Below are 230,686 nucleotides of genomic sequence, written 5' to 3' on the forward strand. Positions count from 1 at the left end.
CCGCGGTCAGCGTTTCGGTATTCGCGACATCGGTACCGAGGGTAATCGTCACATCACTTCCGGTAATCGTTACCGAATCATTATCGGCGCCACCATCAATTAAGCCGCTTACCGAGCTGTTATCTACGATGGTAATGACATCATCACCCGCCCCAGTTGATAATGAACCCGCCGTACCATTGCCGGTAAATACGATGGTATCGATACCGGTACCTGTCACAATCGCGCCAGTTACCGAGCCAAAATTATTAATCGTGATGTTGTTATTGCCATTGCCGGCATCAATTGAGCCGACAATTGCGCTGGCGGTAGAGTCTTCCAAGAGAATCGTGTCATCCCCGTCACCGGCGGTAACCGCTCCTGTGACATCACCACCATTATTAATCGTAATATTGTTATTCCCATTTCCAGCATCGAGCGAAGATAGATTTGCGGTTACCGTAAAGGTATCGACGCCACTTCCGCCTTGCAGGTTTTCAAGATTTGAAAAAGAAACAACATTAGAAGAATTCGTCAAAGTGCCTGAATTATCAGAATCGACAACCCAAGTATTGGTATTAACCGAATCATTACCGACAAGAATATCTGAGCCGCCACCGCCATCAATTGTTGTCGTCACAACATCCGCAAGGATGTTGAACGTATCGATACCGTCATCGCCATTTAACTGACCACCGATATCACTACCAATATCGAATTGATCGTTACCGGTTCCGCCATTGACGGTTAACGAGCCCGTAGCGATCGTGAGACCAGTGTCAACATTGAAAACGTTACCATTACTATTATTTTGAGCAAAATCGAAAACCGCATTTCCAACAACCGTCAAATCATCGGTTAACGATAAACCTTGTTGCGAATCAATGGTTAAGTTTCCGCCGACATTCACTGCGCCTAAGGTCGTATCGACACTATTGTTAATCAGAACCGCATTGGCTCCGGTATTGGTTAATATTATCGGACCATTGATCTCATTGTCAGTGACGTCCAAAGTAATTGAGTTAGCACCTGCATTTAATGTTGTTGTGCCGTTTATCTCTAAATACTGGCCAGCAAAAGTATATTGACTGATACTTCCACCGGTAGTGGTAACCGACAGTGAACCAGCCGTTATCCGGCCGAGATAAACACCAACGCCACTGACTGAATAACTACCGCCACTGGTAATCGTTACGCTGCCCGCTCCAGCATCAATCGCATCGGAATTCGAGAACGCGTTATCGAAGTACCCTGAAGCTGAATTCGCAACAAAATTCCCGCCGCTCGTGGTAACCAGACCGTCTCTAAACTCAATGTTACCCTCGGCCGAAAAGAGAACGTCTCCCGTATTTGAGTTTATATTGCTGCCATTGAGCGTTACGGCACCAGCAGAAGAGCGAATATTTATTGTTCCGCCATTGCTAGTAATGTCGCCACTATCAAGATCTAAGTCGCCAGAAGAAGAAAAAAGGAACGCACCACCATTGGTATCAATATCGTTTCCATTAATGTCGATGGTGCCGTCTGCAGTTGTGGCACTAAAATCTCCGCCACCGGTCGAGATATCACCGGTATTAAAATCAAAATTGCCGTCTTCAGTTGAAGCAGTGAAGTTTCCGCCATTTGTTGTGATATTGCCGCCGTTGAAATTGATGTCGCCGGATGCTGAAGATACCGCCCAAAATCCATCCGCCACCAAACTTGAATCCGCTGCCGTAAGCACCATGTTGCCAGCAGAGGTTAATGAACTGCCGCTATTTAAATTAATGTCATCACCGGCTCTTACAGTGATCGATGAAGGGGCGGCTGAGCCACCGATTGCCGCCGAGATGAAAACATCGCGGGCAGCTTCGAGAGAGATACTACCCGAAGTATTGAGCGTGCTATCGATAACTAAGTCGGCGCCAAGATCTGAACACGTACCACAACTAATACCAGCCATAAGGCTCAAATCGCCGGCAATCAGGTCAATAGCGGCGTTGATTCGAAGATCATCGCCAGCTTGCAGCGTCAAATTATTGGTATTTCCTGCGTTTGCAATAATTGCAGAGTCGACTTCAAGATCTCTAAAGGCTTGTAGAAGCACATCGCCATCAACCAACTCAGCAACAATTTGCGCCGCTGAGATTGAGAAATCCTCACTCGCACCACCGTCAGTAAACAAAACTTCGTTATCTGAAATCTGTCCACCATCATCGTTATTTGTGCCAATGGTGATGTCTCGCGGATCGAGCAACAAGGTTCCGCCCACGCCGTTGACTGCGCTGCGATCCGTCTCACCTCGGAATAATAGTTGCTCTTTCCCTGAAATTTCGACAAAACCACCATCTCCAGCAGTTTGACCGCCTCGGGTATAGATATTACCGCCAAAATAGGTCAATTCATCTGACCATAAAATCACGGTACCACCGTCGCCTTCATTCAAAGCATCGGCATAAATTTCGGTGTCATCTCCGACGTACGTCCGTGAAGCATTTCGGATAGCCGAGTTACTACCTTGAAAATCGCCACCAATGAGAATGTCTCCGCCACCATTCCTGCCGGAAGAGTCGATTACAGTCTCATCTAAAACCCCGACTTTATCGCCAAGAATTCTTATTTCGCCGCCAAGCCCATTTTCCGCTCTAGTAGAGATAACACTGTTATCGGTAACTAACGTCACGTCTCTTGACTCAACCGCTATCGCACCACCGTTGCCATTTTCGGCATTCGCTAACAAAACTCCGCTGTTAGTGACGTTTTCCCCAACTATTTGGATTTCGCCAGCATCTTCGCCTTCTTCATCGGTTGAAACATCGAGTGAGCCGCTATTTACAACATCAGCGCCCGCTGTTAATTGATTGCCACTACCGGTATTGATCTGGGCGTTTGAACGAGAAGTCAGCGTAAAAGAACCATCCTCATTAATAATTGCTTCCCGAGCTTCAGCCATATCACCGACTTGAACGGCTTGAGAAAATATATCTTGGCTGGCACTTGCAGTTAACAAAATACTGCCGCCTGCAGCGTTAATATCACCGGTGTTAATTACGGCAGGGTCAACCCCTAGATCTTCCTGAAGAACCGATTCGGTAACTTTTACTCCCAGTAATCCTTGATTATCAAAGGTCAAAACCGCTTCTCGTCCCGCCGCCAAATTGACTGCACCTAAATTCGCAGCGATTAACCCGTGATTCTCAACTCGGCCACCCAATAATGTGACATTTCCGCCCGTTGCAGCATTAATCAAACCATGGTTTATTATGCTGCCACTGACCTCTCCGAGATCGCTAAAAACATAGTCACCATTCATGAAATCTTCAGCAGAGATACTTAAACTCGTGGCAACCAGTCCGCCAACATTAACAGAAGCAGTCTCTCCGAAGAGAATTCCGTAGGAGTTGAGCAGAACGATATGACCATTAGAGTTAAGCTGGCCAAAGATTTCAGAAGGCTTGTTATCGAAAATTCGATTGAGCGCGATCGCATTTGCACCGGGCTGGATAAAATCAACGCGACCATTGATTCCAATATCAAAAGTATCCCAGTCAACAATTAATGCATTTGAGTTTTGTTGGATTGTTGTCAGTAAACCTGACTCGATGATACTACCTTCGCCTTCAATGATCCGACCGCCAATGGGCATGTCGATGTCCTCAGCATGCAGAGGGGCGCTTATCGCTAACGACAATGCAAAGCAAACTTGAGCAGATACACGCGATAAACAAGATACATCCTTGGGCATGGTGAAACTGGATTTGACAACTTTTGAGGCACTTTCCCGCATGCCCTGAACGAAATTCGCTACCATTACTGCTCAAAATTCCCCGAGTTTATTTGAAACTTTCCTTAAAAAAACAAACGAGCTTTTCATTTTTTGTTTTCAACTACATCGCAACACTAACGATTGTTAGTGCTCAACCAGTAGGTTTCTATGCGCCCTTCCTCGTCGAAAGGCTAAATTGGTATTTTACGGCGTCAACCGCATTTTGTGCTTCCGTTAAATATTTTTTGCTTCCATTAAACACTTTTTTGCTGTTATTTAACTATGCCGACATCGTGTGGGCAAAAAAGCCGATACGATGCGGGCAAAAGACGCACGACGCTGAATGTTACAGGAATAGCTGTTCAATTCCTATGCAAAATATTCACTCTAAAGTAACTTATTAATAAAATGAGATTGAATTCAAACAACCAGCATTTTTCAATTGGTTTATGAGATTAATCTGAGCTTAAAATGAGGGTAGTTAGCTGACACTCGACTCATACTTACCAACGATTAATGCATTCTTGATCAGTGCGCTTGTGATAATAGCCTTTGGCTCCCGCTAAGATACCGCGACAACACGATAGCAATATGCAAACCAAGAATGGTCAGGGTTTATCCCCAAGCTGAATGCATGGGGCCTGCGGTATTATTGGCCTCTAGATGAGCTTCACAATGAAACATCGTTGTCCCCTTTTCCCATTGATCATCTCTGGTCCAACAGTAAAGCACTTTGGATTGTAAAAGCGCCTTTACATGTTTACCGTACTGTTGGGTCGAGTCCAGATATCTAAACACCTCATCACGAGTCCACACATCAAACATTCGGCCGAAGGTTGAATTACCGCCCGTCATCGCGGTTACCTGCTTTTTCCAAGTATCTTCCATGCCAGGAATAGCAGACAACTCTTTAGCAATAAGTCCTTGATTGTAATGCGCATTAATTTCAGTGGCACCAATCATTTCACTGGATATCTCGTCGAGTGACTTATCCCAAAATGCTAAGTCCAGACAGTGAGTCAATTCGTGGGCTAATACGCAGGCTTGATTAGCCGCCGGCAGATGATGGGTCCCAAGTTGTAACCTTGTTGCACCAGTTGCTTTACCATGAGCTTGGAGATCTTTATTTAAACTACCAACAGCAGTTTTTAATGCGTCTGACTCGAGAATTTTTGCGCCACTCGGTGTGTTGAGTAAAAGCACTAAACCTTCAGTGAAATTTGCAGGTACTGTCAACATGTTCAATCCTTAAATTTTTCAGCCTTCCCATTATTAAGCATCATATTATTCAATTATTTTATTTTTTAAAAATGAATTTATCAGTAAATATCGAATAAACTCGTTTTCGAGATAAATACTCATCAATGAGGACACCGGTACAACTCAAAGTCGCGAACCTCTCCATTTCTTTCATTCAAATTTAGTAGCGATGGAGGGGGCATACACCTAGTGAGCACTTTTGATTCACCTATAAGACTAATGAGTATACCGAGTAATTGTTACGACATGATGTTAATCAACTTTGTCCATAAAACTGACATTTAATCGATACTGAATGACTAAAAAAGCTTGGCGGATATTTTGTAAGCCGTTAATTTAGTTTACTATTCCTTGGTGAAAGTAAGGCTAGTGGAATGATAAATGACAAAAAACAACTCACCAGATGACAAAACTCGGATTGCACCAAGTAAACTGACTGATGATCCGCTAGCCGCGCAAGATGAGACGGTCATTAAACAAGCCACCGACAGAACGCGAGTCACACCGGCAACGCAACAACGCTTGGACAAACAACCGGACGAGACTGTGGTGAAATCTGACCAAGCGACCAGAATAGCCCCTAGCAAAAGCAAAGCCGCAACTGAAGCAGTTTCTAGAAATCCAGATAACTTAGATTCACACGACCCATCAGGCCTTGATAACGGCTCAGAAGAAGAAAGGATTATTAAAAACCGGTTTGTGATAAAAGAGTCTCTCGGTGCTGGTGGTATGGCGATGGTATTCCGCGCGCTCGACCTAAGAAAGCAAGAAACTGGCGACAGCGAACCTTACATCGCGATAAAAATTTTAGGTCGCGAACTCGAAGATCACCCGCAAGCTTTTGTTACGCTCCAGCGAGAAGCGAAAAAAAGCCAAATCTTATCTCATCCTAACGTAATCAAAGTTTTCGACTTTGATCGCGATGGCGATTTAGTTTTTTTGACGATGGAGGAACTGAAAGGGCGGCCACTAAATAAACTATTAAAAGAATATCCTGACGGATTACCACTGGAAATTGCGATCCCAATTATCCAGTCAATCAGTGATGGTTTGGCTTATGCACACAAGAAAAATATCGTACATGCGGATTTAAAACTCGAAAATATTTTCTATACCGATGATGGCGAAGTAAAAATTATCGATTTTGGAATCGCGCGAATCATCACAGACCTTGATAAGCAAGAACGATCTAGTGCGATTTATAACCCAGATGAAGTCGTGGGACTGACCCCCGCCTATGCGAGTCTCGAAATGTTGCGTGATGAAGCCCCCATCCCTTCAGATGATGTCTATGCACTTGGCATCATTAGTTATGAGTTACTCACTGGTAGCCACCCCTATAAAAGAAAGCCGGCTGATATCGCCTTTGAAGAGCGTCTCTCATTTAAGAAAATTCCGCAACTCAAAGGTTATCAATGGAAAGCAATTGCCAAAGCGCTGTCCTTTGAACATCAAGATCGACTCAAAAATGGCGAAGAGTTCAGAAACCTCTTTGTTGGCCGAGGAAGGGCGATACGCAACTTGACCATCGGTTTAGTAACGATTTCCCTGGTATTACTCGTTTCTTTGTTAATTCCCCGCGAAGGAAGCATGGATCACCTCTACGATGAGCTGCCCCCACAACAACAGGCGAAGTTCGATGAGTTAATGCTACAAGGCAATACCTTACTGGATTTCAACGATTGGAATAACGCGCTGACCATGTTCGAACAGGCCTATGAAATATTACCCCAGCATAGTCAGACCAAAGCGTCGTTGGACAAAGCTGTTCTTATGATTATTGACACGATAGAGGACAACTCAAGCAATTTAACTCATCAAGAAAAACTTGAACAGGTGAATCAATTAAGCCGATACAAATCGCTGATTGATAATGAGCATTTAGAAGATTATAAAAACAAGTTGATGGACAACTAGCAATCACAGGAACAATTCTCAAGACGAGATACCTTCGATTATCTTGACTGAAAACCATGTTGTTGGTCGATGATACTATCAAGTGTATCGGACCAATTTTCGTGCCAGCAACATTGGTGATCATAATCTGGAAAAAGAATTAACTCCCCACCGAGCTTTTGGATAAAGTCCTTAGTTAATTCAGGCGGTACAATCGTATCATTTGCACCGACCAAATGAATATTCGGTACGCTCATAGCCTCTATGTTAGTCGCGGGGTTAATCGATAGATCTAGCGGGCTATAATCGTGATAATTGGTCCAGCGGAATGTATCTAAGTTTGCAGCTATCGTTATCAGTAATTGCGTTTCTTGGAACCGCTCGGCTAAAAGACTGGCAATTACACCGCCACCACTGTAGCCAATGAATATCACTTGTTCGACCTCGGTGGAACGAATAAATCGCCTAATGACTTTTTCCATGCTATCGATAACATCATGCCCATATCGGCCGTTAGTCCACTGTTGTGGCGTGCAATTCTTCGACTGGTGTAATTCAAAATAGCATGGTCGGCCTACGTAGAGTGCAAAATCCCGATCTTGCAATAAAAGTTTCAATGCCAAAGGGTTATAAGGTGTTGGATTTTGAGAAATTTTATAGCGGCTTATCCACGGTACGCCGTCTCCCTCAAGGTAAATATGTAGTTTTTTCCCTGAGGTCCGATTACTGACTAATAGATGATTAAACCGCTCTCCCCTTTCAATTTTTTGAATAAGTTCATATTTTTCGAAGAGTTCCTGATGCTGATATTTATTCGTGGAGCAACCGTTGATTAGCCACAAAATGATAACTATGAAGGTGTTTGAGAGGCGGGATTTTGTTAACATGCTGGCAATCATATCGGATTTTACGCTGCCATGACACACTGGCCTGGATAATTGACAAAGCCAAGGGCCAGTGCTAGTTTCGTGCGACTGACTTGGGTGATATATTTACTCACGTCAGGCAGTCTTGCAAGCACTGAACGTGTGCAATGAATGCAAGCAAAGAATGCAAGCAATGAAGCAGTATGTTGGCAGACTCAAACGACAAGGAATAATTATTATGTTTGACCGGAAACACCTCTCATACTCTTCTATCGCAGTTTGCCTTCTCTCTTTGGTTGGCTGCAAAACCGCTTCCGTTGACACCCAACAACCTCAATCCCAAACCTTATCTGTTTCTGATTTAGAAGTCGTAGACTGTTTGTTACCTGGTCAAGTCAAACGCTTAGGAACAACTACTTTTGTCACTCAACGCCGCCCAACCAAAACTACTGCGGCCGACTGTCGCATCCGAGGCGGAGAATATGTTGCATTTGATCGCGCGGATTACAAAACAGCATTAAAAGTTTGGTTACCATCAGCCGAAGCCGGTGATGCGGAAGCTCAAGCAAACGTTGGTGAAATTTATGAACGAGGATTGAATGGTGAGCCTAACTATGAAGTTGCCGCGTTTTGGTATTTAAAAGCCGCGAAACAAGGTGATTCACGGGCACAATTCAATTTAGGCACTTTATACGAACAAGGATTGGGTGTACCTAAAAGTAAATTAGAGTCTTTGAATTGGTATCGCAAAGCATGGGGAATGAAAGAAGATTCATTGGTCTTTCAGTCAGCCGCAAATCAAGAAGTCAATGAACTTCGAACCGCATTAAATAAAGAACTGAATAAGAAATCAAGACAGATTAATTTACTGAATAAACAGATAACCCAACTTCAAGCTAAGGCATCGAGTGCTAGCGCTAATGCTGCACTCAAAGAAGAATTAGCTGAATTAAAAAGCTGGGTAAATAAACTAGAATCAGAGAAAGTCGAACAAAAGCAAGAAATTGATGCACTACCTAAATTCAGAGAGCCCACGCCATTAGAAGCAGAGAAGTTGTTTGCCGAACAAAACACCAATACTTCAGATGATTCTAAATATGGGAAATACTACGCCCTTATTATCGGTAATCAAGATTATGAAAATCTTGAAGATTTAGATTCACCATTAAATGATGCCGCGCGTGCCGCGGAAATATTAAAAGAGCGTTATGACTTTAATGTTGAGCTACTCACTAACGTTAACAACTTACAAATAATGCAAGCGTTGAATCGACTCAATGAAGTCCTCACAGAAAACGACAACCTATTAATTTTTTATGCTGGCCACGGTAGTCGAATCAAAAACGCTGACTGGGAGAGTGGATACTGGCTACCGATTAATGCTGACTTACCCCCAAACGATACTCGCTGGGTTTCAAATGAGTCGATCACTCGCCATCTTTCGCGATTGAAAGCAAAACGCGTGTTAGTGATGGCTGACTCTTGTTATGCCGGATTACTCTCCTCAGCACCAGGCTTTGTTTTTGCCGGAGCAAAAGCGAATTACAGTGGTGCCTATTTAGATTTTGTCCTGCCAAAAAAATCGCGACTACTATTAACTTCGGGTGGTGACCAACCGGTGCTGGATAATTTTGGGAAAGGTCACTCAGTGTTTGCGCGTGCGTTGCTTGATCAACTCGCCAACAATACAAAAATTATTTCCGGTTCAGAATTATTTTTAACCATTAGAGACTCAGTCAAAGTTGCAGCAAATGCTGTGGGTGTAGAGCAAACTCCAGAGTTTAAGGCAATAAAAGGAGCCGGTCATGAGGCAGGAAGCTTTTTCTTTGTACCAAGACAATCGGCGCAACTCTCAGAATAAAATTACAAATTAAAAATACACAAGGAACAGCACTATGAAAGCACGTTTTCGCAGTACGCAGTGGTTTAAATTTACAGGAGTTTCGATCGCAGTGTTACTTTCGATGCAATCGCCAATGGTACAAGCCGATCTTGGTGAGATTGAGTTTAGTAACGCATTAGAAAGTGCCGCTGCAATTGCCAACCAACAAACCTATGCCCGTTTATTATTAGCGGGTTGTACCGATTTTCAACGAGTCGAAAGTGAGTCATGTAGCGGCGACACTTTTACTTTATTCAGTAACGTAAGAGAGCTCGTTCATACCGCAAATGTACTATTAGGCAGCGATGGTCCAACTCAATTCAGCTTAGATTTAGACGTCGAAAACTTAGGTTTTGCATTGCGATGGACAGCTGGAGAGGAGTTCGCATCACAATCTGGTTTGACCGATGAATTTGTCGGCGGGCAACTGGCTAATTTGAGCGCAAGATTAAAAGCGCTTCGAGGTGGCGCTCAAGGCTTTGGCGTCGCATTTAATTCATTTGGTGACAGCGGTAGCTTGGCAACCAATAGTGACTATCAACGACTCAGCGGTGGTGGCGCGAGTGCCGACCAAGGAGAAAGCGTAGGTTATAGTCGTTGGGGTGGATTTATCAATGCCGACTTAGGTTCGGGCGCTAAGTCAGCGACTGTTTTTGAAGATGCTTATGACTTTGAAGGAACGAAAATAAGTTTTGGATTAGATTATCGCTTTGATGAGCACTGGGTGTTTGGTGTTATTGGAGCAGTCATCGATCAGGAAATCGAATTTGACTCAACCCAAAGTGTTGTTGACGGTGGTATTGAAACCGATGGTTTCAGCCTAATGCCTTATTTCCTTTATCAGACCGACGAATTCTACGCGAGCTTTTCATTGGGTCTACAAAATCAAGATATCGATATGTCGCGTGCCATCAAATATCCCTCATTAAATCCAAACGTTGGCAACGTCGACACGATAGCAATCAGTAGAACCGATGCCAGTGTCAACTCGTTATTTATCGAAGTAGGCTACAGTTATCAGTATGAAGGTTTTGTCGTCGAGCCGTTCGTCAGTGTCTCCAGTACCAACACGACCATCGATGGATTTAGTGAAGATGATATCAACAATGATGGATTTGATTTAGATGTCGGCAAACAAAGTATTGACTCTTTGGAAACTTCTATTGGTATCAAACTGCAATATGCCTGGACGCCCTCTTGGGGAGTAGTAGTACCATTTTTTGACATTCAATCACACAACCAACATGAGGATGATTCAAGAAATATATCTACCGCCTTTGCGAATTTACCTTCAGGTCAATTGGACGCAGTAAACTTTAATCTTCCCACTGATGAAATAGATAGTAGTTACTATTCTTATAGTTTAGGCATGTCTTTTATCATCCAAGGCGACACCCAAGTTGATGCTGATGGCAATGCATCAGGTAGCATGCAGGGTTTTATCAGTTATCGTAGTGTAGAAAATATTGCTAATTTTGAAGAGGATAGCGTCACGCTGGGCTTTCGTTACGGATTCTAGTTACTGAACTTTATAAGCAGAATATTAATCATTCCATAACCTGTTTAGGGTTAGGACCTCTCAAAAGGATACGAGGTTAAAATGAAAACTTTTTTTGACAAAACGATTCATCAGTCGGCTTTAATGTCGGCGTTTTTAATTGGTGTATTAGGTTGTGGTTCCGTCGGCGATAGCGACGTCGGCGAACAAGCGGATCTTCCGCCAATTGCCGTCGGCATTGCCGTTGGTCTTGGTGCTGATAACTCAGCAAGAGAAGGCACTGAAGTTATTTTAACCGCTAAAGATAGTGATGGTCAGGACACGCCAATTTTCGAATTTAATTGGAGCGCTTCCAGTACTAACCCTAGCGATGTTCAACTGCGCGAATTGACAGCCAACGCAGTAAGTTTTACCGCGCCCAAAGTCGTAACTGCTACAGATTATCGATTCGATTTGGTTGTCATCGATGCGGACGGTGGGCAAGCGACAGATTCGGTCACAATAACCGTTGTACCCGCACGTGATTTGAATCGATTTTTAGCTTTTGATTCGCTATCGACCACTTCGTTAGACAGTTACCAAATAGCCGCGCTGCCACTAGCAAACCAAACCGTCGATGCGGCAAATGCTGAATTTTCCATCTCGGTTAATGCCGTTGTGCATTACCCCGATCGCAATGCAATTTGCACCGTTGATGGCTACGATAGTAGTGGCGAAGTGTGTTTGACTTATCTCAATAACAATTCACGTGCCCTAACTCAACTTGACCAACAAGTTGTTGCTAATTGGCGAACTGATGATGCGGGTAATGCACTTGAGTCTCGGGTAACCCTTGATTTACCTCAATTGATTATCGACCAGTTTAATCAGGATCTATTAGATGACAATGCTTCTCGAGATGATTTATTAGATTTGTGGAAAGCCGACGATATTGAAATTGAATTGACATTTGATTTAACCACAAGCCTTGTAGCTGAATTAAGTGTCCTTGGCCCTAATGATGGCTCTCGAGTCAACCTAGGCGACAATAGCGCACCGCCAATCACTTCTGCACTCGCCCCCATAACAGTGACCGCTGAGGCTATCCGAAATAGCGGACGCGGGAGGGTTGAGTCAAAAGCAACCGCCGAAGCTTATTATGCAGCGATAGATCCCACTAATAGCGCCGATACCCTCAATAAATGGCTAGTTAGTGCTGGATTTGCAGAAGATAATGGCGACGGCACCATCACCGTACTGAGCAATGCAATAAATGGTGTTGATTCTGAAGAGTCGGAATTTGCTCATGCGGTTTACACCAACAATTATGATTTAGGTTTTGGTCGCGATATGTACGTGCGAGTCGACGAAGCAGGCAATGTTTATTCCTACGTAGTCAATTACCCGACGCTTGAAGCCGCCCTAAAAAAACTTAATCCATTAGCAACGGTGGTGATGGAATACAGCCCCCCGGCACAAGGATCAGCGACGGATGAAAAGTTTGTTAAGTTTTATACTTATATTCCCAATGAAGAAGGCGATCAAGTAAGAGTAACCGACTTCAATTTTGACGGACGTGGTCAGAAGTACATGCCTGGCGTCTGCGCAGCTTGCCATGGCGGAGAACCAAAAGCGATCGATGTGAATGACCCGGGTTATGTCGGCAACATCAATGCCACTTTTCTACCCTGGGATCTCGATTCGTTTCTCTACTCCGACACTGATCCAGCGATTGTAAATCTCGACGAAGTCGAGAACGATACTGCAAACTTAGTTTACAACCGTGCAAGCCAAGAAGAACAATTTCGCAAGCTCAACCAAGCGGTTTACCACACTTATGTCGACTCTGCGAATCCACGCTTTGATAATGCGATCGACTTAATTGGCGGTAGTGACGGAAACCCTGGCTGGTATAGTGATGCGACCTGCAGCGAAGGCAGTAATACAGTCGCTTGCATCAGTGGTGCTTTTAATGGGGATTACGTGCCGACAGCCTGGGCTGCGCACAGCGACTTGTATTCCAATGTTGTTGCTCAACATTGTCGAATGTGTCATGTGGGTCGAGAAGGTACAGAAGACGATCCGAATTTCTTGCAAATGGCGACACCGGATGATCTCCTTTCAGCTGAGAATCGTCCAAAGACGATTGATCTTGTATTTAACCGAGGCGTAATGCCGATGGCTCGGTTGACCATGGATAGATTTTGGACTGGTACCGACGACAATCCTAATCCGACAGACATATTGTGGACTGACCTAGGGCAGATGAGCGAAACGCCCACTCCTGGCGCACCACTTCCCGAGATTACTAGTCAACCAATTGAACTTTACGCGGTTGAGAGAAGCCTCAATGAGCAAAGTTATTTACTCACTAAGCTCGGCAGGCATATTGAAATTGATGCCAGTGAATCGTTATTTACTGAGAGCTTTGAGTGGACACTCTTGGACTCAACAACGGTACCAGGATTTGAAAGTTGCTTAAACGATCCACAGGCGTTAGTCGCTAGCGGCGATCGCGCAGTGCTTACGCCAACTATCGCCAATGCCGACGACCAGTTTTATTGCGTTCAAATGACGGCATCCAATGATTTGGCGAGTGTCGCATCAAATATTTTGTTTGTTTCCGTTGTCGATAATCGACAACCACAAATATTATTTGCAAGCGATTGTCGAGACCAAGACTTGTGTTTATCAGTTTCTGAACTAAATGCTGACCCTGCGAGCTCAATTTTATCAATCAGTGCAGTTTCAGATCCGAATACTTTAGACTTTACCGATCCTGATTGCGAGCTAGATCCCAATAAAGTATGCGTAAACGTCGACACATTTTTCCAAATTGTTGATCAAGATGTTGCAGATGGTTTAGACCCGCCTTCAATTATCACTTTTGAATTAAGTTCTCTTTTAACGGCAGGCACCTTAACGCCAAGCAACTTTACTTTACAAGAGCTGTTGCTCGGTAATGTGATCCGCTACCAGGCAACTATCGACGAAGTTGGTGCCAATGCACTCACTGAGTCGTTAGAGTTTGATGTCTATGATAATGGTGTTTTAGTGAGCGGATTGAGTATTAATTCTGCTGAAATTAATATCAATCCAGTCAGTGATAATAGCCCTGTTTTCGGTGCAGTGGATAATGCGACTGTCAATTTTGGCGCTGTTTTCAACTCAAGTAATTTTGATGTTACTGATGCCGACGAAGACATTTTAACCCTGACTAACGTACCAACTTCGCTGGGAGATTTAGCCACATCCGAAGTTTCAAGTAATGCCGATGTAACGACCTACAATTACACTTTCACCGCTAAAACGGCGGCAGAAGTCGCTGGAGCAGGATCCATTTGTACCAGTGCGGAAGTGTTTAACGGCGGCAACACTGGCAGCTTTCAATTACTCGCTGACGACGGTAGTGACAGCGTCGATGTACCAGTAACAAGAAACGTGTCAGTAACGCTTACACCATCACTCAGTTATAGCGACGTGGTTGGCCCATTTGCAAACAAATCAGCGAGTGGTGGTACCTGCTCGAGTTGCCATGTTAGTGGTCCCGGAAGCCCTAATTGGGCAAGCGATATCAACGGTATGCGCCAAGTCATCAATCTCGCATCTCCCACCGACAGTACGATTTTCAACAATAGCTCTGTCGGTCACACTGGCGGTACCTATACCATCGACTTTGTAAACAACGCCGCTGACAGAAATCTGCTAGAATGGATTTATCAGTGCTCGCCACAATAAGCGCATTGGTATTCTGTTTGTCAGATCACTCACCCCTTTTTCAGGAGAGTGATCTGACTAAAACGCAAGCAGTTCCCGCCGCTTAGCTTTTCGTTTCAGCTAATTCGAATCTCCCTTTTACAATATCTCGATTAAGTTCTAGTGATCAACATTCGCTAGTTGTAGAATGACATTGACGAGATAGACTATTGAAAAGTAACACTATTTTATAATACGAAAAAAAAATTAAAGATTTTTTGCACGTTTTAGGGCGCTGATACGCTAATACTATGGATAGAGACAAAAACAGACTAGAGCTAGTCAGGCAGTATTGGGTTGATTGCGAGTCAATATTGTTAAAACGTGCGATCAAAATCATGGGTGATGAGCAAGAAGCCAGAGAGCTCTTGCAACAAGCCGCGGTTATCGCTGTTGAGCAATTTGATAGCAATAAAATTAGCAGCTCATCTGAATTTGCTCGGTGGATGTGGACTCGATGCAAATGGCTCGGCTTGGATAGAATTTCCCAGCTTAAGCGCTGGGTTGACTTGCCAGAGCTGGTTTCAAACGATACACCTGTTGAGTACTTATCTGGAAAAGAGTTGTGGGCAAAGCTTCTGGACCAGCTCCCAAAGAGTCAGAAGCAAATAGCAATACTCAAGATACAAGGCTTTAGTGCCACTGAAATAGCTAAAACGCTCGGCAAAAAATCCGCTAGCGTTCGTTCAAACTGGCGGCATGCCAAGGTAACAATGCTCATAGCGTTAGAGGAATATTTCAATGAATAAAACACGATCGATAATTGATGATGCTATCGATAATTATCGAGACAGCGATGAAATCAGAAGTGATTCCAAGCGCAGAGTAGTCGGCATTATCGCAGGCTGCATATTATTAGTGGTCGCCAATATCTTGCCGGTCGCAACGAGTAATGATCAGATTGTTATTGGTGCAGTCATCCTTGCAGGATTAATTTTAATGATAACGAGTGCTTTATCATTAATAGAAAATCTGCTTGAAGCTTATGCAAAAATTGAAATTGCTAATGAAAGCTATTTAGTTGAGCAAACCCTACCCTTAAAGGTTTTCTCTCCTGCCAGCGCTATTGTTGACTCAGTTGTTACCCCGGTTCGGCAAAGTCAGTTCAATGAAACTGCGCTTAACGAAGAAGTCCTCGATCTCGCTAAAATGGACCAGGAGATTCAAGCGCTACTCACCATTGAGCAAGAAGCCTTGATTAACGACAAGGAAACTCAAAAGCTTGAGCAACTCAGAATCGAATATGAAGCATTCAATCAAAAAAGAGTGGCGATAAGGCGTCTATATAAGAAAGTCGGAAAGTTAAAGGTCAACAGCGAGATTGACGAAGATGCACCTGCAGCTAAAAAAGTAAAGCGTGCCGGACTATAAAAGATGGAACTATCAAACATTGAAGTTGGATTAATACTGATTTTTCTCGGGTTGGCGGTATTTGGTTTGTATCTATATATCGATAAAGGTCAGGAAGGTTGGTTCAGAGTGCGAATGGAGTGCCTAGAAACAACCCTCGAGAAAGCGCATCAAGCTAAAAACATTCCAGCAAAATTAATTTTTTATTTGTTGGCTATCCTCGCAGTTATTCGGCCCGGCAAAGCAGGCGCCATCTATTCGTTCTCAGGTTTATTGGTGGCTCAAGGCGTTGCAACGATCAACAATTGGTCCTTCATTGAATGGGCATTTAAACAAGCCCAAGAATGGTGGGCAGGCAAAAACGCCCCTCAGCAACAACCCTGATGATTATCCACTTGCCCGGTTGCTCTAAACAATTACCGCTCAAAAATGTTGTTGGTGATTACTTACCAACTACAAGTTGCCAGCCATAATTCCCCGCCTCTAGATCCTTTCTCACTCTTTTTTAGGAAAACTCACCCAAGTTATAAGTCCCTGACCTTAAAACCTAGAAAAATCACCTTTATCCTTGCTAACATCTTGAAAGTACTTCATTTTTATTGTGTATTTTAACGAAATATTCTAAATTGCAACCACTGGTTGACAAAATTCCGCGCCTGATTGGTAGTGTGCAACCTCCCATTTTCCTATTCTGGCTCTAAACATAGACAGAGGAATGAATCTAATGATACTTGCCGATAAAATCATCAAACTGAGAAAACAGTTTGCTTGGTCACAGGAAGAGCTCGCGGACAAAATGGGCGTTTCTAGACAGTCAGTTTCTAAATGGGAAAGCACCAATAGCATTCCCGATTTGAACAAAATCATTAAGCTGGCGGAAATTTTTGGGGTGACTACTGACTATTTATTGAAAGATAACATTGAAACTATTGAATCAATAAATGGCGAAGTAGAGCCAACGATTAATAGTATTAGTCTCAATCAAGCTAACCGCTATGTCGACATGAAAAATACAATGAGTTTTATCATCGTAAAAGGTGTTCTCCTGTGCTTATTTTCCGTTGTCCCTTTATTTTACTTGCTCTCCCTCGTCCAAACCCAACAAATGGACATCGATTCAAATACTGCAACGGTCTCAGGAATAATTATCATGCTAGTGATGGTAACCTTTGGCGTCAGCTTTTTTGTGAGAACCGGCCAGTTTAGTAACGAATTAGCATCGATTGAAGAAGACGAGTTTGAACTCGAATACGGCGTTAAGAGTATTTTTAAAGAAAAACTTGAAATGATTACCTCAAGTTATCATCAAAAGCTTTCGATTGGGATTGCCCTTTTTATTTTAAGTGTCGTGCCATTTCTGTATGTTGCAATAACCAATGGAAGCACAGAGAAAATTCTAACAATGCTTTGTGTATTGTTTTTTATGATTGGCGCCGGCTTGTATATTATTATCCCTGCATCAGCGCAATATAATGCCTACAGCCTATTAATTAAAGAAGGTGACTATCACCCACGCGAAAAAGATAAGAATAAAAATATCGAAGCACTGGCCGCTTTTTACTGGCCTCTGTTGGTGGCTATCTATCTTGGGTGGAGCTTTTGGACCATGCAATGGGGCGTTACCTGGATTGTTTTCCCTGTAGGCGCTGTATTATTTGCTGCGCTAGTTGGCTTAATGGGATTAATATCTAAAACAAAAAGCTAATTCAGTTAACCGCTGAGTTGGAGGAGTTCCTTCAACTCTGCGGTTAATATCGTTTATTGCTCAGTTATTACTATTTCCGTTTCCATTCCCGTTTCCATTCCCGTTTCCATTCCCGTTTCCATTCCCGTTTCCATTCCCGTTTCCATTCCCGTTTCCATTCCCGTTTCCATTCCCGTTTCCATTCCCGTTTCCATTCCCGTTTCCATTCCCGCTGCCGTTACCGTTGCCGTTACCATTGCCGTCGCCATTACCATTGCTAGCACTGTTACCATTATTTTGCGTTGGAACAACTTGAAGCGTTTTTAAAAAATCAACGAGATTACGCTGATCATCAATACTGCTCGCAACGAACGCATCGCGCGAAGCTCGACCTTCTCCACCATGCATTAGAATGGCTTCAGTAATTGTCGTTAAATCACCGCGGTGACCATAAGGCGCAGTATTGCCGACATCCCATAACTTTGCGGTAAGAAAAAACTCCCTCCCAGGTTTTCCATTTTGTTGTGGCCGAAATTCGTCCAATTGTTCATTACAAAACCAGCGAATTGCATTGGGTGTTCCAACATCATCGCACAAATTATGTCTTTTCAAATCGGTATAAGCGCGGACGATTGCAGTACCATTCGGACCTTTTTCTAAACGATTTCCCTCACCTTGTTGCGTCATATCAAAGGAAAAGTCGGGGCAACTGCCTTGAGGATCCGATAAACAGTTTCCGACTGGATTGTAAGGGTTGGGTTCAACAAAATCTCTTTGATTTAAAACCAATTCTGGCATGTGACACGATCCACAGCCGATGCTATTAAATACGGTTTCCCCTGCAACTATCTTTGCCCTCGCCGCTGCGCCGTTCGGTAGCACTTGCTCAGGCGTTCCCAGCTGCGCTTGCCAAACTGAAATGGCCGTCATATCTCCGATGGTTAGCTCTCTGGACATGCCATCTTCGTCAAAATCTGGCCCTTTATTGGGATCCAAGTCGAAACGTTCTTCTGCCTGCATTCCAAAGTGATGGTTCATCGCATTATTTGCAAATTCGCGTAAAGAAATAACAATTCCGGAGCGGTGAAAGGGCTTAACGATTAGGTCGCTGTCAATTCCTTCGGCGCGCACCACCTCGCCTTGTAAAATTTCAATTTCAAAGCTAACCCCTTTAGTGGTTAGCTGATGAATGCCATCGGGTAACCCCGCGCGCTGATTCAACAAATCAGTCGTCATTTCTCGGGCGAGCATTTCGATCGGGCCAGAACCGTGCATCCCTAAAGTGCTTCGGTTGTTACCTTTTGTTGGACTTACTGAGAGAGTAACCGGATCGAGAATATGAGCTAATACAAATACGTTTGCGACAAAGTCTCCTGCTCCACCTATCTCTGGTTGGTTGTGGCAACCAGCGCACGAGTCAGAGTCTGGCGCCGAAGTTCTAAGCTTATTGATTTGTCCTGGTGATAATGTTTCGCCTTCTTCTGAAATAGTCGGAATCGCTCGCTTATCGCCGCCGCCAGTTGTTGCTGGTCGCCCCTGTCCATCGCAAACATTAAACCTTGCACCAAATAATAACTCTCCATGATCGGCTATGTCTTTAAGCTTAAGGTTTCCGTTATTGATATCCTGTTGCTCCATTGATAGCGGGACAACTGGCGCGTCAGCGGTTAGTGGTGGTGGACACACTTTGACATCAGCAGCACGTATGACATTGGAAACGTTTAAAAAAATAATTACTAAAATCGCAATAGGTAGATTTAATTTCATCTTATTCAATCCTCAAGTTAAAAAGAAGTGAGGCTCGAAGTTTAGGCAGGCATTTTGTATTCTGCCTTGAAATTAATAAGCAATGAGAGATATTTAACTAAATATTTTGAATGAATATTTTTACTATTACTCGTTGGAGATAGTATGGAGAATTCACTAAGATAATTATTAATATTTTGCAATATTAAGCGTTCTGTTTTTAATGAGATATTTTTCTTTCAGAATAACACCCGACTTTAAAATAAAATACGATTTCAAAATAATGCTCAACTTTAAAGTACTTTGTATTAAGATTCTTTTTTTGAATAGTTTGAGACTAAATTAAAGCGACCGACAATCAACGATATTGTTTGTCGGCGGCATTTAAGTTAATTTTTTATTACAGCTTGTATGATCGCAATTTAATCTAGCTTTACTGAGACTGATATTTTCCTAATACCTTTTCTGCATCAACAACCTCGATAACCCTCATTTGCTTTAAGTATTTTTCGACATAATATTTGTGAGATGAACCAACAATATAGACCATTTTCTTGCCTGGATTGTCTGCCATAACGCGAGTAATATGCGCTGCCATATTCAAATTTCGAAATTCCCAAAAAGCCACCCGCGTATTTCCGATCCGTGACTTTCCATCATTTGCTAACCAGGGTGTCCACTGAAACTCTAAATCACTTTGCATCGCCTCAGGTGAGTTAACAAATTGATAATATGGTAAGACATCACCACTGTCAGCTGCATCTTTCCAGTTTTTCTTCATCGAAATAATAAAAGGATGATCTTGACTAACACCGGACATAGCCTTGTTCGCATCAGCTTCTTTTTTAGGCTGCTCAAAGTGGCGACCCAGCGGCCCCTTTTCACTATGACTATCAACCGGATACAACCGTTCGAGATCAAGCCGTTTAGCGAGTGCTATAGCAATACTAATGTATTCATTGCTGCTGGTAATGCGTCGACTAAACCCTTCATGTATACGCCGAAAATTTTTAGCAAACTTGGATTTAAACGCCTTATCACCTTTATCCCAGAGCAATAACGCAGTGTAGTAGTCATAAGATGCCAAATACAAAAGCACACAATTTTGTCGCTCCTCATGACTCCCGCAGCGTGGTACAGACATGGTAACTTCAGCCATTGCATCAGACCAGCTTTTGGACAAAGCATTTTGAGCTTCGATACTGTAACGAGTCTGAAAGCGGCCATAACTCTTTAATACCCGGCCATGCTCTTTCATCAATGCTGCCATCGATTGAGTTTCAACTGGCGGTAGCGCTTCAATGGCGATGAGGTCGGGTTGATAGGCTTCTAGCTTATCGAGAAGGTTATTGAGTATATCAAGTGAGTATTCATCATTGATACCACTTAAATGATTAGTCCCCAGAACAAACACTTGACTGGCCGGATAGGAAAATTCTTTCGCTGTTGCTGCATGCGTAATAAGTAGTGTTATGATAACTGATAAAATTATTTTCATTTTATAGGCTCGCCTTTTTGTCAGTCTCTGATTAGTTCGACTATTTGAAAGTTTTTACCTAAATTTTTTTAGTGTAAAACTTCTGTTGATGCTTTACTCCCTTAGACGCTCAAAAAGGCTATATAGTTTACACAATGAAACTTAAGTCAATGACGTTAAGCTAAAGAATTTTTTGGGTATAGGTACGTTTGGCTAAGAGCGGATTTTTAGCCCTTTTTCTAGATAGTCATGTAAATAGATACCAAAGGCATTATTTTCAAAGGCATTGATAATCTTAAAATCACTGTCATTCGCGGCAGATATGATTTGTTCTTTGACTTTTTGTTTATACTGGTCGAGGATTTGAAGAACAACAGGTTGTAATTTATTTTTTCGATCAATGGCAATCACAATCCCTACTCGACCATCCTCTAATTCGACAATAGATCCTGGTGGATAGATGCCTCGCCACTGAATAAACTGCATCAGTAATTTACCATCATATATTGTATTTTTACCCTCAAGCAGCATTTTGTATACTCTGACAATTGGCGATCCTTTGCGATATGATTGCTGTCTGGTTTTTGATTCATAAACATCCACGAGACTAATCAGCTGGGTTATCGGTGTGATAGATGTCGTTTTTAAACCGCGCGGATAACCCGAACCATCGATTCGCTCATGGTGACTGTAGATAACATCAATACAAGACTTAGTTAAACCGGGTTTACTAGAAATAATGTCAAAGCCATATTTAGGATGCTCTTCAACTAGTTTTCTTTCATCAGCATTAAGTCGACCATACTTGTTTAATACTTTATTATCGACCCGCATATGACCAATATCATGCAGTAAAGCGGCTAAACCGATATCCTCTAGCTCTACCTGGCTATACCCTAATTGTTTTGCGAAACAAATAGACAATATACTTACCGCGAAACAATGATCGGCAATATCAGCATTGGACTCGGATAACATCGCCAAAACCAGCATTGCTGATTCATTTTGAAGTATTTCCTTAACATTTTCTTTAACGGAATCATGCGCGGTAGTGACGTCAAAGTCTTGACCAAGCGCAATTTTGTCGAACACTGATTTTAAAATCGATTTGGTTTGCTTTCTTCTCGTCAACGCAGGTTTGATATCGAAGTTAAAGGATTGATTGTTAAACGCTAAGCTTTCTTCTAAGTGTTTTTTATAGGTACTCGACTTTGAAGTTTGTAATTTAAATCGTTTGAATTGTGCTTCAGATTCAAAGTCAACGTAAACATATCGACACTGTCTTTGAACCGCCTCAACATCATGAGGGCCCTCGAGCTTAAAGCCTTGTAGTAAAAAATTCGATTCCTCCCAAGGACGATCTAATTCAGCGACAAACATTCCCGGAGCTAAGTCTTCGCTCCATACTTTTACTCGCTTAAAATAATCCATAAGACCGCTATTTCTTTTTTCTTATTTAAAGTCAATCATATTTGATAAATATAGACTACAAATGTGCGCTTTGCGATAAGCTTGAAGTCATTTGATGATATAGTGTTGAATAAACCGATTTGCCCTTATGCTATATATGAATGATAACATTTTCCTTGGCAGCCCCGATATTAAGCAATTTCAAGTTGCTCGCTTCTGGAGATAAATAGACATGACCGGTTATTATGAGTGGAATCCTATGCCGCATATCGTTGATATTCATTGTCCAAATTGCCTCGAAAGCGCTAAATTTGAGTTTGCTGAGGTGGTAAAAATCAAACTCAAAAAGGATGTTGCTTTTTTCAAAGAGAGCAATCTATTTGACTATAAACTGCTCGTCGATTCTAGCGGCCAACGTTGGCATGCTGCAATATACTATCCCGGCCTACATGGCGGCTCTACACTTGCGATACAAGGACTTCCTGAAGGCTATAAATCTTCTGACTGGGACCACTCCAGATTTTTAAGACAAAACCGTCAGCCTCTACTCGGCTCGATGAGTTGTAAAAATTGCTCGCAAGCAACAAAACATCTTTTACGATGGCCGGACGAAGCTTATTACACCATAGAATTCAAAGGAAGTGTACTATGGGCATACCATAGAGAGTCACTCATCGAGCTAAGAGATTTTATTTTGAGTGCCGATAGAAAGGAAGAAAATTATAAATGGCGTAATTTTCTTCGACATGTTCCAACAACTTTTAAAAAACAGAATGCGAGAGAAACTGTCGCTAAGCGCCTTAATCGTCTTATCAATAATTAACGCGAGCAAGTAATTAACTTTTATATGAGCATCACCAAGTTTAATGGTGCGATTTTTTAAAGTGTATTGTTAATGACAACACTCAATTATCCGTTTGATTATGCTAAGCTCCGATAAGTACCAAAGTAGGAGTGTCTTAAATTTGAAAAAAAGAACTAAACACTTTAGTTTTGCATTGATACTTTTCATTTTAGGTTGCCAAGAGACCATGTCAGATCAAGAAATCGACAAACAAAAATATGATCATGCCGTCAGAGTTGCGACCTTTAATGTCAGTATGGAGGCCTCTAACTACCAAGCTGAAGACGATGTCATCTATGCAAACACAATACTCATCGACGCCCTTAAAAAAGGCGACTCTCAGCAGATAAAAAACATTGCCGAAATCATTCAAAGCGTTCGACCAGATATAATTTTACTTAATGAGTTCGACTATATTGAAGATCCAAGCGACGGAATAACAATATTCCAACGAAAATATCTACAGGTATCACAAAACGGCCAACCGCCAATCGACTACCCCTTTTTCTATCATGCGCCAGTAAATACTGGTGTCGAAATACCCGGACATAATAGTGATAGTCGCTTGACTCACTACGGCTTTGGACGTTATGCGGGACAATACGGGATGGTTTTATTGTCTAAGTATCCAATAGAAACAGAAAAAGTGAGGACCTTTCAAACGTTTTTGTGGCAAGACATGCCGGGTAATTTAATGCCGAAAGGAGCGGACGGCGAAGGATGGTATAGTGAATCGGAAGCGAAAGTCATGCGTTTATCCTCAAAGTCACATTGGGATGTTCCCATTAGTATTTGCGAGACTCAACTTAATATCCTAGCCAGTCACCCGACTCCCCCGGTCTTTGATGGCGACGAAGATCGCAATGGACGCCGAAATCATGACGAAATTCGATTTTGGCGAGATTATATCGAAGGGCGCCAAGATAGCTATCATTATGATGACAATGGCGAGGTCGGCGGCATTAAGTCTCCGCAGTCTTTTGTCATCCTCGGCGATTTAAATGCAAGTCCTGTCGAAGGTGATTCTTACCCTGGCGCAATTGAACAACTCATACTTCATGACACCATAAATGACTCTATCGTGCCAGGCTCGGAAGGCGGTAAGCTCAATCAACCTAGCAATCCCTATGCGATTAACCACACTGCCGAGTGGGGAATGCGCGTGGATTATGTTTTACCCTCAGCGGATCTCAAAGTCTCAGCTAATGGTGTATTTTGGCCTGCAAAACATGAACAAAATAAGCATCTTGTCGAAGATAGAAAAGCCTCCTCTGATCACCGACTAGTATGGGTCGACCTTAAAGTGTCCCATTATTCTGAGCATTGTCAATAAGGCGCGCAATAGACAACTATGCCAGCGATTGTTATAGCTCAGGATGTTTGTTGTAGCTCAGACAGATTGTCAGGCGTTAAGATACACTTCAAGCAACTGACATTTATTTACGGTCATTATTATCACCGTCGTCACTATTATCACCGTCATCACTTTGAGCAGAATTCGAGGGTGGGATTGTTTGATTATTGCTCGCAGGAGTAACGGGCTGTTCCGTCTGCAAATTACCTGATGAATTTGCAGGTGCTTGAAGCGCTTTTATTTGATTTTCTAATTCTGCTATTTGGTTTCTAAACCGACGATTTTCTCGGCTCAGCCAGCCAGCACGAGCTTCAGCTTTGGTCGCTTTATCTTCTGCAGCAGCAAGCTTTTGTTTATCTTGATCGGCTGCTTTAGTAACTTCTGAACCGGCCGTTTGCGCTTTCTGAAGTTCCGACTGAGTTTGCGCTAATGACAGTTCTAGTTGAGTAATTTTGTCATTAAGCTGAGCCGTTACAGTGCTCAGTTCGTTATTCTTGGCTACCTCAAACTTTAAAGAAATTTGTCCAATATACCAATAGCCAAATCCGCCGATCATTGACATCGCAACGATAAAAAACAGCCCACTTCGAAAATAGAACTTGAAGTAAGATTGTGGCGCTCCGCAAATATGGCAAACCTCCTGTTTATTTGCCAACTCCCTTTTACAGCCGATGCAGTTATTACTCATATCTTATATTCTTCCATTTTTTATTGTTTAATCGGTCTATTCTATTTTTTGCAAGACATTGATTTGTTACGTGAATCTATTGGTCTCTAATACGGTGTTTGATGCAAGAGGTACTGTTATATCAAGCCCTTTCGATTGGCTTTTTATCCTGTTGACTGAAACCATCATTTTAACAGAACAACCTCATGCTAAAACTATTACTCAAGAACTTCCAGCACTTGAGTTACTCATTCAAAAGCTTTATTTCATTAAAATTTGCAGCAGACAAAGCGCTTTGCTGATTTTTCGCTAATATCTTATCAAACCATTTTAAATCTGCCGAGTCACCTTCAAATATTTGTCGAAAAAGCTGTTTCGATAAAAATTCATTATTGTGATCGGGTAACCAACCGGAAGCTAACAGCAATTTCCCTAACTGTAACGCCTCTTGCCTTTGACCTTTTCGATGCAGCCAGAGTAAATGAAAAAGATTCTCAGAATCAAAGTTTTCTTTTAGATAAGCATTAACACTGGTGCGAAACCCTAAGTCGTCGGTGACACCATTAATCGCAAGTAACTCATCATATAATAACCAAACTCGATAATTATTTTCGTTAAGTGCCTCTAATCTAATACCGCCATCAACTTGAGTTCCGTGAACAGATTGGAATACTGTTAAAGCTTCTCGCTTCTGTCCCAAGTAGGCGAGCGCTCCGATATAACTGTTACTTAAATTCGGGTTATCTTTGAAGCGCTGCGAGCGCTTTTCAAGAAAGTTTAAAGCTACCAATGGCTGCCCTTTTTCAAAAGCAATGGCTGCCTTTAAAAACAAGAAAAATTGATGGTCGGTGAATTTTTCACCATAAGCCGCTAAAGTATTTTCTGCGAGCTTTTTCTTTCCAACCGACATCAGTACCGCCGCATAAGGTAATTTATGGACATCAATATGAGAAATTCTTTGCGGGTTATCCTTTACCCAGATTAAAAAATCGGTAGCACGTTGCACATTAAGTGGTAAAAAATTAAGTTCATCAACCGGGCGATCGGTATAGTCGCTTTCAATCACCAGCGCTCTTTGGTAAGCGCTAGCCGCATCACTAAAACGGCCTAAGTTCAGATAAGTGAAAGCTAACTGACGATTAACGATTGGCGATAATGGGTCCAGCTCCAATGCTTTTTTGACCATCACATAGGCCGTTTCCACTTCCCCCAAGTTTCTCAACAAGTCGCCATACCAGAGATAAGTCAATGCATAGTTGGGCGCAAATTTAATCGCATTTTCATAAGCCAATCGGGCTTTGTCATATTGTCCTCGTGCAGCTAATAACTGCCCTTTCGAAGTATATGCAGGACCAAGCTCTGGATCTAACTGCAGCGCTTTATCGAGTAGCGGGGCGCACAAGTCATTGGCTTTCTGTGTTTGCCAGTTCCCATAAATACTATAGAACATGTAGGTATCGCACATACCAACATAGGTTAAAGGAAAGTTTGGAGATTCACTCATTAATCGTGAAAAAAGATTCTCTGCTTGATTCAATGAGTCGACCTGTCGTTTTGACCAATAAAAACGGCCCAGCAAATAATCCTGATAGACCTTATCCGTAACCTTAAAGGATGCAATGTTATTAATAGGTCGCTTAGAAAAAACATTCAGCAGTTGCGAAGCAATTTCATCCTGTAAGGTAAATGCGGCATTCTCTCGGCCATCAAATACTTTAGTCCATAATAAGTCGCTGGTCTTGCTATCAAATATTTGGACAACGACGCGCAACCGCCCGGCCTCTCTCTGCACGAACCCAGACAAAACAGAATCAACAGATTGTGCAATGAGGCTTTCTGGAATATCTGCCTCTTTCATTGATTTTCGATACGTTATGACTTTTAAATTGTCTAGCTCGGAAAGTCGAGCCCGGACCGAATCACTGAGTCCAAGGGTAATATAATCCAACTCTGAATTTTCTTGGTATGGTCTAAACGCGGTAAATAATAATGAGTCTACTTCAGCGATGTTTTTAGCGCGCTTTGATTCAGAAGAAGATTGCCACTCAAATAGGCTAAAAACGCCTCCCAAAATACCTGTGAACAGCAAGACAGCGAACAGGGTAATCACACCCCACTTTCTGGTAATTCTTTTTGGGGGCTCTTGAATGTTTGGGAGACTGCTTCTCTCGCTTGTTACTTCGGCGATAAGTCGATAGCCTTTTCCTGAAACCTTTTCGATATATTGACGGGGCGACTGGGTATCGCCGAGGGATTTTCTCAGCAGAGCAATCAGCTGATATAAAGATGCTTCGCTAACGACCTGAGTTCCCCAAATCGCCGTCATCAACTCTTCATGTGACTTAGGTTTGAGCGGGTCGGTCGCTAAAAACTGTAACGCCAACATCGCTTTTGGTGGCAGCAGCACTTCTTCTGCGCCATCCGATAACCGGTTAGTCAGTGGGTCGACACGCCATCGACCGATGGAAAATGCTTCAGAATGATTGAATTGCAAATTAAGGCAACCCTGAGTGTTTAAAAACTGTGATTATAACCCATTGATTTTTAAACCTTTAGAAAATATTTAGAAAATCATTTGAAGGAATTTAAGCAATTCAGCGCCTGTTTTAGCAAGCTATCGACCAATTCATTCAGCTGGTTCAGCGCTAAAGCTCAAAAGGAGACGCAAATGCTTATATTCAGACAGCCACTTTACCGAAGATTAACGCTTATTGCAGTGGTTGGGGTGATTCTTTGTCTATCAATAAAACTGATTACCGCAAAAACCACATTCGCGGCTAAAGGTTTCACCTCAGTGAGTAACTTGCAATCTGCCGTTAGATTGAAGTCAACTGAGATCGCAAAAAGTGTACCTAGAGTGATCATTAAAAATGTCACCCTAGTATCTGCTCACCTGGCGAAACCACTTGCTCACCAATGGGTCAAACTGGAAAACGGTAGAATTTCTCAAATTTCAGATACGCCCATTCATGATAAAGATAGTCTTGTTGTTGATGGCAGTGGACAATATTTAACGCCAGGACTGATGGATTCCCATGTTCACATCGGTGGAGCTCCTGGACTGGGATACGGTGACTATGGGCTCGCTAAAAAATACCCCGAACTGGTTAAAGAGTTTTCCGTTCAACAGCCCAGGAGTTTTCTTTACTGGGGGGTAACAGAAATTCTCGAACCAATTGGTGGTGGTGAAGGCCAAGCATTTTTTGAAAGCCAACCATTACATCCGGATGTGATGCATTGCGGTGCCGCGCCTATCAACGGCGGCTATCCAATGCTTTTTATGCCAAAAGACAAACAGCTTGAAAACTTCCCAACTTTTATTCATCAAGCCCGAAATGACCAAGATCAACGCTATCAAGATCGCATCCATCAACACAAGCACACTAGCGTCAGTAGACCTTATGACCCTTATCTGCATACGCCCGAAAAAATTGTCGAAAAAATCGCCAGTCAAGGCGCAAGCTGTATAAAACTGTTTATCGAAGACGGATTTGGCGGCGCCAGTCACTGGCCCAATATTTCCAAAGAAAACATTCTACGAATAAAAAAAGCGGCAGATCAATATGGGTTAAAAGTACTGGCTCACGCCAATGCGATTGATATGCAACAAATCGCTGTAGAAACCCAAGTCGATATTATCGCTCATGGTTTATGGAATTGGCTTGGCTATGCCAGCCATGAGGATGTTCACCCTGAGATCGCTAAGCACCTCGACATGCTAATCGAAAAGAAGATTGCCATGCAGCCCACAATGCGAGTAATTCCCGGATTAAAAGAAATGTTCCAGGAAGAAACAATAAATAACCCCGAATTTAATAAAGTGACTCCACAATCTCTATTGGACTGGTATCAAACGGACGAGGCTCAATGGTTTCCCGACGAAGTTCGACATGAAAATGGTCAGTCAAAAAGTAATCAGTCGATGATTCAAGATTTCGCTTGGATAGAGCAACGGGGCAAACGCGTGATTAACTACTTGGCACAGAAAGACTTTCCTTTTTTATTAGGCAGTGACTATCCGTCAAGCCCAACCTATGCTAATCAACCCGGGTACACCACTTACCAGGAAATATTAGCCATGGAGAGTGCGGGAGTATCACTTAAACAAATCTTTGCTGCTGCAACCATTAACAATGCAAAAGCATTTAACATTGATCACGCATATGGGACCGTGGAAGTCGGCAAAAAAGCGAACCTTTTACTACTGGAAAGAAATCCTTGGGAAACCTCAGAGGCTTACAACAGTATTAAAAAAGTCATTTTACATGGGCGAGTTATTGACCGGGAATTACTTGCTGCTGATAGTCGATCCCACTAACAAATGCTATCGGGAATAGATAAAGAATTGAAAAGCCAGCAAAGTTAATTGCTGGCTCAAAGTTAAGAAATCGGGAACATTTAATCCGCACAAATTTTTAGGTTATCAATGCCAGCTTCGACCAAATCCCCCGGACCTGCGCCATCTGCCGCGCGCACTCTCAGTTGAATAGTGTCATTAGCTGACGCATTAAAGGTTTGCTGAGTCCATGCTGCATTAGAAGTTTCATCGCCAATAGAGACCAACGATTGATAACTGCCGCCATTAATAGAAACCTCTAAATTAAATCCATCATTCGGATCATCGCCGGCATCTCGTTGACCATGAAAATAGAAAATGGACCCTGTAGAGTTCGCAGATACATTGTAAACTGGAGAAGTCGCAATACACTCGCCTCCATCGACATCATCACTGCCTGCACCACCACTATTCGGTTGTGTAAATAACGCAGCTGCACCACTCTGAGCTCCTGAAAGTTGCGTTAAAACACCACCATTATTCACCTGATCAGGTGAACCCGTAGTGAAAGTACCTGTTGAACAGGAACCACTCGTTGTCCATCCGCCTAACCCAGATTCAAAACTCTCCTCCACTTCACAAGTGGACGGTGTCGTTTCATAAATATTCACACAAGAGAACTGGCTAGTATTATTCAACGTCCCGCTGTCTTTATCGTTGGTTAATACCAAGAACATATTGCCTGTATAGCTTTGGCCAATTGGGATGCTATAAGATTGTGAAGCGCCATTACCACTATACTTCGGTGATAAATCAATTTTACCGGTACTAGTCCAGTTCTGCGTCCCCCAAAACTGGAAGTGCCGAGGCGCATCATTCAAAGTATCATTCTCATCAAATCCGATGGCATGAATTTCCCCCTGAGAGCTGGAAGCAAAATTAAAATCAATAACCGTATTAGGCGTAATGTTAAAAGCTTGAGTCGAGCGTACCCAGGTATTCCCAGTCAAAGTAACCGAGTCACCATTATCGCCGACTGCCGTATCATTCGTATTGTTCTGATTAGAATATGAAGTTAACGCCAATGAATTAAAGTTTACGCTTCCTACAGGACAACTTGATGGTGGTGGAGGCTCGTCACTGATCACTAAAAATACCGCAGAAACTGCGCCCCAAGTCCCGCTGGCATCTTGTGCTCGAACAAACACCGTATATCGTCCATTGGTCAATTGAGACGTATCGATTGACCCAGTGAGTGTTTCTGTTTTCTGGTTGAAACTACCATCTCCTGCATTCAATCCATTTGCGATCGCACCCGCCTGCCACGGGGGAATATCAATGTAATATTCAGCAGCTACAATATTTTGGGTAGCTTCTGTACCATTTTGATTATTAAAGCCTAAATCGGAACTACTGGCAGATAAATTCACTAGGGTCCCTGCAGGAACTCCACTTGAGGATGCCGCGCCGCTTAGTGTTAATCCCGTTATATCCGGCCCACCGGGTGTAATGTAGGGTGTACGGACTACTTTTGCGGCATAAATTAAAGCGGGTAAATTATCGGGTAAGATTGAATTTTGATAAACACTGCAACTTTGGAAAAAAGAAGTGCCCAGTTCAAAAGTATAGGCTGCAACGCCTAACTCTCCATAACTCACATTATCACTGGTTCCATCGGTCGGATACAAACCAACTGACTGTTGCGGAAAGTAGTCATTATAAAACGCAAACTTACGGCCTAGTGTTGCCAGTGCACTACCATTAGGTGCAGGGTTATTAGTATTCCCCCATGGCCACAAAACAAGTTCACTAAAACTATGAATATCAATATGTATACCGCTGGTATCAAGGGGCGCTGCATCGTTAACATTAGGTCCACGACGATCAGGGAAAATGCTCCTAACGTAGCTCTCAATCGCTTGCGTTTCTGGTTCTGATCCGGCGGATGGTCCTCGATAAGTACTATTACACTGGTTACCACTCGAGCCCGAGCCACCGGTACTATTCCAGCTAAAGCTAAAGTTTCTATTAAGGTCTGCGCCGCGGCTATTTGAAGTCGGGCTACAGTAATTTTGGTTGGTATTTTTACGCCATGAAATTCCGGTTTCTGCTTGTTTGCGACCATCGGGATTTGTTTGCAACATCAAATGAACTTCGTGATGATCGAGAATCCAAGTAGCGTCTGCATTAGTTTGATAACCATCGAACAACCACTTTGCGAAAGCTAAGTTGAGCGGCGCAGTCGTGTACTCTCTTGCATGGATCGCACTATTTATAAATAGAATTGGCTTGGGACCTGTGTTTGCTTTATTGGTTAGTTTTAGTACTTTTATATCAAAGCCACCAAGACCTTGGTTCTTTCGCCAGGAATTGCCGACATCGACAAATTCAGCGATATTAGGATTACTCGCAACCATCGCATCAGCTTCAGCCAAAGTTTCTTCGACCGTTTCATAGCAAGCATAACCGGGAATAGTCAGCGGCTCGATCAATGCTCCTGGTGAACCAGCATCTCGTTCGATTCTCTCACGAATGCTTTGCAAGCGGATATTCCGTTGATGAATAAAATCAGGGGCGGGTTTGATTTTAAATCCAAAATTTTTGAGCTGTTCAATTTCCTCGTCGCTCAACTCAAGGATCAAATAACCTTGTTCATGATTAGCTTCATGTATCTGTGAGTGAAAAGTTATTGCCGCTTTCCTAGCGGTATTTTTATCGGGATAATAAGCCCGATAAATATTGGTTGTCTCTTGTTCTATTTGTATTTCTCGTAAGATATCGCTTTTGGGGTCGCTATGGGCTAACACTGGCTTACTACTAAAAATACCAACCACAACAACTGAAGCAATTATTATTGTTAATCGATTCATGTTTGTTTCTCGCCATTAAGTAAAAAATAAATTAATAGTAAAAACTGACGAGGGTTTTAGTTGATTACTCGTACAAACAAATAACTAACAATTAATTATTGTTTGGTTTTTGCTAACGCCATACCTTTGCACTATTTCCATCCACACAACTAACAGAAAAAATCACAGCCATTCTACTAAACAGTTAACTCTCTAACACCAATTGTTCCATCAACGACAACTCAAGTTTTCTATTGTAAAAACATTTACCTCGCGTAGTAATCAGCAAACCTCTTCAGCCAGGCTCGTTGATTACTCTTGATAATTCGATAACCAAAATCATTGAACCCGTAAAAATTATTACTGATCAGATTGAGATACTGTCATGCAATTAAAATAAATCTCAAGAAAATAAAATTTATTTTTTAAAACGGATTAAAAAATAGCAATATATCTCAACTGATAACCTTTATCGCAAATAGTGAACCGAATTGAGGCATTCAAAACGCAGCTTTTAACAAAACACCAATCTCTAAAACCACTTCATAATGCGCCTTTAACAACAACGATTTGAAACTCTTAATCAAACTTATTCATCAAGTAATTGGTAGTCTTATTCTTGCAATCTCATTGCGACACTGAGTATCGATAAGCGAAATTTATGATCCTAAGTGTCAAATAGGACCTTCTATAAAAACAAACCAAGAATGGAGAAAAACGTTGAAAAAGATAATAACTAATCCACTTTTTAAAAAGTCCGTTGTAGCAACATTATTGTGTGGCGCATTCTCTGTGAATGCTGCTGACAACCGCTATATTATTCAGTTGAAATCTGACTCGGATGGTAAAGATATCCCCTATTCAATCATGAGTGAATCACAACGTGAACTTAAAGCAAGAACGAATGCACTTAAAATTGAAAACTTTGGCGGTATTGTAAAACGCTCGCTAGTTCGCAGTAATTCGGTCGCAGCAGAACTCTCTACCGAACAGCTCGTCGCATTAAAAAGGAGTGGTATTGCTGCATTAATCGAAGAGGACCCTCGACGTTATTTAATCGAACCAGTCGAAACCAATGCAATTACAATCTATGCTGAAGACATACCATACGGAATTAATATGGTACAGGCACTCGACGTAAGTGATGCGAACTCCGGCAATCGAAAAGTTTGTATTACTGATACAGGTTACGATGGCAATCACGAAGATTTACGGGCCTATACTGGAAGTAATATCAATGGTGACGATAATAATGGCGCGGGGAGCGATACAGGCGACTGGTTTGAGGATGGACATGGACACGGAACACATGTTGCAGGAACTATCTCAGCGCACGGCAACAATGGTGTCGGAGTCGTCGGTGTTAACCGAAGCAATCAAATTGGCCTTCACATTGTCAAAGTCTTCAACAATTCGGGCCGATGGGGTTACGGTTCAGATCTAATTGCGGCCATCAATCAGTGTGTGGATGCAGGCGCTAATATTATCAGCATGAGTTTGGGTGGTGGAGCTTCTAGCAATGCTGAACGAAATGCGTTTGAAGATGCCTTCGATGCTGGTGTCTTGAGTATCGCAGCAGCCGGCAATGATGGTAGTTCAAGCGGTAATGATGCATTTTCTTATCCAGCATCCTACGATGTCGTAATGTCAGTTGCGGCAATCAACAGCAGTAAAAACGTTGCATCATGGTCTCAAAAGAACAGCCAAGTTGAAATTGCTGCGCCAGGCGTAGCGGTTGAATCCACACTTCCAAACAACGCTTATGATGCTTGGTCGGGTACCTCAATGGCCACTCCCCACGTAGCTGGCGTGGCAGCGCTTGTCTGGAGTAATTTTACCGAATGTAGTGCAACAGAAATTCGCAATGCAATGAACAGTACTGCGGAAGATCTCGGCGCATCGGGCCGTGATGAGTCCTATGGATTTGGCTTGATTCAAGCAAGTGATATGTATGACCAACTTGCATCCGTCGGTTGCGGCGGGAATATTCCGCCCAACTCTGCCTTTACCGAAAGCTGTACAGAGTTGAGTTGCGACTTTGATGCCTCTACCAGCAATGACAGCGACGGTGTCGTTGTTTCATATGAGTGGGATTTTGGCGATGGTAACATGAGTTCTGGTGAGACCACTTCGCACGTTTATGGCGATGAAGGTAGTTATACGGTGACTCTGACTGTGACTGACGACCAGGGTGATTCCGATAGCGAGTCAAAGGTTGTCAATGTTTCGCTCGACGGTGGTGGTACCGGTGGTAGCTTTGAAGAGAATGGTCTCTCAGCTTGGTGGTGGGGATGGAATCGCAGCACTATTGAAATACCATCAGGAATGTCTTCATTGACCATTTCTACAAACGGCGGTTTTGGCAGTGCAGACTTATATCTAAGACACGATTCAGCTCCCTCAACTTCAAATTACGATTGTCGCTCAAACAATAGTGGTAATAGTGAAATTTGTACGATTAGCAGCCCTCAGCCAGGCACTTGGCACATAGGCGTTAAAGCTGGCGGTTTCTATTTCACTGGATTAACCCTCACAGGCGAGTGGAACTAATAAAAATGTAACCAAGACCTGAGGGAACTAATCGAAGTTGCTTAAAGGAGCCTTTATATGAAGCTATCCCCTTCATAACTAAGCGTCTCTTTTCGCCACCGACTCTATTGGATAAATAGTCTAAAAGTTACCTCCGTTAGCCTCTCGAAACTTGAGAGGCTTTTTTCGTTATTAAAGCCGATATTAAAGTAAGGTTTTTCGTCGCAATCATAGCGCTAACTCGAACGTCGAAAAACTTAAACCCGACCAAGCTATCGACAAATCTAGCCTTCAATAGTTAGCATAATTTACCGTTAGTATTTTGCCTGACGATACGTCGCTTTTATATCAGTTACGTCTAAATTACCCGCATTACCCCAACCTCGCGATTTTAAAGAAGAAATCCAATCCCAACCTATTCGCATTTTCTGAGATTGACTACTAGACTTACAAAATCAGCTTATATCTCGCTTTTCAACTAGGTCGGAGAAGAAAATGTTGAAATCAATCATAGCCATTGGCTTGACCTCAGCGCTTTTGGTCCCAGCATCCGTGATTGCCTCGGAGCCCGCATACGAAGCAAAAATGAAGCTTAACTTTCAAAAAGATCCATCATGTCTCCTCCAAGGGTACAAAGATAAGTCGAAACCAGTGAAAGGACGTAGCAGTCTAGTCCATGATGAGAACACCATTTCGTGGACCACTAGTTGTCTCATTCAACTGCCGAAGACCGTTAAATATTGCACCTTAACCAGCCAAATGGTCACCAACCCAGAAGTGCTGGTCTCATGGAACAGCGTCTATCAGAAAGAGGTTTTACAAGCCAAAATTGTCTCTGATGCGGACATCAACCCGGGTTTTGGTACTTTAACTGTGACCTATGTATGTTTTGAATAGAGCGAGTTTATCGCGTTAAGTCTTTTAATTGAGTCCGATTATGAAGTTTCTACAGCTTAATTTTTCTCAAAAAATTTGGTTAGGCTTTGGCATTATCGTGTTGCTACTGTCGCTATCAAGCATCCTCTCACTATACAACTTAAGTGATATCAATAATTCAACGACTCAAGTCAATGAAAATGCTGTTCCGGTTTTAAAGCAAAGTAACCAAGCGCAAATCAATTTACTCAAACAAGCAAAAATAAGCTCTTCAGGTTATACCGCCGATACTTTGATCGAAATTGATACTTTCAGCCGAGAATTTGAAGGCGTGGCAGTAGAATTTCAAAAGCAATTCGAGGCGCTAACTGAAACGGTAAAACTCGATGAGTCGATGAGCGAATACGTAACAGAAGCAGAAAAACATTACAAAACTTATAACGATTCCGTTAAAAGTATGTTTGCGGCAAAGAAGGAGTTATTACGCGCGAAAGATCTTGCAAACAAAGAGGTTCAAAACGTTAGCAACATGGTCGACGATGCCGGCGCTTTATTGCTCGATGTCGTTTGGACAGAGTATGGTGAAGACGATGAATCCCGAGAAATTATGGAGGGTATTCAAGGGCGATTAGACGGACTAATTATTGGAGTATACAACCTTGTCGATGAGATCAATCGCTCACAAGATATCGAATACTTACAAAATTCTAAATCAGCGATTCAAGAAGCATTTAGTGGAATTCAAGTGAGAAATAACCACGCCGAAACCGTTCTGGCAGATTTGCGCGGTCGCGAAACATGGCAATCCTATTTAACGATGCTGACAGAAGCAAAGGTAAAAACAACCAGTGACAACAGCATTTCCGATATCAAACTTCGCCAAGTTGAGCAAAGTATTTTAGCTAGAGAATTACTCGCCACGTCTGATGCTGCTATCGCTAAAGTCGTCAGCGAATTTGACCAATTACTGGGCGAAGCTGACGCATTATTCAACGAGAAACAAAATGGCGTGCTCGAGACCGTTGATTTAGGTAGTAAAAGTGCGATTATTGCTTGGATTATTCTTTTATTGATGGCCTCGCAAAACTTCAATTCCATGCGTAAATCAATTAAGAAGAAAATGGCCGATTTAGCCAAACTAAATTCAACCGGTGAAGTTTTGGCGTCATTGCTTAATAAAGATAAAGCGCTAGAAGAAGTGCTAGCTGCCATGCATGAGCAAACCGGTGTAGCGCGTGGTTCAGTCTATCTAATGAATGAAGAAGAACAACTCGAAGTTAAAGCCTTCTATCCGCCTAAAGCTGTTAAAGATGACACCAAAGCGGCCCGATTTGCGCTTGGCGAGGGAATCTTGGGTAAAGCCGCGGAGAGTAAAGAAATTCTTTACGTTCCCAATACCAGTAAAGATAGCAACTTTGTTAGTGATAGCAACATGCCAGCCAAAGCACTTTTATGTGTACCTTTGGTCGATAAAGACGTTTTGATCGGCGTGATGAATTTTTCTGGTGATGTTAAAGAAGTTAACTTTGAAGACAGTGACTACGAGTTTGCTTCTTCGATTGCGCGCTTACTCGTTACTACGATTAAAAATATCCGAATGCGCGAAACAATCGAAGAACAAAATCGAACGCTTGAAGAAAAAGTAAAAGCTAGAACCGCAGAACTTCATCAGAAAAACAAAGATATTGCAGTTATGATGGCTAATTTGCACCAAGGTTTATTTACGATTATTGAAGGCGGCATTGTCCATCCTGAATACTCAAAATACCTTGAAGAAATCCTTAGTACTAGTCAGATTGCCAATCGCAATTTCATGGATTTGCTCTTTGCCGATACAAACCTTGGCTCCGATCAGACCAATCAAATTGCCACTGCAGTTGATTCATTGCTTGGCATGGATGAGATGATGTTCGACTTTAATTCTCATCTTCTCGTTAACGAAGTCGTTATGAATCGAAAGGATGGTAAGCAAGTTATTTTAGAAATTGACTGGGTACCTATTGTTAATCAAAACACGGATGAAATTGAGAAGATTCTCGTTACCGTTAGAGACGTTACAGAGCTTAGAGCCCTACAATTAGAGGCTGAGGCTCAAAAACGAGAATTAGAAATTATCGGCCAGATCCTCGCCGTTTCGCCTGATAAATTCTCCGACTTCATTTCCAGCTCGCTTAAGTTCGTTGATGAATGCCGAGAACTCATTAATAAAACAACAACTAAAGATCTCGATGTAGTTGCACTACTTTTCCGCAACATGCACACCGTTAAAGGCAACGCGAGAACTTACGACTTTAAGTATATCACCGATTCTGTTCATGAAGCCGAACACACCTATGATGAACTAAGAAAAGACGATGATAAAACCTGGGACCAGAGCGCGTTACTCGAAGAACTTGCTCTCGCTGAATCCGATATTAGAGTATATCAAAAAACCGCAGAAGATAAGCTATCGGGTTTATTCGCTAACGCCTCTGGGACCTCTTCATTAGTCGGTGAAAATATTCAGAAATTAATCAATGAAGTGACATCCTTGGATACAAATACACTCAGTCACTCGGTAAAAACATGGATCCAAGATGCTTACCAGGTGTTTACAGGATCTCAAGCAGAATCAGTCAAAGATGTCCTTTCGCCAGTCATCGAATCGGTCAATTCTCTTGCCGCAGAACTGGGGAAAGAGCAGCCCGAGGTTAAAATTAATGACGCTGGCGCATTAATCAAGCGCGATGCTCACAGTCTTCTCAATAATGTTTTTATGCATGTATTTAGAAATGCAATGGACCACGGTATTGAAACACCCGAGAGTCGAACTGAAAAAGGCAAGCCGCCACAGGGTTTGATCAACTTTGACACTCACTTAGCTGACGCTCAAATCGTGTTTGAAATTAAAGATGATGGTAAGGGCTTAGCGCTGGAAAAAATTTATCAAAGTGCAATCGACAAAGGTATTTTTACTGCGGACCAAGCAAGACCTCCAGCCCAAGAAATTGCCAACCTGGTATTTCACTCAGGCTTTTCAACAGCTGAAGCGGTGACCGAAATTTCTGGTCGAGGTGTTGGCATGGATGCCGTGAAAAACTTTCTTGAGGAGAATCAGGGTAATATCGAGATAATCCTTGGAGAAGGCCAAGAAGATGAAGAATACCGACCTTTTATAACGAGAATCTCGCTGAGCGACGATATTATTATTTCGGGTGAACCACTTAAAAACATCGCTTAATCAAATACAATAACTGACTAGCCGGATTTATGGATATTTTTTATTTAATACTAACATTTACCATTGGCCTCATCGCTGGTGCTGCAATTTTTCGTGTATTCGCTAACAAAGAAAAATCGCAATTAATTGAACAGCAAACATCTTTGGAGAACTCGCTAAAAACAAAAGTTGAGCAATCCGAACTGGATAATTTACAAACGAGCTTTGAGCAACAAATCAGTAGCTACGACAATCAAATCAATTCTCTTCAGCAGGAACTAGAAAAAGTCCAAGAGGATAAAGAACGAGAAATTGCTCACTTACAAAACGAACTCAACCATCAAATAAATCAACTACAAAACAGTAACAATCAATACAGTTCCTTATTTCAGTCTGATCTACACTTAATTCAAGAACAGCTTGTTGAGCTCGGAGAAATCATGATGACTTTCGAGCGATGGCATGATTCCCTCACCGAGTTAATGCAGCATAATCGCGCCATGAGTGATCAAAATGCGCAATTTTCAAACATTGTAAAACAGATAGTAATCCTCGCACTCAATGCTGCAATCGAAGCAGCCAGAGCAGGTGAGTTTGGCCGAGGATTTGCTGTTGTTGCTGATGAGGTTCGCTCTTTGGCGCTGCGCTCACAAGATTTGAGCTCGAGCTATCAAGACAACTTACATAAGAATGATATTTTGACGACTTCTACATTCCAAGATATCCAGGCGAGTGGAAAGATGATTGTAACTGAGCTTTCCACTGCAAAAAGTCAAATTGATGGCTGTCTTGCTAAGTTATCAGGGCTGATCAATGAGTAATCGTCCGTTACAACAGCTGTTAAAAGAGTTATTCGACAAAAGTTTGCAAACGTCATTAGCAGAGTACGGGAGTGATGCTAATTGGAGTTACTCAAATATAAACAAGTCTAATATAACCGACAGTGAGCAAGCGGTATTTCTAACGATTTGCAGCCATCAGTTTAGGGTATTCATTACCATCCACTTTGTCCTGGAGAAGTGCCGCAGCTTCATTCAACAAGCCCTTAACGATAAAAAAGAAACCATCGATGAAAAGGCGAGTTATGACTTCCTCTTGGAGCTCAGCAATAGTATTTGCGGCATGCTGAAGCGAGAACTAGGTAATGCAGTGCCTGCACTCGGTATGTCGACTCCCAATATTCTCGACGAGGCAAGCTTTCAATTTATCGATATTTTTAAAGCTGAAGATACTTACTTTCAAGAAATTAAACTCGATGGTAACCATATTTTTTATGCGGGTTTTTACTACTGTCCGAACGTAGAAAACGAAATCGAGGTGACAGTAATAGAACCCGAAGTTGAAGTCGACAGCGGTGAACTTGAATTATTTTAGGTGATTTTATGACCGATTCTCACGATATCAAGACCAAAGCCCTTATTTTTGAACATGATGGCGAAGCCGATAACATACTCAAAGAACTTTGCCAATCACACTCGATTACGGGACTGAAGGCCTCCAATCCAAGTACGTTCGACTTGTTAAATAGTAATACCGATTTAGGGGCGGTTTTTGTTTCAGACAAATTTATAGTAGAAGACCAGCACGGCGAATCATTAGTGAAAACAATCCATAAACTTAGACCTGAGTTACCCATCTTCTACCGAGTAGAGGACACTAGTTCTGTTAAAGCGCTCACGCCGGGACAAAACGTCTCGTGTGTTTATCAATTAGATAAGTTTGATTGTATCGAACAAACTATTAGCAAGCATATTTTTAGTACTCATTATCCCACCCCATTAGTACAGGGAATGAAAGAGATTTCGTTGGATGCAATTCAGTCAAATATCAGAAACTGTGTCATTGAAATTGACTCACCTTATCTCGTTAAGGACCAAATTATCTATGGCGAGTTGATGAGCCTAATCCCGATCGAAAGTAGTTGGTACCGGGGTTATATGATGTTGCAAACTACGGAAGCTGAAGTTATCAGTATGATTGAAAATGGTATGACGCCACTCAATCCCAAAGACACCGATTTTCGGTTTGTAAATTCGCTTTTAAATGAAATTGCCAATATGATTTGGGGAGGTATCAAGCGTAAGTTTGCAGACAAAGATAACATGCAGGCGGATGATTCCAGTTTAAGAACGCAAGTTCCGATTTCTGTTAATCATTTTCATAAGTATATTTCTTTCGGTACCACCGAGCCGCAACTCTGCTTTCACTATCGGATAAAAAATGAGTTCGATGAAACTCAGTGTGTCGAACTTTATCAGAAATTTGTATTCAACCTAGCCTGGCTTCCGGAAAACTTCCAAGAAACAAACGACACCGTCGAAGAAATGGTTGATTCCGGCGAACTTGAATTATTTTAGAACTGATTAATCAACGGAGATTATAATGGCACAAGTTTTAGTAGTCGATGACTCTGCAACGGTACGCAACGAAGTATCGACATTCTTAAAAAACAATGGTTTCGCAGTCGAAACTGCCGATGATGGAAAACAAGGGCTTGATAAGTTACGCAGTGACTCAGCGATTAAACTCGTCATTTCTGATGTCAATATGCCCAATATGGATGGCTTGACCATGGCTGAAAAAATACGCTCAGAACTAGGTAACCAAACAGTCAATATCATTATGCTGACAACGGAGAGCGATCCTCGAATGAAAGAAAGAGGCAAAGCCGCCGGTGTGAAAGGCTGGATTGTAAAACCATTCAAGGGCGACGCGATTGTTGGTGCGGTTCGTAAGCTCGTCAGTTAGCCGCGTGTAAAAAGCGCTAATCAATCGCAAGCGAGTATGACGTGTAAAATGTCAGTTAATATTTGTCTGCCGAGAGAGTGAGAGTGAGAGTGAGAGTGAGAGTGAGAGTGAGAATTAGGGTTAAGACTAATCCAATTCAACCGAGGTACATTCGGCATTTCAGCGGGCGATTTTCGACTGGCTTATTAATAATGTGAAACGTGTTACTTAACTGATAATTTGATGAACTCAGAGGACCTAAAAAATACCCTTTTAAACTTCGTAAGCAATAGCCAGGATGGTTATGGAATTTACGATGAGAATGACATTCTTATCTATAGTAACGAAAAATTTGCTTCCGTTATGTGCGTCCCAAGAGACAAAATAGTGGGGATGACATTTGAAGATCTCATGCGACATATTTTCACTGTCGGCCAAGGTATCAATATTGAAGCAGACAATATTGAAAGTTGGCTCGAGTATGTAAGAGGTGTTCGACGCTCTCGCAAGTTCCGTTTATTTGAAGTGGATTTTACAGATGGTCGATGGTTTTTATTCTCCGAACAAATCGATGATAAAGGCCAGATGTTAGTCCAACTAAAGGATATGACTAAACAAAAGTTACTTGAGAAAGGTCTAGAGTCTTCAGTAGAAAACCTCAAAGAGATTGCACTTACCGATGAGCTGACGCGAGTGGCGAACCGAAGAAGTTTTGTCACCTCAGTCAATACAGAATTAAGTCGATGTCGGCGAACGGGAGCCAGTATGTCGTTTCTTATATTTGATTTAGATTATTTTAAAAATATTAACGATACTTATGGCCATCCGATAGGTGACAAAGTTCTCATTCACATTACCCAGCTAATCAGCAAATCACTTAGAGCATACGATATTTTAGGTCGTATCGGCGGCGAGGAGTTTGGTGTGTTTCTAAGCAATACGCCGACAGACGAGGCTTATGAGATCGCTGAAAGAATACGTCAAACTATCGCTGAAAGTCCGCTCTTTTACGAAGCGACAATGATATCCCTATCGACTTCTATTGGTTTAACGACCAAAGGTTGTAATGCGCGTTTTGAGGAACTGTATCAAGAAGCCGACCAGGCGCTTTACTCGGCCAAAGAGGGTGGCCGAAACCAAGTTGTTGTTTACCGATAGCGCCGAAATAGGCTACTGTCTTTGCTCTGCCCTTCTCTATGTGAGCACAATCGTATTTGAGTCAGCACAATAGCGTTTAGAAACCACGATGGCGCAGATAATGGTTAAATAGATACCCTTTACCGATAAGCCATGCGTAAGCCATCAATAAGCCCCATTCGCGCCCTAAAAGCGAACCAAAAGTCATTCAATTTCAATTAGTAATACTCGCTAGGTAGTCTAAACTTAGATAATTACCGCGATTTGTTGCTATTTTTCGGCATTTTCGCGTATATCACTCTAAATACCCTATCAGAGCACTAATTGAATGAGTAAAAGCGTCCCGTTAGATCAGTTAGAAGCAGTACCGGAATCGTTATTGGAAGTGGGTAAATCCTTACCCTATGATCTGTATAACGCCCGCGGAAATTTCCTTTCAGCGCAAAACTATATCTTTAGAAATGAGATGGAAGTCGCAATGGTGCTTAATGCCAAACCAATGCGTCTGAAGCTCGACGAACCAACTATAAAAACTCAGAATTCAGAAGAACTGTTCGATGACACAGTCGGTGGGGAAAAAACCGACTCGGATGATAACTTTGACGCTTTTGATGACAGTCTAGCAGGTACCGGTTCAGTCGAGCTAGCATTCGATGACTCGAGTCAGCCTGAAGCCAAAAAGTTGAAGTTTGATTATACCGTGATTGAAGGCACACAAGAACTCATCAACTTATTTCCTAAGTTGTTTAGAGCGATTCACGATGACAAGGAACTCGCGATTAAACTGCTGAAAAAAATGGAAGACATACTCTTTCATGTCATCGCTATCGACTATGATGCTGCAATTGGCGTCGTTCATATGACGGAGATTAAGACTCAAGCTGAACATTGTGTTTTCGCTGCGATATTAGCAGCGATTTATTCAAGGACAATTGGCTATCCCGATCGATTCGTCAGATTGGTTGCAAACTCAGCGATTTGTATGAATATGGGAGCGATCAAATTACACCATCAATTGAATTCGGAAGATTCGGAACTTAGTGAAGATATGTTGTCTGAAATTCGTCGCCATTCTGAAGAAACCGTGAACTTAATTGCGGAAGTTGGAATCCGGCATCCCACTATCAAGAATGCAATTTTACATCATCACGAAAGACCAGATGGTTCTGGCTATCCACTCGGATTACACAGTGTTGAAATACCGGATGAAGCCTTGATCATTGGCATTGTCGATACTTACCTCGCGATGATTGGACCAAGGGCTTATCGCAAGAAAATACAACCCAAAGAAGCGCTCAAGGCAGTACTTTTCGAAGGTCACAAATACGATAGTGATTTTTATACTTCATTTATAAAAGCCATTGGGGTTTTTCCTGCAGGAACTTTCCATGAATTAACGAATGGTGATATTGTTGTGATCGCGCGGCGCGATCCCGAGCATTCGACAAAACCAGTCGTTTGCCGATTAAAATCGGCCGAAGGTTACATCGAAAACACATTAAAATTCAGAAAACTTGCGGCAACAAAACAAACAGTTAAGGCGCCTTTTGCTAATGGTATGTCACTCGGTATTCGGCCTACCGATCTTTGGAAGAGCTGATTAAAAAGGCAAGACTAAAACAATGACACTTGAAATCAGGTTTCAATCATTATAAAAAAAGCCCACACATTGGCGGGCTTTAAATAGAACGTTTAACTTGCTTACTGCTCAGTTAACGGATTAATCGACTGTCGTTTCAAACGCGCCAACCCAATCGACTGACTGCATGGTTTCATGAATCGTCTCCATTCGACCTTTGGCATCTTCGTCACAACTTAAGTGTCCGAACGCCTGCGAGTTGTAGTAGACATACGCTGGATTGGGTTTTATCGTTTCCCAAGCGGTTTCTGCTTTTGTCGCAAGCCGCTGTTTCATAGCCTGTTCCAAGTCCTCATTATAATCGACATCCACGTAGGCAACATTTGACAATAACACTGCACCGAAAGACTTAGCATCATCAGTGTCTTCTTCTTGGTAAGCCGATGAATAGCTGGCGAAATACCAACATCGCGTCTTCGAGGGATCGAGTAGTGGTGGTTCACTGTTTACCACAGAAGATTCCGGACTTGACTCTCCAGCGCTAGGCGAATCTTCATCGACTAAGCCGCTCGCAGCTGCAGCTCCAGGAGCGGCAGTAACCGCAGAATCTCCCACAGACGCGACGATCGCGCCAGATTCAACACCAGGCTCTGCTTGTGGAGACTGTGCCTGAGCAGTTTGTTCAGCTTGCGCTTGAGTCGTTTGCGCTGCCCCAGGTACGGTGCTTTGAGGCGGTAATTGCTGGACTATCTGCTGGAGCTGTTGTTGTTCTGCTAGTTTCTCTTCAGCTTGCTGTTTTTCTCTATCAAGCCTTGCTTGTTCAAGTCGTTCTTGCTCGGCTCTTTGCTCAGCCAAACGAGCCGCTGCTTGTTTATCTTTTTCAGCCTGCGCTTGTCTCGCTCTTTGCTGATTCTCAAGGCGGGTACGTTCCGCGTTTGCGACCGCATTGTTAGCTGATGGCCATTGGGCATTACTATCAAACTGACCATTAGTCGCAACTTGCGAACGAGGCTTCACTTGTTGGTTTCCACTAAACTCAAAGTTTGATTTAATTTGTGAACCAAATTTCATCAAAACGATTTTTAAATTCGTCGCTTTTTCAAAGTAGAATGTAATAAACGACAAGTTTCCAACCGTTTTCGGATTCACTCGGTCGTAAGTAAGATTAGATTCAACCACACATTTTTCAATAATATCGCCGATAATATTGAGGTTTCTAGCTGACTCTTCTTTGTCCGAATTTCTCCAATCGCACATATAAGAGAATTTATCTCGCCCCTGCGTCCAGGTAGCTTGACAGCGATCTGCTGAGGGAAGCTTCAATAATGTATCAACATTGTCTTGTCCACCTTGCGAAGCAGGCGCGAGCTGAAGATTATAGCGACGGGTGTCAATGATCTGCGCATACTTATTTGTCTTTGCTTTCAATACTTTGGCGACTTCCTCACACTGCTCATTGAAACCGTGAACCGTGCTAGACGCCATAGCGAAACCAACAATCGACAAACTAGAAACTAAATTTTTGAAATATTTCAGTACTACCATTTTTCTAAAACTGTCTCTTCCAATTATCCGATAAAAAAACCGGCGTATTGTATCACACAGAAAAACTGGTCAGACATGTTTTTTGGTTATTTTTCACACAAACTTCTTGAATCCAGCAAATTTTTATACAAGCACTTGTATATCTCACCAAGAAATACTAATATATATACAAGTACTTGTGTATGTTTATGAGAACCAACTGATGCAAACACCATATTTTGAACAACTTGGCGACGCATACTTAGCTCACTTCTGTCGGCGTTTAGCCGATTTAATTATCGAACAAGGGTCTGGAATGCTTCAAGAAATGGGGTTGAAAACGCCAACAACGGCTATTTCAGCCCTCATTTATTTATCTGAACACCAGGAGGTGACTGTTGCCCAGTTAGCTGAATCTCTGGGAGTGACTCATCAAATGGGAACGCAAAGAGTTAACCTCCTAGAAAAGCTCGGGCTGATTACTCGTACCGACTCTTTGGTCGATAAGCGTGCTAAGCAAATTATTCTAACCTCATTAGGTCAATCAGAAGTTGAACAGTTACTGCCATTTACTGAAAAGTTTAATCGAGTTTTCAAAAGTATTAACGAAGAGATGGGATGTAATCTAAGTCAATTAATCCGCAAAACTGAAGTTGCTTTACAAAACGACCCTTTAAAAGATCGCTTCAAACGCTTATCCGATAAATAGCAAAATTTTCAAACACACAACTGAGAAAAACCTATGCTTACCGCAAAAACTTCGGTGCAGAAACGCGCCGCAACCGATTTAATACTGGTGCTTACGACCTTATTCGCAAGTAAGTACTTTTTACTCCAGTTTACCAGTTTGTGGACTTTCGCAGGGCCAATTTCACTGCTCGCCAGCTTGGGCGTTGCCAACTGGCGTTTAAAACTTAACGAAGAAAGTTGGCGAGCCCTCGGCTTTGCCCAAGACCAATCAATAATTAAACTCGTGTCATGGACAGTTTTTGCTTTAATCATCACCATTATCATCGGTATGATTTCTGGGCAATTAGCGGAAAGCTTCTTCAATTCTCAGAGCGTGAATCAAAACGAGTTTAATCAAGTAATGGAAGGCCGCTTCGATAATTTACCCGGTAACCTACCGATTTACCTATTTTGGCTATCGATCGGATGGATAATTGGTGGGTTTACAGAAGAGCTCCTATTCAGAGGATTTTTAATTAATCGATTTGAAAGTTTACTAAAGCAACTTCCGTTTGCAATAGGATTTGCAGTTGTAATCCAAGCCGTCATTTTCGGCCAACAACATTTCTACTACCAAGGTATCGCGGGAGCAATAGCCACAGGAACAATTGCAATAGCATCAGGCGCTATTTACGTGTTTTGCAAACGACGACTTTGGCCTCTTATTTTATCTCATGGGATTGCTAACACCCTAGGTATGTCAATTATTTATCTCGGTAATTAGTGCTACCAACTATTCAGGACGAGAAAATTTAAGCGGAAAGTTTTAGACAGTCAATTAACGAAGTAGCCCCATCGCGCGACTGTCAATCAAGCTTTTGTTGTAAACAAAAAAAGAGAGTCGCCTTTCGAATGGGGTTTATAAGTTTCTGTTAATAGTAACGGCGAGAGTATCGCTCTCTGGGTTTGATAGGCGCTAACAATAGATAGAATACCCATGCGAACCAAGTAATAAAGATTGTCGCTAAGATCCATGCAGCTTTCTCTTTACCTGAAGTTTTATCGGATATCGCTATTAGGAAAATGGGTAATACCCATACAGCGAAGCAAAACATCATAAAAAATAATGCAAAAATACCTTCGAAAAAATCCATTATGCTCTCCCGTCTATCCAGCAAAAACACTTAGCTCTAAAAAGAACTCTACAGCTCACTAACTATTGACCTTAATTAGAGGATTGCAAATTACGGGCCACTATATTATTACAATTAAATCAATCAGTTACACATCCGAATAGAATTTAACGTGCCGGATTCACCAATATTTTGGTTAAATTAACCAAGCTTTTTCAAAAAGTTATTTACGCTTCGTTTCATTTGTGTCATCCATTGAAGGCGTAAAAAATCCTTTCTGTTTTTGAGACTTTAATAGCTGTTCCAATCTCAGCCATATCAGTTTTTCTAATCGCAACTCGACTTAATTCTAAACGCTGAGAGTTTAAGACTTCACCTGGGTAAGAAGACTCAGTGAGAAAATTACTCTATACTATCTCTATTAGCTATGTTTCACTCAATTGGCGAAGTCTTGCCTACTTAGTTGATTTTCACGACGTCGAAGAGCTATATACAGTGACTTTATCGAGTGACTTTATCGATAAACTGCACCGAACCAATATATCGAATAACAATAAAAGAGCCAGTAGTATTATTAATGAAACGCCTAGCCATAATAATTTTCGCCATCTTGAATTTAAGCTGCTTTGCAAAATTTACATTTTCTAAAGAATCCGATGTAAAACTAAAAGTAGTTACTGAACTACTAGCGCCGTATCAAACAATTGACAAAGCGGGCAACCTTAGTGGATATGCTGTTGAAATTGTCGAGGCACTATTAGCTGATGCTAACATCACTGCTGAAATAGAAATGTTTCCTTGGGCTAGGACATTTAAAATTGCTTCTGAAGATAAAAATGTACTTATTTTTACTTTAGCAAGACATCCTGAGAGAGAGTCTCACTTTCTTTGGCTTGGACAAATTCACCAGGAAACTTACACACTCTTAAAAATAAAACAAAACTCTGCCGTTAGCATTAACTCCATTGATGATGCAAAACGATATGCCATTACCATTCCTGAAGATTCTGTCGGTGATCACTTATTGACTCAACTAGGTTTTACCAATCTCGAGAGGACTAGTGGATTTGAACAGTGCATTAAAATGGTTTTGACCGGCAGAGCCGATCTGGTCTTAGCGTCAGATTATGCCCTTAGACACGATATGACGACACCAGAATACACGAGTAAAAACTTAACCGTTGCTTTTGAAATGAGTGGTCAGTCTTCAGGACTTTACATTGCGATGAGCAAAGATTCATCACCGCAATTAGTGAAAAAATTAACAAACTCGTTTCGACGCTTGCAGGCAGAGGGTTTGATTGATTCCTTAAAATCAAAATGGAAAATTTAAACACCTAGACTATTTAATCGAGTCTTTGTGTCGTTCTACACTCTAAACTTTTTTAACGTACTTAGCTGTCACCATAATTTCTCCCACACCAGAAAACTTACAGTCAAGCTCATGATCTTTCGACTCCACTATTTTTCTGATCGTCGTTTTGCTCCCTATCTTTAGTCCTTGTGAAGCACCTTTAACTTTAAGATCTTTAATAAGCGTTACTTTATCACCAACACGCAGCACTGTTCCATTAGCATCCTTTACGATGAATTCATTTTCGTCAGTCATTTCGGCAGGGTTCCACTCATAGCCACACTCAGGACAAACCAAGTACGCCTGATCTTGATAGGCATAATTCGAACTACATTTTGGGCAAGCGGGAATCGACATCATTTTTTTCTTAATACAATTAACAATACAATTAATGACAGTCACTATATCGACAATCACTGACCTCCGCAATCATTGATGTCTCAACGGTTGAAGTGTTTATCTCGCCTACTCTCATTATCCTCCACACTTCATAATGGGCTCACATTCATTTGAGGATCATTATGGCAATTAAACGCAGCGAGCTGATTGACGCTGAAAACGCTGGTTACTATCACCTGATTTCTAGATGCGTCCGGCGTGCTTTCTTGTGCGGTGTTGATGAAATAACCGGGGCTTCTTACGAACATCGTCGAGCTTGGATTGAGCAGCGGATACTTGCACTCGCCCGTATCTTTTCAATTGAAGTCTATAGCTATGCGGTGATGCATAACCACTATCATCTAGTTGTTTACTCAGATCCACTCGCTCCCCAAAAATGGACTGATCAAGAGGTCGCTGAACGTTGGTTAAACCTATTTCCGGGCAAGCTGAATAACCCAAAACTAAGACTACAATGAGAACTTAAATTACAAGCGATTATCAACGATAAAGCTTTGTTAGCTGAGTACCGTTTAAGACTAGGCTCTTTGTCTTGGCTTATGCGATGCATTAATGAACCAATCGCCAAACGCAGTAATCGAGAAGATTGCGTCAAAGGACACTTCTGGGAGTCTCGCTTCGCTTCACAAGCATTGCTGGATGAAGCCGCAGCATTAACCTGTATGGCGTATGTCGATCTTAACCCTATCAGAGCTGGTGTCACAGATAAATTAGAAGACTGCGAGTACACGAGTATCCAAACTCGACTGAGCTCAATCAACGAAGAGGTTTTACAACAAACCATTAAATCCATTGCGGGGAAAATAAGAGAGCGGACTATGACTCTCTCACTTAAGCGCTATATCGAGCTAGTTGAGTGGACAGGGAAATCCATTGTTTATCCTGGAAAGGGAAAAGTACCTTCTCACATTATCCCCGTTTTAGAACGGCTCAATATCAACCAAGACAACTGGCTTAAGCAGGTTGATGGGTTCGGTCGCAACTATTATCGAGTTGTTGGTCCAGCCCAGTTGCTACAAAGGTACACCGAGCGATTTAAGCTTAATTGGGTAAAAGGCGTATCGGCTGTTCGTTCATTGTATTTATCCCCGACTTAATAAAACACCTCTCCTAAGACTCATATCATTTCGATTTTGAAAGGACCAGTCGTGTCCGAGAAATCCTTAAATGACTGGTAACTGCTTAAAATAGAATTTAACGAACGTAAACTACCGGTGTTTTCGACCTACCAAATTCAATCCAAGCAAAATACTGACAACCCTGTGAGATATTAACCAAATAATGACTGTCACTTTATTGTCACTTTATTCACAACCAAATAGTGACTGTCACTTTATTCAGCAATCATGCAGGAATAATTTTCACTCGCGTTCCATTAAACGCAGCATTACCCGTTAATTCATCAATGCGTTGCGGATCAGTAATATCATTAATACTAATACCCGGTTGTTTTGCCGCAATGGTCATTTTTGTGTCGCTCTTACCATGTCCCCATCCTTGTGGAATACTTATAACTCCCTTTCCCATATCAGGCGTCAGCTCAGCAGGTAATGTGATTTCGCCATTTCGCGAGATGACTTTCACTAACTGTCCTGATTTTATTGTTAACGATGCTGCATCATCCTCGTTAATTTGTACCGTACAAGGATTTTTTCCCTTAACCAATCGCCACGAATTTTGTGTCCAAGTGTTATGACTTCGTACTAGCCTTCGGCTGATTAATCTAAAAGGAAACTCTCTGCTTGCTTCTTTTTCATTATCAAAAAATGAAGTTAGCCGTGGTAAATCATTAATATAGAATTCAGGCGCTAATTTAATTAAACCATCGTCAGTCATTAAGCGCCGCTTTAAGCAAGGTTGTAAAGGTCCTAAATCGAGTCCATGTGGATTTTCTTTCAGCTTTTGAACGTTTACCTGACTTTCTTTATAGGCACTAAAGCTTAGCATTTTTTCAAGAATTACCTCTGGGCTCGCGCCATTATCGACTGTCCCAGTCAGTCTGAGGGTTAACTCCTTAAGAATTTCCCAATCTTTCTTTTGTTGACCTTTGGCTTCGAACAATGCTGGCGAGTATTTCGCCGTATTGCGCACAGCAAATGCGTTAAAGAACACATCATACTGCTCAATTTCCAGTCCCGTAGCAGCCGGTAAAATAATATCTGCATGCCGAGTCGTTTCGTTAAGATAAATATCGACCGAAACCATAAACTCGAGTTTTGCAAAAGCTTCATTTAATCGATTTCCACCGGGGCTTGATAAAACAGGATTACCTGCAATCGTAATTAATGCTTTAATTTGTCCTTCACCCTGCGTATTAATTTCGTCTGCTAAAGTCGCAACCGGAAACTCACCGTTAAAATAAGGTAGCCCTCTAACGCGAGATTGATAGCGGTTATATGAGTTCTTTTTACCTTTTTTTCCCGCCAATAAATCAAAAGCCGGTAAGGGAAACATCGCCCCTCCTCGACTATCAAAATTCCCGGTAAGAATATTGAAGGCATTTGTTAACCATTGACACAAACCTCCAAAAGATTGAGTCGACGCCCCCATTCGACTGTAACATACTGCACTAGGTGCTTCGGCCATTTCAATGGCTAATTGGCGAATCGCTGAGGCTTCAATGCCAACCCGATTAGCAACTCCTTCAGGGGAAAAATACTCCACTGCTGATTGTAAAGCCTCAATATCCGTTATCAATTCACTCAAGTGACCCAACGATATTTTTTCTTCACTGAATAGTACGTTTATCATTGCCAACAATAGCAACGCATCAGATTCAGGATTTATAAAAAAATGTTGATCGGCAAGTTTTGCGGTTTCTGTTTTTCGCGGATCGATCACAACGATTTTACCACCCCTGTCTTGAATCGCGAGCAAACGTTTTTTAATATCCGGCGCAGTCATCATACTACCGTTGGAAACCAAAGGATTGCCCCCAACTATCAACATGAAATCTGTGTGATCGATATCAGGCACCGGAATCAACATCCCTGCGCCCAACATAAAATTTGCAGCAACATGATGCGGTAATTGATCAGCTGACGCCGAGCTGTAGCGGTTTATAGTCCCTAAGGCTCGTAAAAAAGGGGGTAAAAACGTGGCACTGCCGAGGTTGTGCGCGTTGGGATTACCAATATAGCTAGCTAAAGAATTAGGTCCATATTGCGCTTGTATCTTTTGAAATTTACTGACGACCTCATCAAACGCTTCCTCCCATGATATCGCCTGCCAAGTTCCATCAACTTTCTTCAAAGGCGTTTGCAATCGCTCTGGATCTTGGTGGTAATCTTGTAGCGCAATAGCCTTGGGACATAAATGCCCTCGACTAAAAGGATCTTGCTTGTCACCCTTAATTGCAATCACTTCGCCATCAGCGTGATGAATTTCTAATCCACACATAGCTTCACAGATATTGCAATTACGATAATGGACCTGAGACGTCTTCATTGGCATTTATTTTCATTTATTATTAACGAGCAGCCAGATTAAAACGCAGCCAACCTTTTGACAAGTTTAGCTTGAGATATTCAGGAAAATTGCGGCTCATTTTTTGAGTGGTGGAGACTCACTAAGCCATCGCCGTTCTGACTTCTGGCAACAATCGTCGGCTCACAGGTACCCTGCTTCCGTCAAGTAGTATGAGACACCCACTTCCGCCCTCAGAACGCAAACTCGCGACCTTATCCAGATTAACAAGATACGAGCGGTGTACTCTTAAAAATGTGTTGGGTAGTTCACCTTCTAACTTTTTAAGCGTTCCACTAAATAACTTTTGTCGATTGTCACCCAGAAACAACTCGGCATAATCTCCCGACGCCTGACAATAGTTGATATCATCGGTAGAAACTTTATCAACTGTGTTTGCACTGTGCAAAGTAATAAATTCAGGCGATTGTTGCTGATTCGCTTGTGCTAATTTAAATTCCAGCTTTGCAACTTGCTTTTCTTCCGCCCGGCGCTGCTCTTGCTCTTTGGTATAATCTCGAGCTTGCTGAATAAACAAATAACATAAAAGTAAGGTAATTATCACGTATAGAATAAGTTCATGAAAATAGCCCAAGGTCAGGAGTACTGTAATCAAAAACGCCAAAAACACCGAGAAATAACCCAATAGACGAAATTCTTTGGTTTGTATCGCGCGGATGCCAACGATAATGGTTGCAACCAAGCTCGGTACAAATATCGCCAACGTCGTTTTACCATCAAATCCCGGAACCAATGAAATCGCAATAATCGTCGATATCACCCCACCATAAAACCAGTGCCAAGGATTTGATCGCACAAATTTGTGGGCAATAAACCCTAAGATTAAACTTCCAAAAGTGAAAGCAAAACTGGTAATAGCCACTAGCCTTAGGTCATGAGTCGGATAAGCATAGGAAAGGATCCCGCGAGATGCCTCTGCAAACAACTGCGCCGCAGCAATGAAAGCCATTAAAGCGAGCAGAGCGGAGGTTCTTCGCTGTAACGGATTGAAACTTAAAATGCTAAAATATAGTCCACCGAGTAACAAAGCCCCCAATAAAACGAGCGCGAGCTGACTGTTTTGTTGAATAAAATCACTGGGCTTTCCATAGGTGGCTAGGCCAACAAAATGAATTGAGCGATGAAGGTCTAAGTATCCATGATGTGATGAGAAATGAATTAATAGTTGATTCTTTCCTGGCTTTAATAATCGTGTGGGCAAATAAAAGCCAACATCCATTTTGCCGATAACTTCGTTTTCTGCCAGAGCTGATGGATGACCGTTACTGCCAATCAATTCGCCATTTAAATACACCTGGCTCGATGCTTTCGCAAATACATAAACCGCGAAAGGCGCTTCGATAGCCTTAGGAATAGCCTCACCGTCAAAATCAATTCTTAGCCAGAGTGACTTTCCTTGCGGATCGAATGCAGTGAAATTTCTTACTCGACAATTTTCCGCATGAAAGGATGCTTCATCCCCAGACTCTAAAACGTCAGTACATTGGTAGGTATTGCCGCTTTGAATCAGCGAGTACATAGTGTTCGCGTGGGTAGTTTCGGCGGTGAAAATTAAAACGACCAATAAGCCGAGCATACCCGCTACATGATTAAGATTTAAGTCCATAATGAATATTAGCTGATTCCATTACCCCAAAAACGACTTACCGTTTACCGAAAGATTCCTACCGATAAACCTGCTAAGCCATAAAACACAAGCCTTCCACCGAAGAAGTATCGCTTGCCAAGGGCGTTTTATATTTAAATAGCCCCAAGCAAACACAACAGGAGCATTTTATGCGAAGCATGCGTATTTTGACAGTCATCGTGATGACTAGTGCATCTATTTTAACCCTCATGACAGCATCGGCGAAGAGTAGCAATCAAGCCGAAACAACCTACGGAAACGAAAAAGCTATCGAGTTTACGGCTAATGACGGTCAAAAAACCGCGGCTTTCCAAGGTTCAATTCGGGTACCGGAAAACCGTCATGATAAAAACTCAAAAACCATTGAAGTTGGCTATGTTCGCTTTCCCGCCACCGGCGTTAAAAATGGCTCACCCATTATTTATTTAGCCGGTGGTCCAGGCGGTTCAGGAATCGGTACAGCTAAATGGCGTCGATTTCCTTTATTTATGGCTATGCGTGAATTCGGTGATGTCATTGCACTTGATCAACGTGGTACCGGAGTATCAACCAAGGCACCGGAATGCATTTCTGACCAAACTGTCGCACACACCCAAAAAATCACCATGGCAGAGCTGACTAAAAAATATCGCCTCGCAGGAAAAAACTGCCTTCAATTTTGGCGGTCTAAAGGCTTTGATCCGCTGGGTTACACAACCCTGCAAAGTGCTCACGACTTAGACGACTTGAGAAAGCACTTACAAGCCGACAAAGTTACTTTATGGGGAATATCCTATGGAAGTCATCTTGCTTTTGCCGCAATGAAAATTATGGAGTCAAAAATCGACAAAGTCATTCTCGCTAGCGCAGAAGGCCTCGACCAGACGGTCAAATTGCCCGCGAGAACCTTCGCCTACTTTCAGCGTGTACAACAAGTCATCGACCAACAGCCGCTATTGAAAAAGCAATTCCCTGATGTTATCGCGATGATCAAACGGGTAAACAACAAGCTTGAAGAGTCGCCAATAATGATAAACATTCCTCGCAAAGATGGCGGAAAGTTAGCACTACTGTTCCAAAAAGGTCATATGCAAATGATTGCCTCAATGATGATCGCCGATCCTGGTCAATACCTAGCCATGCTACTCAACATCTATCAGGGACTCGAAAGAGATGATACGCAATTACTTTCTGCCGTACTACAACGCGGTATGTTCAACGATAACCGCATAAAATTTAACCTAATGCCATTTGCCATGGACGTCGCCTCAGGAATTTCCGGCGAAAGGTTATCACTAGTTAATCAGCAGGCCAAAGATAGTTTATTAGGGGATATGCTCAACTTTCCGATGCCACATTTAAACCAGATCGCATCAAACCTGGATCTCGGGGATAGTTTTCGTCAGCCAGCGGTGAATAACATCCCTACCTTGTTATTTACCGGCACTCTTGACGGTCGAACCTATGTCGAAGGACAAAAAGAAGCGGTGAGAGGCCTTAATAACTTAACTCATATCCTGGTCGAGAATGCCGGCCATAATTTATTTACTGCGTCTCCCAATGTTCTTGAGGCAATGCAATTATTCATGCGCGACCAAAAGATTGAGACCAAGACTATTAAAACTCCCCTACCGCAACTCAAGTTATAATCGGTTAATCGCCTCGCATTAATTCTTAGCTACTCAATCCACAGTTTTAGTTATTCACAAAAACTGTGGATAAAGCTGTCAGTAACTAAAGGAAAGTTTAATCCAAGTCAGGAATTTCGCGTCACGAGATATTTAGCACAAAATTCGATCGAATCATGACAGCAAAAATTATCGTGCCATCGTTAGGCTAATTATTTCATTGAGTTGAAATAATTCATTCACATCCATGTCATCCAAAAATCCTACGTTGGCCCATTATTTTGAATTTGGAGCTAAAAATGACAAAAATTACTCGACGCCAATTCGTTCGCAATACCATGGTTGGTATGGGCGGTGTGGTTGTATCTGCCGGTTTAGCAACTACAATGACTGGTTGTGCTTTAGACGAACTCAACAAAGCCCGTTTTATGCATGGCGTTGCTAGTGGTGATCCGCTCACCGACCGGGTTATTCTTTGGACACGTGTCACACCGCAAGAGGAACATATCGACAAGGTTAGAGTGTATTGGGAAGTATCAAAGGATGAACATTTTCGTAAAATGGTCGTCACAGGTACAGCGATTACTCATGTCGATAAAGACTTCACCCTAAAAGTAGACATCGTCGGCCTCAAACCGGGACGAAAATATTTCTACCGTTTTAAAACCGTTAATCACGTATCACCAGTCGGCACAACGAAAACGATTGCCTCGAAAGATGTTGAGCAAGTGAAGTTTGTTGTTGTTTCTTGCTCAAATTACCCAGCCGGCTATTTCAATGCTTATCAACAAGCCAGTCAACTCGAAGATATCGACGCCTCACTCCATTTAGGTGATTATTTATACGAATATGCGCGCGGTGGATACGCGAGCGAGGACGCGGCAGCTCTTGGCCGAGAGGTGTTACCCGACGGCGAACTGCTGACGGTTAACGATTATCGTCAGCGCTATGCCCAATATCGAACCGACCCAGACTTGCAAGCATTTCACCAGGCGTTTCCGATGATTGCTGTCTGGGACGACCATGAAGTCGCTAACGATACCTGGAAAGAAGGTGCCGAAAACCATGATGATGCAACAGAAGGCGACTTCTTCGCTCGCCTACAAGCAGCCCTTCAAGCATACGCAGAGTGGATGCCAGTACGACCCAGAGTTGACACTGATGTCGCCTCCCTTTATCGCAGTTTCCAGTATGGTAATTTGGTTAACTTGATGATGCTAGATACCCGCTTGGTCGGCAGAGATAAGCAGCTATCATTAACAAACTACTTTGACGCCGCAGGCAACTTTGACATTCAAAGCTACTTCAGCGATATCAATAACCCTAACCGAACTTTACTCGGTACTAATCAACTCACTTGGTTAACCCAACAATTAGCAAGTGACGCAAAATGGCAAGTGTTGGGACAACAAGTTTTGATGGGGAAAATGGAATTGCCTGGCGCCATTGCGACCGCACAACTGACCATACCAGAGTTTGCAGAACTCGCAGCGATAGCGCAACTTGCTCAAACTAATCCTGGAGCGCTTACGCCAGAACAACTGCAATTGCTTCAGGAAAAAGGCGCTCTACTGCAACTGCCAAGCCTTCCTTATAACCTCGATGCTTGGGACGGTTATCCGGTTGAGCGAGAACATATTCTCCAAACCGCGCGAGCTAACCAATCCAACCTCGTCGTACTCGCCGGTGATACTCATAATGCCTGGGCAAACAATCTAGTCACTCAAGCGGAACAAGCTTCTGTTGGGGTAGAGCTAGCAACTGCGAGTATTTCATCACCAGGATTAGAGTCATTCTTGGGTCTTGATACACCTCAAGCCGTGCTGCAAACCGAAGCAGGCGTAGTCCAACTCATTGAAAACCTGCAATACGCAAACTTCTCTGATCGTGGCTTCTTGACCGTAACCTTCAGCCAAGATCAAGTCACTTCCAATTGGACCTATATCAGCGATATAAAGTCCAAGGACTTTACCGTGTTAGCGGCGAGAAACAAGCAGATAGTGGTCACTGACGGCAGCAACCAAATTGCTTAATTAGCATTAACACTGAGACCAGGCTCAAAATATTGAGCCTGGTCACTATTATCACATCGCTCTTTCTCGGCGAGGCACCTCAGCCTGGGTAGGTTAAATATGACGCCCAATTCTTTGCGACACCGATGAAATCTCTTATTGAAATAAGCGGAGATTTTTTCCCCAGTTTGCTTACTAAATGCGGTTTAATGGGACAAGAATAAAAACTCATCTATGGACGACAATTGTGGCGAGCTCAATCATCAATCGAATTGAAGGCATTTTTATCATCATCAATACCTTACTACCGATATTCTTGCTAATCGTTTTAAGTACTCTTTTTACGCTCACATGGCAAAGCGCGAGTGAATCGATCAGTCAATATTCTCAGTCACTTCAACAAATTGTCGACAAAGCGCAAGTTGCCAAAAAAGAGCTGCAAAAAGCAAGTGAAGATATTGCTGATATGGCAGTTAATATTCAGAAAAACGGCGAAAAAATTGTCACCAAAGTTAATAAGATGACGACAGCGTTTAACCAAACCGTCGACGGATTTGGTAATGTTTTTGAAGGCGCGGTCGACAAACTCTCGCTTGACGTAAAAATACCCGTTATCAAAAAAACTATCCCAATAAAATTTGGAAAAGTTTTATCCAAACCAATGAAAAATGTCGGTGATGCAATATCAAAACCTTTTAAGCCATTGAGTAATTCATTTGCTGATCTTGGTAACTCGGTTGCAGAAATCAAGTCAGAGGTCGCCGCGGTCGCGGTTAAACTTCAAGAGATCCGTAAAATGGAAATATATCTAGATGCGGTAATCATTGAGTACCAAAAAGTTATTGATTCGCTAGCGGAACTAGCGACAACCATTGGTAGGTTGTTTTATTGGTTAGGGATCACAATGACAGTGCTGGTTATTTGGTTTTTCTTTAGCTACCTTCTCTGGGCAAGACGCAGACTAATAAGCGGCGTTGCGCTCATTAAAGGGGCGAAGGCATAATCCCTTGCTGATGATTGAGTGCGAAGGATGCCTTGCTAATGGCGCCATGCGGATAAACGGCTCACAAAGATGTTCGACACAACACGCCACCGAGTGTTGACAGTGTCCACCAATAAATACCGTGTGCTTTGTAATCAGGCTACTCAGTCTTATATTGTTGAATCAACTGGTCGGTATTTCTGACATTTTGGCTAATATTTTCTGATGCTATGCTGATTTGTTGCGCAGCGGTCATACCCTCGATTGACTTATTGTGAATATCGACAACGTTTTGATTGACCTCTTCCAGCGCAGTGCATTGCTCTTGAATATTAATCGACACCGAGTCGGTTGTTTCTTCGACATTTTCCGCAACCGCTACGATGGCTTGTAACGCCGCTTGTACGCTCGCTGTGCTTTCTGATGCCGAGGAAGCTTGTTCTTTCGCGTCATTAATCGTTGCAGATGTCGAGGTTGAACTGTGTTGTAACTCTTCGACTAATGTTGAAATTTGGACTGTACATTCCTGAGTTCGACTCGCCAAACTACGCACTTCATCGGCAACCACCGCAAAACCACGACCTTGTTCGCCAGCTCTTGCCGCCTCGATAGCCGCATTGAGTGCCAGCAAGTTGGTTTGCTCGGCGATACTTTGAATCATAATCACTATTTCAGAGATACCATTGACTCGCTCTTGCAACTGAGTGATTGACTCCACAGACTCTTCCATCATTCGTGCAACATTTTCCATGCCACTGACAGCATTGACCACCACATTGTTGCCGGTATTTGATTGCTGCGAGACTTCCTTTGCCGCTTCTGCATTATCCGCGATAGCTTGGGCAATCACTTGAATATTTGCACTCATTTGCTCGACCGCTGCAGCGATCATTTCAACACGAGTATTTTGTTTGGCAATGTTTTCAAAATTGTTTTGAATAGCTGCGTGAGTTTCATCAGTGGCGACACTGATTTTCTGAGAGCCTTCTTGGATGTCATGCAAATCTTTGGAAAAGCGGCGCGTCATCAAATTAATATTTTCCGCACTTTGGCCAATTTCATCGCTCAGTAATACTGGAATTTCGTCTGCCAGATCGCGATTATCGATCACTTCTCTAATCCCTTTTGCAATGAGGAGCGATTGCTCGTTACGACGTCTAATCATGGCGACAACTAAAAACGTTACAGCCAAACCAACGAATAGAGTGATTAACTCGACGACTAGAATAGTAAACGCTTTTGAACGGTTTTGTTCTGCTAGCGCCAATGCAGTTTGCAGCCCCTGTTCCTCGCCCTTCCGCAGGATATCAATTCTTGTAGTTGCCACTTGAAACCATTGTGCGGCAGATATACCAAAATCAGAATTCAGAGAAGAAACTTTATTTCGGATATCCTCCACTTGTTTAAACTCATTCGCACGCATCAGATCTCGCCATTTTTTTAAAGTTTCCTCGGGAGCAAGCTGCATTGCTTCTTCAAGAAACACTTCTTGTTTTACTAACAACCCTATATGACGTCGACGTAAGTTGTCGGGAAAGTTATTGGCTCCTAACACATTTGCTAGCACAGCCCTTTCTATCCCTGCAGATTCTTTGACTAACGATAAAGCTGCTATTGCGAATAAGTAATCTATGACTTTGGGATCTTCACTGAGTTTTCCGGCGATGTTTACTAGTTCGATCCCCAAGCTGTTAATACGCGTGTAATAGCCGAGCGCATTGGACAGTTCAATATTAAGTGTATCAACTCGCGATCTCACTGAGTTGATATTCTTTAATTCAGTCAACATCGCTTCAACTTTGTTACCAAATTGAGAGCCAACTCTCTTCCGACTTTGACTATTAACCACAATATCAAGGGCCGAATCTGTAGCCCGCCTTTGTTGTCGAAGTTCTAAACCGAGTTGGCCACCTTCAGACCCAAGGAACCCAGCGGAATATCCTCGCTCTTTCTGTAATTCGTGAACCAGCGCCAATACCTCGTAACTAGCGATAGCATCGGTTTTATCATGCTCTGCTTGCTTCATAGTTGAATAGGCATTCATGGAATCGTAACTGACAATTGCAGCCAAAAGAATACACGGAAAAAGAATCAAACCTGTCATGTGACGGGACAAATAACTAACCAACATGCCCATTAATTAAATACCTACTATTTAGAATAAAACACCCCTCATTAGCTAAGAATAGTCCGTATATTTGAAAACCACCGAATAAATCTTCGATTTTTCCGATGGAACCGAATAAGCCGAATTAAACAACTTGGACAAAAGTTAAATAACTCGTCTCACTGCAAGCAATCTTTTAGCGATATGTCAGCGAGATAAGAATCGTTCATCGCCAACAATCAGTAAGCATCGAGTACGCTTTATCCAAGCAAGCTTGGTGCGCTTACACAATAATTCACTAGGTAAGTTGTTGAAATATATAGAACTAGCTATATTTTTTCGATATTTTAGATGCCATTAATGCTACTCTTTTCGCATAAAAATGTTATGCTTAACTTATTAAAAAATAACGATAAATAACCTATATTTAATAAATTAACTGTGTTTTTGAGTGAAATTAGTGGTTTTCGGCTCATTGATTGTTTGTTTTTGGGCTTGTGTAGAGACCTCAACGTCACTCTATTCAACTAGTTTGCAGAACATTTAATGATAAATATTCCGGGATATACCATACACAGCCAGTTAGGTGTCGGCGGCATGGCAACCGTATATCGTGCAACGCAAGATTCGCTGCGGCGCGAGGTCGCGCTGAAAGTGGTCAGCAAGCACGACAAACTGGAACCTCAATTCAAAAAGCGTTTCATTCATGAAGGGCATGATCTCGCTTCTCTGCAGCATCCGAACATCGCCACAATCTACGATATTTCTCAAACTGACGATTACAGCTACTATGCGATGGAGCTACTCAAGGGTGGGTCTCTCACCGAGCGTATGATGAAAGGGCTAAGTCTTGATGAAGCCTTCAAAATTATCATTCAAATCGGTGAAGCGCTCGATTATGCTCACGAAAATCAAATTATTCATCGAGATTTAAAGCCTGGAAATATTCTTTTTAGAGACTACTCAACGCCAATTCTCACCGACTTTGGGATTGCCAAAAATATTAATCGCGACACAAAACTCACGCAAATCGGTGTGCTCGTAGGAACCCCATCCTATATGAGCCCTGAGCAATGTCGCGCTCGGCCGGTCGATGGAAATTCTGATCAGTATTCTCTATGTATATTGTTTTTTGAAATGATCACTGGCTACTTACCATTTGATGCTGATGATCCGATAGCAATAGCAACCAAACAAGTCACCGAGCCGGTACCCAAATTACCAGAAAAGCTCAGAGCGCTTCAGCCTGTCATCAATATCGCGATGGACAAAGAGCCAGAGCAACGATACACCTCGGTTGGCGAGTTCTGTCGAGTCTTGAAGGATTTGCTGGAAAATGACAAATCGTTAAAACCGCATTTGCTCGACATCACCAGACGAATTTCGGATGACGATACCGATGTGAGTACGAGCTTTAAGCAACCGCCTGGGTTACTTGACTCAATTCCCGATCCCGGTCATGCGCAGCTCGATATCCCCACGGCAGAGGAGTTCTGGAATGAACCATCCAGTCGAAGAACTTGGCTGTTAACTGTGCTGCTGCTCGTGACGATGAGCTACGGTGCGATTTACTATTACGACAATTATTACATGAAACAAACCTCAGAAGAGGCGGCTCGTTTTATTCCGGTACTGATGCGGCAAGCAGAGCGACAGGTCGCAGCTTCTCAGCTATTAACGCCTGCAGGGAATAATGCGCTTGAGTCCTTGTCAAAAATTCTAGAGATGGATCCTGAGAATCGTCCTGCTCGGCAAATGCTCGATGACTTAGCAACCACCTACGAAATCAGAGCGAGAGACCTGCTTAACGACAAAAATTATCCGGCAGCCGAAACGGAAATTATCAACGGGCTACGATTTGTTAGTGATCACAAAGGCTTAATAAGCGTTCAAAAACAACTGAATGAAGCGCTGAACGAAATCGAAAGAAAACAAATAATCGCCAAAAAACTAAAGCAAATTGATAGCTTGTTTGCTGCCAAACAATATATAAAACCTGCAAACAACAATGCTGCATCAGAAATTAATAAAGTACTCGCCCTCGATCCCGAAAACGAACAAGCATTAGCTGTCCAAGAAAAAATCGAAACCATCGAAGAAAAGCGACTGAAGGCATTGTTGGATAGCAATAAGCTCTCACAACTTTCAGCAGAAATAAAAATTACCCTAAACTTGCTGCCCAATAGCCTCAAAATACGCGCAATAAAAAAGCAACTCGATCAACTTATTCATCAAAAACAGACTCAAGCCGAAGTGGCAAGCTTTCTACAAAAAGGCGATCGCCAATTAAAACGCGGCAATTTAAATGAACCATCGGAAAATAACGCCTTATATCACTTTAAAAAGGCCCAAGCGTTATTACCTGAAAGTCGCGAAGTTAAAAAAAAACTTCAAGAACTCGCCGAACAATTTAACTTACGTGCACAACAACAAATCAATCAAAAGCAATTTTCTCAAGCGCTAGTGTCTATCGACAATGGTTTGCGAGCGGACCAATCCAATAGCGCTCTTTTAACCTTAAGAGAAAATTTAGAGCGTCAAATAACGCGTGATAAGAATGCCAATCAACAAGCATTTTCTACCGCGAGCAAATTACTCAATCAAGGAAATATCGTCTTACCAGAATCCAACAACGGATATTTGATTCTAAGAGACCTTTTAAAAAAACGTCCCGAAGACAGAACCGTAAGGCGCCTACTAGAATCAGTACCAAGTCGATTAGAAGCTCAGATTAGGGAAAAAGTAAGTTCTAATCAATTTGCTGAAGTTGAAGCTATCTATGCCAAAAGTTTAATTTATTTTCCTCAGAGTGAAAGACTCCTTTCTTTAAAACCACTTATCGCTGAAGCAAAGACAACTTATGAGAAAAATCGAGCAAGTACTGATCGCAGACTAGAGTTTCAATCGTTAGTCGCCAAGAATTCGTTTACGACCAATGAAATCCAGCAGGTAACGCTACTCTTAAACGATATCAAACAATACAATGATAACTTCTCTGAGCTTGGCGACGGTCTCTCCTCAATTGCAGAGACGCTCCAAAAAAAACTCAATGCCATTTCATCGATGGATGAGTTAAGTGTGACAGAAAAAGTGCTGACTGCGGGCTTAGCGATAGAGCCAACTAATCGTGCTTTAACTCGGCTTAAGTCGCAATTCAATTCTAAAAGGTTGGAACTTGAGCAATTAGAATTAGCTAAAATCGATAAGATGAAAGTGCCGGTGAGAATTATCGCGAGACCTTGGGCACACTTGTCCAAAATAATCGACGAGCAAGGTAACGAGGTCGTAATAAACGAAAAACTAGTCACCCCATTAAATATTCGTCTGTTACCCGGAAAGTATAAAGTCACACTCTCCAACCCTTCCTATAAACAAGCACAATCAGTTGATCTTACTGTCACTAAAGTCGGTGTACCTAAGGTTGACGTGGCTTTCGGAAGCATGACCGCACGTTCGTTTTTTGAAACCGTGAACTACTAAAGTTGTCCGATATTATGATGAATCGTTTGCAGGCAAAAGACATCACCCACTCATTAAAATTAACAGTGCAGATATTAATACTGTTCTTTTTTTACCCCATCGATTACGCTTTTGCCGACTATAAAACCGACTATCAGCAAGCAGTTGCAAACATCGAGCGAAAGCAATGGCAGCGAGCAGTTGATGCTTTAAACAAAATCAAAGAGTTTAACCAACAAGAGCTCGCTACCATGCCAGTCAGCGGTGGAAGAACCATTCCTTACTTACCTAAGTACTATAAAGGTCTGGCACTATTCCATTTGGGCGACTGCGCGCAAGCGGAACGTAACTGGGTGTCATCGCTTGCACAAAGAGTCATAAAGGAGTTTAAATCCAAGCATGCAGACTTGCTAAAAAAGCGCGACGTGTGTCGTTCTCGGCTAGTTGATGGCAAGTACATTGACAAACTTGCTCCGGCTAAGAAAACAGCGACAGTTGCCTTGACCGAGTTTAAACGTCAGTTTGATGCGATTAACGCTTTTTATAACTCAGCACTCCTTAAGCAACTGAGTCAGTCCAATCCTTATATTCGCACGCAACTCAACCAATACCGCCAACAATTTCGTCAGGCCTCGAGTTCAGTCGAGTCGTTTTCCATGATGCCTTTTTCTGCTCAAAACCTTGATGTGATTAAGGGAAAAACCAGCCAGATTAATCAACAAGCGCGAAACGCAAAAAGATACTTAGGGCAAATCAAACGCTACACCGCCAAGGTGTCTGAGCTTCGTTCTCAGTTGAATTCGACCGATGGTCATCTTGCGCGCTTAGACAGGCTCCAACGCGATCCAGCGTTGAGCAAGATTTGGCAACAAAACGCCAATTATGGACAACAATTTATTCAGTATCGAGAAAAGCGCAAGAAATTGAACCAGGCGTCAACGAACGTATTTAATGTAACCAATAAGACGACACTGGTTAACGCTACCCAGCAAGCTGAGCAATCGATTGTCGCCGTATCAACGCTCAATCGGGATATCTTACGACTCGCTAAAGGCCTGGATAGTCAATTAAGTCAAATAAATTCGCGTTTAAAAAATGAGAAAAACGCCATCTATAAGGGAGTCGATGCATTTTTTGCCGGCAACTATAAAAACGCAGCAACACTGCTCACAGCAGCTAAGATTGAAGATTCACGAGGGCAGTACTACCAAAACCTTTTCATTGCAGCCGCCTATTTCTACGACCCAATTATCAGTGAGCAAGCAGCGAAAGAGAAAGCGCGTCCTTATATCCTAAAAGCAAAGCGACTGAACCTCAAAGAGAACTTTAATCGTAACGCTTTCTCACCAAAGTTTATCGAATTTTACGATACTGCCAATTAGTCCAAAGTTAAGCTAACGATAATCGGGCGATGATCTGAGCCAATGTGCTCACCCACCCTCATTTGCTTAACCTTAAAATCTGAAGATATTAAGAGATGATCGATTGGAATCCCCACAAAAGAAAGTTTTGATGGCCAAGTCGCTAACACGCCTTTTCCGTATCGACTGTTAGTTAACCTTGTTGCTTGTTCTAGTTGACGGTAATCACTTGACCACATAGTCACGTTCAAATCGCCAACTAAAATCATTGGCCCATCGGTGTTTTTGATTTCTTCAGCAAGTGACTGAAGTTGCTGGTTTCGTTTATCGAAAAAATCTTGGTTAATTGGGGGCAAGGGATGAGTTGAAATTAAGGAAATGGCTTTTCCAGCGAGCGGCACATTGATTTTAATACTCGGAACTCGCGCTTTGCCTAGGTAAATAACTTTTGCATCATTAAAAGGTATTCGACTATAAACGGCAATCCCAAAATTATCCGAACGCGGCGCTTTTATTGAGTAGGGGTACGTTTGGTCTAAACGACTTATCTCTTCAATCCATAAGTCATCGACCTCTTGAAGAGTAAAGATGTCCGGCGACTCTCTTTCAATAAATCGACTCAGCTCAATATAATTCGAATTTGCAGTCTGCACATTTGCGTGAATGATTTTCAGGACGGGTAAAGCTTTTTTATGCGTATCACTATTTGAGGACAAATACCATGGGACAATAAAACTGGCATTCAATACCGTGGTAAAAGTCATCACAAGACACAGTACTAACTGGCCTCTTAATGCATAATAAACCGTGAAAAAGATTGAAGCTATTAAGTAGTGCCATTTGAAATGACTAGTCAGCTCCAGCCAATAATGCCACTCGTCGAGCAAAGAAATAACAGAAATCAAAACCGTCAAAATTGCCACAAGATGTAGCTGTTTAATTTCTCCGAACAAGCGATTTAAACGGCTCAGTCGTTTTGCTTTTGCCATAGTAACTGCCTCAGTAATCTTGCGAGTCGTTTTTCAATTGAATTCACATTAAACGGTGAAAAGCCACAATAAGGGTAAGCAGCGATCTCCATATATTCGGACAGTGCTACACAACAATACTTCACAACAATACTTCACAACAATACTTCACACGGTACAACACTTAAAACTAGAAATCCTCAAAAGAAAAGCCCGCATTGTGCGGGCATAAAAACTTACTCCATGTAATCTGCAAATTCGCGTGAAAATAGCGCCTTCAATCTGCAGCTCCTGTACTCTCATCAAAAATATCACCTTAAATCATTATTTGATAACATCCAGATCAACCCAAGGCGTCGGATTAATTGGGCAACGGAAACGGACACCGTCTTTGCCAATAGTCACTCGCGAAATCCGAGTTTCGCCTGGCTCTAGCGGAAACATATCCAAGTTTTCACCTTTGTTGCCAAGCGCCTGGATCTGAAAGCCGACTAACTTTTCAGCTTTGTTTGTGACAACAAACTCATACTCACCCGCTTTTAAGCCCGCTACTGTCTCTTTAGCAGCGAAATAACCATTGTATTCATCCAAGTGAATGACCGTAACTCCATCCTCGCGGGTTTGAGGGGTTCCCGCGGCTGCCGTGTTGGTAAAGCCGATTATTAATAGGAGCGCTACTGAAATCCGCTTAGTTAAAGAAATTAAATTTTTCATCATTATTACCTTCAATATTAGTCATTTAGTTAAAATCTTAATCAGGTCTCTCCTGACATGGTGCAAACTATAACCAATCAATATGAAACGAACTATGCCTTAAAGTATCTATAATATGTCTAATCGTCCATTTGAGGTAACTGGTATGACTAATAAAGAAAAACAGCATATTTTGCTCGATAACCCCGATGCCCTAAGTAGTGTTCTCTCAAAGTTAGAGTTAACCGCAGAGGTTTATGCCAATGGTGATTATTGCGGCGCTTGGGGTATCGATACATCTGGCAGTCGCAAAATTCCTTTCCACTTAATAGGTCGAGGACGAGCGTGGTTGCATTTACCTAATGATCAAGTGACTCCACTCTCCACTGGAGATTTAGTAATTTTTCCACGAGATATCGAACACGTTATTAGCGACTCCGAAGCGCCGCCGGCTCCAACGATCATCAATCAGGGTGCAAACACCAGTGAGGGAGACAGCACCAATGTTGTGTGTGGCTTTTTCGAATTTACCAATAAAGCCGCTTGGCCCCTACTCGACTCATTACCTGAATTAGTTCACCTTGATCTTGCACAGCAAGCCAACAACTCGGCCATTCGCCTTTTAATCGATCTGATGATTCGCGAATTGCAAAATAAACAGCAAGGCTACTACGCCGTAATCAACCAGCTTTCTTATTTGTTGTTTATCGAAATCATTCGTCAACAAATTAAACAAGGGCACATCGAATCTGGGCTACTTGTTGCGATGTTTGACAATAAACTGAGTAACGCTTTATCACTGATACACAACCATCCTAAACAACAGTGGACTCTCGAGTCGCTGGCTAAGGCTTCGGCTATGGGGCGCTCTTCTTTTGCGAGTCGGTTTCACACGCTCATTGGTATGCCCGCGATGCAATATCTGTCTCATTGGCGAATGCAACAAGCGATGCAGCTTCTCTCAAATGGCGATCAGTCAATGTACGATATTGCAGAACAAGTGGGTTATCATTCTGAGGTAGCCTTTAGAAAGGCCTTTAAGAAAATTACTGGGATGACGCCCGGCGCAGTCCGGCGCAAAAACAAGCTTTTCTAGAAATCGCTTTCCCAAAACGTGCGCTTCCAAAAGCAACCTCGCCTATGACACGCTGAAAAATCCAATTAGAAAGGACATCCCAATAAGGTTTTCTGCCCACAAACATAAACTTGTCCATCTCTTGAATCGTATTGAATCACTAACTCGGCACTATTACGTCCAGCAACGTCACCGTTGGCGCGGTATACGTAACTACAAACGCGATTTCCTGTATGACGATAACTTTGAAAATCAACTGAGCTATTCGTCGCAACAGAATAGGCATCTCTTAAGATACCATTCCATACCCCAACACACCCCGCATTGCCACGGCCAATATTTTCATTACCGTTGCCTTTGTCAATACCGATTGGGAAACCGATGTTATTGGTATCAATATTTCCGGCACCAAAATTGGGTAAATTTTGTGTTCGAGTCGAAAAACCTTGTGCTCTTAAACTTATCTGAACCAGTTTAACTGCAGAACGAAATGAACCCGCTGTTGACTCGATGGTGGCCAATTCAGCGTCATCTTGTAGACTCAAGAATTTAGGAATTATTGCGATTAAGAGGACCGATAAAACAACGACAACAACGATCAATTCTATAAGCGTGTAACCGTTTATTGATTGCTTACTTGGGAAATTTTCGCTCAATCTAGATGTCATCAGCTTTGTCTAAACACTGGGCCTATTTTAACTTGTAATCGATAGCGAAAGATTCTAACACACAAACCAATGTGAATAGTCCCAATTCACTGATTCATGCGTTCGTTAGTAAATCAATTTGCACATTGACGATAAATCGCTTAAAACAATGGTAGTTAATCGAAACGAACCTAAGACAATGCCTTTTACCCGACGTCATTTTCTTGCAACAACTTTATCCAGCCTATCACTGAGTTTTATGCCCCAAGTAGCGTTAGGTGGAATATCACCAGCGCCTAAAAAGCTTAAAATTCTATTTTTAGGTGGAACCGGTTATCTTGGACCTCACACGGTCAATTACGCAATTGCCAGAGGCCATGAGGTGACACTCTTCAACCGCGGCAAGACCAATACAGACTTGTTTCCAATGCTTCGTAAAATCAAAGGCAACCGTGATCCAAAAATAGACCGAGGATTAACTCACTTAAAATCAGGGGAATGGGATGCAGTCATTGACACTTCAGGATTTGTTCCAAGAATAGTCAATGCATCGGCAAGTTTACTCGCTGACCGGGTAAAACACTATTTATTCATCTCGACCTTGTGCGTCTATGATCAGTGGGCAGCAAGCGGACTTGATAATACAGAAAATCGAAAATTAATACCTTTCAACTCGCAAATAGGAGAAGATGTTGCCAAGCATTATTGCGAGCTTAAAGCCTACAGTGAAAATGCCATCAACGCAGTAATGCCAAACCGGGTGACAAATATTCGTCCAGGATTCATCGTGGGCCCACGCGACAAGAAAAATCGATTTTATTATTGGCCGACCAGAATCGAGCGCGGTGGCGATGTTATTGCCTTGGGTAAACCCAATGATTTAACTCAGTTTATAGATGTCAGAGATCTTGCCAAATTTATTATTCATTGCCTGGAAACCAAACTCACCGGTGACTATAACCTGGTCGCGCCACAACTCAGTTTTGGTCACTTCCTTAATACTTGCAACCAAGTGACTGGCAACAAAGCGAAACTACATTGGATTCCTCATGAATATCTCGCTAAACACCAAATCTATCCCTGGCAAGATCTTCCCATGTGGGCAGCGAAAAACGCTAGCGATGCAGGAATGGTTTCCTGGTCAAGCCAAAAAGCGCTGGACGACGGGCTAACCATTCGTCCACTCGAAGAAACGATAAGAGATACACTCGATTGGTATCATACTTTATCCGATGCCGAACGGATGAAATTAAAAACATCGATGACAGACAAAAAAGAAAAAACCGCTTTAAACGCTTGGAAAAACGATAATTTATAATAAGGATTACAGATAACAAAAGTCACTTTTGATAATGAAGCAACGACACGTTACGGGTCAACACGGCTCAACTTTTTAACTGCAAGTTTTCGATTGTAAAAATCGGGGAAGCCGAATAACGACTCCCCTATTGAGCGAAGGTTTGACTAAGCGTAAATCGGTTTTATTGGTAGTGAACGGTAACGTTTACCACTTGCCGCAAAAATAGCATTGGTTAGTGCAGGAGCGAAAGTAGGCACCCCGGGCTCACCAAGTCCGGTCGCTTTATAATCGTTTTTCGCAAAATGAACGTTAATAATTGGCGGAACCTCATTAGTTCTCAGCACTGGGTAGTCGTGGAAATTGGTATTCATGACTTCACCATCTTTAAAACTGACTTCCGTATACAATGCGAGTGACATTCCCATAATGACGGCCCCCTCCATCTGCGCCGTCGCACCATCAGGATTAAGCACTTCACCGCAATCCACTGCGCAATCAACACGATGAACTTTAATTTTATCGCCGTCCACTTCGGCATGAACGACCATCGCAAGATAGCTCTCGAAACTATGATGGACCGCAATACCCAGCCCATGGTTCTTCGGCAGTTTTTTGCCCCATTCGCCTTTTTCTGCGGCGAGCTCCAAAACAGCAAGCGATCGCTCGACCTTTTCTTTCTGCTCGGGGTCTTTATTATTGCGATAAATATTTCTGAAAAACGCTAACGAATCAGTGCCTGATTTGTGCGCTAACTCATCGGTAAATGAATTAAACGCAAAACCTTCAAAAATAGCTCTCACCGCACGATACCAGCCAATTCTGGTGTGCGCTGGCGCATGACCCGATTCAACCTCGAAGTTTTTAATACCATAAGGGTGGTTAATCACCGCGCCCAAATCTTGTTCACGTGGCCACTCAATCGATGGGTCAAAGGTGGAACCTATGGTTGGAAACGCGCTGCGATGGAGCCACCCAGTCAAGTGACCTTTATCATCGACTGAGCCTTCTAAATGCTGAGCGCTCGTCGAATGATAGTAACCGGTTTTGGTATCTTCCTCTCTTGACCAAGCGAGTTGAACAGGTGCGCCAACAGCTTTTGATAATGCGGCTGCTTCTTGAACATAATCACATTTAAATTTTCGTCCAAAACCGCCACCGGCCATCATTACGTTGACTTTAATGGTTTTTGGCTCGCGACCAAGATAAGCCCCCAAGGTTCGTTGAATACCAGCTGGATCTTGAGTTGAAGCCCAAACTTCGCACGCATCGTCTGTTACCGAAACAGTGCTCACCATGGGTTCCATCGGCGAGTGCGATAAATGCCCTTGCACATAGGTTGCTGAGTGAGTCACTTTGGCATTGTCAAATGCTGACTTCAAGTCACCGCGTTTAAATATTGGTTTGGCTGGATTTTCAACTTGCTTCACCATCGCGGCTTTGTATGCTTTGGTGTTGTAGACACCATGTGGTCCTCTGTCCCACTCGATTTGAATCTTTGCCAGCGCTTGTTGAGCGGTCCAAGTGTTGTCAGCAACCACGCCTATTCCCCCTAAAGAGCCATAGGGCGCTTCAAACCGAGGAATGTTAACGACCTTAATCACGCCTTTCATTTTCTCAGCTTCACTTGCATCGAAGGATTTTACTTTGCCACCATAAACCGGAACATGCTTAATCGCAGCATACTTCATTCCTTTAACACGAGTATCGATCCCGTAAGTTCGCTTACCGACGACGACCTCGCCAACGTCGTGCCGTGGTACCGGTTTTCCGATATAACGGTACTGATCTTTTGTCTTCAGCTTCGGTTTTTCAGGAACCGGCATTTCTGCGGCGATTGAAGCAAGTTGTCCATAGGCTAATTTTTGTTTGGTTTTTTTGTTGTAAACAAAATGATTCTCTGCATAGCAATCAGTCGGTTTGACCTTCCAGACTTGGGCTGCTGCAGCGGTTAACATTAACCTGGCTGAGGCACCGGCTTCACGCATTGGTTCAAACATGATATTGATACTACGAGAGCCACCCGTGGCTTGAGGTCCGTATTTATCTTCATTACCTTCAGCTTGTAAAACGGTGACCCGGCTCCAATCTGCCTCTAATTCATCGGCCACGGCCGCTGGCAATGCAGTGGATATCCCCTGCCCCATTTCACAACGACCGCAATGTATCGTTGTTTTCCCTTGGCTATCGATATGAACAAACGCATTCGGTTCAAAAATTTCGCTTGAGGCTGCGGTGGCTTGGGTTGGTATCATCACCCCCAATGCAAAGCCGCCCGCCGCGATTCCACTTGCGGCAGTTCCCGAAGTTTTGAGAAATTCACGGCGTGTTAACTTGATAATGCTCATGGTTAAGCCTCCTGCATTTTTTCGGCGGCAGAAGCGATCGCCTTTTTGATTCGGTTGTATGTTCCGCAACGACAAATGTTGCCTTGCATACCTTGCTCTATCTGATCAGCGGAAGGATTAGGGTTTTCTGCAAGTAAGCTTGCGGCATTCATTATCTGCCCTGCTTGGCAATAACCACATTGTGGAACTTTATGTTCTACCCAAGCTTTTTGTAATGGATGGTCACCATTTTCTGACAACCCCTCTATGGTAGTCACTTTTTTGCCCAAAGCTTGGTTAACCGGTGTAATACAGGAGCGAACAGCTTTGCCATCGATGTGCACAGTGCACGCGCCACAGAGCCCCATACCGCACCCAAATTTAGTGCCAGTGTAATCAACTTCATCTCGCAAGTACCACAGTAATGGCATATTGCCATCAACGTCAGTGGAAACTTCTTTTCCGTTTATGATAATTTTTTTACTCATAGTGGCCCCTCTATGGTTCAGCAGTAACTTACTCTGCGGATTATTTTGACTGAATAGGTTAAACCTTGTGACTCCCTATCGCAATGAGTTTAGGGTCTTAAAATGTGTCAAATATTTTACCGCTTTCGGTCTACTTGGATAAACCGGTTCATCTGATTATTCTCTCAGTCCATCTCCAAGGAGGAGTCTAAAACATTAGAAATTAACTTGTTTTCGGCCTATGATGGGAGGCATTCTCATCTGGTGAGGCATCGCGAAAATGATAATAAATCTCGTCAAGCGTTTACTTCTGATCCCATTTTTAGCCTTTTCAATACACCTTCTCCATGCCGCAGAATCACACCCACCAGCGGCAATTGCTATTCCCGATAAATATGGCGCTGCGGCGGCTGAAGAAATACTTTTAGCTGGGGGTAATGCCGTTGATGCTGCGATTGCAACTGGTTTCGCTCTAGCCGTCACTTACATTGATGCGGGAAATATTGGCGGCGGTGGCTTTATGTTAATTTACATCGATGGTGAGCCGGCCTTTTTAGATTATCGAGAAACTGCACCTTTGGCTGCACATCGCGATATGTATCTAAATGACGATGGCGCGGTGATCGAAAATGGTAGCTTAATTGGTGCTAAAGCCGCGGGAGTGCCAGGAAGCGTCGCAGGATTTTGGGAAGCGCACAAAAGATACGGAAAACTACCTTGGGCACAGCTGTTATCACCTGCGATAAAACTCGCAGAGGAAGGTTTTGTTCCCGCTAAAATTCTCACCGATGATATTCATCAGCATTTTTCTCGCTTCCAAGATAAAACTAACTTTAAAAAATACTTTGGCCAGATTAAAGCGGGGGAAAACTTTAAACAACCAGAGCTCGCCAAAACTTTAAAGCGGATTGCTGCAAAAGGTGCGGAGGATTTTTATCGAGGTGAAACCGCTCAGTTGATCGCTGCACAAATGAAACGCAGCGGCGGAATCATAAGCTTAAAAGATCTACAAGAATATCGAGCGATATGGCGAGAGCCACTTAAAGCAAAATGGCGTGACTACCAACTGCTATCCTCGCCCCCGCCTAGCTCAGGTGGTTTTGGTGTTATCCAACTCCTTAAAATGAAAGATTATCTCGCTCATGAGTTTGCGAACCTAGCGCACAATAGTCCGCAGTATGTCCACTTGATAGCAGAAATGGAAAAACGCGTATTTGCCGATCGTGCGGAATATTTAGGTGATCCCGCTTTCGTCGAAATCGATATGAGTCAGCTTATCAGCGATGATTACATCAAACGTCGCGCGCTAGAAATTGATCCTAAAAATATCTCGCAACTTCAAGCGGTTAAACCGGGTCTCGAATCGCCAAATACGACTCATTACTCTATCATTGACGCTGATGGTAACGCTGTATCGAATACCTACACTATCAATTGGTCCTATGGTTCTGGCGTCGTCGTGGAAGGCGCAGGTTTTTTACTGAACAATGAAATGGACGACTTTTCGGTTAAACCAGGCGTTCCTAATATTTTTGGTGTTGTCGGTAACACGGCAAACGAAATTCAACCCGGCAAACGCATGTTATCATCGATGTCGCCAACCATTTTACTCAAAGATAAAACGCCCGAACTTGTCATTGGCACGCCGGGTGGCTCGACAATTTTTACTACGGTATTTCAAGGTATTATCAATATCCTCGACTTTAATATGACGCCCCTTGAGTCAGCCGGTGCATCGCGATTCCATCATCAACTTATACCGCCCGATTTAATCACTCACACGCCTTCCCGCCCGTTGAGTCGCGAGACAATAAAAGCGCTCAACAAACGCGGCTATCGAGTAGAAGATCATATGTGGGAATATGGCGATTTGCAGATCATTTTTATCAAGAACGGAGAGATTTTCCCAGCATCGGACCCGCGTGATAGAGGTGTATCCAAAATTATCGATGTTCCATCCAATTAACTCAGTTAAAGCGTCAAATTGCGCCTCAATTTAAGGCACTACTTCGAACAATAAGAATGCTTTGTGCGAAGTGAAAATGCCGATAAAAAAAGCCTACTAGAAATAAGTAGGCCTAAGGGAGGTACAGCAAGTTGAGCTAGACAATTTGGTTGACTTGTTTATCTACTGAGCGGTCAAAGCTGCGCCATATTTTTGCAAAAAAACGTTCCACTCTTTGATGCCACGGGTTGAATTGATATCCCAAGAAATACAAGACAAAGAAGAATTACCGCAACCTCGCCCCGGTATTCTTGAACCGGTTTGTCCATCATTGCCAGCGCCTTCCATCCGAAGGTATTCGATTAACTCGCTAAGCGTTGGAACTTCTGACGTGATGATTAAATGCTCTTCACCAGGGACGACCTTAAGTTTTGTTGGTTGCTGAAATTGTTTTTTATTAATGGTATCGATAGCGGGTTGAAAACCAAGTTCTGCAGCTTTATTAATTAGCTCAGTTCCTTTAAGCGGATCTTTCTCAACTAACTCGCCACGAATGTAAAGAACACCAAGTTCATATTGCGCAAAAGCTAGCCCTTGTTTCGCTGATTTTTTTAAATGTCTAATTGCTTCGTCGGTATTTTTCTCAGTTCCAGTGCCCGTCATGTAGAGCAAAGACAAAGCGGCTTGAGCTTTCGGGTTGCCACTACGCGCATATTTTCGGAGTTTTTTGAAGACAAAACTACAAGACTTTTCGCCACACACAGCTTGTTTAAAGGCTTCTGTTTCTGACGGAGCTAGCATGCTTGCTTGAGTCGTTGAAGCGAACATAAAACCCGATAATAATAGTATTTTCAGTGAATTCATTAGTACTCTCTCGAATGTTTTGATTTTGTTTTTTAGAAAGACTAGGCGTCCAACAGAATGGTCGCAAATTTTTTATAAAAAAGCCCATCATGTTTGACGGGCTTGATAATGAATATCTATTTAATGAATTACAGCGTGGACATCATTGCTCCATATTGCTGTAAAAAAACGTTCCAATCCATTACGCCTCTTGAAGTATTAATTTTGTATGAAATACAAGACAGCGAAGAGTTGGTGCAGCCTCTGCCTGCCAAACGCGAACCAGTTTGACCTTCACTTGCTGCACCTTCCATTTTTAAATACTCGACTAAATCACTTAAGGTCGGAATATTAGTCATGACTAAAAGTCTTTCACCGTCAAAGTTATTCGCCATGGCGTCTTTACTCGACACTGAATCATTTTTTAGGGTTGCGATTGCTGGCCTAAAACCAGCGTTTGCCGCTCTTTCAATAAGCTTAGTCCCCTTAATGACATCTTTTTCAACTTGTTCACCAAGGATATACATCACGCCAAGTTCAAACTGAGCAAAAGATAAACCTTGTCGCGCTGCCTTTCGCATGTAACCAACACCCAAAGCTGAATTTTGCTCCGTTCCAGTTCCGGTCAAATACAACAGAGATAACGCTGCTTGCGCTTTTGGGTTCCCATTTCTCCCGTATTCGCGTAGCTTTTTGAAAACGATTTTACAGGACTTATCCCCGCAAACTTTACTCTTAATCGTTTGTGCTTTGATGGCTTCGTCAGATTCTGACATCAGTGCAGCGCGGGAATTAGAAGAGTACAAACTGAAGATTATTAAGCCAAAGATGAGAAAGGATGTTAAAGATACAGCTTTAACTTCGGCTTGTTTTATGTGAGAGACCATCGATTGCATCATTGCCTCCTAGTGTCTTGATCGATTGATTAATTGAACGGTTTCAAAACTGCCTTGTACCTAGTTGATTAACGCTCCTGCATTCGGTTAACAACCTCTACATTATTATAGACGTTCAACTCAATAATTGGTCACAAATTAATCATATGTACAGCTCGTATCTCGCTCAATCACTTTTGGCTTCCAATATTTTTCTCGATTCATAACCTCATCTTTTTGTAACTCTGCGGCTAAAGTATAGAGCTTTCCAGGACGGGCATTCAATTCGATAGTTTTGATCCGATAGCGTGCTTGAATCCGCGCAGATAAACGGCGATCGAGAATTTTCTCTCTTAATTCAAGTTGATAGATTCCTGGTTGTAGTTTGATCGAGGCAGCATTTCGATATCGATTTCCATCAATAGTCAACAGCTGTACTTTAAACAAAGATTTACCGGGTGAATCATAATCAATAATAGTCAGCAATGCACAATTTGAGCCGTTTGCTTCTTTCAAAATGGGTGCGTTGGCAACTAACTTTAATTCCGGGATACTTAATGCAGAGACCCGCCCATTGAGTGATACCAATTCACCTTTTCTGACGACTTTAAGCGTGATAGGGTCATTTTCTGCCAATGATTTTAACGCTTCAGTCAGTTTGACTGCAGCTTCAGACTGACCTCGCTCATTCTTTTCCAAATTGTTCTCAAGCGATATCCCATTAACTTCTTGGACAATATCACCATTTTTTACCCCCAAAGCTTGCATAAAACTCAGCGGCGATACGGCGACGATTGGCACGCCTAAAGGACTAGAAGAGGCCGTATCAAAGCGATAAACCAGTCCAAATTCTATTTTGCTGTAAGCTTTTTGGAGATAAATTAACTCATCATATGAAATGTCGAGCGCTTGCAAGGTTCGGAAAAACTGGGTCGTCTGCTTTTGCCAATTTGCCAGCGCTTCTTGCGCTTTTTGCTGATCCTCCGCTGAGACACCCTCAATTTGATATTCAACGCCCTGCTTGTTCACTTGCCAATCACTATCAGCCCACACTTGAAAATTCATTCCAAGAGAGATAATTCCCACTACTACAATTTTTGATTTTGCCCATTGTCTTAGCATCATATGGTCACCAAGTCTGATTGTTCTTCTTCCTGGGTCAATGACTCGAGTAGAATCCTCACTCGACTTTCCCACAACTTAAGAATCTGTTGTTGACTTTCGTTGTTTAAATACGCTTTTTGTAACGCTTCATCAATTTCTAACAGCTCCTGAGAGATATTTGCTTGAGTTGCAAAGCTTACCGTAACATTCGATTGATTGGATAACAGCACTTTCTCTAAATGTTGCGACTGAAGAATATTGGCTTGAATTTGATTTTGTAAATTAGTGGCTTCCGTCATTGCGTTCCACTGTAGCCCGACAACCATGAGTAAACTGGCAGCAATTGCGCTCAGCCCCCACATAATACGGCGATTTTTACGCTTGTGCTGCGCTACCTCACGCTTCAATTCGATTCGCTGCCAAATATCACCCTCTGGTGCCAGTTGGGTCTGCTCGGTAATTGTTTCGAATAACGCCTTGTGTTCTAGATACAGCTGCCTGGAATCTTCACTCGCTCGAACTGATTCGGGAATTGTATCCTTAAACCGGTTTTGCCTAGCTAGCTCGATTATGTCTGTTTCTGATATTTGTTGATGTTTCATTTTATTCGCCAATATTCCTCACGATCAGTGAGTTGTGTTAATCCAGCTTCTCAACTGTGACAAACTGCGTGACAGCAGCGTTTTTGAAAAACTCTGCGTTTTACCAAACAGCTCAGCAATTTCCTTGTGCGTCATTCCTTCTACCACGTACAAGTAAACAACGCGCTGGGCTTGCTCAGGCAACCGCTCTAATACCTTTATTAACTGCTTCTCATGCATGATTTCCGGTTGCTCGCCCAACTCCTGTATTCTTGATTCAATTTCAGCTTCTTCCTGATGAACCCAGCGATTATTTTTACGTAAAAAGCTGATACAGTGATTCACCAGAATCGTCCGCACCCACCACCAAAATGATGAGTCACTGCGATACTGTCCTATCTTATCCATGACTTTAATAAATGCATCTTGCACCATGTCTTCTGCCAGCGCTTTGTCCCCTACCATGCGCAGCGCGAGTGAATACATAGGCTTTTCGCAAGACTGATAGATATGCTTCCAAGCATTACTATCCCCCTTGCGTGCTTTCGCCATGATTAAATCGTCAAACGATATCAATCCTCGGTTCTCTTTTTTGTTATTCGTCGATTGTCAAAGATAAGACCTCCCAACGCCGTAAAGGGTCGCAGGATTTTCTAGAATAATGATTTAAATTAACTGGCTGATTTTAAAGCTTTTTTATAACAATAGCGAATCTTGCCAAACAGCGGAATGTGGGATGGAGACCATGTGACTCTATAACGAACTCCAATCAAGCGACTCAAGATGATCACACAGGTCGATAGCTCGTCGAAATTTCTTATTAATCAAGCTTCGTTTAAGGCCGCAGCAAATATTTTTAATGACTTTTGAATGGCCAGAGTAAGCTTTCTGGCCACCGAGCGCTTCATAAAATACGCCTATCATCTCACACACATCGTTATCACGATTTTCTCGCGTCGTCCGTCCATGATGATAGAGATCTAGCAGCTTAAGCTGGTAAGTGAGTCCTAACCTTTGAACGATGATATTATTGTCATGAAGATCGCCATGATACTCACCCGCCTGATGGACACTCGAAATCCCGGTTGCTAAAGCGTGCAACAAATGGACTGCTTGGAAGGTTGGTAGTTTCTTGCCTCGATGCTTTTTGATGTGATCCGATAACAGTTCACCCTCGACATATTCGGAGATTAAAACGGTAATCGGGACACCATTGAAGATCAAAGTCTCGGTGGTATGGTAATGGATTATTATGTCGCAGTTCTGCAGTCGATGGAGTTTCTTGGCATACTGAGTAATCGTGCGGTTATTGAGGTTTCGCTTAGGGTAAAACAGTTTGGCAGTCCGGTCGATATTGGTCACCAATTCACGAATCTTGTATACCTCGCCTTCCCATCCTCCACCCAAGAATGAAACAATCTCATATTTGTCAGCAATCACTTCGCCTGGAAGTAGATTAAATTCAGTGATTTTCGGGGGAGTAACTTTTGCCATTAAATCGAATTAGGTCTCTTTTTATTCTCAGTTTTTTCTCAGTTTTTTTACATCAGACAGCGCTTGAGAGTGTGAACATCGATTTCCCTGACAAATGCTTGAAATCCGATACTGCAAGCGGCGCACATTTTAGCGAAACTGAATCAAAAATCCATGACAATTTCATCCAACAGTGACATTAAAATATGCTTGGTAGCATCACAGCTTTAAACGCACTAGAAATTCAATTTACAGCTACCGCCCAATCGGCTAAAGTGGTCCGACCTTAAAGATAAAACAGTGAGTTCGCATTGAGTCAATCGAATAAAAATCAAGCCGTTGAAGGCACAAACCAAGGGTTTGCCCTACAACTGCTGGAAAACCCTGAGGCCACATTTTCCGAGCGAATAAAACTTGCCGAGAAACCCGTTGCTTCATTGAAACCAGGACAAGTCCTGGTAAAGGTTCTAGCCGCTCCCGTCAACCCCTCTGATTTAGTGTATTTAATGGGTAAATATGGCATTCCACCGGTTGAGGGCGCATTTGCAGGTTTTGAGGCCTGTGGAGAAGTCATTGCGGCCAACGCGGGTTTATATGGCGCTTGGTTAAAAGGTAAACGGGTTGCAATATTCGCTACCCCAGGCTTAGATGGCGTATGGGCCAATTATTGTGTTACCGGTGCTCAATACTGCGTACCCGTGAGAAAAGAGTTAACCGACGAGCAAGCGGCGACCATGGTCGTCAATCCCTGTACTTCGGTCTGTTTAGTTGAACGGGCAGAAGCCTTAGGCGCGAAGGCACTGGTGATAAACGCGGCAGCGAGTCAAGTCGGAAAGGGAGTCATTCGCTATGCAAAACAGCGAGGTTTAAAAACCATTGCAACGGTCCGATCTGCCAACAACATTCCTTCGCTAGAAGCGCTAGGCGCTGATCTCGTGCTCGATACGACCTCTGCTGATTTTAAAGCGTCACTAAAAAAAGCCGCCAAATCAATGCGTGCAAAGGTCTTACTTGATGCTGTCGCAGATAGAGATACACCAAGAAACTTGGGGGTAATGCCGAATGGTTCCACAGCTATCGTTTACGGTCGACTGACCGAAACACACGACCCGTTGGGTGGTTATTTTAGTGTTGCCGATGTAATTTTTAGAGATGTGAAAATTGAAGGGTTTTGGCTTTCTACCTATATCAAGCGCTCCAATCCTCTGGCAATCTATCGCTTAACTCGCAAGGTTCAGAAACTATTTGCCGCCGGGATCTTCGATACTGACATTTATGGAACATTTGATTTTAACGGGTTCCCAGCAGCGCTGGAACATTACGCGGAACACAAAAGTGATGGGAAGGTGATTCTGAGGCCTAATGGTTAACCGTTAGACCTCAGGTTTAATTTGCCTTTCAAGTAACACAAACTTTTCCAATTTAATCGCGCCATGTACAGTCGAGTCTTGGCCACGGTCGAATAAGGTTAGCTCGCCAGCAGCATAAACGGGCTGACCTTTTGTCAACTTGACATCAACTTCTTTGATAAGCCGTGGCTTAAACACTGAGACATCAAAAAAGTTCGCTTTTTCGTTTCGATTAACGGCAATAGAAAAACGATCAAATTCGAAGTCATCTCCCTTCACCACATGTTCTGGATCTCGTGTTAATCGCCCTATTAATTCGCACTGAATAAAGCTCTTTGAGACTGGTGGTATCGCCGTTACTGCCACCGCTCGAATAGACAATCCCGCAAACCGATAAGATTTAAATTCAGGTGAACGATCATTTAGACGGCCTTTTATCTCATACCAATTATTGGATAAGTCTGCCCGACTCAATTTTTCCGCGAGTTCATCAAACAACATCACCACGACAAAGTGATGGTTATCAGATCGGCCTGGGAGCTTAAAAACACACAGCAAAGACGCAATATTATCTACGCTATAACGTAACACATCTTTGTCGACTAATTGTGCCATTAGATGGGCATCGGCTCTAAAATAACTCATGTAACACTCGCTCAGAACTCATAGGTTTTTAATCTACCATGGAATCATTATCTGTAAAGCCCTGAAAAGGGTCAATTCAGGTAATGTGAAAGATATTCTCGCTTTACCGCTCAATCTAATAGATAATTACAACCAATAGAATCGCGTAAATCACAGCAATTAGAATAATAAAAACCGCTCAAAACCTTTTCAATTTAAGTGTTAATCAATGCTCCGTACCTATCAAGTGTCACATCAATTTAAGCGTTTATTAATACTCCTTATGTGTTTTAGTTTCAGCGGCTGTGCAATGAGTAATTACAAGACTTCTGAAATTCAGCAACACATTTCTGAAAATAAACAAACCATTCCTGAAAATTTCTCGCAGCCTAAAACAGATCAATATACTGATCCCCCCGCAAAAGCGTCATCAGATACACTACTAGAATTACTTATCAAAGCGTCTGCACACTTGACCATATTTTCTGCCGAGTTGATCGCAACCGAGTCAGCTGAAAAAGAGCTCGAAAAGTTCAGAACCGGTATTCATGATGACTTGCCGGTTGTTTTTGATATCGACTCAATCGAAAGTCAGGAATTATTAAATGGCAGCTATTATCAAGAACTCAGCAAACACCTTACCGAAGCACTCGCTGATTGGTATGGCGGTAGCATACCCGATAACAATGGACTGTTTATGCAAGCCAATAGTTACCGAGTATTTGGGGGAAAAGACTTTCTTCGGGAGATAGTCGATGGAATCGATATGGCTGATATTATCGGCTCTATTACCTACTATGTGAGAGTCAGCACCCACAAGGGGGAAATCTATTTCCAAGGCACCAACGTCATGTCCTTTGAGTCATACTCTGGAGAAAATTATTTTGGCGCTAATTGGGTTAATAATCCAATTGAAGGACCATTTCGATCAACAACACAAGTCTTTAATTGGAAAATACCCATCCCCACGCAATATCGCCGAACGCGCTAAATGCCTGTTAGAATAGCGATCAAACCACTGGATAACAGAAAGATGGACATATGAGAAAAAACAGTGCTTTCATTAAAGTGGTATGGCTTGTTGCTACCGTCTCAGCGCTTGGCGCTTGCTCCACAGTTACTCAACAGCAGAAACCAAGAGTAAACTCGCCCTTTGGCGTTTTCAAATATGACGGTGAAAAACGTTTCTGGGTTGCTATCGAGCGGGCAGGAATATATTACCTGTGCGATGAGAATCAGTGTGAGCAAAATAAGGTTGAAAGGGTTGCGGTCAATTATGGTGTGATTTTAATCGACTTTTTTACAAGCTCAATGGGATTAGCAATCGAAAAACTGAGTCATGGTGAAAATGTATCCGAAGCTTACATTGCGAAAATGCGAAAAATTCGACTACAAAATAGCCGACCTAACGATCTGGCTTTTAATATCGGTTATTGCGGAGAAACACCTTGTGTAGGGATTGGTCATCGCGGCTCGGGGGTCAAATTTAGGTTGATTCAACACGATATGCCAATTAACAACTCTGAACTGAAATCCTTACTGCGCACTAAACAAAAAATCGACTAATTGAAACCAAATTCGCTCTTTGATGCTTGGCCTCGCAAGTAAAAATATATGCCGATATAAATACTGAGGGAAATAAACGCGATAGTCAAAAAGCCAATTAAAATGCCTACCGACTCTGCATCAGAACCAGCCGCGGCAGATTGCACTGGTACGACTGCCAACCCTGTAAACAGCGAATCGACTAAAGAGCAACAAAAGCCAGCTATGACCGCTTTGGTTACCCATGTATTTCGCATCAACAGTCCCACTCCTACCGAGAGCAGACCAATTTTTGCTAGCGTTGAGAGCAAGCCATCAACGATCAACTGATTCTGAGTAATACCATCAATCGTTACCCCCAGCTGAAATATCGCATAGAAGTTAAACAACGAAAAGAGTAATCCGAGAAATCCTAAAACAAGTATCACCCAAGCAAATGCAGTCGTTGTTCCTCTTTTTGAGTGAGATGGTAACGCTTGCGCATGAACATCTGAGTTAGGTGAGTTGTAGTAAGATTCATTCATTATTTTCTAGCCTTTTTGACAGACATATCTGTTCTAACTTTTGATTTTTAACTTTTAATTTTTAACTTTCAAGCTTCGGAACACTTATTTTACCTGTGTTTTGTTGCGCTCAAGATCAAAGGGTGTTGACAACAGTTCAACACCTAAATACCAAATATGAAAGCACGACGAAACTAACAACAAATACATAATCAACTCGTCTAAAGACGATAACAATCGCAGCTTTGAGACGCTATCTCTTTCAGCCTAACCAAGTGATTCACACTCAGCCTTTAGCTTCTCCGTCTCTTTTTGATCGAGAGCTCATCATTTGACTCGTAATTTTTTCTGCAGAACGCCCCGCGACATAACCACCTAAACCAATTTGCAGTAACAACCATGCTTCGTCGGCCAGCGGCGTTGCTAGAAAACCAAAACTATCCATCACTACCAGAAACAAAAAAGTCAGCATTGTTATTGGACGCCAACTTCGCTGCAGCCACGATTGCCCTGTCGCCTCTGCTTTAATTACAGCGGCTTGGTTTTCCATTAACTTCCCTTCATAATCGAGCACTTTACTTAAGAACTCATTTTCTATCGCTTGGATATTCCTTCTTAATTCCAGCTTTTCTTCTTCGCTGGTATGTAGGTCATCCACCAGCTTGGCTGCAGGTTCAAAGATATTACTGATAAAAGACAAAACGCTCATAAATTGCTCCCTTTGGATTTAATTCTATTTATTGTCGACGTTTGAAAGCGTCATAGTGGTTTTTGATCCAGCGACCATATTTCTTCTTTTGACCGCTGCCATTATATAAACCAGCAAAGGACTCGAACTTAAGCCTTTGCAAGTGTTGAATCATCGCGGGCGACATAAAATTAAATAATCCTTCTATGTGAGCCTTAATACCAGCGTTGAAATCATCAAACATTTCTTGAACCGATTGATAACCAATTGCTTGGTAATGAAAGCCCATAATTTGAGGAGCGCCCATACTGATTGATAATAATGCGGCATCATTATCGATGCTTCTGGCAAAATCTAACACTTCCCACTCTGCATTTTGTCGACCATGAAATGATTGCCACTCCGCTTGGGAGTCTGCACGCCATTGATGGCCAGTCCACGCTTTACCACTGTTGTATCGAAAGTGTCGTCTAAATTTTTCGGGGTCTTGCTTGCCCCAATATTTCCAGAACTTATGGTTCTCAAAACGAATAATCATTCTGTCGTTATTGGCACTACTAAATCCACGTCCTGAACTTTCAACACAAAGTACCGCAACCGTACAAGCAACATCGATTTGTTTGTCTTGGCTGAGATCTTCTAATAGCGCACCATATCGATTCCAAGTTGCCGCTACCTTGCGTTCCTCTGGACCACCGACTTCTGAAATAAGTTTGGTTGGTTCAAAACCATCATTAACGCTTTCGCGCGACACCGCTGGACGTTCAGGCTCTTCTTCAATCTGATTAGGACCAATAGGGATAGTTGGCGGGATTTCTTCGTCAGTGTTAGTGTTGATATACTGAGCGGCAGCAAACCCATTAATCTTGTTAAAACGTATTTCAAGCCACTCGCCAACACTGGATATGATTTCTAGTTTGTCATCAAGTTTTACTTGCCCAATAACCGGCGCAGATAAACTTGGGCTTTGGCGAACATTTAATAGTTGAACAGTAACCTTGCCAAATGATAAAGACTCTTGAAGATGAAGCTCGACATAATCGCGGGCTAGATAAGCACTTGATTCTTTGAAAGAAAACTCAACCCAATTTTGATTACTGGAAATAACATCAATTTTGCTCCCCTTCCCCAATGTGCCGAGAATTGGACTACTGGTATCGGGTCTTTCGCGAATATTGAGTAACCTTGCGGTTATTATGCCTGCTTGAGTAATACTGTCGTCTCTTAGATCAACGTATTGACCAAACAAAAAACCCGGTAGCTTATTGTAAAGAATTTCATACCAACCATTCTTCTGGGCTAAGATGTTAACAACAGTTCCCTTGACTATTTCACCCAGTTTGTTGCTATGCTGGTCCGGTTGAGAGCGTACGTTCAATCGCGACGCGGTGATTGTGCCCAACATTTTTTATCCTCCAATAAACTCATCGGAATAGCTTGTTTATGCTCTTGTTGAATCGCCCTAAGAGTGATTCATACAAAAGGGGTATCAATACGAAATGCAGTGGGGGCTGACGTCTAGTTAACTCATTTATAGCTAACTCATTTATCGCTTGCTAGTTTTTAGTCGACTAATTTCTCGTTCAATAATTACGTGTTTACTAATTTCTAGTTTAGTAACTACGACTCCCTCCGTAGCGAATTCGAAGCTTTTTATTATTTTGTAACTATATTAAATAAAACCAACTTTTATTCAATCATCAGCTGAGTAAATTCTAAATTCTTTGATTATTTATTGCGCTATGAGATTCATGCTCATAGTGCTGTCATTGGAAAAAGTAGAATAAAGACAGCTGTTTTAATAAGTTAGGTCGGCGTTCTCTAATCGCAAAGCTTATGTTAGATTAGAGACCTTGTTTTTTTGAATTTCACTTGGTTAACCTTGCGACTCACTCGCCAAGATCTCATTGAATTTTGTTGTCATTTCGGGCTACCCCGCGATAATATTCTTTCAGCCTATAAAAGCTGTTATCACCCTTTGGCAAAGCGAATAAATGCAAATTTCAATGCTAAAGCTGATAAAAAACCGTTGATCGTTGGTATCAATGCCCCGCAGGGCGCGGGTAAATCCACGCTATGTCAGTTGTTAAGAAGGGTGCTGACTCAAGCGTTTGAATTGCAAGTTGTGGCGGTTTCAATCGATGATTTTTACTTATCCCGCCAATCCCGTTTAAGACTCGCGGAAACTATTCACCCACTATTCAAAACTCGCGGTGTTCCGGGCACTCACGATATCTCATTAGCAATGAATTTTTTTCATCGCCTTGTCGATAATGATAATAACCAATCAATTCGAGTGCCTTGCTTTGACAAAGCAACCGATAACCCAGCGCCTGAAGAGAAATGGGAAATACATGTTGGCAAAATTGATATTGTATTGTTTGAAGGGTGGTGTGTCGGTGCGAATTCGATTAACGAATCAGATTTAATAGTCCCCTTCAATCAACTTGAAGCCGATTTAGATCCAGACAGTACCTGGCGACTCTACTGGAATAATCGGCTCGCAAACGACTACCGTCAACTCTTTCAAGTCATAGACTTTCTGGTTTATTTTAATCCGCCGAGTTGGCCGCAGGTTAAGCTCTGGAGAGCGGAGCAAGAAGCCAATTTAAGACGACGTTCAAGCAACAACTTAAAGAACCCACAAATCATGAATCAGCAGCAACTCGAGCACTTTATGATGCATTTTGAACGACTAACCATTGCCTGCAATGAACAAATGCGAGTGAACGCTGACCTTATCTATTATCTTGACGAAAATCGAATACCAACACAAAAATAAGCAAATGACCCTTTGCTAAATGCTGAAGCTTCATTAGAATGAATTGATTCCAGATATTTAGAATTGTGCCAGTGATCGAATTACCTCAAGGCTATTATTTAACCAACTTTCTAGAGCTCGTCGACTACGTCTATGAACAATATAACGACTTGCTTAATAAGCAAGAAACTGAGTTTTACCTCAATTTCAAATCACTCACAAAAGAAGCGCAATTCCTTTACGTCAGAATGCTCACTCGTAAAGGTTTAGTATTTCGCGAAAGCAAGCTCAACTACCAAGAAATCAAGGATATTCAGTCTGCGAGCAAAACATTGAGCAAGGCTTCGTTAGTTGAGTTAAACCCACCACTCGCTGCAGAGAGTCTGATTCCCGTATTTAGTAAACCCGAGTGGATTTCAATTCTTAAACAATTAGAACTCGATAAAGAAACTATCGTATCGATAAAAAAACTTTCAAGGGGAGCACTTGATGAAATGCTCATCGAGCTGGACAAAGAATTTGATCTCTATACGTTAATCGATGAGCCAATAATACTATTGTCACAATTTGAAGCTTTTGAAACCTTCAAACTACTTTTTTTCGGCAATCTTAATCAAGATCTGACCGATTTTGTATTACGCGATTTGGGACTCTATCGATTCGAATCCTATCAAATCGACAGAAACTCGCGGCTTTTTTCAAGTCGCGAACAAATAGAGAATTATCTGAATTACTATCAAGTACTTGAAGGTTTAGACGAGGCACTTCAAGGAGACTGTAAGGCAATTATCAACTTTCATCAGCTTTTACCGCAAGTTGAGGCTACCGACAACACGTTAATGCGTCGTGTACAGCGCGTTAACATCAGCTTAGCTCGTCAGCTTGAGAGACTTGCGTCGCTCGACCAGGCTTTATCAATTTATAGGGAGAATTCACTCGAACCATCAAGAGAAAGGCAAGCAAGAATTCTTTTAAAACAAAATAAAGTTGATCGCTCCCTCGAAATTTGTCAGCAAATCATCAACGCACCACGCTCAGAGAGCGAGCTAATTTTTGCTCAAGAGTTTGGATTTCGAGCTGCAAAAAAACATAAAATAAAATGGCCGCAACCCGATGGATACAAGCCGCCTCAGGAAACCATTTCGATACCACAAACTGAGGACAATGTCGAAATCAGTGCTCGCCAATATTTCTCACAGTATGGCGAGTGCTTTTATATTGAAAATGGGTTGTTTTTAAGCGTTTTCGGCTTGCACTATTGGCCACTATTTTTCGCGCCGATTAAAGGTGCTTTTACTAACCCATTCCAGTTTAGACCTCATGATTTGTATGAAGATGATTTCCTAAAAAAACGCCAAGATATCTATCAAAAACTATCGTTAACTGTCGATAATATGCAGGATAATATTGAAAACTATTTAAACCGAATATCCGAAAAACAAGGAACATCGACACCTTTTGTTTTTTGGGAACTTTTAACGAAAGACTTGTTAGAGTTCGCCTTTGAACATATTCCGGGGACACACTGGAAACAAATATTTGACAGAATCTTTTTGGATATCAAAGCAAACCGCTCAGGGTTTCCTGATTTAATCTTGTTTCCTGCAGAAGGCGGTTATGAATTAATTGAAATAAAAGGGCCAGGTGATAAGCTCCAGAAAAACCAGCTCCGTTGGATGAAGTACTTTGCTAAGCATGATATCCCGCACAAGGTCGTAAACGTTGAGTGGCAGTAAAAAAGAAATCAAACTATCGGTAAGGACTCTGGTCGAGTTTAGTGCGCGCTCCGGTGATCTTTTTTCTGAATCTAGCTTTGGGCCGAGTGCGAAAGAAGGTATCAAGGGACATCAAACCCTTCAGAATTCGCGAAATAGCGAGTGGGAAAAAGAATTTGCAGTAAAACAAACCATAGAATACAAGAACTACTCGGTCACTCTCGGGGGGAGAATTGACCTAGTTAATCGAGTGCAATCACCTGCTATTGTTGAAGAAATTAAGACGACCTATTTCGATCAAGAAGATATACCGCAAGAAAAAATAATATTACATTTAGCCCAGACCACTGTTTATTGCTATTTGCTGCATCTCGAACAAACCCAGTCAGCGGAAGCACTCAACCCAGAGCAAACCTATGTACTTAAAACAACTTGGTTTAATTTATTAGACAATAGTGAGTTTTCATCGGAACAGTCAATCACTTCTCTTGAGGCGAAAAAAATCACCGAAAACTATCTTGATATTTATTTAACATGGTTTTCGGCTGTAGAAGAACGTCAACTCATTGTCCGAGACTCTGCAAAGACAATCGCTTTTCCTTATACGGAATATCGTACGGGCCAACACTATTTTGCTAAGGCTGTTTACCAGACGATAAAAGACAAAAAACAGTTACTTGTTGAAGCCCCGACGGGTTCCGGTAAAACGATGAGTACATTGTTCGCTAGTAGCAAAGCCATTGGCGAGGGCATAATAGCTCAGATTGTCTACCTTACCGCTAAAGGTTCCGGGCAGCAAGCAGCTCTAAAGAACACCCAAAAATTGATCGAGAGTGGCCTTGAAATTGACTATGTTGTATTACAGGCAAAAGATAAGGCTTGCCCATGCCGCTCTTCGAAAGAATCAATTCGCCAGACATGTGATAACGGTAAGGGAGTGTGCTCTCGCACCATAGGTTTTTTCGATCGGTTACCACAGGCACGCTTGGCTTGCTTAGAAGCAGCCTATTTAAGCAGCGAGAAAATTCAGGAAATCGCAGCGGCAAATCATATCTGCCCATTTGAGCTAAGCCTACAAATGGTTCGATGGTCTTCCATTGTGATTTGCGACTTCAACTATTTTCTTGACCCAATGGTGAGGCTATCAGCGTTTGATGACAACATTAATCAACGAGTACTTTTGATTGATGAGTATCACAACTTGATTGAACGCTCGCGAGGAATGTATTCCGCTGAGTTAACGAGTGCACCCGCTCACGCGATACTTCGCCAATTGAAAAAAAATTCACCGTTGAAGTCTCCAATCAAACGGTATCTCGAGCAACTGGTTCAATTAACGAATCCGCAGGAAAATTTATTCTCAGTAACTCAGCAAAAGCGTAGCGACGATACAGATCAAGTTATAGAATCGCCGCCAGAAGTACTTAAGTTTTGTTTAGAGCACCTATTTGAAGAAGTGAGCAATGAGTCTCTAAGTGACGGTTTCGCAGGCGGAATGAACAATCATCAAATTGAAGGTTTTCATGATTGGTTGAAAAGTCTCTATCGTTATTACTTTATAAGTGAACTTTATAGCGAAGACCACAAAACAATCATTTCCGGTACTCGCTCTACTTCGTCCCAAAAGCTGGCTGTATCGCTTAAACTGCTGTGTCTCGACCCAGCGAGTTACCTTACTAAGAAGTATCAATCCGCTCGCGCATTAATTGGGTTTTCCGCAACTGTCACACCGCTCGATTACTACAGTCAAGTTACAGGGTTATCGGAAGATTCGGTCAAACTAAAGCTCCCTCCGGTGTTTCCGATCGAGAACCAATTAACAGTGCGTTGTGACTTTATCGATACCCGATGGAAACATCGAGATAGTTCTATCAGCCTCTTGTGCGACTTAATACTTTCAACGATACACGCGAAACCTGGTAAATATTTAGTATTTCTTCCTTCATATGCGTACCTTACCCAGTGTTACGATCACTTTGTGCAAGCTAATCAGGAAATAAGCACTATCAAACAACAAAAAAACAGCACCGATAAAGAAAAATCAACCTTTCTCAAAGCGTTTTTTGAGTGCGCTGATAGTTTACTTGGCTTTGCAATCTTGGGTGGTGTTTTTGGTGAAGGCGTCGACTTTAGTGGCGAAGCATTAGATGGCGTGATTGTTATCGGTGCCGGAATGCCGCAACCATCGTTAGAGCAAAACCTTATTGAACAACATATCGAGGATAAGGGATTTAATGGTTTTAAATACAACTATCAGTTTCCCGGGTTTACTCGAGTAAAACAAACTGCTGGCCGAGTAATTCGCTCAGAAACCGATAAAGGTGTGGTTATCTTGGTGGACCCTCGATTTCGGCGGCTAGACTATCAAAACTTAATGCCAGATAACTGGCATGTCAGGCCTTGTTCAAACCTCGAGCAAGTTCAACACACACTGGAGCAATTTTGGCGATCTTCAGGTGATAACTAAGTCAGAACAGTCGTATCATTTGATCAATCACTTAAACGCGGCTTAAGCCGTGCCGATGTCAAAGGAGACGCTATACTTTTTGGCACGATGACGTTACTACTAACAAATTGTTTACCCGCCTGACAAAGGTTAAACTGAGTGTCATTGCCCTTTACGTTTTCGAGACATACCGCAATATTCAGAGGCCTAATTAATCGTGAGCAGAACAACTACTAATTACCTTACCCTACTCGCGATTATTTTTGCGGGAGAAATCATTTTTAGTTTGCCCTTCCATATTACGCGATTTTTTAGACCGACCTTTCTCGAAGTTTTCAATTTGTCGAATACACAGCTCGGCGACATTTTTGCTGTCTATGGAATAGTCGCGATGCTGGCCTACTTTCCCGGTGGCGTTATTGCTGACCATTTTTCTGCTCGTAAGCTAATTGTATTTTCATTAATTACTACCGCCTTGGGTGGTTTTTATCTATACACTTTACCGGATCAAAAATCATTGTTCTTCTTATTTGGTTTTTTTGGATTAACCAGTATATTACTGTTTTGGGCTGCTATCATTAAGGCAACGCGCGAATGGGGAGGTCACGGCTCTCAAGGAATTGCCTTCGGTTTATTGGACGGCGGTAGAGGTTTAGTTGCTAGTATCGCCGCTTCTGTCGGTGTATTAATATTTAGTCTCACGGTTGAAACTGAGCTAGATGAACCGAGCCTGCTAAAACAAGGATTACAATCAGTGATCCTGTACTATAGTTTTTTAACTTTACTGGCAGCACTTTTTGTTTGGTTATTAGTTGAAGAACCCAGCAACGATAAAGCAAGCTTCTCTCAACTTCCCAATGACCTAAGCCAAGTCATCAGAACGCCGACGGTATGGTTACAAGGTGCAATCATTGTAGCGGCTTACTGCGGCTATAAAGCGTTGGATAATTATGGTATTTATGCTGTAGAAGTACTCAAGATGAATCAAGTTGAAGCCGCCGAATTTACTGCCTTAGGGAGCTACTTACGGCCTATCGCGGCAATTACCGCGGGCTTTATCGCCGATCGCTTTTTCTCCAGCAGAACTATCGCTTTTATGTTTGCTGTTGTTGCAGTCGCGTTTGTGGTTTTAGCATTTATCTCTCCTCAAAACACCAATCAACTGTTTATACTCGCTAATCTACTCATTACTTTTGCAGCAGTTTACGGCTTACGAGGTGTTTACTTTGCTTTAGTTGAAGAATCGGGCGTCACACTAACGCAAACCGGCACAGTGGTTGGTCTTGTATCGTTAATTGGTTATACACCCGATATTTTTTTCGCGCCTATTACGGGAAGAATTCTAGATGCAGCACCAGGCATTGAAGGGTTTCAACATTATTTTTTATTGCTTTCTATCATTTCTTGTTTGGGGATAGGGCTAAGCGTTATTTTTGCAAAAAGAATATCGTTGGATCGAACTGAATAGTATCAGATGGCTTTATCTCGAGAATTCTCCAGCTAGCTCATCAGTGTTTAGTTGAGCCAGCGAAATTCACTGTCACGTGCGGGGGATTCAATGATAGGAATAAGAAAACCTGGATTGCTTATTTCAATAAGATAAATATTTAAATTGCGATGATTGCTATCGAGCGAGCGACTGAATGCCAACCACTTCCCATCCGAACTCCATTGTGGATACCAATTAAATCCATCTTTTACAACCCACTGAATATCACCGGGGTTATTAATATTGACTAGGCCAATCCTAGAACGCATTTTACCACTGGAATAAAATGCAATCTTCCTGCCGTCTGGTGAGACTTGGCCTCCGGCATTATATCCAGGCTCATTGGTTAATTGACGAATTATTGCCCCCATCTCGTCCAACAAGTAAACTTGAGCGTTATCCCCTCTTTTCAAAGTCGTAATCACGCGAGCCCCGCTGTTGTCCCAAACTATTCCTGTTGAGTTTCCTGGTTCGGTCGATGTCCATTGAACAATCTCACTGGTGCGAGTATCGAGCCGAAAAAAACGTGTCCGTTGGTTTTCCACGTTACTGGCTCGCCAAGAAGTAAAATAGACGAACTCTTTTTGTGGCGAAAAAGATGCTAAGTAGTCATGAGCAATATGAGTGGTTAGCTGCCGTTCGGTGCCAGTGATCAGGTCTAACATAAAAACATCTAAATTGTCATTACGTCGAGACTGAAATAATAGTCGTTTACTGTCTCCAGAAATGACTGGCCAGTTATCATCAGCAAGATTATTGGTTAGATTTTTACTTGCACCACTTAAATAATTAGCTAAGTAGATTTCTGAATTACCCGATCGGTTAGAAGAAAATACGAATGGCTTAAGTGGCAAGTTGCTTTGATAAAAACCCACCAGCGTTTCGATATTACGCCATGATTGAGTAACCCTTAGCTCGCGTTGCTTAAAACTAAAATTGTTGATACCTGCCTGGTCATAAATATCTTTTAGGCTGCCCTGCGAATTTTGGAATTTAATTAGTTCTGGGATAAATTTTTCCAGAGCCGCTATATAGCGTTCGAAATTTATCTGAAAAATCTTCGGCGTATCGGCGAGTTCGAGCTTCTTTAAACTACTCACATAGCGTTCCACAGCTTGATAAACTGACTGCGATTCAGCCTGATGATTTCTAATTGTCGCCAAGCGAGTCTCTTCATCGAGTACTTGTTGAATAGCGGCTTGCCAACCAATAACAATACGCTTGTCGTGATTCAAAACGGACCAGGCTTTATTTCCTGCGACCGTTGGGCTAGCACTATTGTCAGTAACGCTTATCTCGTTATCAGCGGCACCTAGATGCAAACCAGAAGCACCGACGCAGAGCATGAATAGAGATTTCAAAGTAATTTTAAGCATATAAGAATCACTTATCGCTAGGCCAACTCAGTAAAACTTTCTGATTTCATGTTAACTAAACTTAAAAGCTATTTAATATTGGGCTTGAGAAAACTAATATTTTCAACCTTTCATTCAGCGAAACTCAAATTCTGTAAGCAAAATCAAAGTTCTGCGATAAGACTAAATAACCAACAATCATCAAAAGTCAGTTGAATTAATCAAACCCTCAGTATACCTTACAATAAAAGTTTAATGTGATGAATCAATCCAGGAATCACGATAATGTCATTGACACCGTCCAATATGCTTCCACTGGGAACTGTTGCTCCTGATTTTAAACTCCTTGATCCTCGAGATGGTCAGTTAAAAACCTTATCCGAGCTCAAAGGCGCCCAGGGCACCCTGATAATGTTTGTGTGCAATCACTGCCCTTTTGTTGTTCATATTGAAAGTGCTATGGCTGACTTGGGCCGAGAATACGCTGACAAAGCAATCAACTTTGTGGCAATTAGCGCGAATGATGTCATCGCATACCCACAAGATTCACCGGAAAAAATGGCGCAAAAGGCGACAGAGCTAGACTATCGATTTCCATACCTATACGATGAGTCACAAGAGACGGCCAGAGCTTATCAGGCAGCATGCACACCAGATTTTTTTCTTTTTGACGGTGAACTACGCTGCGTTTATCGCGGACGATTTGATGGCTCGACTCCTGGCAATGGGGTAGCGGTAACAGGATCTGACATTAAAGCGGCACTGAATGCGCTTGAATCTAATCAGCCAATTGAACAAAAACAGTATCCAAGCATGGGCTGCAACATTAAGTGGCGGTAGCAACCGACCGCCTTGGGTTTCAGACATCAATCAATAACAAACGCCTTCCAAGTCGAGAGATTTAAATGAAATATTTTACTTTTTTAATCGCACTTTCATTGTTGAGTTTTGCGCTACCCAGTTGGGCGCTCGACGAAAATGAACAAGCAATCCGAACTATCATCGAGAAAAACCTCGCTACGGCCGAAAAAGATTTAAAGTCCGTTGTCGATATGAATAGTGGCACAATGAATTTTAAAGGTGTAAAAGCGGTGGGCATGTTTTTCAAAGACCGATTTGATGCAATCGGCTTTGAAACAGAATGGCAAGACGGCAAAGCTTTTAATCGTGCGGGACATTTAGTAGCAAGCTATGGGAAACAGGGCCCACGGGTGCTTTTGATCGGACACCTCGATACGGTTTTTCCAAATAACAGTCAATTTCAGAGATACCAACCTTTAGGTAATAATAAAGTCAAAGGGCCGGGGATTACCGATATGAAAGGTGGTAACGTCATCATGCTTTATGCATTGAAAGCACTCAAGGATTCGGGGGCCCTGGATAGACTAAGCGTCAAAGTTGTACTTACCGGAGATGAAGAAAGTAGTGGAAAGCCATTAAAAAAATCTAAACAAGCAATAGTCGATGCTGCTAAATGGGCTGACTATGCTATTGGTTTTGAAGACGGCGATGGTGATATAAAAACGGCGGTCATTGCGAGAAGAGGCGCCATAAACTGGCGCTTAGAAGTCACCGGTAAACCAGCCCACTCTTCGCAAATTTTTAGAGAGGATATCGGCGATGGTGCAATATTTGAAGCCGCTCGCATTCTCAATGAGTTTCGCACTCAATTGTCAACTCAGAAAAATCTGACGTTTAATCCAGGAATGATTGTTGGCGGAACAACAACCGCATTTGATGGCCAAACAAACCAAGGTTCAGCTTTTGGAAAAACCAATATCATTGCGAAAACCGCGTTGATTACCGGCGATATTCGAGCGGTTTCACCAGAACAACTCACGCAAGCCAAAACGGTCATGCAAAAAATCGTGGCAAAGAGTCTTGCCCACACTCAATCCACTCTAAGTTTCTCCAATGGATATCCGCCAATGGCTCCTTCCGATGGCAATAAACAACTGTTAGCCCTCTATAATCAAGTTAGTCTCGATTTAGGGCATGGGCGGGTAATTGCTGTTGATCCAAGAAGAGCTGGTGCTGCAGATATTTCTTTTGCTGCAAACCATGTAAAAATGGCGCTAGATGGCTTGGGATTAATGGGCGAAGGCGGCCACACGAAAGACGAAGTCGCTGACATGACTAGTTTTATAAAGAACATGGAAAAGGCTGCAATATTGCTGTATCGGTTAGCGAATTGATTCCCTCGTATCGTTCGTTTATTAAGGCTCGTATTGCGCTAGTGACGAGCCTTCAATTAGCGTTAGTCAACGATTGCACTGAACCGTATTTTAGTTATGACCCACCAATTATGATCGGCCCCCTTTGATAACTACCCTCGGGTCGGTTCCGTTGGCGCACTTTTTTAATTTAACCAAATAAGTATATTCCTGACCCGGCGAGACATCTTCTTTAATTTTACACTTTTGTTTCGAGGCTTTGTAATTTTTACCACAGTTATCTTTTAAAGGAGAGTCGCCAGAAAACTTTAGTTTAAACTTATCATTGCCAGGTAGAATCCAAGTAATAAAATCGCCTTTTGCAGCACACACGCAGGCTGAATCTCCGGCACACTGTCCAGCATCACATCCATTATCGGCGCTGGACATCGAAACCGTGCACTGACTCTCCGTCATACTGATCGCTATATCTTCAGCAAATGCACGACCACTGAACACGACAAAAAACGTTAGAATAATTCCTAGCGTTCTATTTTTACGATAGTTAAAACGAATATTCATCTTTGATAGCTCCTATTTTTAATATTCCATATTTTTATCGAGATAAATTATTGCAATGTTCCCAATTGATTCTTAATCTGAGAAAACTGAATATCTTTTTCAATTCTTTCACGCGGGTATCCATGATTTAACGCTAGCTTTATTTTTTCCAATGCAAGCGATTTATCCTCACAAATAAGAGCGGCTAACGCCAAGTCATAATAGAAGTAAGGATCTCGCCACTCATTCACCGAAAGCTCTCGAATACTTTGCATAGCTGCTTTGCACCGCCTCAATTCCGCATTAATTCTCGCCACCCCGCCCAGCACAACAAAATCTTTGGGATTAACTTGAAGTTTTTGTTGAGCCGCGTCATAGGCTCTTTGAAAAGATTCGATTGAGGCTTCTTTTTTATCAGCAAACTTTTGAGCTTCTGCCAAATTTATCCAAAGAAAGTGATCGTTCGGATTGAGAGATACCGCCTTAGCATAATTATCAATCGCACTTTGATAATCTTCTGATATAAACGAAACGATTCCAATGTTAGTGTAGGCGTTAGCAGTGGGTTGAATCGCCAATGAACGTTTCCATGCGGCAACCGCCAAATCTGTTTTAACCGCTAAATAATAAGCACCTCCTAAACTATTGAAAGCATCCGATGAGTTAGGTCTTAATAAGGTAACTTTTTTAAATTGTTCAATCGCTCCTTCATAATCACCTATTTCAAATAGAAAATTTCCAAATTGACGATAATTTTGCCAATAACCCGGCTCTATTCGAACAAGGCGCTTGAAGAGTTGTCTTGCCGATTCATATTCTCCTAAATTGGATTTGCTATTGGCTAAACCGGATATCGCATTGAGGTTATCTGTATCTTTTTCTAGTGCTTGTTGATAAAAGTCAATGGCGATGAGATCTTCTCCTTTTAACTGGTTCAGATCACCTAGTGCAATCAGACCTTCTTCGCGAAGATTACCTAACGCCAGTAAACCACCACAATGCTCATTGGCAGATTTAAAACTGTCAACACTCATACTCTCAACATACTCATTTAAGAAAGTTTGACATAAACCCGCTGTAGCCAGTGAAAACTTTGGATCAAACTCTAACGCTTCTAAAAAGTGACGTTTAGCCACTTGGATATTTTCTGAGTTGAGCGAAGCTTGGCTTAGCGCGTCCTTTCCCTGAATGTAACTGTCATAAGCTTTGAAGTCATCGGTGTTAATCACGAGCAAATTTTCAACATCATCTTGTTTGCTTAGTAATGAAAGTGCATTAAATATTTGACGATTAATTTCTTTCTGAAGTCCCAATAGATCCTGCGAACTTCCATCAACATTAGAGCTCCACACTTGATGTGAAGTGAGTGTATCGCTCAAGCTAAAAATCACTTTGACCTGATCGTTGCTTCCGTAAACTCGACCATCTAATAGATAATGAGCCCCTAATAATGCCGCATAAGCTTCTAGTTTGGTATCCGGTGGAAGTTCATTGATCGCTCGATGTGAAACTAGCTTGAAATTGCTCTGCGTAGATAACGCATGGATAAGCTCGGACTGGAGTGTCGATTTAAAATACTCAGGTAGCTTTACTGCGTCGTCAAATTGAAATTTTGGTATCGCAACAAGGTCCTCTTGCAACGGCGCTTTTTGCAATGTACCCGAGATCTGAGCAATTGAATCGCTGGCTTCCAATTCAATCGACTCTATCAGATAAAACGATAACCAACCGACCGCTAAAGACATCAAACCAATAAACCCAAAATCGACGATAAGCTGTCGATAAAAAAAGTTTTTGTCCGAACCGCTATTTTTCCTCGCTAGCAATAGCTTCTTAATTTTAATTTCTTTTAACCAAGTGTATAAAAGCGTAATCGGTAGTCCGACCACCAAAATAAGTACGGCTAGTTTAAGCCCCCATTCAGGCACATTAAAAATCGGAAAAATAATGTCAAAAATTTGAATAAGAACCCATATCGACACTAAAAAAGCGATACTCACGCTAAACAGTTTTGAGTTTTTAAGAACCGCTAATGACAAATGCCAATGATTATCTTTGTTAATTGAACGATTTGAGTTTTGCGGCGAAGCACTGAGTGGCCAAACATTGGGATAAAGCACCTTGTCATCACTTGGGGCAACTTTGGCGATAAGCCGGTAGCCTTTTCTTGGCATCGTTTGGATAAAAGCAGGACATTCTTTATGATCGTCGAGCGCTTGACGGATTTCACTAATCACATGAGTTAAATTGGCCCGACTAGAAGTTGCATCTCCCCATCCAAAGACCAGTAATTGCTCAGAGGAAATGAGTCGATTATGATTTTGACAAAGAAATAGCAATACCTCCATGGCTTTGGGAGGTAAATGACGGTGTTGCCCGTGGCAAATTATTGCGCCGTCTTGAGGGAGTACAACTACGTCGTCAAGCTTGAATCCTTTACGTAAACTCGGGTCAATACGGAACTGCTGGTTTTTGCGGCGCTCGCCGTTTTCCATTTAGCACTCCCGCTCACTCAACTTCACCATTCCATTGCAATAGAATAATCTTATCCTGAGAGAGCCTGATATTCGGTTTTAGTTTTTTATTGCTTTTTGAGAACCTGAATACAGTCTAGGGTGATTTATTTCAAAGCGCGATGAATTAGTCTGTTTATAACCTCATTTTATATAATAGCTTAATGTTAATAACTTTATGAGATAAATGATTTAAAGGAATTCATCATTATGCTCTCCTAGCTTCGGCGGAGGTCGATTGTATTCGACTGAGGTTTTGGAGAAGTTAACTGGATTTGCAACGGTTGGAATTGGGCCTCTATCGCTCGTGGGTAGATACTTGACTAATTTTCGTGCGGCAACTTGTTCATGACTAAACATCTCACTGATGTTATTAATCGGGGCGCAGGGAATTTTAAGTGAGTCAAGCTGAGCCAGCCAGTGCTCGCATGATGCTTGAACGAGCTGTTTTTCTATTATTGAAATTAATTCCTCGCGGTTTTTTACGCGCGCTTCATTTGACTTAAATCGTAGGTCGACTGCACAGGTTTCGATACCAAGCAGCTGACAAAGCTTTTGAAACTGACTATCGTTACCAACGGCTAACACAAATTGACCATCAGCCGCATTTACTGCTTGATAGGGAACAATATTAGGGTGTCCGGTTCCATGTCGAACTGGCACGTTCCCACCAACAAGATAGTTCATCGTTTGATTCGCTAAGCCTGCAACCATACAATCTAAAAGCGCTAAATCAATATATTGTCCTTCACCATGTTGTTCTCGATAGAGTAGTGCTGCTTGGATAGCATTGGCTGCATATAAACCCGTCATCAAATCCGCGACCGCAACACCGACTTTCTGCGGCCCTCCCCCAGGCACATTATCAGCTTCACCAGTAATGCTCATCAGGCCAGACATTGCCTGAATCGCTAAGTCATATCCGGCTTTCTCTGCATCTGGCCCAGTTTGACCAAAACCGGTAATTGAACAATAGATTAATTTGGGGTTCACTTTGCTCAAACTGTCATAATCAAGTCCATACTTGCTTAGTCCATTAACTTTGAAGTTTTCGACAAAAACATCAGACTCGGCAGCTAACCGCTTGACAACTTTTTGTCCTTCCTCGCTCGCAATATCGAGGGTAATCGACTTTTTGCCTCGGTTTGCCGCCAAAAAATAGGCCGCGTCTTCTCGGTTATGCCCACTTTCTCGGTTATGGCCACTTTCTCGGTTATGCCGACTTTCGCGATATCGCTCACTATCTTGGTTGTCTCGGCTATCTTGGTCGAACCGGTCAATTTGACTTGGTTGATTTTCTTGATTTTTATCAAGAAAAGGCGGGCCCCATAAACGCGTATCGTCGCCAGTTTTTGGTTTCTCGACCTTTATGACTTCAGCGCCAAAATCGGCTAGCATTTGAGTCGCCCAAGGCCCAGCCAGTATGCGACTTAAATCTAAAACTCTAATCCCTTTTAATGGTCCAGGCATAGTTTCTTTATCTCAATTATGTATATTCCGTAAGATATCTACTTGCTCATTATATTGGTGACTTTTATAACGCTAATGAACGCCCCACACAAACAAAGTTTATCGAAGTCCAAAGTCGCTGCAAATTACTTTGCAACCCCAGATATCCTAAACTAATCTTAGATGTAACTGTCTGCAATTTATATTCAATTCATGTTCAAACGCTTTCTCTGGCTCACTTTGTTGGTTGCTTTTTACCCTCTCTCGGGTAACACAGCGGATAAAGTCGTGTTGCAGCTGAAATGGGAGCATCAATTCCAGTTTGCCGGATATTACGCAGCTCAATGGCAAGGTTATTATAAAGACGCGGGGCTTGATGTCGATATTCGATCCGTTAGTGACAAGTCGGGTCGTATCCTCAAGCCGATTGAAGAAATCGCCACTAATAAAGCGCAGTTTGCTATCGGTGGCCTGGATATTTTATTAGCCCAAGACAATAACATTTCTGTTTCTGTCTTAGCACCAATTTTCCAGCGCAGCGCAGGCGCTGTTTTTGCACTAGATGAAACACCATTAAACGATGTTTCCGACCTTGCATCATTAAGAATTGCTGCGACTCCTAATGATACCACCGAGGCTGAAGTTCGTGCACTGTTGCTCTCTAGAGGCTATGCAAACAAAGATATTCAGTTTGTCGCCGAACCTCCAACAGTCAAAACTTTAATTGAAGGTAAAGCCGACGCAATTGCGACCTATGAGGTGTCAGCACTTTTTGAGGCTAAAGAACGAAATGTTAGTCTCAATAAACTGCATCCTGCTGACTTTGGTATCAGCTTCTATGGAGACACCCTTTACACCAGCTCGAGTTTTCTTGAAAACAACCCTTCAATAACCCATCGATTTGTTCAAGCCTCGTTGAAGGGTTGGCAATACGCGCTCGAGAACCCGAGTGAAATCGCCGAGCGAATCTCGCAAGAACTACCAAGATTTTTTCTAATGTACGATGACCCGCTCGCCTATAACTTGGAGTTTGCCAGTCATATCAAGGAATTACTTGATTATCCGACTACGCCAATCGGTCACCTTAATCAAAATAAATGGTTAGCAATGCATGAGCGAATCAGAGCGCAAGGGCTGGTTTACTCAATTTCACCGGCGGAATCACTATTTGGCTATTTATCACAAAACAACCAAGCAGAAGCAAGGCCCTTATTTTTATTCTCGCTGATATTATTGACGGCTATTGGATTAATAAGTTGGCATTACAAGAAAACGATTTTAACGATTCTTAGTGTGGTCGCGCTTTCATTTCTGCTCGAACAACAAGCTGAACAATATATCATCGCAGAGCAAGCAGAAGATGAAAAGCTACGCCTTTACCAAAAGCTCACTTCGACAACGGCAAAACTGGAAGGCATTCTTCGAACCAATCTTTCGATGATTACAGGTTTTGCTGCTTATATTTCAGCCTCTCCAGACTTATCAGAACAAGAGTTCTCAGCATACGCCAAAGAAATATTTAAGAAAGACCCCTTGTTAATCAATTTTGCCGCCGCAAAAGATCTCGTCATCAACTATATCTACCCGGTTGAAGGGAATGAAAAAGCGATAGGTCTTGACTACAACACAAATGCGGCTCAAAAAGAAATGGTCTTGCAAGTGGTCAATACCGGGCAATTATTGGTCGTAGGACCGATTGATTTAGTTCAAGGTGGTGTCGCATTTATCGGCAGAGCACCCATTTATACCGGTGATAGCAAACAACGAAAACTTTGGGGTATTATTTCGGCACCGATTGATGCAGAAAAACTTTACCATCGAGCTGGCATACATCAAATCGCCGCGGAGGTAAATTTAGCCATTAAAAGCTATGATTCGCTGGGCAACGATGGACCTGTGTTTTACGGAAACCCCGCTATATTTGACGATCCCAATAAAATCCAATCAGTAATTGCTGTTGGCGGTGGGACCTGGCATTTGGCATTGACGCGACGAAACCTTTCAGCACGAGAGTCGACCAATATTTTTATATTTCGCTTAGGCGTCGCCTTCTCAATACTTTTGTTGTGTGTAATGATTGCCTTTCGATTTCGACAAGAAAAGGAGAAATTAGCGCTTCAACTATCGCTCGCGGAAAACCAAAACCTCCTTGAAAAAGTGGGTGACGTTGCCAAGGTCGGAGGCTGGAAGATCGATCAATCGATGCGTTTTATCCGCTGGTCCTCTCAAACATCAGCACTGTTTGAAAAGCCTTTAAATTATAAACCTGAGTCCCTCGAAGATATTGAGGTGTTTTTTGAGCCGCAGGGTTTTGACTTGTTGCGAAAGTGTTTGCTTAACCTGTTTGAAGACGGAAAGCCTTTCGATTTAGAGTTTGAGATTCATACACCTGAAAACAGTGAGCTTTGGTTTAGAGTAATCGCTGGAATCGACCCAACAAATCCCAATTGGTTACTGGGCACAATGCAAGATGTCACTGACAAAGTTAAGGCAGCTCAGCTAATACGTCATCAAGCAACATATGACTCACTCACAGGATTGCCCAACCGGGTTTTATTTAACGATCGATTAAGTAAGTCGATAGAGTCTGCGCGACGAGTTAATAACAAGGTTGCAGTTTTGTTTATTGATCTCGACCGTTTCAAGCCCGTGAATGATAATTACGGCCACCAAGTGGGTGACGGGCTACTGGTTGAAGCAGCCAATCGGATTAAACAGTGTGTAAGAACCACGGATACTGTTTCAAGACTGAGCGGTGATGAGTTTGGCGTATTGCTGGTTAATATTAATAAATTCGAAAACGCCATACGGGTTACAGAGAATATCAATAAGGTCTTGCAACGCCCCTATCATATCAACGACAGCGACCTTCATATTAGTGCCAGTATTGGTATCTCACTATTTCCTGGTGACGGAGAATCTTCTGATTTACTCCTACGCAAAGCCGATCAAGCAATGTACGAAGTTAAACGAAGTGGGCGTAATGGCTGGCAGTTTTATACCAAAGAAATGCAACAGCGATCAGAACACCGTCATAAGTTGCTAAATGAATTAATCAATGCAATTAGCAACAACGAGCTCATTCCCTATCTACAGCCGATTAATCGGTTGACCGATAACCAAATCATAAAATGTGAAACCTTAGCTCGATGGATAAAAGCAGACGGTACTTTTGTTCCGCCTTACGAATTTATCACAATCGCGGAAGAGTCAGGATTAATTAACAAAATCGATTTAGCCATGCTCAAACAGTCAGCTAAAATCTTAATCGAACTAAATCGGGAGCAAGAGAATTTAATCGGCATGTCTGTCAACGTATCGCCAAGATTATTTCATACCAAAGATAAAGCGCTCGATAGTTGGTTATCAACCATAGCAGAGCTCAGTCAACAATTAAATCTAACTGTAGAAATAACCGAAAGATTATTAACCGATGATTCAGAAAAAGCATTAAACGTTCTCAATCAACTTAAGCAATATGGTGTAAAAATCGCAATCGATGATTTTGGAACCGGCTATTCATCGCTCAGTTATTTAGTTCGTTTCCCCGTCGATATTATTAAAATCGATCGTAGCTTTGTGGATGGTATCGGCAAGAAAGGCTCTGCAGAATCGCTGATCGAAACAATCCTCAGTATGGCAGAAAAACTCGACCTAGTCGTCGTCGCGGAAGGGATTGAAACTCAGGAGCAACTGGATTTTTTAAATAATCATCGCTGTGACTTAGGGCAAGGATTCTTTTTAGCCAAACCTATGTCGGAAACGGATTTTATCGATTATGTTGAGAAAGAAACCGTTAATTAGATTGGTATTATCACCAATTGCGCTAGTATTTATTATCGCCTTACAGACAGCGAACGCTCGAGATTTTAGTGAAGCAAGTATTAGCTATTTAAATGGCAAAAACTTTAAAGTCGAACCGGCAAAACAACAAACCTTTACCTTTGAATATGTCTACGCAAAAGACTGGTTTGATCTATTTCTCTTTATTGATAACAAAGACTATCAACCCTCCGGGAGTAATCGCTATGGCGAGATAACCCCAAGGTTTACCATTCATACTTTTGAGCAACAGTCCACATTGAAAAGACTGACGTTTGCCATGCTTTTAGAGCGCGGTAAAAATGGCATTGAGCGAAACCTATTTGGCGTAGGCGTTGATCTCAACATTCAAGGATTTCGATACTTTAATGTGCATCTTTACCAAAGAGATGATCCAGATATAGCGGGAAGTGGTAACCAAATTACGACTACTTTCGCATATCCATTTAATATCGGTGAAGCGCCCTTACTATTTGACGGTTATTTTGATTGGGTGCTCAATAGTGATGAGCAAAGCGATAATTTTCATTTTAATCCACAGCTTAAATTAGATATGAAAGCAATGTTAGAAGGCGAATACAAATGGTACATCGGAATCGAATATGACTACTGGACCAATAAATTTGGGATTCGTGATACTAATAATTTCCCCACCAATCAAAACACTTGGAGTTTCTTGGTTAAGTGGCACTTTTAGTTCATTGATAAACCAATAAAATGCCACTTTAATTTGATAGTAAGACCACGACTAATGCATAGCAATTAACGCATCAAGTCTCTCTAAATCATTGACAACTCGCCACTCACCGCCTCCTTGCTTCACACGTTCTTGCCAATGCGTTAATCGCTTTTTATAGTCCCGTGGGTCGACATTATCACTTCGCAGTTTGGTCACATTGAGGGCGACAACTTGTATCCCCTGAACATCAATTGGAAAATCTCTCACATGTCCCTTCTGTAAATCTTCCTCCAGATCAGAAAATATTAATACATACTTATCGCCTGCATTAGTTTCATTTACAAAGTCTGATGCCTGAATTAAACCGCCGGTGATATCAGTATTGCGGCTACCAAACTTAACTTGGGCAACAAATTCATCAACCTTATGTTTGAACAGTCGTTTCTGATCATTTGCAGTACTCGGTCTGATATCAAATGTTGCCTTAGCAATTATATCTTTTTCACTGAAGCTACCACTGTCGATTCGCGCAATAGCGATAGAGTCACCACTATTTAAGGTTGCTAACAAATAGTTCATTATTGCTTGCGCCTTGGCTAATTCTTGAGTATAGGTTCCAGACGTATCAAGCAACAAATAGACAGCTCTTGAGTTCGGTTTACCCTCGCCGCAACCCGCTAGTAAAACTCCCATCGTCATCATTATGGATAACATTAACCGTGTTTTTACATTACCTTTAGATTGGCTCATCGTTTTTTCCTCCCAATCAACATACTAAACAATCGAACTATCAGAAATTTTAGAAGCATCATTACTCTGTCTCTCTGAACGTCGTTTTATTGCGGCTTCAATAGAAACCGGCAGCATTATTAGCAAGTCAAATAGGTACACTAGAATCTGACTTAAATGCTTAGCGAAGCCGCCCACTATTCTAACGATTACGCGACATGCTCTTAAAAATCCGATAGCCACAAGTCCAAGTACTACGCGAAGCGAATGTATGAAAGACTCAAGCGGAATAGCGATAAAGGCTAACGCAAACGGTAGAATAAATCCCATAACCATTTGTCCCATTGACGGAATCCAACGAAATTGTGCTTCGACAACGCCACCGGCTGCGCCAGCGTTTATCAAAGATTGTTGTAGTGCTTCTCGATCGAGTGCCAACAAATCTCTCATATAGGCTAGTGACGCTTCGATTGTTGCTAATATCGTTAATATGGTGAATGTAACTATCATCATTCTGCGTCGCATTCGGTCATCCATTGAGCTAATAATGGGAAATAAATTAGTAATCCTTAATGACTCAAATAAAAACAGTCCCATCGCAATTTCGATTAAAATGACGACTAACGCGGCAATATCTGATGTTTTCATGCTGCCAATATAGCTTGAACCGCCGACCATTTCCGACATCGGTAAGGCGATCAGCTGAAAGTTAATTAACCCGCCCATCACCGCAATCACTAGCACAAGTCCTGAGATAAAAAATTGAGTTAATGCAGAAGAACCCAGAGCGTTAACCGCAGAATCTTTATTCGCTAGAATATCTTGATAATTCTCAACTTGCTTGTCGATGTTTTTTGAACAGGTTTCTAAGCCATTAATTTTATCATTCACTTGATCGAGCTTTTCATCAATATTTCTCCATCGAGGCTGCATTCCAGCCAATAGTGCATGACTTTTCGCACTCGACTTTTTAAAGGTTTTAAGTGTTTGCTGATGAGACTCATCAACCGCTTTTTTAATATTGCTCAAGATTTTAACAACCGTTGGATCGCCACTAGTAGGCAGCGCAGCAATAGTCTCCACAACCTCACCCCACGCTGGTGGCAAAGGTGCCGCATCTACAGATTTTTGGTAATCACTTTCAATCTTTTCAATGGACTCAGCGATCTGACGATGAAGCCCCGGATACTTTGAAAGGTCTCGCTGAACGATGTTGGTAATTCGAGTAAACTCCCGCTCAATCGCTTTTTCAGTCGCTCTTGCTCCACTTGCAATTAAAAATTCTCGATTACGTTGGGTTAACCTTTGCTCTAATCTTGCTAACGTAAATCCCCACAATCGCATGGTCGAATAAATCGCCTTACCGGTTGTTTGAAAAACTTGATGCGCTTGTTTGCGCCCTAAATAGAAAATGATGATCGCAATAATCAGCCATATCACTAGCGAAGTCGCCGCGTTATCAGACCAAAGCATTAATAATTCATTTGTCATAATATTTTCTCCTCGAGCTTCTCGGCTAAATAAATCGCCTCAAATTCTCAAAAGTTACGCTTTGTATATCAAAGGAGTCTTATTGAATCATTCGCCTGTGAAAAATCCGTGAGAAAAACTCACCAAGTGAGAATTTGACCAAGAAATTTAACAAAACCGCATGATAGACTATGCGAAACTTACTTAAACAACTTATCGATGCATGGCTCAAATACTCTGGGTTGAAGACCAGTTTCACTGGATAGACAAGTTCAAACCGATACTTGAAAATGCTGATTTAGGCGATGGTGAGAATAAAAACACACTCAAAATATTCAAATTCGTCGAAGCTGCTTGCCAATATATAAAGGCGACTTCTCAAGCAGCAGATATCGTTATTCTCGACGCCAATATGAATGGCAATGATGATGCAGGGTTTATCGTATCGAGAACACTAGCTAATCAGTGGCCTGACACGCCCGTCATTTATTTATCAGAATATAGCGGCACGGGTATTGAAGAAAAGGCTTTTGAAATGACCACTGCTCAGGATTTTATCGCTAAACATCAAGAGAATGTTGAGCAAGTTATTTGTTGGCGTATCAAAGCTTTGTTGCGACAGCGGACGATGCAAGCCCGCTCAAACCTTTCCAAATCCGATGAGACGATAGTTAGTGGTGAGTTAAAAATTGACTTAACCAACTGGAATGTCTATTGGTATGATGAACGTCTAATGAATCCAAAGAATAACTTACGACCACTGGCGCCGACACCTCGAAAAATACTTAGATATTTGGTCGAGGCATCGCCCCGCCCTGTTTCGACAATGCAAATGGCAGAGTTACTGGCAAACGATGGGTTCACTTATGCGAACTATCGGCAGCATATCAGAACACTCAGACAGGCGTTTGAACAAGCCTCGCTGACAAAAAATAAAGAGAGCTTTATTGAAGCTTGTAAAAATAATCATGGAATAGTTACTTTCGGTGACGAAGGTGGCTACTGCTGGATAAAATAACTCGATCAAAATATGTTAGCTAAAGATAAAAAAGATAATCCGCCTTTATATGAAGAACTTTCAGCAGTAGTAGAAGAACTTGATAAGCCAGGTAAATCAAAATTAGAGGGAAGCGAAAATGATATCGATTTATCCAGTAAAGCATTACCGAAAGAAGTTAATAAGAATCTCGCGGTTTATTTTCCCTTACCTTCGTTGATATTAGGTCTTGGACTTATCGGACTTCTCGTTATCACCTCAACACCGTCACTGGCAAGCTTTTATTCATTACCTCAAATCATCACAAGTCTATTTACAAAATCCGCGATGCTTTTAATTTATGGAGTAGTTGTGTTAATCGATACACATTTTTACCTCCGTAGTAAACACAAAGCAGTAGCGCAGCACATTCGAACTAAAGACTATTTAAATAAGCTTTGGCAAAGTAAAAAAAGTATTCAACAAAAAGCCAATACTTACTCTGGGCATGCTGATAAACTTAAAATGTTTATCAGTGATAAATTACTTGAGTATATCGAGTATGATGAAAAATTTCTTCACTTCAAAGGTATCGCCTCGGAAGTTCGGCACAACGGTGTGATCAGTTATGACAAAGTGATCACTGCTCTCGAAAAAGCAATCGAGCAACAGCATTTTTTGTCTATCTATGAGCAAAACGATGAAAATTCAGAATCCTATCAACACCGGGATGAAGAAAACCAAAGCAACAGTGAATCGTTAACGCTGGATGCTAACGCAAAGTATCAAAATGCCATAGATGCGATGCGATACCTGTGGAGTTTACTCGACTTATCAACCGCCGATAATATGGCACTACATATTGGTAATCAGTTGATTGAATGCGAAGAGCTTTACTACCAACTTCACCTTGATAATGAAAAACAATTAGCGTTAACCCAAAGTATTCCAGTTTCACCAACTTTCTATCCGCAAGTTGCAGCATTAATGACGTTAAGTTTATTCTCTGATGAACGAGAAGTTCGTAACTTATTGCAACTCGCAAAAATCAATTCAGAAGTACTCGATGAACCGTTTGAAATTAAAACCAATATCATCCGTGCTAATCTTTCGCCGGTGGAAGAGTTATTAGGTAACCCAAATCACATTATATTGCTTATCGAAAACTTAATTAAAAATGCACAATTCTTTAGTCAAAGAGTACCCTTTAAGCAAAAAACCGATCGTATCGCACTCACCCTAAGCCAAGGTGAGAATTTTGCTCAGATTCAAGTTTACAACAGAGGACCATTAATTGAAGTGCCTAGTGAACAAATATTTAAATTAGGTTTTTCAACCCGGCGAAGTAAGAAACATCACGGAAAAGGTCTTGGATTATTTTTCACCCAGCAAATTGTCAAAGGATACCAAGGCAAAGTTACTGTCGATAATATTAACAATGATCCATTTGAACTTGAAATTGCTTATGGACTGGCAAGTGGTGAAGAAAAATCAGTGTTTATCCAGGTATATTACGACGAAAATAGCGAACAATTTAGCTGTCAGTCAAAGTCCGCTGGTCAAAAAAATTTAGATAGCTCCGATAAAACCTTTGAGCTTGAAAGCGACATACCTATCGAATTTTTATCCATTAAAGAAGCTGAAAAAAGCTCCGCATCAGTACTCGAAAAGATTGATCTTAACGAGCAAAAATCCTTGGTAGATGTCAGTCATCATCTTTTTGCAAAATGGTCGCTCAAACTAAGCAAATTTAATAAAAAGCATACGTTGACGCTGCAACCGCTCGATATTCAAGGTGTTGCTTTTACCGTCAAACTCCCGACTGCAAATTCTCGATTAAACGATGTAGAACCGGACTTTAGTTGAGAGCAGAATCTCCCACTATTCATTAATTGGCTCGGGTAAAAAGTTATCTTGCGGATCTCGACTGCCGATAATGAGTTTGACTGTTTGCGTTTGCCCATCGCGAATAACCGACAGCTCAGTTTCCATCCCCGGTCGCAAACGACCTATCAAAAAGGGGAGTTCGGTATAGTTGATGATTTCTTTACCATCAACCGCGGTAACAATATCATCTCTTTGTAGACCACCTTTAGACGCCGGAGAATTACGAGAAACTTGGCTGATCAGAGCGCCATGATTTTTTTCTAATCCAAATTGACGAGCGACTCGGCGTGTGACTTCTACGTAACCAACCCCAAGGAAGCCTCGTTTAACTTTTCCATGATTTCTTAACTGATTGACGACATCGACCGCAAGGTCGATAGGGATAGCGAATGATAATCCAACGGAGCCACCGTCGGTCGAGATAATTTTAGAATTCACCCCTATCACTTTTCCATCCATATTGATTAAGGGACCGCCGGAGTTACCGACGTTGATAGCGACATCGGTTTGGATGTACGGCACGTATTGTTCGCCCACACTTCGTCCTTTGGCGCTAATAATTCCCGCAGTGACTGTTTGCTCAAACCCAAAAGGCGCACCGATCGCGACTACCCATGAGCCAACTTCAGCGCTTTCGACACTACCAAACTCAAATGGACTTAACTGGTTAGCGGCAATTTTAATTAGCGAAAGATCGGTTTCTGGGTCACTACCGATGAGATCGGCTTCAAACTCTCGTCCATCAGCTAATTTCACCATCAATTCATCACTGTCTTCGGTCACGTGATGATTCGTCAAAATAAAACCGTCGTCAGAAATTATAAATCCTGACCCCATACCATTGAGCCAGCGAGGACTATCTTCGCTGCCAACTTCAATGCTTACTACGCTGTCCTTGGCATTCTTTGCCAGTTGTGCAAACGCGGGCAACTGGATTTGCGATCGTACTGGAGATGATTCAGGCTGAACTAATAAATCTTGAGAACGTTTTGCCGGACCAAGGTCAGAAAACTGACTGTCTGTTACTGCAGAAGATTTATTTTCGATTCTCGACGATTGCTCAGCGATTTCAGTCGCGTTTATCGATTGGCCTTGCGATTGTTGGCGGGAATCAGCCCTGGCTAGCTCAAGCTGATGCTCAAAATAGAAATATTGAATTGCCATTAAAAAGACTAGTGGAACGATGATTTTGTATTGCTTCATATTCCTATTTCCTCTCGATAGCAAACCCAAATTATTAACTCAGATTTTTGACCCTGATAGACTCAAATTCACTTGGTGAAAATCCTGACGAATGTTTCGCTATCATTTTTGGCACATAGTCCTTATCGAAAGCAACCTTACTGTTGTAACTATGTGTGATTAGCAATCCGCAAACAAAGCCTAATAGACTCATAAAAATAACCACTATCTCATTGTCAAACAACTGATTTGCGGCGATTGCCCCAACGAATAAGCCAAGTAGTGGTATTGTATACGCGACAAAAGCGGCTTTGGTTACGCTAGATATGGGAATGATTATATCAACTCGGTCACCTACTTTGGCATTAAGTAGATTGTCTAACTTTGATATAAATACTTTGCCAGCGAGATACTTTTCGAGAATACCATTACCGCAGGTAGACTCTACCTGACATGAAGAACAGGAAAGCTTGTTTTCTGTATTTACCCAAGCGATACCATTTTCGATTTTGGTAACCAACCCCGTTTCTTTGAGGAAACCAGGTGGCGCGGCTTGAGAGGCATCTTGTGGTGATTGCAATTCAGGTATTATTGTCAGAGATACTTAGGTTTATTATAGATCGGATAATGAAATCCTGGAACGTTTGAAGCTTCGATTAAAAAAGGCGGCTATTAGCCGCCTTCAGATTGAAAAAGAAAAAAGATTAATTTTGAGTGTCGCCGTCTTCGACTTCAGAAGGCTTCTTCATATTTTGTACTTGTTGTTGGATTTCTTCAATTTGGTTAGAACGAACCACCGTTGATACAATCCATTCACCACCGACCTGCTGCTCATAAACATTTCTATCCGTTTGACGCATTTGTCTCAAGATGGCTTGAATTTCATCGAGTTTTGCTTGCTCTTCTAACTCAGCCGCTGAGATTATCGTGTTGGCTATCTCAATCGAAGGTGCCGATTGGCTGGCGACCGTTTGCACTGGTGATGCAAACCCCTCATCTTGCGTATTCATTAGTTCTACAGAGAACACCATCGCATAAGCCACACTGGCCGCAATCGCCAACCCGCCACCTGTGCGTTTAACAAAACTAACCACATTGCCGGAGAATAGCTTACTTGAGGACTTCACTGCCGCATTGTTAGCTGCCGCAACGATGGCAGGTTCCTCGGCAATTTTTTCAGATATCGCTTGGGTGAATTGATAGGAGCAAAAAACGGAATCTTCTTTGCGAAGAATTGCACTTATTTGGTTGTATCGATACCAAGTTTCACAATGCTTATCATCGCCAAGCAATTTATCGACAGATCCGGCATCACAATCGCCATCCAGCAGTTCGGAGATAAACTGCGCTTCGCACTGTGACAGGCTATTATTTTTGATGTTATTACTCATTCGCTCGTTACTCTCAACCCTAAAAGGTTTAACGCATTGTTTTTTAAAGCAATTACTCAGCAAACACTACTTAAACAAATCGATTCGATTGGCTTTATTCACTTTCAAATAGACGCTCAAATCACCCTTGTTTCGCGTTAATATAATTATTCTGCTCCATTGTGACTAGACCGATCAAGAAAAGTTCAAAAAATGTTAAATTTTATTAATTTGTTTTAACCCCTTTTACAAACGATTCTGCATCAGTGGTTTTACCCTCTCGTCGATCGCCTCTCTCGCTCTAAAAATTCTTGATCTTACCGTGCCAACAGGACAATCCATAGACTCAGCAATCTCTTCGTAACTCAATCCATCAATCTCCCTGAGAGTAATGGCTGTTTTTAAATCCTCAGGCAATTCATCGATGGTATCGAATATCACTTTTTTTAGCTGATCTCGCATCATCAAGCTTTCTGGCGACGCATTTTCTCGCAACGCACTACCGACACCGTATGACTCGGCCTCTTGAGAGTCAATATCTGATGAAGGTGGACGGCGTCCTTTAGCAGTTAAATAATTCTTGGCGGTATTAATCGCAATACGATAAATCCAGGTATAAAAGGCGCTTTCGCCTCTAAAATTAGGTAAAGCTCGGTAGGCTTTGATAAAAGTGTCTTGTGCGACATCATAGACTTCAGCTTGATCGCTAATAAATCGACTAATAATCACAAATATTTTGTTTTGGTACTTAGACACCAAAAGATCAAACGCGCGCTTGTCGCCTCTTTGTACTCTCTCGACTAATTCTGCGTCGGTTGTTTTGCTCATTTATTTCTTATTATCCTTCCACATCAGACAGGCGTTTAGAAGCATGCCACTCACCTGTCAGGCGCTTTTATTTAAACGTTTTTACGCTTTGACTCGTCTAAAAAGTTATTTTTTCTCATAGTAGCTTAACAGCTTCATCACAGGATTAAACCTACGATTATTCAAACACGGGGTTAATATGAAATGAGAATTGTTAGTAATTATGCCATCGTTGACTCTCTATATTGGGATAAAGTTCCCGAAATAAAACCCAGAAACAATGAAATATTGAGTCAAACGGTTTCAATCACGTCTAGAAAGCATCTAATCCCTTCGCTTAGTAACTGTATATAAAACAAGCATATAAAGAGAATGCATTGGATTTTATCGGCGTTTTTCAGCAAAATACCGGTTTGTTAAAGATGAGTTGATTATCTATGTCGATTTACCATCGTTCTGACATTTTGGTTATTGGAAGTGGCGCTGCCGGTCTGTCTTGCGCGCTGAGACTAAGCGAAAAATTTTCGATTAATATTCTCTGTAAAAGTCAACTTCAAGAAGGCTCAACCTATTATGCTCAAGGCGGAATTGCTGCTGTATTAGATAATAAAGACTCTGTCGATTCACACGTTCAGGACACACTGGTCGCCGGTGCCGGGTTGTGTCACCAATCGGCCGTCAGATTTACCGTTGAAAACAGTAAAGACGCAATAGAATGGCTCATAGAGCAAGGGGTCGCTTTTAGTCGTGATGAGCAAGACGAAAGCCAAGAGTATCACTTAACTAAAGAAGGTGGACATAGCCACAGGCGGATTATTCATTCGAAAGATGCTACCGGCAAGGCCGTTCAAAATACCTTATCTTCAGTGATAAAATCCAAGAAAAATATTCAACTGTTTGAGAACTACAATGCAGTTGACCTAATCACTGCCCACAAACTGGGCTTGATCGGGATAGAAAACCGCTGCATTGGTGCTTACGCGCTCAACCGAGAAAAAGACCAGGTTGAATTATTCCAAGCAAAATATGTCGTTTTAGCGACCGGGGGCGCGAGCAAAGTGTACCTTTACACCAGCAATCCCGATATTTCTAGCGGCGACGGTATCGCCATGGCTTGGCGAAGTGGCTGTCGAATCGCAAACATGGAGTTCAATCAATTTCATCCGACTTGTTTGTTTCATAGCAAAGCACACTCCTTTCTGATCACGGAAGCATTGCGCGGTGAAGGCGCTTACTTGAAGCTTCCCAATGGTGAGCGATTTATGCCCCGGTTTGATGATAGAGGCGAGTTAGCGCCCAGGGATATCGTTGCGCGTGCCATCGACCATGAAATAAAACGGCTCGGTATCGACTGTGTGTATTTAGACATTAGCCACAAAGACCCTGAATTTATCAAAAGTCATTTCCCAACCATTTATCAACGATTGAAAAAATTAGAGATTGATATCACCAAAGATCCAATTCCCGTTGTCCCAGCAGCACATTATACCTGTGGCGGCGTTGTGGTCGATCTGCAAGCAAAAACAGACATACCGCATTTGTTTGCTATTGGCGAAGTTGCATTTACTGGCCTGCATGGAGCCAACCGGATGGCTAGCAACTCATTACTGGAATGTTTAGTTTTCGCTAAAGCCGCAGCAGAAACCATTATTAAAAATGACGCTCAAATTAATGATATTGATGTCGATATCCCGCTTTGGGACGAAAGCCAGGTTTCAAATTCCGACGAAGAGGTTGTCGTTTCCCACAACTGGCACGAATTAAGGCACCTTATGTGGAACTATGTGGGTATTGTAAGAACGACAAAACGACTCGAGCGAGCTAAAAGACGTATTCAATTACTCAAGCAAGAGGTTCGAGAATATTACTCAAACTTTAAAGTGAATAGCAATTTGCTTGAACTGAGAAACTTGCTAACCGTTGCTGAGTTAATTATCGAATGTGCGATGCGACGTAAAGAAAGCCGAGGCCTGCATTACACCTTAGACTATCCTGAACAGAAAACGAAAATTAAAGACACAATAGTTTCAAAGTTTGATTAAATCTCCGAATGAGCAATCATTCGGCTTCCTGCTTGGCTTGTTCATCTTGCTTGATTTGTTCGTGCAACGAGTACTTGACCCAGTAACACAATTCGCTGTAACTCCGCGGACCCAGACCGTGTCGTGTGAATAACCATTGGTGTTCTGTCTCTCCGTCATTAAAATGAAGGACGCAGGCAAAGCTTGATAGCCAACTTTGCGGTAGCAGTGCCAGATAAACCAAGGAGTGAGACCGCTGGGGATCACTCACTAACCAATTTTCTCCACTCCAACACAAATCGTCAGGCGCGCTAGTCAATTGCAAGTAACGGCGGTAACTGATGTAAAACGTCAAAGCAATTGTGCCCACTGCAATTGCAAGCTGCCAATTAAAGCTAAACAGCAGATAGCTACAAACCGCCAGCACTAGGTGAAGCAACACAATGAAATAAAATACACTAAGAGAAGATTTAACCGGAAACCTTGCGGCAACTTTCACGTTCACTCCTTTGAACAATCAATTTTTCCTGTGAGTCTAATGCAGCCCGCCACTAAATTAACTTTTCTATTCGTTTAATTGTGGCGTCTCAAAGTCATATCACGCTAACTGTCTATTTTCATTTTATGTCTAATTAACTGCACAATTGACGCAAGTTCTGGCTTATCGCACGCGCCAAATCCCATCAACCAAGTGTAAATATCCGGATCAGATTCAGCAAGCAACGCTTGGAATATCCGCTGCTCAGATTCCGAAATCGAGTCAAAGTGTTGCTCTAAAAATGGAGAAAGAATCACATCAAGTTCAAGCATTCCACGACGGCATTGCCAGCGCAAGCGAGTTTTATTGTTTAGTTCACTCATTCAATCAACAATCAGTATTAACTTACGTTTGGGTTGTGGTGATCATATCAGCGATATAACTGAGCGCAAAGCTGTGTTCATTAAGAAATTCATATAAAATACTGACAACTTTCCAACATAAGACTTAACTTCAAATGAACCAAGCAAACCTTTCGGACAGTATCTACTCGCTCAGCAATATGGGCTGCATTCGTTTGACCGGCGAAGACACACTTAAATTTCTGCAAGGACAAATTACCGTTAATACCGAGCATTTTAAAGTGGGCGAGCTCTCGCTTGGCGCTATTTGTAACCCCCAAGGGCGCTGTATCAGTTTGTTCTGGGCAAGTCTTTATCAAGACGATGTCTTGTTGTTTCAGCTGCAGGAAACGATTCCCGAGACAGTTGCTCATTTATCGAAATATGCAGTGTTCTTTAAATCGAAAATCGAGGATGTCAGTACGCAGTATTCGATATATGGCATGTTCGGTCAACAGATGAATTCGGCGACTAAGGAGCAACTTGAGAGCAACGGACTGGTGTGTTTCGAGGAGTCTGACAGTCTAATACGGTTTATGATCATTGAAAGTTCAGCGTCTAAACAATCAGACTTACAAGCCAATGCTAACTCTGACTCCCAATTATTTTACAAATACCTTGTTGAACAAGGGATTCCTTGGTTAACCGAGAAGTCCCAAAGTGAATTTCTACCTCACAATTTAAATCTACCCGAATTAACCGCCGTAGATTTTAAAAAAGGCTGTTTTACCGGACAAGAAGTGATCGCCCGAATGCAATACAAAGGGAAATTGAAAAGCCATATACAGATGATGCGATCCCACAATGAGATTGAGGCAATTACGCCTCTTTCAACAATATATGCCGACGGGGCTAAAGCTGGTGAAGTCATTTGTGGTGCCTTCGATAATAACCAGACGGCTAATATGTTGGTTTTGTTGAAAGATAAATATCAAGAATGTGAAATTTTTCGCATGCGTGATGAAAATGGGCCTATACTAGAATTAGTTAGTCATTGATAATCAAAAAAATTAGTAATGAGCCTTGAAAAAGAATTTCTTGCCGAACTTATCGACGCAATCACAAATGATCGGCTAACCCTGCCGACGCTACCAGAAGTGGCTCTTCGTATCCGCGAGGCGGTCAACGATCCTGAAGTCAACTCTGAAACTCTGGCTAGTGTTATCGGTCAAGATGCTGCGCTCGCAGCGAGAATAATTAAGGTCGCCAATAGTCCATTAATGCGAGGCTCAGTCGTTGTTGACAATCTCCAATTGGCGATTACTCGAATGGGCATGGCATTTGTTAGAAATCTGGCGACAGGACTAGCGATGGAGCAAATGTTTCAAGCGACCCATGATGCGGTTGATAAGCGGCTCCGTGACTCTTGGCAGCACTCGTTAGAAGTTGCCTCGATTAGCCATGTTCTTGCCAGTAATTTTACCAAGTTAAAATCCGATCAGGCCACGCTGGCTGGATTGGTCCATGAAATCGGTATTTTACCGATTTTGACACTCGCCGAAGAGAACCCAGCCATTCTGGAACATGAAGCCGTGTTAGATAAAATTATTAACCGATTAAACGGCAAGGTCGGCAGAGCCATTTTGAAAGCTTGGGAGTTTCCGGAAGAACTCCTTGAAGTCCCTTCTGGTTGTACTGACTTCAGTCGGGACAAAGGACCTGTTGCTGACTACGTAGATGTTGTCACCGTGGCGAAGCTACAGTCTTATCCTGAAGGCGAAAACCCTTATGCTAAAGTCGATACTTCAACCATCCCAGCATTCCAGAAGCTCGGTTTGTCGCATGAAATCGACGTGCACCACGTTGACGAGCTCGCTGAGGAACTCGAAGAAACCAAGCAAGCCCTCGGTTAACAACGATAAATTAGGGGTATTTTTTCCCCTTTTTCCACCGTATACTCCAATTAAGCTAACAATTATCCTAAAATTTTGGCAATAACCCTATGTTTTGATTATAAATTTAAGGTTGTTTTGTCATTTCTTGAGTAGTTGATGAATATTGAGTAGTTGATGAATAAAAGTACCCTCGCAAAATCTATCTCATCAATCCTAATTGCGATTCCGCTGTTTTCGGCGAATGTAATGACTGCCCATGCAGCGCCTGGTGATATCTTATTCAGCGAGGACTTTGAAACCGACCTGTCTCAGTGGACCATTGATAACAGCGGGGGTGGCGATGCGAGTTTAGGCACCGAAACCGCCAATGGTGGAAGTTCCTCACTTCGTCTTAGACACGATACCGTTCTTGCAACAAGCATTATTATCGATACCAATGTCCCAGGCGCAGAACTTACACTATGGGTTCAGCGGGGCGACGATTCCTTCAGCGAAAACCCTGACGGTAACGAGAATCTTACAATCGAATACCTGAATAATTCATCGGTTTGGACCGCGCTAGAGACATTTTTGGGGAGTGGTACCCCGGGTGAAGAACTTAATCTGACTTATACGCTTCCGAGCGATGCACTGCACGCCAACTTTCAAATTAGACTGAATTATGCACAGGGATCAGGCAGTGATTTCGACTATTGGCATATTGATGATGTTGCGGTGACTGAAACTGATCCTTCTGCAATCAGCGGCCTTATCGGCGAGTGGCGATTCGACGAATTGTTTTGGAACGGCTCTGCCAATGAAGTTATCGACTCAAGCGGCAACGATCTCAACTTGACCGCTTTTAGCGCGCAAACTAGTGACAGTTCGCCAGCGCTCCCAGGCGATCCTGGCACCTGTTCGTACGGCGTATTTAATGGTTCTGTGAGCTTTATCCAACTCGATGATGATACTTCAACCGCCGATTCGCTATTAGATATTCCCAATAACTTGACGATTACCACATGGATTTACACCAATGTGATTCCTTCGTCAGGATTAAAGTCTATTCTCTCCAAAGACGAGAATTATGAATTCCATGTTAACACCAGTGCAGAGATATTTTGGTGGTGGGGCGGCGGCTCGAGAAGTTTAACTACCAGCGGTGCAAATATTACTCCGGGTCAGTGGCATCACATTGCAATCACCTTTGAAAGTGGTGATCAGCGAATTTACGTCGATGGAGTTCAAAGAGGCAGTACCAATTGGGTTGGAACCTTAACTTTGAACAACGACCCGTTGCAGGTCGGCCAAGATTTAGACATACCTGAACGGTTTTGGGACGGCTTTATCGACGAAGTGAGAATATATGAAAACACGTTATCACAAGCGGAAGTCATAACGGTGATGAATGAAACTCGGCCATGCGTCTCTAGTGGTGTATGTACTGAAACTTTCGAAGATAACTTTCCAGCGATTGCTTACGATAACTCTACCGGCAGTCAACCCTGGGTAACCGATTGGATTGAACAAGACGATGACGGTAGTCCCAGCTCAGGAAACGTCATCGTTTCCGGCGGCGAACTAAGAATGGATGATTCTCCGAATTCTGGCGGAGAACCGTCAATTGAACGAGAGCTCGATCTCAGCAGTTATTTCACCGCCTTCATTACGCTCGATATGTCGACTTCAAACACCCTTGAAAACGGGGATCGGTTTGATATTGCGGTCTCAGATGACGGTGGCTTGAATTACACGATTTTAGAGTCTTTTGCTAATGACTTTAACGGCACCTTTAATTACGACCTCTCACCCTACTTATCAGTCAACACTCGCATCAGACTGCGGGTTGAAAATGGCTATGGCGCAAGTAATGAGCGAGTTGATATCGACAATATCGTTATCACCGGCCAGCGATTATGCGGTGTCGACCGATTTGTAATTATCCATGATGGCGCTGGTATCAACTGCTTAAGAGAAGCGATTACAATTCGTGCCGAGGACTCGGCAGGCGCGCTAGTTACTGACTATTCAGGCACCGTAAACTTATCTTTATCAACTAACAACGGTAATTGGTTCACCGTCGATTCAAGCGGTGTCAGCGCTGATCCCGCTACCGGAACGTTGACCGATACGGCAGGCGACAATGACGGGGCAGCGACCTATCAGTTCAACACCAGTGACGGTGGCGTTGTCACCCTCTATTTGGAGGATACCGTAGCAGAGACAACGAATATTGCCGTTGCAGAAGGCTCAGCAACTGATGACAATAGCGAGGGCGATATTACCTTCAGACCATTCGGATTCGTGTTTTCGCCTTCACCGATTCCAACTCAAATCGCCGGTAGACCGTTTGACGTTGTTTTAACCGCGGCCGGACAGACACCTTCGCAACCCGCTTGTGGTGTCATTGAAGAATATACAGGCGTTAAGTCCCTCAACTTTTGGTCAAACTACAACTTACCGACCACAAGTCCCACTCAAGTTTCTATTAATGGCAACAGTATTGCGACCACAGAGGGTACATCGAGTGGTCAGAATGTGACTTTTACTAATGGCGTTGCGACGATCGCTGCCCAATACGATGATGTTGGTGAAATAAGTTTTAGTGCCAAAGATGTGAGTGGTATTGGCGAGCCGCCAGGCGGTTCAGGCGATGAAATTATCGGCGGAATTAGCCCTTTTGTAGTGAGACCCTTTGGCTACGATATTCAGGTTTCTGGCGACCCCTATGCGAACGACGGTACTGCACCGGTATTCACTACTGCGGGGGGTATATTTAGCTTAACGATTAGCTCAGTACTTTGGCAAAATGCCGATGACCAAATCATTAATGCCACTGGCCTTGCAGGTTCAGATGGTATCCCCGACCCCTTTATTGACACCAATGGTGATGCAATCCCGGATAGCGGCGGTGATCTTAGTGACAACTCTGTCACTCCCAACATTTCACTGATCAGTGGAACCATTGGGCTTACGCCAACGGCCAACGTTGTCACCAACCGTAATGGCGCCTTATCAGTAAATAGTGTTTCCTTGGCCAGTTTTGCGGCGCCCGGAGATCCCGCTCAAGGCTCTCTGACCATCAGCCAAAGCTGGGATGAAGTTGGCATATTAACCATCGATGCAACCACGCTCGGATTTATGAGCACTTCGGAAAATGTTAATGGTCAACGGATTAATATCGGACGCTTCATTCCAGATAACTTTTTATTAACCATTAATACCATCAATGAGCAGTGCGGCAGCTTTACTTATGGCGGCTTTTTTGACGGGGTTAACGCTGGCTTGGATAGAAATGGTCAACCGTTTACCGTTTCTGGAAACGTGACCGCAAGAAATTCATCTAATGGAACGACACAAAACTATCAAGGCGTTTTCGCAAAACTCACTAATAGCGATTTTGCGGCTCAAGGATATAATGTTTCAGCCGGCGCGAATGCAACCGGTAGAGTCAATCTAACACCTGGAGCTCTCGCTTTTGTCAGTGGTACTACAAGCTATTCTGACGCAAATAGTGATTACCAATTTGATGCAATTGCGGCCCCTTTTGATTTGCGCATAGATTTGGGCGTGACGGATTCCGATGGTGTCGTCAGTGGTACCGTCAACTCCAATGATTTTGAAACTCGACTAGGTCGAATGACTTTGCTTGATACTTATGGACCAGAGTTGTCGGATTTAGAAATGCGGGTTCGAGCAGAGTACTTCGACGGCACCTCTTGGGTTAGAAATACACAAGATAGTTGTTCCACGTATATACAAACCGACGCTAGCTTTGATGCGACAAGCTATACCGACAATTTAAGCGCTGGTGAAACGACTCTGTTCTCTCCCGGAACGACACAAACGCTGACCAATGGCCAAAGTGATATTGCCAATGGTCTTTGGTTTACTGCTCCAGGTAACAATAATTTTGGTTCAGTGACAATCAACCTGAACTTGGGCGCACAACCATGGCTACAGTTTGACTGGAGCGGCGATAACAACCTCAATCCGGCAGCAGCGACTCTCAACTTTGGATATTATCGAGGCAGAGACAGGGTGATTTACTGGCGAGAGCTTTAGCAATAACTTGCAGACTCACCGAAGAATAAAAAAGGCTCCAATCAGGAGCCTTTTTTAATTTTGTGGTCAACCGATAAGCCGGATTCTGTCGTGGACAGTCATTCGTCTAGGCGTTTCGTCACCAAAACGCTCAAGCAGCCTACCCGGTTCCAACGCGAGCCACGTCTTAAGATAAAAATCTTCAGGAACCCTATTTGGCCTTGCTTCGAGTGGGGTTTACCTTGCCACTGATGTTACCATCAGCGCGGTGCGCTCTTACCGACACCATTTCACCCTTACCCTAAATTGAAAACAATTTGGGGCGGTATATTTTCTGCTGCACTTTCCGTAGGCTTTCGCCCCCCAGGCGTTACCTGGCACCCTGCTCTGTAAAGTCCGGACTTTCCTCTCTCTAATCGCAAGCGATTAAACAGCGACTGCCTAGTCGACCAATCAGCATTTTACCAAGAGAAAGAAGACTGATCGAGACTAATTAGTGTTTTGTTGCTCGCCGATTGAAAACTAGCAAGAATGCAAGCAACAGCAAACTCCCCATACTTCCACCACCACTAGAAGAAGATGGAGGGGGTGCAGTCGCAACGATAATGCTGACGCTCACAGTTTCACTAGAAACACCACCACGAATATCAGTGACAGTTAATGAGAACTCAAGTACACCCGCAGCCGAAGGCGCGACAAAAGAAGCCTGAAGTTGATCTGCATTGCTAATTTGTACCGATTGACCTGACACTTGTTGCCATAGATAAGTGACCTCATCACCATCGGCGTCCGAAACGTTGGCAGTTAGACTAACGGTTTGTCCCGCGTTAGCCTCAAAATCTTCTAGTTGAGTGATCGTTGGTGCGGTGTTTGATTCGTTGTCAGCAATTTCCACATTAATATCAACATCTGCCCCTAAACTTGATCCAGTGGCATCGCTCAAGCGAATTGTAAAGTTCTCATCACCTTCTAGAGTATTATCATCAATAATAGTTATGCTGATTTGTTTAGATTCAGAATCGCCGTCACTCCAATTTAACGTGCCGCCAGCTAGCTCAAAATCGACTCCTGTTTCAGCAGTACCGTCAATAACTTGATAGTTAACCGTTGCAGCCCCTTCGGTTCCTCCATTTCTAGTGACTTCAACAACGTTGGCACCAGAATTCTCAACGAAAACGACATTGGTTTCCACGAACTCAATAACACCAACATTGGGCGCACCGTTAATCTTCACTGTCAAATAACTTGGTGAGGATAAAGTTGCACCCGATCGCGGATCGTATAACCTCACGAAAAATTCTTCAGCCAGTTCTGCGGAAGACTCCTCCGGTAAAATGTCGATGTTAAATGATTTAACGCCTTGTTCATTGCCGGTCCAATTGAGAGTTCCTGAAACCGGTGTAAAGTCGCTATTGGAATTTGCACTACCGGAAATCAGCTCGTAACTTACCGCGACACTTGTTGCGCTACCTGAAACACCCGAGCGAGTGACATTAATCGTTGCCGTACTGCCATTATCGACTTCAACAGCGCCAGACTCAAACTGGAGCGTCCCTTGAGCGTTAGCTTGAGTATTATCTCGTAAAACATACAACCCGCTATTAATATCGCTAACCAGGATTAACCCAGAAGGTAAAAATGGATAGACCCCCCAAGCCCCGTTGAAAGAGTCTCGGTCGCTTGTTGGAAAAGTATCGAAATAACCGGCGACGGTCGGCGAAGCAGGATCAGTAATGTCCAAGATCGTTAAGCCACGCTCATAATTAGACATATAATAGCGATTACCACGAACAAACCCATTGTGGTCAATAGCTGTTGTCGGGCCCGTCCACTGGCCCACTTGGGTCGGGCTACGTAAATTACTGATGTCAAAAATTCTCACTGTGGTGTTCAACCCACCTTGAAACTCGTCAAACTCATCATGCAGAAGAACATATTGTTTATCTTCTGTCACCCAACCGGAGTGAACATACTTGTTATTGAAACTGACATCATTGTAGCTTGCCGTTGAAAGAAGTCGCGTATCGGCAGGATCACTTATATCAAATAGGCGCATCTGTTTTTCGTTGAACCCAATAAACACGCTACAGTTAATGGTTGCTTTGATGCACTCTGTATCTTTTCTGCTATCTGAAATTGTTACGGAAGCACCGTCGTGAGTGTACTCTCCAAAATTAACTTGATTATTCTCAATGTCTATTGTTTCTGGATTCGTTAAAGAGTAATTATGAAAAGATCCCGATAACGTGTTGGCTCCGGTGAGTTGTAAAACAGGCTCAGCGTTTTCTAGTTTCGTGTTCAACGTGTAATCTACGTTTGAAATATACACATTGTGAGCAGTGCCCACGCTCGAGTTTCGTTCGACTAAAGAGATACTATTGGGTAAATCGTTTAAATCAATAATCGTAACACCATCGCCGACTTGATCAATCGTGACATATGCATAAGCTCTCCATCGACGCGAAGACTCGTCAAAGTATTGGTAAACCTTCAAATCTCTCCAAGTGCTCGAGCCACCTCGAATAGTGCCAACTTCGACGGGATTTTCAGGGTCACCAAGATCAACCACGACGGCGCCATTTCTTACCCCAAATAGGGCGTACTCTCTACCAGTATTCAGATCGACATGGCCCCAGATATCATTACCAGCAGTGGGTCTCGAACTAAAGGCGGAAAGTGGCATATGCGAAACTAAATCAACATTTTCACAGGGGAAGCTACTGGCGAAACCGCCGACACAATTCTCTAGCGCATGGGTCTTATTCAGTTCCTTATACGCAGTTAATTTGTTCTGTAAATCTCTGCTTTTAGTGAGATTTTTTCCATCAGCGATAACTTGAAATCCCTTTTGCCGCAAATCATTCAGCATATCAGCAGGAACGCCGAACAATACCGTCGGATTATTCTCGGGACTCTGAGTTTGGAAATGATCAAAACGATTATATCCAGCGAGTATCGGAACTATTTCGCTCTTTAAGTAGAATAACTCTTCGGTCGAAGCAATTTGATATTCTCCACTTGCGACTAAGACCTTATCGCCTTTATTGGCTTTTTGAACCGCGTAACTGATTGTTTTGCAGGGGCGTAGCGCATTGTCACAAAAGCCGACATCCTTACCTGTCGGTGCAACAAATCTTGCTTTGTCATGCTCGGAGTGCGCTGAAATATTACTGCACGCTAATGTACAGATCGTAGCTAATGTCCATCTCGTGAGAGTATTCATTTCTATCCTCTGATTGGATATCGATAACTATTAGATAAGCTTAAATAGTTGGATTCGTTGAATAATATTTCATTTAACCATGCCATCCAGGTGAGTTAAAAGTTGAATATTCACGTTTAACGCGGTAAACAAAATAATCGCGGACTGATATTATTAGTATTACCACTTTACTAGCTTAAAGAAGTTTCGCTTTGATTTTTGCGCAAATGAGCACAAATTCTATCACTCAAATCCCGCGTTTATTGATCGCAGCGCTGGTCGTATTGATGTTGCAAGCGTGCGAACCAGACACTCAATTAATAACGATAAAGTTCAACCCGTCCTTTAACTCAAACCCTGTCGGTTGCGATACGGTCATCAAGAATGAAGGAGAAAGTTATCAGTTAAATCAAATTCAATTTTATATTTCTTCAGTTTTACTAATGGATTCACAAGGAACCTGGCATCCGGCAAGTTTTGTTACGTCGCAAAATCGTCACAATGAAGTCGTTTTAGTCGGTGGAGTTTGCCCAGATCCATTCGACTGGGGATTGAACATTATCACTCCAATTGAGCGGAATAACATTAAAGCATTACAGTTTGACTTGGGCGTACCGTTTCACTTGAATCATCGGAATCCACTGACCCAAGAATCTCCTTTAAATCAATCAGACATGTTTTGGACGTGGCAACTTGGTTACAAATTTTTAAGAACTGAATTTTCTGGGACTGAATCAGATTGGGTCTTTCACCTCGGCTCTACAGGGTGTACATCGCCCGCACCAGTCAGAGCGCCTGAGTCGCCATGCAAAAATCCGAATAGAAGTACGATAACCATAACTCCATTTGATTCGACAAAGGTGGTCAAGGTAAACCTTGATCAGCTATTAAAAGATACATCTTCATTGGACGAGAAAAACTGCCAGTCTTTTGAAGGTAACGCCTTGTGTGATTTATTGTTTCCTAGGGTTGGAATAACTGGTGAGCAAACCTTTTTCTCTCAGGACTCGAAGTAAAATAATGATGCGAATGACACTTGTTAAATCCTTTCGTAAGATCGGCAATCATTTTTTGATTGTGATTGTCTCACTTTTGATAGCCAGTTGTAGCGATTCAAATACAGCCCCATATGATTGGAAATTACGCAAAGACTTCCCTGAACCTCAAGTACCTTTGAACAATCCGATGACACAAGCTAAAGTTGAATTGGGCAGACATATTTTTTATGACAAAAACCTGTCAGCTAATCGTCAACAGTCTTGTGCTTCTTGCCATAATCAGCAATATGCATTTGCTGAACCCTTGAGCACATCAACTGGCTCTACCGGTACTATACTGAGAAGAAACTCTCCAGCATTAGTGAATATCGCTTACAACAAAACACTAACTTGGGCTCATGATGGATTAAAAACGATCGAGCGGCAATTACTGATTCCAATGTTTTCCGAAGATCCCGTGGAGCTCGGTATTACTGGGAACGAAAACGAAGTACTCAACCGTTTTAAAACGCCAGAGTATGCCTACTTATTTGACGAAGCATTTCCCGGCCAAACAATATCCTTCGATCTAATTAATAAATCACTGGCAAGCTTCGTCCGCAGTTTAATCTCTCTCGAGTCAGCTTTTGATCGTTATGCATATGATGGAGACGACAATGCGTTGAGCGAATCAGCACTGCGAGGAATGACGTTATTCTTTTCAGAAAAATTGGAATGTCACCATTGCCATGGCGGTTTTAACTTCACCCAATCAACAACCCATGAAAAACAACTACTCGATCGTCGACCTTTTCATAACACCGGTCTTTACAATGTTGACAGTGATGGTGGATATCCGAAAAAAGATAAAGGTCTCGCCGAAATTACCCAGAATCCAAACGATGACGGCCGCTTTCGATCGCCTACCTTAAGAAATGTTCGGCTCAGTGCGCCATACATGCACGATGGTTCAATAGCGACTCTGGAAGAAGTGATTGATTTTTACGCCGCCGGCGGTAGAAACATCACAGAAGGTAAGTTTCTAGGAGATGGCAGGTTAAATCCTCACAAAAACGCCTTTATAAAAGGATTCGAAATAAGCGAAACAGAGAAAGCAGATCTGATCGCTTTTTTAGACGCTTTAACCGATCAGGAGTTTCTGAATAACCCTTCCCACTCGGCACCAAACGAGTAATTTTTCAGTTAACTTATTCTATCTATTTATTTCACTCCAACGCTTTACTCCGATAACATTACGCGTCATTTTTTTAACAAGTTCAGATATAGACAGCAATGATCTCTCATTGTCGCCGGTTATTTTTTACGCGTTAACAATGTGAACCAGTTCTCATTTTTTTGAGATATCAATTTTGACGCCTGGACAGACCACAGACCTCATTCCACTATTTATTCGCCAATTATTTTAAGGTTGCTTTAGAAAAAAGCTTTTTTTCGGTTTGTGCGGGTTTCACCAATACGCATTTAAAGCCGTGCTTCGCCGATCAATTTTTCTACCCTAAAAATCATTAGCATTTTTTACTGTTTAAAAACTAAAACTAACTGACAGATAAGGAAGGCTATTAACATGATAAGTAACTCAATCCGTTCGTCTAAAACTATTTTGCTCGGAGCCAGCTTTGCGATTAGCTTTTTTGGCTCACAAGTTGTCGATGCAAATACTTATAAACACGTTGCCGTAGCACCACAAGACATAGAGCAGCAGCGACTCCCTGCCCCTCAAGCTAAGGGAGTATTCAGTCACTCGACAATGTTGCCTATCTACTCGAAAGACGCAAAAATGATTTCAAACGCTCAAACTAATGAGATGGTGATCAATAAGTCTATCAAGTTTGATGGTAAAGGTGACAGTCCGATTATATTTTTGGGTCCCGATGCAGAGCAGTGGCAAATGAGCATCACTGATCCTAATGGTAGAAAAGTTTTTGATGAAAAAAAACTGCCGACAAACACCCTTGCTACAGAAAATATTGCCATCGGCAACCAATCCTATAAAGGTAAAAAACACATTTTAAAAACACCAGCAGCAGGAGCTTGGAAAATAAGCTTAACTCGCCAATCACAAAAAAGTAGTTCAAACAGTGATTTTCAAAATCGTTCTGGTGCTATTAACAAAAGCAGTTCAAATACAAACAAACTCATGTTAAGAGATGGTATGCAACCAGCAATCGAAAAACCACAACTGATAGCTGCGCGCCCTCCAGTTACCATCCAATCAAATCAACAACCAATCGGTTATCTATTATTTAAAGGCGATCCTGACTTTAAAGTATATTCGCATATCGATAGTCACTTCACGACCCAAGGAAACAAGATAAATTTAGTGTCTTACATGATTGATTCGAAAAATATTCTTGGTGAGAGAAAACTTCAACAGAAAAAAGCTGCGCTCGTTGGTAATATCGACATTGCTTCAGTCACCGTGACAACTCCGTCAAATAAAACTATCAATTTATCGTTACAAGATGATGGAACTAGTGGCGATAAGATGGCCGGTGATGGTCTATTCAGTGTGCGTTTACCGACTGACGAAATTGGGGTCTACACGACCCATGTTCAAGTTGAAGGCATTCGTCCCGATGGTAGTCAGTTCTCTAGAACAGTGATTGATCTCTACCCCGTCGTCGCCAAAAGTTTAAGTTTTGCTAAGAAACCTGCACGCTTGATTGCCGATCAAGGAAATAAAAGTTTTTTGCAGCTCCCAGTTATTCTTCACAAATCAATTGATCGCGTTTATTTATCAGCTGAAATTTGGGGCGCAACTGCGAATGGTAAAGGACAAGCCAAAGCCGCGACTTGGGTTGGCGGTATCGTTGAACCCAAAACTAACAGCCGAGATAGTGTGCTACAACTTAAAATTGACGATCGTTGGTTGACCACGCAAGGCCTCAAAGCACCATTTCAGCTCAAGAATGTCACATTGCAAACTGTCGAAGAGAATGTCCCACTCGAAAAGTTAACTAGCCTTCCGCTACTCACTAACCGAGTCTTTGATAACAAGCTCTCACTGAACTTACTGCAACCAAAGCAGCTTTCAGTAACCAATGATATGCTTAGCAATGCATTCGAGGGACGCAATAAGACATCACTACAGGCTGATTCAAGCAAACAAATCTATGCTTCTGGCAACAAATTAATGCTCGTCCACGGATACTGCAGTGGCGGTGTTTGGAATACCGGACAGTTCAGTAGTTCAGTCGAATTCCAAGACTTTAACCAAAACCGAAGCCACGACACCTTTGCGAGAAAAATTCGCGACTTTGGTAATCAATTTTCTTCCTTCGGCGTAGTTGCTCACAGCCAGGGCGGTGCAGCAGCACTGCAGCTCTATGCTAAGTATTGGAGTGGCCTAGATAATGCAACTGGAGGTAGACTCATTCAGTCAGTGGGCACTCCATATCAAGGAACCGCACTTGCCGGAAATGCCGCAGTACTCGGCGACATATTTGGTATAGGTTGTGGAAAGAACACCGATCTCACCTACAGCGGTGCAGCCAACTGGCTCGCAACAATCCCATCTTGGGCAAGAGCGCAGGTTGATTACTATACGACTTCGTTTGATACTCGCTGGTGGCGCTGGGATTACTGCAACATTGCGACCGATCTTTTGCTCGATGATCCGGAAGATGGTACGACCGAAAAGTGGTCTGGACAACTTTCAGGTGCGGTAAACAAAGGTCATAAGAAAGGTTGGTGTCATACCAATGGTATGCGAGATCCCGCTCAATTCAAAGACAGCAGTCGTAATTCAAGCATGAATTCACGCGCTGCTCGCTGATCAAGAACGTGTGAATAAACTTTCACAAAAAAGGCCGCTTAATCGCGGCCTTTCTTATATTAAACACTAAACAGTGTGCGTTCGATTGTTTCTATGCGACTTGTGCGTAAGCGTATTCGCCGCCTTTCTCTAAAGCCAGTTGGTAAGCAGAGCGGTCATGAATTTTCTTAACGTATTCGCGAATCGATGGATACTTGGTTTGGTTTTCAATGCGCGACATTGCTGCTTCTAGCGGAAACACCATCTGCACATCAGCCGCAGTCATTTGATCGCCGGCGAACCAAAGGTTTTCGGCCAAATGTTTTTCGATAAACTCTAAGTTGTTTTCTAAATTTGGGCCTACGTAAGACTCCATGACCTTGTCCGATATTATTTTCGAAATCGGTTTCACAAAAAATGGTTGCTTGGCGGTTTTGATTTTATCGAAAATTAACTTCATCACAAGCAACGGCATTAATGATCCCTCCGCATAATGCAACCAATACTTATATGACCAATAAGCATCATGTTCCGCCACCAGCATTAACTTCTTTTGTCCATATTTTTCCACCAGATATTCAACAATACAACCGGACTCAGCTATCACTTTGCCATCATCGCTTATCATCGGCGACTTTCCGAGCGGGTGAAGTTTCTTAAGACTCTCTGGCGCTAGATTCGTGCGTGCGTCACGCTCGTACCTTATCACTTCATAAGGCACATTGAGCTCCTCTAATAACCAAAGAATTCGCTGCGAACGAGAATTATTTAAGTGGTGAACAGTGACCATAGCTTATCGACCTGGGTTAACTAATAATAATTGTTGTAAATGCAATACAGCTTTGAAATCAACAATTTCCACTATATACGTTCGCTAACAAGAACGGTTGCAAAAATAGTTAAAAATTAACCTCGAGATAAAAAAAAACTATACAAAACTTTGATCAAAGTTTGACAATAAAAGCCTCAATACTTTTGCTCGATTTAACAGTTTTGGTTAATTATTTTTAATTAAAATGCGTATTTTTATTCGTGATTATAAAACTCTTACTTCTAATTTTTAGTTATAAACTTGGTAACCATTATTAATCGGCTCGAACCAAAAAAAGACCGAATTAACCAGCCTTTTTCTTTACCCAATCAAACAACGCTTAGCGAACATCATTGATAATTAATTAGCACCGCTACCACCAGACTAACCGCACTGAGACTCAACAGTTTTAAGATTAATGGACCTATAAATTTAAGCCAACGACTGTAAGGAATACCGCACATACCGAGAATACCCATTAATACTGGATTGGTAGGGACTATCATATTCATTAGCCCATCACCCATCTGATAAGCGAGCACTGCAACCTGGCGTGAAACACCAACGATATCTGCGATGGGTGCCATCAATGGCATCGTGACATAAGCTTGGCCAGAACCTGAAGGAATAAAAAAGTTTAAAACACTCTGAATGAGCAACATTCCTACCGCAGCAAGTTCTGCGCCCGCATAGGTTAAAGGCTGTGATAGCGCATTAACAATGGTATGCAAAACCTGGGCGTCCGAGAGTATTAGTTCAATACTTCGAGCAAAGCCAATCAAAATTGCAGTCCCCGTCAATTCTGATGCACCTTCAATAAATTTTTTTGCGGCATCATCTAAAGTGATGCCTGACACGAAAACTACAACGAGTGTCAAACCTAAAAATATCGCACCCAATTCTTTAAAGTACCAGCCGTACTTTGCAATTCCCCAAACAATCCCAACAAGCGTTATCAATGTCGCCCATAAAACAATTTTGCGACGAGCGTTTAGTTCGGGATGACCTTCAACCGTTGGCGGCTGAGCTTCTGCCACATCATAAACCAAACTATTTTGCGGATTTTCTAAAACCTTGCTCGAATATCCCCAAAGATGATGAAAGCCAACGGCCATGAACGGCACAAACAGCGCCAACCGATACTCCCAACCGGACGCTAACTCTACCCCGGCAACACCCTGAGCGACGAGCACGGTAAAAGGGTTAATCGCAGCAACCCCATATCCCATTCCGTAACCGACGACCATAGTGGCAACAGCTGCCACCGTATCCATCTTTAAGGAGACACAAATTGTGATTAAGATAAGCACCAACGGGATGTATTCTTCTGCCATTCCAATCGATGCTGATCCGGCCATAAACGATAACATCACCATAAAAAGCAACATCGCAGGCCGATGAGAAAATTTATCTAAGACTTTGCCTAAAATTGCGTCGATAGCGCCCGTTGAACGAATAACCGCGAGCGCTCCACCGATTAAAAAGAGAAAAAAGATTATCCCCTGAGCTTCGCCGAGCGCTCTTGGTATCACCGTAAAAACCGACCATAAAGGAAGTGGGTCAACATTTTCTAATTGTTGATAGGTGCCCGGAATGACAACTTGGTGCCCATCTTTTGTCGCCATTTCGAAAGTCCCTGCCGGCACTAAAAAGGTCGCTAGGTAAGCTAAAAGAACCATGCCGAATAACAGTACAAGCGTGTGTGGAACTTTAATTGAACTCATTACGCAATATTCTCCCTATTTGCTGGCAAACGATATTAGATTGAATATACCAATAAGGTTAGCTCGCCAGATCTAATTATTATTTTCTGTGATCGGTTTTTGTTGCTGTTGTGCGTGACCGATTATAAAGACCTGGTATTGAAAATAGCAAAACTAAGCAAATTGTTAAGTTTTCACAAAAAACAATCCTTATTACCTCTAAGGTAATTTCTTCCTATTTTTTAAGAACTTAGAATCGATCAAACGCTTGTTCACTGCAAGTTTTGGTGAGATCTATTGATTTTTCATTTGCATACATACTAGTTGGTATGTATATTACATACCAACTGGTCGGAATAATCTTGATTTATCACTTACACAACACTTACTACCGAATTATCAGAGAGGAATTAACATGTCCGCGATACTAGCGAATTACATCATTCGTTTCCGCTGGCTTCTACTTGTCATTGGCATTGTGTCAATCGGTTTAGCTGGTCTAGGCGCAACCAAACTTGGTTTTACTACCGATTACAGAGTCTTTTTCGATAAAGGGAATGAACAGCTAGAGGCTTATGAGAGTTTACAAAACACCTACGAAAAGTCAGACAATGTGTTGTTTGTCATTAAACCTAAAAATGACCAAGATGTATTCACTGAAGATACCTTGCGAGCCATTCAATGGTTGACGACTGAAGCATGGCAAACGCCCTTCTCCACTCGAGTTGACTCGATTAGCAACTATCAGCACACTCGTGCAGAAGAAGATGATTTAATTGTCGCGGACTTAGCCGGTGACGAACTAGCCTTAACCCCCAGCTCAATCGAGTACATCAAGTCAGTTTCTCTTGATGAACCGCTATTGGTTCATCGGCTAGTCTCTCCGACAGGCCATGTCGCAGCCGTTAATGTCACCGTTAAATTGCCAGGCAAGGCCCTCGATGAGAATTCAAAAGTCGCTCAATTTTCTGCCAACTTAAAGCAAGAGTTGCAACAGAAATACCCCCATCTTGAAGTTTATATGACTGGTTTTGTGATGCTCAATCAAGCATTCCAAGATGCCTCTCAAAAAGATATGGGAACAATCGTTCCGCTCATGTTTTTAGTCGTGTTGGTTACTCTTGGTATTTTACTGAGAAGCATAACCGCGACTTTTGCAACGCTGGTGATGATTTTAGCCTCAATTATTACGGCTATGGGGTTAACTGGCTGGTTGGGCATTAAATTGACGCCGCCTTCTAGCTCTGCGCCAACCATAATACTCACAATGGCGGTGGCCGATGCTGTCCATGTATTGGTAACATTTTTACAGCACTACCATCGAGGGATGAATAAATTCGACGCAATGCAAGAAAGCTTGCGCATTAACCTGCAGCCTATCTTTTTGACAAGTGTGACTACGGTAATCGGATTCTTAACCATGAATTTTAGCGAAGTCCCGCCATTTCATGATCTCGGTAATATCGTCGCTATTGGCGTTACTGCAGCGTTTATCTTCTCTGTTACTTTGTTGCCAGCGCTAATACTAGCGCTTCCAGTTAAACAAAAATTAATCGTAGCAGATAAGTCAAACTCAATGGATGCCATTGCCAACTTCGTGATTGGAAACCGGAAAAAGCTTTTATGGGGAATGACTATTTTTGCAATAGTCTCTGTTGCATTCTTACCGCGAAATGAATTGAATGATGAATGGGTTCAGTACTTTGATGAAAGTGTTGATTTTAGAAATGACACTGACTTTGTCTTGGAAAACCTTACTGGCCTTTATACCCTGGAGTTTTCAATAAAAGCTGGAGAAGAAGGATCCGTGAGCGATCCTAAATTTCTGAAAACAGTAGAAGACTTCACCCAAATGGCTGAAGCACTGCCTGAAGTAATCCACGTCAACACATTTACCGATACTATGTCGCGCTTAAATAAGAATATGCATAGTGATGATGCAAGTTTTTATCGCTTACCACAAGAGAGAGAACTTGCCGCCCAGTATCTCCTACTCTACGAAATGTCGCTACCTTACGGACTCGATTTAAACAATCAAATTAACGTAAAAAAATCAGCGACTCGAGTGATCGTAACGGCCAAAAATTTATCAACCAAAGAGACAATTGCCTTAGAGAACAAATTAGGCGCTTGGTTAGTTATTAATGGTCAAGGATTTGAGTTTGATGTGGCAAGTCCTTCTTTGATGTTTGCTCACATCGGCGAAAGAAATATCGTTTCAATGCTCGGGGGGACCGCAATCGCGTTGGTACTCATCTCGTTGTTACTTACAGTGGCGCTTCGCTCAAAAAGAATGGGCCTCGTTTCACTGGTGCCTAATTTAGTACCCGCTTTTGTCGCTTTCGGCATCTGGGGAATTTTCGTTGCCCAAGTCGGTATGTCGTTGGCAATGGTAGCAGGAATGACCTTGGGAATCGTGGTCGATGATACGGTTCACTTCCTCAGTAAATACCTGCGAGCTCGAGAGGAAAAAGGCTTATCGGTTGAAGCCGCAATTCGTTATGCGTTTGCCAACGTCGGCCGCGCACTGGTCACGACTACACTCGTATTAGTCGCAGGGTTTAGCGTGATGTCATTTTCTACCTTTAGCTTGAACTCAGATATGGGTGTCATGACAGCCTTAACGATTTCAATCGCTTTAATTATCGACTTTCTACTATTACCCGCTTTATTAATGACTTATGAAAAGGAGAAGCAAGATGAACAAGTTTCTACTCGCATCAATCGCGACAGCGACGCTAGTCTTGTCGGCTAACATCGATGCCCAAACAGCGCAAGAAAAAGGGTTAGCGATCGCTAAAGAAGCCGATAGGCGTGACTTAGGGTGGCAGGATTCAACGGCTGATATGTTAATGGTTTTATCCAACAAACAAGGAGAAACCAGCGAGCGTAAAATCAGAATTAAAAGTAAAGAAGTTGCTGGCGAGGATAATGGCGACAAAAGTTTAACCATTTTTGATAGCCCAAAAGACGTCAAGGGAACTGCATTTTTATCCTATTCTCGAATCATTACTCCCGATGATCAATGGCTCTATTTACCAGCACTTAAGCGAGTCAAACGCATTTCTTCATCGAACAAGTCTGGTCCATTTATGGGAAGCGAATTTGCATTTGAAGATCTCAGTTCGTTTGAAGTTGGCAAATACTCCTACAAGTATTTGCGTGATGAAGAATTCAATGGAGAATCAACGTTTGTAATAGAGTACTATCCAAATTATAAGCACTCTGGGTATAAGCGCTTGATTTCCTGGATTGATCAGAAAGAATATCGAGTACTAAAAACCGAGTTTTATGATCGTAAGAATCAATTACTTAAAACTTTAGAGTATCAAGATTATCAACAATATCTTGATCAGTATTGGCGGTCACATAAGATGCTAATGGTCAATCATCAATCCGAAAAAACCACTGATTTAATCTGGAGTAATTACCAATTTAAAGTTGGGCTCGATGATTCTAGTTTTAATCGAAATAGCCTTAAAAGGTCTCGATAACACTCTTGTCTGCAGGTACCAGCTCGTGTCTAATTCCGATCTAACCAACTATTCGATAGCAATACAATGTTGGATGTGCACGAGCTGGTGTTTTTGAATCACTAGGCCTATTCCAAATCAAAACTAATTAACCTACAATGAAAGAGTACACTAGTGCATAGTAGTTGATATCGATAGCATTATGAGAAGTTCCGATGGTCCGTAAGAAAAACCCACAACAAACTCGTCAACAAATCCTTGAGGTTACTGCCGATTTGATCCATCGACATGGATACAAAGGGCTTCGTGTTGATGAAGTGGTGGAAAAAACCGGACTGACTAAAGGGGCAATCTACCATCATTTTCCCAATAAACAAGCACTCGGATATGCCGTTGTGGACGAGTTATTTCATAAACAGTTTATTGATCACTTAAACCAACTTGTTGAAACGGGTGGTGAGCCACTCGAAATTATTGCACAATCCTTTAATCCGACTGAAACGATGTGTGAGGCAGACTTAGAGGTTGGTTGTCCTTTAACTAATTTAGGACAAGAGATGTCTTATGAAGATGAAGGGTTCAGAGTTCGTATTAATAGTATCTTTGATAATTGGAGCAATATGATAGCGGGCTTAATCAAACAAGGAATTGAGGATGGCTCCATTAAACCCACCACCGATCCCGTTAAAACATCCCGCTTTTTGGTAAGCTCATTTCAAGGAATTCAATGTAATTCGAAATGCACTCAAGATGTAGAGCGATTCAAAGACAATGTTGAGTTTCTCGAATCAGTCATTCAAGGCCTAGCGATGGAGTCAGCCACCGCTTAATGAGTGTCATTTTTTCGCGTTTTTTTTGGCCAACAAATCATTCAGCTTGTTGACAAATTTCTCAGGCTTGTCAGGAGAAACCATAAAAATCTTTTCGCTCGTTTTAATCACAACGACATTTTGACTATCGGTAACAAAAGCGCGAAAACTACCATAGCGGTCATTACGAAAATAGCCATAAAACCCAAATAGCCCCCCATTGCCGAACATACGTAACGAACGCTTCATCGCCGTTTGATCAAACTCGACACTCTCGATTTCATCGAGCGGAATAATAAAATCGAAGACCAATCGCTTGATGGTTAGTTCGCGACTATCCAGTTGGTAACCAGTCACTCGATACCAAAAACATGCAAGCAGTATCGCTATAGGAATCATTAAAGAGATAGCTGCAAGTGAAAACAACGCAACAGGAATCAACACCAGTAATACGATGGGTAACGCAACCATCAACAGACTGGAAAATAGCGTGATTAATAGCGTAGCTCGCCCAAAAGGTGCTTGATAATGCATTGTGTTTCCCCCTCTTTTCTTCGATCATCGAGTAGCCAACGTTAAGCGCGGATAATTATTCCACATAAAAGCTAGCTTTTTCGTATTATATGCTGCTCGGACTTCAAGAAATAATATGATGGAAAACGCGCTGATTCTGTAGCCGCTAAAACACAATTTGACGGAAATAAATCTCTCAAAGTGATTTCAATAGTAACTTCAATGATACGATTAACTAACGATTCGAAATCTCGATTGTCTAGTTGAGGTCTAAAACCGCTTCGGTTTACGGCAGGGCTAGGTTTATGACGGCGAGTTTAAGGTAGATAGGGTTTAAGGTAGATAAGATTTAAGGTAGCTTGGGTTTAACAGCGGGGTCGGTTGATGCTGCCGCTACAACATCTCTAAAATCGACCTTAGCCGACTTAACAAGGCTTCTTACTCGATGAACACTACCTTTGGCTAATATTAAAATACTCTCTTGGGTACTGTCTAAGTCAGCCGCTGAGTTCCAGACATCATTGAGATGAATTTTCGCAAGCAGGTTAATGACTAGGTCATGTTCACTGTCTTTGAACTCTTCAATGACTTTCTGCTTGATCCATTTATTCACTTGATGATTCTCTCATTCACTAAAACTTAATTTTCTCACATACTCCAACCGAACAGTGACTTTAGTTACTGCAAGATAACCAGTGACTACTTAAAGCACTTAAAACCCGATGCAGCCAATTTGACTCATTTTTGATCAAGTAGGTGATTATAAAGTTGATTTTTCTTCTCACCAAAAAACTCAGCCGCTATTTTTGCAGCCTGTTTTCCCGGTAAATAATCAGTTAATAACTCAGCCAGCTTAATTGCCTCCGGTGAAATGCACAGCTTGTTTTTTTCAGCGCCTTTCACCATAACCACAAACTCACCCTTTGACTGGTTGGCATCCACATCCAAACGCGTTATCAAGTCCGATAAACTAGCGTCTAATAGAGTCTCAAAGGTTTTAGTTAACTCGCGGGCAATAACGACTCTCCGCTCCGGACCAAACACTTTAGCCATATCAGCCAAACTGGCTTTGATACGATGTGAAGACTCATAAAATATTAAGGTCGCAGTTTCTTCTTTTAATCGCTCAAGTGTCAATTGTCTCGCCTTAGGCTTTGCCGCCAAAAACCCTTCAAAAATAAATCTATCGCTGGGTAACCCCGCTACCGACAGTGCCGCTATCAGCGCGCAGGGCCCGGGGATGGGGATCACTTTTATCGATTCTGCTCTGAGACGAGCGACTAAAGGGTAGCCAGGGTCGCTGATCAGCGGTGTGCCTGCATCGGATACGAGTGCAATCGACTCACCTGATTTTAGCTGATGAACTATTGAATCGAGTTTTTGTCTCTCATTATGATCGTGTAATGAAAAGCATGGCGTATCTACTCCAATATGCGATAATAACTGGCGCGTACGACGAGTATCTTCAGCTGCGATCTTTGAGACTTTAGCCAATGTTTGTCTCATGCGATCGCTGATATCATCAAGATTACCGATTGGGGTGGCAACAACATATAAACAGCCATATCCAGAATTGTCGGTATTTTGCTCGAATTCTTTGAGCGTTTTTTCTGAAGTTCGCAGCTGCTTGTCCTTAGAAGGTACGTTCATAAGTTGATTTTGCCATTGGTATAACACTGGAGTTGTTAGGGATCATGAATAAATTTATCACACAAGGCAACCACTTAATCGTGCTCGTGATAGTTTTGCTCATGCTGCAAGCTTGCGGCGGTGGAGAAGTGCGTAACCAAAATAATCGCGCAATCAATAATCAACAAAGCTTAGAGGCTCTGATTAAACAGGCACAACAAGCCTCTGCGGAACGCAAGGGTCCGCTTCTGGTTCAAGCTGCAGGACTTCTGGTGCTCGAGCAACGCTATGAAAAAGCACAAGAGCTGCTTATTCACGTTAACCAGCAGACTCTCACACCGTTACAAATGGATGATTTTTATCTGCATTACGGGGAGGTATTGTTGGCTTTAGCGGCAAGTGAGCGCTCGCTTAATCAGCTAAAAACCGTTACAAACCCTGCCGCCAAATCGATCGAATGGCAAATTCGCTACGGTAAAGCACTATCAGATAGCTACCTCGCAAACGGAAACTATTTCGAGGCGGCAAAGCTGAGAATAGAGCTGACGGATATGATTGATAATTCCCATGCCCTAGCGGAAAACAGCCAAAAGACCTGGGAAGCACTCAACCAGATTGAAACAGACTTCCTTCAGCAATTAATTTCAGATTTTAACAGCCGGCGCGTCAATGGTTGGCTCGAAATCGTCTATTTAAACAAACGATGGGGATATCACCCAGAGCGCTTACTCAGCGAATTAGCGCTTTGGAAACAGCGATACCCGCTGCACCCAAGCATGGTCCATCAGCCAGAAACGCTAAAGCGCGCAGCAGCGGCTGAAGAAATCAGCGCGAAGCGAATTGCGGTATTGCTGCCACTATCAGGAAAACTCGCCTCTTTTGGTAAAATGATTCATGATGGAATCGTCGCTGCTCATTATCAGTCGGCCTCATCAGAAGAAGCACCGCTGTTGTCGTTTTACGACACAGCAAAACACCTGTCTCCACTGACAACCTACAATCAAGCAATCGACGATGGCGCAGATTTCATTATTGGACCGTTAACTAAAGAATCGGTAGAAGCCATTCTTGACCAAGAAGCGCTTGCGACGCCAATTCTGGCCTTAAATCAACTCGAAGAGCAAAAATACCAGCACCCGCTTGCCTTTCAATTCGGGCTACCGGTAGAGGACGAAGCGGTTCAAGCGGCGCATTTTGCATTTGAAAAGGGCTATCGAAAAGCGGTAGCGTTTTTACCTGATACGTCGACAGGCGAGCGTGCTCAGAAAGCTTTCCAAGCGTATTTTGAGCAGTTGGGGGGTGAACTTATTCAAGTTCAGACCTACAAAGAAAAGAAAAAAATAAAACAAGATGTCCAGCAAATGCTGGGCGTAGACAAAAGTATCAAACGTAAATCAGCCTTACAGCGACTTCTCGGTCGCAACTTGGAGTTTGAAATGCGCCGTCGACAAGACGCAGATTTCATTTTCCTTCATGCCAGACCTGAAGATGGCAGAATGATCAAACCTTTTATCAACTACTATTTCGCTCATGACCTTCCGGTGATAGCGACCTCTGCAGTATTTTCAGGTAAAAAAGACCCGCAAACAGATATTGATTTGAATGGCATCGAATTTCCTCACATCCCGCTGTTATTAAGCGAACAGTCCCAGTTTCAATCGAGTCGCCAAAAGCTATCATCAGTCATGCCGGAAGCCCTCGACGGTCGCGGTAGATATTTCGCATTGGGTTTCGATAGTTATAAGATTTTAACTCAATTATCGATCTTACAGGCTTTTCCTGAGTATCGCTGGAGTGGCTTAGGCGGTGAGCTTGCTGTTGACGAAAATGGTCTGGTCCATCGCTTTTTAACCTGGGCTCAATTTAATCGCGGCGTCCCTTTTGTCACCAAAGAGCGAGAAGTGAGACAACGCGAAGAATCTAATACCGGTTCGTCACCGACACCGAGTTTATTTTTAGATAGCAAATAAGACTAGAGATTGCGGTAGTGTTCGGTCGGCTAACTAAACGTGAATTTGGTTCAGAAATTGAAGCCCTCGTCTGTGAATACTTAACACAACAAGGTTGTTCAATTATCGAAACTAATTTTCTTTGTAAGTTAGGCGAGATAGATATTATCGCAAGTTACGACAAAACGCTTATTTTTGTTGAAGTTCGTTACCGAAAAAAAAGCGGATTTGGCGGTGCAGCTGAAAGTGTAAACTTTAAAAAGCGCCAACGAATTATTAATACCGCTCAGTTTTATTTACAGCAAAATAAACTCACCAATAAAACTCAAGGTCGTTTTGATGTTTTTTGTGTAGAGGGCAACGGGCAAAGAATGCAGTATAATTGGATAAAAGATGCGTTTAGCGCAGAATGGTAACGCTAAAAGAATCCAAAATCTGACGAGTTTTACATGATTGAACGTATAAGAAATAGTTTTACAGAAAGTATTCAAACCAAGATTGCCGCTGCGGACGTGCTCCCAGAGAAAATCGCCAAAGCTGGTCAACTTATGGTGAATTGTTTGCTCAATGGCGGCAAAATTCTTACATGCGGTAATGGTGGCTCGGCGGCAGATGCGCAACACTTTTCATCCGAAATGATTAACCGTTTCGAAAGAGAACGTCCTGCGCTGCCAGCAATCGCATTAACGACCGACACGAGTACGCTTACCTCGATTAGTAACGATTATGGCTTCAGCGAAATATTTTCAAAACAAGTCAAAGCACTGGGGCATCCGGGAGACATTTTGTTTGCCTTTTCAACGAGTGGTAATTCAAGCAACGTGATAGAAGCAATGCGTGCAGCGCTCGCTAAAGATATGTTAATCATTAGTTGCACCGGAAAAGATGGCGGTGAGATGGCTGGCTTGATCGGTGCTAATGATGTAGAAATCAGGGTGCCTTCCAATTCGACGGCAAGAATTCAAGAAGTCCATTTGGTGGTGATTCATAGTTTGTGCGATTTAATCGATAGTACACTCTTCGGTGATAACCAGTAGGCTCACTTTTTGTTATTTCAGGGGATATTAATGAAACGTCTAGCAATTATCACTCTCGTTATTCTAAGCACATTACTTAGCGGTTGCGAGACTCTAATCATTGCCGGTGCCACGACCAGTGCTTACGCATCACAGGACAGAAGAGACTTCAAAACTCAAATAGAAGATCAAAATACTGAGTTTAAAACCTTCACTTCATTCTTTGATGACGACGAGCTGTGGGATAACACTAACATCAATGTAATCAGTTACAACAATGTCGTGTTGATTGTCGGCCAGGCGCCAACTGCAACTTTAAAACAGCGAGCAACCGAAGAGATAAAGAAAATTGCGAAAGATAACAAAATCCATAATCAAATAAGAATAGCTGCGCCAATTTCATTTTTCGCCCGTCGCAACGATGAGTTTCTAACCACCAAAGTCAAATCATCGATGCTGTTCACTTCTGATTTTCCCGCGTCAAAAATTAAAGTGGTTACTGAAAATAGCGAGGTCTTTTTACTGGGTTTGGTCACAACACAAGAAGCCGACCAAGCAGTAGAGATTACCCGAAACATCGATGGTGTGAAGAAGGTCGTTAAAGTTTTTGAATACATCAGCGAAGAGTCCTAAAACACTCCGCCGATACAATGCCTAAGTCAAAGAAGGGCTATTTAACGACTTTTAAATGGTTCGCTTTTTTGGATGACGCATTGTTCTTATTTGGCGAGCTGTTATTTTCCGGTTTTGACGGGTCGTCTGTTCCGTCACCGTCCTCAACTGAGTCGACACTCCCTAAACTCGGCGAGCTGGCTTCTTCTTCGCTTTCCTCTTCAGCAGGGAAAGCCATACCCAAGCCATTTTCTTGTGCATAGATAGCCAACAGGGCACTCATCGGTACAATAATTAATCTCGCAACCCCGGAAAAACGGGCATTGAAAGATATAATCTCATTATCGACCTGCCAATTTTGAACTGCAGAAGGATTAATATTAAGAACGATTTGACCGTCTTTAATGTGCTCTTGCGGCACCTCAACACCAGGTCTTGTTGCGTCGACCAACATGTAAGGTGTCGCATCGTTATCGAGCAACCAGTCAAGAATTGCTCGGAAAAGATACGGTTTGTTCGAAGTAAATTCTGGTTGCATAATTGCGAATTAATCTCTCAACTCTCTCTCAGCATCGGTCAAACTAGCCTGGAAAGAGTCTCGCTCGAACAATAAATCCATGTAGTTGCTGACTTCTTTTGCGCCACGCCCTGTTAACTTTATTCCCATTGCTGGCAATCGCCACATTAACGGCGCTAAACAACAGTCAATCAGTGAAAACTCTTCACTGAGGAAATAAGGCGTTTCACTGAAAACCGGTGCAAGGGTCAATAAACTTTCAGTTAGCTCTTTACGTGCTTTTTCAGCTTCCTTTTCCTTACCATTGAGGATGCTATTCATTAGACTGTACCAGTCTTTTTCTACTCGATGCATCATTAATCGAGAGCGAGCTCTCGCGACTGGGTAAACAGGCATCAATGGAGGATGAGGAAAGCGCTCATCAAGATATTCCATAATGATAGATGCTTCAAAAAGCACAAGCTCCCTGTCAACCAATGTCGGTACGGTGTTGTAAGGGTTTAAATCAATCAAGTCTTCTGGCGGCTGTTGATTGCTGACTACTTCTATTGCTTCAAAATTAACGCCTTTCTCGGCGAGAACTATACGTACTTGGTGGCTGTAAACATCATCAGCACCGGAATATAAAGTCATTACAGATCGTTTGGCTACTGTTGCCATGGAGTTCTCCGTATTGGTAAAAAAGAGCAGCTGCCTAAATCAGCTACTCTTTTCGATTGAACATCTATCGTTTTAAATTGAAGGATTTGATACTGATTAAACGTTTCAAATTAATGAATGTCCTTCCAGTATTCTTTCTTCAGCAGGTATGCAACAAATCCAAAGAATGTGATGAAGAGTAGAACCCAAACACCCAATCTTTCTCTGTCACGTTTGATCGGCTCGCCAACATACTCTAAAAAGTACGTTAAGTCGCGCATCGCATCATCAAACTCCTGCGGTGAAAGTTGACCTTCCTTAACGATTTCAAAATATTTGCCCGCTTCAGAAATTTCAGTCAACTTAGTTTCCGCCTCAGATATAACTGCCTCAGCTTCTCTGATTGTCTTGTTGAGTGCAGAACTATTGCCACCCTCTTCTAACTGTTTCTTAGCATTGGCCATATCGGCTTGCGCATAACTTATTTCATTCTCAAGGTTTTTAACCTGATCGGTTTTAGCTTGAAGCCCTTGCATCTCCTCTAAAACATGCGGCATACCAACATCTTTAAAGACTGAGTTGTTTACCCCATAAGGACGCGAGTCATCAACATAAAATCCGCGGAAATAGTTATATAGCCACTTGGTCCCACGTGCTCGAGCGACAACTGATAAATCAGGTGGCGCTGCACCAAACCAGTTTGCAGCCGCTTTAGCATTCATATTGTTAGTCATTAAGTCACCGATTTTGTCATCGGAGAAAATCATATTTTCCATCATTACGTCTGTCGGAATACCCAAATCAGTCGCAGAGCGCTCGTAACGATGAAAAGCTAGAGCATGACACCCTAAGCAATTATTAACATAGATTTGCATACCACGTTGCATTGAGACTTCAAGATAGTCGCCCGAAAGTCGTGGTAACTTATCATTTGGTAACGTCAGCCCCGCTTCTGCCGCCATAGCGGTTGCAGAAAACAATGAAAATGAAAGGCACGCTGCTAGTTTTATTAATAGTTTTCTCATTAGTGTGTCACCCTTTCTGGAACTGGCTTAGTTTCTCCCCACTGACTCCACCAAGGCATCAAAAAGAAGAAAGCGAAATAGTAAACAGTACAAATTTGTGCAACCAGTGTTCTCATTGGCGTTGGCCCTTTCATTCCGAGATAACCGAGAATAATGAAAGAAACAACAAAGATTGCTAACCAAACTTTAAAGCTCCAATGCTTGTAACGGATAGACTTAACTTTACTTCTGTCTAACCAAGGCAAGAAGAACAACACAATTAATGATGCAGCCATCGCAACAACGCCTAACTGTTGATCAGGTACCGCACGTAAAATCGAGTAGAACGGTGTGAAATACCAAACTGGCGCTATATGTGCAGGAGTCTTCAATGGATCTGCTGGCGTAAAGTTAGGTGGCTCAAGGAAGAAACCGCCCATGTCAGGAGCAAAGAATATGATTAGGCAGAAGAAGAACAAGAACACCGCGACACCAACGATGTCTTTGACAGTATAGTAAGGATGGAAAGGGATACCATCTAGCGGAATACCATTTTCGTCTTTGTATTTCTTGATTTCGATACCGTCAGGATTGTTCGATCCGACTTTATGAAGTGCAACAATGTGCAAAAACACCATCAATAACAACGCCATTGGAAGTGCAACCACATGAAGCGCAAAGAACCGATTTAATGTTGCCCCAGATATAATGTAGTCACCGCGAATCCATTGAGTTAAGTCGTCACCCACATACGGCACCGCGCTGAATAGATTGATAATTACCTGCGCACCCCAATAAGACATATTCCCCCAAGGTAATAAGTATCCCATGAAGGCTTCAGCCATTAGCAATACGAAGATGATCATACCGAACAACCATACCAACTCCCGTGGTTTTCTGAATGAGCCGTAGATCAAAGCCCTGAACATGTGCAGATAAACCACCACGAAAAATGCCGAGGCACCAGTTGAGTGCATGTAACGCAGTAACCATCCCCAATCAACATCGCGCATAATAAACTCAACAGATGCGTACGCTTGCTCACCTGATGGGTTGTAATTCATTGTCAACCAAATACCGGTCAGAATCTGATTCACTAAAACTAAAAGAGCTAAAGAACCAAAGAAATACCAAAAGTTAAAGTTCTTTGGTGCGTAGTATTCAGCAAGATGCTCATTCCAAACTTTAGTTGCCGGAAAACGATCATCTATCCATTGCATGAAAGAAGCCATTCTAGACATTACGCTACCTCCTGTCCGACACCGATAATAATTCTATCGTCGCTTAGATATGAATAGGGAGGAACTTCCAGATTTTTAGATGCGGGAACGCCTGAGAAAACACGCCCAGCTAAATCAAACTGAGAACCGTGACAAGGGCAGAAGAACCCACCACCCCAATCGACTTCGGTAACCTTTTTATGTTGCGGTACACATCCTAAATGAGTACAAATTGCAACAAGCACCATAATGTCCGGGCGAATAGAGCGAATTTCACCATCTACATATTCGGGTTGTTGATCGGGATTTTCAGACTTGGGATCTTTTAAATCGATTTTGGTATTTTTTAACGATTCCACCACCGAGTCACTGCGTTTAACCACAAAAACCGGCTTGCCGCGATACTCGACTTTGACCATTTGACCTACTTCTAATTTGCTCAGATCCACTTCCACTGGTGCACCCGCAGCTTTGGCTTTTGCACTAGGATTCCAGGATCCAATAAAAGGAACCGCAACAAATGCCGCACCTACAGCTCCAACCCCAGCGGTTGCGAGCGTCAGGAACCTGCGCTTGCCGGTATCTACACCTTCATTACTCATTCGGATTGTCTCCCCATCGACCGGTGATTCTTTCTTAAAAATGTCTTTTTTTGTTAGCGGCATATACTTGATTTTTCGGAAAAAAAATCCAGCGCGATGCCTCCTATCTCAGGATTTGCGGCAAGATCATAAAGAATAACCTGAAATTTTACAAGGAAATGGCGTTTTTTGTTTGTAACTCACTGAAAAATAAAGTTATTTATTTTGACTTGCAATTTAAAGCATAGACCGTTTTCTTTAAAAATTCCGACTATTTTAAAAATCGTCAAAATGAAGCGTTTAGTTTCATTGGATAAGGTGAGAATTGGCTTTCAGGTATTCCTGTGATATTAGTGTTATGAATAGCAAATAATGAGAATAAATTTTGGCTAACAAATTCACTTTCGGTCCCGCCATTTTGGTTACCGCTGCGTTCATCGGACCAGGCACAGTGATCACCGCCAGCCTTGCTGGCGCTAATTTCGGCTATGCGCTGATCTGGGCACTTCTTTTTTCCGTTGTGGCGACCATCGTGCTCCAAGAGATGGCTGCTCGACTCGGCGTTGTCACTCAAAAAGGTTTAGGGGAAAACCTCCGCGAATCCATTAAACAACCGGTGCTAAAATGGTTGGCAATAGGGTTAGTCTTTTGCGCGATTGTTATCGGCAATGGCGCTTATCAAGGCGGCAATATTTCTGGCGCAAGTTTAGGACTAGCCGGTCTATTTCCTGACTTGGGTAACAGTCTCGGCTGGAATTTTTGGCCGCTGATTATTGCCACCGTCGCATTTGTCTTGATGTGGCGTGGCAGCTATCACGTTTTGGAAAAATCTTTACTGATGCTTGTCGCGGTTATGAGCTTGGCGTTTTTAGTCACATTCGTTATTACTGCACCTAATTTGATTGAGTTGCTCGGCGGAATGTTCTATCCGCGCATTCCGTCCGGCGCGACACTGACTGTCATCGCATTAATTGGCACGACGGTTGTACCCTATAATCTCTTTCTCCATGCCGCAAGCGCCAAACAGCGTTGGCAATCAGCTGAAAACCTCTCAGAAGCACGCAAAGACTTATATGTATCGATTCCAATTGGTGGACTAATTTCAATTGCCATTGTTTCTACTGCCGCTGCCGCGTTCTTCGGCAAGCAAATCGAGTTAAATAGCGCAGCTGACCTCGCGCCTGCTTTGACACCGATATTTGGGGGGTGGGCACAAAGCGCAATGGCGATTGGCTTGTTCGCTGCGGGAATATCTTCTGCGATCACCGCTCCACTTGCGGCGGCTTATGCACTCAGTGGTATTCTGGGAATTAGGCCCGATTTAACAAGCCTCCAGTTCAAAATTATTTGGATAGTTATCCTTATCGCGGGACTGCTTGTGGCGACTTTAAACTATCGTCCAGTACTGATCATTACTTTTGCTCAAATAACCAATGGTTTGCTGTTGCCAATAATCAGTCTATTCTTACTTTGGATGATGAATCAATCTTCGTTAGGTCAACATAAGAACTCGCCTCGTCAAAACGCGTTAGGTGGGCTTATTGTTTTAATCACTATTATGTTAGGTAGCCGAAGTTTATTGTCCGCTTTTGGTGTAATCTGAGTTTTACCAGCAGACGCAAAGCCTAATAGTACAAGGGCAAAACAGGCAAGGTCAGAATCTGAGTTAAGATGCCAACTATGAAAGTCGATATAAATTGCGATCTCGGGGAAGGAAGCACCGCATCTGACTGCATCGCTGACGCGCAACTCATGCCCTATATTTCCCGGTGCAATATTGCCTGCGGAGGCCACGCAGGTAACCTTGAGACGATGAAAGCTTCCTTAGAAAACGCTAAAAAAAACCACCTTCAAGTAGGTGCTCATCCCGGTTATCCTGATCCAGAAAACTTTGGACGCAATTCGATGAAAATCAGTTTTAACCAACTAGAGTCATCGCTGATTGATCAAATCAGTCAACTTGAAAAAATTGCGTCCAAGATATCGGTATCGCTCTCTCATATTAAATGTCACGGAGCACTCTACAATGATGCTGAATCTTCACCGGAATTAGCCAATCGACTAGTCAAAAGCTTTAATACTCACTTTCCAGGCTTATCAATAATCGGCCTAGCAAATGGTGAAATGGAAAAAGCGGCTCAACACTTGGATTGCGAATTCTTGCGCGAAGGTTTTATGGATCGTGCTTATCTAGACTCCGGTTACTTAGTTTCCAGAAAAGCACCCAATTCAGTCTATCATTCTCTTGAGCTCATTGTGAAACAAGCACTGCAGCTTGCACAAAATCAACCGTTACAAACTTATCAAAATAACTCGCTCAGAATTCCGGTAGATACAATTTGCTTGCACGGTGATACCCCGAATGCAAAAACGGTCGCAAAACAAGTCTTTGAGTCGCTTACTGCACAAGGAATTGATGTCGCATGAGCCGAGAAAACATTCTCCTCATACCCAATGGAGACGCCGCTATCACGATAGTCTTCGACGAACCTATCAGCGAGTCACTTTCTCAAAAAATTATCTATCTGTCCGAAAAACTAAAGCTCAACTTCGAAGAACAAATCATCGAAGTTATACCCGCCTATCAAAGTCTTACGGTTTGTTTTCATCCGCTAGCAGAAATACGAACAAGATTACAAAAATCATCAATAGCAATACTCAATGACTATCAAGAACGACCGCCCTCCACTCAAAAAGTGATTGAAATCCCTGTGTGTTACGAGGAAGCATTTGCGCCTGATATTAAAAAAGTTGCCGAGAGATGCGGATTAACAATTAATGAAGTTATTCGATTGCACAGCGAACCGGTTTACCTCGTGCATATGCTTGGTTTTACTCCTGGGTTTCTGTACTTGGGGGGATTAGATCAACGGCTCTATTGTCAACGGAAAGCGACACCAGCAACCCGAGTGCCCGCAGGCAGTGTCGGAATTGGCGGAACGCAAACGGGCATTTACCCCCAATCAACGCCGGGTGGCTGGCAAATTATTGGCCGTACTCCGCTTCAATTATTTACACCCAACCAAAAAAATGCCTACGTCGCGGAGCCCCTCGCAAAAATTAAGTTTTCGCCCATTTCTGAGAAAACCTTTGCTAAGCTGCAAGAGGTCAAGGAATGAAGATAAAAATTTTAAAGCCCGGTCTTTTGACCACAATCCAAGACATTGGACGGCATGGTGAGATGTGCCATGGTATCGCTCATAGCGGTGCAATGGACCATCTTTCGATGAAGCTGGCTAACTGGTTGGTCAATAACCCGCTCGATGCACCGGTTCTTGAGATTACGATCATCGGGCCGACTATCCAATTTTCGAAACCCATGAGTATAGCTGTTTGTGGAGCGGACTTTGACCTTTTCCTTAATGGTGAAATTGTTTTTTCTCATCAAACAATTAATGTCAAAAAAGGTGATGTTCTCGAATTTGATCATTTAAATTCGGGCGCGCGAGCTTATCTTTCTTTTGCAGGAAGATTAAAGCTACCACCAATAATGAACTCTTATTCGACCAATTTAACGGCAGGTTTTGGTGGTTATTTTGGCAAAGAGCTTGCCATAAAAGACAAAATCAAAATCAAAGATCCTCGCGTTGAAAATTTAAAAAAAGTACCAGAAAAATTTGTCCCAAAATATTCTGGTAATTACTATTTTCGATGTGTTCCCAGTGTTGAGAGTGACCAATTTAGTGAGTTAGAAAAAGAGCGTTTTAGCCAAACACACTACCAAGTAACTCCAGATTCAAACAGAATGGGGATTCGACTGAAGGGCGATTCGATACTCACGGAAAAAGCGCCGCAAATAATATCGAGTGGTCTAACTCAAGGCAGCGTCCAGATTACACCTTCGGGAATGCCGATAGTTTCCTCAGTTGATGGTCAGACGATTGGCGGCTACCCGCGGATAGCCAACATAATCTCCGCTGATCTTCCTTTGCTGGGTCAGCTACGAGCCAATGATAAAATTCGCTTCGGTTTTGTCTCAATGGAATTAGCGTTACAAGCCTTCGAAGCTAAACAAACGCTTTTCGATAAGATCATTGGCTGAAGCCCAGTCCCGTGATCGATTGGATAATTTAAGCTCCAACACGGTGGATTCTCTCATCATGCGCTACGATCTGAGAGACGAGCTCTAACGTAAAATTGGATAATAACGCTCTAATAATATTGATGAAATAAAATGAAGAAACAGATTCTGGTTATCTCGCTGGCAATGATTTTGATTTCTTGTAGTACTGTCATGATACATGAGCAACAAAGCCCAACCGGTAATTATCAGAATAACCACATTTTGCATCCGAACAAATCATTTTGGGCCTTTGCGAGAATGCGGCTATTTGGCGATGATGAGTGGGCTGATCACGAGAGTGAAGCGGCTGATGTCGTTGTTCAACCGATCGACGATGGGCAATTGCGCGCCCAATCCTCAGCACCGAGGGTAACCTGGATCGGCCACTCGACCTTCCTTATCCAATACAAAGGTGTCAACGTTTTAACCGACCCGATTTTCTCTCAAAGAGCTTCACCCGTCAGCTTTGCTGGTCCCAAAAGACTGGTTGATCTACCGATTGAGATAGCCCAACTGCCAGCAATCGATCTGGTTGTGATTTCACACAATCACTATGATCACTTGGATGAAGAAACCATCACAGAACTTGGTAACCAACCTCAATATGCGTTGCCCGATGGCGTCTCCAATTGGTTCTTAGCGAACGCCATTAATGCATCAAACATCACCGATTTTAAATGGTGGCAATCGAAACGTTATAGCGCCAACTTAACAGTCACCGCGACGCCAAGCCAACACTGGTCGAGTCGGAGCTTATATGACCGAAATCAAACCCATTGGGCAAGTTGGCTCATCGAGATTGACGACTTCACTTTCTGGTTTGCTGGCGACACCGGATACAATCAATTTGATTTTAAAGAAATTGGTAACAAGTCACCGCCGATCGATTTGGCATTAATTCCCATAGGCGCTTACGCACCGCGCCACTTTATGAAGCCCTATCATGTTAATGAAGAAGAAGCGCTGCAAATTCACCGCGATATTAAGGCAAAAACGAGCATAGGCATGCATTGGGGGACCTTCTCTCTGACCGCTGAGCCACTGTTAGCACCGCCAACCAACTTGGCGTCGTTGGTAGAGGAATCAGGTAACAGAGACGATTTTAGAACGATCAACATTGGTCAAAGTATTGAACTAACGACACCACACGCGAATGTTGTGAACGCAACGATAAGCGCTAAGTAAAAATCAACTAAAGCTTGATCATTACACGCGATAAAAAAACATCCAAAAAAAAACGCCTCCCAATGGGAGGCGTTTTAGTAAGCAAAGACCTTGGGGAGGGGCTGTCCCCAAAAAGCACATTAACGCTTAGAGAATTGAGGACGTTTACGCGCTTTGTGTAAACCAACCTTCTTACGCTCAACTGCACGAGCGTCGCGAGTTACGTAACCAGCTTTTCTCAGAGTTGGACGCATCTCTTCGTCGTACTCCATAAGAGCACGAGTGATGCCTAAGCGAATCGCACCAGCTTGGCCAGTATCACCGCCACCTTTAACAGTAACGTAAGCATCAAATTTTTCGTTAGTTTCGGTCAACTCAAGTGGCTGGCGAACAACCATTCTTGAAGTTTCACGACCAAAGTATTCGTCTAAAGGTTGTTGGTTGACAACAATGTCACCTTTACCCGGACGAAGAAATACGCGAGCAGTAGAGCTTTTGCGACGACCTGTACCGTAATATTGTGTATCTGACATCATCTTCACCAATTAAATGTTAAGTTCTTTTGGTTGCTGTGCCTGATGCGTGTGCTCAGGACCAACAAAAATCTTAAGCTTACGTAAGCAAGCGCGACCCAAAGGATTGCTTGGGATCATACCTTTAACCGCATTGTGAAGAATGCGCTCAGGTGCTTTGTCACGTAATTTACCAAGAGTGATACCACGGATACCGCCAGGATAACCAGTATGGTGGTAGTAAGTCTTAGCAGCTTCTTTGTTACCTGTTACCGCAATTTTCTCCGCGTTAACAACAACAATGTAATCACCGGTGTCCACGTGTGGCGTGAACTCGGCTTTATGCTTGCCGCGTAAGCGACGAGCGATCTCAGTCGCTAAGCGACCAAGAGTCTTGCCAGAAGCGTCGATAACGTACCAATCACGTTTTACCGACTCTGGCTTTGCACTGAAAGTTCTCATTATTAGCTCCAAATTTAGGCTTTGCTTATGCCTGCTATTCAGTCATACATAAAAAAGAGCGCGAATTTTACAGAAATGGTGGCCCAGGCACAACCTATTTTAGTTAAAATTTAGCAACTTTCTTGGATTCCACAGTCAGATCGCTCAAATTTAGCGCTAAATCCCATTTTATGCGGTGTTTGGCCCACCCACCAAGAATAAAAATAATGTAATTTTTTCAAAATAATGCTTTATTTCCCGGCATTTCTACGTTAAAAAGCAACTTCTAACAAAATTTATCTCGAATGGCGCCTCAAGTGCCTTTCAGATAGCCTCTACAACAAAACGCTAGGAAACAAAATGGCTACTGCAAAAAAACCAAAAACCATCAAAGAAAGATACACAAAAACTCAAATCTTAAACGAAATCGCTGAGTCAACTGAATTGACCAAGAAGCAAGTATCTTCGGTATTGGACGAGTTAACTGATATCATCGAGCGTCACATTAAGAAACGTTCTTGCGGTGAATTCGTATTACCAGGGCTATTGAAGATCCAAGCGCAAAAAGTGCCAGCACGTAAAGCAAAGAAAGGTGTTCCTAACCCATTCAGACCAGGCGAGTTAATGGACGTTGCTGCGAAACCAGCTTCTATCCGCGTAAAGGTTCGTCCTTTGAAGAAATTAAAAGACATGGCTTCTTAATTTATTAAGTTAGCAATTCTTTCGGATCCCTGTTCACTGACAGGGATCTGACGACCTCTGAAAACTTGAGTGTCTCTGTAAACTCACCTCGTCCTGAACATAGTTAATTCTGGACACCTGCCAACTTATCCATCCGAAACCCAACGTCTTCGTATTTTTTTTACTGCCTTCTACTGCCTTATTTTACGTTCTTAGCCAGACTGTTAATTGATATTTTGCGCGATTGCTATTTTTAACATTAAGAACTTATCAAGCCTCCTAGGGTAAATGTTCTTTAGCAAGGTATTCTGTCGACTGCATTTCCTGCAAACGCGATAAAGTCCGTTTAAATTCAAAGGATAATTGCTTCCCTTGATAGATATCATCAAGCTCAACCGCTGCCGTGATCATGAGTTTTACGTTTCTTTCATAAAACTCATCAACAAGACTAATAAAACGTCTAGCTGCTGAGTCATCTTTCGCCTCAAGTTGGGGGATATTGCTCACCATGACCGTATGATAGCAACGCGAAAGCTCGATATAATCTGCATGACTCCTTGCCGTTTCACAGATCTGTTTAAATTCAAACCAGATTACCCCTTCGGCACAACGTTCTGTCTTAATTTTGCGATGCTCAACCATGATTTGCGTCCCGGGAGGCTGCTCTTCAGTCGCTAATTGATCGAAACTAAAATTTAAATTATCAAGTGCCGCCTGGTCATGTGGCGAATGAAAAATATCGGCTTGCTCTAGCGTTCTTAAACGATAATCAATCCCGCTATCAACATTGACTATCTCGGTGTGCAGCTGTATCAACTCAATGGCAGGCAAAAAACGCTCTCTCTGGAGACCATTCCAATACAAACGCTCTGGCGGAATATTCGAAGTAGCCACTAAGGTTACGCCGCGGGCGAACAGTGCTTGAAATAGTGTCCCCAGGAGCATGGCATCGGTGATATCGCTAACAAAAAACTCATCAAAGCAGATAACACAAGTTTCGTCAGCAATTTCATCGGCAATCAATAGGAGCGGATCGCGTTGTCCTTTGTGAGACTTTAATTGCTCATGGAGTTGATGCATGAAACGGTGAAAGTGAAGCCGCATTTTATTTTCAAAAGGGAGCTGATCAAAGAACATATCCATGAGATAGGTTTTCCCACGTCCTACACCTCCCCAAAAATAGAGACCTTTAACGGGCTCCTTCGTTTTAGTCAACTTTTTGGCAAGTCGGCTAAACAAGCTTTGAGGCTGATTGGCCGCTATCAGTCGGTGAAACAAATCGTCTAACTTTTCAACCGCTTGCGCTTGTGCATCGTCTCGAGAAAAACTTCCCGAATTCATGTCCGCTTGATACTTTTGTAGTGGAGTCATTTATTCTTATATTCGACTTGTTAACCGATAGCGTCTAAATGGGTTGTTACGATTCGCTCAATGTGCTCTCTTAGCTCAACTAATCGCCCATGAAAGAAGTGGCCTGCGCCCGCCATATTAATAAATTCAGGCGGCTCATCAAAACCACCAATCCAATCAGTTACCGCATCAAACTCGACGAGCTCATCTTGATCGCCCATGATTACCGACCAATCCATATGAGGACGTTGAAATCCCTCAAAATCAAATCTTTTAATTGGAGGCGCCACACTGATCAACAAAGTTGGAGACAAAGAGTCGGCGGCTAACGCCGATACGTATGAACCAAACGAGAAACCACTTAATAGCAACTTACAATCATCGTAGCGATTTTCCATCCAAGCAACGACCGCTTTTAGGTCTGCTTGTTCGCCGATCCCATGATCAAATTCGCCCTCACTATTCCCAACGCTTCGAAAATTAAATCGAATACTCGGAATACCCAAGCTCGCAATTCCTCGCGATACGGTGTGAATGACCTTATTCGTCATCGAACCACCATGCTGAGAATGAGGATGACAGTTGACAGAAAAATAGCGGTGTTGACTAATGTGTTCGGGTAAATCTAAAGTCGCTTGAATATTGCCCGCGGGGCCTTGGAAGTTAAACTCGTGAGAGGTGATTTTCATAATGCAGCAAATATCACGTTTGTTTAACTGACATTTTCGCATTTATTAGCTGTGGGCGCTAGTAGTGGAAGAACTAGCACCCTTATTATGGCTCCTTGTCTCGCTGCTTGTCGCGTCCCTTGGCTGGCCCCTACTCTGCTCTAATTTCCACCATAGTAGAATCCGTTAACTTTAGTTAACTTTAAACTCAATGGTGTATTCTGCAGCAGTCATTGGCTGATCTTGCTTAAATTTCCATTGTTTAATTGAATCCATTGCAGCCTGATCAAAGGTATCTCCTGGCGTGCTTTCAATTATCTTAATGTTACTGGGCAAACCATTTTCATCGATATCGAGTTGAAAGCGAACATAGCCTTCAACGCCCTGCTTAGCTGCCTTTAATGGGTACTTTGGATTAACAAATGATATCGGCTCTACCTCCTCACTAGCTTGCTTGGCTAGCGCAAAGTTTCCGCTAAACCAAAACGCAGCACAGGCTAAGAATATTGCGACGATACTATGCCATTGTTTGATTTGATATTTTCTTAACATTTTGACTCTCTCCTTGGTTAATGAAAAATAGTCCCACTGACTGAGTAAAACACTACGACTTTGTGTCGCTGTCTCAACCAACGACTCTGCGTATTGAAATCTTTCGGTTTTGTTAGCATTTTTTAATACCGCAAGGTCACAAGAAATCTCTTGGTCGGCCTCGACATATTTATCCGCAAAATGGACAAGCGGATGAAACCAAAAAATGCCTCGAATCATGACTCGTGCAAGATTCCATAAATAATCCTTGCGTGCGAGGTGACATAACTCGTGCTCAATAATCATGTTTCGTTTAGCCGCGGACAGTCGATGAAATCCTTCGGGTAATATTAAATAAGATTGGATAAAACCAATTACAGCTGGATAGTTTATTAACGAAGAGCTGACAATATTAACGCTCTCAAGCTGGACGTGACTCAATTCAATTTTATGAACCATAAACGAACGTCTCACTAGGGCGTATTTCAGCAGATATGCGCCAATGTAGGCGAACACACCACTCACCCATATAGTTGCTAACCATAAGCTTTCAGCGTTGATTAGCTGTTTTTTGATGGCGCCATATTCAAAATTCAGAGGATTAAATCGATAAGTAAAAGCACCAACAAATTGATGACTCTGGCCCGCTACCCATTCGAACGGAAATAGCAGGTAACAAGGTACCAACAACCACAAGCAATAAGCGATACGAGCATTTAAATACCGCAGTACCCAATGGCGAGCTACCAGTACCAAAACTAATAACACGGTGACTCCAGGTAATTTAGCGAGGATGAAATCAAAAAGCATACTGATCATTTTTCAATCTCCCTTAAGATCTTTTTCAACTCCTTAATCTCATCCCTCGTCAACTTCTCTTTTTTAGCAAAGGCCGCGACAAAAGAACTCAATGACCCCTTGAACATTCGTTTTACAAAATTATCCGCTTGCTCTTCAACGTAGATTTGCTGATCAACAATCGGGAAATAAAGATACTCCCGCCCGTCTTTTTCGAAACCAATGGCTTGCTTTTTTAACAGCCGGTTGATCAAGGTTTTTATCGTTTTGTCTTGCCAATCTTGCTCCCCCTGCAAACGAGTAATTATTGCCTTAGCAGTAAGCGGAGATTGTTGCCAAAGCACATCAAGAACAAGTTTTTCTGAGTCACTTATTTGTAAACTCGCTTTGTTAGAGTTGTTACCAGTGCTTTTCATAACGTACCTTCGAATTCAGTTTGGTATCGTGAGTTGACTCGGCAGCTTTTTGATTAAAGCTGTATCACGCCGTCTGAGCCAATTATTGAATTGCCAATAAATCGATCATTATTAAGATTACAAACGTAATCCACACACAAAGAATTACACATGTAATCTTTACTGTCAAAGATTTTTTAATAGATTTATACAAATAAGATCCATTTGTTGTTCGACTGATTTGGCCCCATGGTATATATTTGTATTGAGCAACAAAAGAAGTTAACACCCACCCATTGAGGATTTTTCATGGAATATATTTCTGTATTGATAGGGATTATTGCCGCTGCCGGTATCGGCTTTTTTGTCGGTCGCAGCTTTTCTAGCGGCTCGTTAGAAAAAAACAGACTTGAAGCTGAATTAAAAGAAAAGCAAGACGAACTTGAAGCTTTCCGCTCTAAGGTCACTAATCATTTTGAAAAAACAGCTGATCTTTTCAATCAAGTTTCTGATAGTTATCAGTCGTTGTACGACCATATGGCCGCAAGTTCGAGTCAATTGTGCGCAACACCAACTTTTCAGGCACTGCCACAAACTGAGTCAGAAGCGCTAGAGCCGACATCAAATCGGGCACACAAAACCAACCAAGATGAAGCTAACTTGTTTGATGCCAAAAGCTTGTATAACGCACATGATTATCGCAATAAAGAAGAAGCGCTTGAAACCGCGACTGACCAATCCGTGATAGATGAGGCGGACAACATCGTCGACATCGAAGCCGCGAAAGAAGAAAGAAATGAGCCGGCTCTGGATTATGCTATCAAAAAAGAAGGGGTTATTAACCACAATAGTCTTGATATTGACGGCGTGAAAACTTCGTAGTGACTAATCGTCTCTCGCAGGAAAAGGTCCTACTTAGGGCCTTTTTTTATGGTTCAAGATTACCCCTATCTTAGTTGCCTAATATCAAAACGATCGCTATGTGCAATTTATCACTTTAATTTGGCGAATCCTTTGATAGGATTGCGGTGCTTAGCGCCTGGGTAGCTACAAAATAGCAACAGCCATAGATTCGTAGAAATACATTTGTGTGAAAAGTTATTTAAAAATAGACACTTAGAGCAATGCACATAGAAATTAGGGCTAAGCGATAGGCATCAAGCAATAGCCGTAAAACAATAAATACAAGTTCAAACTCACAAACAAAGCAGACTCAAAGAAACAAAACGAACTTAGCAAAATTAACTTTGTCTACCAATTCAACGCCTGGACATTTTGCGTAAAAGCGCTTGAAGCCACAAGCTTCATTCTTCGCATGCTCTTCGGGTTATTGGATAAGCTGTTGACTTTCAACAACTAAAAATTGAATAGACAAACAATTATCATCAACCTGTGTATAATCGTTATTCATGCAATACCTAAAAAACCTTAAATTTATAATTAAATATGCCATTCTTGGATTGGTTGCGGGCCTATTGGTTTTATTTTTTATGCCAAACAGCAAGCTTTCATTTAATTGGCAAAGTGCACAGAGTGCCTGGCAGTTTTATCTGCAACAAACTCAAGAAAAAACTCCGCATGAAGAAGTTCCGCACCTCAATATAACCGATATTTCGTTTTCCGAGGCGGTCCAAAAAGTCTCTTCGTCAGTTGTTAGCATCAATGTATTTCGGCCAAAAGGATTTCGGGATAGTGCGCAACTTTCTAGCGACCAAAGAATTTTTGATTATGGTGTTGGATTCGGCTCTGGGGTAGTAATCAGCAAAGAAGGCTACATCGTCACCAACTACCATGTTGTTGCTAATGCAGAACAAATTAGTGTCAACCTTCCTGACGGTAGAAAGCGATTTACTGAAATTATCGGCTTTGATAAAGAAACCGATATAGCCGTGCTTAAAACCGACTTAAGTGATTTAACACCAGCAGTTTTCGCTGACTCCGAAACGGTCGATACCGGCGACTTGGTAATGGCTATTGGTAGTCCGTTCGGACAAAATCAATCGGTTTCTTTAGGCATTGTCAGTGCGATTACCTATTCAGGCTTCGATCCGAGAATACAAACTGATGCGGCAATAAACAGTGGTAACTCGGGCGGGGCATTAATTAATACCCGTGGCGAGGTGATAGGAATCAACCACTCGAAAGTTAACTTGGGCTCCAGCTTGGCTCAAACCGGCGTCAACTTTGCGATTCCGATTGATACGGTGCAAGAAATAGTCGCCAGCATCATTAAGATTGGTCGTTTTCAACGTAACTGGTCGGGAATTGAGGCCACCGAACTCATCCAAAGTGATCATGAAAGGTTGTTCCCAAACATTCCCTATAAAACCGGCTTTTTTGTTCGCAGTATTGTTCCTGGAAGTCCTGCCGCAGAAGCTGACTTAATCATTGGAGACTATGTCACCCACCTCGATGGCATAAAAATCAGTGGGGTTGAGGCCTTTTATCGACTTTATACTAAATTACCTATTGGCAAAAAAATAACCTTAGACATTATTCGCAAGAACAACCGAATGAAGATTAATGTTCAATTGCGGGAGCGTCCCGATAACACACAGCCATAACAGCGTAGCTGTACAAATACTGAAAATCGTTAATTAAAAACAAAAAAAGGAAGGTTAAAACCTTCCTTTTTTAATTCTCACTTAAATGCCTTATGGCACTCGACGAATACTCGCGCCCATTAGCTGAAGCTTTTCTTCAATACATTCATAGCCGCGATCGATGTGGTAGATTCTGTCGACTAAGGTTTCTCCCTTGGCGACTAATCCTGCCAATACTAAGCTTGCAGAAGCTCGTAAGTCAGTTGCCATTACTTGCGCTGAGGTCAAGCTATCAACGCCTCGACAAATTGCAGAATTACCCTGAATTGTAATATCGGCGCCCATTCTCTGCATTTCGCTTACATGCATGAAGCGGTTTTCAAAAATAGTTTCAGTGATAACTCCAGTTCCTTCTGCTACCGCATTCATTGCAGTAAACTGAGCTTGCATATCAGTCGGAAATCCCGGATAAGGTGCAGTCGTAATGTCCACAGCTTTAGGACGTTTGCCATGCATATCTAATTCAATCCAATCCTTGCCGGTTTTGATTTCTGCTCCAGCCTCTTCGAGTTTCAGTAACACCGATTCTAAGATGTCAGGGTTCGTATCTCTCAACTTAACTCTGCCTCCAGTAATGGCCGCTGCGACCAAATAAGAGCCAGTCTCGATGCGATCAGGCAACACATCATGATGACATCCGTGCAGTTTCTCTACCCCTTCTACCGTAATGATATCGGTACCGGCACCCTCAATCTTGGCGCCCATGGCTTTCAAGCAATTTGCTAAATCGACAACCTCAGGTTCGCGAGCGGCATTCTCGATGATGCTTGTTCCTTTGGCGAGCGTTGCGGCCATCAATATATTTTCCGTACCGGTCACACTCACTGTGTCCATGAAAATTTTTGCGCCTTTTAATCCTTCAGGCGCTCTTGCTTTGACGTAGCCATCGGTTACATCGACCTGTGCTCCCATTGCCTGCATGCCTTTGATGTGTAAATCAACCGGACGCGAACCAATTGCACAGCCACCCGGCAGCGATACATCAGCTTGACCAAACCGCGCAAGTAACGGCCCAAGTACTAAGATAGACGCCCGCATTGTTTTGACTAGCTCGTAGGGCGCTTCAAAAGAATGAATTGTGCTGGTGTCGATGCGCACAGTCATCTTTTCATCAAGGGTCATAGAGTTACCAAGTATTCCCAGTAGCTCAAGCGTTGTTGTAACGTCATTTAAATGCGGTACGTTACCAATCGAAGTTTCACCCTCTGCGAGCAGTGTCGACATTAAGATTGGTAAAGCGGCATTCTTTGCGCCTGAAATGCGAATAGCGCCATCAAGCTGCGATCCGCCAGTAATTTGTAGTTTATCCATCGGTTTTCCTCAGATAAAGCAGGTTAAAGACCTGCTTCAGCAGGGGTCAATGTTTTTAAAGATATTGCATGAAGATCACCTGAAGCGATTTCTTCTTGAACAGTAGCGTATACCATTTGCTGTCTGGCAACGGGTCTTTTACCTTCAAAGGCAGACGAAACGACTGTTGCTTCAAAGTGATATCCATCTCCGGCGACTGTCACTGAGTGACAATCCAAGCCAGCTTCAATCTTATTTTTAACATCTGATTCTGTCATTTTACGGCTCAAAAAATGATTAATTTGGAATTGCGGCACATTGTACATCGAATCTATCTCAATGTGTAAGTGACTTGCGTTTCAATCTCGTAACGATCTGAAACAATAAAATTTTCATACATGAATCTCATATATGGGTATAATGGCCGACTTTTAACAATTAGACACAAAAATAACTGCTCAAAAACGCCCTATAAAACTGCGCACGGGTTTACAAACTTAACGGATTGAAACATATTTTTGCTTGATAATCAGGCAATTAGCGCACATGATAATTTTATAGCGCAGTATTTTGGGATAGTCGGGTTTACATCACACAAATGCTACTTTATTTCGCAATGGTCATTTCGGGCATCTCCCTATTGGTGTGGAGTGCAGATAGATTTACCGATGGTGCAGCTGCCATTGCGAGAAATTTCGGAATTTCCCCTTTGATTGTTGGCTTAACCATCGTCGCGATGGGCTCTTCTGCACCTGAAATTATTGTCTCGTTTAATGCCGCAATGAAAGGAACGCCTGGCCTGGCAATTGGAAATGCCATTGGCTCGAATATCGCTAATGTTGGCATGGTTTTGGGTATTGCCGCAATTGTCACTCCATTAGTGGTTCAATCCCAGATGCTCAAACGAGAAATTCCTGTCCTATTTGGTGTCATGTTATTAGCTTTCGCACTTATGGCTGACCATCAGCTCGACCTAACCGACGGAATCATTCTCCTTTTTTCATTGTTTGCTTACATTGCTTGGCTAACCCACTCGGCAATCAAAGGCAGAGCCAAAGACGACCTGATGCTCGAAGAGTTGATTGAAGAGCTTCCGGAACAAATGCCCAATTGGAAAGCAATACTATGGGTTATCGTCGGTTTGATCATCCTCCAACTTAGCTCTAAATTACTCGTCAATGGCGCCACCGCAATCGCTTATGAGTTTGGTGTCAGCGATTTTCTCATCGGCGTCACGATTGTCGCTGTTGGGACCAGCCTTCCGGAGCTCGCAGCCTCAATTACCGGCGTCCTTAAAGGCGAACATGAATTAGCAATTGGTAACGTTATTGGTTCCAACATCTTCAACTTGTTGGCCGTGCTGGGCACACCAGCAGTCGTTACCTTGGTCGACGTTGCACCTCAATACCTGCTCATTGATTACTCATTTATGTTTGGGTTAATTGTTGCCGTCAGTTTTATGGCGTGGGGAAGAAAAGGCGAACCTGGAGAAATTACCCGGCTTGAAGGTTCAATCTTGCTCTGTTTATTCATCGGCTATCAGTTCTATCAGTTCTTTACTGCTTCGCAAGTCTAAAAAATAGCTAATAATCGACCCTTTTTAGCGATATACTCTACCTCATTGAAAATTAACCATTTCCTTTGATTGGATTGACTGTTGCAAGTCATTCAATAGGTTACTGGGGTGCGATTTTTCTATAGGTTATTTATGTCGCAAGCTGAAGATTTTGTAAAAAATGGCATTCAAGTCATTGAAGTTGAGAAAGCCGCTGTCGCGGCATTACAAAAGAGTATTGATAAAAACTTTGCAGATGCCTGTCAGTTATTATTCAACTGCCAAGGGCGAATCGTGGTTATTGGTATGGGTAAATCTGGCCATATCGGTAATAAAATCGCCGCGACTCTTGCCAGCACAGGCAGCCCCGCGTTTTTTGTTCATCCTGGCGAAGCGAGCCATGGGGATCTGGGAATGATCACAGCGGATGACGTCGTACTCGCTTTATCCAACTCTGGAGAAACAGCCGAAGTCACTTCCCTACTTCCCGTGATAAAACGCCTCAATGTGCCATTAATTAGTATGACCGGCAATCCAAAATCAACGCTATCAAAATTCGCAAATGTGAACTTGGATACCAGCGTTGATAAGGAAGCTTGTCCAATGAATCTAGCGCCAACTGCATCGACAACAGTCGCGTTAGTAATGGGTGACGCGCTCGCTGTGGCACTGTTGCAAGCAAGGGGATTCACCGAAGATGATTTTGCCCTCTCGCACCCCGGTGGAAGCCTTGGCCGCAAATTATTACTCAAAGTCGAAGATATCATGCATCATGGCGAATTAATGCCGTTGGTGAGTGAAACAACCTCATTAACTAATTCGTTACTTGAAATGACTGAAAAAAGACTAGGCATGACTTGCGTGGTCAACGCTGAAGGCAAGCTTATCGGTATTTTCACCGATGGCGATCTGCGCAGAACACTTGCGAAGGGGCTTGATTTTAGTTCGACACCGATCAATCAAGTGATGACCCATTCACCAAAAACAATTAATGCCGGTAAACTGGCAGCCGAAGCCTTACAGTTAATGGAGACTCATGCCATTAACGCCTTAGTTGTAGTCGATGAGGTAGAAAAACCAATCGGAGCTTTAAACATGCATGATTTGTTGAAAGCAGGAGTGGTTTAAATGACAACCAATACGAATGACACCCTCATTGCTAAAGCGCAAAAAATTAAGCTGCTTATTTGCGATGTTGATGGGGTTTTGAGCGATGGTAAAGTTTATTTCTCTAACCAAGGAGACGAACTTAAAAACTTTAATATCAAAGATGGTTTAGGAATAAAGCTGTTGCAGAAGTCTGGGATCAAAGTCGCTATTATCACCGGAAGAGAATCTAACATTGTTACTCACCGAGCTAAAGAACTGGGTATAACAATCCTCTACCAAGGTCGTTCCGACAAACGTGCTACCTTTCAAGAAATTATCGAATCACTCGAGCTCTCGTCTGAAGAAGTTGCTCACATCGGCGATGATTTGCCCGATTTACCTTTGATGAAAAAAGCCGGACTTGGATTAGCGGTAAATGATGCACATGACTTTGTGAGACACAACGCTGACTGGGTTTCCAGCAAAAATGGTGGTCAAGGTGCGGTACGCGAAGCCGCTGATATGTTGCTTGATGCACAAGGTAAACTTGACAGTCTTTTGAAAAGTTACTTGCAATGAGAAAACGAACCAAAGCTGCAATCCTTGCATCAATAACAGCGATTATACTGTCTGTTAACTACTGGCAACCAAGTGTAGTTACCTTAACGCCAGAAGCGACAGAACTATCCGATGCAGACTACTATTTCCAAGACGTAAAAGTTAAACAATATGCATCGTCAGGTAAAATCGAAAGTCAACTCAGTGCGGTTAAAATGGAACATTATAAGCTCGATGATTATTCAGAAATTGTTCAGCCTAGAATCATCATAATGAGCGATAATCAGTCGGCTTGGCAAATTAGCGCCGAAACAGGAAAGCTCAGCCACAAAACTAATCAATTGGAACTCAAAACTAACACTCGTTTGTTCAGAAAAGATACTATCCAAAGTGGTGAGTTGAAAACCGATACCTTACTGATCGATATGGCAAACAATATCGCCTCAACACGAGATCAGGTGATTATTGAAAATGCGAATACTAGAACCATCGCCAAAGGGATGGATGCTCGTTTTAAAGAAGAACAAATTGAATTGCAGGGGCCTGTTGAAACAGTGGAAACCTCTAATGAATAGCAACTTAAAGTGCAACAGCCTGTTAGGGTTAATGATGCTCTTGGTGACATTACCAGCGCACAGTCAGGAGACTCGGAAAATCACCGGAGATAGTTCCTCTTGGGATATTGCTAACAACCAAATGAAATATTTTGGTAATGCGGTCTTAACCTTTCAAAACCTCACCTTAAAAGGTGACCAACTCATTGCTATGCGCGACCCGCAAAGCAAACGAGAGACAATTATTGTTAACGGTCAACCCGCCAGCTTCGAAGACACCAACCAAGCGCAACAATTATCCACCAATTTGCAAGCGTTGAATATTGAATATCAATCCGAAACAATCCTAGCTTCACAAAATGTTCACATCAAACAAGTCAATGAACGTCAAGAAACCATCGATATCAAAGGTGACAAATTGTCTTGGAAACAGTCAACAGACTTCAGTTTATCAGTGTCTGGTTCACCACTTGAAGTAGCAATTATGCAGGCTGATAAAAGCAGTATTAGCGCCAAAGCCAATCAGTTGATTTACAACAAACAATCGGAATTGTTTGAACTTATCGGCGATGTAATCGTCAACAGCGAAAGAGAAACCTTGAGAGCTGAAAAAGTCATATATAATATGAAAACCCGTATTCTTCAGGTTCCAAAATCCGACAAGCGCCAAGTCGAGATAATCCAATCGAAAGCTAATAAGTAGAGTTAACAAGCATGAGCCAACTGTCAGCCAAACATCTGGCAAAAATTTATTCCGGTCGAAAAGTGGTTTCCGATGTTTCAATGCAAGTCAATATGGGAGAAATAGTTGGCCTGCTCGGACCGAACGGCGCAGGAAAAACAACCTCTTTTTACATGATCGTTGGCTTAGTCAATGCTGATGATGGGGAAATATTTTTAGACAATCAAAACATTACCGAAGCGGCAATGCATGAAAGAGCCAATATGGGAATTGGATACCTTCCACAGGAAGCTTCCGTGTTTCGTAAGTTAACCGTCGAGCAAAATATCTTAGCCATCTTAGAGCTGAACCCAAAACTATCGCAACAAGATCGCCAGCAAAAGATGCAAGAGTTACTCGAGGAATTTCAAATAACTCATATTCAAAAGAGTTTAGGCATGGCCCTTTCAGGCGGTGAAAGACGCCGCGTCGAGATTGCTCGCGCACTCGCGAATGATCCCAAATTTATATTGCTAGATGAACCATTTGCAGGCGTCGATCCAATCTCAGTAGGAGAAATCAAACATATCATTCAACATCTAAGAGATCGAGGTTTAGGCGTTTTAATTACCGACCACAATGTTCGGGAAACACTTGATGTTTGTGAGAGAGCCTACATCGTTGAATCCGGCCGACTGCTCGCAGAAGGTAAGCCAGAGGAAATTCTCGCCAATGCTCAAGTCAAAAAAGTATATTTGGGCGAAAATTTCCGATTGTAAGGCGCTGCTTTAGACTCACATTTTGTTGCTTTTTTATCCAAGCTTTATGAAGTGAGGTCATAAGGCTCCGATAAGTTATTGCTTTCTAGCAATAAGTCGTATTTTAAGACAATTTTACTTGAAACCGCGCAATAAGACCTTAATATAAATAGTAATAACAAAGGAAATTGTTAAGCTTATTCGATGTCAGATTATTTTCCGCTTTTGGTTCAAATAACTGCTATAGTTATAACAAAGAGAGGCAATAATATATTGGCCTCCGGAAAACAATATTAATGAAACAATCTTTACAATTAAAAATCAGTCAGTCACTGACGATGACCCCCCAGTTGCAACAAGCCATCAAGCTTTTGCAACTTTCGAGTTTAGATCTACAAAGCGAAATTCAAGAGATTCTAGATTCCAACCCTTTGCTTGAGGGCGAATCTAACGAAGAAGGTATCTCTTCAGAATCCGACTCAAATAGTTCGACCAACGAAACATCTGACGCAGCCAATAATGCTGAAATCACCGATTCATCCGACAAACTCGCTGATGACAAAATCACCAATGATTTAGAAACAGACAGTCAGTGGGAAGATTGGGGTTATGTATCTCAAGGTACGACATCAGCGCAAAACTCTGATCCTAACAGTCATTATGAATATCAAGGAGAGACCAGCGAATCACTTCAGGATCAGCTTCAATGGCAAGTAGAAATGATGAACTTATCGGAAGTTGACCTGGCAATAGCAACGGTTTTGATTGACGCTATCGACGAACGTGGCTACGTCAGAGCGCCTTTGGAAGACGTCGTAGAGATGATGCATGAAGAACTCGAATCTGATGAAGATGAACAAACAGTCGAAATCGAGGAAGTCAAAGCAGTGTTACACCTGCTGCAAAGCTTTGAACCTGCGGGAATTGCCGCTAGAGATCTTAAAGAGTGCCTGCAAATCCAGCTCAAAAGACTCGATGAAACTACTGCTGAATCCACGCTAGCGGCTAAGTTATTAGACAGTGAATTTGAGCTCCTTTCCAGCCGAAACTATCGACAAATTATGCGCAATATGGGAATCTCAGAAAGCCAACTGAAAGGTGCGTTGTCGATTATTCAATCACTTGACCCTCGGCCCGGCAATCAGATTAATCAAAATACCGCACAATACATCACTCCCGATGTATTTGTTAAGAAAGATAGTAAAGGAATTTGGACCGTTGAACTAAATGGCGGTTGCACACCCAAGTTAAAAATCAATGATGCCTATGCTGCGCTTATCAAGCGAGCTGACAATAGTGCAGATAATGTCTACTTAAAAAATAATTTGCAAGATGCGAAGTGGTTTATCAAAAGCTTACAAAGTAGAAATGAAACATTGCTAAAAGTTGCTTCAAGCATCGTTGAAAAGCAGGTAGGCTTTTTAGAATACGGCGAAGAGGCGATGAAGCCTCTGGTTTTAAATGATATCGCGGAAGAAGTCGAAATGCATGAGTCAACGATATCGCGGGTAACGACTCAAAAATATATGCACACACCGCGAGGAATATTTGAACTCAAGTATTTCTTTTCTAGCCACGTTGGAACGACCTCAGGCGGAGAAGCTTCTTCTACAGCCATACGCGCCGTCATCAAAAAGCTTATTGGTGCCGAAAATGAAGCCAAACCACTGAGCGATAGCAAGTTAGCTAACTTATTGAATGAACAAGGAATCAAAGTCGCCAGACGCACGGTTGCTAAGTATCGCGAAGCGATGTCTATACCACCGTCAAACGAGCGTAAAAAATTGATCTAAAGCATTAAGCCAACTCCCTCTTGGCGTTAGTCTGTAATTGAGGGCAACAACTTAATATTTCTGTCAACAAAAGAAGGAATACTACTATGCAAATCAACCTTACCGGTCATCACCTTGACGTCACCGATTCGCTAAGAAACTATGTCCACGAAAAGTTCGAGCGGATCAGCCGCCACTTCGATCACATCAATAATGTCCATGTTATATTGCAGGTAGAAAAACTTAGACAAATTGCAGAAGCCAAATTAAATGTCAATGGTGGAGAAATTTTTGCGAATAGTGAGTCTGAAGACATGTATGCCGCTATAGACTCGCTAGTCGACAAGTTAGACCGACAAGTTATTAAGCATAAGGAAAAGTTAATTCGACATTAGTCGAATAAAATCTTGAATTAGTAAAAATTTACTAAAACTAATGGAGCCGATTATGTTACCCTTTGCAAAATTCGGCTCCAGAACTTTCAAAACCCACTCAACCGATGAACATCAGTCAAATTTTAACGCCAGAAGCCACCCTCTGTAGCGTTAGCTTATCGAGCAAGAAAAAAGTTATCGAAAAAGTCAGTGAAGTCATGGCACAATCGATAAATTGTCATGCTGAAGATATCTATGAAAGCTTGTTCGCGAGAGAAAAATTGGGCACCACTGCGCTTGGCCACGGCATTGCTATACCGCATGGCCGGGTGGAAGCTTGTACCAAAGCGACCTCTGTGTTGTTGTTGCTTGACACCCCTGTGGATTATGACGCCCCTGATGGACAACCGGTAGATATCATATTTGCCATCTTGGTTCCGGAACAGGCCGATGCAGAGCAATTAAAATGCCTTGCTGAAATCGCCAAAGTATTATCTGAGCCAAGCTTGGTATCACAAATTCGTCACGCTCACTGTGGCGATGCCCTATTTGAGATTATTGAAAAAGCCGCTCTCAAGCAGGAATAACTTGTAAAATTTCTGTTATTGATTTGCCCTCAATAAAGCGGGATACTGAACTCTATGAAAAGGATTATAGTTAGCGGACGATCGGGGTCCGGTAAAACAGTCGCGTTGCGGGCATTAGAGGATCAAGGCTTCTATTGTGTTGATAACATCCCGATTAAACTGATTCCCGCGCTTCTCGAGCAAATTGATACTCACTACCCTGGCTTAGCGATTGGCGTGGATGCCCGCAATGTCACTCACACAGTGGAAGAGTTCGATAAACTCATCCAACAAATTACTGCAAGTAAGCTCGACTTGGATGTCATATTTATCGACGCAAATGATGCCACTTTGCTCAAGCGATTTAGTGAGACAAGACGTCGTCACCCGCTCACTTCTGAGGGATTGTCGCTCGCCGAAGCTATTCAAAAAGAAAAACAAAGACTCGAACCCGTCACTCGCTATGCACAACTGGTGATTGATACCACCTCCAAGTCACCACATGAATTGTGTCAAGTTATCATGCAACGCGTACTTGGCGATGAATCGTCACACCTCAGTTTGTTGTTTACTTCATTTGGATTCAAAAATGGGGCACCTAACGATGCTGACTTTGTCTTTGATGCCCGTTGCCTGCCAAATCCTTACTGGGAGGAAAGCCTTCGTCCTTTCACCGGTAAAGATCAACCCATTGTTGAATATCTAGAATCGCAACCTCATGCGCAAGAGTTTTACTGGCAACTGAAAATATTTTTGCAAACTTGGATTCCAAGGTTCGAAGAGGACAATCGCAACTATTTAACCGTTGCTATCGGCTGCACCGGCGGACAGCATCGGTCGGTTTACCTTGCCGAAAAACTAGCGGCCAACTTCAAACAGCTCTATCCAAATACTCAAATTCGACATCGCGAGATGTCCACTTAAACCCAGCATGGGCAGCTTTCTCTGCGAAGTCACAAACCAAAAAGGAATGCACGCAAGAGCAGCTGCGAAAATTGTCGCCTTGGTCGATCAATATGAATGTGAGGTGACACTGACTCATCAAGGTAGAAGTGCGCCTGGGAATAGCCTCATCAAACTACTCACGCTTAATGCGCCAAAAGGTTCAGTTATCAAGGTTGAATGCTATGGGGCCGATGCGGCAGAATTTAGTCTCGCAATTAAAGATTTGTTCAACCAAGGATTTGGTGAGTAGGCCTTTATGCAACCCAACTAAAGCGCTTCCCAGTACCTTCCGTCTCTGGGCATAAAAAAATTATCTCCATCAAGCGAAATAACAATCCGTTCAGCTCTGCCGATAACTTCATCTCTTGGTACCATCCCAATAACTCTAGAGTCAGCACTATTATCGCGATTATCTCCCATGACCCAAAAATAACCCTGTGGAATTTCTACTTCGGGAAAACTATCGGGCGAACCAAAGTCACGCCGATTGATTCGAATAAAGTATGGTTTAGTCGCCGTCGCATTGGATTCTGCAACTGTATGGTTTTGGTCATAATCACCACTCGGCCGAGATTCACTATAGTAGGCCGCGTCTTGACGATCATTTAAAAACTCATCGAAGAGTTGGTGGGATTCAACCGCTTGGATTCCAACTGGCTTGCCGTTAATAAAAAGCCGGTTATTGAGCATTGCGACCTTGTCACCTGGAACGCCAACGACACGCTTTATCAGCCTATCCCCCGCTTGCGCTGATTGAAATACAATTACATCGCCTGGCAATGGCTCTGCGTGATGATTTAGATTGATATCGCTAAAAGGTACTTTGACGTCATAAGCCAGTTTATTGACCCAAACTCTGTCACCTATCAAAACATTTGGCTGCATGGAGCCGGAGGGAACATGGTACCAATCGGCAACCGCGGTTCGAAAGAACAACAGCAAGAATATGCCAACAATAAACCCTTTGTTATTTTGCCAAAACTTTTTCAATTGAATTTCAACCTAAAATCAAACGCATTCGGATTATGCTAAACATTTAGACTCATTAGCCAGTGAAAGTTCTCACTGTTTATATTTCCTTACAGCTTTAAATATCGTGCAAAAAATTGTGCTTAACGATCACTTGAGTCACCTGGAGCAGAATCTTAACTTAAAGCAGAGCGGCGGATTCTTGACGAACAGTTTCTAACAACCAATCAGTAAACGCTTTTATCTTGGGTCTTTCCGCAGATTCGTCAGGGCATACGATATCGTAGGAAAAGTCACTTTCCATCGTCAGTTCAAATGGTCTGACTAAGCGCCCTGCTTGAACTTCAGCTTGCGATAATACAAGGTGCCCCATTGCAATACCTTGTCCATAAATTGCCGCTTGTTGAACCATCGAGGTGTGGCTGAATACCGGCCCCTGATTAAGATTAATCCCTTTGACGCCAGCAAGCCTCAACCAGCGTCGCCAATCATCTGTTGTCCCATCATGCAATAAGGTATGAAATTTGAGATCCTCCGGTTTTTCAAGCGGACCGCCTCCATCTTGTAGCAGCTGAGGCGAACACAATGGCGTCAATCGCTCGCTCAATAAAGTAACCGAGTGCATTCCAGGGTAATCACCCGTATCGTAATATATAGCAATGTCGACATCTTCTCGGACAAAATCAACTGTTTCGTCACTGGCTTTCAAACGTACTTCGATATCTGGATAAAGCTGTTTAAATTTAGATAACCGGGGGACGAGCCATACCGTCGCAAAAGTCGGAACGACACTGACCGTGAGCGCCCCAGTCGCCCGATTAGCTTTAAGCTCGTCGGTTGCCGCAGTCAAAATTTCAAATATATCGCGAATCTTAGGCCAATAATTTTGCCCTTCATCTGTCAACAGCAATTGGCGGTTTCTTCGGATAAATAATTGAACCCCAAGAAAGTCTTCAAGCGATTTAATTTGATGACTGACTGCTGCTTGGGTTACAAATAGCTCATCGGCTGCACGAGTAAAACTAAGGTGCCGGGCCGCGGCTTCAAAGGCTCTCAAGCTTTTTAAGGGAGGCAGTCTTCTTGCCATATTTCTACCTAAAATCTCATTGGTTAAATTACGAACAGACATTCGGATTAGTTTTTTTTATGCGAGACATTATAAACGATCGTTTGAAAACCCACAATCAACTCCGTATAGTTCGCCCCGTGTTCAACGAGCACCACTGTAAAGACTTTGATTGATAGTGCTGATTGGCCATTCGCAAAGACTTTCAGCTTGGCCTAACCGCCAAGCGGTTAAACAGTAAATTTTTCCAGTACGCAGGACAGTTTGCAATTGCAAACTAGACTAATAGCTTCGGTCACGATCGCAGCACCCTCACAAGGGATTAGTCATGGATTTAAGGATACGCAATCGGTGTATTCCGCTTATCAGGACAGTCTGCCCTTGATTGATAAGCACAGGTTTTGAAAAACCTTTTTTGAGAGTTGTTTTTTTATTTTTTCTGTCCCAACAGAGTTTATTAGTGGATGCTGTGACCTCCTACCCTTTTTGGTCCTATTTATTCACAGCAAATTACTAGTAAGGCCTGCATTTGCAGGCCTTTTTTTTTGCGTCAAAAGAGCGATAATAGCACCTATCTCCTAACGATAAAGAATTATTGCAATCCCGGGCCGCAAACAATGCAAGATATCCGTCAACAACAATTGACTCATGCGATCGTCATGGTTCGTCCAATCGACTTTGGTTTCAATGAACAAACGGGGCAGGACAATGAGTTCCAACACAGACCAAAAGAAGACGAAAAACTCATTCAAGTTCTCGCTCTTCGAGAGTTTGATGCAATGGTAGAACAAATCGAAAGTCACAAAATTGATGTTACGGTACTCGGTAAAAATCATACTTCCACTAAACTCCCTGACGCAGTCTTCCCGAATAACTGGTTTTCAACTCGAGCCGATGGCAGTTTGATCATTTACCCCATGAAAACCCCCAATCGACAAGCCGAAGTTCAGGTTGAACAGTTAGTCAATCAATTGTCGGAAAAACAATTTGAAATCAAACAGCTGGTCGATCTTCGCCAGACTTATCAAAACGGCCAAGCACTCGAGGGCACTGGCAGTCTGATTTTCCATCATCCAACTGGGCAACTCTTCGCCGCAGTTTCTGAGCGTTGCGAATTTTCAGCTTTGAGAGACTTTGCCACTACACAAGGGTACCGGCTCCAATGGTTTGAAACACGAAGCTCTCATGGTAAACCCATTTATCATACTAACGTGTTAATGAGTTGTGGCGAAGATTTTGCGGTAATTGCGAAAGATGTGCTACTCGCCAATGACCAGTCACAATCAGCGATCAATGCGCTCGCAGAAACAACGCGTGACTTAATTATGATTAGTGAAGAGCAAATGAGTAACAATTTTTGTGGCAACATTATTCAATTAAAAAACCGCAATGACAGTCCCTGCATTGTTATGTCTACTTCGGCTTTAAACGGGTTTACCCAAAAACAGCTTGGTATTTTAGAGAAACACGGAGATATTGTTGCTTGTGATATCCCCACCATCGAGCATATTGGAGGCGGCAGTGCAAGGTGTATGATAGCGGAGAATTTTTTACCTAATTCTCCTCAGTGAGATTTTTATCTATAAAAACTTGTTATTTATCAGCAAGCTGGCACATTTAGGTCTAAGCTTAAAGCACAAGAAGTTGATCTAAACAGCGAAATGACCCTACCCGTATTAGCCGGCTATAAAATTAATAATGCGCTCGCAAGTGGTGGAATGGCAAAAATTTATGATGCCGTTCAGATCTCGCTAAATCGGCCTGTTGCAATTAAATTTCTGAGTAAGCAGCTTTTATCTCATTCGGAAGCCAAAGAGCTTTTCGAAAGAGAGTCGCTGATTATTGCGCAGCTTCACCATCCGAACATTGTTCAAATTTATGACAAAGGTATAAGCGAAGACTCCCAACCCTTCTTTGTGATGGAAAAAATAATTGGGATCGACCTAGCTTTAATGCTCAGTGATGGCGAGTTACCTATCAACAAGAAATTTGATATCGCGATCCAGATATGTAAAGGATTAGCCTACGCACACAAAAATGGTGTGATTCATCGTGATATTAAGCCTTCAAACATCATTATTGATCAACATGGCGATGCAAAAATCTTAGACTTTGGCATTGCATTTGTCGGCGACGAAGACGCTTCTTCCGAAAGTCCCACGACCGTTGTTGGAACCGCTGGCTATGTCGCACCAGAGCAACACGATAATTACAACAAAGCTACGGTCGCCAGTGATATCTATTCAGTTGGTGTAGTGTTTTTTGATTTGTTCGGCTTACCAACCTCAGACACCAATAAAGTTAACCCCGATAGGCTTAAAGAATTAAAATCTAAATCACTCGTCGCATTAATCAATAAGTGCTGCAGTCACAACCCAGCCGATCGCTTCGAGTCACTCACAGAAGTCAGAGACGAGTTGCTGAGAATTTCTCAAGGTAGTCACTTGGGTCAGACCAATATAAAAGCTGCCGCGAGTGAAACTAAAGATCTCTCTTCCAGCTTTAACTTACTCGATGTACTCAGTCGCTCCAACAACAAGCGGGTTTACTTATTCCAGAAAAAAAGTAACAAGCAACTATTAATTATCCGCCGATTGATGGGTGAGGTTTCGGGACTCAAAGAAGCCAAACTATTAACTAGCTTAAAACACCCCAATATCGCAAACATTTTTGCTGCAGCTCAAGCAAACGACAATGCAACGATTATTTCAGAATACCTCTCTGGAGGAAGTCTAGCGGCTCAGTTAATTCAAGACTTCGATGAGAACCACTTTCTTGAGATAGCGATTAAAATTGCTTCAGCAATCGACTTTGCTCATCAAAATAATCTTCTCCACGGAAACCTATTACCCAACAACATTATTTTTGATGATAAACAAAATCCAAAAATCTGTGATTTTGGCGTTAAACATGACACCAATGATCAACCTGAACTTGCTAAAACCTATTTGCCTCCCGGTGATAAGAAAATCACTGAACAATATGATATCTATTGTTTGGGCGCGATCTTTCATCATATGTTGTTTGGCGTACCGCCGAGTATTCCGCTTCCACCGACAGCGCCAAAAGTGTCGTTTCGTCTTGAGAAGCTTGTTGACCATATGCTCGCCATTGATCCACAGCATCGAATTCAATCCGCACAAGAAGTCTATGTTGAGTTGCTACGCATATATAACGCTGATGTCAACCGAGCAAAACGCTCAAAAATGGGTGAAGGGAGAGATGAGGATTTACCCATCGCAAGTAAACGCAAAAAAGTGCGCAAAGTAAAATCAGGCGATGACAGTCTTTGGCTTTATGGGGCACTTGGAATAGCAATCGGAGTGATAATACTCCTGGTCATCCTATTGATATTCAAATAGGTCAAACGTATTGGCTTAAAGACTCATGCAGAAACACACCGAGTTGGTTTTTAACCCTCCGCAATGAGAAATGAGCTTAAACAAGACTCACTTCACAACTCGCCCTTAGATAAACACCGTCTAGATTAGTCCTAAGAAAAACGCCGCGCCTGCTGCAATCGCCGCAACCAGGATCACGCCAATAATTAGTCCCGTTGGCGATGATTTTTCTTGCACAGCAGTACCATAACTAAGCGGTTGGTCACCCACTGATTGAAATTTCAATCGAGTACCACCGACGATTATTTCATCGCCATCTTGGAGTACTGCCCGCGACTGCATCTTTTCATTAATCAAAAGACCATCTGAAGCACCATCATTTTTCACTTCCCAACCAATGTCTGTCTCATTTAAATAGACATGTCGCGCAGAAACACTCTTTTCACTGCGAGACAAATGGTGGCCGAGCATGCGAGACAAATGAGTATGCACATTAGTGATTTCAAATACTTTTCCCTGAACATCAGTAGACAACCCATGGAAAAATACTCTCTGCGAAGCGAGCTCTTGCTGCATTCTGCCAGTTGCTACTTTGGAGGCAGACTTCTTTTCTTTTTTGGCTTTCTTTTCGCGAACAATAGTTCTTGGTTTTGAGTCAACCTTGGTCACAGGGCCAACAACGCTAAATAAAAACTCGTCGAGCCGAACTTGATCTCCGTTGCGTAGCTCACAAGACTTAACTCGCTCGTCGTTAACGTAGGTCCCATTGGATGAGTTCATATCTTCGATATAAAGCTTGTCTTTTCTTATCGCGACCTGGGCGTGTTGCCGAGAAATATAACCAAGCGGAAGTACAATATCGTTTTTGTCTTCTCGTCCAATCGTGAACCCGCTAGCGAGAGAAAAATATTGTCCGTCCAGAGGCGGCGACATCGCTTTAAACATCCACGGACTCACACTTGGGCGGATTACTGTGGCTTGGTCATTGTGGCTTGGAATATTCTCTGGACGCTCCTTAAGCGGATCCATGATTTCCAATTCACAGGTTCCGAGGCGAATGATATCCCAAGCCTCGAGTATATGTTCTTTTACAACCGGGACTTCATTGATAAATACACTTCTTTGAGGACTGACATTACGGAGTAATATTTCGTTTTGCGAAATATCTAACTCGACGTGAGTTGGGTCAACACCCGTTTCGTCAACAACTATATCGCAACTCGGATCGGAGCCAATTTTTAACGTAGAGTCCACCAACCATAAAGCCGGCTTTCTTCGATCCTTGAATTGGATTTTAAGCATCGCTATTGCAATCCTCTTTATTCTAATTATCTAATTTAGTTGAAAATATTCGCTATATGATAGCGGTATCTGTTTCGATTAAAAATAGTTTTCTTCAATTTATCTAAAAAAAGGTCAAACCACTATGACTTTAGTCGTTTTAAGGCCTTATTTGTTACAAATTTCTTTAAAAATCAATTAGTTCCAGTGCTAGTCCGCTAAATATGAACAATTTACCTAAAAAATAGGTACTCATAGTGATGGCACTAAATGGCTCAAAGCTTGCCGAATGAACCAAAGTAACCCACACCAAACATTGGCAATCAACAAACTGCAATAACTCAAACGGGAAAATGTCGTTTGGCTATATAGTCGTCATATTGGCGAAGTTGAGCTTTTTATCAACGCTCAAAAAACTAACAAGCAAGACTCAAAAAGCCGTTCACTGTTAAGTCGCAAGAAAGAGTCCCCGTCCCAGGTCTTGGCGCCTGCCTCAAAAGCCTTGGCTATTGCTGTCTTTTTAACTTCGTTTTATTACCTTGAAGATTATTTATTTAATGTTGCAAAAGCAATCATAAATAACGCTAAATAATGGCGTTATGACGAGATCCCCTTATCTTGTAGTGGTTTTATCAACGGAAATAGCGATTTTTGAGCGACGCTATCCCCCTCAGAAATCAAAGAATGCGCTGCTTAGGACAAATAATTAGAATGAGCTATTTAAGGCTAAACATTGTCTTGGATTGACTCGCTCATTCCTGGTCGGGTATTTCGGTAGGACTGGACGTCGGGGACTTGATTCGGTCAGCTTTGCGCAAGGCATCACGCAGAACATATTCAATTTGAGCATTGACGCTACGCAACTCATCATCAGCCCAACGCTGCATCGCGTCAAGAACCTCTTGATTAATTCTTAATGGAAAAGCTTTTTTAGCCACTTAAAATCACCTCAAACGATAAGCAGAAAAAAGCTGAGTTTAATCTGTTTCAACTCAGCTTAAGGGGTGTTTAATAAAGGCTTCCAGCATTAACGATTGGCTGCGCAGAGTCATCACTACATAATACGACTAATAAATTGCTCACCATCGCAGCGCGTCGCTCAGAGTCTAAATCGACAACTTCTCTTTCGGCTAGTTGATGAAGCGCCATTTCAACCATACCGACTGCCCCCTCTACTACCTTTTTGCGCGCTGCAATAATCGCCATTGCTTGTTGGCGACGTAGCATTGCATTCGCTATCTCCGGCGCATAGGCTAAATGACTAATTTTAGACTCAATTACTCTAACGCCAGCTTTGTCCAATCTCGCTTGCACCTCATCTTTAAGTGCATCAGAGATTTCGATGGGATTACTGCGTAGTGCAATAGTTTCTCCTTCATGATTGTCATAGGCGTAGCTAGTCGCCAAATTTCTCAAGGCAGCCTCGCTTTGGATGGAGACAAAGTCTTCGTAATCATCGACTTGGAATACAGCCTCAGCAGTATCTACAACTTCCCATACAATCACTGCCGCAATTTCGATTGGATTACCGTTTTTATCGTTAACTTTTAACTTACCACTTTCGAAGTTTCTTACTCGAAGCGACACACGAAGCTTTGAATAAAAAGGATTTGCCCACCTTAAGCCTGGCTCATGCACGGTACCCACATATTTACCAAACAATTGTAAAACTCGCCCTTCTTTTGGGTTCACCATAAAGAACCCAAACCAACAAATAAATATAACTAGCACTAGAAGGCCACTGAGTATTGCGCCAACCGGTCCCGTTTTCGCTAGGTTGACCATCAATAAAATACTGGCAACCTGCGCGATAAATAAAACCAGCAAAAACATAATCCCGTTAGGCGCTTTTATCACTTTTTCTTGAATCATATTGTTCTCCTTATAAGAACCCCAAATTTCTATTTGATATCATTATGATATCATTTTTAATGTTTGACCACTGGAAAGTTGTTAAGAGTTTTGTAAATCCTTAATATTCATATAGTTAGCCTCACTACGCTTGTTTAAGTTACACTTATTACAGCAACAATGGGTCGCTAATGAAGAGATATCGTCTGATCGATAAGAAAAATCCAAAAATTTCCAAACTATTTGCAATCTATCGTCGACATAAGCAACAACTCACTAATATTCATCATGATAAATTAATTGGAAAACTATGTTCCAGCTGAGAAAAGACGAAAAACTGATAGAAAAAGCGCTCGGTGGCTCGCAGTCTAGTTGGGTTTCTTTAGTCAAGCGTTACGAAGGGCTGGTGTACAACTACTGCTACCGAATGACCTTTAATAACTCTGACGCGATGGACCTCATGCAAGAGGTTTATCTTGCCGTTTATCGGAACTTACCCGCTTACCGCGGCGACGGAAAATTTAAAAGTTGGATGATGCGAATTGCCGCAAACAAAACGACTGACTTTTTAAGATCCCGAGGAAGAAACCCATTACACCAAGCCGGCGATGTGTTGGACGATGAGTTTCACACACATGACTCGCCTCATTCTGATTACGAAGAATACGCAGAAAACAAACAAATTATGAAAGTACTAGCGACACTCTCAGAGGAGCATCGCATGGTTGTTGAGCTGAAATTTTTTCAACATTTTACCTTTGAAGAGATTAGCCAACAAACCGGCGTCGCCGTTAGCACTCTAAAAACCAGACTTTACGCCGCCTTGCAAAAATTGAAAGGCCATATGGAGGTTCAAAATGTTGTGTGATCACCAAGTAGTTACTGATCATCTAATCGACTACATTGATGGTAAGCTGTCGCCAGTCATGCGCAAACAAGTCGAAGACGCTATGGCTGAATGCCCCAGTTGTAAAGAGGCTTATCTTAATGCTGTGGCGTTAACCCAAACGGCCGCCCGCTGGCAAGATCAGCCTGTACCAGAATGGCATCGGACAGAGTATGCAGTTCGTCCACGTCAACAGACCAGCAGTTGGCTGAATTGGACTTCGTTAGCAGCTTCAGCGATGGCAATTTTGATGGTCGTTTTTCAGGTCAACATTTCCACAAGTGAGAACGGCCTACAAATCGCTTTTGGTAGCCAAGCTAATGTCGATGCAATCGTTGAGCGGAAGTTAGCGGAATATAAGCAGCAACAAGACACCCTGCTCGATGCTAGATTTGTTGCCGCCGCAGATAAACAAGATACTGCCCGTAAATTAATGATGGCTGACATGCTCGACAAAACCCGTGAAGAACGTCGCGATGATTTGAACTTCATTGTCACCGGGATCCAGACTCAACGTTTTGAAGATCAAGCCAAACTCGATAAAGAGTTGCTATCACTCGCGCAAAATCAAATTGAAAATAACCAGTACATTAGTCAGTTAATCCAGTCTGCTAATTATTCTGAGGGAGACAAGTAATGAAAACCCATGCAGTAATCAAAAAATCCTTAAAGACAACTTTCGTTGCTTCACTAGGCGCAATCGCAATGCTCGGAACGGCGTCGGTTGTTCAAGCAAGTGATGATTATAACCGCGCTCAAAAAGAGCTTAGGATTATGAGTAAAATTTTTGAAACCTCTCTGGAGGATATTTCGACTCAGAATGTCCGCTTTCCAGGCTCAAAAAAGGTTCAAGCGACCTATTTAGCTAAACAAGGTATGGTATTCACATTCAATTTTGGTCGCAATGCTTTCGGTCAATCAGACTGGGGAGCATTTGGTGAAGGAATCGGTCAAATGGTCGGTGTAATTGCCTCAGAAGTTGGCAATGCGCTGGCAGAAGTCCCCATGCCACCTGAAGCACCCTCGGTTGTCGAGCCAGTACCAGATCTTTCAGTTGATTATGAAGAATACTTTGAAGCCTATGAAAAGCGGATGCAAGCATTAGAAGAAATGCGAGAGAGACATCGTGAGCAACGCAGTGAAGTCAGAGAGCTACAACGTGAAATACGCAACCTTGAACGTAAAAGTGTTCGAGAAGAAAAGCGCTCTAAAGAATTAGAACAAGTCAAGCGCGAGCTTGAGCAAAAAGTCGAAGTCCTCAATGATAAAATGGATGAGTACAAAAAATCGATGGCCGAATATCGGAAAAAACGAGACCAAAAATACATCGAAAGTACCCAATTAAAATCTGATGCTATTATCTCAACACTTTGCGATTATGGCGCAACAATGCGTTCTCTCAAATCAGATGAGCACATCACATTAATTTTTAGCGACTATCAAGACAAAAAAGATTTAATATACGTGTTTGACTCGTCTGATATTAAGCGCTGTGATGACGCCAAGCAACTCGCTAGAGAAGCGATAAGCTATCAACTTTAAACGTTTTTTACGGTTCAATAAAAAGCCTCTCGATTGAGAGGCTTTTTTGTGTCTAAACCAGCAGTTTTCCTCCGCGCGAGTCTTTTGTTATGCTTTACCAATCTATTCAGTTGCAGAGCTAAGCCAATGGCTACAATAAAATTTGTTGTCACAACACTCATTATTTTTTCGCTTTTTTCTTGCGCTTCAAATCCTCAACCGGATTATCTGGGTTATTGGCAACAGTGGAAAACTGATTATGAAAAAGGGCTCAAAGGAAAAGGGGGTTGGTTATCACTCGCTGGGCTTTATTGGTTAGAGCCCGGTGAAAATAGTTTAGGTTCCGATTCAAGCAATGAGCATCGCTTTCCCGCGCACGCCCCTAAACAGGTAGGAATTATTCAAGTAAAAAACAAGCAAGTGTTTTTTGAAAGCAGGCTAAATAACTTGATGATTGATGGGCAAATAAAAAAATCTGCCATACTCTCAATCAAAGAAGCTACACCGGTCAGTTTTGAGAACTTTGAATTTTTCGTCATCGAAAGAGAAGGAAACTATGCTATTCGTTTAATCGATAATAACTCGCCAATAGCGAATTCCTATCATGGTTCCAAATTCTATCCATTCGATCAATCCGCTATTGTGAAAGCCAAATTAACGCCTCATAAAGAACCCACTATTATTAGTGTCGCTACCGTCTATGGCACCAATCGCAAAGAAAAATCAGCGGGCTTCGTCGACTTTACCTATAAGGGTAAAAAGGGACGATTAGAGGTTGTGGATTATGGACCTGACTCTCCGCTTTATTTGCTTTTCGGAGATACGACAAACGGAAAAGACACTTATGATGCCGGCAGATACCTAAAATTTGCCAGACCTGACGAAAGCGGCAAAATACTTTTAGACTTTAATCGTGCTTATAACCCCCCTTGCGCATTTACCGATTATGCAACCTGCCCACTCATTCCACCACAAAATCGATTGAGTTTCAGTATTGAAGCAGGCGAAAAGAATTATGAAAAGCGAGACTAAAGTTTTAAACGTTGCAGGGACTCACATTCAGTCCCTGTTATGCATAAAAACCTATTGCCGACTAGACCGCCTAGAGCTATTTCGTTGACTAAAAATAAGCCACAGTAGAAGCATATAAAAACTAAACGAACCACCGCCGCCACCAGATCCACTGTTCGTTTCTGGCTGTGTCGTTTCATCGGCTTTTTCCGCTACGATTATCACAATGGTATCAGTAACTACTCGGCTTCTATCGTCAGTCACTGAAAGACGAAGCTCAATATTACCAGCCGGGACATTAGTGATATTGGCAGTCGCTTGGTTAGCATTGTTAATGTTAATGATCGGACCGCTAATTCGCTCCCATTGGTAAGCAACAATTGCATTGCCATTGTTTACTACATCGGCTTCCAGCGAAACAGTATCGCCTTCAGTTACATTAGCCACAGTAACAATTGATACTTCAGGCGCTTCCGGAATCGGTCGTGCAATTCCTCCTGGGTCAACCACGGTGCCGTTAGCTATCTCGTCATCATCATTTAAGCCGCCATCTTCGATGACCATCATCAAGCAGTTGTCGCCTTGATTCAGTCCGATTGAATAAGCACTGTCTCCCGGTGCAGGACAAGCACCAGAATTACTTGCGGTAGAATACAAGCGGTTATTACTATCTACTACAAAATCTTGCCAACCATTGAGTGGATGAAGTTTACGGTAAGTCGCATTGGCCGGAATTGGCTCAGCCAATGCAATGACGACTTGAACCGACTGTCCAATCACTGGAAGATTGCGAACTTCAAAATCAAACCATCGCCCGACATTAATAAACAAGTTATCACTTCCATGGGACTGGTATGCAATACTATTTTCTAATGATGATTCAGATAAATGGATTCCACCTTGGTTATTACTGACTGCCGTCGCTCCCATCACCAACTCAACACCGGCATCAGCTTCCATCAATAGATTATTACCGTTCCCACCAGTTGCCAGTTGAATAATGTTTGCCGTTGATATGCTATCAAGATAATCCGCAATGCCATCATTATCGGAATCCTGCAACCCTTCTTCCGCATCAGATAAACCATCTCCATCGCTATCGACATTGGCTGATAAAGCAGGTGCGCTCGCAATCACATTAAGATTAATCGTTGCGCTCACCGATTCCGACGGTACGCCATCATCAGAAACAATCACTGAAGAACTAAACAGACCAATATCTACTAAGGTTGGATCAAAGGTTAAAGTGTGAGCGATTGGATCAATAGCAATGGTCGCATTGTTCACACCGCTCCAATTAACCGAGTGACTATCGATTGCATTACCATCGGATATTGAAGCATACAAGATAACTTCACCACCATCCTGGGTCACAGTGGTCACTTGAATGCCACCTTGTTCGGCACTCAAAGAGACTCTCGGTGTTGCATTCGATTCACTAATCGTAATTTGATGAGTGGTGTTACTCGCTAACACAGCGTTGGATGCACTGGTCAAATTAATATTAAGTAACTCATCGCTTTCGGCCAAGTTGTCTTCAACAATCTGAATGAGCAAACTGGTTTTATCGTCACTAGTGATTGATAGGGTTCCTCCGCTTTGGGTAAAGCCCTCTTGCAAACCACCGCCCGCGACTAAAACATAGTCATCGGTCGAGACGCTGCCATCAAGGGTAAACTGAATATCGACAGGATAAATGGCGGCATCGCCGGATAAAGAGACATCCAAGGTAATCAAATTATCCTCGCCTGAAACCCGTCCTTCACTGATCAGCAGTTGAGGAACAATATTAACCGTTTGAGTGGCTATAGCCCGGTTTCCTGAACTATCTACTGCACTCCAAACCACTTGGTGCGAACCAGGTCGTAATTCGCTATCACCGTCAATAACAACAGCAACAGCGCCATCGACGTTATCTGAAGCCGAGACATTGTTGGTTGGAATTTCTGTTAACGCACCTGTCGCATTAATAGTAACAATAGAATCAAGCGTAATTGTTGGCGCGATGGTATCCGACGCATTTAAATATTCATCTAAATTTGAAACCCCATCACCGTCTCTATCTTCGGTTGCATCAGAGGCATCGTTCGGATTCAGATCGCGATCAACTTCCCATCCATCGGGCATACCATCGCCATCGCTGTCAGCGTTAGCCGGATCGGTTTGCGCATTAAACTCTTCTAGATTCGATAAGCCATCATTATCATCATCGAGTACCGCATCGCTGGCGTCTTGAGCATTTAATCCATTGGCTATTTCCCAAGCATCAGTCATGCCGTCGCCATCACTATCAATGACTGTATTGAGCGCAGAGGTTGTAAAGCTCAGTAATTCACTTGTGGTTGCTTCACCGGCGATGTTGTAAGCGATGACTTCGACAAAATAAGTTGTCGCAGGTTCTAGTTCAACCAGGGTTACCGCATGTTCATTGAACGCTCCAAAATTAGCTTCTCTATCGACTAAATTGCTCGCACTCGTTCCAAATTTTATTTGTGCGTATGCATAATCAGTGTTCTGCCAACTGACTAACGCCGAGGTAGCACTAATAAAGCTTGCATCCGGCTGTGTTAAGAACACGGGGGCCAGTAAATGAGATTCGACTCCAGTGTCAAAAGTCACTAAATCCGTTTCGGTCACATTCGCTGAAAAGTCTGATAACGTCGCTTTCAACTCATAACTAGTCGCAGGTTCAAGTCCTGAAACTACAACTACGTGGGACTCTGCAGGCACAAGGTTACCCGTTTGCGACCAAGTTGTTTCTCCCACTTTCCTGTATTGAACAAGTACCGAAGTAAATTCATCTGTCATCATTTCAACAATTGCTTTATCACCAAAACCTCGAACCACCGGGGTTGATACCACAGGATCCGCAGCCAAAGTTTCTAGAAATGCGTTTGAACCTTCAGCGGATGAGTTTAGATTATCATCACAATCATCATCGTCATCCCCACAACTGCTCGCTAACGGAATAGTAATAGGCTCGAGCGACACGCTAGCAGTGTAACCATGATGATCAGTTGAATATGCGTTACATTGATAAACCGCTCCCTGAACAAGATTAGTTAGGTATAAATAGTGATGCTTGCTTCGACGCGCTTGATTAGCTTCGCGCGTCTCACCGCCACCGGTACACACTAAACGGCCATCAGCGTTGACATCAGTTCGCCAATAAACCATCAGTTTTTTGTAGGTCAGTTTTATGATTCTGACATCTTCCATAAAATGAGGATTACCTTGATGACCGCGCACTTTTGTACGGAAAGACATCACTTCACTCTCTCTAATATTGCCAGCAGCATCCTGCGCTTTGACTCGGAAGTAATAGACCGTATCCGGTTGTAATCCTGTTACTGGTAAATTATGGAAAGTCCGCATGCCATTTTTCGATTCAAGTTGATTCAGATCATCCGGTGAGGTACCGATCACCAACATGGTTGTTGCTGGTTCGCTAGTTTCCCAACGAATAACAACACTTTGATGGGTGATATTTTGAATTAAAGGACTACCCAAAAAAACAGGAGCTTCAGTATCAGGCGATGCCAGAGTGGTAAAGCTGATTTGTCCACTCAGCGTCGGCCCATTGCCTTCTCCGTCGGTCGATGAAACCGTTAACAAATAAGTTGTTTCAGGTAACAAATCAACTAATGGGATTGAATGTTCTACCACTAAGTTTTCATCGGTGACGACATGGAAATTCTCACCATCATTATAAGACACACCACTGGTTGAAGGCTCATCCGTCGTCCAAATCACTGTCGCTTCAGTATCAGAAATATCGATAACAATAGGGGTGAGTAATATCACAGGCGGATTGACATCCGGTGCCGGTAATGTTGTTACCGTTTTAGGCAGACTCGCTGTTGGGCCATTGCCAATTAAATCAGTCATTTCAACGACGACTTCATACGGCGTATTCGGCGACCGATTATCAATCAATAATTCGTGACACTCACCTGGATTATTTAATTCAAACCTTTCATCACCAATAGCAATTTCACCGGTGACAATCTCGTTAGCACAGAACCACACGACAAAGTGTTCGTGAGTGATATTCACGAAATGTGGACCTTCAACAAATTCAGGGGCTTTATTATCAGGTAAATCCAAAGTGGTAAAGCTGGTACTGCGAGTCGCGGTTGCTTGGCCCGATTTATCGACAGAATGAACATCAACGAAGTATTGCGTAATCGGATCTAACCCCGTCAGTATTATTGAGTGGTTCAAACTCAACTCACTGCGCTCAATACCAGTCCCATTAGACAAATCTAAAACACTGGTCCCAGGTTTATCGGTCTGCCATTCAACTATCGCTGAGTTCTCAGTAATTTTTCTGACTATCGGCCCCGCGATAATTATTGGCGCATTATCGGTATGCAGCAAATAAATTGTTTCTGAGGTCTGCTGCGAAATTTCATGACTGACATTTGTAATCGCGAAACCAGACTGCAATGGCGGATTAACTAAAATATCAGTCTGTTGATTATTAAAAATGGCAAATCCAAACTGACCTTGTTCATCCGTCAGGGCGTTACTATTTACCGTATCACCACTATTCTCGAGGTAATAACTCACTCCGCTATCAGTCACTGCATGATCGCTTCTCAACTTAACACCCGGCACAGCAACACCATTTGCATCCAAGGCTTTTCCAGAAAGAATTGAAATCGGGAGTACAATATCTAAAACGGTAACAGCACTTACCGACAAATTATTCGGTAAATAATAAGCCGCCGCAAAGTCAGGCAAAGGATAGGCTTGCTCTACTGGATCATTGGCCGTTAAGTAAGGTCTTATTTTGTAATTACCGGGAGCCACTTTAAATTCAAAGTAACCACTAGCATCAGTAACCACATCAATATCAACGGGCTGATTATTCACTTGATCGACGATCGTCAACTTAACGTTGTCAATCGGATTACCTTGCGAATCAGACAGTGTTCCAGGTACGGTAATCGCACCTGAAATAACGAAAGTGTCGCTGCTATCACCACTGATGCTATAAGCAGCAAACTTAGTCGCTGCGACATCGCGGTTTTCAATCGGCGGCGTAAAAATGATATCCGTCGCTTGGTCGGCAAACATAGCGACTGTGAAGTTACCACTCGCATCGGATTTAGCGTGCGTATTCGCTGATGTACCAGCGCTTTCTAAGTAGAAGCTTGAGTTATTATCATGAAAAATGTGACTAATTTTTAGGGCGACATCGGCGACCGGATTGCCAAGACTATCCAGGGTTGTTCCCGTTAGTATCGCCAAAGGTACTACTACATCTTGAGTAGTTGCCCCAGTGACGGCGATATTTTCTTCGGCAAATAACTCTGTGGCAAAATCTGGTAATGGATAACTGGGTAGCGAACCACCAACAAGTGAAGCGCCAAACGGATTCAGGTGTGGTTTTATTTTGTAAGTTCCGGGCTCTACTTGAAACTGATAAAAGCCATTTTCATCAGTATAAATTTCTCGACCGATTTGATCGTCACTGATTTGGTCGTGCAATGTTACTTGGGTATGGTCTATTGCGCGACCTTGTGAATCTCTCAAGTAACCCGATAATGCTTCACCTGCGACTAAGGTGAAGTTTTGGTTAGTATCGGTTGATAGATTAACGTTACTGAATGAAGTCGCAGCCAAGTCCAACCGGCTGGCTGGCGGAACAAGAACCAAGTCGAATGACTGATTGGCAAAGAGTGCAAAGCTAAAGTTACCCGCATTGTCGGAGATTGAATAACTACCCGAGTCGCTACCATAATTATCTAAGTAAAAGCCTTGACCTGAGTCTTGATATTGATGGCGAATGGTTAAACCAACGCCGGCAATTGGATTACCACCTGTATCTAATGTTTGACCCGAAAGAATTACAAAGGGGAGCTCAAGATCGATCGTCACGTTGCCAGTAACTGATATATTTTCTAAACCATCGATTACTGAGGCAAAATCTGGAACCGGATAACTCGGAATAGTTTGCGCTTGAGAGCCAAATACATCGATCAGCGGTCGCAATTTATAGGTTCCCGGCGCAACCGGAAATTCAAAATAACCATTTTGGTCAGTCGTCACGCGATTACCCACTTGATTACCAGTGGTTTGTAAATGCAAGCTTACTTGAACATTATCGATTGCTCGACCTTGAAGATCTTTTAAGTGGCCGGATAACACATTAGCGTCACCAATCAAGGTAATCCAGTGCACTAAATCCTCATCTTGAATCAAAATTGTGTCCAGAGGTGGTGCACTGAAATCTGAATTACTTGGCGGTGTTACGCCGATTAAATATTCTCCAGATGATAGATATTGAAATTCATAAGAACCATCAGCCGCAGTCATTACTGATTGTAATGCTTGCGCATCTTGGTTGTATAAAGTGACTTCAGCACCTTCGATCGGGCTACCCTCACCGGTGACTATACCGCGAAGATTAGCGCCATTGGGTCCCGGCAAGGTCGCATCGCTATCATCACAGACATCTCCCCGTCCGTCTCCATCCGCATCAAGTTGGTCGGAATTGGGTACCAGCGGACAATTATCATTTTCATTGATAATACCGTCATTATCTAAATCATTGTTAGGATGCGGTGTGGTAAAATTAATGATCGCACTGGAAGTTGATTGATTTAAAATATTCAGGGCATCGACTTGCAGATAATAAGTGGTATTACCCTCAAGGTTTTGCAAATTAATACTATGCTCTGTCGATAGATTTGCGTCAACGTTTGAATTATTCAGATTAGTATCCGACAAACCGTAACGCACGACTCCTGTTGAAGCATCTAAAGTAGCCCAGCTGACAGTCGCGCTGGTCTCAGTAATATTGCTCACAATAGGTTGAATACTGAAAACAGGGAGCGGTGTGACTTCTTCCGGTAGAGTCGTAAACTCTCCATCAATACACAAGGATTGATTACCTGCACGATCTTCAATAATAACTTGATATTCGTAACTGGTTTCAGACGCTAATCCGGTTAACAATAACGAATCATTAGCTAAGAAATTAATGGTACTTGCTCGCTGCCAGTCTTGCTCACCAACCACACGATATTCAATGGTGGCTATGGTTGGCTCATTCGCTCCCCAGCCAATCAGCGCAGAATCGGTATACACGGTGATGCTAGCACTTCCATTACAACTTGGCGGAATCGTATCAGGTGACGCGCCTGTCGATGCATTAATATCTGCAGACACGGTGGCACCAGCTATGTCTGTTGAATAAACACTACATTGGTAATTTGTGCTTGCTGTTAATCCCGTTAATGTCAATGAATGAATTTTCGTTAGGGCGTCATCACTCACTTCAAAACGAACTTTCTCAACCGGCAGTGGTGGTGGAGGCGGAGGTGTTTGGCTATCACCATCAAACTCGACATTTAGTAGCAGATTAGGTGAACCTGCTGGGTTAGAAATTTTATCTTGAGTTGCAAAGCCACTTAAACTACTGCTCACTTCACTTGGCAGTGCGCTGGGATTAGCTTGTAAATACATGGCGACTGCACCAGCAACATGAGGTGCAGCCATCGATGTTCCGCTAATCGTATTAAAACCACCTGTATGCCACGCGGCATTGATGCTAGAACCCGGGGCAAAGAGATCAACACAGGCCCCCCAATTAGAAAAACTTGAACGAGCATCAGCAGCGGTTGATGATGCAACGGTTATTGCGGCAGGAACACGGTTCGGTGAACCATAGCAGGCATTAATATTCGAGTTACCCGCAGCAACAACAAAAGTGACGCCAGTATTAATTGCATTGTTAACGGCCGTATCTAGCGCAGGCGAGCTTCCGCCCCCCAAACTCATATTAGCGACTGCAGGCAATGACGCGTTCCCAGCAACCCAATCGACACCTGCAATAACACCAGAATTCGAGCCAGAACCATTACAACCTAAAACCTTAACTGCTGTTATGTTAACGTTTTTAGCAACGCCATAAATCGTGCCACCAAGTGAGCCGGCAACATGAGTACCATGGCCATTACAATCGGAAGCATCAGCATCGTTGTCGACAAAATCCCAACCCGATGTCGCACGACCGACAAATTCACTGTGACCGATATTCACGCCTGTATCAATTACGTATGCATTAACGCCAGAACCATCAAGTTGATAGGTGTAGTCGGTGGATAACGGCAAATCTTGTTGGTCAATTCGATCAAGTCCCCAGGTGGCACCTGACTGAGTATCATAGGCACGCATCACTTGATCTTGCTCAATCATCATAATGCGAGGGTCCTTCTGCAAATCAACCAATTCGCTAGGCGACATTTTGATTACAAACCCATTCACCGCATTAGGATACTGTTGAATGATTTCACCATTAACTTGATTGGCGATTTCCATCGCGGTTGTTTGTAGTTGAAGTTTTCTTTGTTCGAGAGTCAGCTGACTAAAAGGAATAACCGTTTGACTATCGGCAGAACCGAACACCGCAGGGGCATAACTATCTTTCAACAAAACAATATACTGATCTTTGATCGCTTTAGACGCATCAACACGACTTATTCTCGCCGTGTTTTTGTTTAAGAAAAATGACTGTAATAAATGCTGAGCGACATTTTCTCCTTCGACCTTATCGGTTTCGCAGACTAATCGGCTATCAGCGTTGTAATTTGTTTCCCAACCAATGGTTAACGAAGTATCAGTCACGTTATCGACATTCGGTCCGTTGATAATTGCTAAGGGTGCCGGTAATTCTTGTAAGGTTCTAAAACTCAATACATCGCTCACCACGGTATTGCCGGAAGGATCGCTTGATTCAACTTGGAAATAATACAAAGTATCAGCGGTTAATCCTGTCAAAGGCACGATGTGATCTTGATTAAATCCAGAGACCGTGAATTGTTGATTTAAATCATTTTCGCTCAGTCCAAGATGAACAACGCTTGTTGCGGCTTCATCGGTTGTCCAAAGAACGACTGCGCTACTCGTAGTAATATCTTCTACGAAAGGTCCCGCAATAATTTTAGGTGGAGTCGTATCTGGTTCACCTAAAGTGGTGAATTCAACAGGTTCTGATACTGTTGGTCCATTGCCAAAAGCATCACTCGAGGCAGCGGTTAATGTATAAGTCGTGTTTGGTGTGAGCCCAGTCAAATAGATGACATGTTCTTTAACAAGATCATCATTAAACAAACTATCAACCATTACACCATCAGTATACTCAACACCACTGTCTGCAGCCTCGTTCGTCGTCCAGCGCACAATGGCAGAAGTGTCAGTAATATCAGTAACAATAGGTCCGGTTATAATGGGTGCTTCTAAATCAATAAATGGCAAAGTTACGACCAGAAGTGGCTCGCTGGCTACCGGTCCATTACCAGCGACATCAGTAATTTCCACAACCACAAGATATTCACTGTTAGGTGTCAATCCTTCAACGGTATACTCGTGACACACTGAGGCTGCATTAATTGGGTAGCTCGTATCATTCACCAATACAATGGCAGTAACAGGCTCATCCGCACAAAATTCTAAAGTAAACTTATTGTAATCAATCGCGATAATGTCCGGACCACTAATAAACTTCGGCGGGATCGTATCGGGAATTGGTAGGGTTCGAAAATTGGCGGGTTTGGTCTCTGAAGTTAAGCCATTTTGATCCGTCGATGATACAAGCGTTTGATAATCTGTATCCGGCGTTAAGCCAACTAAAACCATCGAATGATTAGTTGCCAAGTCTTCATTGATTAAAGTATCTCCACCAACAATATCAACCTGGCTATTAGCTAAACGATCAGTTGTCCATTCGATAACTGCTGACACATCGGTAATATTTTTTACAAAGGGGCCTGCAATTATTTTCGGTGGTAAAACTTCGCTAACCGGTAAAGGTCGTGTTTGAAAACTAATAATGCTACTAGTCGTGCTGGCGACTTCAATATTCAATGCATCGACTGCTAAATAGTAAGTCGTGTCTGGTAACAAACCAATCAGATTCACTCGATGTTCAGCGGTAAACTCAACATCCGCTTGTAATTCGTCTAAGTTACCTGCGGACAGTCCATACCTCACTTGACCTGTTGAGAAGTTCTCGGTAGTCCAATTAACTACGGCTGAATCACTGGTAATCTGATCGACGAATGGTTCGATAGTAAAGCTCGGGCTCGGTATGCTGATCGGTACCCCAGAATTAAATTCTCCCGCACTACAATCTGTCGCATTACCCGATAAATCAACTAGCGTAAGCTGGTGATCATAATCAGTCTCTTGGGTAAGTCCTGATAAGACAAATACACCATTTTCTTTGACCTCGAAGTCGACTTTTTGTCGCCACTCGTTGCCTGCTTTAACTTTGTAACTCAGCTGCGCTGAAACTAACTCATCAGATTGCCAGGTAAACTCAGCGATTTCTCCATACCCAGCAATATTAATCGCCGAGCATTGAGGCGGAACTGCATCAGGAATGGCTGGCGTAGTAAAGCTGAGCGTTTGATTTAAAATGACGCCGCGCACATCGGTCGAATAAATAGCACAGCGATAATCGGTTTCTGCCAGTAAACCAACCATCGTCAGCCGATGATTTTTAACGAGATCGGTTTTATTAACTTCACTTGTTCCCGCTAAAGATTCACAAACAAGACGGCTGTCGGCATTAACGTTAGTTGACCAGTTAAGCGTAACGCTATCGCTATAGAGTCGTTCGATAACGGGTCCAGTAACGATACTGGGCGGTTGCGGTAATCCGGCTGTGTCAGTGGTAAATGAAAAAACATTACTGGTAACGCTATTGGCCGCCAAATCAGTTGACTGAGCTTGAATGTAATAAGTGGTTGCAGGCGTTAAATCAGTGAGAATTAGCTCGTGCTGGGTAGAAAAACCAGGTGACATATCAACTTGGCTTAATCCATTTTCACTCGAACCATACAAAACTAATGTTGTCGAGGAATCATCGGTTAACCAACTTATTTTAGCGCTTACGTCAGTAATATCTTGAATCAGTGGCCGGCCTAAGATCAACGGTGCTGTTACATCAGGTTCCGATTGAGTAGTAAACTGAATGATCGCAGAGTTTGCAGGACCATTGCCGGCAGCATCTTTTGAAGAGGCTACTAAGTTGTAAGTCGAACTTGCCGTTAGCCCTGTGACTTGAACGGAATGAATAGTGACAAGATCATTATTGTGAATAACTCGATATGTCGAACCATCATTCACTGAAACGCTACTAGTTGATGGTTCATCGGTGGTCCATAAAACGATCGCAGCGGTGTCAGAGATATCAACAACGATCGGAGTTGATGTCAGTTGTGGCGGCGTTAAATCAGCCGCGGCAAGTGTTCGTATCACAATATCGACACTTGATGTGGGTCCATTACCCGCTGTATCAGTAATTACCGCATTGACTAAATAGTCGGTATTCGGCATTAAGTCGAATACTTCAGCCTGATGACAACGCGATAGACTAGGTAGCGAAACGGAAACTTCCCCAACATTGAGAGTTCCAGTAACAGGTTCATCCGCACAAAAAGAAACCGTCAGTTGCTCATCCCGCAGATCAGTTGCAAAAGGATTTTGTACAAAGCGCGGCGCTGTCGAATCTTCTGTGCTAGCGGTGGTAAAATTAAACGGCCTATCGATTGACTCATTGCCATTTTCGTCAATCGTTTTCGCAACTGCCGAATAACTAGTCGCAGCAGAGAGTCCGTCAATTGCTACCGAATGGAATTGTGTTAAAACACCACTGGCGATGGTCGCACCACCAACAAGCTCGACTGAGCCCAAAGCAGGTTTATCGGTTTGCCAAATGACTTCGACTGAAGTATTCGTCAAACTTTTAATAAAAGGACCCGCGAGAACTTTTGCCGCGACCGGATCTTGAAAAGCTAACTCGACATCCTGAGTAACATTCTGATTGATATTGATATCACTAACAGTCTTTTCGATAAATCCGCTATTCACACTTGGCGAATAGGTCACGTCATAAAGGCAGTCATTGGGTTCCGTGTAATAGCCAGACGCCACACAAGTGTCACTTGAAAAAACTAAAACCTGATAGTCTCCATTAACATCAGAGACACTACTTGAATTTTGATGGATAACGTTGTGCTGAGAGAGCTTACCTTGACTGCCCACTTCAGGACCAAACCATTGTTTGTTGGTTTGCACTTCAACCCCTGAAACCGGTGCTTGGTTTTCATCAACTATGCGACCAGATAACTGCACAAAATCAAAAGTCACATCTCTAACTAAATCTCCTGTTACCACAAAGTCTTCAGAAGAGAGGGTTGCATTGTAGGGCTCGCCATCAATACTGACATCATCAGCATAAAAATAAGTTAATAGGAAATAGTCACCATCAGCAACAGTCCATGAATAAGCGCCATCGGCACCGACTTGAGTTAAACTACCCGCCAATGTCACGTTATTACCGACAACCTGATAGAGACTAACGCTTGCCCCTTCAATTGGATTTCCTGCCTGATCTTTGACGATTCCACTGACGGAAGCGGCGTTTATTGCAGCGGAAACGGACAACAAAAAGAATGTTAGAACGCTCGACCCTAGTCGGCGTAAAGCGGTTCTGATAATTCTTTTGCGCATGTGGCAACTCCAAATTTTTATTGGAAGTCTGAACCCAATACCTGATTCACCAGGCAACGCAAGATCGAACAAAAAGAAGACCTGTGATACGGCCCTTTGCTTTTTGGCAACCCCGCTGTCCTAGGTTCACACTTCACCCTTAGACCGGTAGCTTTGCGGACCTGACCTTTCGAATCAGGCAGCCCTTTTTCCAGCAAATTAGACGCTAATCCCAACAAACATTATCGATTGTTAGTCAGCGAAGAACATGCAACACATTTAATGAACCGTTTAACTAATTTCCGATATTTATTATTACTAGTGTCATAGAAGGCCCACTAGGTGGATTACCTCGATATCATTCCCTCGACCGCACAGATATCAGGATTAAACGGATATCTCAATTATCGGCAAAAACTAGATATGCTTGATAAATAAATGAGACTTTTTTCACAGTTTAAGGTAAGTGGTTGATATGGAAAGATTAATCATAGCTTGTGGATTGCCCTCTCGAGAAATTGGAGAGGGCCATGAAGGTTATTGATTCTTATAGATTTTACCGTCTTTCATCACGAAGGAGACCGACTCCATCAGTTTGATGTCTTTTAAAGGATCACCATTAACAGCAACAATATCTGCCAACATTCCTGGCTCTATCGTTCCAACTTGGTCCTCGATTTTGAGCAGCTGCGCGGTATTCAGTGTTGCCGACTGAATCGCTTCAAATGCCGGCATGCCTGCCTCAACCATATATCGGAATTCGCGACCGTTAAGCCCGTGAGGGAAAACCCCCGCATCCGTGCCAAAAGCAATTTTGACGCCTTTGTCATAGGCTTTAGCAAAGGTACTTTGTATTTTCGGTCCAATGGCAGCCGCTTTTGGTTGAACCACTTTCGGATAATAACCCGCTTCCGCAGCTTTTTCGGCGACCCATTTACCGGCACTGATCGTTGGCACGTAATAAGTGCCATTTTTTTTCATCAAGCGGATTGTTTCATTGTCCATGTAAGTACCGTGCTCTACAGAATCAACGCCAGCGCGGACAGCACGTTTCATGCCCTCTGCTCCATGTGCATGCACCGCAACAACAAAATCATAATCTTTCGCAGTTTCGACAACTGCGCGCAACTCTTCTTCAGTAAACTGGGGGTTAGAACCGCTTTTCGCTAAGCTCAGGACTCCGCCGGTGACCGTCAACTTAATGACATCTGCGCCTTCTTTATATCGCTGGCGTACAGCCTTCATTGCCTCTGCAGGGCCATTGATAACACCTCGCTCGGGACCCGGATCGCCCATCATATCGTGGCGAAGCCCGTTAGTTGGGTCAGCATGCCCCCCAGTAGTGGCAATACTTTTACCGGATGCATAGATTCTGGGCCCTTCGATATATCCTCGTTCAATTGCTTTGCGCAAAGAAATCGGCAAACCTTTATAGTGTTCGCCAAGATCGCGTACGGTGGTAAAACCCGCATAAAGCGTCTTTTTCGCAAAAACCGTACTTCTCAAGGCGGCATCGGTATCGTTCATGAAAAACTTTTCTGAATAAGAGTTCTTGCTACCCTGACCGGATAGATGTACGTGCATATCCATTAAGCCGGGCATTACTGTTTTCGACTTTAAATCAACGACTTGCTCACCCTCTTTAGGTTGCACATACCCGTCCAAAACTGCCACAATTTTATTGTCTTTAATCCGAATGGACTGCGATTTGTTCACTTCCAATTGCTTCACATCTAACACACGACCGGCGTGTATCAAATAGTCGGTTGCGGCCACTCCGTTTATTTGGAGCAAAACCAGTAGCACTAAACCTATTTTCATTTTATTCATTAATTACTTCGCCTGATTTATTAACAATTCTTGTCTAATCTATTAAAGGTCGTCTGGTAATGCAAGGCAAATGTGAATCTAAGTTATCGTTTAAGACGTATTTGTCTAACTTTTTAAAGTAGACGTGCTCGATTAACCACTGAAAGCAAAGTCGCTATTAAAGCAATTGGTAATGCTCCAATCTACACAAACACTGGCGACATTTGTCGGCTGTGTCATTTAATTTGCATCATTCAGTAAGCTTTAACCTTCTATAAATTGAATCTCTAAGTCTTCTCTATTAGCACGATCACAAAGTTCCAAAATTAGCATGGCTTCTTTTCTCAACCACTCAAGAAAAGACTCTTTTTTAAGACGCCAATCGAGTTGTTCTCCTCTAGAGTATGTACCGATGACCTTTTCGTTGGTTCGATACAACCGCATACCCTCTTGTAGTTCAATTTTAAATGGGGTTATAGCCTTGAATGTTTGCGCATCCACAATAAGCGGGCCAACATCTTGAAAAGGGAAGTCGTAACAATATAGCATTATCTTTCCTAAGACCTCTTCAAGACTGGCAGGGCAACACTGATGAATACTGCTTATATTTTTAAACGGGCCTCTCGGTATCGCGGCGTCTTTTATCCACTTTTTCTTATCCAGGTCGTATGCAAAACCTTCCTTAAATTCCCAATTGTATTCACCACCGATATCTATTATCCCTTTCTTTTCATTAATAGGCCTAAAAAGACTGACCTCACTTGAATCGAGATGAAAAGTTGTTTGCTCTTTTTTATTTAGCGTCGAACGTCCCGAAAAGTCTTCAGTTATCCCGTAAGCGCTAATTCGTCCGTAAAAATCTCGCACCACACCCTCAGTTTTGATTTCAGCGATCGCTTCCTGAATTTCGTTACCACCTTCATCAAAAACACCTTGATAATGACAATATTCTTTTAAAACATCGACAGCTTCTAAGCTTTCTAACAAGGATATCAATTGGGCTTTCACATCATCGGGCTTAAAAGACACATGTTCGAATCGTGAATCTTCATAAGCCGAAGCATTTGCTTTAGTGATACAGTCAATATTAAGACCATTAGCAATACATTCGTCAAATATTGCGCGTAACTCTTTGACCGATAGCAATTCAACTAATGCTGATAGCTCAACACAAAAATGCTGTTTATTAATTTGCTTTACTGTCCCATTTGAGGATTCGACGATTTGTGCCAGGAAAACGTATGACATTAAAATATCCTTGTTATTAAGATTCTTGAAGACAAGCAGGCATTAGATATTGAGTATTTTTGAAAGAGTCAAATAGAGACTAAGAATGTCGTATCTTAATTAGAGGGGCCTGGTTGCATCGAACAAACGGTGAGCATTCCAATTGTCGCTTCGCTCACCATGAATGGAATTGACATAAACTCTATCGCTAAAGCCGACATTGCTTCAGCTTTGTCCTCTCCATCTACGTCAAGGTTTTCAAAAACATTCACGAGTTGCCTTGATTGTTCAAGTTTCACCGCGATGTCTGCAAGAGCTGCGGCACACTCATCTGGTCTTAGTGCAACCTCCTGGATTGAAGCCGAAAACGCATGCGCTTGGGCAACCGAGGAAATAATTTGATTCGCAGCATTGACAGCTCGCATTTGCATTTCTCGAGTGAAAACAACTTGCCCTGAACTCAGTAATGGTTCATTGACCTCTGCGACGTAATCCATTACTTGGTTTAGAGGCTCAATACTACTAAACATTTGAGTTGACTGAGACTCATAGTCATCATGAAAAGTGATCGCTAAGGAAGGTAACACCACAAAACATTGAAACGAAACGAGAAGACTGATAATCCTTTTTTGCATCGGTTATTCCTTTAACTATTCAATAAAATTTCTAATACAAAGCACTGATTGAGTGAGCCAACTCAAAACGCTTCAACTTGAACGAGCTCAACTCGGCGATTCTGACTTCGACCACTTTTCGTATTGTTTGTTGCCTTTGGCGAAGCAAAGGCAATTCCTATCCCTTTTAAAGATTCCGCATTAACTTTATAATTATCCACGAGCGCTTTAATCACCGATTGAGCACGTTGTTGCGATAAGCGTTGATTATAGTTGTAGCTGCCTTTGGTATCGGTATGTCCGACCACAAGAAACTTGAGTGCCTTATGCGCATTGAGATATTCTGCGATGATCTTCAACGCTGGGCCAGAGACATCAGTTAAAGCTGCAGAATCGTTTTCGAAATAAAGACCATCAAGAACTACCTTACCGGATTCCCCAATATCTTTGGTCATTTTACTAACGGTTACGATTAAAGATTCCGTTTTTAATGGTTGAACCTCAACTAAGTCTAAAGAATACTGCATCACTCGTGCATACTTAGATTGCGCTACCACCATGACTAAATAATAGTTCTTGCCGTCTTTGAGCCGCTTGCCACTGAAAATATGTAGCTTACCGGTATTGAGATTGTAGAACTCCTTAAACTTATATTTATAATAGGATTCGATCGCCTGCTTGCTCATAAGACTGCGCAAAAAGAAATACCCACAGCCATTGTTCTCGCCATTACAACTCAGTTTTGTCTCAAAGCCTGCTGCTTGCAAGCCTTTTTCTAACGAACGAAAAACCTTAAGCGTGCTCGTTTCATTCGGCACGTCATAAATGCGCACACTTCGCCGTCCTTCAACGGTTATCGATTGGAAATTCTCCGCTTTTTTATATTCGTTCACCGAAAGCGGAATCTTGACAGAATCAAACTCAGATTCAGCGAAAGCTGACATCACGCTACCTGGATAGCGACCGATAAAATCAATATCTGATGCTGGTTCCGCGGCGTCCACTTGAGGGGAAACAAAGAAAATAACACCGACAAAAAACTTCAGAACAACTGATGTGATCCATTTCGACATATGCGTAACATCCCTTACGTTAAAAAACACTTTGATTAATTATTTTTTGGTTTACCGGTTTTTTATATTCATTGATAACACAAACCGCGAATGAATTTTTTATTCAACCGATAGACGGTAAACAATGGGTTACTAGCTGTAAACTTTAATACTAAAAAGTGTGACCTTCGTTACACAAATCGTCATATAAGAAAATTTTTGGTTATATATAAACACAAATACTAATGGAGCCATTTAGCTGCGGCGTAAGGGTTTTTATCGAGTTTTACTTCCATACGATTTGAAGAATCTTTAGTGGGTTGGCCGATCATTTCATCGTAAGGACTTTCGTGACGAAGAACCGTTTCGGCGACATCTAATGTTTTGAACTGCTCTCTAAGTTGCATCAAATTGCGACTCAACATGGTTTTCTGGTCACTTTCCCAAACCACATACTCCTGCTCATCAATTACAACAATGGCTTGGTACAACGCTTGCTCTAAGGAGCTAAAAATCAGCTTTTCGATGTTTAATTTAGGTAACTGCTTAAATAGTACTTTTTTCATATGCCCACCAAATTCGCTCAAGTTTCATTAATCGCGATGCTTTATTTATTGCCGAGTTGACCTCGGACTAATATACGGATAATTAGCTTGCTGAGCGATGGAAAACACGGTCAAACAATCGGTTTGCCCGCTTTTTATCTAAGTCAAATAAAGAAGCCAATAAAAATGTAACCCCTAAAAAACTAACTGCAACAGTCCCCAGAGCTGACCCCAAAAAAGATAACGGTTTTATTCATCTAACGAATCAACCCCATTTTGGTGTCTGAACCAGTTGACGATATCTCGCAAATAGGTCGGCGCATAATGCGTGTAGTGTCGACTCCCGTCGGCTTTGGTTTCAAATAAAATATTACCGTGTTCAGCGTCTTTATATACTTTATATTGGATAGGTTTTCCTGCGGTTTGTAATGCCTGTAGAATGTCTACCGTCTCTTGAGTTGGTATACTGCTATCTTCTTCAGCGAGCAGCCACAAAGACGGCGTATCGATCGCCGCAAGGGTTGGTTGCGGATTATAAGTTCGATTAAACCCCGGACCATCACCTGCATGAAACCACCGATAGTAAAGCTTCCAACCAAAGCCAGGCATTAAAGATGCACCGGGATGAGTAACCTTTGAAGAAACGATCCCTAAAATTGAGTCTGACCCAACGATGGCCTTAAACCAATCTGAATCCCCATATTGGTCAATCAATAAAAATAGCCGATCCCAAGCCTGCTCATCATTGTGGTCAATAATGGCAGAAAATTCGGCATTCATGGCATCTGCAAGTGCTATCTCTTCTGCGCTGAACCCCTTATTTTGTAATTGGTAGACATACCCCCAGCGATCTTCTCGCGGCACAGAAACCGCTGCGCCAAACCCGATCATGATCGACTGAATATCAGTCTGCTTCGCAACATATGGCGCGATCCATCCCCCTTGACTTAGCCCAGCCAAATTAACTCGATTAGGGTCAATATCTGAGCGTCGCTTAAGGTGTTCAATTGCCGCTATGATATCTCCCGCTAATGTCGGAAAATTTTGCGTATAATCACCCTCAGATAACCCGGTCCCTCGCTTATCAAATTTAAATCCTGCAATACCATTGGCTGCTAGCAGGTAAGGTAAATGGTAGTGGTCAACCGCACTATAATCTTCTGAGCCATGCACCATAATCACCACAGGAAACGGTCCGTTACCTGATGGCAACACCAGCTTGCCGCGTAAACTTAAACCGCCACTTTGAAAATTCATGACTTCCATTTCTAATGGTATCCGCTCAAGCGATCGTTGAACGCCTTGTTCGTTCCAACCGGCTCCTTTGAAGATACCATTTTCATCGAAATTGAGTCGTCCCGAGGCACTAAAATTATTTTTACTCAAGCCATCAGAAATTTGAAAGTCCTCTTTTCCGTAATGATAAAAAGCTTGTAAGCGACCATTATCAGCATATCGAACACGAAAACGTTCCGAACTGGAAACTGAAATAGTCGCTAGCGCGCCATCATCAGTTCGAAAGATACCGTTATAACGGGTATCGATGACTTCATACTCTCGCTCTGAGTTGACATAAAAGCTGGCGACTATCGCCACCGTTAAAAGGCAAAGTGCGGCTAATTTCAGCTTAATTCCCATCGCATTACTCCAATTGACTTAAATAGATTTATTGTTTGAATGAGGAAAATCTTACTGAAAATTAACCGAATATGTTTCTCAAAACACTTTTTGAGAGCTTTTTATGAATAAAAAAAGAAAGAGTTGTTCAATTTATAATCAAAAATAGTAAGCGGTACCTGAGTACCCGTGAGTGGCGTCAGTCAGCCGATTGTTTCAGAAACTCGCCGATAAGATCAATTGAAGACACAATTCCTTTTAATTGATTGTCTTCAACCACAAGAAGATGATGGATGTTGTGTTTGACCATCAACTCACTGGCTTCTCTAATTGATAGGTCAACGCTTACTTCAATAATCTGATGAGTACACATTTCCCAGGCGTGTTCCGACTTAGGGTTTTCTCGAGAATTACAGAAATGAATTAAGTCAGTTGCACTGAGGACGCCAAAACATTGACCTTGGGCATCGATCACTGGGACGCAGGTTAATTGATGGATGTCGAACACCTCCCTAACCCGTTCGGCGGTATCCTCTACTCCAACAGAAACAACATGCTTCTCCATGCAAGAAGAAATCGGTTTATTCATCAAAACGTCCTATTGTTCTTAATTTTTATGGTAATTGAATTGTCAAAGACGCAATTCGCCCTCTGTATTGTTTTTCTCACTATAGACGATTCGAAATAAAGTTTTGAATTAATCCACCTTTTACCTCGAGAAACTTAGCGACAAACATCGCGTTAATAGAAACTTTGATTTTGGGAGAATACCCTATATTTTCAGCTTATTCTGATAGAACTTGTATAGCTCGCGCTATATTTCTTCTCGCTTGGTCCTCGTATCTTGATTTAAAGTAATCTAATCGATAAACACTTGGCATAGACATGAATGATTCCAAAATCTCCTTTCGCTTTTTCTTATAAACAAACCAGGGAACCAGTTTATATTCCTTACGAACGTTTTTCTCAAACTCATCATAAACTTCCTCAGAGGTACCTAAAATAGTCAAATCGATATCAACCATTAGCGATTCATCATTCGACTCTGCGTTACCATGATGTTGAGTTACCATAATAAGCCGATAAATCCTATCGATTCCTGCGTCAATGTAGTTTTCTTTGTTCAAAAAAGCCTTCGCCCAATTAGCACTATCAAGTTCGTTAGTCGATGAGAAAGGTTTATAAATTGCGTCATGGAACCAAATCGCTAATTCCAGTTCATAGGGATTTTCAGCTAGCGATTTGGTTGCGTCTAAATGCTTGAGCATCGCATTGATATGTTGGTCAGTATGGTAGAAGCGATGGCCCTCAGAATATGCTTTCTGGATCGCTTTGAAGCAATCAGGACACGGACTCAAATTCAATGCTTCCGTTAAATCACGCCATCGCTTTTCAGTCAGCATGTTCAAGCGCTCCTCTTGTTATCAAACTAATTTTATTATCAAACTAAATCTTTCGAGGTTTTAAACAACAACGCCATTCCTGATACTACTTATTCTGATAAATATTAGGCTGCCAAATCTGCATCAAGCTCTCTGGGTTTGGAACCGCTTCAAATCCATACTTTTTATATAACCCATGGGCATCGTAAGTGGCCAACATCATTCGTCTCAATCCTTGTAATTCAGGATGTCCAATTACTGAATCCATCAATAATTTACTAATGCCTAATCCGCGAAATTCAGACAATACAAATACATCCGCCAGGTAAGCAAAAGTTGCCTTATCGGTTACCACTCTTGCAAACCCAACCTGCTGATGTTCGTTATCATAAGCACCAAAACACAGCGAATTTTCGATACTGCGCTTAACCGTTTCAAACGGTATACCTTTAGCCCAATAAGAATTTGCGATGAAAGTGTGAGTGAGCTCTAGATTAAGTAATTCATCGTCTGTAGAAATAAAAAAGCTTCCCATAGTGAGGACCTACTTAGTCTTTATAGCCGATAACATCGAGTAGCTTATTCTTTCCACGCACGAAAATACCATTCCCTCGTGCGATTTCTTTTTGTTTCTCGTTATAAACTATCGCTTCAGCAATAAACTGACTCCGGTTGTAGTTAACAACCTTACCTACAGCGCGCATCGAGCCCGATGATATCGGACGAGTCAGATAAGTTGTAAATGATGTGGTTAATACAAAAAATTCCTGCTCAAGAGAGTTAGCTGCAAAATAAGCCGCATCATCAAGCATCTTAAAATAAACTGAGCCATGAACCGCTTGCGCCGCATGAAAAAGCTTTGATGAAACATCGATACTAATTTCTGCACGGCCTTCACTGACTTTCATGACCGGAGAATAAAAGTCGTTAATTGGCGCAGCTTGATACATCGATTCAAGTCGACGGTAATGCTCAGTTTTATCCATTGGAATCTCCCGCTAAAAGGACTCTAAGCTAATCCCGCCCTAATTGCTTCGGTGCTAACTCAATGATTGAGACCTGAAGGACACTTTTAGTTAGATGATAAAATTAAAAAGGCGATAAATGATTTTAAACTAATCACTTATCGCCCCAAATTTTTAATCTCATTATTGGTTAGCAAAGGTCTCAGAAAAACGCAGCCTTCGCTTCGTCTGACAGCTCAAGACCACTTAAATGAGCTCGTTGGAGCAATTGCCAAAAATATCGATAAGTCGCTCGGTCGTGTAATTCACCTTTGTACTGAATGGGTCCCCAATCGGCTTCTTGTGCCGCTAACAAAATACCTTGAGCATCTTCAACTTCTGAGTAATCAGGTTTCATCGCATCAACGATAGCTTGAATTTGAGTCGGATAAATACTCCACATTCTTAAGAAACCAAACTCATTTCGCGCGCGCTTGGCATCGCTTAAGGTTTGCTCTGCATTCTTTAGGTCGAGCGTTACATTGTGTGCAGGGACAATACCATTAGCTAATGCAGCCGCCACCATCTCAGTTTTTGCTCTTGCGAGTAGCGGATGATCGAATTGACCAGGGCTGCGCATACATGCAGCAGGTATTGCTCCATTATGACCACTCACAAAATCCATCATGCCGAAATCGAGTACTTGGATCCATTCAACTTCAGCGATTTTCCAAACCTCTTTCAAGGCGCCATGGGTTTCAACAAGCACATGGATTGGGATTTCACGAGTAATGCCATTGTCTTGTGATACCTTTTTGATATATGCCACCATTTCAGCAATTTGGCTCGCTTCGGTACATTTGGGCAAAGTAATGTAAGCGACCACTTCACCAATTTTCGGAATTAAAATATCAACGTCAGCACGCCAATGGGGGTGAGTATAGTCATGGATTCTAACGCCCATCATTTTGTGCTTGTTATTTTCGCCACCAACCACTCTGGCGACCATTTCTGCATGCTCAGCTTCCTGCCCAGCCGCAGCACCATCCTCACAATCACAGGTGATATCAAAAACGGGGCCCATTTTTTCCTGTAATTCCAATGCCTTAAGAATCAATTTCTCACTTCCAGCAAAATGCTCACAGCTTGGAATCACTGGAAATGGTTTCTCTGCGTCAAATAATGCTTCTTGTGGATGGACGCGTTCTGACATGGTCAACTCCTTAATTGTTAGTTTCTATCGCCAGAATAACGGCGTTTTTCAGTGTCGCTCGTTAAATTGCTGGATACGTTCTGCTTCGCTCACATAAGCAGAATTTAAAAAATCTCTTGGGTCCCGCCTTCGGCCCTATAATTTATCGCATCGTTTGAAAGCGATCGCAACTAGCTCTTTCCTATATTGCTTATAGGCATTTTGTAGTACGAAATTTGGTCGCTTTCCTATAACCTAAAAAACATCACGATTTTCGCACTTGCGATTTAAACATTTGTTTGAAATCTAGTCCGAAAGGCGTATGATGATCACCAAAACAAGACATCGGACCAGTTAAGCCGATTATTCTCTGCCAGTCAAGCGAGAACCTTGAGATTACTGATCGAGATTAACAAATTCGTTAATTTCCTGCGATAAGACCAAAGTTGACTGGCCAAAAGTCTAGTTTTGGTAAATGATAAATCTAGACGATACTGGATAAATTTTAAACAATCACGGACCACACTATGAATTATCACAGCGAATTCTTGGAGCAGGTAAATGAAGAGGATGTCCTCGGCGGCTTTTGGCCGGGCATTCAGCTCTATTACCCACCGGTGAAATACTCCCCAGCCCAAGGTGAGTACGAAACGATGGAGCAAGCGGTCGCGCGACTTCGCAAACATGCTCACAACTGCCCCGCACATACCCTCCTGTTTGACCTGGAAGATGGCTGTCGACAAAAGGAAATGAGCCGTGAGCTACTGCGTAACGAATTACCTAAGTTTCCCGAAAGAGATTTTCAAATTGCGGTAAGAATCAACCCCTTCCGAACAGAAGAGTATGAAAAAGATTTGGAAATGATTCAGGAAGTCGCTGAATACATTGATGTCATCATTTTAGCCAAAGCTGGTGAAATGTATGGCCCTGCAGAGATCAGAGATTTGTCAGCTTGGCTGGTTGGGGTTAATCCAAAGATTGAAATCCAACCCATTATCGAGCATCCGCGTTCGCTTAAAATTGCACCGGAGCTCATGGCATTTCCGACAGTCAAACACGTTGTATTTGGCATCCACGACTTCTCTAAAGCTATGGCAATTCACCTCACGCCTGAAGGGTGGATAGATGAGCTGAAAACCTACTTACGTAACCTCTTACTTGAAGCGAGAATCTCAGGAACTGGGGTGATAGGCGGTGTGGAAGTACTTATTAACGATACACCAATGCCCGAGAAAAATATCGAGCCTCATGACGTGAGACGATGGCTTGATTTACACGGTGATCATGAGAGTCATGTTGTCCACAGACATGCAACTGTAGAGGCGCAAATGGGATTAACCGGAAAGCAGGTTATTCATCCTTACCACATCCACCTGTGTAAAGTGGCCTTCACCCCTTCTCCAATGGTCATTCAACGTAACGTCAATATTTTAAAAGCCGCGATTGAAGCTGATGCGCTGTTAGGCGGCGCCATTAAATTTGAGGGCGAAATGCTTGATCCGCCGATGTTCGGTAAAGCCTTGCAAACGCTTCTCCGTGCTTATGCGCTCAAATCACTTACCCCTGAAGATAAAGCTTTTGCGATGGAAGTACTGAAGAAACTACCAATCCACGTAATTCGCGAAAACTGGCCGTACGGAAGGATTTAAAATGGGTTTTCAATTCGAAGATTTTCTCAATCAAGAAAATGGCGAATGGCACTGGTCTTTGCCAGAGAAATTCAATATTGCTCAAGCCTGTGTCAGCCAGCATGTCGCTGATGGCAAAGGTGCTAACCTAGCTCTGATTGTTGAAGATCATCAGCAAGGCACGATCGAACTGAGTTATCAGTCTTTGGAAGAGCAAAGCGCTAAATTAGCGGCAGTTTTTCAACAACAAGGCCTAGCACAAGGTGAGCGAGTGCTTATTCGCTTACCTAACTCTACTGATTATCCAGTCAGCTTTTTCGGGTGCTTGCGTTATGGTGCCGTGGCGGTGCCAACTTCGACGCTACTGGCGGCATCGGAAGTGGCCTATCTAGCCAAAGACTCTGGCGCAAAAATTCTCATCGCCGCTAAGAGCATGTGGGATGAGCTGTCAGAGATAGTGTCAGTCGGCGCAGAACAAACCGAGCTGACCTCAATCTATCTAGCGGGACCGGGCGAAATGCCAGCGACCCCGGCAGACAGCGCTGTTCAGTTGTTTGACTTCGACCAACTTATCGCCGAAGCCAGCCCGGAATACAAAATCGTCGAAAGCGGCCCTCATGATCCGGCTTATCTCGTGTATACCTCCGGCACAACGGGCTATCCGAAAGGCGTTCTACATGCACACCGAGCTTTAATCGGACGATTACCAGCGAGTCAATTCTGGTTCGACTTTCAACCGGGTGATCGCATCATGCACTCGGGCAAGTTCAATTGGACTTATGTACTGGGTTCGGCGCTAATGGATCCGTTGTTTCACGGACATACCGTCATTGTCCATGAAGGTCCAAACGATGCAAACACTTGGCCTAATTTGATTAAGAAACACGATTGCACCATTTTTATCGGCGTTCCAACTATCTATCGGCAGATTATTCAAAAAACCGATTTCTCAGGGAAAGATGTTCCTTCCTTGAGGCACTGTATGAGTGCAGGGGAGCATCTATCGGACGAAATGCTGTTGGCATGGCGCGAAAGATTTGCCATGGATGTTTATGAAGCGATTGGTATGTCAGAGTTTTCTTATTACATCTCTCAACACAAAGGCGCCCCCATCAAACCAGGTGCAGCAGGATTTCCACAACCAGGCCACAATGTTCAATTACTCGATGGGGAAGGCAACCCAGCGGCGGTCAACGAAGAAGGAATGATCGCAATTCCAGATAACGACCCAGGGTTATTTTTAAGCTATTGGCAGCTTCCAGAGGAAACTGCTCAAGCGAGACACGATGGTTACTTTTTTACCGGAGACTATGCAAGACTGGATGAAGCCGGTTACGTATGGTTCCTAGGGCGTAAAGATGACATTATCAATACCTTCGGTTACCGAGTGTCGCCTCATGAGATTGAACGAGTCATAAAAACTCACTCGGCGGTGGCCGATTGTGTCGCACTCGGCGAAACCATTGGCAAAGATAAAACGTTGGTCGCCATTTGTGTAATTACCGCACCCGGCCAGACAGTTTCAGAACAAGAGCTATTAGACTTTGGACAACAAAACTTGGCGAAATACAAAGCACCTAAAATCGTCCATTTTTATGACGACTTCCCTAGAACTAAAAATGGCAAGGTGCTCAGAAAAGAATTAATCGCTCAATTACAAGAGAAACATCAATTAGAACTACAAGGAGAGCAAGCATGAGTTTTCAATATCGTCCAAGACGGAGCGTTTTGTATGTACCCGCTCATGAGCCAAGGCATATCGAAAAGTCACGTAAACTCCACGCAGACTCCATTGTTTTTGATCTCCAAGAATCAGTACCGCCAAGGCTAAAGCCTCAGGGACGAGCACAATTATTGAAGGATTTAGAAAACCCAGATTTTGGTTACTCTGAGAAGATCATTCGAATAAATTCGCTTGATTCTGAGTGGGGCATGGATGACCTAAGAGCTGCAATAAGCCTCGATGTTGATGCCGTTTTGTTTCCTAATATTGAGAGCGGTGGTCAGCTAAAAGCCGCCATTGCGACATTGGATGAACTCGGCGGTGCTCACTTACCGGTTATGGCAAACATCGAGGGCCCCAAAGGCGTGCTGAGAGCAGAAGAGATTTCCGGTGCCAGTGATCGACTCACTGCGTTAGTGATGGGAACAACCGACCTTGCTAACGCCTTAAGAATTAATTTAACTACCGACAGAATGGGATTGTTAACGAGCCTTAGTCTCTGTATTTTAGGGGCTAGAGCCCATAATAAATGTATCATCGATGGACCCCACTTCGACTTAAAAAATATTGAAGCGTGCGAATTTTCTTGTCGCCAAGCTCGCGATCTCGGCTTTGATGGCAAAGCCGTCATTCATCCCGTTCAATTGGCTTATACCAATGATGCATTCACACCAAAAGGAGAAGACGTTAAGCGCGCTAAGAAAATAATCGAAGCAATTGCTCAAGCGCATGAAATTGGTCGAAGTACTGCGGTTATCGATGATCGTCTAATCGAACCATCCCTTGAGCAGTGGGCTCGTCGAGTGATTGCACTCTATAACCAAGTACATGAAATTGGTCAAACAGAGTTAATTGGTCCTGAGAAATAATCTTATTGAGTTTTATTCACACGATAGCTATCACTTAACGCGAGACAATTAATAGGTATTCATTATGGCGCATTTGGAGGTTCCCAAAGGGAATTTTTTTGAGGATTTTACGGTCGGCCAAAATTTTCAGCATGGTGTTCCTCGAACCATCAGTGAAGCTGACGCAACGCTTTACCTTGCCCTTACCGGGTCTCGTTTTCCTTTAAATTGCGCATTTACGGTGGCTCAATCTTGTGGCTTTAATACAGCGCCACTTGATAACTTTTTAGTTTTCCACGTCGCATTCGGAAAGACGGTTAACGACATTTCTCTTAATGCCATTGCAAATCTGGGGTATGCCGAAGTTAAGTTTGAACACGCTTGTTTTGCCGGCGACACACTCTCTGTTTCAAGTAAAGTAATTGGTCTCAAAGAAAACTCGAACGGCAAGAGTGGTATCGTTTACGTTCACTCAATTGCAATCAATCAATTTGATCAAGTTGTCGTCAGCTGGAAACGTTGGGTAATGGTTGCTAAAGCGGATCCTGAAGCGAATCAAACAGAAACGGTGATCCCCGCGTATGACACAAGTGTCTCTCCGGAACAGCTACATATTCCCGAGGAGTTGTCGTTCAAAAACTGGCAACCACACTTCTCAGACAATCAATTAAAACTCGATGACTTATCCATTGGCGATGTCATATTCCACCGAGACGGTATGACAATAAATGATTCAGACCACTCTCTCGCAACTCGACTCTACCAAAACAATGCGCGCGTTCACTTTGACCAACATATGATGAACGATCGGCCCAATCCACACCGCCTTGTTTACGGCGGACATATCATTTCAATGTGTCGGGCGCTCAGTTACAACGGACTAGGCAATATCGCTTGGCCATGTGCCATTAATGCTGGTACTCACGCAAACCCGAGCTTTGCTGGTGATACAATTTACTGCCAAAGTGAGATTCTGGATTTGATGGCGTTGGAAGACCGCGAGGATCTGGGTTTAGTTCGGGTAAAAATGCTTGGTATCAAAAATAATACCCCTGACAATATGGACTCGATGTTTGTCGAAAAAGATGGCAAACGTCGTCATCACTCGGACGTAGTACTCGATTTAGACTACTGGGCATTTATGATCCGCTAAAAATAAAAGCGTCGTATATGTAAACAGAATTACTCTCGCTTTCCTTGCAACCCACCGCAATGAATTAAAGCAATATGACTCCCCTTGCGAAAGTAACCTTGTTCAATGAGTGACATTGTCGCGTAGAAAGATTTACCCGAATAAACTTTTTCGAGTGGTATCGATGTTTGTTTTTCAAAATTCGCAATGAAAGTATCTAATGCCGAAGAAGATTTTGCATAGCCACCAAATTCAAACCCTGAGATGATTTCTGGCTGTTCAACCTCAGGCGGTAACAAGTTTTGAATATCTTTAGCGACTTGTAAGGCATTATTAAGCACCGAAATACCGATAACTTTAATGGAACGTTTTAGTGACTGGCATCCCATCGCCAACCCAGCAATGCTCGCACCAGTTGCAGTAGCCATAATCAAATAGTCAGGGAGTTGATTAAACTCCATCAAGGTCTCCATCGTTCCTTTTAACGCAGTCTCACCAAATCCACCTTCATTAATCCAGAATTCATCATCTGCACACTCCGGTGGATTCTCTCGTAAGGTACGAAACGTTTTGCGATCAACAAATTCAATCTCAGCCCCCCAGCGTTTTATATCATTGAGCATAGGGGTCAAGGGTTGCTCTGGGTAAGCGCGAATCAATACTTTTAGGTGCCAACCGAGTCGGTAACATAGGTAGGCTAGAGAATGTAAAAGGTTTGAATAAGGCCCTCCCATGGCAACAAGCTTACTCATTCCCTGGTTTTCAATTGCCATAAGGGTATGCTTTAGCTTTCGCCATTTATTGCCAGAGACAACCGGGTGGAGCAAATCATCACGTTTAATTTGAAGCGTTACGTCGTGTTCAATTGTCACTGCATTGGTGACAATTTGCGGCGCAATGGCATTAATTTCGGCGAAGATGTGGTGGAATTTTGAGAGGCGCATAAGCAAAACGGCCTGTTAAACAGGCCGCTAATTATGCTTGGATATTCTGTGGAAAGCTACAGGCTATTGATTGACCACTTTTTTGGAGGTCAGGAGCCACGAGGTGTCAGCACGTCGTCTTTCATCACTAACCCTTCGGTCGAGGCCAAAGTTACGCAATAAACGCTCGATTCGCTCGCTGTTGTGCGTTCGCCTTCTTTCGGCGCGACGCTCCGGTCCAATGTAGGTTCGTTCACCATTAATCACTGTAAAGTTAACATCACTGGATGTCTTCTTAACCATTTTCTGGTTCCTCTGTTGCTTTGAGCCTTCCTGGTCTCGGATTATAAAACGCGCTTAGAATTATAATATTCCTAAAATTACGCACCCAAATCCCCGATCGTTTCCCGGATCGTTAATAATTCTAGGGGGTAAAAGGCTATTTAGCAAACAACACGGCGACGAGCGGGCACGTATTTCGGATTAAATCTCAAGTGTCAATCGGTCTTAGAAGGAATGGTTGATAAAAAATCGCTTTTTATTTAATCACCGCTGAAACATATCTCATTTCGCTATTATTAAAACTATGCTGTTCTTGTAAAGCGTCCAGTTTTAAACCGCTTTTAAGAATTTCTCAATGGTTTTTAAACGCTGAGGCTTGCTGTAATAAAAACCTTGAGCGCCATCAAGACCCGCTTGAGTGATAAATTCTGCATCTTCCGCTTGCTCCACTCCCTCAGCAATAACTTTAATTCCTTTACTCTTTAAATTAATCAGCATAGTCTTCAGCAACAGTTGCTGTTCTCGATTTTCATGAATACCGAAAATAATGCGACGATCGACTTTTACTCGGCTAATAGGCAAAGCATCTAAATACGCCAAGTTTTGCTCTGGTGAGCCAAAGTGTTCAACACAGCACTGAATCCCAATATCAGCAAATCGATTCATTACCCGTGTGAGCGCTTCGGTATATTGATTAATATTACTTTCTGTAATTTCTACTTCAATCCTTTTACTGAGCTCAGGATAACTTGAAAATTTCTCGACGAACCAACTCACAAATGGTTCATCAAGTAAGCTAGTGATAAATAAGTTGATCGAATAAATGGGAGGGTCTTTAGGTCCTTCTTGGTACAAGCAATGCTTAATAACACCGTCGACCACTTGTCGATCAAATGCTGTCGATAAACCACAATTACTGGCCATCGGTAAAAAGGATTCAGCCGTCAAAATATCCTTACCATCTTCAATCCTTACCAGAACTTCATGGTGACTTTTTGATTCTTTAGTAAAGTAATTAACCTGTTGGCCATAAAGCTGTATCTGTCGTCTGTCGAGAATTCGTTGCAAAAAACTTCGCCACTTCATGTGACCTCTTACTTTACTTTCCGGTAACGTTTCACCAAACATAAACCAGTTGTTACCACCTTGTAATTGCGCATTTCGCAGTGCCATATCGGCTTCAGCCATTATTTTGTAATAGTCAAATCCCTGTTTGTATGCCGATATTCCAATATCGACAAAATGCTCACGGATGGATGTTTTATCAAAAACAATTTTCTCTAATTGCTCAATAACTGTTTTGCAGATCTTATCGGTTTCACTACGAGTTCGGTTCGGTAACAACAACGCAAAATCATTCGCATGTAGCCGTGCCACTAACGCGCTTGGAATTTCACTCGCGTATTGTTTGATAACGTGAGTTATTTGTCTCAGTCGATCATCATCAATTACTAACTCATCATCGTCGTCGCGTTCCACAAAACTGAGTAATACAAATAAACCCGACTCTTCTTCTTCATGGTTGTGCAACCTTACTTGGAATTCGGCCTTGAAAAACTGGTGATTACCAAGCTCAGTGACATCATCAACGTAGGATGTCTTTCGAATTTGATCAGTCAACTCTTGTTTATCCTTCTCAAGCAAACTGTTTTGCAAAATAAGTTGATTGATAATTCGACTCACCGGGTTAGCGTAATTCTTAAACTGACTGCGATTAAAGCTTTTATTGTCGGTTAGCAAATAGTTGGCATAATTTTCTAAATTTAAAACCCATTTAAAGATCAAGAACAAACACAGCGTCATGGCAATCACCGCCAACCCAGCAACAAAAAAGTCCCAAAGACTCCATCCAGTCGCAACTTTCGGTTGGTCAAATACAAGCTGAAGGCTCATTAATTTTTGGCGCTCAAGATCTCGATGGAAGTAGAGATATTGTTGTGACTGATTGTTGTTCTCGAACGGACGTCGCTGACCTAACACCTGGTTGTTTTCATCGGTTAATGTCCAGCCGGCAAGTCCATTAAGCGATTCAAGTTCATTGAGAAACTGAGATAACCCTTGACGATCATTGAGCTCACTTCGGGTAATAATCAGATCAACTTGAGCAATCAATGTTGCTCGTGTTTGTTGCGCTACTTCTAATGAATGAGCAGTCGATTGAACCGCAGAATGCTTTGATATTCCTATTACCAGAAACGTCACTAATGTCATTAACAAAGCAAATAATTTAAGATTTGACTGTAACACCTACAAATTCCTTGGTTTAGTTCTTTTTACCCTACTGCACTGAAGTCAAATAGCTGATCTAAGCACTTCAAGTTAAACGTATAATGCTCTGACTTCTTATCTAATCCTAGTACAGATTTAAGTTGTTTTTTAAGTCAAATCGCGATAACAATTCATAGGTTTAGATAGGTAATACGAGTATTATTAATAATTGACTTTCTATTCGGGAACAATTTAGCATGAAAAAAATTCTTTATTTAACCATAATGTTCTTAAGTTTCAATGTGTTAGCCAGCTCAAATCAGTGGGAGGGTGTACCGTTAGCCGAATTCGAACTGCTTGACCAAAATGGTGAAACTCGCACCAGCGAAGAGTTCAAAGGGAGTTGGCTGGTACTCTATTTCTATCCGAAAGACAAAACACCGGGCTGTACTGTGGAAGCTCAGAACTTCACTGAGGACTTTGCCAAGTATCAAGCGCTAAATGCTAATATCGTTGGTGTTAGCTATGACAATGTTGATTCGCATAAAGCTTTTGCGGATGAGTATGACATGCCATTTACTCTATTAGCAGATACTGAGGCTAAGCTCAGTAAAGCAATGAAGGTTGATCGTATTCTGCCTTTTCCGCACTCTAGCCGACAAACATTCTTAGTGAACCCAGAGGGCGTCATCGTTCATCACTTCGAAAAAGTTTCTGTCCATGAACATTCAGCGGATTTGTTAGCGCTACTTAAGGAGAAGCAAGCCGCTAAAAAAATGTAGCTCAAATGCTCTTTTATAAATTAGAAAGAACGGGGCTTACGCCCCGTTTTTCTTGCTGGATACCTATTCTCTAAATGAGGTGATTTTTTTAAGCAAGCTATCCAAATAGATTTTCACTTTCTGAACTAACTCTTCTTGTGCTAACTCATCTAAGACCAAACCAATAACAGACTGCATTGACAGCGACGCTAATGAGAAGTTTAGGTGCAACATCAAAATTGATTGTTGCTCAGAAAAATGGTCGACTTCTTTAATAATCAACGGAATCAATGCTTCCGCGCTCGAAGACTTGAGTTGTGGCACGCTGCAACGCAGTGGCGACTCGACCATCTCTGCAAGCTGCCCCACACAGGCATTTAAAACAATATTACCAACTTCGGTTAGTAAATCGTCCTCTACCCCTTTTGAGGCTGGGTCGATCTTTGTCTTACTTAAAACTTTACCTGTCAGTGCATGACACGATTCTTGTGAAAGTATCCACATTCCCGTTCCGTCAAACTCACCGGCGAAAGGTTGCAATAAGATCATTACTTCATCAGAAGGAAAACTATTTAGCTGCTGTTCAAATTGATTAAAATCGACTAGCTCTAAAACGGGCACCGTAATTAAAACTTCTTCACCCACCATTTTTGATAAAGCGTCTGCGGCTCGCCCAACTCCGTGGTTCAGCAATTCAACGATAGCATCAATTTCTAAAGCGTTTAGTGACATTGGTTTAAGTAACTACGAGTCAACAAAATCTAAGACTTCATCGACATTGATCGGTTTGGTAATAAAAACGAGACCGAGTTGGTCAGCTTTTTCTTTTATTGCGGATTGTATGTTTGCAGTCAGTAATGCAATTTTTGCATTGTTTTGATTTTCGATCATTTCCGGCGCAGCATCTAACCCATTGCGTCCAGGCATGCTCAAATCTAAAGTGATGTAATCAAATTGACTATGATGGCAAGCATCAATCGCCTTTTCTGCAGATGCAGCTTGAATGCACTCCCAACTCGGATGTTGAGACATGATAATCTCTTTGATCATCATGCGTGACACCATGCTGTCATCAACAATTAATACCTTTTTTGACATATGTACCCTACCCAGCCTAACCATGCTTACAACAAAAAAGCACAGTATTTTTATTATAGGAGTAAATCGGGTAAAACGTTATTCTCTCGTCAAATCTCATTGACGCTGTTTTTGAGTAATGTTCACTTTTACATCACGCCACAGAATAAACAGCTTAAAGCCATCATCACAAAGAAATTAAATAACGCAAATATTATTTAAACCTACTTTAATTAGCCATTGTAACCAAAAAACACTAAAAAATCGTTACTTGTACCACATTTTCGTGTGATAACTTTTGTCAGTACACCCCAAGCTTCTCTTAAATGTAAGAACAAAGCAGTACAATGCTGGGGTCCCCCCACCAACAGCGTGAAGTTTGCCATGAACAACGACAAGTGGCGGAATAGACTTCTTAGAGGTTTTTGCTTGTCGGCAAGTTCAAAGCTAGTATAAAAATCAATCATCACTGAAGGCTTTCCTTAATGAATACAAATTTAAATGCGGGGTATGGAAAACGACTGCTTGTTGTTTTAGTATTTCTTCTAACGATAACGACAATACTTTACTTGAAGACTGATTATCTTCAGCAAGCTACTGAATATGTTAACAAAACCTTACTTGGCAAGTCTGATACCAATTCAATGGTCACCTTTTACCAGTGGACTAACGAGCAAGGAGAAACAGTCATTAGCCAAGACAAACCGGTTCAACCAAGAGAGTACATTGTTTTTCAAGCTTTGCCAGATTTAATTAAAAATGAAAATATTATTGACCAAACACTGATTGAGCGAAGTAATCAATATCAAAGCCAACGACAAAGTAATCAGCAAAATGCCGTAAAAAGCCAACAGTCAGGTAAAGCGAAAACCAATATTCAATCAACTGTCAGCGGGACTATTTTTGAAGCGCCAACAAAAGCCAAAAACTGTGTAAATGTCGCCGTGCAGCATGCAGCTAACAACAGAAAAGCCGCTGATAGCGGCTCAAGAACAATCAACACTGATCCAGGCTGCTAAGTGGCAACCAAAAATAGAGACAACGACTGCACCAACTAATACTAATTAGAGCAGTATTTGAGTGACTCATAAACTATCCAGCGATATTCAGTGCCTGGTGAGAAAGTCGACTGTTAGCTGAAAATTCTTGGCGCAATAGGTATATGGCAACCAAAGCTAAACTCACCTCAATAATAAGTGCGACTATGATTCCCTCGCTCGGTAATCCGTCAAACAATATTCCTAACAGTCGAAAAATAGAGAAAGCCGAAAACGTTAACGCGGAAATGACTAATGCGTATTTCTCGAACTGTTGGTAGAACGCCCCGATAAAAATGAAAATGCCGAATACAAAGAGACTTCCACCCATTCCCCGTAACTCACTGAATAGTTCGATGGGCACTCCGTTATCCAGATTAAACTGTCCCAAATACGCTGCGGGGACAAAACCGATAAAAGCACCCACAAGCAATAAAATGATTCCTGAAATAGCTAAATAAATTTTTTGTTTACTCATGTTCATTAGTTTGCTCCTTGAAATTTAGAAAGATAAAACGTGGTGAAAGGTTACTGCCAAATACCCGAAATTTGTGTTGCTTGAATATACTCAGAAAACGTGCGCGCCTCTCGACCAAGCGTTCTTTTAACATCATGAGTTATGTTGGCATTCCTACCATCTAATAAATCAGTGTATAAAAATGCAATCAGCTCAATTTCCTGTTCCGAGACGCCGGCCTGCCGCAAAGTCGCCAAGTATTCATTAATCGGTAAAAAAGTTGTTTTAACTGGCTTACCTAATTGCAGCGTGAATTGTCGCGCGACATCATCAAATGATAAGAGCTCCGGTCCAGTAACTTCGATCACTTTATTCTGAGATTTCTGGTCAAAGAACGATTGAAAAACCACATCAGCAATATCCTCAACATCAATAAAAGGTTCTTTTACATGGGTAGTTGGTAAAATGATTTCTCCGTCACGAATCGCGGATAAATACATTCCCTCACTAAAATTTTGCGAGAACCAACTAGCCCTCACAACGGTCGTTGGAATGCCACTGGATAACGCTACCTTTTCACACGCCAAAGCCTGCTCTTCACCGCGACCGGACAGCAATACGATTTTTCGGATCTGAGCAGCATTACAATAAGCTAAAAATTTTTGGAGTAATTTAGGCAGATCGGTAAAAGCGAGCTCGGGTGGTAATACAATATAAATTATCGTCGCCGAATCTAGGGTATCCATCCAAGTGTCAGATTTGTTCCAATCAAACGGTATTGCAGTAGTTCGAGAAGCGCCTCGATAATTCAAGTTAGCCCGTTTGAGTCGCTTTATCACTCGTTTCCCAGTCTTACTGTTAGGCGCTGTGACGACGATTAGATCGCTGTTGTTTTGGTCTAAATTCATAACTAACCCTCTTTAGTGAATAAATTGAGGTTTTATTATGGGAGAAATTCGCTGTATGATTAATGCTCAAAAGTGCATAAAGGAACGCAGATCGTACAAACTCGTTTTTAATCATGGAAACAAAGACTTACGATGCAATTTTGCATTATCTAAAGCTTGAAAGTGTTTATTACAGCCGTTCCTCGTTTGGCGGTAATGAGTGGGGCGTAGACGTGCCAGCGTACGACAATACCAGTATGTTTCACATTGTGACCGCTGGTACCTGCGAGGTCGAAATCAACGGAAATTGTATCCAAATGAACCAGGGCGATGTTTTATTTATTTCGCGTGCTTGTGGCCATATCGTTCGAGGTGCAGACAACGACAAAGCGATCGACTTATTATCACTCCCCGTTGATCATGTGAGTGAGTTTTATGAAACCCTTGAGCTCAATTCCGAGGAAACCCAGAAAACGATCATTCTCTGCGGTGTCGTTAAAATCACCCACCCTTCCGGCGCCATGCTGATTAATGAGATGCCCGATGTTATTCATGTCAAACGCAAAGAACACATGTTCAATACGGTGATGGATGAGATCGTTCAATTAATGTTCCGTGAGGCGAACGGACAATATCTGGGTGGAGAAACAGTCATCACTCGTCTCGCCGATGTGCTGATGATTCAAACTATTCGTCACTGGGTTGAAAGCGCAAGTGATTTTCATGGTCGATGGTTAAACGCACTTAAAGATGGAAAAATTGGTAAAGCACTTGCCAGTATTCACTCATCACCAGAGAAAAACTGGACGATCGAATCCCTCGGCAAGGAGGTCGGCATGTCACGTACTGCTTTTGCGAATAAGTTTCGAGAATTAATCGATCAGTCACCGATGAACTATTTAACCACATGGCGAATGAATCTAGCCAAACTAAGAATATCAAATGGCGAAAAAGTCGACTTGGACTTTATTGAAAGTCTTGGCTATCAATCCGAATCCGCATTTAGAAGAGCATTTAAAAAAGTCATTGGCGTCAATGTTTCTGAGGTATAAAAATACTGTTTCGACGGTATAAAGATATTATTTCTAAGGTAGAAAGATATTCAATTTGAAGTGTAAACCTATCACGGTATTAAAGTCTGTAATCAGTAGGGAAAGCCAAATTTCCCTACGAATTTATATTCAATCTTAGATGCTTTCCTGCAACTCTCGCGCTTCTTGTTCTTTTATTTGATAATAATCAACCTTCAACCCGGTCAACTCTGGAAACGTCGCAGAAATGCAAATAGACGACAGGGTTCCAACGAAAATCCCAAAAAACAGCGCAACAGAAAAACCCTCTAACGGCGCACCTGCAAGCCACCAAAGAGAGCCAATAGTCGCTAGTGTTGTCCCTGATGTTATCAGAGTTCGCGTGAGTGTCGACCGAATAGCCGCATTAATAACATGAGACAGTGACTCTCCTTGATTAAGTTTCATGCTTTCTCGAATACGATCTGCAACGATTATGGAGTCATTCAAAGAATAACCAATGATCGCTAGCATACTTGCTAACACGGTCAAATTAAATTCCAATTGGGTCCAAGCAAAAATGCCAATCACGACGACAATATCATGAAACAACGCCAGTACCGAACCAAGCGCAAACCGCCATTCAAAACGCATTGATAAATAGACTAATATCATTATTAAAGCAGTTAGCATTGCCAGGCCTCCCTGCTCTATTAATTCTTGACCGATTTGGGTGCCAATATAGTCCGAGTCGAGCGGTATTATGGTGATGTTAGACTTCTCAACTAACACGCTTTCTTGCAAATTTTTGAGCCAAGCGTTACTGGTCAGCAAATCATTTTTAGTACCATCAGACAATAATTCCGGTTGACGAACCGTCCAGTTTGTCGAATCTTCCGCTGAGGTTAATTCAAACTTACCGACAATGTGTGCTTGAAGGGCTTGTTCCATTTTACTTGGTTCTATTGACTGACTCGTTGAAAACTCTGTTATAAATCCACCCGTAAAATCAATTCCAAGGTTTAAACCTCTGACAAGCATGGTACCCGTTGAAATCAAAACCAGGAAAAGTGTCAGAAACAAGCCCATAAAACGGAGCTTAGATAATTTGTCATTTAACATTAGGCCATTACTCCTTTTTCTCTACGGCTATTTGAATTCGTGTAAAATAATCGAGTAAGCACTTTGGATATAAATACTCCAGTAAACATACTAGTCAAGACACCGAGTCCTAAAGTGATAGCAAAGCCTTTAACGGGTCCATAACCAATGGCATAAAGTATTAGCGCAGTCAGTAATGTAGTAATATTGGCATCAAGTATGGTTGCGAAAGCGTTTTTATAACCTTGTTCAACTGCGATGGATACCGCTCTTCCTCTTTTTAGCTCTTCTTTTATTCTTTCAAAAATAAGCACATTGGTATCGACCGCCATGCCAACAGTTAACACAAAACCAGCGATTCCAGGAAGCGTTAGTACTGCTCCTGGGAGCAATGACATTAACCCCAGTAGACATAATAAATTAAAGCTCAAAGCGACGTTTGCAATCACGCCGAGTTGACGATACCAAGCGATCATGAAAAGCAAGGTTACCCCGATCCCAAGCGTTAAAGCAGCCATGCCATTCTCAATATTTTTTTCTCCGAGTGTTGCGTTGATTGTGCGTTCTTTAGCGATTGTGATCGGCGCATCCAACGAACCCGCCCTTAATAAAAGAGCAAGCTCCTGCGCCTTTTCAGGACTCGACAAATGAGTAATACTAAAGCGAGAACCTAATTGCGCTTGAATAGTTGCGACACTGATTACTTTTTCTTTCTTAAGCGTTTCACCGCTCGTGTTTTGATAGTACTCCGAAAATACTGTGACCATGGGTTTTCCAATATTGCGAGCACTGAAGCGGAGCATTTTATCGCCGCCAATAGCATCTAAAGTCAAATGAACTAAAGGCATTCCCATTTCATCGCGTCCGGCTTTCGCGTTTTTGATATGTTTACCCGAAAAAATCGGGACTGGACTTACTGCGATACTTTCTCCAGATTCGGTTTTAAAATACTTTCCTCCTCGTTCTTGTAATTGAAAAAATTGTAAAGACGCGGTCGCCCCAATGATGGGTCTAACATCATCTGGATTACTCGCTCCCGGTAACTCAATTCGAATACGATCTCGTCCTTGACGTTGCACAACAGCTTCCGTAATCCCCAACTCTTCAATTCTTCCACGCATGGTTGAAAGTGACTGACTCATAATTTCTTGATGGAAGCTATTCTTAGCGGCCGCCGCATAAAACAGTTTTAACTGTGTATCACTCTCATAAAACATTGAGAGCAACGGAAAACGATTTTGAATTTCAGCAGCGACTTTTTGTAGATTTTGAGGCTGATAAATATTAACGACCACCTGTTCCTTATTCGCAATAGCAACGTTAACATCGCGTATCTTATTGTCTCTTGTGATTGATTTTACCGAGTCTCGAATATGGACAATTCGATCGCTAAACGCTTTGTCTCCATCTACATCCAATATAAATAAAACACCACCTCTTAAATCCAGTCCAAGCTTTATAGGTTCCAATCCCAGTTCAACTAGCCATTGCGGTATACCGGATTTTTCGCTTTTCATAATAGTGTATTCATCACCATAAACTTGAACAAGCCGCTCATAAGCTTTTTTGGCATCACTTAAATTCGCAAAGTAAAGCTCACTACCTTGCTCAGTACTATTAATTGCATTCACGGGTAAGTTTGCATCAGCCAATTGTGTATATAGTTCGCTCGCTTGAATAGCGGCTTTTTCAGCGCCGTTGCTATGGATTAATAAACGCTGTTTCTTGGGAAAAAAATTGGGCAGCGCGCTCAAAGCCATAAAAATGAGAGCGACGGCAATAATCAGATATTGCCACTTTGAAGTTCGGTTACTGGCGGAATAGCCATAATTTTTAGGATAAGTTTTCATAATTAACTCTCGTCAATAGACATCTTTCCACAATTAAATTGCGGAAACTCAATAAACTAATTATTTTGATTAGTTCGACTTAAAGGAATGTTTTAGGCGCGACAACCATAAACCAGCAAACTGGCTAAATCAGGCACCTATAGATGGATGAGTTAAAAAGAGATGAAAGGTTTTCCTGCCCGCATAAATCGAGTTACTTTCTTTCCAACCGGATACACGGGAAGCGGAATTAGACTGTGTGATTAAATACCACGGCTTATTGGTTAAATAATTCTTTAGTTGCGGTTGGACGAATAGTGAGAGGTCAGGAGGATTAAATTCAGCGATTAGCCAATAGATAGGCTCCTCTTGGACTGCAGTCCGAAAGAACAAAGCGCTTGAACGATTGGGAATAAGGGGCAAGTTATCACTGGAGAAATTTTGGTCTTTTGAGTCAACAATAGTATCTCCAGATGACTTTGAAAAAATCGCACTATTGTCTTTATCTAACTGTTGGCTCCCAAAAATGAAGCTATCAGACTCGGAGTTAGATAAAGTAACGGCTTGACTAACATGCCCGCTATCATCGGTGGCAATGGTTCCAACCAATGTAGTTAAAGTAAAAACTGATATAAGAATAAATAAACTAATCAGCCGGGCTTTCATTAATCAATAGACTATCGATGTTATAAGTTGATTCTTAAATGGGGATGATTTCACGGAACTCAAGAGCGCGCTAGTTAAAAAAATCCACTAGAGCAGCTCCCTTCCGATTGGAATAAAGTCAGCAGATTATGGATATACTCACATACTCCACAAACCTCACATACTCCACAAACCTCACATACGCCATCGCTTCCAAATCATAAAAATTTTTAATGCTAGTCAATAAATCGACGAGGGCTATATCTTCAGCCATTCAACTAATAAACTAATAGCATTGTTCAAAGGTTGGTTAAGATTTTTACTCGATTCAATACTAACAGGCATGTTATTTTGTCGCGCAGCTAGTTTAGCTTCAATGTTATCTAGCTGAGTCGAACCTTGTTGAACGGCAGCAATTTCACTTGTTGATAAAACGGTCTCATATTCAGAAGTGATGGATGTCTTCTCTTGGAATGCACTGGTAAGAATAAAGTTAGGCGTTACACCTTTTGCCTGGATTCCTTTGCCGGTAACTCGAAATACTTCTGCAACCGTTATTCGCAAAGCACCAAACTGACCTCCATCAGAACGCAACCATCGATTTAAATCGAGCATCTGCTGGATAGTGCTTCTTCCATAAGTACGCTCCCCTACTAAAAGCGCCTTCCCATGATCCTGCATGGCCGCCGCAAACATCTCGCCACCAGAGGCCGTATCACTGTCTACCAAAACGACTATCGGCTTATCAAATATGATAGCTTTGCCTTTAGCTTTGACAACTTCGACTTTACCATCTGAATTTTTTTGTTGTAGTATTGGAGCTTCACCTAAAAATATCCCCGCCGTTTTATGGACTTCAGATAAAGCTCCACCAGAATTACCGGTTATATCAATAACAAGACCATTGATTCTTGCGTTGATTAATACCTGAAGCTGTTCACGAACATCTCGACTGACACTGTTATAGTTTAAGTCTCCGCGGGTTTGAGCGATAAAATCTAAATAAAAACTTGGAATTTTTATCACACCAACTTTCTGCTGGTCAGCATCCACAACGAAACTTGATACTTTTGGTGCTATTAGTTTTACTTGTTTCCTAGTGAGAGGAACTTGCAATAACTTATCGTTTCGCTTCACTTCAATAGTCACTATCGAGTTTTCTTTTCCTCTCAGCAAACCAACCACTTTCTCCAGACTCATACCTATGACATTGACAGGTTCTGTTCCCTGCTCTTCAATTGAAACCAAGCGATCATTTTTAAGAAGAATGCCGCTCATCTGTGCGGGTCCACCTTTCGTTACGGCATTAACAGTGACATAAGGACCTTGCTGTTCTAATACGAGTCCTACGCCAACTAAACCTAATTCGAAATCGATATTCAATTTATGATTTCTCGGAGGATAATAGCTTGTGCCAGAATCAAGAGTCGAAGTAAAAGCGTTAACAAACATAGCGTATACTTCATCAGAGTCTACAGAACCTTGTTGGTCGATAATCTCATGGTACCGAGCGACTAGAATAGCTTTGATTGTATCCCTTGAGAGTCCGGCTTTGCGAAGCTCACTGATATCAAAGCGAACTAAGTCTCTCCAAATTGTTTTACGCTCTACCTCATCCGATAACCAATCAGATAATTCCTTTGGTTGGTTGTCTAGTAGCTTGAAATTCCAAAAGTCAGTTGTATTAAGCAAAGATATTGAGTACATGTACCTTTCATGAACTAAAGTAACCAAGCGATCATGGATCGGAAATATTGGTTTGAGCCAACCAGTGATCAATGCATTATCTAAGCTATATTCTATTTTACTAAATTCCTTAATGTCATTCTTTAGAAAATAAATATGTTTATTATCGAGAGATTTCAAATAAGAAAAAAAGATCTTACTAGAAAGAGTATTGTCGATAGCTGGACGAGAAATATGATAGTCACTAATAAACTTGGTTAGATAACGAATTTCTTGATGTCTCCTCACCGAGGCGCTTTTTTCGCTATCACTTGAATGCTTGGATGTATTTTGACTTATTCCACTCGGGTTTGAGCTAGTTACAGGAGCAGTCTTTTGATTTGGGTTACTTCCACACCCTACTCCCCCTAATAAAACCATTGCAATCAGAGCATTTGTTAATCCCAAGTTTCTCGGATTTCCCATTACTTTTCCTTTTATTATTTTGAGCTGAATAGGTCAATTTAATTTCGCACGATAGCCGTTTAAAGAATTAAAGACAGTCACTATTCTGCATTACCGTTAGTACGCTTTCCAAGCAAGAATCGAACTATTCGAATAATCCGCTTTAGCATTGGATGGTTTTTCACCAATAACTTTGCAGTATAATGATCAGCTTCTTTTTCCTTTTCAGGATCTTCACCCTCACTTAACGGGTGCTTATACGCATGATGTCCGATCTCGTGATATAGCGTTTTTTCAATTCTTAATAATAAGAAATACGACAACGGGTTGAGCCTAGCAGTGGTTATATCCCACTCTACCATTACGCTACAAAGAATCGGCATATAAGTTCCTCTATAGTCAACATTTTGCTCAGGAATTAAATAAAGCCGTTCTATCTCTTCTAGGTCTTCTTCAGGAACTGAAGAGAGCCACTTGGTCATTTTCCTTTTAATTCTTTTGGTATCAGTTAATTCATTTGACTGATAAATGTCGACGTTCCTAATCCGAAAAGAGTTAAATTCATCCAAAGTAAACTTTAAGATCGAATCAATTCTGCCATCTACAATTTTGCTACAACCCTTTTCTCGGATTTTTGCACCTACTTTATTAACTCTCTTTTCATCGATATCATGAATCAAGCCTAATAGACCTGTAAGGATACTAATTTCAATACCGACTTTATTCCCATTCCATTTATAAGACATTAACTGTTTTTCGATTGCAGGCAGTGCTGACTCACCTATTTCAAATAGAGCTCGGTGACTTTGGTAAATGGTTTCACCGGAATTATGTGCTAGTCCCCTAAGCAAGTTATTCAGTGTTTTATCGATAGCTGATGCGGTATCCATTTTTTCTTTATCTCGTTGAGTCACAGGTTGGTTTATTTTTCAAATGACCATGTAAATCTCAACGATTTTTAGCTATTTTTATTCAATTGTTTATTTAGCAAGCTTAAGGTTTTTTCCAGTTTCAATTTCGATCTTATAAACATCGTTATTGAAGTCTGTAATTTCTATTTGGTCTTTATCTAACTCGAATCCTTCAGTAAATATATCTGAGCCGGAAGCAGCCCATTCTATGTCTCCGTCTTTCGTAAGTCTGCGTACATCAACTTCACCCCAAGATATTAGACAGTTTTTTTCTTTAACCCAGTAAATACCAAAACAAGTTGCAAAATCTACCTTTCTACACCATAACAGTTCCAGAGAAGGTAACTGAAGTGCAAACACTGAGTCACCTGCAGCGATAAAACAAATGCTATCGTGGTAAGCAATCGAATCTTCATGAATGCCAGTAGCACCACCAACACCAAGTAAAATTGTAGAAGCTTGAGGGGATTCAATATCGCCAACAAACACACCATGAGCACAAGTGTGACGATATTCGCTGTTTCTACAAAGCTCCGTTTTATAAGAGCGAATATTGTCAGTAGAGTTTGTGGAATAAGTCTTTTCTTCAACTAAGGTCAATTCATAGCCTTCAAACACTTTCTTCATAAATCATCCCTTAAGACTATTGTTCCAACGCTTGGTCATCACTTTTTTGAAATGCTCAGTATCAGTAGGATTTAACCAATAGACATAAGTATCAAGCGTTTTACGAGCGACCTCGCTTAAGCTTGATTCAGCAATTGATTCGACTTCTCTAAGGACTTCGTCTCGGCCAACTTTTTCCGCTAAATACCAAGGAAGTTCTTCAACACTCAAATTCCAGTTATCTAACGATCTCAGAATATCTTCTCTAAGATTTCGGTCGTATTTAGGCATTAACTTTATGAGCAATCCTCCAGCCATGGTTTGGTCTTTAAATTTTTTCTCGCCACGCGAGTCATCGAAAAATACCGATAATAACCCTTCCACTACTATATTCTCATCTAATTTTTTCAGCTTGTTCATGAGGCGCCGAATTTCCTGCATCTCTGTTGGGCCGTCTATGGCTTTATAAAGCTTTTCCTGAATATCTAATGCGTTCATTTTTTAACCATCTTCAAATACTCAAACTCAACTCTCATACAAAAACTTTTAACTTCATCCTGAAACATAAACATGCTCCCATCCATAGTCTTTGTATGAGTAATATTTGGGAAAAGGGCTACTCTTATATTCGTTACTCTCTGCCCATTCCAAAGATCGCATACAATTAAACCGTTACACTCCCTATATGCATGAGGTGCTGATCTATATTCCTGATATTCATGTTCGCCATCTGAGTCGTCCCACTCCCTAACAAGACGCATTGTTTTATCATCGTTAATTTGAAGAGTAATTGTCTCGTTTGTACCGTCAGCAGTCCCTTTCCACACACCTACAATTTCCTTCTCAAAGACAATTTTAAGAGCCTTATCAAATCGTTCCAAACTAGAATTCAGTTTTTCAATTAGCATTCCCTCTTTAGCAACCCATTTTAATGATCGATTAATTGACCAATAGTACTCATGATTCTTCTTGGTATTCTCTATATCGAGATTAATTAGATCGAATGCTTTAGGGCACTCAGCTTTTATTTCAAGCATGACTTCATTAATTACAGCATCTTCTTCCGGATACATATTCTCGCCTAATTAGTTTCTTATAAGGTTATAGTCTGATTCTAATTTATTAATCGTGCTTTCTAACAAACTCATTCTTTCACTACTAGTCTTTGAAATACTTATACTTAAGCTGTGCAAATCCTCCCCTTTATCATTAAACTCTAGAGATAAAGTATTGCCCATATCATCTTCAAACATCGCAGTATTGTTTGTGAGATTCAGGTAGTAGCAAACACCATCATTCACATATGGCATGAATGATGTGTAAACAACATCGCCTATTTCCTTACTCTTTGAAAAACCTTTCCAGCCGTTACTAGGTGTTAGTTTGTACACTCTCAATCTTCAACTCCTTTCTGGGCGGACAATTCCTTACCCAGAAATACCAAAGCAGCCAGACCTACAAGGGTGTCACCACTGCTCACTCCCACAGCACGTCCATTAAAAATAAGCGACTTACGATTTAGTTCTAATCCATCATCAGTCGTTACAACTATGTCTTTAACTTGTCCTAGCATTTCACCAGCCATTGAAAAGACTTCACAACCTTTAATATAAGCTATCTGCTTATCGTCATTATCACAGATAACATTGTCGTAGAATGAACCTAATCGTTCATGTGTTTCGTTCCGCCACATAACGCCAAATTTAGTCCACGCTACAATTTGTTTTAGATTATCTACGATAATTAGTTTAGGTTCAGACATCTCAATGCTCTTACTTACTAGTCCTACATGCTTTTCAATCTTTTCTGAACATTTATTAATTCATCAACTACTACACATATTCTCATGCAGTAATTTCAACATATCTTTCTTTATTTCTACCGGATCTCCATAGTGCCTCAACTCTGCTAAATCCAGGCCATCCCAATAGGTCATCATTTCTCCAATTAATTCCTCGCTCGGCGCAAATTCAGATAAAGCCATATCATAAAGGCCACGTGAAATTCGCTCAAAGTCAGCGTCTTTTGTTTGAAGACTTTGATAGAAGAAGTAAAAAACTCGTTTTGCAGCTTCCGGCGAATAACCAGTACCGCCTAGACAATTTAGTCCTGAAATTGCATCACTCATTGTCTTAGCTTAAGAGATATCAAACAATTCAACAGCCGGGTCATCTGAGGACTTGATCATACTATCCGCCCATTCAATCATTTGTTGAAGGTTGATTGCCCCATGTTTAATCGCATACTCTCGCGCTCTAGCTTCGGTCTCAATGTTCATAAATAAAATCGTAATCGTGAGAAGTCGCTAATAAAGGAATCGTTAATCCTTCTATTTGACGTGCACTATCGCGAATCAATTTTTGAAATTTCAAAACTACTATCAGTGAAGCAACCCCCAGAGCAGTGTCGTATTCTTTATTACCGAAAGCATCAGAATCGTAAATTTGCTGTAAAGACTCCATTCATGTCAAAGTTAATCGATTTTCAGATTCGGTTTGCCACTCACATAACCAGTCATAATCCTCATGTCCACCATAAGAAGCGTATCCGAAAAGTTCGAAATACCACTCGTCAGGATTAATATCGAATCCATTGGTTTCCGTATAAAGAGACTTTAACTCGATGCTTTCATTTGATTTATTCAAGAATGAAGAAATGTACTGTCCAACTTCATTTAGTGAATTTGTAAATTCTAACTCAACCACTTTATGAAACGGAGTCTTAGGAAGTTCTTCTATTACTTCAATGGCACGAGCAAGACATGAATCTAAATCGCCTATTCTAAGTCCAGGCTCAAGCTCCTGAGCTAATTCAAACCAGTCCATTTAATATCCACCTAATTAATTAAAAATGTTTTTCACACCAAACAGGTATAATAGCCATCCAATCTTCCGAGTCTCTTTTAGAAGTAGTGATCGAAGCTCCACCAGGATGATAATCTTTTAACATCTCTAAAATAGACTTGCTATAAAGCTGTTTCACTCGCATTTTCTCAATATTATTTGCTCTGATCACACATCGAACATACTTACCCGTTTTTCGATGTTGCCCTACAGCGATGATATCTTCACACATTCCAAAGTAAGCTCCGATAATGTAAACCTTCGCACCACCTTTAAAATGATTAGTTCCTATTTTTGTTTCCTTTCCACCAGGACCGTAAGGTATTTCCTTTTTGATATTGGCTGTAATAGCCCAACGCTCGATTTCTACATGATCATTCATTCTTTTAGCCCACAGTTTGCGCAAAAACTAGCTTTAGGTGTTCTTAGTAAATGACCACAACTTTGGCACTCTTTACCGAAACTACTTAAACGATGGTGGTAAATCGCGGCAAAGTTTGATTCTTTATATCCAGTTAAATGGAAGTATTTTTCTGTTGCAGGCAGAAAAGCATTCTCTGTTGCAGTTTTAATATCACAACGATGTTCTTCCCGGTACTTCTTAAGAATTTTTGCCTGTCCTTTAATTAAAGGTTCAATCTGCTCCCACTCATGCTCTTCTAGC

Annotated in this window: 192 protein-coding genes, 1 other RNA gene and 1 riboswitch (1 of these 194 cut by a window edge); of the genes, 92 read left to right on the top strand and 101 right to left on the bottom strand. The window is 42.3% G+C overall.

All coding sequences use genetic code 11. From position 1 onward, the window contains the following. Together FLL45_RS14840 and FLL45_RS14845 are read right to left on the bottom strand one after the other, a co-directional pair. A partial coding sequence (locus FLL45_RS14840) for a beta strand repeat-containing protein (RefSeq protein WP_142942859.1) occupies positions 1-3,769 on the bottom strand: 3,769 nt, incomplete at its 3' end. 570 nt (positions 3,770-4,339) lie between these two features. Continuing rightward, entirely contained in the window at positions 4,340-4,963 is a 624-nt protein-coding gene (locus FLL45_RS14845; RefSeq protein ID WP_142942860.1) for a hypothetical protein, read from the bottom strand. Positions 4,964-5,365: 402 nt separating this feature from the next. Here FLL45_RS14845 and FLL45_RS14850 point away from each other — a divergent pair, with 402 nt between their 5' ends. Beyond that, positions 5,366-6,901, top strand: coding sequence for a serine/threonine protein kinase (locus FLL45_RS14850; protein ID WP_142942861.1), 1,536 nt, complete (start codon positions 5,366-5,368; stop codon positions 6,899-6,901). A gap of 38 nt (positions 6,902-6,939) precedes the next feature. Here the strand turns inward: FLL45_RS14850 and FLL45_RS14855 are convergent, their stop codons facing one another. Continuing rightward, a complete protein-coding gene (locus tag FLL45_RS14855; RefSeq protein WP_185964481.1) occupies positions 6,940-7,767 on the bottom strand; it encodes an alpha/beta hydrolase in 828 nt (275 codons plus the stop codon). Between the two features lie 172 nt (positions 7,768-7,939). Between FLL45_RS14855 and FLL45_RS14860 the strand changes: the two genes are divergently transcribed. From FLL45_RS14860 to FLL45_RS14890, 7 genes are all read left to right on the top strand, one after another. Then, the gene (locus FLL45_RS14860; protein WP_210247204.1) at positions 7,940-9,607 is read left to right on the top strand and encodes a caspase family protein; all 1,668 of its coding nucleotides are present in this window, start codon (positions 7,940-7,942) and stop codon (positions 9,605-9,607) included. Between the two features lie 34 nt (positions 9,608-9,641). Then, positions 9,642-11,147: an autotransporter outer membrane beta-barrel domain-containing protein gene (locus FLL45_RS14865; protein WP_142942863.1), complete on the top strand. Its 1,506-nt coding sequence runs from the start codon at positions 9,642-9,644 to the stop codon at positions 11,145-11,147. Positions 11,148-11,228: 81 nt separating this feature from the next. After that, positions 11,229-14,843, top strand: a complete 3,615-nt coding sequence (locus FLL45_RS14870) for a PKD domain-containing protein (protein WP_142942864.1) — start codon at positions 11,229-11,231, stop codon at positions 14,841-14,843. A 269-nt stretch (positions 14,844-15,112) separates the two neighbouring features. Next, positions 15,113-15,610, top strand: a complete 498-nt coding sequence (locus FLL45_RS14875; protein ID WP_142942865.1) for an RNA polymerase sigma factor — start codon at positions 15,113-15,115, stop codon at positions 15,608-15,610. Then, positions 15,603-16,232 carry a hypothetical protein gene (locus tag FLL45_RS14880; RefSeq protein WP_142942866.1) on the top strand — a complete coding sequence of 210 codons (630 nt, stop codon included), beginning with the start codon at positions 15,603-15,605 and terminating at the stop codon, positions 16,230-16,232. The genes FLL45_RS14875 and FLL45_RS14880 overlap by 8 nt, the downstream gene beginning before the upstream one ends. Before the next feature lie 3 nt (positions 16,233-16,235). Continuing rightward, complete coding sequence (locus FLL45_RS14885; protein WP_142942867.1) at positions 16,236-16,595, top strand: hypothetical protein; 360 nt, start codon at positions 16,236-16,238, stop codon at positions 16,593-16,595. Positions 16,596-16,926: 331 nt separating this feature from the next. Next, on the top strand, positions 16,927-17,916 hold the full coding sequence (locus FLL45_RS14890) for a helix-turn-helix domain-containing protein (protein ID WP_210247205.1): 990 nt from the start codon (positions 16,927-16,929) through the stop codon (positions 17,914-17,916). Positions 17,917-17,976: 60 nt separating this feature from the next. Here FLL45_RS14890 and FLL45_RS14895 read toward each other — a convergent pair whose 3' ends face one another. The 3 genes from FLL45_RS14895 to FLL45_RS14905 all read right to left on the bottom strand — a co-directional run bounded on the left by FLL45_RS14895 (position 17,977) and on the right by FLL45_RS14905 (position 22,549). Then, the gene (locus tag FLL45_RS14895) at positions 17,977-19,662 is read right to left on the bottom strand and encodes a di-heme oxidoredictase family protein (protein WP_142942869.1); all 1,686 of its coding nucleotides are present in this window, start codon (positions 19,660-19,662) and stop codon (positions 17,977-17,979) included. Positions 19,663-20,074: 412 nt separating this feature from the next. Continuing rightward, positions 20,075-21,139: a DUF5694 domain-containing protein gene (locus FLL45_RS14900; RefSeq protein ID WP_142942870.1), complete on the bottom strand. Its 1,065-nt coding sequence runs from the start codon at positions 21,137-21,139 to the stop codon at positions 20,075-20,077. Positions 21,140-21,331: 192 nt separating this feature from the next. After that, positions 21,332-22,549, bottom strand: a complete 1,218-nt coding sequence (locus FLL45_RS14905) for a cyclic di-GMP phosphodiesterase (protein ID WP_142942871.1) — start codon at positions 22,547-22,549, stop codon at positions 21,332-21,334. 211 nt (positions 22,550-22,760) lie between these two features. Here FLL45_RS14905 and FLL45_RS14910 point away from each other — a divergent pair, with 211 nt between their 5' ends. Both FLL45_RS14910 and FLL45_RS14915 read left to right on the top strand, forming a co-directional pair. Next, positions 22,761-23,351: a hypothetical protein gene (locus FLL45_RS14910; RefSeq protein WP_210247206.1), complete on the top strand. Its 591-nt coding sequence runs from the start codon at positions 22,761-22,763 to the stop codon at positions 23,349-23,351. Positions 23,352-23,493: 142 nt separating this feature from the next. After that, positions 23,494-24,705 carry an endonuclease/exonuclease/phosphatase family protein gene (locus FLL45_RS14915; RefSeq protein WP_210247207.1) on the top strand — a complete coding sequence of 404 codons (1,212 nt, stop codon included), beginning with the start codon at positions 23,494-23,496 and terminating at the stop codon, positions 24,703-24,705. Between the two features lie 103 nt (positions 24,706-24,808). Here the strand turns inward: FLL45_RS14915 and FLL45_RS14920 are convergent, their stop codons facing one another. Together FLL45_RS14920 and FLL45_RS14925 are read right to left on the bottom strand one after the other, a co-directional pair. Beyond that, on the bottom strand, positions 24,809-25,414 hold the full coding sequence (locus FLL45_RS14920) for a hypothetical protein (RefSeq protein WP_142942873.1): 606 nt from the start codon (positions 25,412-25,414) through the stop codon (positions 24,809-24,811). Between the two features lie 223 nt (positions 25,415-25,637). Beyond that, positions 25,638-27,887, bottom strand: coding sequence for a winged helix-turn-helix domain-containing protein (locus FLL45_RS14925; RefSeq protein WP_142942874.1), 2,250 nt, complete (start codon positions 27,885-27,887; stop codon positions 25,638-25,640). A gap of 174 nt (positions 27,888-28,061) precedes the next feature. Between FLL45_RS14925 and FLL45_RS14930 the strand changes: the two genes are divergently transcribed. After that, the gene (locus FLL45_RS14930; RefSeq protein WP_142942875.1) at positions 28,062-29,711 is read left to right on the top strand and encodes an amidohydrolase family protein; all 1,650 of its coding nucleotides are present in this window, start codon (positions 28,062-28,064) and stop codon (positions 29,709-29,711) included. Positions 29,712-29,791: 80 nt separating this feature from the next. Here FLL45_RS14930 and FLL45_RS14935 read toward each other — a convergent pair whose 3' ends face one another. Further along, complete coding sequence (locus tag FLL45_RS14935; protein ID WP_142942876.1) at positions 29,792-32,539, bottom strand: M14 family metallopeptidase; 2,748 nt, start codon at positions 32,537-32,539, stop codon at positions 29,792-29,794. A 699-nt stretch (positions 32,540-33,238) separates the two neighbouring features. Here FLL45_RS14935 and FLL45_RS14940 point away from each other — a divergent pair. The 9 genes from FLL45_RS14940 to FLL45_RS14980 all read left to right on the top strand — a co-directional run bounded on the left by FLL45_RS14940 (position 33,239) and on the right by FLL45_RS14980 (position 44,586). Beyond that, the gene (locus FLL45_RS14940; protein ID WP_142942877.1) at positions 33,239-35,068 is read left to right on the top strand and encodes a S8 family serine peptidase; all 1,830 of its coding nucleotides are present in this window, start codon (positions 33,239-33,241) and stop codon (positions 35,066-35,068) included. Between the two features lie 474 nt (positions 35,069-35,542). Continuing rightward, a complete protein-coding gene (locus FLL45_RS14945) occupies positions 35,543-35,944 on the top strand; it encodes a hypothetical protein (protein ID WP_142942878.1) in 402 nt (133 codons plus the stop codon). Positions 35,945-35,984: 40 nt separating this feature from the next. Beyond that, entirely contained in the window at positions 35,985-39,143 is a 3,159-nt protein-coding gene (locus tag FLL45_RS14950; RefSeq protein WP_142942879.1) for a GAF domain-containing protein, read from the top strand. A 461-nt stretch (positions 39,144-39,604) separates the two neighbouring features. Next, on the top strand, positions 39,605-39,943 hold the full coding sequence (locus tag FLL45_RS23130; RefSeq protein WP_281282213.1) for a methyl-accepting chemotaxis protein: 339 nt from the start codon (positions 39,605-39,607) through the stop codon (positions 39,941-39,943). Continuing rightward, on the top strand, positions 39,936-40,496 hold the full coding sequence (locus tag FLL45_RS14960; RefSeq protein ID WP_142942880.1) for a hypothetical protein: 561 nt from the start codon (positions 39,936-39,938) through the stop codon (positions 40,494-40,496). The genes FLL45_RS23130 and FLL45_RS14960 overlap by 8 nt, the downstream gene beginning before the upstream one ends. Before the next feature lie 8 nt (positions 40,497-40,504). Then, positions 40,505-41,479: a chemotaxis protein CheX gene (locus FLL45_RS14965; protein ID WP_142942881.1), complete on the top strand. Its 975-nt coding sequence runs from the start codon at positions 40,505-40,507 to the stop codon at positions 41,477-41,479. A gap of 25 nt (positions 41,480-41,504) precedes the next feature. Further along, positions 41,505-41,870, top strand: a complete 366-nt coding sequence (locus FLL45_RS14970) for a response regulator (protein WP_142942882.1) — start codon at positions 41,505-41,507, stop codon at positions 41,868-41,870. Positions 41,871-42,092: 222 nt separating this feature from the next. Next, a complete protein-coding gene (locus FLL45_RS14975) occupies positions 42,093-43,007 on the top strand; it encodes a GGDEF domain-containing protein (protein WP_142942883.1) in 915 nt (304 codons plus the stop codon). Between the two features lie 307 nt (positions 43,008-43,314). Beyond that, positions 43,315-44,586, top strand: coding sequence for an HD-GYP domain-containing protein (locus FLL45_RS14980; RefSeq protein ID WP_142942884.1), 1,272 nt, complete (start codon positions 43,315-43,317; stop codon positions 44,584-44,586). A gap of 120 nt (positions 44,587-44,706) precedes the next feature. Here FLL45_RS14980 and FLL45_RS14985 read toward each other — a convergent pair whose 3' ends face one another. Further along, a complete protein-coding gene (locus FLL45_RS14985) occupies positions 44,707-46,110 on the bottom strand; it encodes a hypothetical protein (RefSeq protein WP_142942885.1) in 1,404 nt (467 codons plus the stop codon). Positions 46,111-46,312: 202 nt separating this feature from the next. Between FLL45_RS14985 and FLL45_RS14990 the strand changes: the two genes are divergently transcribed. Together FLL45_RS14990 and FLL45_RS14995 are read left to right on the top strand one after the other, a co-directional pair. Further along, a complete protein-coding gene (locus FLL45_RS14990; RefSeq protein ID WP_142942886.1) occupies positions 46,313-46,798 on the top strand; it encodes a MarR family winged helix-turn-helix transcriptional regulator in 486 nt (161 codons plus the stop codon). Between the two features lie 33 nt (positions 46,799-46,831). Next, positions 46,832-47,542 (top strand): CPBP family intramembrane glutamic endopeptidase, encoded by a 711-nt coding sequence (locus tag FLL45_RS14995; RefSeq protein ID WP_142942887.1) that lies wholly within the window; start codon positions 46,832-46,834, stop codon positions 47,540-47,542. 148 nt (positions 47,543-47,690) lie between these two features. On the opposite strand, the gene FLL45_RS15000 is transcribed toward FLL45_RS14995, so the two are convergent. After that, entirely contained in the window at positions 47,691-47,912 is a 222-nt protein-coding gene (locus FLL45_RS15000) for a hypothetical protein (RefSeq protein WP_210247208.1), read from the bottom strand. A 556-nt stretch (positions 47,913-48,468) separates the two neighbouring features. On the opposite strand from FLL45_RS15000, the gene FLL45_RS15005 reads away from it, so the two are divergent. Then, positions 48,469-49,224 (top strand): substrate-binding periplasmic protein, encoded by a 756-nt coding sequence (locus FLL45_RS15005; RefSeq protein ID WP_142942888.1) that lies wholly within the window; start codon positions 48,469-48,471, stop codon positions 49,222-49,224. 42 nt (positions 49,225-49,266) lie between these two features. Here the strand turns inward: FLL45_RS15005 and FLL45_RS15010 are convergent, their stop codons facing one another. Further along, a complete protein-coding gene (locus FLL45_RS15010) occupies positions 49,267-49,602 on the bottom strand; it encodes a zinc ribbon domain-containing protein YjdM (RefSeq protein ID WP_142943324.1) in 336 nt (111 codons plus the stop codon). Positions 49,603-49,766: 164 nt separating this feature from the next. Between FLL45_RS15010 and FLL45_RS15015 the strand changes: the two genes are divergently transcribed. Together FLL45_RS15015 and FLL45_RS15020 are read left to right on the top strand one after the other, a co-directional pair. Continuing rightward, a complete protein-coding gene (locus tag FLL45_RS15015) occupies positions 49,767-50,102 on the top strand; it encodes a hypothetical protein (protein ID WP_142942889.1) in 336 nt (111 codons plus the stop codon). Positions 50,103-50,138: 36 nt separating this feature from the next. Beyond that, entirely contained in the window at positions 50,139-50,741 is a 603-nt protein-coding gene (locus FLL45_RS15020; protein ID WP_142942890.1) for a hypothetical protein, read from the top strand. A gap of 247 nt (positions 50,742-50,988) precedes the next feature. On the opposite strand, the gene FLL45_RS15025 is transcribed toward FLL45_RS15020, so the two are convergent. Together FLL45_RS15025 and FLL45_RS15030 are read right to left on the bottom strand one after the other, a co-directional pair. Further along, complete coding sequence (locus tag FLL45_RS15025; protein ID WP_246075840.1) at positions 50,989-53,097, bottom strand: molybdopterin-dependent oxidoreductase; 2,109 nt, start codon at positions 53,095-53,097, stop codon at positions 50,989-50,991. 115 nt (positions 53,098-53,212) lie between these two features. Then, positions 53,213-54,736 carry a LytR/AlgR family response regulator transcription factor gene (locus FLL45_RS15030; protein WP_142942891.1) on the bottom strand — a complete coding sequence of 508 codons (1,524 nt, stop codon included), beginning with the start codon at positions 54,734-54,736 and terminating at the stop codon, positions 53,213-53,215. Between the two features lie 170 nt (positions 54,737-54,906). Here FLL45_RS15030 and FLL45_RS15035 point away from each other — a divergent pair, with 170 nt between their 5' ends. From FLL45_RS15035 to FLL45_RS15045, 3 genes are all read left to right on the top strand, one after another. Further along, complete coding sequence (locus FLL45_RS15035; RefSeq protein ID WP_142942892.1) at positions 54,907-56,385, top strand: alpha/beta hydrolase; 1,479 nt, start codon at positions 54,907-54,909, stop codon at positions 56,383-56,385. 278 nt (positions 56,386-56,663) lie between these two features. Further along, positions 56,664-58,397, top strand: a complete 1,734-nt coding sequence (locus FLL45_RS15040) for an alkaline phosphatase D family protein (RefSeq protein ID WP_142942893.1) — start codon at positions 56,664-56,666, stop codon at positions 58,395-58,397. Between the two features lie 226 nt (positions 58,398-58,623). Then, entirely contained in the window at positions 58,624-59,379 is a 756-nt protein-coding gene (locus FLL45_RS15045) for a hypothetical protein (protein WP_142942894.1), read from the top strand. A gap of 139 nt (positions 59,380-59,518) precedes the next feature. On the opposite strand, the gene FLL45_RS15050 is transcribed toward FLL45_RS15045, so the two are convergent. After that, positions 59,519-61,495, bottom strand: a complete 1,977-nt coding sequence (locus FLL45_RS15050; protein WP_142942895.1) for a methyl-accepting chemotaxis protein — start codon at positions 61,493-61,495, stop codon at positions 59,519-59,521. A 516-nt stretch (positions 61,496-62,011) separates the two neighbouring features. Between FLL45_RS15050 and FLL45_RS15055 the strand changes: the two genes are divergently transcribed. Beyond that, the gene (locus tag FLL45_RS15055; RefSeq protein WP_142942896.1) at positions 62,012-64,945 is read left to right on the top strand and encodes a serine/threonine protein kinase; all 2,934 of its coding nucleotides are present in this window, start codon (positions 62,012-62,014) and stop codon (positions 64,943-64,945) included. A 17-nt stretch (positions 64,946-64,962) separates the two neighbouring features. Further along, the gene (locus tag FLL45_RS15060; protein ID WP_185964483.1) at positions 64,963-66,306 is read left to right on the top strand and encodes a hypothetical protein; all 1,344 of its coding nucleotides are present in this window, start codon (positions 64,963-64,965) and stop codon (positions 66,304-66,306) included. Here the strand turns inward: FLL45_RS15060 and FLL45_RS15065 are convergent. Together FLL45_RS15065 and FLL45_RS15070 are read right to left on the bottom strand one after the other, a co-directional pair. After that, positions 66,303-67,274: an endonuclease/exonuclease/phosphatase family protein gene (locus FLL45_RS15065; RefSeq protein ID WP_142942898.1), complete on the bottom strand. Its 972-nt coding sequence runs from the start codon at positions 67,272-67,274 to the stop codon at positions 66,303-66,305. The two genes, FLL45_RS15060 and FLL45_RS15065, sit on opposite strands and share 4 nt — an antisense overlap. 303 nt (positions 67,275-67,577) lie before the next feature. After that, positions 67,578-67,967: a hypothetical protein gene (locus FLL45_RS15070; RefSeq protein ID WP_210247209.1), complete on the bottom strand. Its 390-nt coding sequence runs from the start codon at positions 67,965-67,967 to the stop codon at positions 67,578-67,580. A gap of 145 nt (positions 67,968-68,112) precedes the next feature. Here FLL45_RS15070 and FLL45_RS15075 point away from each other — a divergent pair, with 145 nt between their 5' ends. Next, positions 68,113-69,042 (top strand): AraC family transcriptional regulator, encoded by a 930-nt coding sequence (locus FLL45_RS15075; RefSeq protein ID WP_185964484.1) that lies wholly within the window; start codon positions 68,113-68,115, stop codon positions 69,040-69,042. A 65-nt stretch (positions 69,043-69,107) separates the two neighbouring features. Here FLL45_RS15075 and FLL45_RS15080 read toward each other — a convergent pair whose 3' ends face one another. Beyond that, a complete protein-coding gene (locus tag FLL45_RS15080) occupies positions 69,108-69,689 on the bottom strand; it encodes a prepilin-type N-terminal cleavage/methylation domain-containing protein (RefSeq protein WP_142942901.1) in 582 nt (193 codons plus the stop codon). 178 nt (positions 69,690-69,867) lie between these two features. On the opposite strand from FLL45_RS15080, the gene FLL45_RS15085 reads away from it, so the two are divergent. After that, complete coding sequence (locus FLL45_RS15085; protein ID WP_185964485.1) at positions 69,868-70,986, top strand: NAD-dependent epimerase/dehydratase family protein; 1,119 nt, start codon at positions 69,868-69,870, stop codon at positions 70,984-70,986. Between the two features lie 146 nt (positions 70,987-71,132). Here the strand turns inward: FLL45_RS15085 and FLL45_RS15090 are convergent, their stop codons facing one another. Then, positions 71,133-73,313 carry a xanthine dehydrogenase family protein molybdopterin-binding subunit gene (locus tag FLL45_RS15090; protein WP_142942903.1) on the bottom strand — a complete coding sequence of 727 codons (2,181 nt, stop codon included), beginning with the start codon at positions 73,311-73,313 and terminating at the stop codon, positions 71,133-71,135. Positions 73,314-73,315: 2 nt separating this feature from the next. Beyond that, complete coding sequence (locus FLL45_RS15095) at positions 73,316-73,780, bottom strand: (2Fe-2S)-binding protein (protein ID WP_142942904.1); 465 nt, start codon at positions 73,778-73,780, stop codon at positions 73,316-73,318. Positions 73,781-74,039: 259 nt separating this feature from the next. Here FLL45_RS15095 and ggt point away from each other — a divergent pair, with 259 nt between their 5' ends. Continuing rightward, the gene (ggt, locus tag FLL45_RS15100) at positions 74,040-75,725 is read left to right on the top strand and encodes a gamma-glutamyltransferase (RefSeq protein ID WP_142942905.1); all 1,686 of its coding nucleotides are present in this window, start codon (positions 74,040-74,042) and stop codon (positions 75,723-75,725) included. Positions 75,726-75,887: 162 nt separating this feature from the next. Here the strand turns inward: ggt and FLL45_RS15105 are convergent, their stop codons facing one another. The 6 genes from FLL45_RS15105 to FLL45_RS15130 form a co-directional block, all read right to left on the bottom strand. Next, positions 75,888-76,568, bottom strand: a complete 681-nt coding sequence (locus FLL45_RS15105; RefSeq protein ID WP_142942906.1) for a tetratricopeptide repeat protein — start codon at positions 76,566-76,568, stop codon at positions 75,888-75,890. Positions 76,569-76,696: 128 nt separating this feature from the next. After that, positions 76,697-77,443, bottom strand: a complete 747-nt coding sequence (locus FLL45_RS15110) for a tetratricopeptide repeat protein (protein ID WP_185964486.1) — start codon at positions 77,441-77,443, stop codon at positions 76,697-76,699. Between the two features lie 138 nt (positions 77,444-77,581). Next, positions 77,582-78,547, bottom strand: coding sequence for a S1C family serine protease (locus FLL45_RS15115; RefSeq protein WP_142942908.1), 966 nt, complete (start codon positions 78,545-78,547; stop codon positions 77,582-77,584). Then, positions 78,544-79,128 carry a DUF3379 domain-containing protein gene (locus FLL45_RS15120; RefSeq protein WP_142942909.1) on the bottom strand — a complete coding sequence of 195 codons (585 nt, stop codon included), beginning with the start codon at positions 79,126-79,128 and terminating at the stop codon, positions 78,544-78,546. The genes FLL45_RS15115 and FLL45_RS15120 overlap by 4 nt, the downstream gene beginning before the upstream one ends. Before the next feature lie 24 nt (positions 79,129-79,152). Beyond that, positions 79,153-79,659: an RNA polymerase sigma factor gene (locus FLL45_RS15125; protein WP_142942910.1), complete on the bottom strand. Its 507-nt coding sequence runs from the start codon at positions 79,657-79,659 to the stop codon at positions 79,153-79,155. 201 nt (positions 79,660-79,860) lie between these two features. Beyond that, a complete protein-coding gene (locus FLL45_RS15130) occupies positions 79,861-80,601 on the bottom strand; it encodes a protein kinase domain-containing protein (protein ID WP_142942911.1) in 741 nt (246 codons plus the stop codon). 290 nt (positions 80,602-80,891) lie between these two features. On the opposite strand from FLL45_RS15130, the gene FLL45_RS15135 reads away from it, so the two are divergent. Beyond that, positions 80,892-81,950, top strand: coding sequence for a zinc-binding dehydrogenase (locus tag FLL45_RS15135; RefSeq protein ID WP_142942912.1), 1,059 nt, complete (start codon positions 80,892-80,894; stop codon positions 81,948-81,950). 3 nt (positions 81,951-81,953) lie between these two features. Here FLL45_RS15135 and FLL45_RS15140 read toward each other — a convergent pair whose 3' ends face one another. Continuing rightward, entirely contained in the window at positions 81,954-82,574 is a 621-nt protein-coding gene (locus tag FLL45_RS15140; RefSeq protein WP_142942913.1) for a single-stranded DNA-binding protein, read from the bottom strand. 289 nt (positions 82,575-82,863) lie between these two features. On the opposite strand from FLL45_RS15140, the gene FLL45_RS15145 reads away from it, so the two are divergent. Both FLL45_RS15145 and FLL45_RS15150 read left to right on the top strand, forming a co-directional pair. Then, positions 82,864-83,544, top strand: coding sequence for a hypothetical protein (locus FLL45_RS15145; RefSeq protein ID WP_142942914.1), 681 nt, complete (start codon positions 82,864-82,866; stop codon positions 83,542-83,544). Positions 83,545-83,594: 50 nt separating this feature from the next. Then, positions 83,595-84,119 carry a hypothetical protein gene (locus FLL45_RS15150; RefSeq protein ID WP_142942915.1) on the top strand — a complete coding sequence of 175 codons (525 nt, stop codon included), beginning with the start codon at positions 83,595-83,597 and terminating at the stop codon, positions 84,117-84,119. Here FLL45_RS15150 and FLL45_RS15155 read toward each other — a convergent pair. The 3 genes from FLL45_RS15155 to FLL45_RS15165 form a co-directional block, all read right to left on the bottom strand. Beyond that, entirely contained in the window at positions 84,116-84,622 is a 507-nt protein-coding gene (locus FLL45_RS15155; RefSeq protein ID WP_142942916.1) for a hypothetical protein, read from the bottom strand. The two genes, FLL45_RS15150 and FLL45_RS15155, sit on opposite strands and share 4 nt — an antisense overlap. Positions 84,623-84,887: 265 nt before the next feature. Further along, positions 84,888-85,310: a 3TM-type holin gene (locus tag FLL45_RS15160; RefSeq protein WP_142942917.1), complete on the bottom strand. Its 423-nt coding sequence runs from the start codon at positions 85,308-85,310 to the stop codon at positions 84,888-84,890. Positions 85,311-85,338: 28 nt separating this feature from the next. Next, a complete protein-coding gene (locus FLL45_RS15165) occupies positions 85,339-86,694 on the bottom strand; it encodes an N-acetylmuramidase domain-containing protein (RefSeq protein WP_142942918.1) in 1,356 nt (451 codons plus the stop codon). A gap of 573 nt (positions 86,695-87,267) precedes the next feature. Between FLL45_RS15165 and FLL45_RS15170 the strand changes: the two genes are divergently transcribed. The 4 genes from FLL45_RS15170 to FLL45_RS15185 all read left to right on the top strand — a co-directional run bounded on the left by FLL45_RS15170 (position 87,268) and on the right by FLL45_RS15185 (position 93,679). Continuing rightward, entirely contained in the window at positions 87,268-88,071 is an 804-nt protein-coding gene (locus FLL45_RS15170; protein ID WP_142942919.1) for a hypothetical protein, read from the top strand. Between the two features lie 71 nt (positions 88,072-88,142). Continuing rightward, positions 88,143-89,786 carry a VRR-NUC domain-containing protein gene (locus tag FLL45_RS15175; RefSeq protein ID WP_142942920.1) on the top strand — a complete coding sequence of 548 codons (1,644 nt, stop codon included), beginning with the start codon at positions 88,143-88,145 and terminating at the stop codon, positions 89,784-89,786. Continuing rightward, on the top strand, positions 89,773-92,232 hold the full coding sequence (locus FLL45_RS15180; RefSeq protein WP_142942921.1) for an ATP-dependent DNA helicase: 2,460 nt from the start codon (positions 89,773-89,775) through the stop codon (positions 92,230-92,232). The genes FLL45_RS15175 and FLL45_RS15180 overlap by 14 nt, the downstream gene beginning before the upstream one ends. Positions 92,233-92,428: 196 nt before the next feature. Further along, positions 92,429-93,679: an MFS transporter gene (locus tag FLL45_RS15185; RefSeq protein ID WP_210247210.1), complete on the top strand. Its 1,251-nt coding sequence runs from the start codon at positions 92,429-92,431 to the stop codon at positions 93,677-93,679. A gap of 47 nt (positions 93,680-93,726) precedes the next feature. On the opposite strand, the gene FLL45_RS15190 is transcribed toward FLL45_RS15185, so the two are convergent. Continuing rightward, a complete protein-coding gene (locus tag FLL45_RS15190; RefSeq protein ID WP_142942923.1) occupies positions 93,727-95,076 on the bottom strand; it encodes a TolB family protein in 1,350 nt (449 codons plus the stop codon). Between the two features lie 264 nt (positions 95,077-95,340). Here FLL45_RS15190 and FLL45_RS15195 point away from each other — a divergent pair, with 264 nt between their 5' ends. Beyond that, complete coding sequence (locus FLL45_RS15195) at positions 95,341-95,895, top strand: thioredoxin family protein (RefSeq protein ID WP_142942924.1); 555 nt, start codon at positions 95,341-95,343, stop codon at positions 95,893-95,895. A 65-nt stretch (positions 95,896-95,960) separates the two neighbouring features. After that, on the top strand, positions 95,961-97,250 hold the full coding sequence (locus tag FLL45_RS15200) for a M20/M25/M40 family metallo-hydrolase (RefSeq protein WP_142942925.1): 1,290 nt from the start codon (positions 95,961-95,963) through the stop codon (positions 97,248-97,250). A gap of 108 nt (positions 97,251-97,358) precedes the next feature. On the opposite strand, the gene FLL45_RS15205 is transcribed toward FLL45_RS15200, so the two are convergent. The 3 genes from FLL45_RS15205 to FLL45_RS15215 all read right to left on the bottom strand — a co-directional run bounded on the left by FLL45_RS15205 (position 97,359) and on the right by FLL45_RS15215 (position 101,752). Further along, complete coding sequence (locus FLL45_RS15205; RefSeq protein ID WP_142942926.1) at positions 97,359-97,790, bottom strand: hypothetical protein; 432 nt, start codon at positions 97,788-97,790, stop codon at positions 97,359-97,361. Positions 97,791-97,837: 47 nt separating this feature from the next. After that, positions 97,838-100,264, bottom strand: a complete 2,427-nt coding sequence (locus FLL45_RS15210) for a tetratricopeptide repeat protein (RefSeq protein WP_142942927.1) — start codon at positions 100,262-100,264, stop codon at positions 97,838-97,840. Between the two features lie 210 nt (positions 100,265-100,474). Next, positions 100,475-101,752, bottom strand: coding sequence for a CaiB/BaiF CoA transferase family protein (locus tag FLL45_RS15215; protein WP_142942928.1), 1,278 nt, complete (start codon positions 101,750-101,752; stop codon positions 100,475-100,477). A gap of 267 nt (positions 101,753-102,019) precedes the next feature. Between FLL45_RS15215 and FLL45_RS15220 the strand changes: the two genes are divergently transcribed. Together FLL45_RS15220 and FLL45_RS15225 are read left to right on the top strand one after the other, a co-directional pair. Then, the gene (locus FLL45_RS15220; RefSeq protein ID WP_185964487.1) at positions 102,020-105,535 is read left to right on the top strand and encodes an EAL domain-containing protein; all 3,516 of its coding nucleotides are present in this window, start codon (positions 102,020-102,022) and stop codon (positions 105,533-105,535) included. Next, positions 105,510-106,250, top strand: coding sequence for a hypothetical protein (locus FLL45_RS15225; RefSeq protein ID WP_142942930.1), 741 nt, complete (start codon positions 105,510-105,512; stop codon positions 106,248-106,250). Before FLL45_RS15220 ends, FLL45_RS15225 begins: the two co-directional genes overlap by 26 nt. A 51-nt stretch (positions 106,251-106,301) precedes the next feature. On the opposite strand, the gene FLL45_RS15230 is transcribed toward FLL45_RS15225, so the two are convergent. Beyond that, the gene (locus FLL45_RS15230) at positions 106,302-106,982 is read right to left on the bottom strand and encodes a vWA domain-containing protein (RefSeq protein WP_246075841.1); all 681 of its coding nucleotides are present in this window, start codon (positions 106,980-106,982) and stop codon (positions 106,302-106,304) included. Between the two features lie 24 nt (positions 106,983-107,006). Continuing rightward, positions 107,007-108,452 carry a hypothetical protein gene (locus tag FLL45_RS15235; protein WP_185964488.1) on the bottom strand — a complete coding sequence of 482 codons (1,446 nt, stop codon included), beginning with the start codon at positions 108,450-108,452 and terminating at the stop codon, positions 107,007-107,009. A 202-nt stretch (positions 108,453-108,654) separates the two neighbouring features. Here FLL45_RS15235 and FLL45_RS15240 point away from each other — a divergent pair, with 202 nt between their 5' ends. Then, the gene (locus tag FLL45_RS15240) at positions 108,655-109,449 is read left to right on the top strand and encodes a response regulator transcription factor (protein WP_142942931.1); all 795 of its coding nucleotides are present in this window, start codon (positions 108,655-108,657) and stop codon (positions 109,447-109,449) included. Between the two features lie 12 nt (positions 109,450-109,461). Beyond that, positions 109,462-111,273 (top strand): sensor histidine kinase, encoded by a 1,812-nt coding sequence (locus tag FLL45_RS15245; protein ID WP_142942932.1) that lies wholly within the window; start codon positions 109,462-109,464, stop codon positions 111,271-111,273. Between the two features lie 15 nt (positions 111,274-111,288). Here the strand turns inward: FLL45_RS15245 and FLL45_RS15250 are convergent, their stop codons facing one another. The 4 genes from FLL45_RS15250 to rpoE form a co-directional block, all read right to left on the bottom strand. Beyond that, a complete protein-coding gene (locus tag FLL45_RS15250; protein ID WP_142942933.1) occupies positions 111,289-112,497 on the bottom strand; it encodes a S1C family serine protease in 1,209 nt (402 codons plus the stop codon). A gap of 34 nt (positions 112,498-112,531) precedes the next feature. Continuing rightward, positions 112,532-113,056: a SoxR reducing system RseC family protein gene (locus tag FLL45_RS15255; protein ID WP_185964489.1), complete on the bottom strand. Its 525-nt coding sequence runs from the start codon at positions 113,054-113,056 to the stop codon at positions 112,532-112,534. A 124-nt stretch (positions 113,057-113,180) separates the two neighbouring features. Continuing rightward, positions 113,181-113,867, bottom strand: a complete 687-nt coding sequence (locus tag FLL45_RS15260; protein WP_142942935.1) for a sigma-E factor negative regulatory protein — start codon at positions 113,865-113,867, stop codon at positions 113,181-113,183. Between the two features lie 225 nt (positions 113,868-114,092). After that, on the bottom strand, positions 114,093-114,674 hold the full coding sequence (gene rpoE / locus FLL45_RS15265; protein WP_142942936.1) for an RNA polymerase sigma factor RpoE: 582 nt from the start codon (positions 114,672-114,674) through the stop codon (positions 114,093-114,095). A 416-nt stretch (positions 114,675-115,090) separates the two neighbouring features. Between rpoE and nadB the strand changes: the two genes are divergently transcribed. After that, the gene (gene nadB, locus FLL45_RS15270; RefSeq protein ID WP_142942937.1) at positions 115,091-116,695 is read left to right on the top strand and encodes an L-aspartate oxidase; all 1,605 of its coding nucleotides are present in this window, start codon (positions 115,091-115,093) and stop codon (positions 116,693-116,695) included. A gap of 16 nt (positions 116,696-116,711) precedes the next feature. On the opposite strand, the gene FLL45_RS15275 is transcribed toward nadB, so the two are convergent. Together FLL45_RS15275 and FLL45_RS15280 are read right to left on the bottom strand one after the other, a co-directional pair. Next, on the bottom strand, positions 116,712-117,173 hold the full coding sequence (locus tag FLL45_RS15275) for a protein YgfX (RefSeq protein WP_142942938.1): 462 nt from the start codon (positions 117,171-117,173) through the stop codon (positions 116,712-116,714). A 104-nt stretch (positions 117,174-117,277) separates the two neighbouring features. Then, entirely contained in the window at positions 117,278-117,535 is a 258-nt protein-coding gene (locus tag FLL45_RS15280; protein WP_142942939.1) for an FAD assembly factor SdhE, read from the bottom strand. 134 nt (positions 117,536-117,669) lie between these two features. On the opposite strand from FLL45_RS15280, the gene ygfZ reads away from it, so the two are divergent. From ygfZ to FLL45_RS15295, 3 genes are all read left to right on the top strand, one after another. Beyond that, positions 117,670-118,551 carry a CAF17-like 4Fe-4S cluster assembly/insertion protein YgfZ gene (gene ygfZ, locus FLL45_RS15285; RefSeq protein WP_142942940.1) on the top strand — a complete coding sequence of 294 codons (882 nt, stop codon included), beginning with the start codon at positions 117,670-117,672 and terminating at the stop codon, positions 118,549-118,551. An 18-nt stretch (positions 118,552-118,569) separates the two neighbouring features. Beyond that, positions 118,570-119,406, top strand: a complete 837-nt coding sequence (locus FLL45_RS15290; RefSeq protein ID WP_142942941.1) for an HDOD domain-containing protein — start codon at positions 118,570-118,572, stop codon at positions 119,404-119,406. 156 nt (positions 119,407-119,562) lie between these two features. Continuing rightward, the gene (locus tag FLL45_RS15295; RefSeq protein ID WP_142942942.1) at positions 119,563-123,432 is read left to right on the top strand and encodes a LamG domain-containing protein; all 3,870 of its coding nucleotides are present in this window, start codon (positions 119,563-119,565) and stop codon (positions 123,430-123,432) included. A 58-nt stretch (positions 123,433-123,490) separates the two neighbouring features. Here FLL45_RS15295 and rnpB read toward each other — a convergent pair. Continuing rightward, positions 123,491-123,864: RNase P RNA component class A (gene rnpB / locus FLL45_RS15300), an RNA gene on the bottom strand. Positions 123,865-123,904: 40 nt separating this feature from the next. After that, complete coding sequence (locus tag FLL45_RS15305; protein WP_142942943.1) at positions 123,905-126,634, bottom strand: choice-of-anchor B family protein; 2,730 nt, start codon at positions 126,632-126,634, stop codon at positions 123,905-123,907. A gap of 206 nt (positions 126,635-126,840) precedes the next feature. Between FLL45_RS15305 and FLL45_RS15310 the strand changes: the two genes are divergently transcribed. The 3 genes from FLL45_RS15310 (at position 126,841) to FLL45_RS15320 (ending at position 131,386) form a co-directional block, all read left to right on the top strand. Beyond that, positions 126,841-127,629, top strand: coding sequence for an MbnP family copper-binding protein (locus FLL45_RS15310; protein ID WP_142942944.1), 789 nt, complete (start codon positions 126,841-126,843; stop codon positions 127,627-127,629). Positions 127,630-127,633: 4 nt separating this feature from the next. Continuing rightward, positions 127,634-128,785 (top strand): MbnH family di-heme enzyme, encoded by a 1,152-nt coding sequence (locus FLL45_RS15315; RefSeq protein WP_210247211.1) that lies wholly within the window; start codon positions 127,634-127,636, stop codon positions 128,783-128,785. 390 nt (positions 128,786-129,175) lie between these two features. Next, a complete protein-coding gene (locus FLL45_RS15320) occupies positions 129,176-131,386 on the top strand; it encodes a choice-of-anchor X domain-containing protein (protein WP_142942945.1) in 2,211 nt (736 codons plus the stop codon). A 91-nt stretch (positions 131,387-131,477) separates the two neighbouring features. Here the strand turns inward: FLL45_RS15320 and FLL45_RS15325 are convergent, their stop codons facing one another. Both FLL45_RS15325 and FLL45_RS15330 read right to left on the bottom strand, forming a co-directional pair. Then, positions 131,478-132,155: a glutathione S-transferase gene (locus tag FLL45_RS15325; protein ID WP_142942946.1), complete on the bottom strand. Its 678-nt coding sequence runs from the start codon at positions 132,153-132,155 to the stop codon at positions 131,478-131,480. Positions 132,156-132,526: 371 nt separating this feature from the next. After that, a complete protein-coding gene (locus FLL45_RS15330) occupies positions 132,527-133,900 on the bottom strand; it encodes a YfcC family protein (protein WP_142942947.1) in 1,374 nt (457 codons plus the stop codon). A gap of 394 nt (positions 133,901-134,294) precedes the next feature. Here FLL45_RS15330 and FLL45_RS15335 point away from each other — a divergent pair, with 394 nt between their 5' ends. The 3 genes from FLL45_RS15335 to FLL45_RS15345 all read left to right on the top strand — a co-directional run bounded on the left by FLL45_RS15335 (position 134,295) and on the right by FLL45_RS15345 (position 138,182). Beyond that, positions 134,295-136,634: an efflux RND transporter permease subunit gene (locus FLL45_RS15335; protein ID WP_142942948.1), complete on the top strand. Its 2,340-nt coding sequence runs from the start codon at positions 134,295-134,297 to the stop codon at positions 136,632-136,634. Further along, entirely contained in the window at positions 136,579-137,373 is a 795-nt protein-coding gene (locus FLL45_RS15340; protein ID WP_246075842.1) for an outer membrane lipoprotein-sorting protein, read from the top strand. The genes FLL45_RS15335 and FLL45_RS15340 overlap by 56 nt, the downstream gene beginning before the upstream one ends. A gap of 194 nt (positions 137,374-137,567) precedes the next feature. Further along, entirely contained in the window at positions 137,568-138,182 is a 615-nt protein-coding gene (locus FLL45_RS15345) for a TetR/AcrR family transcriptional regulator (protein ID WP_142942950.1), read from the top strand. Positions 138,183-138,188: 6 nt separating this feature from the next. Here FLL45_RS15345 and FLL45_RS15350 read toward each other — a convergent pair whose 3' ends face one another. The 3 genes from FLL45_RS15350 to rsmI form a co-directional block, all read right to left on the bottom strand. Continuing rightward, on the bottom strand, positions 138,189-138,695 hold the full coding sequence (locus FLL45_RS15350) for a PH domain-containing protein (protein ID WP_142942951.1): 507 nt from the start codon (positions 138,693-138,695) through the stop codon (positions 138,189-138,191). A 328-nt stretch (positions 138,696-139,023) separates the two neighbouring features. Continuing rightward, the gene (locus FLL45_RS15355) at positions 139,024-139,287 is read right to left on the bottom strand and encodes a hypothetical protein (RefSeq protein WP_142942952.1); all 264 of its coding nucleotides are present in this window, start codon (positions 139,285-139,287) and stop codon (positions 139,024-139,026) included. A 125-nt stretch (positions 139,288-139,412) separates the two neighbouring features. Further along, entirely contained in the window at positions 139,413-140,324 is a 912-nt protein-coding gene (gene rsmI / locus FLL45_RS15360; RefSeq protein ID WP_142942953.1) for a 16S rRNA (cytidine(1402)-2'-O)-methyltransferase, read from the bottom strand. Positions 140,325-140,368: 44 nt separating this feature from the next. Here rsmI and FLL45_RS15365 point away from each other — a divergent pair, with 44 nt between their 5' ends. Genes FLL45_RS15365 through FLL45_RS15380 form a run of 4 tightly spaced genes read left to right on the top strand, consistent with a single transcriptional unit; the run spans position 140,369 to position 143,901 of the window. Further along, on the top strand, positions 140,369-142,273 hold the full coding sequence (locus FLL45_RS15365) for a penicillin-binding protein activator (protein WP_142942954.1): 1,905 nt from the start codon (positions 140,369-140,371) through the stop codon (positions 142,271-142,273). 17 nt (positions 142,274-142,290) lie between these two features. Then, on the top strand, positions 142,291-142,668 hold the full coding sequence (locus FLL45_RS15370; RefSeq protein WP_185964490.1) for a YraN family protein: 378 nt from the start codon (positions 142,291-142,293) through the stop codon (positions 142,666-142,668). 33 nt (positions 142,669-142,701) lie between these two features. Next, entirely contained in the window at positions 142,702-143,289 is a 588-nt protein-coding gene (locus tag FLL45_RS15375) for a phosphoheptose isomerase (RefSeq protein WP_142942956.1), read from the top strand. A gap of 30 nt (positions 143,290-143,319) precedes the next feature. Further along, the gene (locus tag FLL45_RS15380; protein WP_142942957.1) at positions 143,320-143,901 is read left to right on the top strand and encodes a BON domain-containing protein; all 582 of its coding nucleotides are present in this window, start codon (positions 143,320-143,322) and stop codon (positions 143,899-143,901) included. A 37-nt stretch (positions 143,902-143,938) separates the two neighbouring features. Here FLL45_RS15380 and FLL45_RS15385 read toward each other — a convergent pair whose 3' ends face one another. The 5 genes from FLL45_RS15385 to petA all read right to left on the bottom strand — a co-directional run bounded on the left by FLL45_RS15385 (position 143,939) and on the right by petA (position 147,862). Beyond that, positions 143,939-144,418 carry a ClpXP protease specificity-enhancing factor gene (locus FLL45_RS15385; RefSeq protein ID WP_142942958.1) on the bottom strand — a complete coding sequence of 160 codons (480 nt, stop codon included), beginning with the start codon at positions 144,416-144,418 and terminating at the stop codon, positions 143,939-143,941. Positions 144,419-144,427: 9 nt separating this feature from the next. Then, entirely contained in the window at positions 144,428-145,057 is a 630-nt protein-coding gene (gene sspA / locus FLL45_RS15390; RefSeq protein WP_142942959.1) for a stringent starvation protein SspA, read from the bottom strand. Positions 145,058-145,167: 110 nt separating this feature from the next. Continuing rightward, positions 145,168-146,061: a cytochrome c1 gene (locus FLL45_RS15395; protein WP_142942960.1), complete on the bottom strand. Its 894-nt coding sequence runs from the start codon at positions 146,059-146,061 to the stop codon at positions 145,168-145,170. Next, positions 146,061-147,272, bottom strand: coding sequence for a cytochrome b (locus FLL45_RS15400; RefSeq protein WP_142943328.1), 1,212 nt, complete (start codon positions 147,270-147,272; stop codon positions 146,061-146,063). The genes FLL45_RS15395 and FLL45_RS15400 overlap by 1 nt, the downstream gene beginning before the upstream one ends. Positions 147,273-147,280: 8 nt before the next feature. Continuing rightward, the gene (gene petA, locus FLL45_RS15405; protein ID WP_142942961.1) at positions 147,281-147,862 is read right to left on the bottom strand and encodes a ubiquinol-cytochrome c reductase iron-sulfur subunit; all 582 of its coding nucleotides are present in this window, start codon (positions 147,860-147,862) and stop codon (positions 147,281-147,283) included. A gap of 364 nt (positions 147,863-148,226) precedes the next feature. Here petA and FLL45_RS15410 point away from each other — a divergent pair, with 364 nt between their 5' ends. From FLL45_RS15410 to FLL45_RS15430, 5 genes are all read left to right on the top strand, one after another. After that, positions 148,227-149,444, top strand: coding sequence for an Nramp family divalent metal transporter (locus tag FLL45_RS15410; protein WP_246075843.1), 1,218 nt, complete (start codon positions 148,227-148,229; stop codon positions 149,442-149,444). A 77-nt stretch (positions 149,445-149,521) separates the two neighbouring features. Continuing rightward, entirely contained in the window at positions 149,522-150,268 is a 747-nt protein-coding gene (gene pxpA, locus FLL45_RS15415) for a 5-oxoprolinase subunit PxpA (RefSeq protein WP_142942970.1), read from the top strand. Then, complete coding sequence (gene pxpB, locus FLL45_RS15420; protein WP_142942972.1) at positions 150,265-150,960, top strand: 5-oxoprolinase subunit PxpB; 696 nt, start codon at positions 150,265-150,267, stop codon at positions 150,958-150,960. The genes pxpA and pxpB overlap by 4 nt, the downstream gene beginning before the upstream one ends. Next, positions 150,957-151,883 (top strand): 5-oxoprolinase subunit C family protein, encoded by a 927-nt coding sequence (locus tag FLL45_RS15425; RefSeq protein WP_142942973.1) that lies wholly within the window; start codon positions 150,957-150,959, stop codon positions 151,881-151,883. The genes pxpB and FLL45_RS15425 overlap by 4 nt, the downstream gene beginning before the upstream one ends. A gap of 132 nt (positions 151,884-152,015) precedes the next feature. Then, complete coding sequence (locus tag FLL45_RS15430; protein WP_142942974.1) at positions 152,016-153,089, top strand: MBL fold metallo-hydrolase; 1,074 nt, start codon at positions 152,016-152,018, stop codon at positions 153,087-153,089. Positions 153,090-153,208: 119 nt separating this feature from the next. On the opposite strand, the gene rpsI is transcribed toward FLL45_RS15430, so the two are convergent. Both rpsI and rplM read right to left on the bottom strand, forming a co-directional pair. Next, complete coding sequence (gene rpsI / locus FLL45_RS15435; protein ID WP_142942975.1) at positions 153,209-153,601, bottom strand: 30S ribosomal protein S9; 393 nt, start codon at positions 153,599-153,601, stop codon at positions 153,209-153,211. Positions 153,602-153,613: 12 nt separating this feature from the next. Further along, positions 153,614-154,042: a 50S ribosomal protein L13 gene (rplM, locus tag FLL45_RS15440; RefSeq protein ID WP_142942977.1), complete on the bottom strand. Its 429-nt coding sequence runs from the start codon at positions 154,040-154,042 to the stop codon at positions 153,614-153,616. 339 nt (positions 154,043-154,381) lie between these two features. Here rplM and FLL45_RS15445 point away from each other — a divergent pair, with 339 nt between their 5' ends. After that, complete coding sequence (locus tag FLL45_RS15445; protein WP_142942978.1) at positions 154,382-154,723, top strand: HU family DNA-binding protein; 342 nt, start codon at positions 154,382-154,384, stop codon at positions 154,721-154,723. 258 nt (positions 154,724-154,981) lie between these two features. On the opposite strand, the gene zapE is transcribed toward FLL45_RS15445, so the two are convergent. The 4 genes from zapE to FLL45_RS15465 form a co-directional block, all read right to left on the bottom strand. After that, the gene (zapE, locus tag FLL45_RS15450; RefSeq protein ID WP_142942980.1) at positions 154,982-156,073 is read right to left on the bottom strand and encodes a cell division protein ZapE; all 1,092 of its coding nucleotides are present in this window, start codon (positions 156,071-156,073) and stop codon (positions 154,982-154,984) included. A 20-nt stretch (positions 156,074-156,093) separates the two neighbouring features. Further along, entirely contained in the window at positions 156,094-156,741 is a 648-nt protein-coding gene (locus FLL45_RS15455; protein WP_142942981.1) for an alpha/beta hydrolase, read from the bottom strand. 171 nt (positions 156,742-156,912) lie between these two features. After that, positions 156,913-158,070: a M56 family metallopeptidase gene (locus FLL45_RS15460; RefSeq protein WP_142942983.1), complete on the bottom strand. Its 1,158-nt coding sequence runs from the start codon at positions 158,068-158,070 to the stop codon at positions 156,913-156,915. After that, a complete protein-coding gene (locus FLL45_RS15465; protein WP_142942985.1) occupies positions 158,067-158,465 on the bottom strand; it encodes a BlaI/MecI/CopY family transcriptional regulator in 399 nt (132 codons plus the stop codon). The genes FLL45_RS15460 and FLL45_RS15465 overlap by 4 nt, the downstream gene beginning before the upstream one ends. Before the next feature lie 288 nt (positions 158,466-158,753). Here FLL45_RS15465 and FLL45_RS15470 point away from each other — a divergent pair, with 288 nt between their 5' ends. Together FLL45_RS15470 and FLL45_RS15475 are read left to right on the top strand one after the other, a co-directional pair. Next, positions 158,754-159,326: a Z-ring associated ZapG family protein gene (locus FLL45_RS15470; protein ID WP_142942986.1), complete on the top strand. Its 573-nt coding sequence runs from the start codon at positions 158,754-158,756 to the stop codon at positions 159,324-159,326. Positions 159,327-159,934: 608 nt separating this feature from the next. Further along, entirely contained in the window at positions 159,935-161,008 is a 1,074-nt protein-coding gene (locus FLL45_RS15475; protein WP_185964491.1) for a S1C family serine protease, read from the top strand. A gap of 90 nt (positions 161,009-161,098) precedes the next feature. On the opposite strand, the gene murA is transcribed toward FLL45_RS15475, so the two are convergent. Both murA and FLL45_RS15485 read right to left on the bottom strand, forming a co-directional pair. After that, positions 161,099-162,358, bottom strand: a complete 1,260-nt coding sequence (gene murA / locus FLL45_RS15480; RefSeq protein WP_142942989.1) for a UDP-N-acetylglucosamine 1-carboxyvinyltransferase — start codon at positions 162,356-162,358, stop codon at positions 161,099-161,101. Between the two features lie 23 nt (positions 162,359-162,381). Further along, positions 162,382-162,615, bottom strand: coding sequence for a BolA family protein (locus FLL45_RS15485; RefSeq protein ID WP_142942991.1), 234 nt, complete (start codon positions 162,613-162,615; stop codon positions 162,382-162,384). Positions 162,616-162,935: 320 nt separating this feature from the next. Between FLL45_RS15485 and FLL45_RS15490 the strand changes: the two genes are divergently transcribed. From FLL45_RS15490 to FLL45_RS15540, 11 genes are all read left to right on the top strand, one after another. Further along, entirely contained in the window at positions 162,936-163,913 is a 978-nt protein-coding gene (locus FLL45_RS15490) for a calcium/sodium antiporter (RefSeq protein WP_142942993.1), read from the top strand. A gap of 132 nt (positions 163,914-164,045) precedes the next feature. Continuing rightward, on the top strand, positions 164,046-165,020 hold the full coding sequence (locus FLL45_RS15495) for a KpsF/GutQ family sugar-phosphate isomerase (RefSeq protein ID WP_142942994.1): 975 nt from the start codon (positions 164,046-164,048) through the stop codon (positions 165,018-165,020). Beyond that, complete coding sequence (gene kdsC / locus FLL45_RS15500; protein ID WP_142942995.1) at positions 165,021-165,560, top strand: 3-deoxy-manno-octulosonate-8-phosphatase KdsC; 540 nt, start codon at positions 165,021-165,023, stop codon at positions 165,558-165,560. It abuts the gene before it with no gap. After that, positions 165,557-166,114: an LPS export ABC transporter periplasmic protein LptC gene (gene lptC / locus FLL45_RS15505; protein ID WP_142942996.1), complete on the top strand. Its 558-nt coding sequence runs from the start codon at positions 165,557-165,559 to the stop codon at positions 166,112-166,114. Before kdsC ends, lptC begins: the two co-directional genes overlap by 4 nt. Further along, complete coding sequence (locus FLL45_RS15510) at positions 166,107-166,796, top strand: LptA/OstA family protein (RefSeq protein WP_185964492.1); 690 nt, start codon at positions 166,107-166,109, stop codon at positions 166,794-166,796. The genes lptC and FLL45_RS15510 overlap by 8 nt, the downstream gene beginning before the upstream one ends. Positions 166,797-166,807: 11 nt before the next feature. Beyond that, positions 166,808-167,533 carry an LPS export ABC transporter ATP-binding protein gene (lptB, locus tag FLL45_RS15515; protein ID WP_142942999.1) on the top strand — a complete coding sequence of 242 codons (726 nt, stop codon included), beginning with the start codon at positions 166,808-166,810 and terminating at the stop codon, positions 167,531-167,533. 275 nt (positions 167,534-167,808) lie between these two features. Next, a complete protein-coding gene (locus FLL45_RS15520; RefSeq protein WP_142943000.1) occupies positions 167,809-169,305 on the top strand; it encodes an RNA polymerase factor sigma-54 in 1,497 nt (498 codons plus the stop codon). 86 nt (positions 169,306-169,391) lie between these two features. Beyond that, positions 169,392-169,679, top strand: a complete 288-nt coding sequence (gene hpf, locus FLL45_RS15525) for a ribosome hibernation promoting factor (protein WP_142943001.1) — start codon at positions 169,392-169,394, stop codon at positions 169,677-169,679. A 104-nt stretch (positions 169,680-169,783) separates the two neighbouring features. Continuing rightward, positions 169,784-170,245 (top strand): PTS sugar transporter subunit IIA, encoded by a 462-nt coding sequence (locus FLL45_RS15530; RefSeq protein WP_142943002.1) that lies wholly within the window; start codon positions 169,784-169,786, stop codon positions 170,243-170,245. 54 nt (positions 170,246-170,299) lie between these two features. Continuing rightward, positions 170,300-171,148 (top strand): RNase adapter RapZ, encoded by an 849-nt coding sequence (rapZ, locus tag FLL45_RS15535; protein WP_142943004.1) that lies wholly within the window; start codon positions 170,300-170,302, stop codon positions 171,146-171,148. 7 nt (positions 171,149-171,155) lie between these two features. Then, positions 171,156-171,419 carry an HPr family phosphocarrier protein gene (locus FLL45_RS15540; RefSeq protein ID WP_142943005.1) on the top strand — a complete coding sequence of 88 codons (264 nt, stop codon included), beginning with the start codon at positions 171,156-171,158 and terminating at the stop codon, positions 171,417-171,419. Between the two features lie 17 nt (positions 171,420-171,436). On the opposite strand, the gene lepB is transcribed toward FLL45_RS15540, so the two are convergent. Together lepB and FLL45_RS15550 are read right to left on the bottom strand one after the other, a co-directional pair. Beyond that, positions 171,437-172,159: a signal peptidase I gene (gene lepB, locus FLL45_RS15545; RefSeq protein ID WP_210247212.1), complete on the bottom strand. Its 723-nt coding sequence runs from the start codon at positions 172,157-172,159 to the stop codon at positions 171,437-171,439. A gap of 160 nt (positions 172,160-172,319) precedes the next feature. Beyond that, positions 172,320-173,225 (bottom strand): transcriptional regulator GcvA, encoded by a 906-nt coding sequence (locus FLL45_RS15550; protein WP_142943009.1) that lies wholly within the window; start codon positions 173,223-173,225, stop codon positions 172,320-172,322. Between the two features lie 596 nt (positions 173,226-173,821). Here FLL45_RS15550 and FLL45_RS15555 point away from each other — a divergent pair. Beyond that, a complete protein-coding gene (locus FLL45_RS15555; RefSeq protein ID WP_142943010.1) occupies positions 173,822-174,775 on the top strand; it encodes an arginine deiminase-related protein in 954 nt (317 codons plus the stop codon). A gap of 90 nt (positions 174,776-174,865) precedes the next feature. After that, on the top strand, positions 174,866-176,566 hold the full coding sequence (locus FLL45_RS15560; RefSeq protein WP_142943011.1) for a serine/threonine protein kinase: 1,701 nt from the start codon (positions 174,866-174,868) through the stop codon (positions 176,564-176,566). Positions 176,567-176,686: 120 nt separating this feature from the next. Here the strand turns inward: FLL45_RS15560 and FLL45_RS15565 are convergent, their stop codons facing one another. The 3 genes from FLL45_RS15565 to FLL45_RS15575 all read right to left on the bottom strand — a co-directional run bounded on the left by FLL45_RS15565 (position 176,687) and on the right by FLL45_RS15575 (position 179,698). Beyond that, a complete protein-coding gene (locus tag FLL45_RS15565) occupies positions 176,687-177,847 on the bottom strand; it encodes an FHA domain-containing protein (protein WP_142943013.1) in 1,161 nt (386 codons plus the stop codon). 731 nt (positions 177,848-178,578) lie between these two features. Beyond that, positions 178,579-178,764: a type II toxin-antitoxin system antitoxin gene (locus FLL45_RS15570; RefSeq protein WP_142943014.1), complete on the bottom strand. Its 186-nt coding sequence runs from the start codon at positions 178,762-178,764 to the stop codon at positions 178,579-178,581. 70 nt (positions 178,765-178,834) lie between these two features. Beyond that, positions 178,835-179,698 (bottom strand): SPFH domain-containing protein, encoded by an 864-nt coding sequence (locus tag FLL45_RS15575; RefSeq protein ID WP_142943016.1) that lies wholly within the window; start codon positions 179,696-179,698, stop codon positions 178,835-178,837. Between the two features lie 289 nt (positions 179,699-179,987). Between FLL45_RS15575 and FLL45_RS15580 the strand changes: the two genes are divergently transcribed. The 4 genes from FLL45_RS15580 (at position 179,988) to FLL45_RS15595 (ending at position 183,116) form a co-directional block, all read left to right on the top strand. Continuing rightward, a complete protein-coding gene (locus tag FLL45_RS15580; protein WP_142943017.1) occupies positions 179,988-180,545 on the top strand; it encodes an RNA polymerase sigma factor in 558 nt (185 codons plus the stop codon). Then, on the top strand, positions 180,535-181,200 hold the full coding sequence (locus tag FLL45_RS15585; RefSeq protein WP_142943019.1) for an anti-sigma factor family protein: 666 nt from the start codon (positions 180,535-180,537) through the stop codon (positions 181,198-181,200). The genes FLL45_RS15580 and FLL45_RS15585 overlap by 11 nt, the downstream gene beginning before the upstream one ends. Further along, on the top strand, positions 181,200-182,105 hold the full coding sequence (locus FLL45_RS15590) for a hypothetical protein (protein ID WP_142943020.1): 906 nt from the start codon (positions 181,200-181,202) through the stop codon (positions 182,103-182,105). Before FLL45_RS15585 ends, FLL45_RS15590 begins: the two co-directional genes overlap by 1 nt. A gap of 126 nt (positions 182,106-182,231) precedes the next feature. Further along, positions 182,232-183,116 (top strand): DUF1684 domain-containing protein, encoded by an 885-nt coding sequence (locus FLL45_RS15595; RefSeq protein WP_142943021.1) that lies wholly within the window; start codon positions 182,232-182,234, stop codon positions 183,114-183,116. A 51-nt stretch (positions 183,117-183,167) separates the two neighbouring features. Here the strand turns inward: FLL45_RS15595 and FLL45_RS23225 are convergent, their stop codons facing one another. From FLL45_RS23225 to FLL45_RS15655, 12 genes are all read right to left on the bottom strand, one after another. After that, positions 183,168-195,623: a fibronectin type III domain-containing protein gene (locus tag FLL45_RS23225; protein ID WP_142943023.1), complete on the bottom strand. Its 12,456-nt coding sequence runs from the start codon at positions 195,621-195,623 to the stop codon at positions 183,168-183,170. A gap of 102 nt (positions 195,624-195,725) precedes the next feature. Further along, positions 195,726-195,817, bottom strand: a riboswitch (cyclic di-GMP riboswitch). A 322-nt stretch (positions 195,818-196,139) separates the two neighbouring features. Next, positions 196,140-197,432: a metal-dependent hydrolase family protein gene (locus tag FLL45_RS15605; protein ID WP_142943024.1), complete on the bottom strand. Its 1,293-nt coding sequence runs from the start codon at positions 197,430-197,432 to the stop codon at positions 196,140-196,142. A 243-nt stretch (positions 197,433-197,675) separates the two neighbouring features. Further along, the gene (locus FLL45_RS15610; protein WP_142943025.1) at positions 197,676-198,659 is read right to left on the bottom strand and encodes a hypothetical protein; all 984 of its coding nucleotides are present in this window, start codon (positions 198,657-198,659) and stop codon (positions 197,676-197,678) included. Positions 198,660-198,754: 95 nt separating this feature from the next. Next, positions 198,755-199,273 carry a hypothetical protein gene (locus FLL45_RS15615; RefSeq protein WP_142943027.1) on the bottom strand — a complete coding sequence of 173 codons (519 nt, stop codon included), beginning with the start codon at positions 199,271-199,273 and terminating at the stop codon, positions 198,755-198,757. Between the two features lie 62 nt (positions 199,274-199,335). After that, on the bottom strand, positions 199,336-200,325 hold the full coding sequence (locus FLL45_RS15620) for an OmpA family protein (protein ID WP_142943029.1): 990 nt from the start codon (positions 200,323-200,325) through the stop codon (positions 199,336-199,338). 221 nt (positions 200,326-200,546) lie between these two features. Further along, positions 200,547-200,870: a DUF6482 family protein gene (locus tag FLL45_RS15625; RefSeq protein WP_142943031.1), complete on the bottom strand. Its 324-nt coding sequence runs from the start codon at positions 200,868-200,870 to the stop codon at positions 200,547-200,549. Positions 200,871-201,098: 228 nt separating this feature from the next. Then, a complete protein-coding gene (locus tag FLL45_RS15630; RefSeq protein ID WP_142943033.1) occupies positions 201,099-202,487 on the bottom strand; it encodes an alpha/beta hydrolase family protein in 1,389 nt (462 codons plus the stop codon). A 178-nt stretch (positions 202,488-202,665) separates the two neighbouring features. After that, on the bottom strand, positions 202,666-203,055 hold the full coding sequence (locus FLL45_RS15635; RefSeq protein WP_142943034.1) for a CBS domain-containing protein: 390 nt from the start codon (positions 203,053-203,055) through the stop codon (positions 202,666-202,668). Positions 203,056-203,251: 196 nt separating this feature from the next. Continuing rightward, positions 203,252-203,869: an HD domain-containing protein gene (locus FLL45_RS15640; RefSeq protein ID WP_142943036.1), complete on the bottom strand. Its 618-nt coding sequence runs from the start codon at positions 203,867-203,869 to the stop codon at positions 203,252-203,254. Positions 203,870-203,954: 85 nt separating this feature from the next. Next, on the bottom strand, positions 203,955-204,383 hold the full coding sequence (locus tag FLL45_RS15645; protein ID WP_142943037.1) for a GNAT family N-acetyltransferase: 429 nt from the start codon (positions 204,381-204,383) through the stop codon (positions 203,955-203,957). Between the two features lie 13 nt (positions 204,384-204,396). Beyond that, entirely contained in the window at positions 204,397-204,834 is a 438-nt protein-coding gene (locus FLL45_RS15650; protein WP_142943038.1) for a PaaI family thioesterase, read from the bottom strand. Between the two features lie 181 nt (positions 204,835-205,015). Further along, positions 205,016-206,005, bottom strand: a complete 990-nt coding sequence (locus FLL45_RS15655) for an HpcH/HpaI aldolase/citrate lyase family protein (protein ID WP_142943039.1) — start codon at positions 206,003-206,005, stop codon at positions 205,016-205,018. A 506-nt stretch (positions 206,006-206,511) separates the two neighbouring features. On the opposite strand from FLL45_RS15655, the gene FLL45_RS15660 reads away from it, so the two are divergent. From FLL45_RS15660 to FLL45_RS15670, 4 genes are all read left to right on the top strand, one after another. Next, positions 206,512-207,633, top strand: a complete 1,122-nt coding sequence (locus FLL45_RS15660) for an HpcH/HpaI aldolase/citrate lyase family protein (protein WP_142943040.1) — start codon at positions 206,512-206,514, stop codon at positions 207,631-207,633. Between the two features lies 1 nt (position 207,634). Further along, the gene (locus tag FLL45_RS15665; RefSeq protein WP_185964494.1) at positions 207,635-209,311 is read left to right on the top strand and encodes an acetate--CoA ligase; all 1,677 of its coding nucleotides are present in this window, start codon (positions 207,635-207,637) and stop codon (positions 209,309-209,311) included. Beyond that, on the top strand, positions 209,308-210,204 hold the full coding sequence (locus FLL45_RS22805; RefSeq protein ID WP_185964495.1) for an HpcH/HpaI aldolase/citrate lyase family protein: 897 nt from the start codon (positions 209,308-209,310) through the stop codon (positions 210,202-210,204). The genes FLL45_RS15665 and FLL45_RS22805 overlap by 4 nt, the downstream gene beginning before the upstream one ends. A 64-nt stretch (positions 210,205-210,268) precedes the next feature. Then, a complete protein-coding gene (locus tag FLL45_RS15670; RefSeq protein ID WP_142943041.1) occupies positions 210,269-211,336 on the top strand; it encodes a MaoC family dehydratase in 1,068 nt (355 codons plus the stop codon). Between the two features lie 29 nt (positions 211,337-211,365). On the opposite strand, the gene FLL45_RS15675 is transcribed toward FLL45_RS15670, so the two are convergent. The 3 genes from FLL45_RS15675 to FLL45_RS15685 form a co-directional block, all read right to left on the bottom strand. Then, on the bottom strand, positions 211,366-212,259 hold the full coding sequence (locus FLL45_RS15675) for a 1-aminocyclopropane-1-carboxylate deaminase/D-cysteine desulfhydrase (RefSeq protein ID WP_142943042.1): 894 nt from the start codon (positions 212,257-212,259) through the stop codon (positions 211,366-211,368). A gap of 63 nt (positions 212,260-212,322) precedes the next feature. Continuing rightward, positions 212,323-212,541 carry a hypothetical protein gene (locus tag FLL45_RS15680; RefSeq protein ID WP_142943043.1) on the bottom strand — a complete coding sequence of 73 codons (219 nt, stop codon included), beginning with the start codon at positions 212,539-212,541 and terminating at the stop codon, positions 212,323-212,325. A gap of 309 nt (positions 212,542-212,850) precedes the next feature. Further along, entirely contained in the window at positions 212,851-214,767 is a 1,917-nt protein-coding gene (locus FLL45_RS15685) for an EAL domain-containing protein (protein WP_142943044.1), read from the bottom strand. Positions 214,768-214,985: 218 nt separating this feature from the next. On the opposite strand from FLL45_RS15685, the gene FLL45_RS15690 reads away from it, so the two are divergent. Next, complete coding sequence (locus FLL45_RS15690; protein WP_142943045.1) at positions 214,986-215,510, top strand: peroxiredoxin; 525 nt, start codon at positions 214,986-214,988, stop codon at positions 215,508-215,510. A gap of 63 nt (positions 215,511-215,573) precedes the next feature. On the opposite strand, the gene FLL45_RS15695 is transcribed toward FLL45_RS15690, so the two are convergent. Together FLL45_RS15695 and FLL45_RS15700 are read right to left on the bottom strand one after the other, a co-directional pair. Further along, positions 215,574-216,221, bottom strand: a complete 648-nt coding sequence (locus FLL45_RS15695; RefSeq protein ID WP_142943046.1) for a hypothetical protein — start codon at positions 216,219-216,221, stop codon at positions 215,574-215,576. 12 nt (positions 216,222-216,233) lie between these two features. After that, positions 216,234-216,587, bottom strand: a complete 354-nt coding sequence (locus FLL45_RS15700; protein WP_185964496.1) for a response regulator — start codon at positions 216,585-216,587, stop codon at positions 216,234-216,236. 464 nt (positions 216,588-217,051) lie between these two features. On the opposite strand from FLL45_RS15700, the gene FLL45_RS15705 reads away from it, so the two are divergent. Beyond that, complete coding sequence (locus tag FLL45_RS15705; protein WP_142943048.1) at positions 217,052-217,585, top strand: hypothetical protein; 534 nt, start codon at positions 217,052-217,054, stop codon at positions 217,583-217,585. A 73-nt stretch (positions 217,586-217,658) separates the two neighbouring features. Here the strand turns inward: FLL45_RS15705 and FLL45_RS15710 are convergent, their stop codons facing one another. Both FLL45_RS15710 and FLL45_RS15715 read right to left on the bottom strand, forming a co-directional pair. Next, on the bottom strand, positions 217,659-218,081 hold the full coding sequence (locus FLL45_RS15710) for a DUF4345 domain-containing protein (RefSeq protein WP_185964497.1): 423 nt from the start codon (positions 218,079-218,081) through the stop codon (positions 217,659-217,661). A 50-nt stretch (positions 218,082-218,131) separates the two neighbouring features. Next, positions 218,132-218,968, bottom strand: a complete 837-nt coding sequence (locus FLL45_RS15715; protein ID WP_142943050.1) for an NmrA family NAD(P)-binding protein — start codon at positions 218,966-218,968, stop codon at positions 218,132-218,134. Between the two features lie 113 nt (positions 218,969-219,081). Here FLL45_RS15715 and FLL45_RS15720 point away from each other — a divergent pair, with 113 nt between their 5' ends. Further along, positions 219,082-219,999, top strand: a complete 918-nt coding sequence (locus FLL45_RS15720; protein ID WP_142943051.1) for an AraC family transcriptional regulator — start codon at positions 219,082-219,084, stop codon at positions 219,997-219,999. Between the two features lie 135 nt (positions 220,000-220,134). Here the strand turns inward: FLL45_RS15720 and secF are convergent, their stop codons facing one another. The 15 genes from secF to FLL45_RS15790 all read right to left on the bottom strand — a co-directional run. Further along, complete coding sequence (gene secF, locus FLL45_RS15725) at positions 220,135-221,079, bottom strand: protein translocase subunit SecF (RefSeq protein ID WP_142943052.1); 945 nt, start codon at positions 221,077-221,079, stop codon at positions 220,135-220,137. Continuing rightward, on the bottom strand, positions 221,079-222,908 hold the full coding sequence (secD, locus tag FLL45_RS15730) for a protein translocase subunit SecD (protein ID WP_142943053.1): 1,830 nt from the start codon (positions 222,906-222,908) through the stop codon (positions 221,079-221,081). The genes secF and secD overlap by 1 nt, the downstream gene beginning before the upstream one ends. Positions 222,909-223,037: 129 nt before the next feature. After that, on the bottom strand, positions 223,038-223,553 hold the full coding sequence (locus FLL45_RS15735) for a hypothetical protein (RefSeq protein ID WP_142943054.1): 516 nt from the start codon (positions 223,551-223,553) through the stop codon (positions 223,038-223,040). Between the two features lie 237 nt (positions 223,554-223,790). Next, the gene (locus FLL45_RS15740) at positions 223,791-225,683 is read right to left on the bottom strand and encodes a S41 family peptidase (protein ID WP_142943055.1); all 1,893 of its coding nucleotides are present in this window, start codon (positions 225,681-225,683) and stop codon (positions 223,791-223,793) included. An 80-nt stretch (positions 225,684-225,763) separates the two neighbouring features. Beyond that, on the bottom strand, positions 225,764-226,552 hold the full coding sequence (locus FLL45_RS15745) for a hypothetical protein (RefSeq protein ID WP_142943056.1): 789 nt from the start codon (positions 226,550-226,552) through the stop codon (positions 225,764-225,766). A 90-nt stretch (positions 226,553-226,642) separates the two neighbouring features. Then, positions 226,643-227,200 carry a hypothetical protein gene (locus tag FLL45_RS15750; RefSeq protein ID WP_142943057.1) on the bottom strand — a complete coding sequence of 186 codons (558 nt, stop codon included), beginning with the start codon at positions 227,198-227,200 and terminating at the stop codon, positions 226,643-226,645. A gap of 3 nt (positions 227,201-227,203) precedes the next feature. Further along, positions 227,204-227,677 carry a hypothetical protein gene (locus tag FLL45_RS15755; protein ID WP_142943058.1) on the bottom strand — a complete coding sequence of 158 codons (474 nt, stop codon included), beginning with the start codon at positions 227,675-227,677 and terminating at the stop codon, positions 227,204-227,206. Continuing rightward, positions 227,674-228,252 carry a hypothetical protein gene (locus tag FLL45_RS15760; RefSeq protein ID WP_142943059.1) on the bottom strand — a complete coding sequence of 193 codons (579 nt, stop codon included), beginning with the start codon at positions 228,250-228,252 and terminating at the stop codon, positions 227,674-227,676. Before FLL45_RS15760 ends, FLL45_RS15755 begins: the two co-directional genes overlap by 4 nt. 12 nt (positions 228,253-228,264) lie before the next feature. Beyond that, on the bottom strand, positions 228,265-228,570 hold the full coding sequence (locus FLL45_RS15765; protein ID WP_142943060.1) for a hypothetical protein: 306 nt from the start codon (positions 228,568-228,570) through the stop codon (positions 228,265-228,267). Positions 228,571-228,572: 2 nt separating this feature from the next. Then, positions 228,573-228,941, bottom strand: coding sequence for a PRC-barrel domain-containing protein (locus tag FLL45_RS15770; RefSeq protein WP_142943061.1), 369 nt, complete (start codon positions 228,939-228,941; stop codon positions 228,573-228,575). A gap of 63 nt (positions 228,942-229,004) precedes the next feature. Further along, a complete protein-coding gene (locus tag FLL45_RS15775; protein WP_142943062.1) occupies positions 229,005-229,307 on the bottom strand; it encodes a hypothetical protein in 303 nt (100 codons plus the stop codon). A 9-nt stretch (positions 229,308-229,316) separates the two neighbouring features. After that, positions 229,317-229,457, bottom strand: coding sequence for a hypothetical protein (locus tag FLL45_RS22810; RefSeq protein ID WP_185964498.1), 141 nt, complete (start codon positions 229,455-229,457; stop codon positions 229,317-229,319). 184 nt (positions 229,458-229,641) lie between these two features. After that, entirely contained in the window at positions 229,642-230,004 is a 363-nt protein-coding gene (locus FLL45_RS15780; RefSeq protein WP_142943063.1) for a hypothetical protein, read from the bottom strand. Between the two features lie 19 nt (positions 230,005-230,023). Beyond that, positions 230,024-230,404, bottom strand: coding sequence for a hypothetical protein (locus FLL45_RS15785; protein ID WP_142943064.1), 381 nt, complete (start codon positions 230,402-230,404; stop codon positions 230,024-230,026). Then, positions 230,401-230,686, bottom strand: the 3' portion of a protein-coding gene (locus FLL45_RS15790) for a hypothetical protein (protein WP_142943065.1). 44 nt of this gene lie beyond the right edge of the window; 286 of the gene's 330 nt are visible here — the last part of the coding sequence; its start codon lies off the right edge, out of view — the gene reads right to left on this strand; the stop codon is at positions 230,401-230,403. Before FLL45_RS15790 ends, FLL45_RS15785 begins: the two co-directional genes overlap by 4 nt.

Origin of the sequence: Aliikangiella marina (assembly GCF_007004765.1) — a bacterium.
In the GTDB taxonomy this organism is placed as follows: domain Bacteria; phylum Pseudomonadota; class Gammaproteobacteria; order Enterobacterales; family Kangiellaceae; genus Aliikangiella; species Aliikangiella marina.

Excerpts from the sequence above, each read along its gene's own strand:
- FLL45_RS15680 (WP_142943043.1), bottom strand. The coding sequence starts at position 212,541 with ATGGTTAAGAAGACATCCAGTGATGTTAACTTTACAGTGATTAATGGT.
- FLL45_RS15110 (WP_185964486.1), bottom strand. The coding sequence starts at position 77,443 with ATGCAATCGATGGTCTCTCACATAAAACAAGCCGAAGTTAAAGCTGTA.
- FLL45_RS14870 (WP_142942864.1), top strand. The coding sequence starts at position 11,229 with ATGAAAACTTTTTTTGACAAAACGATTCATCAGTCGGCTTTAATGTCG.
- FLL45_RS15490 (WP_142942993.1), top strand. The coding sequence starts at position 162,936 with ATGCTACTTTATTTCGCAATGGTCATTTCGGGCATCTCCCTATTGGTG.
- FLL45_RS15590 (WP_142943020.1), top strand. The coding sequence starts at position 181,200 with ATGAAAACCCATGCAGTAATCAAAAAATCCTTAAAGACAACTTTCGTT.
- FLL45_RS15090 (WP_142942903.1), bottom strand. The coding sequence starts at position 73,313 with ATGAGCATTATCAAGTTAACACGCCGTGAATTTCTCAAAACTTCGGGA.
- secF (WP_142943052.1), bottom strand. The coding sequence starts at position 221,079 with ATGTTAAATGACAAATTATCTAAGCTCCGTTTTATGGGCTTGTTTCTG.
- FLL45_RS15330 (WP_142942947.1), bottom strand. The coding sequence starts at position 133,900 with ATGAGTTCAATTAAAGTTCCACACACGCTTGTACTGTTATTCGGCATG.
- FLL45_RS15240 (WP_142942931.1), top strand. The coding sequence starts at position 108,655 with ATGGCTCAAATACTCTGGGTTGAAGACCAGTTTCACTGGATAGACAAG.
- FLL45_RS14860 (WP_210247204.1), top strand. The coding sequence starts at position 7,940 with ATGAAGCAGTATGTTGGCAGACTCAAACGACAAGGAATAATTATTATG.
- FLL45_RS14985 (WP_142942885.1), bottom strand. The coding sequence starts at position 46,110 with ATGGTAGTACTGAAATATTTCAAAAATTTAGTTTCTAGTTTGTCGATT.
- FLL45_RS15070 (WP_210247209.1), bottom strand. The coding sequence starts at position 67,967 with ATGAAAAATTTAATTTCTTTAACTAAGCGGATTTCAGTAGCGCTCCTA.
- FLL45_RS15325 (WP_142942946.1), bottom strand. The coding sequence starts at position 132,155 with ATGGTCACTGTTCACCACTTAAATAATTCTCGTTCGCAGCGAATTCTT.
- zapE (WP_142942980.1), bottom strand. The coding sequence starts at position 156,073 with ATGACTCCACTACAAAAGTATCAAGCGGACATGAATTCGGGAAGTTTT.
- FLL45_RS15395 (WP_142942960.1), bottom strand. The coding sequence starts at position 146,061 with ATGAGAAAACTATTAATAAAACTAGCAGCGTGCCTTTCATTTTCATTG.
- FLL45_RS14850 (WP_142942861.1), top strand. The coding sequence starts at position 5,366 with ATGACAAAAAACAACTCACCAGATGACAAAACTCGGATTGCACCAAGT.
- FLL45_RS15200 (WP_142942925.1), top strand. The coding sequence starts at position 95,961 with ATGAAATATTTTACTTTTTTAATCGCACTTTCATTGTTGAGTTTTGCG.
- FLL45_RS15615 (WP_142943027.1), bottom strand. The coding sequence starts at position 199,273 with ATGCAAAAAAGGATTATCAGTCTTCTCGTTTCGTTTCAATGTTTTGTG.
- FLL45_RS15560 (WP_142943011.1), top strand. The coding sequence starts at position 174,866 with ATGACCCTACCCGTATTAGCCGGCTATAAAATTAATAATGCGCTCGCA.
- FLL45_RS15120 (WP_142942909.1), bottom strand. The coding sequence starts at position 79,128 with ATGAAACATCAACAAATATCAGAAACAGACATAATCGAGCTAGCTAGG.
- FLL45_RS15400 (WP_142943328.1), bottom strand. The coding sequence starts at position 147,272 with ATGGCTTCTTTCATGCAATGGATAGATGATCGTTTTCCGGCAACTAAA.
- FLL45_RS15650 (WP_142943038.1), bottom strand. The coding sequence starts at position 204,834 with ATGGATAAAACTGAGCATTACCGTCGACTTGAATCGATGTATCAAGCT.
- FLL45_RS14995 (WP_142942887.1), top strand. The coding sequence starts at position 46,832 with ATGCTTACCGCAAAAACTTCGGTGCAGAAACGCGCCGCAACCGATTTA.
- FLL45_RS15195 (WP_142942924.1), top strand. The coding sequence starts at position 95,341 with ATGTCATTGACACCGTCCAATATGCTTCCACTGGGAACTGTTGCTCCT.
- rpsI (WP_142942975.1), bottom strand. The coding sequence starts at position 153,601 with ATGTCAGATACACAATATTACGGTACAGGTCGTCGCAAAAGCTCTACT.
- FLL45_RS15205 (WP_142942926.1), bottom strand. The coding sequence starts at position 97,790 with ATGAATATTCGTTTTAACTATCGTAAAAATAGAACGCTAGGAATTATT.
- FLL45_RS14965 (WP_142942881.1), top strand. The coding sequence starts at position 40,505 with ATGACCGATTCTCACGATATCAAGACCAAAGCCCTTATTTTTGAACAT.
- FLL45_RS15645 (WP_142943037.1), bottom strand. The coding sequence starts at position 204,383 with ATGGGAAGCTTTTTTATTTCTACAGACGATGAATTACTTAATCTAGAG.
- FLL45_RS15580 (WP_142943017.1), top strand. The coding sequence starts at position 179,988 with ATGTTCCAGCTGAGAAAAGACGAAAAACTGATAGAAAAAGCGCTCGGT.
- FLL45_RS15105 (WP_142942906.1), bottom strand. The coding sequence starts at position 76,568 with ATGAATTCACTGAAAATACTATTATTATCGGGTTTTATGTTCGCTTCA.
- FLL45_RS15470 (WP_142942986.1), top strand. The coding sequence starts at position 158,754 with ATGGAATATATTTCTGTATTGATAGGGATTATTGCCGCTGCCGGTATC.
- lptC (WP_142942996.1), top strand. The coding sequence starts at position 165,557 with ATGAGAAAACGAACCAAAGCTGCAATCCTTGCATCAATAACAGCGATT.
- FLL45_RS15060 (WP_185964483.1), top strand. The coding sequence starts at position 64,963 with ATGAATCGTTTGCAGGCAAAAGACATCACCCACTCATTAAAATTAACA.
- FLL45_RS15715 (WP_142943050.1), bottom strand. The coding sequence starts at position 218,968 with ATGAATTTAGACCAAAACAACAGCGATCTAATCGTCGTCACAGCGCCT.
- FLL45_RS15335 (WP_142942948.1), top strand. The coding sequence starts at position 134,295 with ATGTCCGCGATACTAGCGAATTACATCATTCGTTTCCGCTGGCTTCTA.
- FLL45_RS15755 (WP_142943058.1), bottom strand. The coding sequence starts at position 227,677 with ATGAACGCATTAGATATTCAGGAAAAGCTTTATAAAGCCATAGACGGC.
- FLL45_RS15030 (WP_142942891.1), bottom strand. The coding sequence starts at position 54,736 with ATGGACTTAAATCTTAATCATGTAGCGGGTATGCTCGGCTTATTGGTC.
- FLL45_RS14865 (WP_142942863.1), top strand. The coding sequence starts at position 9,642 with ATGAAAGCACGTTTTCGCAGTACGCAGTGGTTTAAATTTACAGGAGTT.
- FLL45_RS14950 (WP_142942879.1), top strand. The coding sequence starts at position 35,985 with ATGAAGTTTCTACAGCTTAATTTTTCTCAAAAAATTTGGTTAGGCTTT.
- FLL45_RS15660 (WP_142943040.1), top strand. The coding sequence starts at position 206,512 with ATGAATTATCACAGCGAATTCTTGGAGCAGGTAAATGAAGAGGATGTC.
- FLL45_RS15655 (WP_142943039.1), bottom strand. The coding sequence starts at position 206,005 with ATGTCAGAACGCGTCCATCCACAAGAAGCATTATTTGACGCAGAGAAA.
- FLL45_RS15015 (WP_142942889.1), top strand. The coding sequence starts at position 49,767 with ATGGCAATTAAACGCAGCGAGCTGATTGACGCTGAAAACGCTGGTTAC.
- FLL45_RS14905 (WP_142942871.1), bottom strand. The coding sequence starts at position 22,549 with ATGGATTATTTTAAGCGAGTAAAAGTATGGAGCGAAGACTTAGCTCCG.
- FLL45_RS15620 (WP_142943029.1), bottom strand. The coding sequence starts at position 200,325 with ATGTCGAAATGGATCACATCAGTTGTTCTGAAGTTTTTTGTCGGTGTT.
- FLL45_RS15005 (WP_142942888.1), top strand. The coding sequence starts at position 48,469 with ATGAAACGCCTAGCCATAATAATTTTCGCCATCTTGAATTTAAGCTGC.
- FLL45_RS15690 (WP_142943045.1), top strand. The coding sequence starts at position 214,986 with ATGAAAAAAATTCTTTATTTAACCATAATGTTCTTAAGTTTCAATGTG.
- FLL45_RS15035 (WP_142942892.1), top strand. The coding sequence starts at position 54,907 with ATGCGAAGCATGCGTATTTTGACAGTCATCGTGATGACTAGTGCATCT.
- FLL45_RS15155 (WP_142942916.1), bottom strand. The coding sequence starts at position 84,622 with ATGAATGAATCTTACTACAACTCACCTAACTCAGATGTTCATGCGCAA.
- FLL45_RS15625 (WP_142943031.1), bottom strand. The coding sequence starts at position 200,870 with ATGAAAAAAGTACTATTTAAGCAGTTACCTAAATTAAACATCGAAAAG.
- FLL45_RS15380 (WP_142942957.1), top strand. The coding sequence starts at position 143,320 with ATGAAACGTCTAGCAATTATCACTCTCGTTATTCTAAGCACATTACTT.
- FLL45_RS15350 (WP_142942951.1), bottom strand. The coding sequence starts at position 138,695 with ATGCATTATCAAGCACCTTTTGGGCGAGCTACGCTATTAATCACGCTA.
- FLL45_RS22810 (WP_185964498.1), bottom strand. The coding sequence starts at position 229,457 with ATGAACATTGAGACCGAAGCTAGAGCGCGAGAGTATGCGATTAAACAT.
- FLL45_RS14895 (WP_142942869.1), bottom strand. The coding sequence starts at position 19,662 with ATGAAATTAAATCTACCTATTGCGATTTTAGTAATTATTTTTTTAAAC.
- FLL45_RS14890 (WP_210247205.1), top strand. The coding sequence starts at position 16,927 with ATGAATCTAATGATACTTGCCGATAAAATCATCAAACTGAGAAAACAG.
- FLL45_RS15520 (WP_142943000.1), top strand. The coding sequence starts at position 167,809 with ATGAAACAATCTTTACAATTAAAAATCAGTCAGTCACTGACGATGACC.
- FLL45_RS15190 (WP_142942923.1), bottom strand. The coding sequence starts at position 95,076 with ATGCTTAAAATTACTTTGAAATCTCTATTCATGCTCTGCGTCGGTGCT.
- FLL45_RS15280 (WP_142942939.1), bottom strand. The coding sequence starts at position 117,535 with ATGAGTGAACTAAACAATAAAACTCGCTTGCGCTGGCAATGCCGTCGT.
- FLL45_RS14845 (WP_142942860.1), bottom strand. The coding sequence starts at position 4,963 with ATGTTGACAGTACCTGCAAATTTCACTGAAGGTTTAGTGCTTTTACTC.
- FLL45_RS15145 (WP_142942914.1), top strand. The coding sequence starts at position 82,864 with ATGAGTAATTACAAGACTTCTGAAATTCAGCAACACATTTCTGAAAAT.
- FLL45_RS23130 (WP_281282213.1), top strand. The coding sequence starts at position 39,605 with ATGCAGCATAATCGCGCCATGAGTGATCAAAATGCGCAATTTTCAAAC.
- FLL45_RS15215 (WP_142942928.1), bottom strand. The coding sequence starts at position 101,752 with ATGCCTGGACCATTAAAAGGGATTAGAGTTTTAGATTTAAGTCGCATA.
- rplM (WP_142942977.1), bottom strand. The coding sequence starts at position 154,042 with ATGAGAACTTTCAGTGCAAAGCCAGAGTCGGTAAAACGTGATTGGTAC.
- FLL45_RS15635 (WP_142943034.1), bottom strand. The coding sequence starts at position 203,055 with ATGAATAAACCGATTTCTTCTTGCATGGAGAAGCATGTTGTTTCTGTT.
- FLL45_RS15665 (WP_185964494.1), top strand. The coding sequence starts at position 207,635 with ATGGGTTTTCAATTCGAAGATTTTCTCAATCAAGAAAATGGCGAATGG.
- FLL45_RS15085 (WP_185964485.1), top strand. The coding sequence starts at position 69,868 with ATGCCTTTTACCCGACGTCATTTTCTTGCAACAACTTTATCCAGCCTA.
- nadB (WP_142942937.1), top strand. The coding sequence starts at position 115,091 with ATGTCGATTTACCATCGTTCTGACATTTTGGTTATTGGAAGTGGCGCT.
- FLL45_RS15055 (WP_142942896.1), top strand. The coding sequence starts at position 62,012 with ATGATAAATATTCCGGGATATACCATACACAGCCAGTTAGGTGTCGGC.
- FLL45_RS15750 (WP_142943057.1), bottom strand. The coding sequence starts at position 227,200 with ATGAAGAAAGTGTTTGAAGGCTATGAATTGACCTTAGTTGAAGAAAAG.
- FLL45_RS15230 (WP_246075841.1), bottom strand. The coding sequence starts at position 106,982 with ATGAGCCAATCTAAAGGTAATGTAAAAACACGGTTAATGTTATCCATA.
- FLL45_RS14855 (WP_185964481.1), bottom strand. The coding sequence starts at position 7,767 with ATGTTAACAAAATCCCGCCTCTCAAACACCTTCATAGTTATCATTTTG.
- FLL45_RS15785 (WP_142943064.1), bottom strand. The coding sequence starts at position 230,404 with ATGAATGATCATGTAGAAATCGAGCGTTGGGCTATTACAGCCAATATC.
- FLL45_RS15530 (WP_142943002.1), top strand. The coding sequence starts at position 169,784 with ATGAACATCAGTCAAATTTTAACGCCAGAAGCCACCCTCTGTAGCGTT.
- FLL45_RS15040 (WP_142942893.1), top strand. The coding sequence starts at position 56,664 with ATGACAAAAATTACTCGACGCCAATTCGTTCGCAATACCATGGTTGGT.
- FLL45_RS15610 (WP_142943025.1), bottom strand. The coding sequence starts at position 198,659 with ATGTCATACGTTTTCCTGGCACAAATCGTCGAATCCTCAAATGGGACA.
- FLL45_RS15455 (WP_142942981.1), bottom strand. The coding sequence starts at position 156,741 with ATGAAAATCACCTCTCACGAGTTTAACTTCCAAGGCCCCGCGGGCAAT.
- kdsC (WP_142942995.1), top strand. The coding sequence starts at position 165,021 with ATGACAACCAATACGAATGACACCCTCATTGCTAAAGCGCAAAAAATT.
- FLL45_RS15770 (WP_142943061.1), bottom strand. The coding sequence starts at position 228,941 with ATGTCTGAACCTAAACTAATTATCGTAGATAATCTAAAACAAATTGTA.
- FLL45_RS15780 (WP_142943063.1), bottom strand. The coding sequence starts at position 230,004 with ATGGACTGGTTTGAATTAGCTCAGGAGCTTGAGCCTGGACTTAGAATA.
- rapZ (WP_142943004.1), top strand. The coding sequence starts at position 170,300 with ATGAAAAGGATTATAGTTAGCGGACGATCGGGGTCCGGTAAAACAGTC.
- FLL45_RS15430 (WP_142942974.1), top strand. The coding sequence starts at position 152,016 with ATGAAGAAACAGATTCTGGTTATCTCGCTGGCAATGATTTTGATTTCT.
- FLL45_RS15365 (WP_142942954.1), top strand. The coding sequence starts at position 140,369 with ATGAATAAATTTATCACACAAGGCAACCACTTAATCGTGCTCGTGATA.
- lptB (WP_142942999.1), top strand. The coding sequence starts at position 166,808 with ATGAGCCAACTGTCAGCCAAACATCTGGCAAAAATTTATTCCGGTCGA.
- murA (WP_142942989.1), bottom strand. The coding sequence starts at position 162,358 with ATGGATAAACTACAAATTACTGGCGGATCGCAGCTTGATGGCGCTATT.
- FLL45_RS15075 (WP_185964484.1), top strand. The coding sequence starts at position 68,113 with ATGACTAATAAAGAAAAACAGCATATTTTGCTCGATAACCCCGATGCC.
- FLL45_RS15670 (WP_142943041.1), top strand. The coding sequence starts at position 210,269 with ATGGCGCATTTGGAGGTTCCCAAAGGGAATTTTTTTGAGGATTTTACG.
- FLL45_RS15740 (WP_142943055.1), bottom strand. The coding sequence starts at position 225,683 with ATGGGAAATCCGAGAAACTTGGGATTAACAAATGCTCTGATTGCAATG.
- FLL45_RS15065 (WP_142942898.1), bottom strand. The coding sequence starts at position 67,274 with ATGGCAAAAGCAAAACGACTGAGCCGTTTAAATCGCTTGTTCGGAGAA.
- FLL45_RS15345 (WP_142942950.1), top strand. The coding sequence starts at position 137,568 with ATGGTCCGTAAGAAAAACCCACAACAAACTCGTCAACAAATCCTTGAG.
- FLL45_RS14875 (WP_142942865.1), top strand. The coding sequence starts at position 15,113 with ATGGATAGAGACAAAAACAGACTAGAGCTAGTCAGGCAGTATTGGGTT.
- FLL45_RS15235 (WP_185964488.1), bottom strand. The coding sequence starts at position 108,452 with ATGACAAATGAATTATTAATGCTTTGGTCTGATAACGCGGCGACTTCG.
- FLL45_RS15745 (WP_142943056.1), bottom strand. The coding sequence starts at position 226,552 with ATGGATACCGCATCAGCTATCGATAAAACACTGAATAACTTGCTTAGG.
- FLL45_RS15340 (WP_246075842.1), top strand. The coding sequence starts at position 136,579 with ATGAACAAGTTTCTACTCGCATCAATCGCGACAGCGACGCTAGTCTTG.
- FLL45_RS15225 (WP_142942930.1), top strand. The coding sequence starts at position 105,510 with ATGTTGAGAAAGAAACCGTTAATTAGATTGGTATTATCACCAATTGCG.
- FLL45_RS15095 (WP_142942904.1), bottom strand. The coding sequence starts at position 73,780 with ATGAGTAAAAAAATTATCATAAACGGAAAAGAAGTTTCCACTGACGTT.
- FLL45_RS14960 (WP_142942880.1), top strand. The coding sequence starts at position 39,936 with ATGAGTAATCGTCCGTTACAACAGCTGTTAAAAGAGTTATTCGACAAA.
- FLL45_RS15130 (WP_142942911.1), bottom strand. The coding sequence starts at position 80,601 with ATGGCAAAAGTTACTCCCCCGAAAATCACTGAATTTAATCTACTTCCA.
- FLL45_RS15375 (WP_142942956.1), top strand. The coding sequence starts at position 142,702 with ATGATTGAACGTATAAGAAATAGTTTTACAGAAAGTATTCAAACCAAG.
- FLL45_RS15210 (WP_142942927.1), bottom strand. The coding sequence starts at position 100,264 with ATGGAAAACGGCGAGCGCCGCAAAAACCAGCAGTTCCGTATTGACCCG.
- FLL45_RS14900 (WP_142942870.1), bottom strand. The coding sequence starts at position 21,139 with ATGAAAATAATTTTATCAGTTATCATAACACTACTTATTACGCATGCA.
- pxpA (WP_142942970.1), top strand. The coding sequence starts at position 149,522 with ATGAAAGTCGATATAAATTGCGATCTCGGGGAAGGAAGCACCGCATCT.
- FLL45_RS15160 (WP_142942917.1), bottom strand. The coding sequence starts at position 85,310 with ATGAGCGTTTTGTCTTTTATCAGTAATATCTTTGAACCTGCAGCCAAG.
- FLL45_RS15320 (WP_142942945.1), top strand. The coding sequence starts at position 129,176 with ATGATAAGTAACTCAATCCGTTCGTCTAAAACTATTTTGCTCGGAGCC.
- FLL45_RS15475 (WP_185964491.1), top strand. The coding sequence starts at position 159,935 with ATGCCAAACAGCAAGCTTTCATTTAATTGGCAAAGTGCACAGAGTGCC.
- FLL45_RS15710 (WP_185964497.1), bottom strand. The coding sequence starts at position 218,081 with ATGAGTAAACAAAAAATTTATTTAGCTATTTCAGGAATCATTTTATTG.
- FLL45_RS22805 (WP_185964495.1), top strand. The coding sequence starts at position 209,308 with ATGAGTTTTCAATATCGTCCAAGACGGAGCGTTTTGTATGTACCCGCT.
- FLL45_RS14970 (WP_142942882.1), top strand. The coding sequence starts at position 41,505 with ATGGCACAAGTTTTAGTAGTCGATGACTCTGCAACGGTACGCAACGAA.
- FLL45_RS15295 (WP_142942942.1), top strand. The coding sequence starts at position 119,563 with ATGAATAAAAGTACCCTCGCAAAATCTATCTCATCAATCCTAATTGCG.
- FLL45_RS15385 (WP_142942958.1), bottom strand. The coding sequence starts at position 144,418 with ATGCAACCAGAATTTACTTCGAACAAACCGTATCTTTTCCGAGCAATT.
- FLL45_RS15025 (WP_246075840.1), bottom strand. The coding sequence starts at position 53,097 with ATGCCAATGAAGACGTCTCAGGTCCATTATCGTAATTGCAATATCTGT.
- FLL45_RS15290 (WP_142942941.1), top strand. The coding sequence starts at position 118,570 with ATGAGCCTTGAAAAAGAATTTCTTGCCGAACTTATCGACGCAATCACA.
- FLL45_RS15675 (WP_142943042.1), bottom strand. The coding sequence starts at position 212,259 with ATGCGCCTCTCAAAATTCCACCACATCTTCGCCGAAATTAATGCCATT.
- FLL45_RS15575 (WP_142943016.1), bottom strand. The coding sequence starts at position 179,698 with ATGATTCAAGAAAAAGTGATAAAAGCGCCTAACGGGATTATGTTTTTG.
- FLL45_RS15425 (WP_142942973.1), top strand. The coding sequence starts at position 150,957 with ATGAAGATAAAAATTTTAAAGCCCGGTCTTTTGACCACAATCCAAGAC.
- FLL45_RS15700 (WP_185964496.1), bottom strand. The coding sequence starts at position 216,587 with ATGTCAAAAAAGGTATTAATTGTTGATGACAGCATGGTGTCACGCATG.
- FLL45_RS15595 (WP_142943021.1), top strand. The coding sequence starts at position 182,232 with ATGGCTACAATAAAATTTGTTGTCACAACACTCATTATTTTTTCGCTT.
- FLL45_RS15550 (WP_142943009.1), bottom strand. The coding sequence starts at position 173,225 with ATGGCAAGAAGACTGCCTCCCTTAAAAAGCTTGAGAGCCTTTGAAGCC.
- FLL45_RS15245 (WP_142942932.1), top strand. The coding sequence starts at position 109,462 with ATGTTAGCTAAAGATAAAAAAGATAATCCGCCTTTATATGAAGAACTT.
- FLL45_RS15565 (WP_142943013.1), bottom strand. The coding sequence starts at position 177,847 with ATGCTTAAAATCCAATTCAAGGATCGAAGAAAGCCGGCTTTATGGTTG.
- FLL45_RS14975 (WP_142942883.1), top strand. The coding sequence starts at position 42,093 with ATGAACTCAGAGGACCTAAAAAATACCCTTTTAAACTTCGTAAGCAAT.
- FLL45_RS15165 (WP_142942918.1), bottom strand. The coding sequence starts at position 86,694 with ATGTTGGGCACAATCACCGCGTCGCGATTGAACGTACGCTCTCAACCG.
- FLL45_RS15010 (WP_142943324.1), bottom strand. The coding sequence starts at position 49,602 with ATGTCGATTCCCGCTTGCCCAAAATGTAGTTCGAATTATGCCTATCAA.
- FLL45_RS14980 (WP_142942884.1), top strand. The coding sequence starts at position 43,315 with ATGAGTAAAAGCGTCCCGTTAGATCAGTTAGAAGCAGTACCGGAATCG.
- FLL45_RS15695 (WP_142943046.1), bottom strand. The coding sequence starts at position 216,221 with ATGTCACTAAACGCTTTAGAAATTGATGCTATCGTTGAATTGCTGAAC.
- FLL45_RS15250 (WP_142942933.1), bottom strand. The coding sequence starts at position 112,497 with ATGAAGCAATACAAAATCATCGTTCCACTAGTCTTTTTAATGGCAATT.
- FLL45_RS15315 (WP_210247211.1), top strand. The coding sequence starts at position 127,634 with ATGATGCGAATGACACTTGTTAAATCCTTTCGTAAGATCGGCAATCAT.
- ygfZ (WP_142942940.1), top strand. The coding sequence starts at position 117,670 with ATGAACCAAGCAAACCTTTCGGACAGTATCTACTCGCTCAGCAATATG.
- FLL45_RS15485 (WP_142942991.1), bottom strand. The coding sequence starts at position 162,615 with ATGACAGAATCAGATGTTAAAAATAAGATTGAAGCTGGCTTGGATTGT.
- FLL45_RS14885 (WP_142942867.1), top strand. The coding sequence starts at position 16,236 with ATGGAACTATCAAACATTGAAGTTGGATTAATACTGATTTTTCTCGGG.
- FLL45_RS15510 (WP_185964492.1), top strand. The coding sequence starts at position 166,107 with ATGAATAGCAACTTAAAGTGCAACAGCCTGTTAGGGTTAATGATGCTC.
- FLL45_RS14920 (WP_142942873.1), bottom strand. The coding sequence starts at position 25,414 with ATGAGTAATAACTGCATCGGCTGTAAAAGGGAGTTGGCAAATAAACAG.
- FLL45_RS14945 (WP_142942878.1), top strand. The coding sequence starts at position 35,543 with ATGTTGAAATCAATCATAGCCATTGGCTTGACCTCAGCGCTTTTGGTC.
- FLL45_RS15150 (WP_142942915.1), top strand. The coding sequence starts at position 83,595 with ATGAGAAAAAACAGTGCTTTCATTAAAGTGGTATGGCTTGTTGCTACC.
- FLL45_RS15495 (WP_142942994.1), top strand. The coding sequence starts at position 164,046 with ATGTCGCAAGCTGAAGATTTTGTAAAAAATGGCATTCAAGTCATTGAA.
- FLL45_RS14880 (WP_142942866.1), top strand. The coding sequence starts at position 15,603 with ATGAATAAAACACGATCGATAATTGATGATGCTATCGATAATTATCGA.
- rsmI (WP_142942953.1), bottom strand. The coding sequence starts at position 140,324 with ATGAACGTACCTTCTAAGGACAAGCAGCTGCGAACTTCAGAAAAAACG.
- FLL45_RS14910 (WP_210247206.1), top strand. The coding sequence starts at position 22,761 with ATGACCGGTTATTATGAGTGGAATCCTATGCCGCATATCGTTGATATT.
- FLL45_RS15705 (WP_142943048.1), top strand. The coding sequence starts at position 217,052 with ATGAATACAAATTTAAATGCGGGGTATGGAAAACGACTGCTTGTTGTT.
- FLL45_RS23225 (WP_142943023.1), bottom strand. The coding sequence starts at position 195,623 with ATGCGCAAAAGAATTATCAGAACCGCTTTACGCCGACTAGGGTCGAGC.
- FLL45_RS15080 (WP_142942901.1), bottom strand. The coding sequence starts at position 69,689 with ATGACATCTAGATTGAGCGAAAATTTCCCAAGTAAGCAATCAATAAAC.
- ggt (WP_142942905.1), top strand. The coding sequence starts at position 74,040 with ATGATAATAAATCTCGTCAAGCGTTTACTTCTGATCCCATTTTTAGCC.
- FLL45_RS15000 (WP_210247208.1), bottom strand. The coding sequence starts at position 47,912 with ATGGATTTTTTCGAAGGTATTTTTGCATTATTTTTTATGATGTTTTGC.
- FLL45_RS15125 (WP_142942910.1), bottom strand. The coding sequence starts at position 79,659 with ATGGCGAAAGCACGCAAGGGGGATAGTAATGCTTGGAAGCATATCTAT.
- FLL45_RS14990 (WP_142942886.1), top strand. The coding sequence starts at position 46,313 with ATGCAAACACCATATTTTGAACAACTTGGCGACGCATACTTAGCTCAC.
- FLL45_RS14935 (WP_142942876.1), bottom strand. The coding sequence starts at position 32,539 with ATGAATCGATTAACAATAATAATTGCTTCAGTTGTTGTGGTTGGTATT.
- FLL45_RS15640 (WP_142943036.1), bottom strand. The coding sequence starts at position 203,869 with ATGCTGACTGAAAAGCGATGGCGTGATTTAACGGAAGCATTGAATTTG.
- FLL45_RS15605 (WP_142943024.1), bottom strand. The coding sequence starts at position 197,432 with ATGAATAAAATGAAAATAGGTTTAGTGCTACTGGTTTTGCTCCAAATA.
- FLL45_RS15720 (WP_142943051.1), top strand. The coding sequence starts at position 219,082 with ATGGAAACAAAGACTTACGATGCAATTTTGCATTATCTAAAGCTTGAA.
- FLL45_RS15555 (WP_142943010.1), top strand. The coding sequence starts at position 173,822 with ATGCAAGATATCCGTCAACAACAATTGACTCATGCGATCGTCATGGTT.
- pxpB (WP_142942972.1), top strand. The coding sequence starts at position 150,265 with ATGAGCCGAGAAAACATTCTCCTCATACCCAATGGAGACGCCGCTATC.
- FLL45_RS15465 (WP_142942985.1), bottom strand. The coding sequence starts at position 158,465 with ATGAAAAGCACTGGTAACAACTCTAACAAAGCGAGTTTACAAATAAGT.
- FLL45_RS14930 (WP_142942875.1), top strand. The coding sequence starts at position 28,062 with ATGCTTATATTCAGACAGCCACTTTACCGAAGATTAACGCTTATTGCA.
- FLL45_RS15630 (WP_142943033.1), bottom strand. The coding sequence starts at position 202,487 with ATGGGAATTAAGCTGAAATTAGCCGCACTTTGCCTTTTAACGGTGGCG.
- FLL45_RS15310 (WP_142942944.1), top strand. The coding sequence starts at position 126,841 with ATGAGCACAAATTCTATCACTCAAATCCCGCGTTTATTGATCGCAGCG.
- FLL45_RS15305 (WP_142942943.1), bottom strand. The coding sequence starts at position 126,634 with ATGAATACTCTCACGAGATGGACATTAGCTACGATCTGTACATTAGCG.
- FLL45_RS15140 (WP_142942913.1), bottom strand. The coding sequence starts at position 82,574 with ATGAGTTATTTTAGAGCCGATGCCCATCTAATGGCACAATTAGTCGAC.
- FLL45_RS15585 (WP_142943019.1), top strand. The coding sequence starts at position 180,535 with ATGTTGTGTGATCACCAAGTAGTTACTGATCATCTAATCGACTACATT.
- FLL45_RS15115 (WP_142942908.1), bottom strand. The coding sequence starts at position 78,547 with ATGATGCTAAGACAATGGGCAAAATCAAAAATTGTAGTAGTGGGAATT.
- hpf (WP_142943001.1), top strand. The coding sequence starts at position 169,392 with ATGCAAATCAACCTTACCGGTCATCACCTTGACGTCACCGATTCGCTA.
- FLL45_RS15735 (WP_142943054.1), bottom strand. The coding sequence starts at position 223,553 with ATGAAAGCCCGGCTGATTAGTTTATTTATTCTTATATCAGTTTTTACT.
- FLL45_RS15540 (WP_142943005.1), top strand. The coding sequence starts at position 171,156 with ATGGGCAGCTTTCTCTGCGAAGTCACAAACCAAAAAGGAATGCACGCA.
- FLL45_RS15260 (WP_142942935.1), bottom strand. The coding sequence starts at position 113,867 with ATGAGTAATAACATCAAAAATAATAGCCTGTCACAGTGCGAAGCGCAG.
- FLL45_RS15050 (WP_142942895.1), bottom strand. The coding sequence starts at position 61,495 with ATGGGCATGTTGGTTAGTTATTTGTCCCGTCACATGACAGGTTTGATT.
- FLL45_RS15460 (WP_142942983.1), bottom strand. The coding sequence starts at position 158,070 with ATGATCAGTATGCTTTTTGATTTCATCCTCGCTAAATTACCTGGAGTC.
- rpoE (WP_142942936.1), bottom strand. The coding sequence starts at position 114,674 with ATGAGCAAAACAACCGACGCAGAATTAGTCGAGAGAGTACAAAGAGGC.
- FLL45_RS15775 (WP_142943062.1), bottom strand. The coding sequence starts at position 229,307 with ATGAGTGATGCAATTTCAGGACTAAATTGTCTAGGCGGTACTGGTTAT.
- sspA (WP_142942959.1), bottom strand. The coding sequence starts at position 145,057 with ATGGCAACAGTAGCCAAACGATCTGTAATGACTTTATATTCCGGTGCT.
- secD (WP_142943053.1), bottom strand. The coding sequence starts at position 222,908 with ATGAAAACTTATCCTAAAAATTATGGCTATTCCGCCAGTAACCGAACT.
- FLL45_RS15445 (WP_142942978.1), top strand. The coding sequence starts at position 154,382 with ATGGCTACTGCAAAAAAACCAAAAACCATCAAAGAAAGATACACAAAA.
- FLL45_RS15760 (WP_142943059.1), bottom strand. The coding sequence starts at position 228,252 with ATGTATCCGGAAGAAGATGCTGTAATTAATGAAGTCATGCTTGAAATA.
- petA (WP_142942961.1), bottom strand. The coding sequence starts at position 147,862 with ATGAGTAATGAAGGTGTAGATACCGGCAAGCGCAGGTTCCTGACGCTC.